The sequence below is a fragment of the Providencia sp. PROV174 genome, assembly GCF_028480685.1.
Lineage (GTDB): Bacteria > Pseudomonadota > Gammaproteobacteria > Enterobacterales > Enterobacteriaceae > Providencia > Providencia rettgeri.
In genome coordinates this window covers 57,672-288,357 of sequence record NZ_JAMPOT010000011.1, presented here as the reverse complement: position 1 = coordinate 288,357, position 230,686 = coordinate 57,672, and the positions used below count along the sequence as shown (strand labels likewise).

Sequence of the window (230,686 nt, the reverse complement as noted above, 5' to 3'; positions counted from 1 at the left end):
AAATAGGCTTTCCAATGGTCTTTCGCTAAAAAACCAGAATCAGTCATAATAAGAGGTAAAGCAACAAAACTAGACATCAGTAGGGTATGTAAACTAAGGATACCTATATTTAACTTGAGTAGTTGAGGGTGCATTAAAACTGTTTTTAAATTACCTTGTACAAATGCAGACTCACGGTTTAAAACATGAGTATTGGTATTAGGAACAATAAAAACAGTCACTGCAATAGCACCAACTGCAAGTAGTGCAATTCCCCAAAATAAACCACTTAGACCAACCACGTTAGTGAGAATGGGACCAAGCACTAGGGCAATGGCAAAAGTTAAACCAAAACTAATACCTAAAAAGGCCATAGCTTTAGTCCGATTTTGTTCTCGAGTTAGGTCAGAAAGTAGTGCCATGACGGCAGCAGAAATGGCACCGGCGCCTTGTAAAGCACGCCCAATAATAATTCCCCAAATTGAATCACTTAATGCCGCAACGATACTTCCGATAATAAAAACGAATAACCCAATAATAATTAAAGGCTTTCTTCCAATTTTGTCTGACATCAAACCAAAAGGGATCTGGAAAATAGCTTGGCTAAGACCATAGATACCAATAGCGACACCCACTAAGAACTCGTTAGCTCCCTGTAAATGCATCCCATAGCTGGTCAAAATAGGTAATACCATAAACATTCCAAGCATTCGCAAGGAGAAAACAGAGCCTAATCCCCAAGTGGATCTAAGCTCTGTGGATGTCATTTTGTTATCATTCATTTTTATTCTTCATATTTCGTGCTGTAGCGGTGTTGGCTTCTCTCAGCTACCTAGGTCACATACTTATGTATGCTCCCTAGGATATCTTCGTTTGCCGCCTTGCTACAACTCGAACTATTTTGAATAAATTCGTTTTATGTTGTAGCAAAATTATTTAAATCAAATTACTTGTGTTTCGTGCTGTAGCGGTGTTGGCTTCTCTCAGCTACCTAGATCACATACTAGTAAATACAACAAGTTGAATAAATATGGATTACGCTATGGTGTTATATTTTTAGTATCAATCTATTAGCATTTTAATAGTGCATTTAATATCTAGCTTATCAATGGCAAGCGGCTATTTAACCATAAAATAGATTCATAAGGATAGGCAGAATAAGTAAAAGTGAGTTGTAAAAGCAGTTAGAGACAAATAAAAACGGCGGGGAAGGCCCGCCGTTTAGACATTGTTATCATCAGTAAACAGATAAGTTATCTGACGAGAGCTATAACAGTATCGCTTGAAACTATAGGGTCAACTGACATCATTACGCTCAATGAAGTAATTGCTACGATTGAGAAGATAAACAGTTTTCTTGCCCAGACTCGGTCGTCATTTTCGGTTTTGAAACCCGAAATTGCCATACCTAGCCACCATAAGCTGACTGCTGCACCTACAATGAGGTACTTATAGCCCGCGTATCCACTGATAGCTAACATTAATGTTGCGACCATAAACGCTAGGATATACAGGAAGATGTGCGTTTTCGCGACGGAAATTCCTTTAATAACCGGTAACACAGGAATGTTTGCGGCTTTGTAATCCTTAAAACGGAAGATAGCAATGGCATACGAGTGAGGCATCTGCCACAAGCTGAAAATTAATAACAGGATCAACGCACCTGCATCAAATTCATTTGTAACAGCGCAGTAACCGATAACCGGTGGTGCTGCGCCTGAAAGGCTGCCAATCAGCGTGCCATAAACGGATTTACGTTTCATATATAGGCTATAAACACCTACATAAACAATGAAACCGATAACTGCAAGCAGCATTGCCAGCGCATTGGCTGCTACAAGTAGCAGCACCATACCAGCAATACCCAATGCAGCAGCGTAAATCAGGCTAACTTTCGGATCAATCAACCCTTTAACTAAAGGGCGATTCTTCGTTCTTTCCATGATACGGTCGATATCACGGTCGATGTAGTTGTTAAAAACACAACCAGAAGCCACGACCAGTGATACACCCAGCAAAGTCGCAACGAACAGTGGGTAATCAATTGACCCTTTTGAAGCCAATAAAAAACCACCGATCACAGATATCAAGTTTCCGAATATAATTCCTGGTTTGGTCACTTGCAGGTATTGCTTAAACATATCGGCAACTCTTTAGTCGAGCATCATATTGATGTTCAGGTTGTACATAATCCACAGCGAGCCGACAACAACAATGCCGACAATTAGCATGGTGAACAGAAATGCAACCAAGTTCCAACGCTCATCAGATGAGGTATTCATATGTAAGAAACATACTAAGTGAACTAGGATTTGCACGACTGCCATGCCAACAACAGTCCAAAGAATGGTTGAGGTTGACGCTGTGCCTTCCATCACCATCCAGAACGGAATGACCGTTAGGATGACTGACAGAATAAAGCCAATCAGGTATGTCTTAACGCTACCGTGGCTTGCTCCAGTGTGAGCATCTTTTGCATGACTCATTTAAATAGCCCCCAGAAGATAAACAACGGTAAATACACAAATCCAAACCACATCTAAGAAGTGCCAGAACAGGCTTAGGCAGTTCAAACGTGTTTTGTTGACATCAGTCAGACCACGACGAGTCACTTGAATCATCATGATAACAATCCAAATCAGACCCGCAGATACGTGTAGACCGTGGGTTGCAACTAGTGCAAAGAAGCCAGATAAGAAACCACTACGGTCAGGGCCAAAGCCTTCAGCAATCAGTTCATGGAACTCATAGACTTCCATGATAACGAAGCCAAGACCTAGCAGGAATGTCGCGAACAGCCATAAGTTAACTGCACCGATTTTTCCTTTGTGCATCGCAATCATTGCGAAGCCGTAGGTGATACTACTCACTAACAGTAAGAAAGTTTCGCCTAATACGAACTTCAGACTGAAGATATCTTTACCAGCAGGACCGCCGGCAGTTCCATCGGCCAAAACAACATAGGTAGCAAACAAACAAGCAAACAGGATCAAGTCGCTCATGATATAGAGCCAGAAACCGAATACTTTAGTGCCACCTGCATCGTGGTGCCCATGCTCTGCATGGGCGATATTTTGGTTAGTCATTGTATTAGTTGACATCGTTCACACCTGCCTTACGTAATTCTTCAAAGTGCTTATTCTCGATTTCTTCGATTTCAGCCACAGGTACGTAGTAATCAACATCTTCGTCGAAGCTTTTTGCAATCCAAGTGACGATCATTCCACCGAAACCAACGATTGCGAGCCACCAGATGTGCCAGATCATTGCGAAACCTAAAACCAAGCTAAATGCAGCGATGATAACGCCAGCGCCGGTATTTTTCGGCATATGAATTTCTTCATATGAAGCTGGTTTCTTATGAGCAAGCCCTTTTTCTTTCAGATCCCACCAAGCATCACGAGTTTGAACGTGTGGTTCAATCGCAAAGTTATAGAATGGTGGTGGTGAAGAAGTTGCCCACTCAAGAGTACGTCCACCCCATGGGTCACCCGTTAAATCACGGTTTTCATGACGGTCACGGATACTCACAATGATTTGGATAACTTGGCATGCAATACCGATTGCGATTAACGCAGCACCGAATGCAGCCGCAACTAACATTGAGTGATAAGCAGGGTCAATATTCTGGCTTAAACGACGGGTCATACCCATAAAGCCCAGAATATATAACGGCATGAATGCTAAGAAGAAACCGATGATCCAGAACCAGAATGCACGGACACCCCATTTCTCATTCAGCGTAAAGCCGTAAGCTTTCGGGAACCAGTAAGTCATACCAGCGAAACATCCGAATACCACACCACCAATGATAACGTTATGGAAGTGAGCAATCAGGAATAAGCTGTTGTGCAGAACGAAGTTCGCACCTGGTACGGCTAACAGAACACCCGTCATACCACCTACAGAGAAGGTGATGATGAAACCGATAGTCCATAGCATCGGTGATTTAAACTCGATGCGGCCTTGGTACATGGTAAATAGCCAGTTGAAGATCTTAACCCCTGTTGGGATTGCGATAATCATAGTGGCGATACCGAAGAAGGCGTTCACGTTCGCGCCAGAACCCATCGTAAAGAAGTGGTGCAGCCATACGATGAAGGACATAACGGTGATAACGATTGTCGCCCAAACTAATGAGGTATAACCGAATAAACGTTTTTTCGAGAAGGTTGCTGCGACTTCAGAGAACACACCGAACACTGGCAGAACAAGGATATACACCTCAGGGTGACCCCATGCCCAAATCAGGTTGATGTACATCATCATGTTGCCGCCCATATCGTTAGTGAAGAAATGGGTACCTAAATAACGGTCTAACGTCAGAAGCGTCAGAGTAACAGTTAAAATAGGGAAAGCAGCAACAATCAATACGTTAGTACATAACGCAGCCCAGCTGAATACAGGCATTTTCATCATCGACATACCCGGAGTACGCATACGGATAATGGTGGCGATGAAGTTAACCCCTGTTAATAGTGTACCAATACCGGATATCTGGAGACTCCAGAGCCAGTAATCGACCCCGACCCCAGGGTTGTACTCCAAGCCCGATAATGGTGGATATGCTAACCAACCTGTTTGTGCGAATTCACCTACCCCTAAAGATATGTTGATTAAGACAACACCGACTACAAAGAACCAGAAGCTCAATGAGTTAAGGAATGGGAAGGCAACGTCACGTGCACCAATTTGCAGAGGTACAACTAAGTTCATCAGACCAACAACGAATGGAGTTGCCATGAAGAAAATCATGATAACGCCGTGCGCGGTAAAAATTTGGTCATAGTGATGAGGATTTAAGAAACCCTCTTGGCCAGCAGAAGCGAGAACTTGCTGCCCACGCATCATGATAGCATCCGCGAAGCCACGGAATAACATGACCATCGCCACAATGATGTACATGACACCAATTTTCTTATGGTCAACAGAGGTTAACCATTCTTTCCACAGCCATTTCCACTTACCGAAGTAGGAGATCACACCGACTAAGCCAAGCCCACCAAGGACAATAGCAATCAGTGTGACAACGATGATCGGCTCATGGAGTGGAACTGCATCTAGTGTTAATTTTCCGAACATGCCCTTATTCCTCAGCGCCTGCTGCATGAGCGTTATGGCTCATATGCATAGAATGACCTGTAGATTCTTCTTTGGTTTCTACAGGAGCGTGACCTTTATGGTGCTCATGACCAAACTTCAGAACGATGTCGTTATAAAGATTAGGTTTCACGCTAGAGAAGTAGGTAACAGGAACATTTGTGCTTGGCTTAGCGACTTCGTCGAATGCCTGCATGGTATCCATTGTTTTAGGAGAAGCTTTTACCTTTTGTACCCACTCATCAAAACCTTGGCGGTCAGGTGTTGCAATCGCATTAAACTTCATATCAGAGAAACCGTGGCCACTGTAGCTTGCAGAGAAGCCCTTATAAGTACCTGGTTCGTTAGCGATTAAATGAAGCTTTGTTTGCATACCTGCCATCGCGTAGATTTGGCCACCTAAAGATGGAATGAAGAAGGAGTTCATCACCGAATCTGACGTAATTTTGAAGTTAACTGGCACACCTGTAGGGAATGCGATTTCATTAACTGTTGCAATTCCTTGCTCCGGATAAATGAATATCCATTTCCAGTCAGCAGAAATAACTTCAATCGTGACAGGTTCCTGATCACTCACTAATGGCTGATACGGGTCCAGCTCATGTGTCGTCTTCCAAGTGATAGCACCCAGAATAATGATAATGATGATAGGAACAGTCCAGCAGACTAACTCAATTTTATTTGAGTGAGCCCAGTTAGGACGGTAGGTTGCTGACGTGTTGGATTCACGGTATTTTCTTGCGAAGATAATCGTCATGAAAATAACAGGAATAACAACAAGTAGCATTAAGCCAATTGCAATAAGAATTAGCTCTTTTTGTTTAACGCCAACGGCGCCTTTTGGATCCATCAACACCATATCGCAACCGCCTAGTAATAAGGCTGCTACAGCTAGTGAGATTGCTCCGATGCTTTTTTTGTAGTTCATAAGTCTCATCCACGACCCCAAATGACAAGAATCTAATTGTCGTTTCATCAGTGCGGGCATTTTACGGTAAGGTTATGCGAGTGTAAATGATTGTAAGGCAAAGAAACGGAATTGTTAGCTCTTTATGTTAATATGATCACATGTAAAGAACTTATAAAGAAAACGTTAAAATTAATGCGATTTATAAGTATGCATTGATAAAACTCAATTAATAGTAAATTATCTTAGTAATTTTTCAAAGAAAAATATATACAAAAGAAATGAAAAAATAGTGAAACTGATATAAATGGTTAGCAATATGCTAAGGAAAGTTACAGTTTTTATTGCCGATAAAGCTATTTTGGTTGCTTTATCGGCCAAATCATAAAGAAAATTTCTTATTTTACTGATAAAAAAAAGAAAACTATTAACTCTGATACAATTTTCTAGCGCATGCTAAAAGGTATACTTTAATGTATAAATGATTGCATCTTGGTAGAAAGTATCGCCTAATTTATTATCAGCATAGCGGTATTGTACCCCTGCAGAAACATGGTTTGTGGCATTCCACCAAAAAGCAAGAGCGCCATTTATGCCATTACTCTTGCCACCGTTATAGCGTTTATTCCTTGCAAACTCCATTTCATGCCAGTTCGTTATCATGAAATTTTCGTCAAATACGTTGAAATTATAACCGGCTACCCAACCTGCGACATATCCATTATTACCTGAATAGAATGTTTGGTCGGTGTAATTAAGAGCAATAAAAGGTTTAAACCATAAGTCACCGAATGTCGTGTTATAGCCAATACCATATAAAGTGTTCACATCGTGGAAATTACCACCATATTTGGCACCAGGTAATGACCAAGTGCCATAAACGTGGCCATATAGGTTGAAACCAGTATCACCTAAATAAAAACGGCCTGTCGTTTTAATGGTATAACGTTTATTTCGTCCTGAATCGGTGTGTTGGCTGTGGAATGGGTTTTCGAGATCAAAAAAGCCATATAGCTCCCCCCAATTAAAATTGGCACCTCCTTCAAGTTCAATATAGGCAAAGTCTTTTTTACGTGTCGTATTTTCTGTTTTATTTTCAGTACGATGTGACCAATCTAAATAGTTTACATTGACATCAGCAAAGCCATTTTTATAGCCAACAATATCGTCAGAATATGCCGTACCTGCGAGAGAAATTAAGGTGGCAATGTAAATGATTTTTTTCATATATAGATTATTTTCACTTATTGATTAATGAAGTTTAGTAAAGCGTTAGTTATTAACATTTTAGCTAACCAATTTGTAACTTGTGATATATTAGACTTAAAAGTTGTAATTAAGAAATATTTTACACGCATGAAGTGATCGAAATCACGATATTTAGATGTTGTCGCTTTGTTTTGTTATTTGGATCTAATTTATAAAAAAGATCAAATTACCTAAATAAATAAACTTTATTTAGGTAATTGTGGGATAAATGAGAAAAGTATAGAAAGGGTTATTGTTGTACTGTCTTGCGAACGGCGAGGAAGTCTAAACTACCACCAATAACTAGGCTGATAGCTCCAATACTAATGCCAGTATTAAAAATAAGATTTTGGTAGTGAGGTAAGCTCAGCCAAAATTCAATTTGTGTCGTAAATAGATAAACTTTCATACCACTAAATGAAAATACAAGTAATGAAAGTAACCAAATAGCAAGGAAGCTAACGGCAGTAATAAGTGCATATACGGCAATGCGATAGCCTTTTGCAAACAGCTGGCGCCGTTGAAATAACCCTGTTGATTGTGTGTATATTAGGGATGTCCGGCAAGCTAATAAAAGCAAAACACCCGGAACCGCAACTGCGATTGAAATAAGGTAGAATAGTGGCCAGCCATAATTACTGACGAAAATACTCGCAATTGGGCCAATGTAAACACGGCCAACAGCCGAAAGAGCGGAAAGAAGTGCAAATTGCGTTGCGGATAACGATTTATTACATAGTGTCATTAATAGGGCGACAAAAGCAGCGGTCCCCATACCAGAGAAGATATTCTCTAGAAATATAATCGACCCCATGGTTAAGATATGAGGTGGTGTTATCGCTAAGAACCAATAGCCTATATTAGAGCCACCTTGTAGAATCCCAAAAATAAACAGAGCTTTAAATAAGCTCATGTTTTTCATTAAGTAACCACCAAGTAACGCCCCAATAATGGTTGCGGCCATACCGACAGTTTTATTGACAGTACCGACTTCACTTAAACTAAAACCAAGGGCATTTAATAGAAAATTGGTGTTGAGCGCCATAACAAAGGCGTCACCAAGTTTGTAAAAAACTAACAATAGTAAGATTAGCCAAGCATTGTTCCGGCTAAAGAATTCAGCGAGTGGTTCGTAAATCGCTTTTTTTAGTGACGTTGGCGCGGCACAACTCTCTTCGGGTTCTTTCGCAAGTAATGTAGCGATAACACCGATAATCATTAGCCCTGCCATGACTAAATAAAGTTGTTTCCACGTTAAAAACTTATCCGCTAACCAAAGTGCAAGCCCGCCGGAGACTAACATACTGATCCGGTAACCCATAACTGAGGTTGCAGCACCAATTCCACGTTCTTCTGCACTCAGCAAGTCGGTTTTATAAGCATCAAAAACAATGTCTTGCGAGGCTGAACAAAATGCAACAGTGACCGCCAGCGCAGCAAGATACCACAAATGTTCTGACGGATTCATAAAGCCCATAGCGGCAATACTGATAATCAACAGAATTTGAGTGGTTAATAGCCATCCTCTTCGGCGACCAAGAAAGGGTGGGGTATAGCGGTCCATCATTGGAGACCAAAGAAATTTCAACACATAAGCCTGTCCGACTAATGAAAAGAAACCAATGGTTTTAATATCGACATTTTCAACTGTTAGCCAAGCTTGTAATGTACCCGCAGTTAAAGCTAAAGGTAGACCAGAAACAAAGCCTAAAAGGATTAAAGTGATGTTATTCGGTAGAGTAAAACGAGGCATTATTCCCTCTAAGCCAGTGTGATATTGCTGCAATACATTGCGCTGCAGAGGTATTGGCTGCGCTATGCTACCCAAGCTCAATCAATGAGAGCTTAGGTAGCTTAATACTTAATGATAATGATTGCTCAATTAATAGCGTGAATTTTGTCTGATAAAATCGGTGATTTCTTGGTCTGTTGCCATATCTGCAATTAAATCAGTTAATGCGCTATTGATAGCCGTTTCTATCTTGGCATTATTGGCAGCCAATAATTCTTGTGTATTAAAATTACGGGTAAATGAGCGTGTTTTTGTCGAGCCATTTGGAGCCGTTGCAATAATACTGACACTGGAGTTTACGGTAATATTATGGCGCAGGCTGCCTTCACTTACTTTGGTATCGAGTTTATTCAATTGAACGACTAAATTCACATTGGCCGGTGATGTCACCATAAACCCACGTGCAGCCATTTGCTTTTCGACGGCTTCTTGCATCAGATAACGAGGATCGCGTGAAGGGTTCAGTACAACTAAACTACCATTACGATTCACTTCTGCTAAGGATTTATTCGTACGGTTATCGACACTGCTGACACTAATTGAAGTTGCATTCAATGTGGGGTTTTTTGCAGGTAAAGCTATCTTAGGCTCAAGTGATAATGTATTGCTGCTGGTTGCACAGCCCGCAAGAAGAAATACCCCTAAAAGTGGAAAACACAGTTTTCTTAACATAATTTTTTCCAGTTCATCTTTCCTAATTGACAATGTTTCGTTATGGTGCGGGTAGCCGTCATACAATATAAAGCTTAGCGGCTTATTTATCCTGAACTATTAGACAACAATTTTTGAAAAAATTCGCATCAATGTGCCGCTATCATACCATTGGTAAGTTATTATCGGATATTTCTATAATAAGAAGATAGCAATAATCAATGCGTACAATAAAAATAATTGCCTCTGAGCATAATTTTTAATTAAGGAGCATTTTATGGTCGCTAATGCAGCTCAAAGTATGCAATCTCTCGTGAACCAAAAGTTACACGCTGCTTTTGAACCTACACATTTGGAGGTCATTAATGAAAGCCACCAACACAACGTGTTACCGGGGTCTGAAAGCCATTTCAAAGTTATTTTAGTGAGTGATAAATTTGAAAATAAACGAATGCTTGCCCGTCACCGCGAAATTTATGCTATTTTAGCGGACGAATTATCGGGAGGGATCCATGCCCTTGCTTTGCATACATATACACAACAAGAGTGGAATGAGCTTGCTGACACCGCGTTAAAATCACCAGCTTGTCGTGGTGTTGGCGGTGTTAATCGGTAATTTTTCGTTTCAGTTAATACACTGAGACTATGCTTTACATAATCAGCCATGCTCGATGATGAGCTTGGCGAATGTTTTTTCTTCATTTTGGGTGAAAAAACAAAAAATTTAGTCAGAAAAGTCACAAATAATGAGGAAAAAACGCTTCTTTTCTCAGCTTTTCTCGACTCAGGGCGCATGCATCGGTATAATGCTGCGTCTAATTTTCAGTAAGGTTTCGGGACGCTTCTGATATCAGGGATTGACCGTTACGAAAGTAACGCCCCCGGTTCTGGAAGGGAGACAGCCATTATGATTTAATGGCATAACTCTGGAGTAGACCGATCACTAAGATTTATTTTGAGGTAAGAAGATGCAAGTTTCTGTTGAAACGACTCAAGGCCTTGGGCGTCGTGTAACAATCACCGTTCCTGCCACTGATATTGAAAAAGCAGTTAATAGCGAATTAGTTAGTGTTGCTAAAAAAGTACGTGTTGATGGTTTCCGTAAAGGAAAAGTACCAATGAACATCGTTAAACAGCGTTATGGCGCGTCTGTTATGCAAGACGTTCTGGGCGATGTAATGCAACGTAACTTCATCAATGCAATTATTGAACAAAAAATCAATCCAGCGGGTGCGCCTAGCTACAAGCCTGAGCAACTCGAAGATGGTAAAGATTTTGTTTATTCAGTTGAATTCGAAGTTTACCCAGAAATCGAATTAGCAGGTTTAGAAACTATTGAAGTTGAAAAACCAGCCGTTTCTGTAAAAGACGAAGATCTGGAAAACATGTTAGAAACTCTGCGTAAGCAACAAGCGCAGTGGAAAGAAGTTGAAGCGGCAGCAGAAGCTGACTCTCGCATCACTATCAACTTTACCGGTTCTATCGATGGTGAAGAATTCGAAGGCGGCAAAGCAGAAGATTTCGCTCTGGTTATGGGCGAAGGTCGTATGATCCCAGGTTTCGAAGAAGGTGTTGTTGGTCATAAAGCGGGCGAAGAATTCGATATCGAAGTTAACTTCCCAGAAGACTACCATGCTGAAAACCTGAAAGGTAAAGCTGCGAAATTTGCTATCGTTCTGAAGAAAGTAGAACAACGTGAACTGCCTGAATTCACTGAAGAATTCATCAAGCGTTTTGGTATCGCTGATGGTTCTTTAGATGGCCTGCGTGCAGAAGTACGTAAAAACATGGAACGTGAGCTGAAAAATGCCGTGCGTAACCGTGTTAAAGCACAAGTTCTTGATGGCTTAATCAAAGCGAATGACATCGAAGTTCCAGCTGCAGTTGTTGATGGTGAAATTGATGTTCTGCGTCGTCAAGCGGCACAACGCTTTGGTGGCGACGAAAAACAAGCGATGGAATTACCTCGTGAACTGTTTGAAGAACAAGCAAAACGTCGCGTAGTGATTGGTCTGCTGTTAGGCGAAGTGATCAACAAAAACGAACTGAAAGCTGACGAAGATCGTGTTAAAGCGCTGATCGAAGAAATGGCTTCTGCGTATGAAGATCCAGCTGAAGTTATCGAATACTACAGCAAAAACGAAGAGCTGATGAACAGCGTTCGTAATTTAGCTTTAGAAGAACAAGCTGTTGAAACTGTATTGGCAGTTGCTAAAGTGACAGAAAAAGAAACTAACTTCACTGAACTGATGAACCAAGTTCAAGCAGGTTAATTTTTTCTTGCTGTATAAAATAATGAAACCCGTGGTGTACTGCTACGGGTTTTTTGTCAATTAAAGCCTTTAAATTATCACTTTAGCGAATTTAATTAGGATACCCTTGAAAAACACATTTAAACCCTAATTATATTATCTATACTTCAAGTAGTCTAACTGGGGCTTTAATTGCACTTTAAACTATTTTGAATAGCTTAACATTGTCGAAAACGGTGATATTAACCAACTGAGTTATTTTGTTTCCCTTGAAAATCAAGTATGGTTTTCTAATGGTATAATTCCATGTAACCCAATAGACTTGTGTTAAACTCTTTTAAAGAGCGTCTTATTTACTGCAGCATACTTAGCTGCATTTTCTTCTTATTTCTGCGGTTATTTGGTTAAATATTAGCTAAACTAGAAAAATAAGAGAATTGAAAGAGCCTGCAGACACAGGAATTTTTTAAAACCGTTGTTTGTGGCATGATCTCTGCTCAAAATAGCAGGCAGACAGCAAATTAGGCGCAAGCACCAGAACGTTTTTAATAGGAGATTTCGATGTCACATTTTGGCAGTCAGGAACAATTAGCATCTCAAATGGCCCTTGTGCCTATGGTCATAGAGCAAACTTCTCGTGGTGAGCGCTCGTATGATATTTACTCACGTCTATTAAAAGAACGTATTATCTTCCTGACTGGTCAAGTGGAAGACCATATGGCGAATTTAATCGTCGCTCAGATGTTATTTCTTGAAGCAGAAAACCCTGAAAAAGACATTCATTTGTATATTAATTCACCAGGTGGTGTTATTACCGCAGGAATGTCAATTTACGATACGATGCAGTTTATCAAGCCTGATGTAAGCACTATCTGTATGGGGCAAGCTTGTTCCATGGGGGCTTTTTTATTGACGGCGGGTACCAAAGGTAAACGTTTCTGCTTACCAAATTCACGCGTGATGATCCACCAACCGTTAGGGGGTTATCAAGGCCAAGCGTCAGATATCGAAATCCATGCCCAAGAGATTCTTAAAGTGAAATCTCGAATGAACGAGTTAATGGCTCTGCATACGGGAAAATCCATTGAAGAAATTACTCGAGACACAGAGCGTGACCGTTTCTTATCTGCAAATGAAGCAAAAGAGTATGGTTTAGTCGACCAAATTTATAGTAGCCGTTAATGGGTTAACTTTTGGTATAATTAGTTCATACCATAAACTATTTTAAAGAAAATCGTTGTTTTGTTTTTTAATCAACGAAAACAAAACAATATGGATAAAAGTGAGGTCAACTGATGACAGATAAACGCAAAGAGGGGACAGGAAAACTGCTTTACTGCTCTTTCTGCGGAAAAAGTCAGCATGAAGTACGTAAGCTGATTGCCGGTCCGTCAGTCTATATTTGTGATGAATGCGTAGATTTATGTCTCGATATCATCCGTGAAGAAATCAAAGAACTTACGCCGCATCGTGAGCGTAGTGAACTGCCTACACCACATGAAATTCGGCAGCATCTTGACGACTATGTGATCGGTCAAGAAAAAGCGAAAAAAGTTTTAGCTGTTGCGGTATATAACCATTACAAGCGCTTACGTAATGGTGATAAAACCAGTGATGGTGTTGAATTAGGTAAAAGTAATATTTTGCTAATTGGTCCAACAGGGAGTGGTAAAACACTTTTAGCTGAAACTTTAGCACGTTATTTGGATGTTCCATTTACAATGGCTGATGCAACGACATTAACTGAAGCTGGTTATGTTGGTGAAGACGTTGAAAATATTATTCAAAAATTATTGCAAAAATGCGATTACGATGTTGAAAAAGCGCAACGTGGTATCGTATACATTGATGAAATTGATAAAATTTCACGTAAATCAGATAACCCATCAATTACCCGTGACGTTTCCGGTGAGGGTGTGCAACAAGCGCTTCTAAAACTAATTGAAGGAACTGTTGCGGCAGTACCACCACAAGGGGGACGTAAACACCCTCAGCAAGAATTTTTGCAGGTTGATACCTCAAAGATCCTCTTCATTTGTGGCGGGGCATTTGCAGGACTCGATAAAGTGATCGGTCAGCGTTTAAATACCCGTTCAGGTATCGGTTTTGCTGCAGAAGTGAAAGGTGAATCAGATAAAGCAACGGAAGGCGAACTATTAACGCAGGCAGAACCAGAAGATTTAATTAAATTTGGTTTAATCCCTGAGTTTATTGGCCGTTTGCCTGTTGTTGCAACATTAACTGAATTAAGTGAAGAAGCATTAATTCAGATTCTGAAAGAGCCTAAAAATGCATTAACTAAGCAATACCAAGCTTTATTTAGTCTTGAAAATACAGAACTTGAGTTCCGTGAGGAAGCATTAAAAGCCATCGCTAAGAAAGCCATGGCACGTAAAACCGGAGCTCGTGGTTTACGTTCTATTGTTGAAGCCGCATTGTTAAATACGATGTATGACCTTCCTTCAATGAGTAATGTTGAAAAAGTTGTCGTTGATGAAAACGTCATTAATGAGCAATCAGAGCCGCTATTGATATATAGCAAACCTGATGCTCAAGCTTCCGGCGATAACTAATCCCATATAAAACGTTCAATAGTTAATCAAACGAAATGAGGGGTTTCCCTCATTTTGTTTTTTATGTTCAACTAGCCATTGAATGCTAAAATCTTGTCCCCATATAGTTTATATTCTGAGGTGTGGTTTCCTTGTTTTAGAAAGCAATTTTAAAGCAAGAGACAGAAACCCTTAAACTAGCGTGAGCTAAACGAAGAGAGAGCTTTATGAATCCTGAGCGTTCCGAACGCATTGAAATACCAGTATTGCCTCTGCGTGATGTAGTGGTATACCCACATATGGTGATCCCACTGTTTGTTGGACGTGAAAAATCCATTCACAGTCTGGAAGCAGCGATGGATCATGACAAGCAGGTAATGCTGGTTGCGCAAAAAGAAGCCTCGACTGATGAGCCAGGGGTGAATGATTTATTTGCTGTCGGTACAGTTGCATCCGTTATCCAGATGCTAAAACTGCCTGATGGTACCGTTAAAGTCCTTGTTGAAGGCCTACGACGCGCACGTATTACCAGTTTGACAGATAATGGCGAATATTTCTTAGCGCAAGCAGAGTATTTGGCAACAGAACAAAATAATGAATCTGAACACGCAGCGTATGATGAAACAGCAGCGGGTTCTCAATCATCAGATACACTCGATGAAAAAGAAAACGAAGTGTTGTATCGCACTATCGTTAGTCAGTTTGAAAGCTATATAAAACTGAATAAAAAAATTCCACCTGAAGTATTAACCGCGTTACATGCAATTGAGCAAGATCAGCTAGATAAACTAGCAGATACCATTGCCTCACATATGCCATTAAAATTAGCAGATAAACAACGCGTTTTAGAAATGGCAAATATTGCTGAACGCGTAGAGTTTTTGATGGCCATGATGGAGTCAGAAACTGAGTTGCTGCAAGTGGAAAAACGCATCCGCAACCGCGTTAAAAAACAGATGGAAAAAAGCCAGCGCGAGTATTATCTGAATGAGCAAATGAAAGCTATTCAGAAAGAGCTGGGTGAAATGGACGATGCGCCAGACGAATATGAATCGCTAAAACGTAAAATCGAAGAAGCGAAAATGCCAAAAGAGGCACAAGAAAAAGCCGAAGCAGAATTGCAGAAGCTGAAAATGATGTCTCCGATGTCAGCAGAAGCTACTGTTGTCCGTAGCTATATTGATTGGATGGTACAGGTTCCATGGCATAAACGTAGCAAAGTCAAAAAAGACTTAGTTAAAGCACAAGAAGTGTTAGATACCGATCACTACGGTTTAGAGCGTGTGAAAGACCGTATTTTAGAGTATCTGGCAGTGCAAAGCCGCGTCAGTAAAATTAAAGGGCCAATCCTTTGTTTGGTTGGGCCTCCGGGTGTAGGTAAAACCTCTTTGGGGCAATCTATTGCTAAGGCTACGGGGCGCCAATATACACGTATGGCATTAGGTGGGGTGCGCGATGAAGCTGAAATCCGTGGCCACCGTCGTACTTATATTGGTTCAATGCCAGGTAAGCTGATCCAAAAGATGGCAAAAGTAGGGGTCAAAAACCCACTATTTTTACTGGATGAAATTGACAAAATGTCATCTGATATGCGTGGCGACCCAGCTTCTGCGTTGCTAGAGGTGCTTGATCCAGAGCAAAATATTGCCTTTAACGACCACTACTTAGAAGTGGATTACGATTTGTCTGATGTGATGTTCGTTGCAACATCGAACTCAATGAACATCCCTGCGCCATTGTTAGATCGTATGGAAGTGATTCGTCTTTCTGGTTATACAGAAGATGAAAAACTGAATATTGCGAAAAAACATTTGCTGTCTAAGCAGATTGAACGTAATGCGTTGAAAAAGAATGAGTTAACTATCGATGATAGTGCTTTAATGAGCATCATTCGTTATTACACTCGTGAAGCTGGAGTTCGTGGTTTAGAGCGTGAAATCTCTAAATTGTGCCGTAAAGCGGTTAAAGCGCTACTTATGGACAAAAAGCTCAAGCACATTGAAATCAATGCTGACAACCTGAAAGATTATCTGGGCGTTCGTCGTTTTGATTACGGCCAAGCAGACACAGAAAACCGTGTTGGGCAAGTTACAGGCCTTGCTTGGACTGAAGTTGGTGGTGACTTACTCACTATTGAAACTGCTTGTGTGCCCGGTAAAGGCAAACTAACTTATACCGGTTCTTTAGGTGAAGTGATGCAAGAGTCTATTCAAACTGCATTAACGGTTGTTAGGGCTCGAGCGGAAAAACTGGGTATTAATGGTGATTTTTATGAAAAACGCGATATCCATGTGCACGTACCTGAAGGGGCAACGCCAAAAGATGGTCCAAGTGCAGGTATTGCGATGTCTACAGCATTAGTTTCTTGCCTAACGGGTAATCCAGTGAGAGCAGATGTTGCTATGACGGGTGAAATTACATTAAGAGGGTTAGTTTTCCCAATTGGTGGCTTAAAAGAGAAATTATTGGCGGCACACCGTGGAGGGATTAAAACAGTATTAATTCCTAAAGAAAACGAACGTGATTTAGAAGAAATTCCTCAAAATGTGATCGCAGATCTTGAAATTCACCCTGTGAAAACGATTGAAGAAGTCTTATCTTTGGCTTTAGTTAATCCTCCTTTTGGCGCTGAAGTAGTTAAAAAGAAAGCTAAAAGAGTGAGCTGAATCAAGAAGTTTGTATAAAATTAAGGCTGACAGCTAATTTAGGGCTTGTCAGCCTTTTTTTTCATCGCTAATTTAACGATGATTCTGATAATTGTTTGTATGCAATCTGTTCTCTTGCCATTGGTAATCAGGATTGATATAACGGCTGCATCATTAATTAACTATACTAATAACTGCTATAGTTAATTAAGAGATTTATAGTCCAACTAATATGGGGATGATAAGAGTGAATAAAGCTCAACTGATTGATCAAATCGCTTCTGATGCGAATATTTCTAAAGCTGCAGCAGGTCGTGTTGTTGACGCGTTCGTTGCTACTGTAACGGGTTCTTTGAGTAAAGGGGACGATGTTGCTCTAGTTGGCTTTGGGACTTTCTCTGTTCGTGAGCGTGCAGCACGTACAGGCCGTAACCCTCAAACGGGTAAAGAAATTAAAATAGCTGCGGCAAAAGTTCCTGCTTTCCGTCCAGGCAAGGGTCTTAAAGACGCTGTAAATAGCTAATTAGGTATTTAAGTTTGTCTTTCTCGTATTTTTGCGAAAACTCAAACTGACGGAATGTCTTTAATCAGCTAATATATAAGCGCACCATTGAAATGGTGCGCTTTTTTTTCTTTCTGAGTTAAGATTAGCGTATTATCAGGAAATTGAATTCAACAAAGCGGAGTTAAGCCTTTTTATGATGGAAAATTTACGCACAAAGGCGAATAGTCCTTTGCTCAAAATAATACTGGCGCTGATTATCCTTTCATTCGTGTTGGGTGGCGTTATGATGGGTGGCCTTGGTGGTAACAGTGCAAATAATGCCGCTGAAGTTAACGGGCAGTCAATAAGCCGAGAGCAGCTACAGCAAGCTTTTCAACAAGAGCGCCAATCATTACAAGAGTATCTGGGGGATAAATTTTCAGAAGTCGCTAGTAATGAAGAAAGCATGAATTTACTGCGCCGCCAAGCTCTTGATAACTTGATTAACAATGAATTGATTAATCAGTATGCTAATGAACTACAACTCTCAGCAAGCGATCAGCAAATTGAGCAATATATTTTCTCAATGCCTGTTTTTCAAACAGATGGCCGGTTTGATAGCGAAAAATATCGTGAGATCTTAAGTCGTAACAACATTAATGCAGATAGCCTTGCGGCTCAAATTCGCCAAGATCTTACACGTGCTCAGCTAGCCAAAACCTTTACTGGAACCGATTTCGCTTTACCATCTGAAGTCAAAGCGTATGCTGAATTATTTATGCAAGAGCGTGAAATTCGCACTGCAACTTTAGATTTAACAGAGGTTCAAGCAAAACAAACAGCCTCTGAAGAAGAATTAAAAGCTTATTATGATGCTAACCAAAATAGCTTTATCTCACCTGAGAAGGTGCAAGTAAGCTATGTTGAAATGGATGCAGCATCGATGGCACCAGCAACAGTGTCTGATGAAGAAGTAAAAGCCTATTATGAGCAAAACCTGAAAAATTATACTCAAGCAGAGCAAAAGCAGTACAGTATGATTCAGGTGGCTTCTGAAAAAGAAGCGAATGATATTCTGAGTGAATTAAAACAAGGTGCAGATTTTGCAACGTTAGCCGCTGAAAAATCAACGGATAAGTTCAGTGCAGGGCAAAAAGGCTTGATTGGCTGGATGGAAGCTGCATCAACGCCAAGCGAGATTGTGGATGCTAAATTAACAGAAAAAGGGCAACTTTCGGCACCTGTTAAATCACAAAATAGCTATGTTATTTTTCGTTTAGATGATATTAAACCAGAATCGATTAAACCATTTGAGCAAGTTGAAGAAAGTATTAAAACTAGCTTACTTCAAGATAAAAACATTAAGCAATTCTATGATTTACAGCAAAAAGTCAGTGAAGCGGCTACTAGTGATATGGAATCATTAGTCTCAGTTGAATCTGTATCTGGTTTGAAAGCTGTGACAACGGATTGGTTTGATAGAACAAACCCACCTGCTGCACTTAATTTCCCTAAAGTGGTCAGTGAAGTATTTAGCGACCGTTTAGTGGATAAAAATGGTTCTAAAGGAATCAACTCAGACGTTATTAACGTGGAAGGTGACCGTGCATTTGTTGTGCGTGTTACAGAGTACAAACCTGAAAGTGTTGAACCTTTTGAACAGGTTAAGTCAGAAATTGAAACACTGGTTAAACGCCAAAAAGCCGAAGCAGAGTTGAAAGCTACGGGCGATAAATTACTTACTGAGTTAAAAGTGGGTAAAGGGGCTGAAGCTCTAAGTGCTACGGGGGTTAAATTCTCTGATGCTCAAACCGTTTCTCGTTTAATGCCACAAACAGCGGTTATCAATGCGACAATGGAAATGCCACAACCTGTTGATGGTAAACCAAGCTACGCACTTGCGCGTGACGAGTCTGATAACTATGTGGTTATTCAGCTAGATAAAGTCACATTAGGCCAACCAACAGATGACGAGTTAAAACAACTAACTCGTGAATACCAAGGTGCTATGAGTTCTGCGGTTAACGAAGCTTTGATGCTTAACTTGCGTGAAAATGCAAAAATTGAAGTGCTGAATATTGAATAATTGCGAGCAGCTTCGCAAGTAAAATTGCAACGTTATGAACAGAAGGCCACCTTTGGGTGGCCTTTCGTATTTTTAATTTTATTGAAAAGAGTTCCATATTTTTCTATGGCATAGTTATGTCTCAACATACACAGGAGAACAAATATGTTATGGAATTCAGTCAATAAATGCAGATTAGGTATTGTTCTGCTCCTTTCTTTATTATGCTCATTTTCTTCTTTTTCTTTGGCTAAGAAAATTGAGCCAGAAAAAACCACTGCGGCTGCCATTCAAGAGAAACAAGTAAGTAATAACTCACCATCAACTAATCATGAGCAATCTGACAAAGTAAATATTAACTTAGCGGGTGAAGAGGAACTTGCCGAAAAACTTACAGGTATAGGTCGGCAGAAAGCTAAAGCCATCGTTGAGTATAGGCAAAAGTATGGTGCTTTTAATTCCATTGAAAATATTTTAGAAGTTCAGGGGATAGGTCCTGCATTTTTAGAAAAGAATAAAAATAAGTTAACTTTGTAACTAAATCCCCCCATACAGAGTATGGGGGAATATATTGAAAGGTTGATAATTAATCAGAAAACTAAGCCTTTTGTAAATAATTTGCGAGCTAAGTCTTATTATTGATAATCATTCAGCACATTTTCCGTACATTTGTTATTTTTATGTTACTAAAGAATAAACTGGTCGGAGTAGTTATGACAACACACATTAAAGTTCATGGTTATCATATAGATGTTTTTCAGCATGTTAATAATGCACGCTACTTAGAATTCTATGAAGCAGACCGTTGGGAGTGGATGAACAAACGCAATTTTATTAGTTGGGCCATAAAAAACAATTTAACAATGGCTGCGGTGAATATTAATGTAAATTATATCCAAGGCGTCTTACTCGGTGATGAGCTGACTGTGGTGACCCGTATGGACAAAATAGGCAGTAAAAGCGCAGTATGTTACCAACAAATAATTCGCACTAAAGCAGGAATCCAAGAGGTTGTTTCAGATGCATATGTGACATTTGTTTTTATTGATAATATAGAAAATAAAGCGATTGTCATCGATGAACAGCTGCGTGAGAAGTTAGAGTCATTCAAGGTGAGCTCTGAAGATTTTATTCAAAACTAGCCTACTTAGCTTGAATATTACGAATAAGCTAATGGTAGGCTGTGTGTTTGATTAATTCATTATGGTTTTTGTTTTAATGAGAGCATGATGGCTTCTTTATCATTTAAATATTCATTTAAGCCCTTGCTCCTTAAATGGCAGGCAGCACATTCACCGCAACCATCACCTTGAATACCATTATAACAAGTCAGTGTTTGTTGCCTGATGGTTTCAAGGTGGCCATAGCTGTCGGCAAGAGCCCATGTTTGGGCTTTATTCAACCACATTAACGGGGTTTCAAAGCGAATATTTTTGGCAAGACCGAGGCCTACAGCATGATTAAGGGCTTTGACAAATTCATCTCGGCAATCTGGGTAACCTGAAAAATCAGTTTCACAAACACCGGTTATTACTGCTTCTGCCTGTACTTGGTAGGCATAAATTGCGGCTAGTGTGAGGAATAAAATGTTGCGTCCAGGAACAAAAGTGCTGGGTAAAGTACTGGACTCGCTTTCTGCAAAATCAGGAACTGGGATGTTATCTCGAGTTAAGCTGCTGATTGCTAATTCATTGAGTAATGTGACATCTAACACTTTATGTGCTGTAGCACCTAAAGACACGCTCAATTTCTGTGCGACTTCGATTTCAAAACGGTGGCGCTGGCCGTAATCGAAAGTAACACAATGAACTTCATCATAGTTTTGCAAAGCTTGAATAAGACAGGTTGTTGAGTCTTGGCCTCCGCTAAAAACCACAACTGCGCGTTTCATAGGTACTCCTTGGTGATATATCATTGTTAAAATGTGATGGGAAGAGAGTAAAGCATGTTAGCGATACTGGGATGTAATTCATAGTTCTATTTTTATCAAATTAGTTTGATTGAAGTACTATTTATATGTCGATTTGGTCATTTGTATAAAAATATTCTATAATCATGGCATTTGGTGACATTTTTATTGTTTTTTAATTGTTCAATTATTGCATAATATAGTTATACGGCTAATAAAATAATGATAAAAGCACTTACACCCAAGTCAAGAGAGCAACCATGTTAGATAAAATAGACAAAAAACTGCTTTGTTTATTGCAAAATGACAGCAGCCTATCCTTAAATACCCTTGCTGAAGCTGTTAATTTAACATCTACTCCGTGCTGGAAAAGGTTAAAAAGGCTTGAAGATGAAGGTTATATTCGAGGGCGAGTCACTTTACTCGACGGTGAGAAGTTAGGTTTAGGTTTAACGGTGATTGTGACAATTAAAACACAGCATCATAATAGTGAGTGGTATGAGCAATTTGTTTCTTTTGTTAGTCAACTTCCTGAAGTTCTGATGTTTTATCGTATGGCTGGGGAGTATGATTATCTTATGCAAGTAGAAGTACATGATATGAAATCATATGACTTATTTTATAAAAAGTTAGTTAATGGTGTTCATGGTTTAATCGATGTAACTTCAAGCTTTGCAATGGAAAAAATCAAGTATACGACAGTATTGCCTATTCCTGATTAACCCTGTAATAACTTAGATAATTACGGGCTCTCATTCTTAGGCACCAATAAATCAATATATTCAAGGCAGTATTACGTGCGATTATTTTCACAACTAAGTTGGTATTTTTTGAGTGAATGGCGGCGCTATCTCGGCGCTGTTTGCTTTTTAATTATCATTGCAATCTTACAATTAGTTCCCCCACGCATTGTTGGTGTTGTTGTTGATGGAATAAGTAAAGGAACAATGTCGACAAAGCAATTGATCACTTATGTTTTAGTCATGCTGTTGATTGCATTAGTTGTGTATGGTTTGCGCTATGTTTGGCGTTTGTGGCTATTTGGTGCTTCTTATAAGTTAGCCGTACAACTACGACAAAAATTTTATCGGCAATTAAGTCTGCAAAACCAAGCATTTTACCTTAGATATCGAACAGGGGATTTAATTGCACGTACAACAAATGATGTTGACCGAGTTGTGTTTGCTGCAGGTGAAGGGGTTTTAACATTAGTTGACTCATTAGTGATGGGGTGTGCGGTGCTCATCATGATGAGCGTTGAAATTAGTTGGCAGCTTACTTTACTTGCACTTATTCCAATGCCAATTATGGCATTAATCATTAAACGTTATGGGGATCAGCTTCATCAGCGTTTCAAGCATGCCCAAGGGGCATTTTCGTCTTTAAATAATCATGCACAAGAAAGTTTAACAAGTATCCGTATGATTAAAGCTTTTGGCCTTGAAGATCATCAATCAAATCAATTTGAACAGGTAGCTACTGAGGCAGGGCGTCGCAATATGCACGTTGCTAAAGTTGATGCGCGTTTTGACCCCACTATTTTTATGGCGATTGGTATGGCCAACTTACTCGCTATTGCAGGGGGAAGCTGGATGGTATTAAACGACACATTGACGCTAGGCGAATTAACGAGCTTTGTAATGTATCTAGGGTTAATGATTTGGCCGATGTTAGCTCTCGCATGGATGTTTAATATCGTTGAACGAGGTAGTGCGGCTTATAGCCGTATTCTAAGTTTGCTCAATGAACCGTTAGTTATTCAGGATGGTTCGCATTCATTACAGCCTGAAAAGGGAAATTTGAATGTGAATATCATCAACTTTTGTTATCCAGAAACCACAAGAACAGCATTGCATGATATTAATTTTGACCTAAAACCTGGGCAATTTTTAGGGATATGTGGGCCAACAGGATCTGGAAAATCAACATTGTTGACGTTATTACAACGTCAGTTTGATATTACGGAAGGGGTTATTTGCTATCAAGGTTTGCCGCTACCTGAAATTCGTTTAGATGAATGGCGTGCTCGGTTATCTATCGTAAATCAGTCTCCATTTTTGTTTTCAGATACAGTCGCAGGGAATATCGCGCTTGGGCGGCCTGACGCCACTCAAGAAGAAATTGAACAGGCTGCGTCTATCGCTTGTGTACATGATGATATTTTACGTTTACCTGAAGGCTATTCTACTCAGGTTGGTGAGCGTGGCGTCATGTTATCAGGCGGGCAGAAACAACGAATTTCTATTGCAAGGGCTATCTTGCAGAATGCGGAAATCTTAGTGCTAGATGACGCACTTTCTGCCGTTGATGGGCAGACTGAGTTTACAATTTTACAAAATTTAAGTCATTGGCGAGAAGATAGAACCATGATTATCAGCGCCCATCGTCTATCTGCATTGGTAGAAGCGGACAATATTCTAGTGCTATCTCAAGGTACTATTGTTAGCCGAGGTAGACATGACACGCTTATTGAGCAATCGGGTTGGTATAAAGATATGTATCAATATCAACAGATTGAAGCAGCTTTGGATGGTGATCTATGAGCCAAAAGAAACCGCTATGGCCAGCACTTAAGCGTTTACTTGCTTACGGAAAAGCGTACCGAGGAACCATGGGTATTGCCATTGCAATGCTATGGTTAGCTGCTATTGCAGAAGTTAGTGGGCCTCTGCTAATCAGTTATTTTATTGATAACATGATAGCGAAAAAACAAATTATCATGCCACTGGCTTTATATATGGCTGTTGGTTTTATATTGCTCCAAGTTATTGCTGCACTATTACATTACTATCAAATTATTTTATTTAATAAAGCTTCTGTGGGGGTAGTGCAAACATTGCGAACAGATGTGATGAATGCCGCTCTTAGGCAGCCTCTAAGTGCATTTGATAAACAGCCAGTTGGTCAGTTAATTTCACGAGTTACAAATGATACTGAAGTTATTAAAGATCTATTTGTAATGGTTGTACCAACCGTTTTTCGAAGCTTAGCGCTGATCTGTGCCATGCTGGTTGCCATGTTTTCATTGGAATGGCGTATGGCATCAATTGCAGTGATGATTTTTCCTGCCGTATTTGTGGTAATGCTTGTTTATCAGCGCTTAAGCACACCGATTGTACGTCGTGTAAGATCTTATCTTGCTGATATTAATAACGGTTTTAATGAAGTTATTAATGGCATGACGGTTATTCAGCAATTTATCCAGCAAGCTAGGTTTGGCGAAAAAATGCAAAGTATTAGCCAAGACCATTATTTTGCAAGAATGAAAGCATTAAAACTTGATGGCTTATTGTTAAGGCCATTGCTGAGCTTACTTTCTGCTTCAGTATTATGTGGCTTACTATTGCTATTTGGATTCGAAGGAACGACCACTATTGGTGTTGGTGTTTTATATGCTTTTATTAATTATTTAGGCCGCTTGAATGAACCGCTCATTGAATTAACTTCTCAGCAGTCAATGTTGCAGCAAGCCGTTGTTTCTGGTGAGCGTGTTTTTGAATTAATGGATAGCCCGCAACAAGGCTATGGCGAAAGTATGGAGCCGTTACAAGGTGGTTCAATCTCAATTAACCATTTATCCTTTGCCTATCGTGATAACAACATTGTGCTTAAAGATATTAATTTACAAGTGCCTGATAATAATTTTATTGCATTGGTCGGCCATACAGGAAGTGGTAAAAGTACCATTGCAAATTTAATTATGGGATATTACCCATGGCAAGAAGGGGATATTTTACTTGATGGACGTCATTTAAGTTCACTATCTCATCAAGTATTACGTAATGGTATTGCAATGGTGCAACAAGACCCTGTTGTTCTCGCCGCTTCTTTTTTTGATAACGTCGCATTAGGACGTGAAATTAGCCAAGATAAAGTCTGGGAAGTTCTTGAAACTGTTCAGCTTGCGGAATTGGTTCGTGGGTTACCTGATGGGTTAGATACCGTGCTCGGTGAACAAGGAAATACGTTATCTGTTGGGCAAAGGCAATTACTAGCGATGGCCCGAGTACTTGTGGTGACACCTAAAATTTTAATTTTGGATGAAGCAACCGCGAATATTGACTCAGGAACAGAGCAAGCGATACAAAAAGCATTACGTGTGATCCGCCAACATACTACGTTAGTGGTGATAGCTCACCGTTTATCGACGATCGTCGATGCTGATCAGGTCGTTGTGTTACATCGTGGTGCAATTGTTGAGCAAGGCAAACATTCACAGCTTTTGCAACAAAAAGGACGTTATTATCAAATGTACCAGTTGCAACAAGTTGGGGAATCACTGAATGCCCATAGTGATGCTGAAGTTGAGGCTATACCTAGTTAATTATTCTGCACTCTTATAATGCATCCTCTAAAGCCACTCATCCGAGTGGTTTTTTATTTTGTCCTTTCTTATTGAATTATATGAGTAAATATATTTTGGCACACGGTTTGCTATAACGTCAGTGCTGTTCAAAGTATTGAGCAGTTTATTCACCTGACTTATAGGAGTGAACATGAAATATATCATCGCGATCATTAAGCCATTTAAATTAGATGAAGTTCGAGAAGCGTTATCAGATATTGGAGTTCAAGGGCTTACCATTACTGAAGTTCGAGGCTTTGGGAGGCAAAAAGGACATGCCGAATTGTACAGAGGTGCTGAATATACTGTTGATTTTTTACCTAAAGTACGTATGGAAATAGCCGTTTCTGATGAGTTGGTGGAGCAGGTAATTGAAACAATTGAAAAAAAAGCTTATACGGGCCAAGTTGGGGATGGAAAAATATTTATTTTGTCATTAGAGCAAGCAGTACGTATTCGTACAGGTGAAAAACAAGACGAAGCACTGTAGGAGAGCAACTATGCGCAAAGGGTTCCAATACTTATTCTTATTGTTATTAATGGGTGGTTTTCCAATAACCGTGTTTGCTGCAGAGGAAACTCTGGATAAAGCGGATAACGCATTCATGATGATAGCGACTGCTTTAGTTATTTTTATGATACTACCAGGTATCGCATTATTTTATGGCGGGTTACTAAGAAGTAAAAATGTTCTTTCTTTGATGGCTCAAACTGCCGTTATTTTTGCTTTGGTGTCTGTTATTTGGATTGTTTATGGATACAGTTTAGCTTTTAGTGAGGGAAATGATTTTATCGGTGGTTTTAGCCAGATTATGTTGAAAGATATTACTGTGGAAAGCTTATCTGGGCCGATCCCTCAATTTATTCACGTCGTGTTTCAAGGTGCATTTGCATGCTTAACGGTTGCATTAGTGATTGGTGCATTAGGGGAGCGAATTAAATTTTCTGCAATTTTAATTTTTACCCTTATTTGGACTACATTTGCTTATTTGCCAATGGCACATATGGTGTGGGGAGGCGGTATTTTATCGCAAGATGGCGCATTAGATTTTGCTGGAGGTACGGTTGTTCATATTAATGCGGCTGTTGCAGGCTTAGTTGGTGCTTACTTACTTGGGCATCGTACCGGCTTAGGGAAAGAAGCCATTAAACCTCATAACCTACCTATGGTATTTATGGGAACGTCTATATTATTCATTGGCTGGTTTGGTTTCAATGCAGGTTCGGCCGGAAGTGCAAATAGTATCGCTGCACTGGCGTTTGTGAACACTATCGCAGCTGCAGCTGGTGCTATCTTATCGTGGACTTTAGCGGAATGGCTTTTCAGGGAGAAACCTTCATTATTAGGGGCTTGCTCTGGATGTTTGGCTGGGTTGGTTGGTGTTACACCTGCAGCGGGTACTGTGGGTGTTGGCGGGGCATTAATTATTGGGCTACTTTCTGGGTTGGCGGGTTTATGGGGGGTAGTAATTTTAAAACGTCGGTTAAAAGTTGATGATGTTTGCGATGTTTTTGGCGTTCACGGAGTCTGTGGCATTTTAGGTTGTTTACTCACGGGGGTATTTACCTCAACTGCATTAGGAGGAAGTGGCTATGTGGAAGGTATTACGATGATGAAACAAGTAGGAATTCAAGCCGTTAGCATCCTAGTTTGTGTTGTTTGGACTGCAATTGTTGCTTATATCGCATTTAAAATCGCAGCGAAAACATCAGGCTTACGAATTAATGTTGAAAAAGAAAGGGAAGGCTTAGATATCACTTCTCATGGTGAGAGTGCCTACAATTAACCTTCATGTAAAGATAATTACAGGATAATACTGTGTTTTATGTAAATTGATAATGGCAGCTTATTGCTGGCTGCCATTACCTTTTTAAACTGACTAATTTATTTCTCTAAGTAAGTAATCACTTACTTTAAATGTCGGTTATTTACGGGATTGTCGTTGGCGAATTACGCCTTCTTGAACTGCAGTTGCAACAAGATCACCTTGTAAATTATAGATTTGTCCTTTCACGAAACCCCTCCCTCCTGATGCTGAAGGGCTTTCTACAGCGTACAGTAACCAATCATCAATTTTAAATGGGCGATGGAACCACATTGAATGGTCAATAGTTGCAACCTGTAAGTCGCGTTCCATAAATCCCCTACCATGCGGCTGTAATGCGGCAGGAAGGAAATTGTAATCAGAGGCATAACCTAATAAATAGTGGTGTAGTGAAGGTATATCAGGCAGTTGCCCTTTCGCTTTGAACCAAATATAACGAAATGGTTCTTGAGGTGCGGCATCGAATGGGCTGTAAAATTCAACGGGACGAAATTCAAAAGGGGTTGGCCGAAGAGCATATTTTTTAACTGCTTCCGGTAATTTATCAGCCAAACTTTGAACAATATCATCTTGAGAAATTAATTTTGTAGGTGGTGGTACATCTGGCATTAAGTTTTGATGGCTATAACCTTCTTCTTGCGATTGAAATGATGCAGTCATAAAGAAGATAGGTTTGCCATTTTGAATGGCACTTACTCGGCGTGCGCTAAAGCTTCCGCCATCGCGTAAAATTTCGACGTCATAAATAATAGGGCGTGAGCTATCGCCAGGGCGTAAAAAATAACTATGAAAAGAATTAATTGCTCTTTCTTCAGGTATGGTTTGCTTCGCTGCATACATGGCTTGTCCAACAACTTGTCCACCAAAAACTTGAGGTAAACCAAGGTCTTCACTTTGTCCTCGAAAAATACCTTCTTCAATTTTTTCGAGTTCAATTAGGCTAATTAAATTCTGTAATTCTGGGCTCATAGTCATCTTAGTTCTGTTATACGTAAATGAGATACTGGTATTTTCCCATTATTTACCCTGAATAGGTAGATTAATTACTATCGAATAAATTGAGGTTACGTATTGTTACATTTGGAAATATAAATGTATTATTCTACCAATATTAGTTATACTTTTTATCATTCCCTCGTCAGAAAATGATTTGTCTATTCCGACTATTTAAAAATGTTTTATTAAACATTGTGTTATAGGTAATAACTATGAAGTTTTTTCGCTACATTGTTAGCTTATTAGTGCTTTTAACGTTGGTTAGCTGTGAAGGGAATAGCACCAAGCCCAGCGAAAAAGCACTTAATGCTCAAAATAGTAATAATAACCAGACGGTCGATTCAGGGAAAATCGAGGGGCGTGTGGTGATTTTACAGGATACTGTTTTACCTGAAGACGCGGTTGTTACAATTACTTTGGCGGATACAACGGTTGCGGACTTACCCGCACTAATATTATCTCAAAAATATTACAATTCAGTGAATAATCGCCCAACCATTCCTTTTGAACTAACTTACCAAAAAAATGAAGTTAGGCAGGAAGGCTCGCTAGTTGTTAATGCAACCGTGAACGCGAATGGGAAACTTTTATACATTAGTGATAGCGTTGTAGAGGTTATCAATAATGGTGTCACAAAAAATGTTGAATTGTTGATGGTACCTGCGAATTAGTCAATAAGTGACTTTTTAGTTGAGTCGCTATTCTTATATGCACCTGTGTAATAAATCGTCACTTGGTCAGGGGTTTCTTGCTATTTCAATGACTATCAAGCATAATGCCCCTGCTTTGAAAGAAGCATTCAATGGGGGCTCTGTTGGTTCTCCCGCAACGCTAACTTGTTAACTTGGTCAGGTCCGGAAGGAAGCAGCCATAGCAGGGGTCGTGTGTGCCGGGATGTCGCTGGCAGGGCTCCCACCCAACTCAGCATCTTTGCCTTTCCTCTCATCTATATATTCTAATTTATTATAAGTATGTTATTTAATTATATTTTATAATTGTTAATTAAATTCTAAATCTCAAATAAATTCTAAAGTTAAAAAAGAAAGGTTAAGAATACAACATTAATTGTTGACTATTATAATAAGAAAAATTGATATGCTAAAATTAAAAGCAATAAATTTCCATTAGCATAATTATAATGCCAATAATAAAACGATAATTACATTGCGTCCAGCCGATAAGGGGATTTACCGGCTACAACCATTCACTATCTGTGCGTGTTAATAAGATATTACCTAACAAATTTCCAAACAGAAGCTGGAATTTTATCATAAAGCTTATTCATTGTGAGCTCAGCTAAGCGGTGATCTGCAGCTGAATAGAATAGCTCTAGCTCATCATCAGATAATTCATACTTATTTTTTTCAATGACACGCTCAAGAGTTTCAATTGTTGTGCATTTTCTTAAACGCATCAGATAATCAGATTTGGTCATAATACCCTTTCTTTTGTGCAAAATTACTTATTGATATACGGTTTTGTAGTTGAACTAAAGATAAATAATATCTTTAGGTTTTGCTGGTTAGACACTTTAGGTCATCATCCAACACAGTGACAAGACTCTGATTCATTGCTTCCCAGTCTATAATTTCACTGAGTGTGATGACTGGGCTGCCGAATAAATCATAGGTCTCATCGAGATACTCTTCGATAAGTGATATAACAAGATTTTCTTTTGGATATTTGATCTTAAACCGCCATACAAATGCAGCGATATGTTCAATGAGTTCATTCAAGGCTGCGCTTTGCGGGGAGCTTAAATCATTAATCCAGTGTGTATTTGTTTTTTGTAAGCTTAAAATAGCGTCTCTATTGAGGCTATTACATAAGTATTTTAGTTCTGCTATATCGTGTCTTTTGGGTGAGTATTCATCCATAATCACCTCCGCAGGCGAATCTGACTTTTGCTGTGTGTATTTTTTATCAATAATGTCATGTTAACTAATTAAAGCACCTATGTTCAATATAAAAGGTTGCATGTTAATATATTGAAAAATATAAGATTATTGCTAGTTCGTTAAACTTTCGAAGATTATTAATATAATACATAAGCGATATTCGAATACGGACTGGCAGCTCGGACTAAACTAGCCGCGATATAATAATAGCATTATTATCACATATGTCACCAGCAATAAACTACTTTTTTCTAGTTTATTAGCAAGTTGTTGGGGGCTGAGTCGCGTATGTTCTGCTTAAACTCAATTTTATGAAGTATTTAAATTATAGTTTAACCATCGGTTATTTTAGTACAGTGAATATGAAGTGTTTATACAAAAGATGTTATAAAAATTATTTTCCTATTTAATTCATTCAAATAATTTATTTTTACTAATAAGAGAATTAAAAATAAAAAAGCTTTTGCCTTAAATAGACAAAAGCTTTTTTGATGAGACTAACTTAAAGATAGAGGTTTAAGGTTACCCCTGGTTTCAGGTCGGCCATTTTAACACCTGAATTCCAAGTCATTAAATCATTGAGCTTTATGCCATGACGTTTCGCAATACTATAATAGGAGTCGCCTTTTCTTACTTTATAGGTTTTCACCTTACGGCTACTTGCAGCAGGCACTGAGCTCGTAACTTTTAATACTTGTCCTGGCTTGATAACACTCGCAGTTTTTAACCCATTTAGCTTTTGAATATTCTTGGCGGTAGTATTGAATTTTTTTGCAATACTTGCGACAGATTCGCCTTTGCGTACTTTATATGTAGCTATTTTAGCTCGATTTTGACGCGCGCTAGAAATTGCAGTGGGTTGGGCTGTTTTTACCTGTTGATTTTGTTGTGCGGCTAAACGAATCGTGTTTAAAACATCTTCATCTGAGAGTGATGTTTTGAATTGTTCAGCTTTTGCTGTAGGTAACATAATATAATGAGGGCCACTTGGCGATGTTATGCCGCGTGTATAACCAGAATTATACGTTTTTACCGATTCAACAGTTAACCCTGCCAACTCAGCGGCTTGAGATAACGTGATTTGTTGACCAACATCGATTTGCGTGAGTGCTCGATTTTTATTACTTGTTGGTAAATTAACTTGGTACTTTTCGGGATTTTTCAATACTTGGCTAAGTGCTAAGATTTTTGGTACATATTGTTTGGTTTCTTTCGGTAAAGAGAGTGACCAAAAATCAGTAGGTAGCCCAGCAGCTTCGTTTTTCTTGATAGCATTTTGAACACAGCCTTCCCCACAGTTATAGGCAGCAAGGGTGAGTTCCCAATCGTGGCCAAACATAACATTTAAGTTTTCGAGAAGATCAAAAGCTGCTTTAGTTGAAGAAACCACATCTCTGCGTTCATCAACCCATTGTGTTTGTTTTAGTCCATATGAACGTGCAGTGATAGGAACAATTTGCCATAGGCCTGCAGCTTGTGCTGGAGAAGTCGCTTTAGGATTAAAAGAGCTTTCAATAATAGGAATTAACGCTAACTCCATGGGTAAATTGCGCTCATTAATTTCGTCTACGATGAGGTACATATATGGCTCAGCTCTTAATGCCACATCGTAGACAAAACGTTGTTTATCTAAATAACTATTTGCGAGTTCCCTAATTTGAGGTTTATCAGGGACATCCATTTTTAGTTCATCACTAATATAACCCCATAGGTCATAGTCGGCTTTAGGTAATTGTCGACTGGCTGCTTGGTTATGTGATGCAACAGTTTCAATAGTATGATTAGTTGGAGTTTTGTTCTGCTTAATTTTTTTCGGGGCAGTTTGGCATCCGGCCAACAGAACAATGGCGATAAGCGTCGCGATTATCTTCATTCTTTTCTATTGTTCTTCATTTTGATGTTTAAAAGTCGAACAATAATACTTATCCCACCCCGATATGACAATCATTAAACTTTAATATTGATCTTTTAATTGACGCAACAGGGTGAAAACTGCTCTTAAAGGTGGATTTTGTATATTAATATTGAGCTTTTTCTGTAATTGAAGGTTATCGCATTGTAGAAAAACATTTATTTTTTTCTCTTTTTTCAATGTGGTAGGTACCGTTGGTTGATGTTTGTCACGTATTTGCGTTATTTTTTGTAAATATTGTGTAATCGCTTCATTTTCAGGCCATACATGGTGTGCAAATTTGAGATTAGATAAAGTATATTCATGTGCACAGCAAATTAAGGTTTCATCAGGAAGCTCAGCAATTTTTTGGATAGATTCGAACATTTGTTCCGGTGTTCCTTCAAATATCCGTCCGCAACCTGCAGAGAACAGCGTGTCACCACAGAATAGATAAGGAGCTTGGTAAAAGCCGATGTGTTCAGAGGTATGGCCTGATAATGCAATAACCTGTAGGTTGAACTCGTTAATTATGACCTTATCACCGTTTTCGACTATTTCTGTTGCCCCTTTAGATTGGGTTTCTTTTGGGCCAAAAACAGGAAGAGTTGTAAATTTGCTTAAAATCCCTTTGACGCCACCGGTATGGTCATTATGGTGGTGAGTTAATAGGATGGCGACAGGCGTCAACTGTTTAGCTGTAATTATTTCAAGCACAGGCTCTGCCTCTGCAGGGTCAACGATGATACACTGTCGGTGGCCATCGACTAAAACCCAAATGTAGTTATCGTTTAAAGCTGGTACTCGAATTAACTCCATAATGACCTCGATACTTGTTAATAGTTAATAGGGGAATTTCATGAAGCCTGCGCGTATTGATAAAAAAATTCAAATGCCAGTTAGTTGGTCTGACATTCCTTTTGGAGAACAATATCGTCAAGCCATAGAAAATCAACTTAGCCCTTGGTGGCCGAAGATATTTGGCTTTCATTTGCTTAAGTTAGGTCATTTAAGCACTGAAATCCATACCGAAGGCTGCTTAATCTCTCATCAATTCAATGTTGGTACTGGTGACCCTCGTTTTAATCTTATTGCTAAGCCTGAAGCGTTACCATTAACCCAAAAATCAATAGATGCTTGTCTAATGACTCATTGTTTGGCATATAGTCATGATCCTCATTGGCTTTTACGGGAGGTTGACCGGGTGTTAATCGACGATGGCTGGCTAATCATTTCAGGTTTTAATCCTTTCAGTCTCGTCGGAATGGCGAAACTCGTGCCTGTTTTACGTAAACGGCAGCCTTATTGTAGCCGTTTTTTCCCTTCAGTTAGGGTATTTGATTGGTTAAGTTTATTAAACTATGAAGTTTTGTATCATCGTAATTGCCAAATATTTCCTTGGTTGAGCGCACAGAGACGAGTGAATAAAAACTGTGGGGGAATTGGGGCTCTAAGCGTGATTGTGGCGCGGAAACGGACTTATCCGCTGACTCCGACGCCACTAAAATTCAAGCAACCGAAGGTTAAGATTGGAACAGCACTCGGTGCGGCGAAGGAGATCAGTAAATCAATGAAGATAGACGACCCTTCTTAGTTTTGTGCAGGCTGGTAACCTGTATCTTCTTTAGTCGGCGCTGAAGCGGCAGCTCGAGCCAGTTCATCACATTTCTCATTTTCAGGGTGGCCTGCGTGGCCTTTAACCCAGCGCCAATCAATCGTATGTCGTTGGATGGCATCATCAAGGCGCTTCCATAAATCCACATTAACGACAGGGGATTTATCTGCCTTTCGCCATTGTTTTCGTTTCCAGCCATGGATCCATTGTGTGATTCCTTGTCGTACGTATTGGCTATCAGTGGTTAAAATAATATCACAAGGCCTTGTTAGTGATTCTAATGCAACGATGGCTGCAAGTAGTTCCATGCGGTTATTCGTGGTTAAAAAATATCCATCACTCAATGTTTTTTCATGTTGTTGGTAGCGTAGAACAACGCCATATCCACCCGGGCCAGGATTGCCCAAACAGGAACCATCCGTGAAAATTTCTACCTGCTTTGTCATTTCTGTTACACTCTATATTATTCGTTCCTTTCTAGTTTGACACAAAAAAACATTATGAGCACGGTGATAACCAGACAAATTGTCCTTGATACTGAAACAACCGGTATGAATAAACTCGGTGTTCATTATGAAGGGCACAACATAATTGAGATTGGAGCGGTTGAAGTGATTAACCGCCGACTCACGGGGCGTAATTTTCATGTGTACATTAAACCTGACCGTTTAGTGGATCCTGAGGCATTTGAAGTGCATGGGATAAGTGATGAATTTTTACAAGATAAACCTGTTTTTGCTGAAATTGCGGATGAATTCCTTGAATTTATTCGAGGTGCAGAACTGGTCATCCATAATGCCCCCTTTGATATCGGTTTTATGGACTATGAATTCCGTAAGCTCAATAAAGGTATTCCGCCTACGCAAGAATTTTGTACTATCACTGATAGCTTAGTATTGGCTCGCAAACTTTTTCCTGGTAAACGGAATAACTTGGATGCGTTATGTGACCGTTATTTAATTGATAACGCTAAACGAACGCTGCACGGGGCTTTACTCGATGCTGAAATCCTGTCTGATGTCTATTTGGCAATGACTGGCGGGCAAACTTCATTATCATTTTCGATGGATTCGGAGTCAGCTAATAATGAGCAAGAGTATGAAATTCAAAGGATTGAGCGTCCTCAAAGCGGTCTTAGAGTGATTTTTGCTTCTGATGAAGAAATGATTGCTCATGAAGCTCGGTTGGATATTGTTGATAAAAAGGGTGGTAAACCCTGTCTTTGGCGGCAATCTTCTGATGAAGCTGAAAATTTACACTAATAATTGATTTCATTATTTATACTTGTTTAGGAAAATGGATAGAAAAGCCTCTCAAGGCTAAAAACTGTTCAACTGCGCGATTTAACAAGAAAAAGTGTTGACGGGGTCCTCAAGTATTCGTAATATGCATGGCGTTCCCAGCAGGGAACATCAGGAGCGGTAGTTCAGTTGGTTAGAATACCTGCCTGTCACGCAGGGGGTCGCGGGTTCGAGTCCCGTCCGTTCCGCCAAATTATAACGCCACGCTAATTTATTAGCGTGGCGTTTTCTTTTTTGTATGACTGTATTTAACTGCACTAAAAGTTCCTTTCTATAGATATCATTTTTTGCTTCTAATAACTTCTTCGAGTTAAGTTTTGATATAATGAGATTTATAAATAGTAAACTTGCGAGAATAATTCAAATTTCTTTCAATCATATTAACTATTTTAAAATTTTTTCATGTTGTTATTGATATATGATTTTGAGCACTTACCTTAAAATTAATTTCTTATTTAAAATAATTGATTTGAATTTTTTATTACTATATTAATAGTAATTCGCATGAACTCTAACTAAGATAACAGATCTGAAGTAATCTAACCAATCTTTTCCTAATACTTTAAGATATGTATGAAGGCTATCAATAGAAATAGCAGATTGGCCATTCTCATATCTTGATATTTGTTGTTGGCTCAAATTTAATAGTTTTCCTACCTCTGTACCCGTTAATGATCTTTCAATACGTGCAGATTTTAAGTATTTTGCGGTGGCCATAACAATATCTAGGTCGTTATTTATATTCAATTCTTTAGTATTGATATGTTTCATTTTATATTCTCTCTATTATAAATTTATTATCTAAAAGTTAGCTATTAATGATAGCATTACTTTAAATTTTTTGGCTTTCTCAATGAAGGATAGATTATATTTTTTAGTTACTAATGTGAAATTGTTTTAATGAATCAAAAATAGTTTATTTAATAGACTCTGACTATCAATATAGGTATTAATAATGACTATAAGCTATTAAACTAAAATATAGGTTTTTATAATTCAATAAAAACAATGCGTTATGTTAACTTGAAGGGGTGGCTTAAAAGTAGAGATATAATAAATAATAAATGAAAAAAATGCATTTATAGTCATATAAAAGTAATTATTTATATTTTTACATAAAATTACAGAAAGTATTTATAGATTAAGTTGAAATGGTGACTTATTAAGGGTTGAGCTAGTACTTATCGATAGGTAGCATATAAATTTAATTCTAGATAAAAGTATAATCAAACCTAATTAGTTGGAGAGAAATAGAAATGATAATAAGAAGCAAAGATGCAATACTTGCTATTCTCTAAACTTTATAATTGGAACGCTATATATTAAATTGTATTTAATTTGGCTTGTCTGCTACAGACAAAATAAGGGCCAAACGAACTTGAAAAAAGGTACCAATCAGGTGTTATTTCATCAATTTCTACATATGCAATTGAATTTAGGTTGAATGCTTTGAAATATTTTTCGAATATATCATCAGGAACATTATCATTTGTGGATTTTCTGTCATAACTTATGGTTAATTTTAAGTCTTTTATATATTTTCTTGATGATTGATTGAAATGAACAACTCGATTGACAGTATACATCTTATCAGTTGTAATTGTTCCTAATAATTTAATATACCCACTGTTATCATTGTTTTTTACTAATTTCATATCTAGCGAATATGATGATTTATTATTAGCCAATATGAAATTAGAGGAAACAGTTGCTTCGCAATATTGCGCTTTGTTTTTTTCTAAATTCAAATTAAACAACAAGAAAATGATGATTAATGAAAATAATAGTATCAATGAGTATAGTGTTTTATTAGTCATTTTTTTCCTGCCAGTTTATTCTTGTTGAAATGCAATCTTTGTTTTTTTTGCATTTTACTAATAAGCTATGTTTGTTTTTTCCTAAGTTTTGTATGTTGTTGTAATAATAAAAGATATCAGAATCTTCACAGGTTAAGTTAAAATCAATTGCTTGTTTGCCTATTGTATCACTTATGTTTTTTTCATAGTTATCTTTGAACCCATAAACGGGACAATCGCCAATTGTGCTAATTTTGTATGATTGTATTGATGTATATGGGTATTTTACTGCATAAATTTGATTTACAAGGTAAATAATCACCAAAAGTAAAAAAACACTAATTATCAATAATGTTTTTTTAATAATATGATTTTTATTACTAAGTACTAGTGATTTGGCAGATTTACTGCTTGAAGTGGGAGGGTTAGCTAGGCTTTTCTCTATTTTGTTATTGAACTTGGCAATCGATTCTTCAATTTGGATTTCAGAAGAGATAACAAGGCCTTTTTTTGATATGCTTAGAATCGCATTTTCAACTAAAAGCTGTTGATGTAATACTTTCCTTAATGTACTAATGTATTGGTTAAGGGTGTTTATCGAAACTTTTAAGTCATATTTATTTAGTATTTTTTTTAGTATCTCTTCGCGAGTGATAGTCGTTTTGTTATTTTGAATTAGTATTATAAAGATATAGTTCAATACGGGGGTTAATTTCATTACACTGAGTTCTGTGTCAACCCTAAATATTTCACTTAAGTCAGAATTATATTTTATTATGTTATTCAGTATATATATCATACATGACTCTTATTTAGTTATTAAAATATGTGCTTAATTTGGTCACTTTTAGCTAACATGATAGTCATTGATTTTAAAGTAATTATATCAGTGTAATATACTACTCTTTTTTTGAGAAGAAAATATGAAAATAAATTTTTGTTTATAATTATTGGTTATATATGTAATGGTGAAAAATTTCAGTGTATCGTATTAATGAAACTGACATTTTTTGTTTTGATGTTTTATATGTAGGCAAAAAACAGTATTAATCACTATTTCAAGTCATAGGTATCTAAATTAATTTGCTATTTTTAATAAGCTGAAACAATTTTTCATAACTGAGTTTTATGAATTTTTAATACCTTTAAGTAATTATAGATACAGAGTACCTATCGAATTATGATTAGATAATTCAATTTTTATTTAAACAGTAGCATAGTTAAATTTGATAGTCTTTTTAATTGATTGATATCATTGGTTCTTATGTGCAATTACCAATTGGGTAATATTTATCAAAGATTACAATATATTTACGACTTTTCTTTTTAAGACGCTCATCTTTAGACTCTTGGCCTGGTAATAAGTAAAATACATAAGGTTCGGAATCATCATTAGCATCACAGTTTTCATGTAAGAGCACTCTAAAATAGGTATTCCCCGTATTTTTTAGAATACGAGTACTTGGATTAAGGTCATATTTGAAGTCTGGTTTTTTGGGTCTTACAACGAAATAGGTTTCTAGGCTAACCGTTGGGTAAAATAAAGGTCGCTTTTTTTGTTCATCATCATTACGCATATCAAGAGGCGTTTCGCTAATGATGATTTTATAATAGCGCTCAGTCTCATCGGTTTCTCCTCGATAAAAAATTTTAAAAAACTCTTGTTCTCCAGGTAATAAAATTTTCTTCAATGGAGTAAAAATAATCTCGCCATTATGGAGAGGTGTTCCATGTTCTTGGTTACCTGGTTTATCAATTTTGTAGGCACTAAAATTATATAAATTAGTTTTATCTGTGTCATTGATGTATGGCTTAGAAAAAAACTCTTGTCCTGACTCCATCGAAGAAATATCTGCATTGATATATAAAGCAACAGCACTATTGCAAAGCATTGATAGCACAATCAAGAATAGGATTTTAAGTAAATAAAATGGTTTCATATTAAAAATTCAAGCCAAAGTTTAAGTGTATATGAGGTTCAATAAAAGGGCCACTTGAGCTTTTACAAGTCGCCCTATTAGTCGTCACTAGATATTATTGAATATCGGGTCCAGTCCAAATTGCTTTGACAGTTATTGTGCCACTTGCAGAAACGGTTCCTAACCAATCAATGCCATCTAATGTAAAAAATGATTCAGAGTCATTCATTGGGAATGATAAATCTAAGTTAGTCCGATAAAAAGATCCTAAATCCTCATTAGGCCTATCCCATGGTGTTTCAGACCATAATGCATTTTTTAATGAAACTTCATTGCTATCACAACTTGCTCGGTGTGATTCTTTAGCGCCATTTTCATTTTTAAATGAAAGATAAGCGGAAAAAGGGACATTAAGTTTATTATCGCTCGAGGTAAATAAACAGTATGATTGTCCTTTTAATGTTGTGTTTGGTCCTTCAACTTTTGCTGTAATAGAATCCGCTTGCCTTGGGCCACTGGTTGTGACGATATAATTAAATTCTATTGGTGGTTCATCATTGCCGACTTTGCCCGTTTTCGATTGGTTTGGGTTAAAGTCTGCAGGAATAATGCTGATTCCATAATCCCTCGGTTTAATTATTAAGAAATTTGAAGGCGTAAATTCATAAAATCCCGATTGAGGAAGTGGCGATTGAAAACCAAAAGTATACACGCTATCAGCGAGTGTAACGGTTGAATTAGGTGAAGCATCAACAATTGACTTTAGATACTCATTTGAGAGAAAAACCTCAATATTTTGCGAACCATTATTAAAGATCTCTGACATATTTGTTGTTGAGGACCAATTCGTCCAGCGTGTGCTGTTACTCCCTTTATATTGAATAAGTGCAGCTCGAGGGTCCCTAGCTAAGCCTAATTTTGCACTATCAATATACATACGAACTGTAAATGTACCGCCGATAGATTGCCCTTGGGTTTCTAATTCAACTAACTTACAAATAATTCCAGATGCATTTCCAACAATTCCTGTCGAGCAAAAGTTAGAACCAAGTCCAATAGTTGGATTGCCATTGCTATCCACAAAGACTTCTTGTAAGGCTCCCGTTCCTTTTAGGATAATATTGCCTTTTTTATTGGTTGGAATGTAATGTTGTTGTGTTGTTGTTCTTCCGCCACTCGTCATACAGGTTGCGTTACTTAAATCATAATCATCGCGGCTTGTACAGGTTCTTAAATCAAAAGTATATTCTGTTCCTGGTGGTATTTCGGCTAACCAGCGATAAAAAGATTCAGAAAATATCGGTCTTGAATATCCAGACTCACCAGGTGTTCCTGTTTGTTGGATTTTATACGCACCATTATCTCGTAACTGCTGAGCTGACCAATAAGACGTCGCTGGGCAATTTCGGTTATTTGTCATGCAACGATTCCCGATAAAAGGTTGGCTTACGGGAGAATTTTCTAACCAAATATCACCTGTATTATAAGTTGAGCTAAAAGGTGTTCCTGTATATCCCATATAACCTAAGCTGTATTGCCTATTGCGCTGGTATTTTGTGAATACATTTGAGCCCGAGAAGCGTGGGTCAACTCTATTAGCAACAATAAAGAATTCGTTATCAACTTGGTTTTCGACAATGACATACTCTTGTAATGGTGCTGTTGCAGAAAACGAATTCGGTATTAGAGCCGAAAATGAAATAAAAAGTGCTGTTATCGATAATAATCGCATATTAAATTAGCCTTTAAAGTGATAATTAACGTTTAGCAAATGCTTCTTGAGGTTCACATGTCACCTCACCGACCCACAATGCACCACGTGCACCTTGAAGGTTTAAATCTGCTTCACAAATTGTTTGCTGATCATCTTGTAATAACGATATCACTGGATATCGGACGTCAACATCCATGGAAAACTCACCATTTTGATCTGTTTTTGTGCGACCAATATGATTTCGAATTGAGGCATATTTTATATATTCACCATTTGGTGATTTCAGACGGCCAAATACCGTAACTAATTGCCTTACCTCTGGTTGATAAAGAGCAATGTTTCCTGGGTATAATGTGACGGATTTATTTCGCCCTGAGACAATATCAAAGCTGTCTTTTGATTTTCCGTCATTCATTAATTGAATGTCATAATCCGAATAAGGGGATAGTGGAATAAAGGTATTTTTTCCGCTAATTGGGTAATTCTGCCCATTTACTTTTGCGACCATGCTGCCGCTACCTTTTATATCGGAATTAATAATAACGCCTGATTTACCTTGCTGCCCACTTGGCATGATCATGCCGTCGCTATATGCCACTGAGCCACGAGAGGTTAAGTTGCCATTAAGCCTGTTATTATCGGGGCGATTAATCGTCACGGTACCTGAATTATATTTAGTATCATAGGAAGCATAGCCTAATGTTGAAAAATTGGATTCACCATTATCTTTATCTCGGACTAATTTGGAGACAGAAACCCCTGCATTAGTAATCACCGAATCTTCAAAATTTTTATTCGCATAAATATTCGCTTTCACATTACCATTTGTTGAGGAAACACCTGTACTCAACCATGTTGATAAAGGTAAGGAAAAATCGAGGTTAATATATTTTTCGTTGGTACTATTTTGATTATCATAATGATAACGTTGTACACCTGCTCTTAGCCCCACGGTTCCATAACGGCCAGAGAATAATGTATTTGCATATTCATAGTTAATTGAATCACTGCCAATACGACGATCTTTAGTATTACTAATAGTCAGTGACCCAGTTCTATCAATTATTTTGTCAAAGTTAATGGTTCCGCCATAAGAATAGCTGTCAGCATCATAAAGTGGTAAATCACCGCTCACGACAGTTTTTTCTTTTGATGCCCATAAAGAACCGTAACCTTCTGGTATATTGACAGAAAGAGTCGCAATGTTACGATAACTGCCATGGTTTTCTAGCATGCCTTGCCAGTTAACTGAGATATAGTTATTTAAAGCCGCATTGATACTCGTTTCTTGTACAACAAATTTATCAAACCCATAATTTGACATTTGAAAACGCACGCCAGACAACACAGGGAAGTTATAAGCGAAAGAGGCTCCGATTAAATGGCTTTTACCCGGAGTTTGGCTTGTTGAGCCTTCATTTCTTACATAATGACGCTTATCAAAGTCAATATAACCACCATAAATTTCCCAATTGAGTTTATCAAAACCGCCAGTTATCGCGCCGAAGGATTTATTAATTGTTTGGTGCTGTGTTGTGACAATTTTGCCATCGACAACCGTCTCAATAGTGACGTCGTAAATGCCATAGGGCAGTACACTTGTATCAATTTCAAAATTACCCATGGGAAAATTTTGAATATTTAATAACTTACCTTGTCGATAAATACGTACTTCACCTGGGCTATTTAAAAAAGCATAAATCGGTGTGAGTGATTGCTGCTTATTTGTCACCATACTTGAGGAATTGTTCCCTATTGATGCCGCATAAATTTTACTGCTGCTAAGGGCAGTTAAGCTGGCAATAGACTGCAAATTCCACGTACTCATTAGCCCAAGCGCAAAACGGAATCCGTTGAAATCACGCTCATACATTGCACGATACAGTTCAACATTAGAATTAGATTTTCCAATGCTATATGCTGATGCATTTACATTAAAGTGATGTTCTGCAGCTGCGAATAATGTATCTAAATTGAAATAACTACTGGATGTATCTTTTGAATCTTTAACACGGCTCTGAAATACCCCTAAATCATAGTTAGCTACTGCTGAAAATGAATTAACTGAAGAATTTCCTAGTACAGATTGCCGCGCATGTTCTTTTGGCGAAAAAGCAGCTTTATCAACATCTAATGATAAATTAAATGAAGAAATGTTTAATTGAAGAGTTGCATTATTATCAATAATAATGCCATTACTTTCATTAAAAATGGCATCCTTTTTTTCTTCAAGTTTATCGACTAGTAAATTATTTAGTTTCGCACCGTGCTCATTTTCAATGAGATGAATACTTGATAATTTAATATTATCATGATCGATTACAATAACTGCATCTGCAATTTTGCTTTCGCTCTGATTGGTTACCGTATCATCATTTAGTCGTAAAAAAACAGGTACAGACATTCCTTCTTCCAATGCACTAACAAATGCAGGAGGAATAATATATCCACCGATCTTAACGCTTTTCATTTCATTGGCATTAATCGTATTCGAAAAAATAATACTTAATATTGATAAAGCAATAGCACTTTTACGCATAATTTAAGTCCATTCTTAATTATTTGACAACAATGAACTCTCCTTTGTGCCAAATACCTACGCTTGATTTTTTATTTGTGACATCGACAAATTGTAATTTGACGGCTAAATTTGGCATGAGGTAATAACGCTCGCGACAAATACCATCCACTCCGTATTTTTGTTTTTCTGCTAAACAAGGGCCTGAAGCCACTACACGGAAGGTGCTGTTTCCAGTATTTGAAACTTGGGAATTAGAATATTTATAATTAAAGTTTTCAATTCTTGGTGCGACAACGAGAATTGTGCTAATTGTTGCCGATGTTGTTGCTGATGCCGATTTCGCACTTTGTGTAACACCACTCTCGCCAATAGGATCATCTTTCCAATTTAATCGATAGTAACGTTCTTTATTATCTTTTGGACCTTGATAAATTATCTTAAATATATCTTTTGCATGCCCAGGAAGAATTAAGTTAGCAGGTGTTGATAATATTTCATTGGGATCAGTAATTGGAATTACTTTTCCAGTATCAAGTGGTGAGTCTATTTTTTCTATCGTTAAATTTACCAATCTTGCCGTATCTACTGTATTTTCAATTTCTTTAGATAAGGTGTCTTCATCCGATGATATTATTTCAGTGATGTTTCCCACATTGACAGCAAAACTGCTTTTTAATGGTAACCATGATAATAAAATTAATGCTAATGTTATCTTTTTCATAATCATAAATTTCTAAAATGAATGACGATAAAGATATTATTTCCCTATAGTATCTTTATCGTAATATTTAGTTATCTAATAAGGGGATATTGAATTAAGGAGCTGGCGTAAACTCACCGTCCCAAGTTGCAGTAAATTGAACTTTCACATCACCATCCCATGTACCGTCAGTCAGTGCTTTAAAGTCAGTCGCTGCGCCATCAGCTTCAGCGCCAGCAATAACAAAGGTGAATTCACCGCGATCTGCTGCACGCTCAGAGCCATTATAGATACCATCAGCCGCTAAATTATCTAAACCAGAAGTTAAACCAGTTGATGTATCAATTAATACTAAATCATTATTTTTAGTCAGATCTTCACCATTCCATTTAACGCCAACAGTTAATTTAGAATCGTCGGTAGTTCTTGCTAATGTATTAGCAATAATTTTTGATGCTAATTTAAAATCTGTTGCACCAGCTTGGCCTTGAATAGCAATATCAAATGCGCCATTTTGTTGATTAAAGCTTTTTTGGCCTTCGGCATAATTAAAGGTTAAACTTCTTAATGGAGTCACAACTAACATACTTGTCGTGTCTTTAATTGCAGTTGCTTGCCATGTTGCTGTTGCTTGAGCGGTACGTGTATCTGCATTTGCAACGGTAGCAAAAGAAGCTGCAATAATTGTTGATAACAATACAGAAGCCATTTTTTTATTTAACATACTAATCTCTCTTTTTATATTGATAGAAAACAATAGTAAAAATAGTTATTTAATTTTTACATATTGATATGGTTTTATTGAATTTAAAATGAAAGGTTTAAATATCTTTCATGCTATTTAGTAATATTGCGATTGTTTTTTTACTTAAATTTATATTGTTTCTTTTATTTTCTTCAGAGAAACAATCAATATAGTAAATCATTTCAATCCATCTTTTGTCTAAAACAGTTAAGATTTCATTTAATTGATCTAGCGATAATGAACTGGTGCCAGTTTCATAGCGAGATACCTGTTGTTGGCTAATGTTAATTAATTCTGCCAACTGTTTTCCTGTCATGTTTTTTTCTTTGCGTGATTTTCGTAAATAATTTCCTACATGACTACTAATTATATTAGCTTTCATTTTTTCAGCCTCTAATATTAATAGATCTATTTATGTGATATTCGTTAGCTCACTCGCTTGCTTAATTGAGTGTTATAATAAATACATTAAAAAAAGAGTAAATGGCAGGATTTCTATTAAAGATTTACTTTTAATAGGTTTTTTCTATTAACTCTGTTTTTTTTAGCATTATTCAATTGAAAAATATCTCTTCACCAGTTTAATTGGTTAAAAATACACTTCACAATATTGAAAACAGGGTATTAAATAAAAAAATACACTAAATAAGTGTAAAATTATTATAATTGTTAACAAATGTATATTTAATTAAGAAGCATAAAGAATCCACATTGAAAGTTACAATTTATTACAATTAAAGAGAGGAAAGAATTTAGAATAAAGGTGGGAAACCAGTTATATTGGTAAAATTGTAATTTTAAATGTGTATTTAACCCTCTTATCTATTAATAACTCAGTTAACTAATTTAATGTGTATGATGTTAAAGTCCCACTTTGATAATTAGATATATGATATAATATCAATGTCTATTAGGTGAATAAATGTAAGATAAAACAAATAGTTGGTTCGCTTTATCCACTATAGTATCAACTTTCTATATTATGATCCTATTGTGGTACATAGGGGTTAGCGCTAATACTTCATCCTACAGACCAGCTTATCTTGTGTAATTTTATAAGGTTCTTGGCCAGTAATAGTTGAATCAGGGATGGGGTATTATGTTCTCCATTGCCCCTCATTTTAATTTTGGTGATATCCAATGTGATGCTTTATGGATGTTTGTAGTGAGTTATCGAAATAGCTAGTGCTAAGATTCCCTCCTTTCCAATTAAATGGCTCCATGCATACAGATTCTGAAGTGTCTAATCTATACGGCTTGTTTTAGACCCAATTTATCACTTAAAGCTACGCTACTTATAAATTAGATATAACTATCTACATAACAGCTAGCCTAGATTTTAATCCTTTCTTTTGCACCTAGCTTTCCACTAGAGATTATGCTTTTGGGTATAGTAACAGAGCATAAGAATGTCTGTTAGTAAAAAACGTTGGTTGTTAGAAGTGCGTAAGCTATCTATGCATGATGAGTAATATCGATAAACTTTCTGGAATAGCGAGCTAGATTATTTTTTGAACGATTCTCTTTTTCTTCTTGGTAAGTGTGGGTTATAATTTATAGATGTTACTATTTTCTTTGGTATAAATAGAACAAAATAGATGGTTTTTTGTGCTTTATTTGAAGGGTTGAAATGATGTTTTTTTTATATCATTGATGAACTGTTTCAGTAGGGATAGTTATTATAGTCATTGTTTTTATTTTTTTAATTCTTTAAAAAAATAAAAATTAATGAGTATGTTTTGATATGTATCAATAAAAATAGCATACTCGATCTTAACGCTAATCAATGAGTATTTTATAGCGAAAAATCCTTAATACTCATATTAAGCGTTATTTTAAATTACAAGTAATACATTGCATTCCAAATTGTAACAAAATGAAACTTGGCATTAATTAGCGTGTCACTGTAATCTATATTGTTTTATAAGTAATAATACTTGCAACATATTGAGTTAATAACTGCAACAATATTATCACATCTAAAATTAATTGATTAATCACATAGTTACTTATCATTTTTCTACTCCAATTGCGTGTTTTATTCGGTTGTATATCTCAAAATATGGGTACAAAAAAAAATCAAAAAGCCCAGGCCTATTGATTTTAATTCTATTGATAGGTTTAAACATTTTTACTCGTTTTTTATTCAATTTATATTATTAAGCATAAATTAGTAGTTAATGAATTATCACTAGAATAATTTAGCCTATTAAATAAATATACTAATGCTTATCATTTGATAAAAATTTATTGATCTTATACATCGGGAAAATTCTGGAAATGCTTATGGAAGTAAATAGGTTGAGTTATTATGCGGGAATATTTTTAAGGAAATCTAGAAAGGAAAAGAATTTGACGGGTAAGCAATTAGCAAAGCTAATGCACGTTAGTCAGCAACAAATATCTCGTTATGAAACAGGAAAAACATCATTAACAATAGACCAATTAAGTCATCTTTTACATCTCTTAGATAAGAATTGGGTTGAGCTTATTTTATTTGTTCAAAGTGAATGTGATATCGATATAAAATTGGAAAAAGAAAAAAGCAAAAGAAATTACTTATTAAGTAATTACTTAATTGATAATTTAGTAAATAAAAAACAGTAATTTTATTTTAATTTTTTTTAACTCTATTCTCATAGTGGTCAAGATTATATTTTATAAAAAACACAGTTAAAAGTGTTTTTTATACTAAGTAATTTTTCATTTGTTGTATATTGAATTTAAATTAGAGAGAATAAAATGTTTAATAAGAAAATATCATCTGTATTATTATCTGGGATTATTGCTGCTTCTTTTGCTACGGTTGCAAATGCAGATACACGTACTGCTCAAGCAACAGCGACATGGCAAGCGACTGCAATTAAAGACACGACAAGTATGTTAGTTGTGACTCCACTAAAAAGCTTAACTTTTAATTACGCCGAAGGCCAAAAAAGCTTTAATCAGCAAAATGGTGCATTCGATGTCGCTATTCAAGGACAATCCGGCGCAACTGATTTTAAATTAACATCAAAAATTATTGCTAATACATTAGCAAGAACTACCGACGATTCTACATTAGAAGTTGGCGTTAAATGGAATGGTACTGATTTAAACACTGCAACGGATACTACGTTAATCAGCGTTGCTGACGGTATTACTTCAGGTTTAGATAATTTAGCGGCTGATGGTGTTTATAATAGTTCAGATCGTGCAACAGATCGTGGTGAGTTCACCTTTGTTATTGCTAAAGCTAAAGCAGCAGGCGCAGTCGCTGAGTTTAAAGACTTAGATGATGGTGTTTGGGATGGTGATGTGAAAGTCCAGTTTACTGCAAACTGGGAAGGAACTTTTGTTACTCCATAAGTTTTTTATTAATTAAATAAAAAATCCTTTGTTACGATAAAGATAATATAAGGATATAGAATCTTTATCGTTTTTTATTTTGAGTTTTATTATGAAAAAAACAACAATAGCAGTTATTCTATTATCAATTCTCCCACTAAAAAACATCTTGGCTGTTAATGTTGGTAATATCACAGAAATTATTTCATCTGATGAAAATTCACTTTCTAAGGAAATTGAAAATACAGTTGATGCGGCTAGATTAGTAAACTTAACGATAGAAAAAATAGATACGCCATTAGAACATGGAAAGGTAATTTCAACTAACGATCCTAACGAAATATTGTCAACACCAGCGAATATTATTCTTCCGGGGAATGCACGTGATGTATTTAAAGTTATCTACAATGGCCCGAAAGACGATAAGGAACGTTATTATCGGCTAAATTGGAAAGATGACCCAATTAGCGAAAGTGGGATTACGAAAAGTTCAAAATCAGCATCAGCAACAACATCAGCAACGATTAGTACAATACTTGTTGTTGCACCTAGAATAGAAAATTTCCAATACAAATATGATAATCAAAAAGTTGCTAATTTAGGGAACAGTTCTTTTCGTGTTGTTGCTTCAGGACCCTGTTTACCTGAAAAAATAAATCTTGGTTCCGATGGGATCTGTAAAGAACGTTATTACTTGATGCCAAATTTAGCTGTAAAACTTCAGTTGGTTGATATAAATAATAAAAAAACAAGTGTTGGTATTTGGCACAAAGGTGATTTTATTGTGGTCAAATAGCTAATATTGGGTCTTAATTATGCATAAAAGTATTATTGCATTATCAATAATGAGCTTTATTTTTTCAAATGTTGTTTATGCTAAAGATATTAAGCGTATTAAAATTGGTGGGTATATTATTCCGCCAGCTTTTGTTATGGCACTGGAAGAGGGAATGTCAGTACCTGTTTTTTTACGATTAAATACTTCTAGAGAAAAAAATCAAAGTGAAGATAAAATTGCTGATGCCATCATTATTGTTGAACAAGGAAAAATTAAACTTGCGAATATTAATTTTATTGATAATAGCCAAGGGCCAAAGTTAAGCTCACTATTGATAGATGAATTAGAAAACAGTAAAGATAATTTTTTCAATGAATCAAATAATATTAAGATTGATAAAGATGCATTACTTCAGTTAGATATTTCTTCATTTAATTTGTCACTCAATGTTGACCAAGATGCTTTTGTGCCTAAAGAAAAAGTTAGGCAATTTTCTCTAGGTGACTCATCGGTAAATGATTTTTCTGCAGTAGCTAATTATGATTTAGGTGTTTTTGGAAGCCAGGTAAAAAAAGGGAAAAATTCATCGAGTAGCTATTTTAATTTAGATACTTTGTTGGCTATAGCCGAACACCACATTAACATTAATGCATCAGCCTACAGCATTGGTAAATCAAACTCTGATATTGAATTATATCGTGCTATGTATGAACGTGATTTTAATGGAATACGTTATGCGATTGGATTAATGAGTACGTGGAATTTACAGTCTATTGCGAGCCTAACTACTCTAAATAGCAGTAAAATTTATGCAGTTACACTAGGAAATAATGCATCTAGTGTCGTGGTGAATTCAAAATATTCGTTAACACCAATTTATGTATTTTTAAATAGTCCAGGTGAAGTTCGTATTTACCGTGATGGAAAGTTATTAAATATTCAAAATTTTCCGATGGGTAGCTTTGAAGTCGACACGAGTATTCTTCCATTTGGTATCTATGATGTCACGATTGAGACGGTTGTAGATGGTAAAATTGTGACGACTCAACATCAAACAATTAATAAATCCTTTGGAACTAGCGGCGCTAATTTTGAAAAGTTAAATTGGGAAGTCTATGGGGGATATGTTGATTTCGATAAGAAACGTTATGTAAGAGGAAAATATTCTAAACGTGAGCCGCTGAAGCAAAGTTATTTAGTCGGTGCGTCCGTGGCAAAAGGTTTTCCTGTTTTATCTGGATTAAATATTCAGATGTCTAATTATGGCTATGACAATTTTTTAATTAATGAAAGCAGTATTAACTTTTCTTTAAATCAGTATGTATCACTGTCTTGGCAGGGAATGATTGAAAACCATGGAAGCCATAGAAATATTGCTACGCTATCGACAAGTATACCTGATGGCTATGGATCTGTTTGGGCTTCGAAAGAAAAGGCCGTAGTAAAAGGTGAATTACCGATTTATGACTCTGATAGCTATTCTTATGGCGCAACTTTAAATTTTGACAAGGTATTTGAGCGAGCGGGAACATTCACTATTAGTAGTACAAAAGATAAACGCATTGGTAGTGATTCAATTAACTATGAATATTCAAATACATTATTTTCAGGCCGTTACGGTACTATTGGGTTAAGAACAGGCGTTCAGCGTTATCACTATGATGACCAAAAAAGTATGAATGAAAAATTTATTAGCCTCGATTTTTCATTACCTTTATCAACATGGTTGAGTACAGGTCTTTCATCGAGCAATGGCAATGTGAAAGCCAATATCTATGCGAATAAGAGCTTTGATGATTCGGTTATTACAAGTGTCGGAGGTTCGGTATCAAAGCTAGTTAAAGATAAAAATAACGGTGAGTCTAATATTTCAACAATGGGCTATGCCTCTTACGAGACTAAATATAACTCAGGTATGGTGACACTTAACCGGCCCGATAGTAATAGGCTTAATGGTAATTTGACGTCAAGAGGCTCAGTCGCTTATAGCAATGGAACTATTATGCCAAGTGGGCAGCAAGGGAAATCAGGTGTCATTATTAATTCGGATATTTATGGAGCTGGGAGTATGACTGCGCGTGTTAATGGGCAAAATTACCCTGTTAGTGGAGCAAATACCTTTATTCCATTATCACCTTATTCTGACTATGACATTCAATTAATGAATGATGCGAAATCTAAAGACAGTTTTGACATTGTCTCAGGGCGAAATAAGTCTGTCACATTATACCCTGGGAATATTGCTATTTATAAACCTGAAGTTAGGCAGCTCGTGACGGTATTTGGCCGTTTGAAATCGCCAACTGGCGAATTTATTAAATATGCGTCTATCCGTAACCATATTGGTCGAACGAAAACAGATCACAATGGTGAGTTTTCTATGGATGTCGATGTTCGCTACCCTGTTATTTCACTTCTACAAGAAGATGAGCAAACTATATGCGAAGCTGATTTGAATCTAGAGGGGGCCAGAGGTGCGTTATGGCTAGGGGATGTAACTTGTGACCCGCAAAGAACAGTCGCATTAAGGCAATGAGAGTTTCATGATGAATAAAAAATATTTCTTACTATTTTTGGCGAGTTGTTTGTTGAATGGCGTCTTTAGTTCTTCTGGCTTAGCTGTGGCTCTGAGTAATTCTTATGTGTTTATTGAAAATGGTGTTGATAATGAGTTTTTTGTAACACCAAGATCTTTAGATCCTCGATTCACTGGCGCAAATAAATTTTCCCGTTATTCAGCAAGAAATCAAGAAAGCTTAGGTTATATGGGCTACACCAATACCTCGATTCGGGCCAACCAGAATGTAGATATTTGGTTTGAAAATTCACCGATTGATAGCCCATTTATTGGTAACCGCTGTATGCGTAATTACTGTAACCGCGATACGGGTTATTGGCCTGCACAATATATTGGTCGAAATGGTGCATATAAAATTGTACAGGATAATACCTTGGGGGAAGGGGCATACGCGCGAGGTATTTTTAGTGAGTCAACATACCAATATTTTCAAAAACTGCCTATTGGTACCGTGGAAACTTATAGCTATCGTGCATGTATGACTGACTTAGATTATGACCCTGCAAAAGGGGAAAGTTGCCAAAGTGTTGGTGGGCGAATTATCGCATCTCATGAGTTTACAATGACGAAATCAGGGCATATTAAACTGAGTTCAACAGGAGCAATGCAAGAAGTTTATATTGATAGTAATGGTAATCCAAGCCTAGGTCCCGGGGAGCAATTTTGTCGTATTGGTATTGTTGCCAACGTGAACGGTTTAATTTGCCAAGTGGTAAAACATGAAACATCGGGGGATATTTTTGCGAATGTGTTGCTGACATTAAAAGTAAATTCAACATTAATTCCATTTACCCCTGCTGCTGCATCAATAAAAATAGGCCCTGACGACGGTTCTAATGTTTGGCGAAATTACAACTCGGCTTATGCAGCGAACTCATATTTTAAAAGTTCAAATAACTATGTTTCTATCTTTTTTTCTAATACGTTTTTCAAACAATTAGTGACAAATAATATTGATTTCACCAATAGCCAAGACTTTTTTACGTTTTCGTTTACGAATCCTGCCGCTGCCCCACAGTCAGGCTATTATGAATTCACGCCATCGAACCAGTTAGTGATAAAGCCTAGGGACTACAGCATTAGTATTGTGCCAGCTGATTATATTCCTAACCCGTCAAAAACGGGGAAAATTGGCCCAGCGGAACCACCAATTGAGTTTAATTATATTGTGACGACAAGCGGCCCTCGACAAGCGGACTCGATCACTGCAAGAGTCGAGGGGCCGACAGTGAATGTTAACGGGCAAAATTTTTGTTTGTTCAGCTCCGATGATGACAAATTTCGTGTTCCGTTTTCAGCTTACTTATCATTTAAAAATACTTCAGGTATCGAAGAGTCTTATCGCTCAAATTGTGATGGTACGGAAATATCAATGAATAATGCGTTGTGGGCGGAAACTCCGTGGGATATTCCTAACCAAGATTTAGGGTCATTCTATCGTACTAATTTGGATTTACGTTTCCCAATGAATGATTCAAACTCATTATTTACGTTAGATGGCATCGATTGGTTAGGAACGGTGTCTGCGAGTGGAACGGTTGTCGTGAAAGCGATTTGGACGGGGCCAGATGTCCATTTATAAGGTTGGTGTGATTCGAACTCATAAGATGAAGTGTATAGTACCCCAACTATTGACTAGTGCGTTATTGCTTTTTTCATTTTTTGGTAAAGCCTATGCACTTTATTTGAGCTCAGATATTTCATCTTTAGAACCTAACAAAAGCTTTTTTTCAAAGTCCTATATCAATGACACGAAAAAGGTGAATTTATATACATTTAGCGCATACAAAATAGATAAGCCAGATAATAAAGAGCAAGGGAAGCCAATAGAAGAAGGGGAAATTATTTTTACCCCATTAAAAAAAATCGTATTACCCGGTGAGCAAGAGTATTTTAAGATTTTTTATCGCGGTAAAACGGATGACAAAGAGCGTTATTATAAGATTGTGATCAGCGAAACAGCGCTTGATGTGGAAACAGACTCTTCTCAGAATCAGCAATCGTTATTTTACCCCACAGTTAGTTTAGAAACCTATTTTGTGGTTAGGCCGAAAGATATTGCATTTAAATATTCGATGGATGCGGATGCGGGCAGATTAAAAAATACGGGCAATACTTATTTTAGGGTGTTAATTCATGAAAGCTGTGAAGTAAAGGATGATGAGCAGCCCTTAGTTCTTTATCTTTTACCGCAACAAGAATTTCGCCATGAAGCTTTAAAGAAAAAAAGCCGTAAATACATTGTTATATTTGATAAATACCATTCTATAGGCAACTGCGATTAGCTGATTTAAAATTTCATATTATATGATTAGCCAGTAATATTTATTGTTACTGGTTTTTTCAATTCATGTTACTTCTATCTATTAATAATCATTAGAAAGGCTAGGTCTTTTACTCAACTCAAACAAAAATATTCGGGCATATTGCGCTTTTTTTTGTCTAAAACTTTGCCAATTATCACTAATGTGGCAGCTAAATGAGCTAGAAGCATAAATCACCTTGATCCCAGACACTGAACTCAGGTTTAATAAGGTTAGTCACTTGCGCAAAAATGTAAGTCTTAAGGGATATTTTGCGCAATGGAATGGATTCAGCTTTGCGGCAGTTCAATTTATTAGCGATCTGCTGCCATGAACATAGCAAATATTGCGGTATGGGTAGAATTGGGTTACTTTCAATCGCTCTATTCGTGAAATGCTCAGTATGTTGTCGATGTGTTGTGGTTCCTTAGATAAGGAAACCGATGGCGATACCTCGGTAAATTGATATTTTCATGTTGCAGCGAAATTAAAGTAGCACTATCCGTATTGCGTTGTAAAAATTGGTTTAAGTACGTTTTTATCCTACCTGGAGTATACTGATGACGACTCGTAAAACCCTTGCTAATGCTATCCGCTTTCTAAGTATGGATGCGGTTCAAAAAGCAAAATCAGGGCATCCTGGCGCGCCAATGGGCATGGCTGATATCGCTGAAGTACTGTGGCGTGACCATATGAATCATAACCCAGCAGACCCTCACTGGGCAGATCGCGACCGTTTTGTACTGTCAAACGGCCATGGCTCAATGTTGATTTATAGCTTACTGCACCTCACTGGTTATGACTTACCTATCGAAGAGTTAAAAAACTTCCGCCAATTACACTCTAAAACACCGGGCCACCCAGAATATGGCTATACTCCAGGTGTTGAAACAACAACTGGTCCTTTGGGGCAAGGCATTGCAAACGCAGTGGGTTTTGCGATTGCAGAACGCACATTAGCCGCGCAATTTAACCGCCCTGGCCATGACGTTGTTGACCACCACACTTATGTTTTCATGGGTGATGGCTGTATGATGGAAGGTATCTCGCATGAAGCATGTTCTTTAGCGGGTACACTGAAATTAAATAAACTGATCGCATTCTATGATGACAACGGTATCTCAATTGATGGTGAAGTTGAAGGTTGGTTTACTGACGATACCGCAGCACGTTTCGAATCTTATGGCTGGCATGTTATCCGTGATATCGACGGACATGATGCATCACAGATCAACGCGGCAGTGAATGAAGCGAAAAACCAAGCTGATAAACCAACACTGATTATGTGTAAAACTATTATTGGTTTTGGTTCACCAAACAAAGCGGGCTCTGAGTCTGTTCACGGTGCACCTTTAGGTGATGCTGAAATTGCAGCAACTCGTGAAGCTCTGGGTTGGAGCTACGGCCCATTCGAAATTCCTAAAGATATCTATGAAGCTTGGGATGCTCGTACCGCAGGTAAAGAAAAACAAAGCGCATGGGATAAAAAATTCGCCGCATATGCAGCACAATTCCCTGAATTAGCAGCGGAATTTACTCGTCGTATGAATGGTGAATTACCGGCTAATTTTGATGCGGATGCAAAACAATTTGTTGAAAATCTGCAACAAAATCCAGCAAATATTGCCAGCCGTAAAGCATCACAAAATGCACTAGAAGCGTTTGGTAAAGTATTACCTGAATTTATGGGCGGTTCTGCGGACTTAGCTCCAAGTAACTTAACCATGTGGTCAGGTTCGAAAGCGCTGAACGTTGACCCAGCCGGTAACTATATTCACTACGGTGTTCGTGAATTTGGTATGTCAGCTATCATGAACGGTATCGCGTTACATGGTGGTTTCATTCCTTACGGCGCGACATTCCTGATGTTCGTTGAATACGCACGTAATGCGGTTCGTATGGCAGCACTGATGAAAGTGCGTAGCATCTTCGTTTATACTCACGATTCTATTGGTCTGGGGGAAGATGGCCCGACTCACCAACCGGTTGAGCAACTGGCAAGCCTGCGTGTGACACCTAATGTCAGCACATGGCGTCCTTGTGACCAAGTTGAATCTGCGGTGGCGTGGAAATATGCTATCGAGCGTAAAGATGGCCCAAGCGCATTAATCTTCTCACGTCAGAATTTAGAGCAACAACCTCGTACCGCTGAGCAATTAGCCAATATCGAGAAAGGCGCTTACATTCTGAAAGATTGCGCAGGTTCGCCTGAACTAATCTTTATTGCAACAGGTTCTGAAGTGGAATTGGCAGTTAAAGCAGCTGACCAATTAACGTCAGAAGGCCGTAAGGTTCGTGTTGTGTCTATGCCATCAACTGATGCATTTGATAAACAAGACGCGGCATACCGTGAAGCAGTATTACCTGCAAATGTTAGCGCACGTGTTGCTATTGAAGCGGGCATCGCAGATTACTGGTTCAAATACACAGGCTTAAATGGTGCCATCATTGGTATGCATACCTTTGGTGAATCTGCACCAGCGGAAGAGCTGTATAAAGAGTTTGGCATCACTGCAGAAAAAGCGGTTGAAGCAGCGAAATCTTTACTGAAATAAAATAAGAAGGAATGAGTTCCGAATTTCGGTTCTCATTTTTAATTATCTTGTTGAACAACGCCTAGCGATAAACTAGGCGTTGTTTTTTTGTGCACCAATATAGGATTTTCTATTGCGTTCTATAAATATATCCCTTAATCTAATCCTAGATAAGCTGAACCGTTTCAGTTGTATGTTATAGAATGAAAATATTTTTTAAAAATGTCGGTTGAAGCACACTTTTGATGTTTGACAGCTAAAATGAGCAGTAGAGTTGGTGTGAGTCAGTTATCCTTAGCAACCGTGTGATTTTGCTCAGATACAAGGTGTAGAATGGCAATCAGGGTAGCAATAAATGGCTTTGGCCGCATTGGTCGAAGTGTTCTAAGAGCGTTGTATGAATCAGGCCGTCGGGCAGAAATTGTCGTGGTGGCGGTTAATGAACTAGCTGAACCTGAAGGTATTGCACATTTGCTGAAGTATGATTCCAGCCATGGGCGTTTTGCTTGGGATGTACGACTTAACGGAACACTTTTACAAGTTGGTGATGACAATATTCGCTTATTTCACCAATCTGAGCTGCATGAGTTACCTTGGAAAGAATTGGGAATTGATGTTGTTTTAGATTGTAGTGGGGTTTATGGTTCACGGGATGACGGCTTACTGCATTTAGCGGCAGGAGCGAAAAAAGTGTTATTTTCTCACCCAGGTGCTGATGACCTTGATGCAACTATCGTTTATGGTGTTAACCATGAAAGCTTAACCGCTCAAGATAAGATTGTTTCCAATGCTTCTTGCACCACCAATTGTATTATTCCAATTATTAAATTGCTTGATGAGGCTTTTTCGATTGAATCGGGAACCGTGACGACGATTCATGCGTCAATGAATGACCAGCCTGTTATCGATGCCTATCATAAAGATTTACGCAGAACTCGTGCAGCGAGTCAGTCTATTATTCCTGTTGATACCAAGTTAGCGGCAGGAATTACGCGAATTTTTCCGAAATTTAAAGACCATTTTGAAGCCATTTCTGTCCGTGTACCGACGACGAATGTGACAGCGATTGATTTGAGTGTTACCGTACATAACGATGTTTGTGTTGATAAAGTCAACCAACTACTGCGAAACGCGGCACAAGGCCATTTTCGTGGTATAGTGGATTACACTGAATTACCGCTAGTCTCGATGGATTTCAATCATGATCCACACAGTGCTATTATTGATGGTACACAAACGCGAGTTAGTGGTAAGCATTTAATTAAAACCCTAGTTTGGTGTGATAACGAATGGGGGTTTGCTAACCGGATGCTAGATACAACATTAGCGATGGCAGCGACAGGTTTAAACTAATTGGCGACTGACAGACAGCAGGGCATGATAACTTTATTGCTTTGCACAGTCGCTGATGGAAACTTTATAGAGAATCAACGAGAGGATTCACCATGTCTGTAATTAAGATGACCGATTTAGACTTAGCGGGTAAACGCGTATTCATCCGTTCTGACTTAAACGTTCCTGTAAAAGATGGCAAAGTTACTTCTGATGCACGTATTCGTGCTTCATTACCAACAATTGAAGCTGCTCTGAAACAAGGCGCTAAAGTCATGGTCACTTCTCACCTTGGTCGCCCGACCGAAGGCGAGTACAACGAAGAGTTTTCACTGCAACCTGTTGTTGACTATCTGGCTGACAAAATGGATTACCCAGTCCGCTTAGTTAAAGACTACCTTAACGGTGTTGAAATCGAAGCTGGCGAGTTAGTTGTGCTGGAAAACGTTCGCTTTAATAAAGGCGAGAAAAAAGACGATGAAACACTGTCAAAACAATATGCTGCATTGTGTGATGTTTATGTCATGGACGCATTCGGTACGGCTCATCGTGCACAAGCGTCAACACATGGCGTTGCTAAATTCTCTCCAGTTGCTTGCGCTGGCCCACTACTAAGTGGCGAGTTAGAAGCATTAGGTAAAGCACTAGATAACCCAGCTCGCCCGATGGTTGCGATTGTTGGCGGTTCAAAAGTATCAACGAAACTGACTGTATTAGATTCCCTATCTAAAATTGCAGACCAACTGATTGTTGGTGGCGGTATTGCGAATACCTTTATCGCAGCAGAAGGCAATAATGTTGGTCGCTCATTATATGAAGCAGACTTAATCCCTGAAGCGAAAAAATTACTGGCACATTGCCAAATTCCAGTACCGACTGATGTTCGTGTTGCGACTGAGTTCTCAGAAACCGCAGAAGCGACATTGAAAGCAAGTACTGAGATTAAAGACGACGAACAAATTCTGGATTTAGGTGACGAATCTGCACAGCGCTTGGCTGAGATTCTGAAAAATGCGAAAACCATTTTGTGGAATGGCCCAGTTGGTGTATTTGAGTTCCCTAATTTCCGTAAAGGTACCGAGATCGTTGCAAAAGCGATTGCAGACAGCGATGCATTCTCTATTGCGGGTGGTGGTGATACGTTGGCCGCTATCGATTTATTCAATATCGCTGACAAAATTTCATATATCTCTACTGGTGGCGGTGCTTTCCTTGAGTTCGTTGAAGGTAAAAAGCTCCCTGCTGTTGTGATGCTAGAAGAACGTGCTAAAGCGTAATTAATTGTTCATACACAACAGGCAGCGTAGGCTGCCTGTTTACCACAGGACCTTTTCACATGTCTAAAATTTTTGATTTTGTTAAACCGGGTGTTATCACGGGTGATGATGTACAGAAAGTTTTCGCAGTTGCTAAAGAAAATAACTTTGCATTGCCAGCGGTGAACTGTGTTGGTACGGATTCAATTAACGCCGTACTTGAAGCGGCCGCGAAAGTGCGTGCGCCAGTTATTGTTCAATTTTCAAACGGCGGTGCTGCATTCATCGCAGGTAAAGGTTTGAAAGCAGAAGGGCAACAAGCAGCAATTTTAGGCGCAATTTCAGGCGCTTATCATGTGCATCAAATGGCAGAGCACTATGGTGTGCCTGTTATTCTGCATACCGACCACTGTGCGAAAAAATTACTGCCATGGATCGATGGCCTGTTAGATGCAGGTGAAAAACACTACGCGAAAACGGGTAAACCACTGTTCTCTTCTCACATGATTGACCTGTCAGAAGAAACACTGGAAGAAAATATTGAGATCTGTGCTAAATATTTAGCGCGTATGGCTAAAATCGATATGACATTAGAAATCGAATTAGGCTGTACAGGTGGTGAAGAAGATGGTGTTGATAACACTGGTATGGACAGTTCTGAGCTGTACACTCAGCCAGAAGACGTTGCATACGCTTACGAAAAACTGAGTGCGGTGAGCCCACGTTTCACTATCGCTGCATCTTTCGGTAACGTTCACGGTGTTTATAAGCCAGGTAACGTTCAGTTAACGCCAAAAATTCTGCGTAATTCACAAGATTACGTTTCAGAAAAATATAACCTGCCACACAACAGCTTAGACTTCGTATTCCACGGTGGTTCTGGCTCAAGTGCTGCTGAAATCAAAGAAGCAGTAAGCTACGGTGTTATTAAAATGAACATCGATACTGATACTCAGTGGGCTGCTTGGGATGGTATTTTACAGTACTACAAAAAGAACGAAGGCTATTTACAAGGCCAATTAGGTAACCCAGAAGGTGCGGATAAGCCTAATAAAAAATATTATGACCCACGTGTATGGCTACGTAAATCTGAAGAATCAATGATTGTTCGTTTAGAGCAAGCATTTAAAGAACTGAACTGTGTTGACGTTCTGTAATTAACACGCATTAAGTTTCTTGTGATGAATCCCCCAGTGAGGTGACTTGCTGGGGGATTTTTTAGTCATGTAGATAGCGGAGTTTCACTTAATTGTGAAAGTAGTTTTAAAAATAGCGCTTCACTTTGTGTTAGAGGTTTACTGGCCTCAGTGATCGCACATATGCGGTTATGAAAAACAGGGGAATCGTTCATTTCTATTAGTGAGTGGCGAAAATTAATATGGGAGGCATAGTTCTCGGGCAGAATTCCGACATAGTGACCTGAAGCGATAAAAGTGGCAACGGCCTCAAGGCCAGCGGCCTCAGGACCTCGACTAAATTCACCCGATGCTAAAATACTTTCAGTGAATGGATGTGGCCGATAAACCAATGCTAGATTATGTTTGTTACTGGCGGTATTGGCAGAAACATAAAGCTTATGGTTTTCTATAAATAAGAATTGATAATTATAACGGCTGTTTTCGTGATATTGCCCCCGAATACCGATTTGAATTGTTCTGTCGCTAAGCGCTTTATTTAATTGATTATGGTTGAGTATGCTTAGCTCTAATTTGACATTAGGTGCCTCTTGGGTAAATTGAGTGATAGTGGCTGATAAATGGCAGAGTGGATCCGTTAAAATATGTTCAATAACACCAATAACTAATGTGCCAGATAAAATCCCATGGCGTTCATCAACTTCAGTTTTGATATTATCTAATGCTTTCAAAGCAGTATTGGCTTTTTCTATCACAAATAAACCTGATTCAGTTAGCTTAAAGCCTGAAGGTCCTCTTTCACATAATTGGACACCGAGTTTTTCTTCAATTTCACGAATATGGCGGCTTATCGACGCTTTTGACATATTTAATTTTTTTTCTGCAATGGTAAAGCCACCGACTTCTGCAACGGAAGTAAAAACACGTAATGATTTTAAGTCTTTTTCCGTTAGTTTTTTATTATGCATATTTATACCTATTACGTGAAATGAATCACTAAATGCTAATCTAGCTTAATTTTTGTTGGGATACAAATGACATAAATAATGCTGTTTTATTTTAATTATTAAAATTATTTTTGTTTTCTATAAAAGGTTTCATTTTATGAAACCATAGGATCAAAAATATCACTTTTATTCCTATCAGATACGTATATCTTAAAGTTGTAGTTGTTAATAGATTATTACCAAAGTGGCGCCACAAAATAATAATTAATCCAAATATATATAAATACAAAAGGATTCTAATTTATGGTCACAGATGAATTGTTAACAATAAAATTAGATATGATTACATTTACAGCATTAGGGGCTTTATTATTAATCGCTAGCAATGTAATTATAAAAAAATTCCCATTTTTTATGAAGTATTCAATTCCTAGCCCTGTTATCGGCGGGTTTATGTTTTCTATTGTAATGTGGTTAGCGTATCAATTTAATATTGTAGAACTTAATTTTGATAACACATTATATGACTTATCGATGTATGTATTCTTCGTCACAATTGGTTTAATGACAGGTGTTAAACTATTAGTGAGCGGTGGAAAAATATTACTGATTTATATGGTAATTTGCTGGGGACTGGCATTTATGCAAAATGGCGTCAGCATTGGTTTATCATATGTTTTAGATATTGAGCCATTAGTTGCCATGATGGCAGGCCAAGCCTCGATGCAGGGTGGTCATGGTATGGCGGCATCTTTAGCACCACTGATTGAATCCTTTGGTCACGACCAAGCTCTGAATGTTGGGTTAGCGGCTTCAACGTTTGGTTTGATTGCAGGGTCAATTCTAGGAGGGCCAGTTGGGAACTGGTTGATTCAAAGAAATAAATTAAAAATTGAAACTGACCATGTTGATTTAGAAAATTTAGCGGAAAGTAACAGCACAGAAGATAAAATTACAGCCCAACAATGTATTATTACAGGGGCGGTTATTTTAAGCATACTTGCTATCGGAATGCCGACAGCGAAATGGATAAGCACAGCAACGAGCTTTACCATTCCCGGCCATATTTTTAGTTTATTTGTTGGTGTTGTATTTCATTCAATTAATGAAAGAAAGCCGATAATTAAAATATCTCGTAATACAGTAGTGTTAATTTCTACTCTATCACTAGAAATGTTTTTAGTGATGGCAATGATGAAGTTAAAACTTTGGGAATTATATGAGTTAGCCTTGCCACTAACGATTATATTAATATCTCAGGTTATTACAACAATATTAGTTGCTATATTCGTTGTTTACCGTGCATTAGGTAAAAACTATGATGCCGCTGTTATGTCCGCTGGTTTTATTGGACATGGTTTAGGTGCAACACCAAATGGCTTAGTGGTTATGGACGCTATTTGTAATAAATATGGGTTATTCTCACGAAAAGCATTCATTATTATTCCAATTGCTGGAACAGTATTAACGGATATTGTTGGCGTCCCTCTATTTGTATTCCTAGCTAACACATTTGGTGGCTAAGAAATAAAAAATAAAAGAAATAAAACTAAATCTAAGAAGGAATAGTTGGTATGAAAAAATTAACGACACCCCCACATGTTGGCCATAAAACATTTTTATATTCAGAATTAGTGACTGAATTGGCCGGCATTGAAGCGGATATTGCCATACTAGGGATGCCATTTAGTTCTGCTTATAGTGCCCATGCATTTACTAATGACCAATCTCGAGCTCCACAATATTTACGTGATATGAGTGACCGAATTGTTAGGCATCCAGATCATTATGATTTTGATATTGATGGGCCACTACTACAAGGTCGAAAAGATATTAAATTTGTTGACTGTGGTGATGTTATTCCTGATTTATCAAAGCCTTTGGGGGAACATCATCAACGCGCGGCTGAGGCGATTCGGCAATTACTAAGAGCTAAGGCACTTCCTATTGTTTTAGGGGGCGATCATGGGATCACAACGCCTATTTTGCAGGGATTTGATGAAATAGGGCCGATTACACTTGTACATATTGATGCACATTTAGATTGGCGTGAAGAGGTTAATGGTGTCGATACTGGCCTTTCAAGCCCGATCCGCCGCGCTTCAGAAATGAAACATATAGGTGAAATTTTCCAAATCGGTTTACGTGCACAAGGTAGTGGGCGCCCAGCGGATTACCAAGCGGCTAAAGACCATGGGGCGCATGTTATTCCAGCCTATGAATTGCATGAGGTTGGAATGCAAGCCATTTTAGACCGGATCCCTGATAATTCGAACTACTATATTAGTATTGATGCGGATGGCATTGACCCAAGTATCATGCCTGGAGTTGATGGCCCAGCTCCTGGTGGGGTGACCTATTTGCAGGCTCGCAGCCTAATTCACGGTTTAGTGAAAAAGGGGCGCGTTGTTGGTATGGATATTGTGGAAATTACCCCAGCCAAGGATATTCCATCTAAGCTAACGGGGGTGACTGCCGGGCGCTTCGTTGTGAACCTTATTGGGGCATCTATCCGAGCGGGTTATTTTGATAAGTAATCGTCAATAAAAAACAGCAGTCTTCAAATGGAGGCTGCTGTTTTTCAGTAGGTTTCAAATTTTTTAGTAGAGAGTTATATCGGGGTTCCTTGATGAAACCGCAACTGCCATTGGTTTTCTGAATTTTTTAGCCAAATAGATGAACGGTGGGTGAGTTTGATTTTTTTACTATGGTGTAATTCAAAACTGGTATAGGTCATTAACACGGTATTATCGCTCAAGAATGAGCAGTGATAATTTTCTGAATAAATAGATGTTTCCATTTCATTTGCCAATGACAAAAGCGTATCTCGCTTATCACTGGTTCCCCCAGAACGACCAAATTCAAAAAAATCCGCATGTAATATCTCACGAAGAAAATCACTATTCTGTCGGTTAGAACTGTTATGTAATTTTTTTTCTAATTCAATCAATTTATGTATCACTCGCGCTCTCCCAATTTTTGTGCCAGTTTCTCGGCTAGCAGAGTAACAATGTCCGAAGTATTTGCCTGGAAATGCATGGCAATTTCCATTTCTTGAGCGGCAGGGAAACCGTCTTCTTCTGTTAAAATTCGATGTTGAGGCAGTTTTGCTCGCAAAGGTAATAAACTGACACCTAACCCGTCGGCGATAGCACTTTGAATGCCCGCGAGGCTAGAACAAGTATAAGTTATGTGCCAAGGGCGTTGTTCATTGTCTAATAACTTAAACATATCATTACGATACAGACCATTTTCAGGAAAAACTACCAAGGGTACGGAATCATTATTGCAGTGTTTATATTGGTTGCTCATTAGCCAACATAATGGTTCAGGCCAATGGTAATCACTTTTAAATTCGCCTTTTTTCTGTTTCACAATAATTAAATCTAACTCACCATGTTGGTAGCGCTGATGAAGCTGACGGCTTAGGCCACTTGTGACTTCTAATCGCACATTGGGATTAGCTTGCATAAATGCAGCAAGTGTTGGGGTAACTTGGCCAGAAGCGAGATCTTCCGGAAAACCGAGCCGAATAGTTTGAATTACTGCATTGCCAGTGATTTTCATAAAGAAGGTATCATTGAGTACTAAGATATTTTTTGCATAACTCAACAAAACTTCACCCGTTTCGGTTAAGGTGAGTATGCGGTGTCCCCGAACGAATAAAGGCTGGCCGACTAAAGTTTCTAGCCGTTGAATCTGCTGGCTCAATGTTGATTGCGTTGAATTTAAATGCTGTGAAGCCACGGTGAAATTCCCTGTTTCAGCAACAGTGACAAAGGTTTTCAACAAAACAAGATTAAGTAATGGATTCATTTTATAAATACCTACCATTTAGTTATTTAATTTTTAAATAGCATACTTTTTCAGTAGATTAAAGAGTCATCGGGGAGATTAATCATGAAAACATTCTTTTTACGTGCGAAATGGTTGGTTCACTTAGTTAGCATTCTTATGATTTCGTTGGCATTTATGGTGAAAGGTATGGCGAATCCACAACTTGATTCTTTGGTGCCATTGGCTGAGCAAGGGAATCTACAAGGCGTTAAATCCTTGGTTGAGCAAGGTGCGAATATTGAACAGCGCGATTTACGCCAACGTACTGCGTTGATGGCGGCAACCCATGAAAACCATATTGAAGTTGCCCGTTTTTTGATAGAGCAAGGCGCAGATGTTAATGCACGCGATAATATGCAAGATTCCCCTTATTTGTACGCAGGAGCGCGTGGTTTACAAGAGATACTCGTATTAACCCTACAACATGGCGCTGACTTGAAAAGCACTAATCGCTACGGGGGAACTGCGTTGATCCCTGCAGCAGAACGCGGACACGTAACGACGGTCAAAACCTTGATTGATGCGGGGGTTGATGTGAATCACGTTAATCGGTTGGGTTGGACTGCACTGATTGAAGCGATTATTTTGGGTGATGGTAGCGATAAGTACGCACAAATTGTCACTGAATTAATTAAGGGCGGCGCAAATGTCAATTTAGCTGATGGCTCGGGGATATCACCGTTGACGTTGGCAAAAAGTAAAGGTTACCGTAATTTGATTGAAATTCTTGAGAATTCAGGAGCGAAATAATGTCGGATACGCAATTTTTGCAACAAGCTATCAACTTAGCAATGGAAAACGTGCAAGCTGGCGGACGACCTTTTGGCGCAATTGTTGTCTGTGATGGGCAAGTCGTTGCAAATGGCGTCAACCAGATGCTTGAGCTCAATGACCCAACTGCCCATGCGGAGCTGATGGCGCTGCGTCAGGCTGGGCAAAAATTAAGCCGTGTGAAATTAGATGACTGTGTGGTTTATGCGAGTGGGCAGCCTTGTCCTATGTGCCTTGCTGCCATGCGAATGGCGGGTATCTCTCGGGTCGTTTACGCCTATTCAAACGATGATGCCGCACCTTTTGGGCTTTCTACGGATGCCATTGCCAAAGTGCTGAGAGTTGCTCCTGAACAACAATCAGGTTTACGGTTTGAACAATTAAAGCCTAATGATGAAACGCGCAGTACCCTGTACCAACAGTGGTGGGAACGGCAATCTAAATGAGTAAAACAGCCCCATCTTCGTTGGCGTTGATACTAACCATTGTCTTAGTCGGGTTGAATTTACGGCCCTTTATGACGGGCCCAGGGCCCGTTATCGACAATATCATTCAAACGACAGGGATGAGTTATCAAAGCATTTCGCTTTTAACGTTGTTACCCATGTTGTTGATGGGGGTTGGGGCATTGGTTGTGCCGATGTTAAACCAACGTATAGGCGAACGTGCGGGGCTCAGTACTGCAATGCTATTACTGCTAGTCGGTTCACTTGCTCGTTACTTTGTTGTTGATGGTGCGGCTTTATTATTAACCGCTTTTTTATGCGGTGTGGGTGCGGCTTATATTCAGTCGGTATTTCCTGGGCTCATTAAAGCGAATTTCCCCCAAAAAATGGCGATGATGACAGGTTTGTATTCAGCCACGTTAATGGCGGGGGGAGCAATTGGTGCACAGCTAACGCCTTTGGTTGAGAAAATAACAGGCCACTGGCAGAGTGCTTTAGCATGGCTTGCCTTCCCAGCTTTGCTCGCGTTGTTGGCTATTTGGGCGAATGTACATACAGAGCGGAGTTCAAAAGTGGAATCGATCTCAGTATTGACGTTCTTACGAAAGCCGAGAGCATGGTTGTTGATGGCAGGTTTTGGGCTGATTAATGCGGGTTATGGTACCGTAGTGACTTGGTTGGCACCTTTTTTCCAAGAGCAGGGAATGAGTGCTGCACAAAGTGGCACGTTTGTTGCCATATTAACGGTGTTTCAGGCGTTATCTGCGCTAATGATCCCTGTATTTGCTTCGCATAATATTGATCGTCGCTTTTGGCTGATTATTACGCTCAGTTGCCAAGCTCTTGGTTTTTCTGGTCTGATGCTGTTTGCTAGCGATGTGCCACTTTTGTGGGTGGCACTATTAGGTATGGGGTTAGGCGGCTGCTTTGCACTTAGTATTATTACCGCTTTAGATCATCTGCCTCATCCCGTCAGCGCAGGCGCATTGACTTCGTTAATGCAGGCTGGTGGCTTTATTATTGCGGCATTTGGGCCATTAGCGGCGGCTTGGTTGCATCAAGTCAGTCAGGGTTTTACATGGGTATGGGCAATGCATGTGGTCTTTGTATTAGTAACATTGATTCTTTATTTGCGTTTGAACCCTAAAAGCTATAATCAAATCTTCAATTTAAGATAATTAATCTCCTCTTTGTTTATTGCGAATGATAATTATTGTTATCTTTGTGTTTTTTTGCCACTATAACTGTTTATTTATTCGTCTAGGTAAGAGCCCTATGCAGCAGCGTATTGAAGATAAATTCACACAAGCACATTCAGCCCGTGAAGAACAATCTGTTGGTGAATTTATCCGGATCCGCCGCGGTGAGTTTCTGATTAACCGTGATTTAGGTATTGAAGAAGAACAAGCCGCTGGGCTCAAAATTGTGGCTATCCATCAAGGGGCAATGGGTTGCCGTAGTAGTGCGGGACAAAATGTTGAGGTCAATTCACCTTCTTTGATTTTATCGAGCAGTCCGCAAAATTATCTATTGAATAATCAATTTTATGGTCAGCAAACCATGAAATACACCATGATAGATATTTCTCCTGAATGGTTGGAAATGCAACAATTAAGTTTACCAGATACTTGCTATCATCCTCGTTCCCCAAAGCTATTACAGTTGGTTATTCCACCGAGTGTACTGGCGATCACTCATCAGTTATTTGCTTGCCCGACTCATTCGTCATTACGCCAACTCTATTTGAGCGCTAAAGTGTCTGAAATTACGGCACTATGCTTACATCATTCGCTATCTCATACAAATACGCCTGTTATTAGCGTATTGCGCCAGAGAGATATTGATATCTTGCATATGGCAAAAACTATATTGATTCAGGAAATGGAATCTCCACCCAGTTTAGATGAATTAGCTAAACGGTTAGGGGTCAATACCCGTAAACTCACGCAAGGCTTTCGCCAATTATTTGGCAATAGTATTTATGGCTGGTTGCAGGAGACCCGCTTGGAAACAGCTTTCCAACTATTGAGTATGAATGATGCAAATATCTCAACAGTGGCTTACCAAGTCGGCTATACCCCCGCTCATTTCTCCGTTGCATTTCGCAAACGCTTTGGTATTTCACCTAATCAACTCAAAAAATAACAGTGTGTACGCCGGATAACGATAGACAAATTCCGGCGGTCGAAAGTATCCCATCACATTAATTGTTAAATTGATAACAATTATCATTTAACTTTTTTAGGGTGGGAAATGCTGTCCGTTTATAACATTAAGTCACGCGGAAAATTCCGCTTAACACCTTGTGCCCTTTTGTGTGCAACAGTGAGTTGGTCTGCGATGGTGAATGCAGCACCTATGCAACCGAAACAGGATGTTATACAAGTGACCGCATCCTCAGAGACTGATGATGACTATGTTGCACCGGGGGTGACAACACTTGGCAAAATGGCTCTTAAACCACGGGAAGTGGCGCAATCTGTTAGCGTGATTGATAGAGAGCAAATTGAAAAACAAAACCTACAAACGCTTGATGATGTAATGCAACGTGCAACAGGGGTAACCAGTGCGCCCTATGTGAAGTTAACAACGGCTTATTATGTGCGTGGCTTCCAGATTGACTCATTTGAAATTGATGGTGTGCCAGCGCTATTAGGAAACATGGCTAGTTCTCCTCAAGATATGGCGGTATATGAGCGGGTTGAAATTCTTCGTGGGTCGAACGGCCTTTTACATGGTATGGGAAACCCCGCCGCAACTGTCAATATGGTAAGAAAACATGCGCCAAAAGAAAATATGGCCAAGTTCAGTTTAAGTGCGGGAAGTTGGAATCGTTATCGTGGAGAGGTGGACGTTGGGGGATTACTGAATCAATCAGGTTCAGTGCGTGGGCGGTTTGTCATGGCATGGGAAGATAAAGACTATTTTTATGATGTTTCTGACCAACAAACACGGTTGATGTACGGTACTGTTGACATCGATATTACCCCAGATACTTTACTGCGTATGGGGGCACAATTCCAAACGATTGATTCTGTTACCAATATGGCGGGTGTTCCTTTCGGTAAAGATGGCAGTGATTTACATCTACCGCGTAAAACCTATTTAGATGTGGATTGGGACCGCTTCAAGTGGGACACCTCCCGTTCATTTGCGGGTATTGAACATAAAATCAATGATGATTGGCAATATAAGCTTAACGCAGAGTATCAACATGTAAATGCCCGATTATTGTACGCAGGAGCATGGGGAAATATCGACCCTGTAACTGGTGATGGCGCAATGTTAATGGGGGGAGCGTATAAATTCCGTAACGAACAAACCAGCTTAGATACCAGTTTAAACGGTAAAGTAGACGCATGGGGGTTAACCCATGATGTGGTTGTCGGTGCAAGTTATTCTCATGCTAGTGAAAAGCAATATAGCGCAGATTTAGACCCCGCCTTAAATGTGCCAGTGAATGTGTATCGTTGGGACCCTCACAGTGTACCAAAACCTAATGTTGGCGCTTATAGCTCCGCAGGGCCAACCAAAACGACACAAAAGGGTCTATACGGGATGGGACGTATCAAAGTGATCGAACCTGTTACTGTTATTGCGGGGGTGCGTGATAGCTGGTGGGATGTGAAAACACCAACAGCAAACTTCACTGAAAATGGCCGCCTTACTCCCTACGGTGGTGTGATTTGGGATTTTACGCCGCAATGGTCATGGTATAGCAGCTATTCAACAGTTTATCAGCCACAAACAGGGAAAACGTGGAGCGGAAAAATGCTCAAACCTGTTGAAGGGCAAACGCTTGAAACGGGTGTCAAAGGCGCACTATTCAATGGCGGATTAAATCTATCAGGTGCTATTTACCAAATTGATATTAAAAATAACCCACAAATTGACCCTGCACACCCGACCGGCGGGTTTAATAATTACTTTATCAGCGGTGGGAAAGTACGTAGTCAAGGATTTGAATTGGAAGGGATTGGCTATCTAACACCTTTCTGGGATGTATCAGTGGGTTACACCTATACGGATACCAAATATCGTGATGACAGCCAGAACAAAGGCGAGTCCTATAACACATTGACCCCGCGACATATGTTGCGAGTTTGGTCGAACTATGACTTGCCTTGGAATGAGCGCAAATGGAGCTTGGGTGGTGGTATGCAAGCTCAAAGTGCATACAGTACAAGTAACGGTAATGTGACTTTACGCCAAGGCGGTTATGCGATTTTTAACGCGCGTTTAGGCTACCAAATCGATGAAACATGGACGGCAGCGGTTAATGTTAATAACTTGTTCGACCGTCGTTATTACTCAGGACTCTTCTCTCCACAATGGAATAACCGCTATGGTGATCCACGTAATGTAATGTTTACATTGAAGGCTGATTTCTAATGAAATTAGTGAGTTGCCTAGCAGTTATTGGCACGTTGATCGGTGGGATCGTGCTATCGATGTTGATAGCACGTTTTTATCCATCAGTAGATCCGCTCGAACGCTTATATGGAGCCATATTTCTAAGCGTTATCACCACGATGGGATTATTGGTTTATAACTTCAGTGCACTAAATTGGCGAAAATTATTAGTACGTAGCTATAGCTGGTGGCTATTGCCGCTTTTTTTAATGATGGCGGGGTGGGTATGAAGCATAAACCGCCTCTCACTCGTCGTTTAGACCAATTACATCGCAGTGCGGGGGCGCTATTTGGCGTTTTTCTGTTTGTGATCCTATTCACGGGGTGTTGGAGCTTAGGTAGTGATGCATTGCGGTTATGGTGGAACAATGTGCCACTCTCAGGTGAGTTATTACCACTCGAACAGCTCCTTGCGTTACAGCCAAGTGCAACCATGATCCAACTGCCTGAGCCGCATAATCCTGAGATCACTTTTTGCCAAGGTATGGGAAGATGTGAATTAAGCTATAGCGCGATTAACGGTGAATTGGTTGCCTTAAACAGCCCGACAATGTGGCTAGTAACATTACATAAAAACTTATTTATGGATTTTCCTGGGCGAGTTTTTATCAGTTTATTTGGTTTTGCATTCGCCGTTTTGTTAATCACAGGGCTAGTGATACAACGCCGCAGAATATCCACAATGGTGCGCTTGCCGCGCGTTACACACTTGAGAGTGTTTCTCCATGATTTACATAGCTGGCTTGGCCTATGGTGTTATCCGTGGCTGGTTTTATTTGCGTTTACTGGAGCATTATCAGGACTAGGGGCGCTAGGAACGGTTTCTCTTGGTGAAAGGGCTGCACCAGATAATCCACAAATTATCATGAAAACCTTGATGGGCGAGTTTAAGCCACTGAAAACACCAGTTCTCGTGGCTGAAAGCTCGATTACTGCGGCAATCAGTGCATTACAGCAAACAGTCCCTAGCTTTATACCTCAAACCTTGTTCAAGCAAGGTGATACGTGGGTGATTGGCGGTGTGCGTAATGGACAGTTATCTACCTCTAACTTCGAACAATATCAATTTGATAGTAAAAAGCGCCAGTTAGTTGCAGTGCGGGATTCTGCACAGCAAGGTATTTGGACACGTGCTTTTATCGCCATCCAACCTTTGCATTATGGGCAATATCAATGGTTACCTAAAATAAGTAATACATTGAGTTATCTGCATTTTACTGCAGGGGTGAGTGGGCTGATATTGGTTTCTGTTGGCCTAGCTATGTGGTGTTGGAAAAGAAATCATAGCCTAGCGGCAAGGTTCATTGTGGGCAGTTGTGGTGGATTGCTGTTGTCCGCATGTGCACTATTAGCGGCAGTGCCATGGTTCACTGCTTTGCTACCAATACACTTTTTTTTGGGCTGGGGGATAGCCTGTATAGCGAGTTTACTCTGCAAAAATGCACAGTTGAGCTTGCAGGTATGCCTTTTATTCTCTGCTGTTTTGTTGCTATCCGTATTTATAGCCTCCTATTTGTTTAGTTCGTTGCCTTTTTCTCGTATCAATCTCGTTTTGTTATGTGGCGGAATAGGGCTTTTATGTATTTTATTCGGTTGTCGAAAATTGTCAGGCACAGCAAAACGTGCGCGGAGTGAGTATGAAAGATCTATTACAAAATAAACAGTTAGTGGTGACGTTGGGGTTACTTTATCTTGCGCAAGGGATACCGATGGGGATAGCAATGGATGCGTTGCCTACTTTTTTACGCCATGACGGAGGCGAACTGAAAGCATTAGCTTTTTTGCCATTAGTTGGTTTGCCATGGGTGGTGAAATTTTTATGGGCTTCGTTTGTTGATAACCACTGGGGGAACCGTTTAGGTCGCCGTAAAAGTTGGATTATTCCAATGCAAATTATTGTCACGATAACGATGTTCGCACTAAGCACCATCGGGTTATCGGTTGAGAATGCTTTACCCTGCATTGTATTGTTGTTTGCCGCTTCCCTTGCCAGTGCTACCCAAGATATTGCAACAGATGGTATGGCTGCGGAGCAGGTCAGTGGCACAATGTTATCAAAGATCAATGCAGTACAGATAGCAGGAGTGATGGCGGGCTTTTTTATTGGTGGCGCAGGGTTGATGATCATGAGTGAAAGTTTAGGCCAACACCTTGCTTTGGGGGTTTTAGCCAGCGTGCCGTTACTCAGTTTATTGTTTATTAGTGTGTGTCCATTAAAAACGCCATCAATAACACAGGAAATAAACGAGAAAGCGAGCCTATTAAAAACCGTAAAACGTCGTGGTGCTCCGCGTTTATTGTTATTAACTTTGCTTTCTGCGGTGACAGCTGTTTCCGGTTTTGGTTTAGCCAAATTATTCCTAAATGATGCGGGTTGGTCATTAGCGCAAATTGGTCAAATGGGCATGGCAGGAGGGATGGTCACATTAGTCCTAGGCTGTGGTGGTGGAGCGTGGTTAATCGGTAAAATCGGTGTGTGGCGCGCTTTCTCATTTGGTCTGTTATTTGCTTTGTTATCTTCATTGTTATGGCTGTTGCAATCTGTTAATGGTGTTTCTATTTCTTTAGTTGCACTGTGTATTACATTTGGTTCGTTATCTGCAGGGATCACATCAGTCGCGATAATGACGGCTGGGATGCAATTTGCATCGCGCTATCAGCAAGCAGGAACGGATATGACTGCAGTTCAAAGTACCCGTGATATTGGTGAATTAGCCAGTTCGATGATGCTTGTTGGTTTAACCGCAGTGGTAGGCTATTCCGGTGGGTTTATATTAGGGGCGTTAATTGCCTTTATTGCGCTGTTAGTGACATTTTCACATTACCGCTATATGCAGCGATTAGAAACAGAGCGAGATTAAGATAAATAGATTCGGTACTACTTTTTACGTTTCTTATTTTGTTTTTTGACTTCTTTATTCACTTTCTTTGCAATGGAATTGAAGTAGATATCTAAATAGTGTCGGTTGCTTAAAAATGAAATTAAGCAACTGGCAACGATCACCAGCCAAACAAGCTGTAACTTAATTGAGTTCTCGATACTGAAAAGGAGCAACAGTGGGATCATGACCATCATACTAATGAAAACAGAACAAAATAAAGCACCTGCAATATAGAGCGAGTACTTTTTTAAGCCGAATATATTGAGGATGATCAGGACGGCCACAGTTAAAAGTAGTGTACCGAATGTCGCAAACATAATGATAAGCCCTGCCTCTTGTTCAATGAGCCAGTCCGTGAAACCAAACCAAGAGAAAGGGATACTTATCATTATAAACGCTCCTGTTTGCCATATACTCGTCATACTTCAAGTTGCAAGGGTGTTGACTACACTCAGCTAGCCGAATCACATACTCGTGTATGCTCATCGGCCTATCTTCCTTTGTCGCCTACCTGCAACTCGAATTATTTAGAGTAGAGTAGGGGGATATCTTTAAAACGAAATAATCGGGCAAAAATCAGATTAGGGAAAACATGAATATCCGTATTGTAGAGTGTGACGGTTTGGTTGAAAAATTCACGTCGGTCTGCAATTTGGTCTTCAATATGTTTTACTTGGGTTTGTAATTCCATTAGGACTGCTTTGCTAATTAGTGCTGGGTAGTTTTCTGCAACCGCAATCAGTGGCTTTATTTTCGCTGGCAGCTGATTTGCGGTATCGACTTTGGTTCCAATGTCAGTACTGGATAAATAACGCTGGCGGCTGGCCACTAATTCACTAAATAGCTGCTTTTCATGTGCCATCGCTTTATCTGCAACGTGAGTTAATACCGGCACTAATTCAACTTGCTTCTTTAGCAATACATCAATATTAGCAAACGCTTTATGGCAATTGTTTTTTAAAAATACAATATTATTATAAATATTAATAAGATAGCGTATAAAAATATAGCTAATAACCGCGATGATGATGAAAAAAATAAGCTTTTCCATGTTAGTCATTACCATCAAATAATGCGATTTGGTCGAAATGCATATTCAGCTGGCCATTTTGGTAATCCATTGGAGTCACTAAAATGACACCAATCAGTAGAAGCGCAATCATGGCGGTAATGGCTAAGTTTCGACGTAATGGACCCGTTTTGTTCCAACGAACGACATAGTCCGAGGGGGAGATGCCTAATAGCATATGAGGTGCTTTACGTATAATAATCGATTCGCCTTTTTCGTTAGCGTCTGCTGTACCAATTAATAAATAACTGCGGTTTGCTTCAAGTAAATACTCTGTGTAACGGCGATTACCGCTTTCAATATCCATATGGGGCTCTAAGCCCGGGTAAACGAAATAATCAGGGTCACATTCTACCTTAACAGAGCCCGTATCATCCGTTAGGGTAAAGCTGTGCATGTTGCACTTACTACTTTGTAAAGTATAGCTTTTTTTACCGTCTTTATCTTTTGATATGGAATATTCAAAATAAAAGGAGCCATAGCAGGTTTTATTACCTAGCTGGCTTTTAATGGACGTGCCCGCCGTGATTTTCCCTTCAACTTCCACAAGCCCCATCGCCATTGAGCGTATTTTAGAGGTGGCGAGGTTTTTCTGGAATTTTAAGAAGCGCTTGGTTGGTGTATTTTCAATTGCTTTAAATACGAAAGCTAAGACAAACGCGATAAAAAATACGCGCATGTCGATAAAGAACCCAGCAAATAGGCAAGTGGCGATCAGCATTCCCACAAGGACTCTAAGAAACGCACTAAATTTTGATGAGCCTTCATTTTGTAAGCGCTGGTAACGTTGATAGGCTACTTTGCTAGAATTGACGGCACTACGAGTAATAAAAAAGGTGATGACCAGTACAACGACATAATAAATGATACTGACATAATCACGGGTAGAAGGTGAGAGTGAGTACCACATACCACAAGCAACACTGATAAAAGGAATGATCCCCCAGTTTACTTTTTTATTTACCGAGAACTTGTTATCGATAAATAAAATGAAAGCACCAATGGCGGCTCCGAGTAAAAAATACATATTCACGCATTAATACCTTTAGGCTGACATTATTTAAACTGGACGCCTTGATATTTTTTTTCATCTTCAGAAATATCAAGTAATGGCAGTGCTGAAAAACGAAAGGCATTAGCAATTAGGCTATCAGGGAACATTTGTATTGCAGTATTATACTCTGTTGTTGCGTCGTTAAAGCCTTCACGTCGTTGGGCTATTTTATTTTCAACGTCACTTAAAGCGATTTGTAATTGGGTAAATTGCTCACCAGAAATGAGGGTAGGGTAATTTTCCGCAATGGCTACAAGGTTACCCAGTGCACGGTTCATTTCATTCGATGCTGCGATTTTTTCATTCATATTTTGGGCATTGAAATAGCGTTGGCGTGCATCACTTAATGAGGTAAATAACGCTTTTTCATGTTCCATCGCTTTTTCCGTAATAGTGACTAGCTGCGGAATCTGATCTGCTCTTTGCTTTAAAATAACATCAATATTGGCAAATTGATTGCTGACTTGATTACGGGTATTGATCAGGCGGTTATAGATAGAGATCCCCCAACCTATGGCCAATAAGAGTAAAACAAATACAACGATAAGTGTGATGGTCATATTGGTACCTTTTAACCCATGATCAGTGATTTGGGTTAAAAATATAAGAGCCTTATCGCTTATGCAATCAGAAAAGAATGAAAGTGAGGTTAGAATAAAGAAAATCTGATCTTGCTTTATGACAAAATCAGATTTTACTGCTTAAACAGTGCTTAAAGGTTTATATCGACAAGGGCATGGTTCTCATAGATATTTTGTTCAAGAAAATAATCTAGGTCACACTGCAGTACATTAGCAAATATACATAGTCGATGAATCGTAAAATTCTGCGTACCGCGTTCATAACGGGAAATTTGCTGTTGGCTTAATCCCGACTTTTTCCCTAAAGTGTGTGCTGTCCAGCCCATTTGTAAGCGGCGTTTACGAAGTTGTAGTCCTATATAGGTGTTTGAAATTTCAGTTTGATATATTCTCATAATACTGTCCTGATTAATATAACACTACTTGAGTGAAAATAAGGTTTATTTATGTTTTTTTATACGTTATTTTTTTCTAAGCTAATTGAACTCGATACTCGAATTGCTATGCTTTCGTTATGATAACTACCCTGTGCATAAAAAGATTTTTCTCCATTAAATAGAAATAAACCAATAATAAAAACGCCCAATCCAATAATAAATATAATAAAGCTGAATAAATAAGAGAGTTGCTTATTAATATAAAATAGGGATTGTTCTTCTAATGCGAAAGCGGCATCTGAGAATGATAGAAATAATATGACGATCCCCCAATGTAATACGGAAAGTAAAAAAGGGTATTCAACATGATTATGTATAATAATAGGGGTTATTGATAGAATGATTGCCAATGGGTAACCATTTCCGTTAATTTTATATTTTATAAAAGATTGAAATACGACATAGATACCTCCGGTTAATAATAAAGATAAAAATATCAAATTAGTGAAACCTCCAGTCATCAGCCAGAGTAATATTTCATTATGTGGATGAGGAACAATATACATTTTAGGGCTGAAAAAAGGAATTGCTGTTCTTTCATAACTATTTTCAAATAAAAAAGACTGCTCCCATGCATCATAAGGTTTCTCTAAGAATAAAGTAATAGAAAAACGCAACATTTGTTTTAAATGGAATTGGTTCATAATGTCAGTTGCAATGTACTGAGGGCATAGCCTTATTAGATAAATTCCAATGAAAATTGCTACAGCAATAATAAAATAGCTAGAGCTAACACGTAGAGGGTTTTTCTTGTAAAAAAGGCAAATAAAAATAAATGCACAAACAGTAAAGCTTAGCCAAGCAATAACAGACTGCAGAACAACTAAAGTTAATGTGAAAAATAAAATACAAGTTCCAAGTAATACAACCCTAATTTTTTCATAGCGTTCAGATAATAACGAAAATTGTGATAATACAAGAGTCATTAGAGATAATAAGCATGCAGCCGCCATGTTAACTGATAATATATTGACTTGTTGTGATAATCCATTTGACCTCATACCAGAGGCAAGATAAAAAATATCGGCTTCAAATATATATTGATATGCAGTGATAAAGGCTTGAGCTACACTAATAGTGATATAACAGTAAATACAAAATGATTGTATTAACCATTTTTTTCTCACTTGTAACCCTGCAATATAGAGTAATACGCCAACAGTAATACCAGAACAATACCAAAAATCAATGCTATTATTTTCCCCCTGATAAGATATTAACCCCATCATTAGAATGGCTAAAGAGAAACAGTAGCAAATAGCAGGTAATGTAATGATTATTTTAATTTTCCGATAGAAAACAGTAAATGCAATAATAGATATTGTCAAGGAAATAGATAACCAACTAATAATGTTTTGTGGTAATGATTGTCTTAGGCTTCCTAGGCTATCGATATAAATAATACTAGCAAGGTGCCAAACAATAAAGATACCAATAAATAGTGCGCGGGATATTATTATCATAGTACAATTACCGCTAAATTAAATAAATGTGGCGATTAACCAAGCATTACCTTTGTAGTCTCCTGGTTCGGCGTCATAACCAGAAACTTTACTTTCAATCATAATGTTTTTTACTTTATCAATTGTTGTTTCAAATGTTTTTCCACTTTGATTATTTTGTTCATCATAAATTGTAAGCTCAGAATAAATAGTATTATTTCCTGATTTTAAAGGGAGTCTTTTTTGTGGATCGCTGTCTGTGGCATAGTCTAAAGTTAATTTTACTTTAACTGGCTGCACTCTATCGCATGTATAGGTAACAGTACGAGTTTCTTTACTATTAAATTCATAAGCATCCAATGTTTTGTGATCAATATTTAAATTATCAATACTAGAACGGCAATTTGATGGATAATTGATAACCGATGTTGTGAGGTCTAATTTAACGGTGGCTTTATCAATAGGTACATAAATATCTGGTGTTCCATAGTCTTGGAATAATCGTGTATAACCTGCGATCATTGCATTTGGAATAACAATTTTTCCATCAACAGGAATATCTTTGACATAAACTCTAACGGTAAAAGGAAAATGGACAGTAAAAAATGATGTTGCTAATGGCCCCATTTCTTCATTAGAACATCCTCTCCCTGAAATATTTCGCCAGCCACTGGTTATTCCATTCTCAGAATAAAGAGTAAAAAATGTATTGTTGTTTATTTTATATGCGGTCAGCCCACCAATAGTAAAGCCTGCCTCTGGCATATAAGCAAAGACACGGTGATAGGCGTAGCTCCAAGAAAGACCAGCGGAATAATTACCTTGTAAGAAGTTCACAGTACAATATACAGAGCCATAAGGCTGAGATGTGCTTTCATTAATAACAATACCGGAGCTATTTGCTGGAGCGATTAAAAAATATTTATTGTTATCACTTCCAATTGCTGGGGTGTTAGAAACAACGGAGTTGTTAGATACTAAGCTCATTTTATAACCACCACCACTTCCTGAATAGCGGGTCGCACTATAGGAATTTAAGCTAACTAAGAGGAGTAACAAAAGTAATGGTGAATATATTTTTATATTTTTCATAAAGACTTCCCAATATTACAGATAATCAACCATCACTGATAAAGCGGCACTAAACGGCCCTGCAGTGAGATTTTCAATAGCTTGATTAGTGACTAATTGTGATTGGATAACAACTTTCCCTGTATCACCACTTACGGATGGAGCAATCCTTTCCCATTTATTAAGGTTGAGCGCATTACTTTTATTTTCTTCTGAAAAACGAATTCCCAATCCATTAATAGAGGTCGCAAGCACGGTTTCATTGTTTATTATCAGAGTGCTTCCTTCTCTAGGTGATAGGTAAACTTGTAAATTTTTTCGAAGTTCACATTGTTTAATGAGAATACCAAAGGACTGCTTTTCTTCAGTTAGTCTATCTAGCGCTACCTCTCGAAAATTAATGACTAATTCTTTTTCACCATTTTCTGCAGTAAGTACACATGGCGGTCGAACCAATTTAGCAGAAAGAGAAATTAGTACATCCGCTTGAGTACCTAAGGAAACTAATAAGCTAATTAAAGGGAATGAAAAACAAATGAATTTCATTTCAATTCTCCTTATTGATAATCAAGATTAAAAGTAACAGTTGAGGAAAACCCCCCTGTTTTTAAACGAGTACTAAAGGGTTTTTGAGCATAAACACCAAATAAAAGTGTATTAACGGATCCTTTACCTGATTCAGTAACTGTGCTGACATCAATTGTTGTATTAAGCGCCAGTTCTTTACCACGACTATCAGTCAGAGCTAATAAAACATTAGATTCACCTGTGGTTTTTAAATAATTAATACCATTATGTGTTTCAATATTTTGGGTGTTTAACGTTATTTTGATCGTTTTATTCAAAGCCATTGCAGAACAGTCCATGATATCCAATTTAAATGGCTGCATATCTGAACGTCCTAATGTTTCGATTGAAGAAAAGCGTAGCCCAGAAAGATATATTTTTTTTTGTGTATCATCATCACTCAGTCGACAGCCAAGCGGCACTAGCACACCCTCAAAGTAAACGGTTAGGCTATTGGCAAAGCTGGTATTCCATGTTAGGAATAAAAAGCTAAATAATAATGTTGAGTATCTAGTCATAATTTATCTCCACACGTTGCATCTTATTACTAGCAGGAATAGAGAATAAAATGGTGTTATTGCGTAGTGGTTGTGTTAGCACATATTGGTTATTGCCTAATTTCAGTGTAAACGGTACCCAAGCTTGCTTTTGTATTGACTTGCTACAATGAGAAAAATGCATTTCCACGCTATAGGTTGCTGCAATTAAAGTATTTTCATTTAATTTTAATGAGATATTAGGTAGACAAGGAGCAGTAACAATACGCGCATTGACATATATTGTGCCTGTTGTCACAGGCACAGCAGATTCAGCAAAAATAGGTATAGCAAAAGCCCATAGTGCTAGGTAATTCAATTTCATTGTTCTGCTCCTATCTATTTTTTACTCATTATTCCGTCACACTGCACTTTGAAGCTTGGCATTTGAAAGCAAGTGAAGGCTTTCCACCATAATCATTGATATATGTAAGATAAGGTGTTGAAAATTTGGAGGATTTAATCGGTTGATTAGATTTTGGCGGTACCATAACCGCGTCAAAATCACTTTCTTCAGATTGTTTTTGGCTGTTCCCTAAACCAATTACAGTTAAATAAAATGGTGTTGGATTATTTAATGTATAGCCCGATGATGTTGTTGTTAATGTTATATGTTTCGTCCAATCTGTTTTGCTTTGTGCAACAATGTTTTCAGGGCGATAAAATAGTTTTACACGGCTCTGTAATGCAATTTGCAACACACCCGCTTCTGATGATTTAGGCGGGATTTCACGCAGGTTGTAATAAAACAGGGATTCCCTGTCTTGCGGTAACTTTGTAATGTCAGGTGCGGTGCTTAGGCGAACTAGGCTAGTTGATTTGGGCTCCATGCGCTGAATCGGCGGAGTGGCAATAATAGGGCCTGTTTCCAATTTTTGTTCTAACGCATTTTCCAGCCACGACTGGGCTAAATAAGGTAGCTCAGGGTTATCATTACGGATCGTAATATTAATAGACGACTGATTTCCATCGAAAATTATACGAGTACGATCAAGTGTAACCGCGGCATTCGTAACAGAAATTACGCTCATAGTCAGCGTGAATACGCTAGTAAGTAATAAAAAAGGGGAATTCAATTTCATCTTAGTTCTCTTATTAACGGCAAATAATAGTTGGGTAAATCTCCTGAGGATTAATCACGTCAGGCACACGGGCACTACACTGGTGTTTATTTCCCCAATAGAGATTGAGTAAGTCTTTAGGTTGGATACCAACAATCCACGTAATACCTTGTTCACCAACAATTCCGAGTTCAATATTGTTGCTATTACGTACACTAGCGCCAAAAGGTGGATAAGTGTCATCAGCCAGTTTTAAGCGAGCAAACGTTTTTTCACCTTGAATAACGTTGAGGCGACGATATCCGATTGCTCCACGAGTCAAAGTCGCATCGGTGACAGTCTCTAATGCTTCAACATCTTTTGGTAATTTACTGGTATTAATAGATGCACTGGTTTTCCGATAACTACTCACATTTGGCAATACAGCGAGTCCAAAGTGATTAGTTTGATAAACGCCACCACTCAGAGGAACGTTAGCTGCTCCAGGTGTTTCTACAACGAGTCGAGTACCGCCATAAGCGGCTTGGTGCATGGCAATACCTTCTTTAATTAAGGTAATCCCACCATTAATTGATCCCCCAACACTGTGATATTCGTTCGGGACATAACTTGCGTTTCCTGAAATAGAGGCATAAGGAAGATTTTGGTTTAAATAACCACTAAAGCTGGTTTGGTCATCCTGATGGCTTCCTGTTTGATAACCGACATTTAAGTTATAATTGCGCTGCTCACTGTATCCGCTATAGCCGATATTATGTGTTGAGCTGTGTTGACCATTTTGGTTTCGGGTATAACCTTCAGAAAAGCTGATGCTACTTCCTTGACTTAAAGGAATAGTGAAATATAAGCTGATCGCATCATCTTGATATCCTGCTCTTTTTGAACGAGTTGCAGACGCTGTCAGGTTAATATTTTTGAGCCCAATAGCCGCCCAATTTAAAAGAGTACTTAGGTATAAGCTGTATTGTTCTTCTGTTTCACTATTCCAATAAGTATTATATTGATAGTTTCCACCCAATGAGAAATCATCAAAATATTTATTAATATTAACTTGATAGCTTTCTTTTTGAGCTTGACTTTCATTACCCGTACGTCGTTCATCCAACGTTTGTTGCAAAGAGCGATAGGTTTCATCAGAGAAACGATACCCTGCGAATGTAATGTCAGTTCTGGCTTCATCAAATGATTTTGAATAACTAAGTCGATAACTTCGGCCAGTTAATGTTTTATCAAGTAATTGAGCATGTGACTGAGTCGCATCGAACGAAAGGCTACCGAATGAAAACAGATCACGGCCAAAGCCTGCTGAAAATGCCTGATAATTTTTTGATAAAACGGATCCCCCATAGATAGACCAAAAGTTATTTAACCCGTAAGAGAGTTCTCCCGACGCAGTTAAATCACCTTCGAGCTGGCGGCCATTAAAACGCGGTTTACCCGCTGCAAATTTATAGCGGATTTGCCCTGGTCTCGTTAAGTAGGGTAATGCTGCAGTGGTAATGCTAAATTGTTGCTCTTCACCATTTTCTTCTCGCACAGTCACATCTAATGTTCCACGAATGGAACTATCTAGTGTCTGGATACGAAAGGGGCCAGCAGGTACGGTTGTTTCTAAAACTATACGGTTATGGCTTTTGACAATAACCGTGGCATTAGTTTGAGCAATACCAATAATCTCTGGTGCATAACCCGTTAATTTAGGGGGCATCATATTTTCATCGGTTTCAAGAGATACCCCGGTGTACTGCCAAGAATCAAAAATAGCAGAATAAAAGTAGTTCTCACCTAACGTTAAAATAGATGCAATAGATTTTATTGAGCGATATGCAAATAATCGGCTAAATGTGGCATCACTATATTGGTTTTCGAAACTTCCTGTCGATTTTCGGTAGTTTGCTTGGTAATCACCGCGTAAACGCCATGCACCAAAGTTAAGCCCTGTTGTTCCGTTAGCAGAAAGGTACGATTCTCGTGAACCTGAATTCCGACGCGTTAAAGAACCTGTTAGGTTGTAATCTAATAAAAATCCATTTACACCTTCTTCCCAACGTGAAGGAGGAACCCAACTTGGATCGGTATATTCTAAATAGCTTTGTGGAATTAAAATGGATAGCGTTAATGTTGATAAATCTACATTTAATGAAGCACCTTCAAGCGGAGATAAATCAAGGCATTTACCCTCATCACGATATTTAATTAATTTAATTGCGTCTGGAGTAAGCCCTAAACGATCAAGAATATTAACGGGAACACAAACGGTATCGAATAAATTATTGTTTTGGGATTGTGGCGCTATCACAGTGATATCTTGCGCACTACCCATACTCTCATTATTGACTTTGAGGGTTAAATGATAAATACCAGGCATGATAAATCCAGCCTGAGAAAATTGGCTAAAGTCAATATTTTGAGTGTCTTCCGTATCTAACATATCGGTATTAAATTCGACAGCATAGGCTAACGAAGAGATTGACGATACAAAAGAAGTCACAATGATGTAAGAGTAAATATTAAATTTAACCATGATTTTTTCATCAAATTAATTATGAGTTTATTTACTAATCGTAAGTAACGTTGAATTTAATTGTGGTAAAGTAATCGCCAGGTGTAATTTCGTTATTACTTGCACCCAATTCTGTTTCATATTTTAAAAAGCTCTCTTTACTTTTTTTATCAAAATAAACATAGTTATTAGAAATAGAATAGAGCTTATTTGGTATTAATAAATTATTGTTAATATCGTATATATATAGAACAATCCCAGGCTTAGGGCCTGATAGTTTTATTGCATTAGAATACGTATCTTGTGGTGCAAAAAAACGAATTTTAATACCTTTATGATTACTGCTATCATATTCACTAATACAGTTATTTAATTTTATATAGAAAGGTTTTCGCATTAATTTTTCATCTTCTATATTATCTATACTATAGTTAGAAATATAATCGTAATTTATATATTGATATTGACTATCAGTTTCAATTGAACAAGGTGCCGCAACGATATAACCTTGCATTACTGTTTCACCTCGAAGACCATCTTGAATATGTCCAAGGTTAGAGCTAGTCGCATTAGAGTTAATCGAGCTAAATAATAAGGCAATCCATAGATAAGTATTTTTTTTCATAATGAGCCTTTTATGGGGAGAGAATTCTCTCCCCTAAAAAAATTACTCGTATGTGATTTTAAAATCAGCAATAGAACTAAATTCACCTTCGGTAACAGGTGTTGTACCATCAACACGTTTAGCTAATGCAGTAAATTCTAAAACGTTTTCACCTTGTTTATTACGAATTTGATTCATAACAGATTTGGCTTCATCAAATTTGAAATCTTTGATTTGAATACCGATATTTGAAGCTGTACCAGTAGTCCCTAAGAATTCTTTATCAGTACCGACATAGTTTTTACCACCAAAGGTAATTTTAATATCTTTAACAGCAACCCACTTACCTTCAGTGTCTTTGCTAAACTCATCAAAATTACATTCTTTTAATTTAATTGCGATATCTTTCTCTGCTGCATTACCTGCTTCTAAAGATGCACGAGAAAGTTGACCGAATGGAACTTCTTGTTTTGTGCTCTCTGATTCAATATTACATGGAGCATTAACAACTTGACCGCTGAAATGTAATTCACCGCTATTACCACTAGCAAAGATAGAAGTTGAAATAGCAGAAGTAGCGAATAAAACAGCAATAGAAAGTTTATTTAATTTCATATCTTACATCCTTAAAAATAAGTAAATATTTGATCCCTAGTAAGCCTTTATATAAGTACTGGCATAGGAATAAAGTTCAGTATCCATCAATGGATTTTCAAATGTCCTAATCACAGAACGCTTAACATAATCGTTTTTAGCGTGGGTCATTTCGACGGGGGGAATCTTATCCTTCTCAGGTGTAAAGTGGAATAAAATTCTTTAATTTTAATTAAATTCAAAGTTATGGTTTGGTATTTAGTTTTTTTTAATGTCTATTAATGTTTTTATGCTAATTTAATTTGCTATGAAATGTTTAATGTTTGTGCTTTTAAGGTGTTTTAAGGTGTTTTAAGGTTGAAGATGTTTAGAAATAAAAAAAATGCATCAAAATATCAATATTTGATGCATCTTTTGTGGTTTTTTTTGAATTTACAGAGTGCAAATAAAAAGTGGAGAGAAATTTTCTTCAAAAATATAACTTGTATCGGTTAATTTTTTTATTTTTAAAAAATAAAGTTGATTCATTTCAGGGACTCCTCGAATATTGATTTTTCCTTGAGCCTGATCACCTGGGTCTATAAATATATTGTCAACACGTAAAAAAAAATGGTCGCCTAAGTATTCATGTTTCATCAGAAATTTTCGTGAAATAGTATAGTTTTTACCATTTTCATTAATGCTTCCATTCATGATGAACGTATGTTGGTCAGGTTTGTTTTCATTAGGAATAACACTTAGTAGGTAAAATCCTTTTAAGGTAGAACGATGGTCAGAGATATTTATTTTTAAAGTTGTCTGACAATCGGGAATAACAGGAGTATTAATTATGTGATGAACATATAAGCTAATAAAAACCAAAATTATAGAGATAATGGACAAGAAAAGCATTCTTAGTGATAATTTATTTGACATAAAAATTCTCACAGCTCACAGTTGCGCTCTCTTTCGGTACTGTTGGGCAATAGGACAAAAATAGGAAATTGTCATATAAATTTTTATCATTCGCGACGATACCAACATTATAATAAAAAACAGTTGCCGGCTTTTTACAATCAAGGTTTAATTTCGTGAGTTCATTTTGAATTGTCGCAAAGCTGATGGTTGTTGTATCGGGTTTATGGTAACTATTAATGTAGCGGATACTGCATTGATCGATACGACCAACTTCAGGATATTCTGTTCGGTTTGCAAAGAAATAACTTTTAAATAGGTATAATAAGCAAAAAATAATGAGTCCAATAAGTGAAATTTCAACATACCGGTTATTCAGCATGTAGTTTTTTTTATTTTCGCTTGCTTGGGGGGGAGTCCCTTCGGGTACTTTTGATGAAGAACCTAGTTCAACCTCAGTAGTAAGCAATTCTTTGTCATTATTATCCTTTATTTCCTCACGCTCATTCTCAATTTTCAGGTCAGCAGAAAACTTAATCCCAACTTTAGGTACTGTTGTGATAATTTCTTCATCAGAAAAGGAAGATAAATGGCGTCGTAGTACAGACACACTACTATTCAGGTTATTATCAGAGACGACTTGGTTATGTTCCTCCCAAACCCTGCGTAATATTGTTTCTCGGTCAACGATATCATGGTTGTTTTGCACTAAGACTAATAACAAGCGATTTAGCGTGGTCGTTAGCTTTAAGGCATCATTAATATCGTCGGTATATAACAGCCCCTGATGACTGTCATAATTAATATGATTATTAATCAAATAGTTCATTTTTAGATTGATTGTATTTATAGGAAAAATATTTATATTATTTGAGTTTATACCTGTTATTTATGTTATGTCAATTAAGCATATTTAGTGTAATTCTAAAAATCGTTAAAAATCATATGGTTGGCTTTTGGTTTACGCATGTTATGTTTAAAGGTGGGAGGCTAAAGGAGTATTTGTTTTTTTCAGAAAAACACTATCCTTTAAAAATTATACGAAATAACTAATAATTTATATGCGTAAAAAATTTCAGACTGAAACATTTTATGAGGAGTAAGTCTGTTGCTAGCTATTATTTTGACTAAACGATGAGATATAAAAAAATAGCCTCAAATATAAGAGGCTATTTAATATAAATACTTTACCAATTAAGCGGTTGGCTCAAGTATTTGGTGCATAACAGGATGGAATTTACGTTTAAAGTAAACGAGACCATGCCCAGTATCGTTAACAATGATTTGTTTCATTTCAACCATGTAGACAGAGTGCGTACCAATATCTTGCACTTGTGTAATCTCACCTTCTAAATTAGCAAGAGAACCTTTTAGTTGAGGTTGTTGTAAGAGACCTTTTTCCCACACATTCCAGCTAAAACGCTCTTCCATTGTGGAACCTTTCATCCCAGCAAAATGGCACGCTAACTCTTCTTGGTCATGGCTCAGTACGTTCACGCACAGGCGGCCATTCTTTTGAAAAACCGCATTCATTGCACTGTTGCGGTTGACACAGACCATCAAAGTGGGTGGCGTATCTGTAACTGAACAGACTGCGGTGGCTGTAATTCCACAGCGACCTTCAGCCCCATCCGTGGTGACGATATTGACTGCTGCACCAAGACTTGCCATCGCATCTCTGAAACGCAGGCGATGTTCATTTTCTAAAGACATTTTGACCTCCTGCTGCCGATTATTTCAGCAGCGAATCTAACTGATTAATATCATTGTTGTTATGCAGGTGTGGACGTTTCCATCCATGTTGATCGTAATCTGATAAGCAGCGATCAACCATATCCGTCATGGCTTTCATATTGCCAGAACCTTGTGCATGACGCAGACATTGCAGACGAATTTCGTCTTGGCTTCCTGCATAGTTAATTTCATACAGTTCATGGCGCCCACCAAACTCACTACCAATCGCATCCCACATTAATTTAAGGATCTTGATGCGTTCAACGTGATCCATTCCGTTCGAACCGCGAACATATTTCGCTAAATACTTATCAATTTCTGGATTATTCATATCACGAACGCTTGATGGCAGATAAATCAAACCACTTGTTACGTTACTTTCAATGATATTCTTGATTTTGGTGTAAGCCATTGGTGCCATAACTCGATAAGTTTGGATAGCTTGGGTATCCGGTAAGAATGCACCGCCTTCCCAGGCTTTGGCTTCAGAAGTCATTGCGTCAGTCAAGGACCAGAACAGGTTACGCCACGCAACCACTTCACCTAAATCTGCTTGTACACCACGGAAATCAATAACACCTGTACATTCTAAACTTTTTTGTAACAATCCGGTAATGAAGTCTAATTTAACCGCTAAGCGGACACAAGCTTGTAATGGGAATAAACGTGCGAATCCACCTTGAACAGCCCAATTACGTGCACGGTCAAAGTCACGGTAGATCAAGACGTTTTCCCATGGAATTAACACGTGATCCATCACCAAGATGGCATCATTTTCATCGAAACGGCTTGAAAGCGGGTAATCAAATGGTGCGCCTGTTGCGCCAGCCACTAATTCATAAGATGCACGTGAGATTAATTTCACACCGTCTGCGTCCATTGGGGCAACAAACATCAGGGCAAAATCAGGGTTATTTCCCATTACTTGTGCAGAGCCAAAACCAATAAAGTTATAGTGTGTTAATGCGGAGTTGGTCGCAACGACTTTAGCACCACTGACGATAATCCCTGCATCTGTTTCTTTTTCGAGTTTGATATAAACATCTTTCACTTCATCAGCGGGCTTCTGACGATCAATCGGTGGGTTAACGATCGCATGGTTAAAGTACAGACCGCTTTCTTGAATGCGTTTGTACCAATTGCGCGCGTTATCTGCAAATTGGCCATAATATTCAGGGTTCGCACCTAAACAGCTGGCGAATGCCGCCTTATAGTCTGGAGTGCGTCCCATCCATCCGTAGCTCTGGCGTGACCAATCTGCGATGGCATCACGCTGTTGGCGTAATTCTTCTGGGCTGGTTGCGAAACGGAAGAATTTGTGAGTGTATCCACCGTTACCTGTGTCGGTGTTCCAGCAAAGTTGGTCATGAGTCGTTTTATCATGAAGCGCATCATATAACTGTCCTATTGAAGCTGCGGAGTTACGAAAAGCTGGATGAGTAGTGACATCTTTCACACGCTCGCCATAAATATAGATTTCACGGCCATCTTGTAGGCTTTTTAAGTATTCTTGGCTATTAAAAGGTCGTTTAGCATCTGAACGAAAATCTTCTGGTTTCATGTCTACCTCGTTATCTCACAATGAGGGCTTGCATTGATAGGGTATAAAGGTTGCAAGCGAATATGTTAATTTTATGTTTATTTTGTGTTTCTTAATTGAATCGCTTTACGAGGGAGTTTTAAAGAGATTTTCTAAAGGTTCGCTGGTACTTTTCGTTGAAAGTTATTCTTTGTGAAAGAAATGTGATCACTTCGATGTTTTGATATTAATATAATACTTAAAATTATATATAAGATATTGATTATTATTTAATAATAAAACCATTTCTATATTAACATTAAATTTATTTTTGTTTTAAATTGTTCTTTTTTTAATCTTTGCGTTCACTTTTGGTTAAGCATTGTTGGTATTTTTACAAAGTTAAAACGAAATTTATAAAATATCAAAAATGTTTTTAAAGTGTAACGTAATTTAAGAGCTTAACAGTTTATCAAGATAGACTAGAAGAGGATTTGCTATACAGCTAAGGAGCTATTGATGATTTTTTCTCAGAAATAAGAATGAAATCACTAAGGCTCCTTATTAATGAAGGTTTTGTTCTCGCCATAGGCTAGGAGAGCATCCGACTAATCGGTTAAAAAACCGAGCAAAATAGGCGGGGTCTTTGAAACCGAGCTGGTAGGCAATCTCTGAAACAGGGCTATCGGAAAACAGTAACATCCGCTTCGCTTCTCGCAATATTCTGTCAAAAATTAACCTTTTCGGTGGCCGGTTAGCGAACCGCCGGCACATATCTTTAAGGCGTGACTCTGTGACATCAAGTTTTTTGGCATATTCAGGCACTGCGAGGTGTTCATGATAGTGTAAGTCAATAAGCTGATTAAACCGCTGGAATAGGCGGTGTTCGCCTCTAACCCCTGTTGTTGGGTGCTCATCAAGTGGAATAGAGCGCAGTAGAAAAGTAAATAGCGCTTGGGCTAAAGAGGCAAGAACTTGGTCTTTTCCTGTATGGTTATAAGCCGATTCACGAGCCATTAACGCCCAGTAATGGTTAAAGGTATCGATATCATCAGGCTTATCGGCAACAGATAAACAAATAGCAGGAATATCGACCAAATCTGGATTGGCAGGGTACAGTGAGTCAAGAAGCGGGGTGATCAGGTCTTGCCGTACGGTGAGTACGTGGCCGTCAGTGTCTTCTTGAGTGAAAAATGCATGTGCAACCGAAGGGGGCGTAAGAATAAATAGCGGGGCTTGAACAGAATAGCGTGACTCATCGAGCTGCAAAGTAATATGGCCAGTAACCAAATAGTGCAACTGAAAGAAACCATCATGGCGATGAGCTTGCATGTCGCGACCAAAGAAGGCGGCCATGTTGCCAAAGGTTTGGTAGTGGACGTCGTCGGTGCCTTGGGTTTCGTCGTAGTCTGTACTGATGTCGATATTGGTAATTAAAGTTGAGTTACCCTTCATTCTTCGGCTCGCAGCGTTGTTGGTCTCACAAGCCAACCCTAGTCACATACTTCAGTATGCTCCTAGGGATTAACTTGCTTGCCGCCTAGCTGCAAACCAAATTATTTTGGGTAACACCCTTTAATAATTATTTGCAGCGTAAGTTATTAAAACATTTAAAACATTCAAAACATCAAAATATTAAGGTGTTGCTCTTGGTCTTGAGTTTTTCATTGGGATAGCAATGACTAACAGCGCGCCGACCACCAGCAAACCTGCCACAAAATACAGGCCGGAATTAAAGCTACCCGTTTGGTCTTTTAACCATCCAATTAACAGTGGACTGACGGCAGAACCTATATTACCTGTTGCGTTGATAACAGCAATACCGATGGCACGAGCACGTAAACTGATTGATTGGTCTGGCGTTGTCCAGAACACAGCCATCGCAGTAAATGACCCCGTTGATGCCATAATAATACCAAGCAATTGGATGACGGGATGGCTTGTCATCGCCGCGAGGACCCATCCCGCTGCTGCAAATAAGTACGGTAAGGCGGTGTGCATTTTCCGTTCTTGTAACCGGTCAGAGCGACGGCTCCAGTAGATCATCCCAAGAATAGTACAAAATTGTGGGATGGCAGTTAACAGCCCAATCATGGCATTACTACTGCCTTGGTTGAAGCTTTGCATAATCTGTGGCGTCCAGATATTAATAGCACTTAACGTATTGGTTAAACAGAAATAAGCAACGGTGTACATCAAGATCACTGGAGTGAAGATTTCTTTCCATAAGCTTTTGTTTTGCATAGCTGTATGGCTTTTTGAACCGTGTGGCTGTACAAGCTCTAATTGGTCCTGGTCCATCATTTCTTGCAATGTGTCTTTATCTTCTTGGGTCAGCCATTTGGCTTTCTTTGGCGAGTCATCCAAATAGAACCAAACCAGCACACCAAGGATCACGGATGGGAAACCTTCTAATAGGAACAGCCATTGCCAGCCTTTTAGGTTTAAAATGCCATCCATGCCTAAAATATAGCCAGAGGCTAATGAACCGAATGCCATGGTGACTGGCATTGCAATCATAAATAAGGCATTAGCACGAGCACGGAAATAGGCAGGGAACCAGTAAGTTAAATAAACTAAAATTCCCGGTAAGAAGCCTGCTTCAGCGATACCCACTAACATCCGTAGGACGTATAAACTGGTTGGCCCTGTGGCAAACATGGTGGCTGTAGAAGCGATACCCCAAAGTACCATGATGGTGGCTATCCAGCGGCGAGCACCAACGATTCCTAACATGATGTTACTTGGAATACCAAAAATCACATAAGTGGCATAGAACAGGGTGGCCGCTAAGCCGAACATGGTGGAAGTTAGGCCGATATCTTTCCCCATAGTTAGACCCGCAAAGCCGATATTAATACGGTCTAAGAAAGAAAAAACAAATAGCACAAATAAAAATACAATGAGACGTTTAAATAGTTTATTAATCACCCGCTGCTGCGGTTCGGTTAAATTTTTATGTTGTTCAGCAGGGTTAGTGCTTGCAAGTTGTTGATTACTCATATTGTAGGGCCCTCAATTCTTTCTTTTGCAGATTATTATAGGTACAAGGGACTAGTAGGCAGTCATGGTGTGGTCTGCCCTATATTGCGATATTGATTTTTTATCTAAATAAGTTATTTGTCTGTAGGGTTAAAATTAACTTATTTAGAGATAGCTTTATTAATAAACACTGGGTGCACTCGAGGTCACCTCTGAAACCGTTTTACCAAACTTTGCTGCTAGCGCTTCTGCGGTACGTGCCAGTAGCGTGGTATCGACCCCGACGGCAACAAATAGTGCGCCGAGTTTAAGATAATGTTCAGCAACATCTGGGGCTGCCATTAAAATACCGGGTGCCAAGCCAGCCTCACGAATTTGGACAATCGCTTTTTCTATCGCAGCTTTGACTTCTGGGTGGTTAGGGTTCCCTGAAAAGCCCATATCCGCACTAAGATCCGCAGGGCCGATAAACACGCCATCGACACCTTCAACTTTTAAGATCTCAGGAAGATTATTCATGGCTTCACGGGTTTCAACCTGTACTATTACGCACATTTCATCATTGGCACGAGTTAAATAATTAGGTACTCGGTTCCAGCGAGAAGCGCGAGCTAAAGCACTACCGACACCACGGATCCCTGCGGGTGGATAACGCGTTGCACGTACCGCTTGCTTGGCTTGTTCTGCATTTTGCACCATTGGCAACAACAACGTTTGTGCGCCAATATCTAGCAATTGCTTAATGATCACTGGATCATTCCATGGCGGACGAACGACGGGTTGTGACGGGTAAGGGGCAATAGCTTGTAATTGAGATAAGGTCGTTTGCACATTATTCGGTGCATGTTCACCATCAATTAATAACCAGTCGAAGCCTGCACCGGCAAGTAATTCAGCACTATATGGGCTGCATAAACCAAGCCATAATCCGATTTGCGGTTGGCCACTTTTTAGTGCTTTTTTAAATTTATTTTCTAAAATATCCATGCCATTTTCCTTACACGAAGCGGCAGCTAATTGAACCCATATTGCCGTAATCAACGTGAAACACATCACCTTTACGAGCAGGGACAGGGCGTGTAAATGAGCCACCTAAAATAATTTGGCCCGGCTCAAGTTGCACATTATGCGGTGCTAATTTGTTCGCTAGCCATGCCACACCATTCGCTGGGTGGTTGAGTACAGCAGCTGCAACGCCAGATTCTTCAATGACGCCATTACGATAGAGCAGGGCGCTAATCCAGCGCATATCCAAATCGCGTGGCTTGATTGGTCTGCCACCTAAAATCACTGCGCCATTTGCGGCGTTATCTGAAATGGTATCGAACACTTTGCGTGGGCGATTGGTTTCAGGGTCAACGTTGTGGCAACGCGCATCAATTAGTTCAAGTGCTGGGATCACATAATCAGTTGCGTTATACACATCAAATATGGTGCAGTTTGGCCCGCGTAATGGCTTCGCGAGTACGAAAGCTAATTCAACTTCAATGCGTGGCACGATAAAGCGGTCTGTTGGAATATCACAGCCGTCATCAAAAAACATATCGTCAAGAAGCGCACCGTAATCAGGTTCATCAATCTGTGAACTGGCTTGCATTGCTTTAGACGTCAGCCCAATTTTATGGCCTTTTAACACACGTCCTTCAGCAATTTTCACACCAACCCACTCTTTTTGAATAGCATAAGCATCGTCGATCGTCATTTCTGGGTGATCGAGTGAGATCTGACGGATTTGCTCACGTGATTTTTCAGCCTGATTTAGGCGCTGTGCGATTTGCGATATGACATCTTTTTGTAACATCTTATTTTCCTTTTGCACCTCAGCTCGTCATACTTCGAGCTATAACTGCGTTAGCTTCACGATAGGCTTACGCCTATCCCCTAGTCACACGGGTATGCTCCTAAGGGATTAGTCTCATTTACTGCCTTGTTCTAACTCGAATTATTTAGAGCTAAGATTTTAAAAGCGAAGACCGCCAGCTAATGTGTCTTTCTAATTGGAAAGACCACCAAAGCAGAGGTATTTCACTTCCAAATAATCTTCAATTCCGTAGCGTGAACCTTCACGCCCCAGACCAGACTGCTTAATACCACCAAATGGGGCTACTTCGTTTGAAATAATGCCTTCATTGATACCCACCATGCCGCTTTCTAATGCCTCTGCAACACGGTAGATACGCCCGATATCTTTTGAATAGAAATAAGATGCCAAGCCAAATTCAGTATCATTTGCCAGAGCAATTGCTTCTTGCTCATCACGGAATTTAAATAATGGCGCCAATGGACCGAACGTTTCTTCTTTTGCGACCTTCATGGACTCAGTCACACCCGTGATCACGGTGGGTTCAAAGAATAAACCGCCTAATTGAGCTGGTTTACCCCCTGCAATCACTTTTGCACCTTGTGAAACGGCATCTGCAATATGTTCAGTGACTTTATCGACCGCGGCTTGGTTAATCAGAGGGCCTTGTTGGGAGTCGACTTGTGTGGCTGGTCCGATTTTCAGTTCATTCACCGCTTTTGCCAAACGAGCTGCAAATTCATCGTAAACCCCTTCTTGGACTAAAATACGGTTAGCACACACACAAGTTTGCCCGCTATTACGGAATTTAGCCGCTAATGCACCTTGTACTGCTGCATCTAAATCGGCATCATCAAACACGATAAATGGCGCGTTACCACCGAGTTCCAGAGACATTTTCTTCACTGTGTTCGCACACTGTTCCATCAGCAGCTTACCGACTCGCGTTGAACCCGTGAATGTGAGTTTGCGAACAATTGGGCTGGAAGTCATAACGCCACCAATAGCTTTAGCATCAGTACCTGGGACAATGTTAAACACACCAGCAGGAATGCCGGCTTCTTCCCCTAACGCTGCCAATGCTAATGCTGATAATGGCGTTTCTGCCGCGGGTTTTAATACCATCGTACAGCCTGCAGCGAGTGCAGGGCCGACTTTGCGGGTGATCATGGCATTTGGGAAGTTCCATGGCGTGATAGCCGCAACCACACCCACGGGCTGTTTTATCGTCACCAGACGACGCCCCGGCAGAGGTGATGGAATGGTTTCCCCATACACTCGTTTACCTTCTTCAGCAAACCACTCAATAAAGCTGGCGCCGTAGGCAATTTCTCCCATCGATTCAGTGATCGACTTACCTTGCTCAGCACTGAGTAATTCGGCCAATTCCTTTTGGTTATCCATCATTAAACGGAACCATTTGTTTAAAATTTGGCTGCGCTCTTTGGCGGTTTTAGCACGCCATGCCGGCAGGGCTTTTTCTGCGGCTTCGATAGCTTGTTGAGTTTCTAAAGCACCGACATTGCTGACGTTAGCGATAACTTGGTTATTGGCTGGATTAGTGACCTCAAACACACTTTTATTTTGGGCATCAACCCATTGGCCGTTGATATAAGCTTGTTGGCGAAATAATGTAGAATTGGTATTTATGCTCATTTTTCGTTGTTCTCCGAAGACACTGATTGGACTTGTGGGCGGATATTTTTAGCTGATAGCTGTTGGCTAGCAAAACTTAACCCGGCACAAAGCGCCATAACAAGTGCCATAGCGAATGGGGATTCATCTTGTAATACAGAAACTGCAACGCTGGCGACAGCCGCTAAGGCAAACTGAATAGAAATGGCAAGTGCACTGGCACTTCCTGCAATTTTCCCGCGATGTTGCAGTAATAGTGACAAACTGTTGGTGCCGATAGCATTGACCATCGATAAGAACAGTACGACTAGAATAACAATTATGGGCAAACTTTGTTGGTAAAATATGAGTAACAGCAGACCAAACGCTAATTGAAACCCACTTTGCATAGTCAGTATGCGCGTTAAACTATAGGTTTTTAGTAGTTTAACGTTCAACAACAGCATGACAATCATCCCCAAGATGTTACAGCCGAACAGCAAACCATAATGTTGTTCAGAAACACCGAAATAATTGATGTACACAAACGGTGAACCACTGATAAAGGCAAACATACCAGCAAAGGAGAAGGCCATGGTGCCAATAATACTCAGTGCTTCTCGGTCTGTGAGCACCTGTGCATAATTCTTGAAAGCGACACAAAGTATATTTTCAGAACCGCGCTGGTGGGTTAACGTTTCAGGGAGCAAGAAAAAAATTGCACACACCGAAGCCAAGCCAATCACTGCCAGCAAATAGAAAATTACTTGCCACTGAAAATGAACGAGTAAAAAACCACCTAATAGCGGTGCCAGTAATGGCGCTATCATGGTCACAAGTGTCATTAATGACAGTACTTTAGGTAACTCATGAGCAGGGTAAACATCTCTAGCGATAGCCCTTGCCATGACAATGGCCGCTCCACTGCCAAAAGCTTGCAGCGCTCGGAATACAATTAAAGTATTTGCATTGGTGGCTTGGGCGCACAACAAACTGGCGACAGTAAAAATGGCAAGGCCACTTAACAACATTTTCCGCCGACCAAGAAGGTCACTTAATGGGCCATAAAACAGCATTCCAATGCAGAACCCGGCAAAAAAGGCGCCAAGAGTGTACTGCATTTGCCCTTGAGTAGCGTGTAACGCAATACCCATTTGAGGGAGGGCAGGAAGGTACATATCGATAGACAATGGACCGAATGCCACTAATGACCCCAGTAATGGGATCAAATAGTGCGGTATGTGTTTATCGAAATTTTTAACCATCTTGCCCTCTCAATAAAACGATAAATAAAGATTTAAACCATTAACCTTTAAACTGTTAACCCTTAAATAAGGCATGAACATTGTTCTGCTTATAATTTAAAACAGGATCAAGCTCTTCCATGGTAAAAGACAATGCGAGGTAGCGTTTTGCCATCAAATCGGCAAAATGTTTTTTGATCAGCTCAAAAATCATTTCTCCCGTTTTTTGCCTATCTTCAAGAGAACGCCCAGCACCTATCTTCAACGTCATATGGACAAAAGCATAATCGTGCTTGCCATCGGCCATTTGCCAAGTATCCAGCCAAATAGCACGGCTACGAATGCCACCTAATGGGAAGATACCGGTTCCCGCGAGGGCTTCATTCACTTTGGCGAAGAGCTCAGGTAGCTGAGCGTCATCACGAATGTTTTCTGTACATTCTGCATAAAAATGAGGCATAACAACTCCTTACGCAGTGGTAGCTTGTTTGTCAGTAATATAACTCGGCAGTGGGAATACGGCGTTTAATTGCCCTGTTCCAGAGCTTGCGAACAAGTCAGTTAAAATTTCCACTTTTTCGTCGTATTTATCCCAACCTAACATACCTAGCAGCATTACGGTGTCGTGCATATGGCCTTCGCCATAACAGTAGTCGGCATACTCAGGTAACATTTTGCAGAATTCTTCAAAACGTCCTTCGCGCCAAAGTTTGACGACGCGTTTGTCCATTTGCTCATCAAATTCACGTGTGTAGCTGTTCATGCCATCTTCAGCACGTTGGTCATCAATAAAGCGGTGAGATAACGAACCACTTGCTAGTACCGCCACAGTGCCATCGTATTTTTCAATCGCAGTCAGTACGGCTTCGCCTAATTTACGGCTGTCTTCAAAACTGTGTGAAGTACAGAAGGCTGAAATTGAGATGACTTTAAAGTGACGATCGCTATTCATATAGCGCATAGGGACTAATGTGGCGTATTCGAGGGTTAAGCTTGGAATTTCATGGGCTTGGGCACGAACACCTAATTTACGTGCTTCCTCACCGATCATTTGGCCCAATACGGAGTTCCCATCATATTCATATTCCATATCACGAATAAAATGTGGAAGCTCATTACTGGTATAAATACCTTTGAAGTGGTCAGCACAGTTAATGTGATAGGCGCTGTTAACTAACCAGTGTGTATCAAAAACAATAATAGTATCAACGCCCAATTCACGGCAGCGGCGACTGATTTCTTTGTGCCCATCGATAGCGGCTTGGCGACATCCAAAGTTTTTACCTGGTAGTTCTGATAGGTACATGGATGGGACGTGTGTTATTTTTGCAGCGAGTGCCAACTTACCCATATTTATATCCTTACCCGTCATTCTTCAAGCTGTAGCGTTGTTGACTGCTCGCGCTAACCCTAGTCACATACTCATGTATGCTCCTAGGGATTAGCTTGTTTGTCGCCTAGCTACAACTCGAATTATTTAGGGTAAGACAGCGAGTTTACCTAAGTTGTAGCTCTTCTAACGACTTGAAGTGACTTGGTTTATCAGTTTTAACGATGCTGAGTATCAATATAATTCAGCGGAAAGTGCTGGAATATAAGGTTTCCAGCACAGAGTGTTGTAAAGCTTACACACCCCAACGAGGGATGTTGTGGTCTCCGTAGGAGATACAGACGTTCTTCATTTCTGCGAAGACTTCGAAGCTGTACTCGCCACCTTCACGGCCTACACCCGAAGCTTTTACACCACCGAAAGGCTGGCGCAGGTCACGTACGTTTTGTGTATTAACAAACACCATGCCTGCTTCGATACTGCGTGATAAACGTAAAATCTTGCTGACATCTTGTGTCCAAATATACGAAGCAAGACCGTACTCAATATCATTTGCCATGCGTAAACCGTCTTCTTCAGATTTAAACGGAATTAAACAAGCAACAGGCCCAAAGATCTCTTCTTGGGCGACACGCATGCGGTTATCGACATCAGCCAGTACGGTAGGACGTAAGAAATTACCACCTTTGAGGTGATCAGGTAGAAGATCAGTCGGTTTGTCTGGGCCACCCGCTAACAAGGTTGCGCCTTCTTCCATACCTAAGCGAATATAACCCGAAACTTTGTTCCAGTGCTGCTGGCTGATCAATGCACCCACTTGGGTTTTGGGATCGTTCGGGTCACCGACGATCAGGCGATTAGCCCGCTCAGCAAAGCGTTTAACAAACTCAGGGTAGATGCTCTCTTGAATGAAAATACGTGAGCCAGCTGTACAGCGTTCACCATTAATGGAGAAAATAGTAAACAGAGCAGCGTCTAGTGCACGCTCAATATCGGCATCTTCAAACACCAACACAGGTGATTTACCACCTAATTCCATGGAATACTTTTTCAAGCCTGCATTTTGCATAATGGTGCGGCCAGTGGCTGTGCCCCCAGTAAAGGAAACCGCACGGACATCATGATGTTTGACTAAAGCATCTCCCGCAGTGCTACCGTAGCCTTGAACCACGTTCAAAACACCCGCAGGAATACCCGCTTCCAGCGCCAGTTCACCAAGGCGGTTCGCTGATAATGGAGATAATTCAGACATTTTCAGAACCGCAGTATTACCCAGTGCTAAACAAGGGGCGGTTTTCCATGTGGCGGTCATAAATGGCACGTTCCATGGTGAAATCAGCGCACAGACACCCACAGGTTGAACCAAGGTGTAGTTCATCATCTTGTCATCAACAGGGTATGTACGGCCGTTCATTTGCTGGCAAATCTCGGCGAAGAATTCAAAGTTATGTGAAGCACGTGGGATCAACACGTTTTTAGTTTGGTGAATAGGTAAACCAGTATCTTTGGTTTCCATTTCCGCGATTTGCGGGACGTTTTCGTCGATCAATTCACCAAGGCGACGCATTAAGCGAGCGCGCTCTTTCATTGGGGTATTGGCCCACTTTGGAAAAGCGTCTTTCGCTGCGGCAACGGCTTGGTTGATTTCATCTTGTCCACCCGCGGCAACTTCTGCTAATACTTCGCCTGTTGCAGGGTTGGTGGTTTCGAAATAGTCTTTGCTAGCAACGTTTTTACCGTTGATCCAATGATTAATCTTAGTCATTACACACGTTCCTCATAGTCTTTTTCGCTGATAATGGTGTTGACCAGTCGGCCAACGCCTTCAACTTCAACAATGACTTCGTCGCCCGGTACTACGTCAGACAGCCCTTTTGGCGTCCCTGTAGCAATCATGTCTCCCGGTTGCAGTGTCATAAAGTCACTGAGGTAAGCAATTAAAAAGGGAATATCGAAAATTAGGTCGGCCGTGGTGCCTTTTTGGCGCAATTCACCATTTACATAGGTGTACAAAGCCAAATTATGCGGATCTTTAATGGCATCTTTATCGACAATCCAAGGGCCAATCGGCGTTAAAGTATCACGACTCTTAACACGTAAATTTGGGCGATAATAGTTCTCTAAATAGTCACGGATCGCATAGTCATTACACACGGTGTAACCTGCGACATAGTCCATGGCATCTTCTCTTGAGACCTTGTGAGCTGTTTTGCCAATCACCACCACTAATTCAGACTCATAATGCATATATTCCACATTATCAGGACGAACAGAAACTTGGCGATGACCCGTTAAGCTGCTTTCTGCTTTTAAGAAAATTAAAGGCTCTTCAGGTGGCTTAAATTCTAATTCGGCAGCGTGGTCGGCATAGTTCAGGCCTAGGGCAAACAAGGTTCCTTGCACAGGAGGTAACCATTCAACATCAGGAGAATCACCCGCGATCACGTCCCCATTAGGTAACGTGATGGCTTCGTTATCACCGACGGTGACGGAATATTCAGTGCCTTTAAAAAGGATTTTGGCGCGTTTTGTAATCGTAGACATTATTTTCCTCCTGCTGCCACAACGGTATTTTTCAGGCTAGGAAAGCCTTCCGCTTGGATAACCACTTCGTCTCCGGGTTTGATGGTGACACGTTGTTGTGGTGTGCCGAGCAGGATCACGTCCCCTTGCTTTAAGGTGGCGAAGTCACTTAATGCAGCAACTAACTCACTCGCATCACGGATCAGATCTTTTGTTGACCAGCGATCCACTTCTTTACCATTTACTAGGGTGATGATATCAACAGGAGTATTTAGCGAAGTTGCAACCATTTCACCAATTGGGCAGAAAGTATCACGGCATTTTGCTTTGATGGCAGGGCGATAGAAGGTGTCTTCTGGCAAGCTCACTTCATTTGCCAGCGCAAATCCAGCAATAAACTGATGTGCATCTGTCTTACTGACTTTACGTGCATTTTTACCGATCACCAAAGCAAGCGTAGCGCCACTTTGCACTTCTTCACCAGCGGGATGCAAAATTTTTTCGCCTGAATTGATACGCGTATTACGCGGCTTAATAAACCACACTGGGGTTTTTGGTGGGGTTTTATAAGGGGCTTGCTGGAATGCCTCAAGCCAGTGGCTAAGCTGGCTTTGATGATTGAGGGCAACGGCAAATACAGTGCCTTTCATTGACAACTCCTTAATGAAAAGAATTCAACTTTCGAGTAATTATTAATATATTAATAAAGTATAATTTTGAAATTAGCAATAGGTTTATAGAAATGTTAATTTTAATTGTGATCTCATTAACACAATTAAGTTGTCTTTTTGTAAGACTATGTTATAAAAGAAATTATTATTTTTTCAATTTTTTTTTATTTACAAAAAATTAACTTAAAAGTGAGTTTTTAAATTATTTACTCATTAATATTTTAGGGTTTTTCTTTGAGATTGTTATTTGACCGTGCTACTCTTAAATAAGGCAAACTGGTGATGTGAAAGCTCATAGTTATGGTATGTGATTTCATCAAAGTACAGGGCCAACAAAGCGAAATGGCAACTGCCATAAAATGCCAAAATTGGGTTAAGTAACGTTAATTAAGTGGTGAGTTTTAATCTTATGCATGAATCATTGACAATTGCATTATTGCAGGCAAGAGAAACCGCAATGGGTTTTTTCCGGCCGATATTAAAGTCGTATAATTTGACTGAACAGCAATGGCGTATCATTCGAGTTTTAGCTGATAAGCGTTCAATTGATTTTCATGAATTATCAGTTCAAACCTGTATTCTGCGCCCAAGTTTAACGGGGATCCTAACCCGTATGGAGCGCGAAGGTTTAATTTTCCGCTTAAAACCGTTGAATGACCAACGTAAATTATATGTCTCTTTGACACCTGTAGGGCAAGAGCTGTATGACAAAGCACGGCAGGAAGTGGAAGAAGGTTATCAAAAAATAGAGCTAGCATTTTCACCAGAGAAAATGCAGCAATTAACCGCGTTATTGGATGAATTAATCGCTTTAGAGAGCCCAGATTATAGTAATATCGCTGCTGATAAGAGAAAGAGCGCCTAAATTTTCGTCATATTTCGAGCTCTAGCTGTGTTGGCTTCTTTCGGCTATTTGGGTCACATACTGATGTATGCTCCCCAAACTATCCTCAATTGCCGCCTTGCTAGAGTTCGAACTATTTAGAAATTTAAATATTGGTCATATTTCGGTTATTTGGGTCACATACTGATGTATGCTCATCTGACTATCTTCAATTGGTGCTTTCCTACAATTCGAATTATTTGGAGTATAGTTATCACTTGAATAATTCCCTTTCCCTGTAGATTCACTGCAATCGAACTTTACTTATACTCATTAGATAAGTTCTAAATTCCCCACTGTCATATCTTTTTTGCAATTGTGAAATTACCTGCAGGGCTACTTGTGACAAAGTCTTCAGCAAAATTATTTTCCAATAAAATCAATCGATTGATTTTCAGTGAATAATATTAAATATTATCTTTAATGAAGCATTAACCAAAATAATGGAATGAAAAAACACAAAAAACCGTATTAAACAGGAAAGTGTTAAATTTTAGTCATAGTGAATATTTTTTATTTAAAAACAGTTAATGAGAATAAGTTACATTACGGTAAATTTACTATTCGTGACGAAAATTTAAATAACATGACAAAGCATCAAATTATATGGCGTTTATTATATGTATCGTTATTGATGATTGCGCCTTATAGTTATCCTGAAAATCAATTACTCCCCTCTGCACAGGAAAGCATTCAATTTGAACAAAAACAACGGTTAGAGTCGGAGTTAATCCAACGTAATCTATTGGAAAAACATAATGCAATCACCGTTGATGGTTCTTTTTCCAAACACCGCCAAGATGAAATCTGTTTCCCGATCAATCAGATCCAATTTGCCGGCGCCACACAGCTGACGACTAAAACTCAAACTCAGTTAACCTCACCTTATTTAAAACGCTGCCTCACACTGAGTGAAATACAAGAGCTCACCAAGCATGTGACTAATTACTATATGGAACAGGGGTTTATTACCTCTCAAGCCATCATTCCAGAGCAAGATTTATCCTCATATCAATTGTTAATACAAGTGATTGAAGGGCATATTGAAACTATCGAGATTGAAAATTCTCCTGAGCGTTTAGTTCATCAAATATTTCCTCATCAACAAGGCAAAATATTAAATCTACGGCATATTGAACAAGGGTTGGAGCAACTCAACCGGTTATCGTCCGCTAAGTACACTATCGATATCCAACCAGGAAGCCAAAATGGCTATTCTCGGGTTATTATTCATCAACAAGGGAAAAAATGGCCTATCACGAGCCAGCTAAACCTCGATAACACGGGTATGAAGGCAACGGGAAAACAGCTACTTACGGGGAGTTTAACGGTAGATTCCCCGTTAGGGTTTGGTGAGCAATGGTCATTAAGTGCCAGTAGCGATACTGACTTCAGTCGCTCCCATCACAGTCGTTACGCTGTTGCGGCAATCAATGTCCCTTATGGTTACTGGTCTTATCGTTACCAGTTTTATCGTAATAATACGCTACAACCGTTTCATGCATCTGGTCAGCAATTCCGTTATGAAGGCAAAAATACCAACCAACAGTTTGATGTCAGTCGCTTAGTTTATCGTGATGGGAAGCAACGACTTACACTGCAAGGTAGCTTAAAACATAAAAATGCGACGACACAATTAGCGTCCCAAACCTTGACGATTAGCAGCCCAACCTTAACCTCGCTCTCGTTTACCCCACAGTACAGCACCATGCTTGGACAAGGTTACTTCACGTTTAACCCTGCCGCTGAATGGGGGATATCTGCCTTTGGCGCCTCACCGGATACCCTCGCGAAAGATTCACCGCGTAGTCATTACCGCAAATTCAGTCTAAGCAGCAGTTATCAGTATTTTTTCTCTAATGGTGTGACCTATTTAACCTCATTTTACGGTCAATATTCGCCCGATAATTTATACGGCATTGAACGCATCAGCATCGGTGGCCAGTACTCTGTCCGTGGCTACCATGAACAATCTGTGAGTGGTAACCGAGGCGGGTATTGGCGTAATGAAATTAACAAAGACATCGCCAATACGGCAATGGGGCAACTGCGTTTTATCGGAGCGTTAGATTATGGGTTTATTGCCTCAGATAAATACCACGTTGAACCTGACACTTTAGCAGGCGGAGCCGTTGGCCTCTCTTTTATTGGTAATAGCCTGTTTTATTCGCAGCTTCTACTCAGTAAGCCTTTGCATTATCCCTCACAACTTAAACCAGACAATTGGTCGGCTTATTGGTCGGTCTCATTCTTTCTGTAGCTTTACGTTTTTAAAGGATTATTTATGCTAAATGAACAATTACCTTCACGGCCTAAACGGTTATTAAGTTATACCCTTATTTTCTTAACCGTTGTCTACCCCTTACACCCCGCTTGGGGGGCAGCCATGACGGCGGCCGATAAAAACACTCAAATCAGCCAACAAAATAACGTCCCGATTATTAATATTGCCACGCCGAATGGGGCGGGAATATCGCACAATAAATTTCAACAATTTAATGTGGATAAACAAGGTGCGGTACTCAATAACGCCACTGCCAATGTGAATTCTCAAATTGCAGGGCAAATCAAAGCCAATGCCAATTTAAAAGGAAATGCTGCCAATCTGATTATCAATGAAGTCACGGGCAGTAGCCGCTCAGCATTACAAGGTAAGTTGGAAGTGGCAGGTAAAGGCGCGAATGTCGTCATTGCCAACCCGAATGGGATTACCTGTAATGGCTGTAGCTTTGTGAATACCCCTGCGATTACTTTGACCACAGGGAAACCCATTCTGGATAACAAGGGAGCTTTATCTGCGGTTGAGGTGAAAAAAGGCAGTGTGGTTATCGGGGCCAATGGCATGAATGCGCAAGCGCAAACCTATGCCGATATTATCAGTCGAGCCACCGAACTAAACGGGCAAATCAAAGCCAAGAATCTGACTTTAATGCAAGGCACCAACCGTGTTGATTTTCAAAAAGGTACGGTCACGCCCATTAGTGGAGAGGGTGCTAAACCGTCTATATCGGTGGATACTAAAGCGCTGGGTGGGATGTATGCCAATCAAGTGAAATTGGTGAGTACAGAATCAGGGGTGGGGATTAACCTCAGCAATGTGCAAACCAACCAAAATGACCTGACATTAACCGTCGATGGCAAAATTACCCTTGCAGGCAATATTCAAGGGAAAAAAGATATCAATGTCAGTACCAAAAACCTGCAAATTAACGCCAATGCCAACGTGAATGCCGCCAAAGACATCACATTGGCCACCAATACTCTTATCAACAATGGTCAAGTTACCGCAGGCAAAGATATGCGTGTCTTTGCTGATTCAATAAGCAATACGGGCAATAGTGCGCTTATTCAAGCACAAGATAATCTGTGGATGCAAAAAAATGCCAAAGGGGATTTGAGTACCCTGATTGAGAATAAATCAGGAACGATAAAGACCAATACGGGGGATTTAGTTGTTCGGACTAAAAAATTGACCAACATGGCGTTAAATACGCACTACAAGGAAAATACGATACAACCGACCTCCACAAGTAAGAACTTATTAATAGACCGAGTTAGAGAAGGAGGCGGGAATTATGATGTGGTCATGAATGCAAAGTTGGTTAACCCTCTTCCTAATAAGTGGTTCGGTGTAGCTGATTTTTCAAATGCATTTTATAAAGAGGGTGTTTTAGTCAATACAGGTCAAAGTGTTTACTCTGATGATTCAGTTCGGATCGGAGAAATAGTTAGCGGTGGAAATGCTTATCTTAATGGCAATCAAATCACTAACGATAACGGTATCATTTCCGCTAAGAATAATTTAATTTTAACCGGTAATACGTTAGAGAATAGTCAAAATATTGGTTGGAAAAAATACACCTATAAAAATTATGTCATTGATACTTCGAATAGTGGCAGTGGAATAGTTAATATTATAAATATCAAAGAATTAGTTTTAGAAACAAATTATAAAGCACAAGATTATGTGCTCGTTTTGGAACAGATTGATAATTTAAAAACAAAAAAAGGATTACATTCAGGCACTAATCTCATCCTTGATTTTAAACATTCAATTAACAGTGAAAATAAGCTGCCTATTGCTTCATCACTAATATCAAAAATAAATCAAAGCACTGCGCCTGCTTATTTAATATCAGCAAAAAACATTATCTTAAATTCTAATAATATAAATATTTCTACCAACTTACAGTCTGAAAATGATCTGTCTATTATCGCTGGTCAAAACATCAATATTCATGATGCGCGACTGGTTGCAAAACAATCACAAAGCCTAATTGCCAACAACGATCTTAATCTCAAACAAGTCAATTTAACGGCTAAAGACAGTACCTTAATTGCGAAAAATGGCAATCTTCAATACAGCTTAAATCCTGTCTCTGCGTTTAAGGATAATGTCTTATCGCCCCCGGTTATCAACGCTGCAAACTCGTTACATATCCAAGCGGGTAAAAACATCTCTTTTGATAATGCGCAATTAACCAAAACCAATAAACTCACCTTCAGTGCCAATGATAATATTGTTATTCGTCGCGATGAATCCAATTTAATGAAACTCGCGGCTTCAGAGCCTATCGCCAATATCAATGCGTTACTCACAAAAACAGGAAATTGGGCAAGTTCAGGGGAGATAAACCTCACTGCAGGTAAGAATATTGAAGCGCGTGGCATTGCCTTCAACAGTGGAAAATCACTGACGTTCAATGCAGGCCAAGATATTCTTTTAGGCTCTAAAGCGATTAAAGATGTCGACAATGTATTTAAGACCAATCGCTACCCAGAGCTACGCTCTCAACTCATCGCAAATGGCAATATTACGTTAAATGCAGCTCGCGATATTGACTTGCAATCTGCCAATCTTCAATCAAAAGACAAAGTTATCGCGCTCTCAGGTCGTGATATTAAATTAACCGCTACCGCTTACTCTGCCATTCCCAACCCCAACGAAGATAACCAAGATGTACGTTATGTGACTTCGACGCTTTCGGGAGACAAAGGCGTCACCCTAGCCTCAAATGGCGCCTTAACCGCACAAGGTAGCACAATCAAATCCCTAAATGACATCACACTCTCAAGCGGGGGAAATGTACGGTTAGAGTCGGTTAAAACGAATTATCGAAAACAGTCAGGGAAAACATATGAAGAGTTATATCGCCAAATTGGCACTGAAATTAACAGTGGTAAAACGCTGACCATTTTGTCTGAGGGGAGCATTCTTTTCCAAGCGTCTCGTCTCATTGCCAAAGGCGCGATGGATATTGCGGCAAAAGGTGGGTATCTCTATGCCCAAGCCATGGAGGAAAGCAGTTACTTCGAAGAGTATAAAAAGAAATGCAATAGATGGACGCTTTGTATCACGAAAAAGGAAGTGAGAAAAACACGCAGTGATAAAACCAATAAAGTCACTGAATTTACCGCAGGTGGTGATATTAACCTATATGCCAAGGATGATGTCACCTTAGAAGCCACCAAAATTAATACGGGCAAGAATGCCAAAATCACCAGTCAAACCGGTAAGGTGAATTTTAAGGCTGTCAAAAACTCGCAATTTGAACAGGTGATTACAAATTCTAACGGGTTTTATATTACACAGCGCAATAAAGGGTATACCTCAGATAAATGGGTTTTACCTGCATTGCATATTGGTGGCAAGCTGACGGTTGATGCAGCTAAAGGTATCACTGCAGATATTAAAGCTAAAAATAACCAAAGCTTACAAAATGCCTTAAATTCACTCGGACAAACCGAAGGCACCAAATGGTTAGCGGGTCTAAAAGACCGCAAGGATGTGCAATGGGGATTAGTTCAAGATGCGTATGACAGTTGGGATTATAAAAGCCAAAGCTTAAATCCCGTTGCGTCAGCCTTGATTATGATTGCAGTCAGCGCGATGACATCCGGTTATGGGTTAGCTTCATGGGCTGCAGATGGCGCAGTGACTACAACAGGCGCGACCGGAATAACAGCTAATGTTATTTCTGGAGCGGCCTATTCAGGTATGACCGCACTCACCTCTCAAGCCGCTGTTGCGTTGGCAGAAAACCAAGGAAATCTATCCAAAACACTTAACTCGCTAGGTAAAAGCGATACCGTCAAATCCATTATTACTCAAATGGTGATTTCAGGGGCGCTTAATGGCCTTGATGCGAAGATGGGCTGGACGACAGGTAACCCCGCTGATGCCAAATTACCACTATTAAGCCATGGGGATTGGAATAAAGTCGCGCAGCGCGTTGCCGCGCAATCCGTGATTAGCTCTACAGTGAACACAACTATTCAAGGTGGCAGCTTTACTGATAATTTTAAGAATGCCTTACTCAGTAATATTGGTAATCAGGTGAATGCTGAGGGAGCAAAACTGATTGGCGATAATGGTGAGATTTTAGGTCACACAGGAAAGCTATTAAGCCACTCTGTTGTTTCAGGTATTAGCGCTGAAATTGCAGGAGGAGATGCGAAAGGCGCAGTTGTTGGTGCATTAGCGGCAGAGTTAGCTGCAATAACATTGAACAGTAAATTGTTTGAACCAAAATATATCAACGAGCAAGAAAGACAACTCGCATTACTACAAGATGCTATCAAGGGTAATGACGCCAAAACTCAATTCACTAAAGTATTAGGCGGATTCGCAGGAGCATTAATTACCCATAAGCCGGAAGGGGCTTTTTCTGCAGCTAACTCTGCTGAGTTGGTTTATACGTATAATTATACAGAGCATCAGCTACAGCAAATAATTATAGAGAATAATCTCGATATGATGGCGGCAGCTAAAGGAGATAAAGCTGCTGCACAAAGAGTTGCTGCAAGAGAACAAGCTGCTGGAGTGGTGGGCTTAGTTGCCGTCGGTGGGGTTGTCATCATACTCGGAGGTGAAATAGTTGTTGCCGCGACCCCACAAATCGCGGAAGGGCTAAAATTAGGTGCTGCTGGATGTAAAGCCAGCATCAGTTTCTGCGCTACTAAGCTAGGCTTGGTAGCAGCCGATATAGCCGCACCTGAAGCTGCTATATCGACAGCTGCAATTGGGGGGGCTGGCTTTAAGGTTGTAGCGAACTCTGAGGAGGCACTTAAATCATTAAAAAATGCAATACCAACCACCTCAAAAGAGTTATTAACATCCGGTAAGCTTAATATCTCAAAATTAACCCCCGTCATAGAAAAAGAGCAGTTGCATGCCTCTGCGACTAATAAATTGGTTGAGGAAATTAATAAATTAAATTCTAAATCACAAGCCGAGAAGTTTGCAGTTGGGATTGGTGCTTATGATCCTTCTACAGGGAAAACAGCATTTGGGTTTAGTAATGGTAAAGTCAGCGCGGAAGCTTTAGATGATAGAACAGTTCTTTATCTTAAAAAGCAACTTGGCGTTGAAATAGGTGAGTACACTAAACTTTGTAACAATTCTGTTGGTGCTTGTGCTGAAGTATCAGCTGCTGATAAATTAATAAGGGAAGGAGTAAAACCGGAAAATATTAAATTTACTCAACCAGTTAGGCCAAGGATTGTTTGGGAGGATTCGAAAATTAATGAGGCAGCTTTAGTGGATACATGCAAAAATTGTCAAGCAACATGGCCAACAGGAGCACATAAATGAGTACATTAGTAAATGACTGGAAACCAAGTTTTGGAACCATCTATACTTGGTTTGCTATGGATAAAAATGGAAAAATCGCGGTTGTGGTTAACAATAATTGGGGATGGTTACCTAATGCACTTCTCTCTTTGGAAAATTTTGAAGAATTGCTTGATCAATTGAATGAATATAAATGGGAAGAGTCTGCCATATTTGTAGATTACCCCGAAGATAAAAAAGGCTCGGTTATTTTAGACTTGTATTCTCATTATTTTTTTCGCTTCCTAAACACAAAGTCTGAAGTTGAGCAATACTTAAAAGATAAATTTGATAGATTAAAAGTTTGTTCGGATTATAATTTACCATTAAATAAAGGTTTTTTTATTTATCAAGCTATAGAAGGTAATAACCCTGGAGATGATTACCCTGTCGGCTATGGTGGTGAAACTAAAATGGGAGATTATTTCCGTTATTTGATGCCGACTATTTATGCTTCAGTTGAAGACTTTCCCAAAGAGTTGCGCCATGGAATTGCGGTCTCAGACACGCTTGACTTTACAAAAGATAGGCTACTGGATAACGATAGAATTAGTGAGTATTTTCCTCGTATGTACCATGATTAAGATTATGGTACATACGAAAAGATAAAACATGGCGAAAGTTTGGAATGTATCATAAATAACCGCCTTCTTTATGTAAAGATGGCGGTTATTGTTGTGTAGGCTTCAGCCTCTAATGTTCAATCTCTCTCTTTTTAGGCTACTTACCCAATAAGTGTAAAAAGTGAATATGTTTTTCGTACTGATCAAGAATATCGTGGATGATCTGCTCTTTTGCCCAGCCCATCACATCGTAGTCTTGTCCACCTTCTTTTAAGTGAATTTCAGCGCGATAGTAGCGTTGTTCTTCACTCTTTTCATCATCACTTTCTGTGCCCATACCCGCTAAAGCAAATGACGGTTGAATATAGTAACGGAGGCGAACTTCGTATAAAAAGTTCATATCTTCGCCTAAGTCCACTTCAAAACCAATCCTATCGTCTCGATCCGTATGGATATGACACACCGTCCCTTGTTTAGCCAGTTCTTCAGAAACCATCTCCATGGAAGGTTTCACGGATTCTTCCATAAAGCGTTTAACATGCGCACGTTTAGGGAAATATACGATGTTACGTAAGCGTCGCTGCCATGGAATAGGGTTACGACTGGCGGTTGGGGCTATGGTCGCCAATTGCTGACTATCGCGTTTGTAAGCATCGACGCGTAAGGCTTTAAATAAGCCATAAATAGAGGCCAATAACACCATGGCAAACGGTAGCGCACTGGCTATTGTCAGTGTTTGCAAGGCTTGCAAGCCACCGGCTAACAACATGGTGATCGCAACGACACCCATTAAGCCAGCCCAGAAAATACGTTGCCAAATTGGGGTATTGGAATCACCGCCAGAAGCTAGGGTATCAACCACCATAGCGCCTGAATCTGCTGAAGTAACAAAGAATACAATTACCATCAACATAGCAAAAAAGGAGAGCACAGAAGAAAATGGGAAGTAATTAAGAAACTCAAATAAAGCGAGAGACACATCAGCTTGTACCGTATCTGCTAATAGTGTTGCGCCTTTATTTTTGATTAAATCTATCGCCGTGTTACCAAAGAACGTCATCCACATCAATGTGAACCCTGCAGGGACGAATAATACGCCCATGACAAATTCACGGATGGTGCGTCCGCGGGAGATACGTGCAATAAACATCCCGACAAATGGTGACCATGATAACCACCAACCCCAATACAGTAAGGTCCAACCCCCTAACCAGCCACTGGACTTAGGTTCATACGCATATAAATTAAAGGTTTTAGTGACGATCTCTGATAGATAACCCCCCGTATTTTCAACGAAAGATTTCAGCAGAAGCACTGTTGGCCCTAAAGCAACAATAAGTACCAGTAATAAGAAAGCAAGGCCAAGGTTGAGTTCAGATAAAATACGGATACCTTTATCAAGGCCTGAAACCACAGAAAGTGTCGCTAAACCCGTAAAGGTGATAATTAAGATCACCTGTACAGTTTCATTCACAGGCCAACCAAACAAATGGTTTAAACCTGCGTTTACTTGTAGCACACCGAACCCGAGAGAAGTGGCAACACCAAATACCGTACCTACCACAGCAAAGACATCAACCGCATGACCAATAGGGCCATAAATTCGCTCACCAATAATTGGGTAAAGGGCGGAGCGTAAGGTGAGAGGGAGGCCATGACGATAGCTAAAAAACGCTAAAATTAATGCAACAATGGCGTAAATCGCCCAAGCATGTAACCCCCAGTGGAAGAACGTTAAGCGCATAGCCTCTTTAGCGGCTTCAACCGTTTGTGCTTCACCGACCGGTGGGTTGAGGTAGTGCATGACAGGCTCAGCAACCCCAAAGAACATTAAGCCGATCCCCATACCCGCGGAGAACAACATCGCAAACCATGACAGATAGCTAAAATTTGGTAGGGCATGGTCTGGTCCCAATTTTATTTGCCCGTAACGGGAGAGTCCCAGATAAGTCACACTCAAAAGAATAATAGCGACAGCAAGAATGTAGAACCAGCTTGCGTTATTAAATAAATTTTGTTGAAGATGACTTAGATGAGATTCTGCGACTTCTGGCATCAAAGCGGCAAAGCCAACGATAACCAAAATAATAATGGCAGAGCTATAAAACACAGGGGGACTAATTTTAGAGCGAACTTTTTTAGAATCAGTAGCAATTTGACTCATAACAACCTTCTTTTGTTTTATTTTATTTTTGGCATACCGAAATTGACAAAGTATGCAACGCGCTGTCCTTCTTAATGAAACAATGGATAATTGCGAAAAGGTTTCCTAAGGAAACGAGGTAGAAAGAACAATAATATGGTGTTGTAGGCAGGTTAAACTGCCAAAAATAGCGATGATATTCGAGCCTTTACCACCTTCATAAGTTAAAAAATAGGCGGTTATACTGCCATGATACTGGAGAATGATCAACAATATCGGAAAATAACATTAACTGGAGGGGAAAAATATCATGTTAATTATCATTAAATTAATAATTAATAATGCAATATTTACATGTTTTACCAATAAGTTAATGCAAATAAGCGAAAGTAAGCATTAGATAAGTAAAAACCATAGGTAAATTGGAATGAAAATATGATTAGCGTAATTGGCTATCCTTACTGCCACGTCGATTATAACCACTAAATGCAGATTGTTTTTTATCTAATTCATTTTGGCAGTTAATACAGAATTTAACGCCGGGTAATGCTAAACGGCGGGCTTCAGGAATGGCTTCACCACACTCCTCACAAAACTCGGCGCTTTCACCGGAGTGTAATTGCCGTCGCGCTTTCGTTACCGCATCATCAAGAGTGGCATCAATTTGTTCTTGAACGGCATCTTCATTTGCCCAACCATTTGCCATTATCCACCTCTATTTGATTAAATATTGACCTTATAGCAATATAAGGGCGAGAAAATTTAATTCAAGGGCAATTATTGCTCTAAAGATAATGTCATGTAAATGTGGTCTATTCCGTCTTCATCATACATTTCGCCTTCAGTTTGATACCCAAGGGTATGGTAAAAATCAATGGCCGTATGTTGTGCTGAAAGAGCAATCTTAGGGTAATGGTGGGAGCGACCATATTGTTCTACAAATTTCATTAGTTCACGTCCAAGCCCTTTGCCGCGGTGTGGCTTTTGTACTGCGACACGGCCAACTTTGATGAGATTACCTTCAAGTAGTATACAGCGTAATACAGCGGCTGGTTGCTCATTTAAATACAAAACCACATGTAATGCAGATTCATCATATTCATCGACATCGATATCAGCGGGGAACCCCTGCTCTTGAGTAAAAACTTGTTGGCGCAGGCTGAAAGCATCGGTAAGAAGTTCTGGGTTTGTGTACCCAATACTGTGTTTAATTTGCATTAGTGTTCCTAGTAGCTAACGAATAAGAAGCGTAATTATATCGTGGAATGACGAATTAGTTAGGAGGGTTTTGGTGCTTTTATGAGGGGCAAATAAGAATGTAGGCATTTAAAGCCTACATTCTTGAAGAAGGTTGAAAAAATAGTTATTTTTTATCGTTTTCTGCATCATTTTCTGTTTTGAGCGATTCCGTTTTTTCTTTCATATCGGTTGCCACTTCATCGGCTTTATTAATCGCATCTGTTTTGACTTCTTGGCTCAGCTCTGACGCGTTTTGTTTCAACTCTTCAGCTTTATTTTTTGCATCTTCTGTCAGTTCATTGGCTTTTTTTTCACCATCTTCTTTTAACTGCTGTGCTTTTTCTTCTGCTTGTTTAACAGTATCACTCGGTTTGGGAGAGTCATCACAACCAGCGATAACAGTAACAAGACCCGCGAAAAGAAGTGAAGTGATGAGTTTTATATTCATAAACATATCCTTAGCACGATGTAGGTAAAAATGTTATTGAAGCTTGATATTGGCTTGAGTGCCAATGTGTATATTTAACTATAGTTGAAATTAAGTGGATTATAAAATAAATAGCTAATTGACTGAAATATTAAAGTATTTTGTTGTGTTAGATTCGAGTTGAAGACTATTTTTGGGGAAATAATCGTTTGTTCCATGCTATAGCGCTATAAAAGGTAGATAATCAAGCTAAACTGATCGAAACTTAATATTTAAATAAATAATGAAAACAAATGTATGTTTTAGATAACAAAGGAATAGCAATATGGCGTACTATTATTCGTTGATTATTTTAAAGTTTATTATCGGTTTTGCCATTGTTATCACTCATATGAATCTATCGGGAAAAACGCAGCTTTCCCAAATGACTCCTATTGATTTCATTGGTAATTTCGTCTTAGGGGGCATTATTGGCGGGGTGATTTACAGTGATACTATCCCATTGTACCAGTATGTGACTATTTTAATTATTGGTGTTTTGTTTATTAGCTTTTTAAACTTTTTAACGAAAAGATTTAATTTTTTTCGTAATGTGGCGATTGGTAATCCCATACCCATCATTAAAAAAGGCCAATTTATAATGGAAAACATTTTAGAGAAAGCCAATAAGATAGACCTCATCAATATTTCATCTCGAATTCATGCACAAGGAATTCACTCTTTTCAAGAAATTTATTATGCGCAAATAGAGCCCGATGGGCAGTTAACTATTATTTGCGATGAAAAAAACATGCCATCTGTGATCCTGATAAAAGAAGGGGTTATTAGAAGCTATGGTTTGGAATCCATCGAAAGAGATGAAAGCTGGTTAATGCAGCAAATTGAATTACAAGGAATTGAATCAATAAGTGATATTTTCTTGGCTGAATTTTGGCGCGGTGAAGTCACGTTTATTTTGCGAGATGGTAAAATAAACCGCAAAAATGCACAGCACCTGAAAGTTATTGCTTAAATGAATAGGTCGGTGAAATACAAAAAATATTTCACCGACAGAGGCTTAATTATTTTTTCAAATCATCATAGAGCATTAATGAGGATTTATTATCTGGGTCACCAATATAACGAGGTTGAGGCTTAAATGACTCATTAAATAGGCTTTTTTCAGGTTCAAATCCAGTATAGTTTAAACCTGCTAAATCAGACCATGCATAGATAAAGTCCATATTACTGAACGGTCGAGTTGTTTTATCATTCAAATCAAATTGATGTGTCGATAACCACTCAGGTGATTGCCAAACTAGGAAAGGCACATTATAAATGACTTTACTCGGCTTACCTTCACTACGCCCTAACATTTCATGAGGCGGGGTATCATAAACATCTTCACCGTGATCCGAGAAAAACACCAAAAACCCATTTTCTTTTGAAGAATCAAAGTCTTTGATTAATGATGAAACCACATAGTCATTATAATGTTGTGCATTATCATAAGCATTGTAATCTTTTACTTCATCATTATTTAAATTAGCAGGAACTACGCTGTCCTTGTCTTTGAAAATAGCTTTATCTTCAGGATAGCGAAATTCATAGCGCATATGAGTCCCTAACAGATGAACAACGATAAATTTCTTTTCAGCAGGGTCTGCAAGTGCTTCTTTGAATGGGGAAAAAACCACGTCATCATAAATACGTGAGCTTTGAGCCATGTCATTATTCAAATAATATTGCTTGTCTGTCTGGCGAGAGAACGCAGTTAATAAGGTATTACGCTCAGTCATTGTTTGCTGGTTGGTGATCCAAAACGTTTTAAAGCCCGCTTGCTTCATCATATTCATGATAGAAGGGCGCGAATTGAACAGTTCAGGTTCAGTTTGTGTCGCGAACGTCAGAATTTGCTGTAGTGCTTCAATGGTATAAGGCCGGGATGTCACCACATCATTGAATACTGATAAATTAGCAGGATAATCTTTAGCTAGCTCATCTAATTCAGGTGTGGTTGGGCGCGAATAGCCATATAGGCTCATTCTATCGCGGCTGGTGGACTCACCAATCACTAATACAAATGTACGAGGTGTATCACCGTTAGCATCAATGAAGTTTTCTAATGGTGGAATTTTACTGTTGTCACGGATTAACTCTTCCATGTTTGCCAGCTGGTTTTTATATAAGAAGTAACCACTCACAAACTGCCACGGCGCTGCATAGGCGAGTTTACTATTGACATAAGATGCAATACTCGACATCGGGCGGTCTTGTTTTATGCCTTTATTATAGTAAGGGACACCAAACAAAATCACTAAAATTAACAATGAGATACCGACTCGCCCTGTCTTTGGTAATGTGACTGGTTTTAGGCGTGTCCACAGGAATATCGCGACGACAGTATAGGCGAGTATGACGCCTAAGACTTTGAAGCTAAAATATTGCTTAAGGAATTCACCAGCTTCATTGGTATTGGTTTCAAACATGACGAACATGACACTTTGCGATATTTGATGACCATAAACCACAAAATAGGCGAGTGCGACAACAGAGGATAGCCAAAGAACAATACCTATCACCCCAGCAACTAATTTGATTCTTTTTGGGAACAATAAAGCGGGAATTAGCCAAAGGGAGCTATAAAGTAGTGAGTCTCTAAGGCCAATGGAATTACTTTGCCCTGTTACGAGCACATACAGCTGTAATAACGATGAAAAATACCAAAAGTAGATTAGTAACCAGAACAGAGAGGTCCAGCTAAACTTTTCCGAGTGTGTAGTGTTACTCATAGGTTTTTAAACTCTTGTTTTCTATTATTGTTAAGTCGAATTGAAAAATAATTGAGAAATCGATTTTTAGATATGAAGATGTAATTTAAGTTCCCCATACTCGTCATCTTTCAAGAGGCAGGGGTGTTAACTGCACTCCGCTCGCCAAGTCACATAGTTTACCTATGCTCCTTGTCTATCGTCGCTTGTTGCCTACCTGCCTCTCGAAATATTTAGAGTATGAATCGGCATTTTTCAAGATGCAGGGGGTTAACTGCACTCCTGAACCAAATCACAGCTCGAAACTGTTTCTGTGATATTGCATTATAGACAATGTTTTATACGTTGTTACTAAAACAGTAAAATATTGAACTATTGTTTAATAATATTTCATTCAGTTGATATTATCTTTTAACCTATTTATGGTGTATAAAAATTTGACCAACATTATCAATAAAGGGTGAGAGCAACTTATGTTAGACAACTCATTTGTGGCTTTTTTGAAATCATCCTTATCAATCAGGGTGCTGCTTTCATTATTAATTATTATTGATGGCACCATGATTTTAAAGCCTGTGTTAAGTGCTTATACTGACTATATTGATTGGCGTGAGTCTGGGCTGACACAGTGGTTGAAATCACTCGGTTTTATGAAGCTGCTGGATATTCCCCGTTTTTTATTGGGAATTTCGCTTATCTTCCTGTCGCTATTTATGGTTAATGGAGCCCGTATCGCCTGGGTATTCTCATTATTTTTGCTTGGAATTATTTCATTTGTTGATTTGAGGTTAGCGCAAGAAAATATCCACCAAGGTTATTTCTCACTCTTTTTATTAATTGCATTGTGTGTGTTTTGGAAGCTATATCATCATCATAGCTTGACCAGTGCAGGGTTTGTGGCGATCACGTGTATTATCGCATTGTTGCTTTACTCCATTTTTGGCACTTTATATATTGGTAATGAATTTTCGCCGGTGGTTAAAGATGGTACTACAGCTTTTTATTTCGCTTTAGTATGCATGACGACGGTCGGGTTTGGTGACATTGTACCGGTTACAGTGGATGCGCGTGTATTCACGGTGACAGTGATTATTTTAGGGATCACAATTTTTACCACTTCAGTGGTTTATATTGTTGGGGTGTTAGCAAAAGGCACGAAAGAAATTGTGCGTAAGAGGTTTGCTTATATGAAAAATCATTATGTGGTGATTGGTAGCACACCGATGGCCGTCAATGTCTATCAAGGGCTGAAAAAACGAGAGCTACCTGTAGCTGTGATTTGCCAAGAAAACCATCGTAGCCATTACCCAGAAAAAGATAACATTGTAACGGGCGACCCCACCAGTTCGGAATTGCTAGCAGCAGCAAACGTAAAACATGCGAAGTGCGTATTGGTGATGACGGATAGCGATTCGCTCAGCACTTTTGCCCTATTGGGCGTGAAAGAACAAGCGGGTGTTGAGGGAACGGTGAAAACCGTGGTGTTAATTAACCAAGAAAGTAATATGGATAAAGTTCGCTTACTTAAACCTGATATGTTGTTTTCATTATCGACCTTAGGTTCAGAGGTTTTGATGCAAGTGCTTTGCGGTGAAGCAATATCGAGTGACTCTATTAGTGATATGCTGTTGAACAAAGTTGCAAAAAGCTAACCTCAAAATAAAAACAACAGGAATTGTGCTTCATGCTAAGTGCTCAACAAGTGAGTTGCCATCGGCAAAATAGGGTGTTATTCCATCAACTTGATTTTATTGTACAGCCCAGTGAAATCTTACAAGTTGAAGGGCCTAATGGAGCGGGAAAAACAACCCTGCTACGTATGATGGCTGGGTTATTAAAACCCGATGAAGGTGCGGTCTGTTGGAATAATCAATCGATTGATAAGCTAAAAGAAGAATTCACTCGTCATTTACTTTATTTAGGCCACAAACCTGCAGTGAAATCATTACTGACACCTTATGAAAACCTCAAGTTTTATTATCAAATGCACCATAAAGGGCATGAAGGCGAGCGTATTTGGTCTGCTTTAGAGGAAGTTTCATTAATCGGTTATGAAGATATTCCTGTTAGTCAACTTTCTGCAGGGCAACAACGGCGAGTTAATTTAGCTAGGCTATGGCTAAGCGAAGCCCCTCTGTGGATACTTGATGAGCCTTTCACCGCAATTGATGTGGCGGGGGTCGCTCGTTTAACAGAACGTTTTCATCAGCATGCAGAGCAGGGGGGGATTATCTTGTTTACCTCTCACCAAGCGATGTCAGGGCAATTTGGTTCACTAAAACTGACGGGTGGGGTTGAATCATGTTTTGGTTATTAATTAAACGGGAACTTAAAATTGCTTTCCGAGGTTTTTCTGAGCTCGTTAACCCGTTGTGGTTTTTCTTAATTGTTATCACATTATTTCCGCTTAGTATTGGTCCTGAGCCTCAATTATTAGCGCGTATTGCCGTTGGGGTATTTTGGGTCGCGGCTATTTTGTCTTCACTATTATCACTAGAGCGTTTATTTAAGGATGACTATCTTGATGGCTCTCTTGAACAACTATTACTCGCGCCACATCCTTTATTTATAACCGTATTTGCTAAAGTGATTGCCCACTGGCTAGTGACTGGGTTGCCATTGATCTTGTTATCTCCGGTTGCGGCATTAATGTTGTCTTTTAGCGCGGACACGCTATTGGTGTTGGCGGGTACCTTACTGCTGGGGACACCGGTATTAAGTTTTATTGGTGCGATTGGTGCGGCATTAACAGTTTCCTTAAAAAAGGGCGGGGTTTTAGTTAGTCTGCTCGTTTTACCGCTTTATATTCCAGTGCTTATTTATGCAACAGGTACGATGGAGGCACATAGTTTTAAAATGCCTCTCGATGGCTATTTTGCCATTCTTGCCGCGTTATTTGCTGCGAGTATTACCTTTTCTCCTCTCGCTATCGCCGCTGCATTGAAACTGAATATAAGTAATAGTTAGATATTTTTCCTTTCACAGAATATAAGGGCAAAGTAAAACTGCCCTTGAGGTTGTTGACAAAGCGGGATAAAGCGTAGTTTTTCCCGCTTTGTGTTATCAGCCGAAAATCAATAAATTGTTTTTCTCCGTTTATTTTCAAAACTTATTCGACTTGCAGCCAAACATTACATGTTTGTCAGTAGTCTAGAAGAATAAAGCAAAATTACCCTTATTTTTATCATCGATAAATTACGGCTTAAAAAGCAAAATTAATAAGAAAAACTTACTCATTTAACGGGTGGTTTATCTTAACATTTCATTTTATTCAATCAGTTAAATGATTTTTCATCATTTTATATGACCTATAGTTAAATTTTTGATGGGGAGGATCAAATAAAATCACCTAAATTTAAATTGTTACGGCTTTATACTTTTTATTACAAAAAACATTTATAAATAAAATCAGTTAAATAGCATGATGATTCAACTTGATTATAAAAAGAATAAAAAAGCACAATTGTAATTTGACTTAAAGTATGTAAAGTTCCGTATATTACTTCATTTCAAACCAATACAATTAATAATTCTAATGATTTTAAAACGTAATTTTAGCTATAGATCGATTTTACTTACCTTTTGTCTCCCTGCGGTAGCCAATTAAACGACCAGCTAAAAGCCACTGGTCATGCCAAAAGTGTGAAAAACCACAGCGCTAATATTGAAGCGGCCGGTAACCTCACACTAAAAACCGATGTACTTGAAAATAAAGATATCCATTTACAACTGACTGACGATGCTGTGGAAGTGAGTCGCGAGCACTTTGATTGGTATGATTTCGGAAATGGGCGACGCTATAAAATTCAGCCACGCAATGGAAATCAAACTCGTTATGCGATTAATGAAGATGGCACGCTCAACAAAGAAGTCGGTATTCACTATGAAAAATCTAATCGCTGGCGGATGTTTGAGTATGATAATTGGACTAAAAATTTCTATGAATATGATTACGACCGTATCATTTATGAAACCCAAGTTATCAAACGCGATGCTGCGCTGATCACCAGCGGCAAGAATTTAACGATTGATGGTCAGCAGCTGAACAATGAAAATTCGCGTGTTGTTGCGGGGCAAAACCTGATCTTAACAGGATATGATCTCAACAACGAAGAAGCACAAGGTGTTCGCCGTATCTTTGAAGATGGAAATACGATTTATCGCTATAAAGGTGGTGGTAAATGGAAAACGCGGACTAGCACGTCAAAATACCAAGGGGTTAATAGCGAAGAAGATTTAGCCTTACACCTATTAGAAGTTGCCGAGAATGCGGGTGGTATCAATAAAACACAACTCGACTCAGTCAAAGTTAATCAACTGGATGGGCAAGCCGAACGTGTTTCTGATGCTAATCAACAAGAAAACTCAGGTGCCACGGTTACTGAGCAAGCGTTAAAAGATAGCAAAAACACGGCATTAGACCTCAAGCCAGGCCAACAAATGGAAGTGGCACAATTACCTTCAATTTCAGCCAACGTGGATGTTAAAGACGACAAGTCGGTTGACTCATCATTACACGCTGATGATGCCAACATCGGTAACGGGGCCGACATTCAAGGGCAAACCGATGCTGGCAAAGGGGAAAATATTACCGCGGAGACAGGGCCTCAAGGAAAAGACAATCTCGATGCCGTGATACGAACCGTTGGACCAAATACCCAGTTACCGGATAACAGCCTGTTTAACTTAACACCGGGCAGTGACAGCCAATTTTTAGTTGAAACCGACCCGCGTTTTACTAATTACAAAAAATGGTTGTCGAGTATTGATATTGTCACTAACGAGCAACTGCATAAGCGCTTAGGGGATGGTTACTATGAACAACGCTTAGTCCGTGACCAACTGATTGAAACCACAGGGCAGCGCTTATTAGGCAACTATAATAGTGATGAAGAACAATATCGTGCGCTGCTAACTAACGGTGTTGCGTTCGGTAATCAATTTAATCTGACTCCAGGTATTGCATTATCACCAGAACAAATGGCGAATTTAACCACTGACATTGTGTGGATGGTGAATAAAGAAGTCACACTGCCCGATGGACGCGTTGAAATGGTCAGTGTTCCGCAGGTATATGTCCGAGCCCGTCAAGGGGACTTAAACGGTAATGGCGCATTGTTAGCGGGGCGTAATGTTTCTGCCAACATGACCGGTAATATCCTCAATAGTGGTGAAATCAGTAGCCGCGAACTGACGGATTTACGCGCTGAAAATATCCAAAACAGCGGGCGCATTCAGGGGAAAGATGTCCAACTTGATGCCTTAAAAGACATTAAGAATGTCGGTGGAGAAATCCGCGGTTTAGACAGAGTTTCACTGTCCGCGGGGCGCGATATTCTCAGTGAAACTGCACAGCGTGGAGATGGACAATCTCAATGGCTTGATCGCCCAGCCAGTATTTATGTCACAGGTGATAACGGTCAACTTACCTTAAAAGCGGTACAAGATATCAACTTGGTAGCCACCGATGTCGGTAATTTAGGCGTTGATGGCAAAACATCCATAATTGCGGGACGCGATATTAGTTTAGAAACTCGCGATATCAGCTCGGCATTTGATTACACGCACAATTCAAGCAATTACTATCGTGGCACTAACAGCACTGAAGTCGGCACGCAAATCCAAACTAAAGGGGATTTAACTTTATCGGCTGGGCAAGATCTTTCTGCCCGTGCAACGAATGTCACCAGCGGTGGCGAGCTGGCGATAAATGTGGGGCGTGACATCAATATTACCTCTGGTATTGAAACCAGTGACTATGCGAAACACACAAAAAGCACGGATAAAGGTTTCTTATCAAGCACCACGAAAGAAACCCATGACGAGGCGAATGAGCGCACGGCGATCAGTAGTACGTTTAGCGGCGATAGTGTGAAAGTGACAGCTGGAAACAATGTCAATATCGAAGGGAGTAACTTACTCGGCACCAACGATGTCAATATGACGGCTGGAAATCAATTAAATGTGACCACTTCTGATGAAGCGTCCCATGAAACGCATATGTCGAAAACAACCAAGTCAGGCCTAATGAGCACAGGTGGCATTGGCTTCACGGTTGGTTCAAATTCACAAAAAGTGACTACTGATACGGATAGCAACCAGAAAAAAGGCAGCGTGATTGGTAGTACGGCGGGCGATGTTACATTAACTGCCGGTGGTACAGCAAATATTCATGGTAGTGATGTAATTGCGGCGAAAGATATCAATGTAACTGGTAGTGATGTGAATATTACAGCGGCTGAAAACAGCCGTACCGATATCACTACCGTGGAAAGCAAATCTAGTGGGTTGACGGTTTCTCTCGGTGGTGCAGCGGGCAGCATGTTAGATGGTATGGCACAGACCGCAAAATCGGCTAAACAAGAAGATGATGGACAATTAGCTGCACTCAAAGGAATGAAAGCGGGTTTACAAGGTGTTCAGGCTCAGCAAGCGGGTGAGTTGGCGGGTCTGAAAGAAGGCGGTAGTGCGGCAGATGCCTTTGGCGTCAATGTGTCTTATGGCAGTAGTTCTTCAAAATCCACCACGAAAACAGAGCAACATACCGCATCAGGTAGCAGTTTAAGTGCTGGGGATAACATTACCCTCACTGCGACGGGTAAAAAAGACGGTAGCCAAGGAAACCTGACAGTACAAGGCAGCCAGCTGGATGCGGATAAAAACATCACCCTGACCGCGAAAAATGACCTCAATCTAACCAGTGCCACCAACACTCAATGCGAGTGCGCCGTATATCGCGAATGAAATTGCCAAGCAAATACCGAAAGAAAATCAGGAAGGGCGGGTTATCGCGCACGGTATTGCGAATGTTGCATTAGCGCTGGCAAAAGGTGAAAATGCAGGAGCGCAATCGCTGGGAGCTATGACGTCTGAAGCGGTGGGCATGTTGGCGGTAGAACTGTACGGTAAAAAAGTCGGCGAGCTGACAGAAGACGAAAAAGCGACAGTCAGTGCTTTTGCGAGTTTGGCAGCGGGTATTGCGGGTGGCTTGGTTGGTGGTGATACGTCAAGTGCTGCAAATGCCGCCGAGGCAGGGAAGACGACGGTTGAGAATAACTTCTTACATGCTGAAAAAATCATTAGTTTTGTCGATGCTCAAGCGAAAGCTAAGACCCCAGAAGAGAGAAAACAGTTACAACAAGATATTGATAAACTAGACAAAAAACTGCAATCGCAAGCGGAAGCTTGGGGAATATCAACCAATGATATGAAGAGCGCTTTAGATAGCTTGAAAACATTGGAAGGGTTACCTGATTGTAATGTGCAATGCCAAGAAATGGTAAAGGATTCAATATCTAAGCTCGAGCCAGCATTAGAAAACAGGATCGCTAATCATTCATCACAAACAGAGAATCTCAAAGAGCTAACAGGAATTTTAGCCACTGTGATAGTGATGAATGAAAATGGATTGATTGATGGTCGAGCCACTACATCAAGTGGTGGTAAAGGGGGGGCTAGCGGTACAGGATCTTCTAAGATTGATAATGCAGTGAAAGGTGATGGGCAAAAAGGGAAAGAAATTAACCCAATAATTAATCAACCGAATATAACAGTAATCTCACCGGAAATAGAAACTAAGATACTTGCAGGACAAAGAGTTGGAAACTCAAATAAATTAATTGGGGGACACTCGCCTTCAGTGAATAATGAAAATCCAAACTATGCGGTAGAAACAATAAAATTGAATCCAGACGGTACAAGAGTTGTAAAATTTACGACTCAATTCCCAGATGGGAACTTATCAAAAATTAAGACAAGTACACTATTTCCAGAGCATTGGTCAGATAAAAGCATTATTGATTCTGTAAATAAAATTGGTAATTCCACAGCTATTGGACAAAGAAGCTCAACAGGTGAAACATTACATCGTGGTGTAATTAATGGTGTAGAAATTGATGTGATTAAAAAAGGAAATCAAGTTACAGCTGGGTATCCTGTAGGTGGAAAACCGACTCCTGGCTTTAATCCAATTGATTGAGGCATGTACATGTATAAAGAATTTGATTTATGTATTACTGATTTTAGTAATGATAATGAACCTGGAGATTATTGGTATGATTGCGGCGTTGTTGAATCTGCTGAAATTTTAAGTAAATTCAACGAACCAGATTGGGCATGCCTATTTAACGAGTTAGCGAACAAATCTATATTTTGGAAAACTAGATTGGTCGAATGCTTGGGGGATTTAAAAAATAGTCATGAGCTAAATGTTATTTTAAAGCTCATTGATACTGATGATTATGATTTGTTTATTAGTTGTATCGACTCGTTAAGATCTATGGATATATGTAGTTTATCTGAGGATGATTTGGACAAGATTAGTGATAAAATATACCATCTTGAGTCAAATGCTTCTTTGCCAGTGAAAAGTATTTTAGATAGTTTTTCACATAAATTTAAGAGTAAATAAACCCTGCTTTACACAGGGTCCTTCTTAATACTCTCACTCCTCAGCCAGCCGGATAATCAACTGTCCGGCTTGGCGAGTGAGGGTATAGTGGCTGCCGACCTAAAATCCCTTCTCTTTCAGCCATTTACCACTTAAGGTCAGCTGTGGGCTGGGGTTGGGTTTACCTCGGTTGGGGGCGTAACCCACTGTATACTGTCTGGTTTTGACCACTTTTTCTTTAGTGTTTTAACATCCTCATCCTCAAAAATAAAGCCGAGTACAAGGTGGATAGCCAAAGTGGCGGCTTTAGTACAGGGGGCTCGCCATTTGCGGACCAGCTCACCGGTAATACGGCGGGCTCCTTGCTGACCAATGTGAACAACAAAGGTAAAGACAGCAATACGACCCACTCAGCGGTATCGGAAGGTGAAATTGTTATCCGCGATAAGGATAATCAAAAACAAGATATCAACGACTTAAGCCGTGATACAGACAATGCCCATGAGAAGCTGAATACGATTTTTGATAAAGAGAAAGAGCAAAAACGGATTGAGAAAACGCAGTTAGTGGGTGAATTAAGTAAGCAGATTACTGATATCGCGGTGACGGATGCAAGTCTTAGAAAATACTGGGACTTGCATTAATAACCTATCTCCCACCAGCCAAATAGTAAATTAGATATTTTGATGTTAAGTGATTTTGTAATAAATTTTCAGCTAAAATAGAATCTATTGGATGCTATTAAAAACAAAGGAAGAAATCTATTTTTTAATTTATTTTAAAATAATTATTTTCGGAGATTTTTATTATTGTCTATCACATGGGTTATTAAAGACTCACCTGGAAAATCAGCCATAATTATTCCAACAGTACGCTTAGTATTTAGGTCATTATAATATTTTAACTTATCTCGAGTTAGGATATTTGTTCCCTCAAACGAAATAGTACAAATGCCAGCACAAGATGTTCTTGGAAAATCTGGATAGCTGTCTTTCCATCCAGGCGTAGTTAAGCCAGTAGAAAGACGGGGGGCTGATGTTCCAGGAGATGAATGCCCGCTTGCAACAAAATAAGGAAATGAACCACCGGAGCCACTTAAATAATTAATATATATTTTATTTTTATTTCCATTGGTTGCTCGTTCTAATTGGTTCTTTATTATTTCCCATTTTGAGTATAGATCCCAATTTGTTGTTAAATGAAACTCATCCTGTGTATCCGTAAGTCCATAGTACAAACCATAATTATGAAAGGCATCACTATTGCTGAGGATCATGTATCTCCCTCTAATATCACCTAATTTTGTACTCATAGATTGCAAGTCAAAATATTTATCTTTATGTAGTTCAATATAATATTCTAATGTTTTACTTATTGCGCGGGTGTTGCTGTCGTCAGATTCTATTTCTTTTTTTAATCTAAATAGAACTGTCTCAGAAGGGTTTTTCGATAAAAAAGTGTCAATAGAATTCATAAAATCACCAAACATAACATCAAGAAAAACGTTACCATGATGTAGAGCAAACGCATTATTTGTATGTCTAATTCGGATATCAAAGACTCTAATGCCATATTCTAATTGCTGATCAAAATTGAGTGTTTGTGTTGATACGCTATCAACAAAATTTTTATATGCGGCACTATCATGAGTCCCTGGTAATGCTATCTCAGAAAGCATGACATCATCTCTGAGAGTATCCATCCATTTGGATTTTGTGGTAAATCCATCAGTTGCATTTCTGTAATAAGCAGAATCTAAATGGGCTAAAATTGAAGGGCTAAATATTAATAAGAGTAAAAGATATAGTCTATTTTTCATTATGAACACCTTTAAGTATATTAAACAACGTCGTTACTATAACGACAAGAATATTCACAAATAAAAAATTAATGCATAATAAAAAATAAAAGTAGCGTATGTATATTATATGGTTGTTTTTTTGTTAAATGAATACAGATTTTATTTTAACTACTTATTATTTTTCATACGTGTACTTTTTTATGATTAAGTTTAACTCAACCAATTGATTTTAAGGTAATATTTTAGTTATCAATAATATTGAACAACTAATGGATAAGAGGTGATATATTATCTGAAGAATCACTTCAGTATGTTAGTTCAAAAAAATGTATAAAAAGGTAGCGTATAATGCCTCATATCTTGCAGTTAAATAGTGATAATTTCTCAAGCACACTTTACCCTCTAGGGCAGGAGGAGCGTCAAACGGTAGTTGCTTATTTTTCGGCATCTTGGTGTTTGCCTTGTAAAAATATGTATCCTATTTTCACTAAAATTTCTGAGCATTTTCAACAAAATAATATTGTTTTTGGTCTTGTGGATATTGCTCAGTCACCCACTTTAGCGCCTAAATATGGTATAAAATCAGTACCGACAATTGCGATTTTTCAAGATACTCGTTTAATCGATATTATTGCTGGAGAAGTGTCATTTAATTGTGCATTAATGGTATTGAATAAAACACTTGGGAAGCGTTAATGCTCAGCGAATATATTTGAAAATAATGATAAGACATTCACAATGCTAATACTGATATTGGAAGGGTTATTGATAGGTTGCCTACTTGGTTTAACGGGAGCTGGTGGTGGAATTCTTGCTGTTCCTGCTTTAATGGCAAGCCAAAATTGGAGTGTGGCATTAGCGGCACCAGTTGGTCTTTTAGCTGTTACAATTTCTGCATTTATTGGTGTAATTCAAGGTCTTATAAAAAAGAATATTCGCTATAAAGCGGCTATTTGGATAGCATTATTGAGTATTCCTTCTGCTAAGTATGGTGTTTATCTTGCCCATATTACCCCACCAGTTTGGTTAACACTTACCTTTAGCCTCGTTATGCTTTATGTTGGATGCCGTATATTTTTCAATCGAGCAGATGTGCAGAATGATGCACATTGCCTAATTAATAAAGAAACTGGAAAGTTTATTTGGAATACTAAAACGGCTTTAATCTTGGGATGCATTGGTGTTGTTACTGGGTTACTTACTGGGCTGTTAGGTGTTGGAGGTGGTTTTATTATTGTTCCTGCATTGCGAAAATTCACTAATTTAAATATGAAGAGTATTATCGCAACATCATTAATGGTCATTTTTTGTATTGGTAGTATTAGTATTTTTATTAATGTTTGGAATGGGTTCCAGTACCCTAAAGAAATTAGTCTTGTTTTCATTGCTTCTTGTGTTATTGGTTTATTAATTGGTCGATTAATAACTCATTATATTTCCAATAAGACTACCCAAATATTATTTTCAAGTGTTGTTATCTTTGTTGCTCTATGGTTGATTTCATCAGTATTGATTGAATTAAATATTATTTAAAAATAGATTTTAAATATCAAACAATTAAGTGTTTTTTTATAATTCATGCGGCATGTGTCACTATTTTGAGTTATCAGTCATTTATTCTCCTTAATGAAAGTGAAATTGATTTATCTTCAAGCTCAAAGAGGTATAATGAATAATCGCATTTTTTCTACTCGGATAATAGCAAAATGAATTGCTAATATATTCTTCCGGGTAATCATTAAAGGTTGACTAGTATAATTATGACAAAACAAGATAGCTCAACAACGATAATTGATATAGCCAAACGTGCTAATGTAACTGATATTACAGTCTCTAGAGCATTTAACCATCCTGAGATGGTAAAGAAAGAAACTCGAGATAAAATATTAGCTATTGCACAAGAACTCAATTATGTTCCAAATCTTTTTGCGCGTAATCTGAAAAATAAAAATAGCCGTATAATAGGTGTGGTCACTGACAGTACATTTAACCCATTTTATGTGGTACTTATTCAAACAGTTTCACGCTTAGCGAAAGAAAAAGGCTATCAAGTCATGATTTTTGATTCAGATAGCGATGAAAAAGCAGAAAAAACAGCAATTGAAACGTTAGTCAGTTACAAGGCGAGTGGCATTCTACTATCGCCAGTTCGTGACGATAAAGACTATCAACCAAGTTACTTATCATTAATTGACCAACATAATGTACCTTTGGTTTTTGTTGACCGTTCAATTTATGGTTATCAAAATAAGTATTCGGGTTTATTCTTGAAAAACTTTGAAATAGGCGCCTTAACAGGGAAGTTTCTTAACCAACAAAATAGTGAGAATACACTTATTGTTTCAGGGCCAGAAGGTTCAGAAATTAGTTTATCTCGTTTAGCGGGTATATATGAAAATTTTCCAAATAGAAAAAATATTAACGTTTTATACAGTAGTTATATGTTTAATAAGAATGATGAAGATTATCTAAGGAAAAAAGTCCAAGAGCTGTACACACCTAATATGTATATCGTTGGGTTGAATGGAATTATTACAGCAGGAATGTATAAAATTATTTTAGAATTAGGCCTTTCATGCCGCTATTTTTCTGTTGATTTACCACCCTATGCAGATACTTACCATTTATCTATTTCTGGTGTACATCATGATTCGGTATATCTTGGGGAATTAACTACAGATTTATTGTTTTCTGAGATAGAGCGAGATTCACATAAAGATTATAAGACTAAACAAATATTTGTTGATGGGAAACTTGTTGTTTATTAATAAGAATCAGAAATAAAGTACACTATGATTTTTATGTGTACTTTAAAAAATTCGAGTTGTATTTGAGTGCAGTCAACACCTATACAACTTGAAGTATGATAAATATAAATAGGCAGGTAACAATACCTGCCTATTTTAATGGTTATGAAGAACTATTTATTTAGCGTTTCATTGAACTAATTAAGGTCGCTCCCCAAATAATTAAGCCTTTTACAATATATTGAACATAAGGTGAAATACCTAATAAATTTAAACCATTATTGAGTACACCTAAGATCATTGCGCCAATGAGTGTGCCAATGATCATACCACGGCCCCCTGCGATTGAAGCGCCGCCGAGTACGACCGCAGCAATAGCATCTAACTCAAAGCCTACCCCTGCGTTGGGTTGCCCGCTCATTACTCGAGAGGTAAATATTAACCCAGCGAAAGCCGCAGTAAAACCGCTAATGACGTAAACTAACATTTTATAACGTTCAACGCGGATACCACTGAGACGAGCGGCTTCTTCATTACCGCCTATCGCGTAAATATAGCGGCCAAAAGAGACATGATTTAGTACAACATAGAAAATAAGATAAAGGCCAAGCATTAATAAAATAGGAACTTGGATCCCCATTAATTCTTCACGTCCCCAAAAAGCAAACTCTTGAGGTAATCCTGAAACTGGATAGCCACCGGTATAAATTAAGGCAAGGCCTTTAGCAATAATCATGGCACCTAAGGTGACAATGATGGGCGGCATTTTACCATAAGCCGCTAAAATTCCATTAATAAAGCCAAAAGCAACACCGGATAATAACCCCAGAGCAATGGCAGCATAGGGATCCATTCCATAATATTTCATTAAGCCAGCCATCAAGGTTCCAGAAAGTGCCATAACAGCACCAACGGATAAGTCAATCCCACCGGTTAAGATAGCAAATGTCATACCGATAGCGATAATGGCATTAATAGACACCTGACGAGCAATAGTAGAAAGGTTATTTACAGTTAAAAAATGTTCATTAAAAATGGACATGCAGACAAATAAAAGAATTAAACCAACAAGTGGTAAAAATGCAGGTATTTTAGTTAACTTAGAAAAACTAAATTTATTTTTAGTTAATGGAATTGCACTTTGATTAGACATAGTCGTTATCCTATATAATATTGCCGGCCGCATGTACCATAATCTGAGTTGAGTTTATTTCGTCTCCAGTTAACTCAGCGGCAATTTCGCCATCTCGAAAAACCAAAACCCTATCACTGACACCAATAACTTCTGGTAGCTCCGATGAAATCATAATAATGGATATTCCTTTTTCAGTTAGAGAGCGCATTAACTGATAAATTTCTGATTTTGCCCCAACATCAATTCCTCGAGTGGGTTCGTCGAAAATAAGAATTTTGGCTTGTTTATTTAGCCAGCGAGCAATAACAACCTTTTGCTGATTTCCACCACTTAAAGTAGAAACTGCAGTGTGAGGCTCTGGTGTTTTAACTTTTACTTGGGAAATTAGATCAATAGATAAAGTGAGTTCTTTTTTATTTTGAATTAAAAATAATTTTTGAGCATGATTGTTTAACCATATATTCTCTTTAACAGAGAAGGGCAATACAAGACCTTGGGTTTTTCGGCTTTCGGGTAATAAACCGATACCTAATTGCAGCGCAGCCGCAGCCGATTTAACTTTAACTTCTTTGCCTTCTAAAATAACTTTTTTCTTGTATGCTTTATCAGCACCAATCATGGCAAGAATAGTCTCTGTACGGCCGGAACCGACCAACCCCGCAAGCCCTAGAATTTCACCTTTTTTTAATTGAAGGTGGTTAGTTGGGCTATATGAAAAACGCTGAACTTCAGCATCTAAGATAACTTCTTGTTCATTAAACTGACGTTTATGAGGATAAATATTTTCAACTTCACGGCCAACCATCATTTCGATAATAACGTCTAAATCTGTTTCATCAACCTTACGTGACCCAATATATTGTCCGTCACGCAGTACACTGATGGTGTCACAGATTTCATAAATTTCTTCTAAATGATGTGAAATAAAAAACATTCCAACCCCTTTAGCTTTTAAATCACGCATTACATCGAATAAATGATTTGCCTCATTGGGTGTTAATGTTGCAGTTGGTTCATCTAATACTAAAATTTTAGCGTCTAAAGACAATGCCTTTGCGATTTCAACAAACTGCTGTTCCGCGATACTTAAATGGCTAATAGGTTCATCAATATTAATGTTGACACCCAGCTCAGCTAAGATTTCCTGTGATTTTTTTCGCATTAATTTTCTATCTAATAAACCAAACTTATTTTTTAACTCTCGATTTAAAAATATATTTTCAAAAGCATTTAAATAAGGAATAAGAGAAAATTCTTGGAAAATAATACCTACGCCAGCTTTGATTGCATCTCTGTAGTTATGAAAGGTGTGCTCTTTGCCTTCAATCAGGATTTGTCCGCTGTCAGGTTTATGTATTCCACATAACACTTTCATTAGCGTTGATTTACCTGCGCCGTTTTCACCTAATAATGCGTGAACCTCTCCTTTTTCGAGGGAAAGATTAATATTATCTAACGCCTTAACCCCAGGGAAAGTTTTGCTGACATCTTTTAATGCTAATAATTGCATCATATTGCTTCCCTATATTTCTCAACTGCCTAAAAATGGGTAACAAAGCCATTGGGAATTTTTATTCCAATATGCATTTAATAATTAATATTTATGAAAATGTATTGCACCGAACATCAGAAATATAGGTGCAATACATCAGTTATTGATAACTAGCGATTACCAGTGGAAATCTTTTGCATTGGTTTTGTCGATCAATTTAACATCAATTGGGACTTCTTTAGGAACATTGGCACCCCAGTATTTTGCTAAGCCCATTGCTAAACCAATACGCACTTGGTCACGAGGGAATTGCGCTGAAGTTGCAATAAATGGAGAGTTGCCTTTGGCAATTTCAGCAACGGCTTCAGGAGAACCGTCAACACTCACTAATTTGACATCACGACCAGAAGATTCAATCGCTGCTAGTGCACCTAAAGAACCGACATCGTTAACACTGAAGATCCCATTGAGAGTTGGGTTCGCTTGCAGCATATTTTCGGTAACGTTCATCGCGGTATCACGTTCTTGTTTACCGTTCAATTTAGTTACAATTTTAATATTTGGGTATTCTTTCATCGCTGCTTCAAAGCCGCGAACTCGCTCAAGAATTGGCACAACAGGGATACCATCTAAAATAGCCACTTCACCTTTGCCGCCTAATGCTTCACCTAAACGTTTACCCGCCATTAAGCCAGCATCATAGTTTTTAGAACCGACGAAAGAGTCAATCGGACCATTTGCTTGAGCATCAATAGCGATAACCACAACGCCCGCTTTTTTCGCAGCCAGTACAGCCGTTTCTGCACCAACGCTATCGGCCGGGTTAATTAGCAGAATATCGATTTTTTTCTGTAACATGTCTTCGATATCACTGGTTTGTTTTGATACATCATGAGCCGCATCAGAGATGTATAGTTGTGCACCCATATCACCCGTTGCGCTCTCTAAGGCTTCCTTCATGGTAACAAAATATTCATTGTTTAATTCTTGAAATGACATACCCACTGAAACTGGCTTAGCGGTAGCGTTAAAAGCCATACCTAAAGTCAGTACACTTGCAGCTACAGCCAACTTTTTAAATTTACTCAGCATAAGATGTTCTCCTAAAAGAGCGTTTAATTATATGTAGGGTTTTTACTTGTTTAGTGTTTATTTGAATTATCAATTATTACTACCAGTTAAAAATATGTTTATGGCTTGATGACGACTTTAATTGAGTCTGCCGATTTCGCCATGACAAAGGCTTCTTCCCAATCATCGATGGAGTAGAAGTGGGTAACGATATCATCAGCGCTAACTAAGCCACGGCTAAATAGGTCAATAGCGACTTCATAACTATATGGGCCTAAGTGAGCTCCGCGGATATCAAGTTCTTTGCGGTCACCAATGATTGACCAGTCAACGGTTGTTTCTTTACCAAACACGCTAAACTCAACGAAACGACCAAGCTTACGGATCATTTCTAGTCCTTGAGTAACACCAATTGGGGCGCCAGTTGCTTCAATATAAACATCACAGCCATAGCCTTCCGTCATATCTTTGACTAATTTGATGGCATCTTCTTTTAGTGGATTGATAACAACATCTGCACCAAATTTTTTCGCTAATTCAAGACGTTCATCAATCGCATCAATAACCACCAATTTTTTTGGTGTTTTTAATTTGGCGACTTGGATCATGCATAGTCCAAGTGGGCCTGCACCAGCAATGACGACGACGTCATTTAAATCGATATCACCACGGCGTACGGTGTGGATAGCACAAGCCATTGGTTCAATTAATGCGGCATCTTTATCAGACAGTTCATCAGGGATTTTGTGGATAATGGCACGCTCTGAAAAACGCATATATTCAGCCATACCGCCATCGGCAACTTCTTTTTGGAAACCGTAAATATCATGGGTTTCACACATCCAGTATTTGCCTGATTTACAGAAACGGCATTCCCAACATGGAACAATTTGCTCAGCTAAGATGCGGTCGCCTACCTTTAATTTGAATTTTTCAGCAGAACCCTCACCGAGTTCAGCAACGCGTCCGTAAAATTCATGGCCAGGAACAACAGGTGCTTTGATCCATGGGTCATCACCCCAGAACATTTGAGCGCCATCATTGGCTTTACAGTCGCCAGCACAGATCCCACATCCATCAACTTTGATGACAACTTCTCTAAATCCTGGTGCCGGTCTTTTAATGTTTTCAAAGCGATAATCATGTGGCCCATGACAAACAACAGCTTTCATTTTTTCAGGTAGGTTACTCATGTTCTAAAACCTCTTTCTAGTTGTTAACCCTAATGTTGACGTCAACATTAAGCGTTTTTTTATAACGCATTTGCTTTAGTTTTTTTAACGCTTAACTATCAATAATGATATGTATGTAAGAAAAATGGTTGTTTAATGTTATAGAGAAAATAAATTCTTTTTAATATGACGACGTCGTCATTTTTGAAAGTATGCATTTAAAAAACTAAAATTTGTGATTTAACCCCTAATTTTAGTCACCTGATTGAGTACTTTCATTGGAAAATGAGACTGTCAAAAGTGAATTTGTAACATAATGAAAATTATAATAAAAATCTTATTTCATTCCTTTTTTCGTTTTTCAAGAAATGAATCTGAAGCCGAGTATAATTATTTTAACTATTTTCAGAAGTGGATAATTTATGCAAAAACATTTCAGCTCACATTTTTATATGAAAACAAATTAAAGTTACATTAAATAAAGAGAAGTGAAATGGTTAATAGAACGTTATTTTTAATTTATAAAATATAATTTAAAAAATTAAATAGAGTAATGAGGCATTTTTTATGTGTTGTTTGTTATGTTTTCTTTGCAGATATACCTAATAGACATTGAAAAGGACATTAAAAAAATAGCTTTATACTTTGTTATTGTATTTTGCCAATCTTGCAAAGTATAAAGCCAAACAGAGCCAAGGTTTAACTTCATTTTGTCAAAAAAATCATTTTGTTATCTTGTTGTAAATATGTGGATGCCTCACATCCTTATATTAGACAATCATTGGTGCAATGATAAAACCGAAGGCGACACCTGCAATAATTCCACCTAGGCCTGGTAACATAAAAGGATGATTTAAAATATATTTTCCAACCCGAGTAGACCCTGTTGAGTCGAATTCAATAGCTGCTAATGATGTTGGGTAAGTGGGTAAGACAAATACCCCGGTGACGGCGACAAAAGAGGCCAAAATTGCCCATGTGGGAACATCTAAGGCAATAGCTAACGGAATAATTAATGGTGTTGTGGCACCTTGTGAATACAACAATGCACAGGTAAAAAATAGAACTAAAGCTAATAAAATAGGATATGCAGATAACACATCTCCAGCTATCGCTTTAATTTGGTCCATGTGTGCATCAACAAATGTCGTCCCTAAGGTGACAATACCCAATATCACCGCGAGTGAACTCATTCCTGAACGGAAAGTGGGTGCGAGAACGATTGAGTTTGGTGATGTTTTACAGAATATTACCATCAAACATGCAGCACTTAACATGCAGATGATAATAATATCGCGAGTACCCATAGGCTTGCCGATATCAAAGCCGGGGCGCAACTGCGGAAAGGCAGCAAGGATGACAATTGCGATAGTGGCAATGATAAACAAGACAACTGAAAGCTTTTCTCTGGTGGTGCTTTCACCTGTTTTTTCTTGGTATTTATGTACTAAGCCTTTTTGTAAGCGCTCAAGATAAACTTCATCGTCTTCTAGTTCACAGCCTTGGCGTGATGCGATAAATGCCGCAACCATGGCTGCAACAAAAGAGGCAGGTAAGCAGACTGACATGACAACGATGAAAGTAACGCCATTGCCTTCCATTATTGTCAACATTGCTGCCATTGCGGCGCTGATTGGTGAACCTGAAATAGCAATTTGTGATGCAACCACTGAGCCTGCTAATGTTCTGGATGGCCGAATACCTGAATCTTTTGCGATTTCGGCTATCACAGGTAGCATAGAGAAAACAATGAAGCCTGTACCAGCCATGATAGTCATCACCCAAGTGATGATTGGCGCTATAATATTCAGGTACTTAGGGTTTTTACGCATGAACTTACTGGCGAGGCGTACGAGATAATCCATTCCACCCGCAGCTTGTAATGCAGATGCTGCTACCACGACGGTCATAATAATCAGAATTACATCAACAGGTGGGGAGCCAATAGGTAGACCAAACCCGATGGTTAAAACGGCTAATCCTAATCCACCGCAGAGTCCTATACCAATTCCCCCCATACGTATACCGAAGAATATTGCGCCTAATACAACAATGATTTCTAGCCAAACCATAATCGTCTCCAATAGACAATATATTGTCATTAGTAATATTAAAAATTAATTTTTGATATTTGATATAAAGTTAAATATTTTTATTTATCATTAAATTTTGTTTTCCGACTCTACTTTCATACCAGTGAATACTTGCTCTGACTAAGGTACTGGTTGAGTCGATATATTTATCTGGATAATTATTTATTTCATTTTCAAGAATGACGGGAACTTCAGTACAGCCAAGAACAATAATTTCTGCACCTCGGGAAAATAATGCCTCAGCTTGTTTTTTCATAATGGACTCAGCCATTTTTTTATTCCCTGATTTTAATAAATAAATGCTTTCCATAACATTGTCTTGGCTTTCTTTATCAGGGGTAATGCAGTTTAAATGCTTACTCTCTATATTTTTTTGATACAACCCCATATACATAGTGGCATTTGTTGCAAGTAATCCGATGTTTTTTTTCTTGGTTGCTAGCACTTCTTTCATTGTCGTCTCAACAATACTTAGCATATCGACGTGGCAAATATCTTTCAGTTCACTAAACCAATAATGTGCGGTGTTACAAGGAATAACAATACATTCTGCACCTGCATTTTCTAATTTTTTTAGATAGTCTGTCATTAAAGGTAGAGGTGATTCACCATGGTTTAATAGCGCCTCTGTTCGATCCGGTATATCAGGAATAGATGATATAATTAAAGGGATATGCTCTTGATCTCTATTTGCTACGGTATAATTAACGAATTTATTAAATAAATCGACAGTAGCGGCAGGTCCCATACCACCTAATACACCAATTAAACCTTTCATTTTAATACCCCTGCATTTCATTAGCCTTTTTATAAAATAAAAATCAATAAATGCTTATCTTTCTTCATTTATTTAACATATCGGTTGGCATTAAAATAATTATTAACTTAAATATTACTGCCTAACCTATGGTTAATATTTATCAATGTTTATCTCGGATGAGAAATGCAAGTAAGTATGGGTTGATGCAAGATATGCATTAAGTTTTTTATTCAAAATAAAATTATTTTAATAAATTGCTCTGAGAGCCTGAATAGACTAGGTTTTATGGTGTGCATAAATTTAATAAAATTAATTTTTGATTTTTGTTAATGTTTTAAATAGTAGGGCTATGCATAATACAAATAATGTAACTACAAATTCGGTTTGGTTGTTTAACTAATTATTAACTTAAAATATCAATAAAAATACTTTTAATTTCTTATATTTTAACAGCAAGTCAATTTAAGGCTTAATAAGATGAAGAATATAGAAACAAAATGGCTATATGATTTTTTAACACTAGAGTCGTGCCGACATTTTTCTCATGCAGCAGAACAACGAAATATTTCTCAGCCCGCATTTAGCCGCCGTATTAAAGCTTTAGAGGAAGCTATTGGCGTTGAATTATTTGATAGAACGACTTCCCCTTTACAGTTATCCGAAGAGGGAAAAATTTTTCATTCTCAAGCGCGTAGTTTATTACAACAACTGGAATGTAACTTAAATGAATTATCCGGCCACAATGTATTGAGTCTACCAAATATTAAAATTGCTGCTGCTCATTCGTTGTCATTAACATTACTGCCTAAATTAGTCCATGGGCTGTCCGGTTATGGTGAGGAGTTTGTTTACCATGTTGAAGCCATTGATGTCGTACAGGTTGTCAACGCATTGAGAGAAGGGAAGAGTGACTTTATTATCTCATTTTATGATGAAGACCTCATGCAATCTCCATTTTCCTCATTGAATGTATTTGAATCTGAATTATACCCAATCTGTGCCGCAGATGAGCATGGTAAGCCACTATTTGATATCTATCAGCCTCAAGTGCCGTTGTTGAATTACACAAGTGCTTCATATATGGGAAGGTTAGTTAATCGTCGATTAAGTGAATTTGGTACGATCAATTCGAAAACACTTTTTATGTCATCAATGAGTGAGTTATTAAAAAATATGGCGTTGGATGGCCATGGGATAGCATGGTTGCCCATTTATTCTGTAGTGAATGAATTGAAAGAAAAAAAACTCGTTTGTCTGGATACGCCGGAATTAACGATACCTATCCAAGCTTATATCTACCGTATGGATACACGGCTAAATAAAACTGCAGAGGACTTTTGGCGTATTTTAAAAAAGAATATTCCGGAGGATTTACGGCACTTATAGTGTCGATGGGTAATTTATAGATAAATAACCTGCTAAAATAAACAGGTTATTTAAATAATTTACATTTTACTTAGCGAAAATATATCACTTTGAAAAAGAAAGAATTAGTGATCTAAAGAAACAGAATGGACATACTCCAACTGTTTTAAGGAACAGTAAAATTCAGGCAAAGTGATTTTTTGGCGTACTAATAGCTTTAAATTTACCTCGACGCGCTCTTTCTTGATATCTCTGATGGTGAGATTTTCAATTAAGTCTTTGTGACCTTTTAGGTACTCAATAAGCAAAGGGACACCTTTTTCATGCGTAAATAGCATTCGAACTTTAATTTTTCCTAGTTTTTGGTTTCTCATCTGAAATAAAGCAACTTGAGGACTGAGTTGTATTGCTAAGAAAAAAAGAATTGTAACGATGATAGCATGCCAGTAGAACCCTGAACCACAGGCAATTCCAACACCGGCTGAAGCCCAAACAATGGCTGCAGTTGTTAGACCTGAAATGGCATCATCACGACGATGCAATATAACACCAGCGCCTAGAAATCCCACTCCGCTAATTATTTGTGCAGCTAATCTCATTGGGTCGCTACGTATATTGTCAGAGATATTGGCGTAATACTCCGCTGATTGAATAGAAACGATGGTTAATAAACAGCTGGCAACGGCGATAATGACACAAGTTTTAAACCCAACAGGTTTTCCCTTTGATTCACGTTCTAAGCCAATTAAGCCGCCTAAAATGAAGGCGGCAACTAGTTTAGCAATATTTGATAGTGATAAAGGGCCAATGGTGTCAACAAACTGTATAAATAAATCCATGGCTTGCTCCTGACGTGACCTTACCCTTTCCTTAATTTTTATTGTGCTGCAACGCGATTTGCTGGTTTTTCGCTTTCCCCATTTTTCTTTTTAGACACATCGTCTTTAAAGAAGAAAATAAAGAAAACAGTGACAATCGCGGCGACGATAGCTGGGTAATGCCAGAATGTTCCCCATTGTGGTAATGCTGCGCTACCTGTTTCTGTGACAGTTGAATTAAAGATTTCACCACAAATTGTTGAAGCAAATAATAAGCCAAAGCCATTTGAAACAATAAAGCGTAAACCTTGAGCTTGCGCTCTGATCTCAGGTTTGGCTTTACGGTCAACGTAGATATCACCTGCCGTAAAGAAGAAGTCCCAACATAATCCTTGAAGCATCAATCCGAAAATAATGAAGTAGAAACCGGAATCTACTGCGGCATAGGAGAATAACATTGAGCGAATAATCCAACTTACCGCGCCAAGAAGTAAGGTGATTTTGAAACCGAACTTCATTAAGAAGAATGACAGCACAAACATAAATAGGACTTCACATGCAATACCAATTTGCATGATAGATGCCGCATTATCGAATCCAAGTGTTTTAATAAATACAGGGATATAAGCGGAGTAAGCTGTTTTCGGTATCATTAATACAAAGATACTAAACATTAAGATAGCGAAATAGCGGTCTTTAAATAATGAAAGTGCATCTAAACATAGAATATCTCTAGCGGAGAAAGGTTTACCTTTCGCTTTTGGTGGTGTATTTGGCAAAGTAAAGCAGTAGAAACCTAGTAATACAGCAACGGCGGATGCGATATACCAAGTCATGGTACTACCCGAGAAGCCCATTTCCCCTAATATAAATCCGATAGCCATAAAACCGAATGTGCCAAATACACGAATAATAGGGAAATATTTCACACCATTAATATGAGAGAAGCTGATGCTATTAGAAAGCGCAGTTGTTGGATAAAACAGTAGCCCAATAATAAAAATCATAAACAGGGTCATGCCGCTATTGTGTGCCTCAATAAATTGAGGCACACATAGAATAACGGCCGCATTAATTAAATGCAGTGTTCCCATTACTTTTTGTGAAGCAAAGAAACGGTCAGCAACCATACCAATAAATAAAGGGGAAATAATGGTGGCCACACCTAATAAAGCGTAAGCATTACCAATGATGTTTGCCATCCCATAAGTACTTAACACAAGTCCCATGGTCATATTCCATGCGCCTTGCATGAAATATTGCACAAACATCATGATCAGTAAGCGAGAGGTTATTTTCATATCCATGATTAGTTTTCCTCTTAATATGCTTCTAGCGTTAATCCGTCATAAGCAACACGGATATTATAAGGTGCACAAACCGCTTCTAATTCATCATGAAGTAATTTGCCACTATGGGAAATATGTGAAACAGCAATTTGAGTTTCTGAATGCAGGCAGCTTTGTTGCTGCAGTTTTTCTTTAGCTGCAAAGACGGTTTCTAGGCTCATATGATTATCTGTACGATTTTTCCCATTGAGCCCGTAAGTGCATTCAAATACGACGATATCAAGTTGTTTATTTTCCAACCATTTCCATGTTAATTCAGGGAACCAACCTGAATCATGTCCATAAAAAATAACTTTTCCATTTTTTTCAATATGATAGACATAGCAGAGTTCCCATTTGGCATGGTTTGCAAGTAATGGCGTAATTTTATAACCGTTTCTTTCGATGGTGACAAAAGGGATTAAACAGTGGAAATCGAAACGCTCTTTACTGTATCCGGGTAGAACGTCAAGGCAGCCATTAATTGCTCGGTCATTACCAAAAATATGTAATGGATGGTGAATTTCAAAGCCATAACCTTCCATGCGGCTGAATAAATCGCCGACATTAAAATGGTCAGGGTGAGTATGGGTAAATAGTAAGCTTTCAAACTTAGTTGCATCCATTCCGTCACGCATTAACTGATAGCTAAATGTCGGGGAAACATCGATCAACATAAGATCATCCACAATCGCGGAAGAATGGGTTCTAATATCTTTTCCCCCAAGCTCTCTTGCTTTTTGGCAGTGCTCACAACGGCAGAAAGGATTTGGTATGCCTTCAGAAGCCGCGGTGCCTAAAAAGTGAAGTTTCATAATAATTACCTGTATTTTATAGTTTTATTTTGGAGTTTTTGATCCCTGGTGTTGGTGTTCAAACAAAAAATAAGTCAATTTGAACGTTCCAATAATAATATCGGAAGTTATCATTGCCAATAAATGTTATTTAGATCAGTGATCTCATTCAAATAATATTTTTTATGGTGTTGATTATATTGATATTTAATATCGCATTGTAAAAGAAGGGTAAGAAAAGTAATCTTTATTTTTTTCGTTTGTTTTATAAACTAATTAAGGGTGGAACGTTCAAATTAATTATCGGTAGTCGCGATGAATAATTCAGGTATGCTATTGGCAGCAATAATCAAGGTGAAAAAGACAAATGGCAACAATCAAGGATATCGCAAAATTAGCAGGTGTTTCTCATGGAACCGTTTCTAATGTTTTGAATAAACGGGGAAATGTGAGCGTTGAGAAAATTGAAGCAGTCTATAAAGCCGCCAAGCAAATGGGGTATCAGTTAAATACACAAGCTCAATTATTGAGAACCAATAAGAGCCAGAAGGTCGCAATACTATTACCGCAATTGGTGTCTGATAAGTATGCAATATTTTTTAATTCATTTAGGCAATCTATGGCTCAGTATCCAGAGATAACTTATGATCTATTTTTAACGGATGATCTGGAAACGACAGAACTCGATGCATTACAAAAAATTGCGGCTGGCGGCTATAAGCAAGTTGTGGCAGTCAGTTGTTTGCAGGATGCCAGCATCTATTTTGACACCTTAAAATTAGCCGCTTCTCAAATTATTTTTATTTATCGTCAGCCTGCAAACGCTTACCACTTTTTCACATTGGATTACTCCCAGGCAGCTGATGCCATTTGCCAACAAATTGCGACAAGTCGAAGCCAGCTAGTGGGTATTTTTAGTGATGATCATGGCGATTTAGAGCACGCCACCTTTGTCAGTGAGTTACAAAATAACCTTAAACAGCAGGCTCCGAATAAAAAATTTATTATTATTCGTGCTTCTAATGATGAATCTTACAAGGCGGCTTTTGATTTTTTCTCTGAGGAGCAAATACCCGATTTATTTGTTGCTGAAGACATTGAAAAAGCTAGTTTTTTAACCCAAGCAAGTTTTTTTGGTAGTGAAGGTGATTGCCCTGCAATTTTTGCTTTAAGTGGTAACATTCCTCCGATACTAAAAGGGTTACATTGTTTCCCAATGAACTATGCACAATTAGGGTTGGAAGTGGTCGATGAACTGATGAGAGAAGATCACGAAAAGAAAACGGTGGGGAAGAATACTGTCTACGTTCGTAATCAAAGTGGTAACCTTTATACGGCAACATCGGCAATAATTACTGGCAATAAATCCGATCCAACCTTAAATTTACTTATTTTACCCAGCCCTTCAACAAACGCACTTAAAAAGCTACTGCCACATTTTTATCGACAAACAGGAATTAAGGTTAATTTAGCAGTTTATCCTTATGATGAAGTTTACCAAATTTTAGGGCAGCTCCACTTACACCCTTATTATGATTTACTACGTATCGATATGGCCTGCTTTCCTTGGTTTGCGGAACGCATCTTGCAACCGTTAGATAAAGTAGGGAATGGGGTGACTGATTTATTAAGTAACTTTTCCTTACCGACACAGCAAAAATTTAGTTTGGTGAGTGATACTGCTTATGCAATGCCATTTGATGCCAGCGCACAAATGTTATTTTATCGTAAAGATCTCTTTGAAGATCCTATTTTAAAAAGAATGTATTACGAGAAAACAGGACAAGAACTAATAGTACCGACTTCTTTTGCTGAATACGATCAGGTAACCCAATTTTTTACAGAGTTACATGAAGAAGGTGAGTTTTTAAGGCCTATCGGTGCATCAACGACGTTAGGCAGCGCAGGGTTAATTGCCACTGAGTATTTATTAAGGTATTACGCGGCAGGTGGAAAGTTAATAAGTAATGGTAATATTCCTAGATTAGAAATGCCATTAGCGGGTCAGGTATTAGATGAATACCTCCATCAGGTTTCTATTACAGAAAATATTCATAATAAATGGTGGAGCGAATCAGTCAATCAATTTGAGCAAGGGAAACTTGCTATGCTGATTGCTTATATGAACCTATTTAACGATGTTGCTCACAGTAATATTTTTCCTAAAATTGGTTTCGCCCCTGTACCAGGGGGAGTTCCTCAACTGGGAGGTGGGGCATTAGGGGTATCTCGCTATAGCCAAAAAACACATTATGCAGAACAATTTTATCGTTGGCTTTATTCACCAATAGTCATGGATCACCTTATTTTATTGGGGGGCAACAGTAATCATCAAGATTTCAGCCATAATCAAGAGGTTTGCTATCGCTACCCATGGATGCCACTGGCTTATCAAGAAATAAATCGAGGTATCCGTGAATCTTCAATTCCAAACGGTAAGTTGTTTAATTTGCGCCAAGCTGAAGTCATTATTGGGCAAGGAATTACTAACGTTGTGAATAAAATCATGACTATAGATGAGACGATTGAGTATATTAACCAGCGCTTATTGGTTGATACGCAAGGTGAGAGGTAAATAGCGGATTAATTGGTATTTTAAATCAGCGGATAAACAAATGCTAAGCTGTCACTACATTTCAGGGTTATCCGCATAAGCCAGTTGCGATACAAGGCGTTTTGTTTAGTCATTTTTACCGGTAGGTATAAAGCAAAAACAGCTTTTTAAGTAACCCTCAATTGCCCTCTCGGGAGGGGGATCGGCATTTGGTGGCTGGTTTATGTATCTTTAATTCATTTTATTATTTCATTTCATTGTATAGGTTTAATAAACTTTCGATTTATCATTCGATTATTATTTAAAAAGAGTTATAGTAGTGATTAATTAATAAGTTAATTAATCATAATATGATAGGTGAGCTATCTTGAGCTTAATTAGAAAATATCGCCATATTATCAGCGTTAGCCTGCTATCCTTATTGTTAATGGGATGCAACCAAGGACATTCCCCATTATTCCCAATGTTAGGCGCTTATTTTCCTTATTGGATGCTATGTGTCTTAATTGGATTGGTTGGCGCTATATTATTGCGTGTTGTTCTCGTTTATTTAGAAATTGATGATAAGTTGCCTTTTCCTCTGATGTTTTACTTTGGTGTCTTGTTGACAATCTCTATTACCGTATCCTTACTTTATTTTTCTCATTAAATTATGAATATAAAAAATAAAAAAAAGATAGCCATCATTCTCTCAATCGGCATATTTGCGGCTTTATTACTATTACTATGGAAAAGCCTGCAAACATCGATTCTGAACCCACTAAGTGAAGAGGCCGTGATTGAGGCCAATAAAATTAACATTTCTTCTGTCGTTCCGGGACGGATAAGCCAGTTTTATGTTAAAGAAAATCAGGAAGTCAAAAAAGGCGATCGATTATTTACCATTGACCCGACTATGTATGCTCTACGAGTGAACCAAGCTAAAGCCGAGTTGCTTGTTGCAGAAGCGGCGTTAAGCAACAAGAAGAGAATCATTGTCGCTGAAACATCAAATTCTGAAGTGGCTGAAGAGCAAATAAAACGTGCACAAGTTAACCTTGCACTGGCAACTCAGTCTTTAAAACGTTTAGAGCCATTGTTGGCGAAAGGTTTTGTTACCGCCCAACAAGTTGATGACGCCCGAACCTTAAAACGTGATGCAGAAGTCAGTTTAAAACAAGCTCAAAAACAAAATGTGGCATCAGAAGCATTAATTAATAACACCAAATCTGAAGAAGCACTTGTTGAGTCATTAAAAATATCACTCGCCATGGCTGAGTGGGAATTGGGTAACACGGAAATTAAGGCACCGAGTGATGGGTATATTGTTGGACTAACTATATCAGCGGGTGAGTTTGTGCTTTCAGGGCAATCTGTTTTTACCTTAATTGATACAGAGACATGGTTTGTGTCCGCATACTTTAAAGAAACAGAGTTAGACAACATCCAAATGGGCAGTTGCGCGGTTGTTTATTCAATGATTAATAATAAGCAACCTATTAAAGGCCGAGTACAAGGTGCTGGTTGGGGGGTAATGTCTACTGACCTGCTGAATATACCTCGAGACTTACCTTATGTCCCCAAGTCTTTAAATTGGGTGCGTGTTGAACAACGTTTTCCTGTGAGAGTAATTTTAGAAAACCCGCCGAAAAATCTGATGCGTGTTGGTGCGACTGCCACTGTTAATATTGTATCCCAAGATGATGACTGCTAAAGCTTTACTGGTTCTTCAACAAATAAAACAAGATTTGTTGCCATTTAATTTTCGTTTCGCAACCACATGGCGGATTGCTTTACTGTGCGCATTAATGGCTGGCATTGCGATGTTATACGAAATCCCAGAATCGGCGATTAGCTGTTATTTAATTATCTACCTTGTTAAAGCCAATGCGATTGAAAATATTCTGTTATGTATTGGTGTCATAGTGCTATGCAGTATAGCAGTCTGTGTGATCTTTATATTGTTTAACTTTACTATTCAAAATGTGATGTTGCGTTTCTTCTTTATGGCCCTTTTCTCAGGGTTATTTATGTATTTGTCTTCAGCGAGCAGCCTTGGTGATGTCGGTAACTTAATTGCCCTTGTAATTGCATTTCTAATGACATTGATTGATGATGTTCCTTTTGGCGATGCCGCAACAAGAGGGCTTTTATACGCACTATTAATGGCAGTATCTCCCATGTTATTGGTGGTTATCTTTAATTACTTTTTTGGGATTAGCCCTAAAAAATTATTAATGGGTAAGCTAGCTGAGCGCTTTCGGGCTGCAAACCAATTTTATTTAGGAAAAATGCCGTATTCAATTCAAATTAGTGAAGCTTTAAGTACGCAGGCGGAATGTAAGCGGAACCTAATGCTCATCAAAATCTTTTTTCTAAAAGGAAAAAAGGAAATCCAGTGGCTAGATAGCATGATTGATAATTCGTATGAAATACTGATCATGTCCTTAAATTTACCCGATGATACTTCCGCTGAAATTCGTCTATTACTTGCGAAAAAATGTCAATTTATTGCACAGTGTTTGGAAAAAAACCAAATTGAACAATTAGAAACGCTAAAAAGCGAAAAAAATAGTTACCTTGAAAACCAGCAAATACTGGCTGATTTTCAAGATATTCTATTTAAGAAGAAAGTGAGTAGTGACCCTAAGGCTAAAAATCCCTTTTTTGTTAAAGACGCTTTTACAAATCCAAACCATAAATATTTCGCCATCAAAACAACCTGCGCTGCACTCATATGCTATGTTTTTTATGACTATTTTGAATGGCAGGGGATCCACACAGCGATGATCACTTGCTACGTTGTTGCATTGACTTCTGTTGGTGAAACAGTACATAAGCTAACGCTGCGTATTATAGGGTGTTTAATTGGTGCATTAATCGGGATTATTTCGCTTGTGTATATTATCCCTCATTTATCCGATATTTTTAGCTTAATGATACTCATCTTTTTCTGTATTTTGCCTGCTGCATGGGTGGCTGCGGGTAATGAACGTATATCCTATGCCGGAGTCCAAGTTGGGCTGGCATTTTTATTAACCGTTCTTCATGGTTTTAAACCGAGCTATGATCTGGATGTTGCCTCCGATAGGATCCTCGGTATCCTATTAGGTAATGTTGTCATGTACATTATGTTCACTAAAGTGTGGCCTGTTTCTATCATGACCACAGTTAACTCTCAAATTAGAAATATTTTAGATAGTTATTCAGCACTTAAATTAAAATCTTATGGTAACAATGTCGAGGCTCTCAGTTTGGTTGCTGCAATCAATGAGGGCGTTATTAAAACAAAAGATGATATTAATTTATTGATGTTCGAAACCCACTTTAAAGATAAAGGGGGGGCTTTAACCCATTTTTTAAACCAATTCTTAACCAAGGTTTCAGTAGATAGTTACCAAAATTATTCGTCTGAATTTATTCCTTTTAACCATAAAGATCATTTTGATTCGAATACAAATTTAAAATCCGCCAGTGATTTGAAATATGATGTATTAAATACGATACCTTCAACTTTATCGGCTCAAGAAAAAGAGCAAGTCATTAAAGAACTAGTGAGCGAGAAGTAATGACAATGACCCAATCAATGAGATACGAAAAAAAACGATATTTACTCATCTCGATATTCAGCATTTTTCTTGTCGGTTGTGTCGATACGAGTCGTTCATTTATGGATAAAACACCGCAGCCTTTACAATATGAAACTGACACATATATCTCTTCCCCTGAAGAGAATTTATATGCTGAACATAATGAAGTATTTAAAGAGCAATATGACCTAGCAAGCCTTATCGATGTCGCACAAAAAAATAATCCTGAAACACGTATTGCTTGGGAGCTTGCTAAAAAAGCCGCAACCAATGTGGGAATGGTAGAAAGTACCTATTTACCCGTTATAACTGCAACGGCACTAAGTGGCTATCAACGTGGAACGTTGAAGTTACCACATAATGATTTGGTCGATAAAATTGATGTTTCTAACCATGTTTTTATCCCTGCGATAACTTTTCAATGGCTATTGTTTGATTTTGGTCAGCGAGGGGCATTAACTGATGCAGCCAAACATGCATCTTTAGCTTCTGACCTTAACTTTAATTTACTTCACCAAAAAATTATTCATGATGTGACCATTGCTTATTATGCTTATGGTGCAGCACAGAAAAAAACAAAAATAACTTATGAAGCTTTGGAGCGAAGCCAGCGTTTATTGTATGCCGTAGAGCAAAAAAAAGCGCGTGGGCTAGCAACCGTACTGGATGTTGCATTAGCGAAGCAGCAAGTTTCACAATTAGAGTTTCAGAACGTATTAGCTAAAGGGAAAGAAAGAGATCAATACCAATTATTACTCTCTACCATCGGTATATCTCCACTGAAAACAATTAATATTCAATATAATGATAACGATGTTTTGCCTGATAATATCGCACCATTGACTCACGAACGGATCAGAAATGCGTTAGCCCAGCGCCCTGATGTGCTTGCTAACTATGAACTTACACTGGCAGCGATGAAAACGACCCAATCTGTGGAATCTGACTATTTTCCTAAAGTCTATTTAGCAGGGGCAGTCGCCGGGGGAAACAGTCGTTTAGATGTGCAAGGACTACCGGGTATCAACCAAAGTTCTTCATCTTCAAATATTTTGATAGGTATCAGTATCCCGCTTTATGAAGGGGGAATAAGGCAAGCACGTATGAAGAATGCTCAGTCGGATATTCTTATTGCCCAAGAGAATTTACGGAAAAGCCAAGAAATGGCGATTCGAGAGATGAGTTTAACTGAGAATGCACTAAAATCAGCTGTTGAGGCCAATAAAGCGGCGAAAAACTTAGTCGAAACAACTCAATTAAGTTATACCGCCAGTGTTGATTTTTATAAAAATGGTTTAGGAACAGTGACTGAAATTAATGCCGCAGAAATTGCATTATTAACAGCCGAGCTTGCTCATATTGATTCTTATACGGGTTCAGTTATTGCAGCTGTGGATTTAGCCTTTGCATTAGGTGAAATTGAAAAGGCTTTACCAAGGTATGAAGATGCTACGATAAAATAGGTTTATGAGATAGCAGAAGATAACCTAGTATTTATCTTCTGCAATTGTAAATTAATAAATATTCAGTTGTTGAAATACAGGTTTTCCTGCACTACTAAATTGGCTAATTGAATATTGATTATAATTCATTTCACCATAGCCTCTAATATACATTACACCATTAGATAAATCAGACAAGCAGCTCCAAACAGTATATTCAGAAAGTAAACTATTTTGAGTGCCTTCTCCTTCCCCCATATTATCAACTGTAATATTTTTAGTACGGTCAAAATTATTCATAATGTGGGCGAGTGTAATCATAGCGTCTTTTGCATTGCCAACTTTTGGTGCATAAGTGCTATAAAAAACCGCTCGAATGAAACGTCCAACAGACGTATCCGACGAAGGTAGATTTGATGTTGCAATACCACTATCAGGTTGAGTAACTCGAATATTACCCAGTAAATTTGTTGATATATCTAGGTTTGATAACTGAGTATAATTATTCAGGTTTTTTAAATGCCATTGAAAATCAGGTCCATTAGTCATGACACGAGTAGGGTTATCAAAAACCTGCAATTTGCCATTTACGGCTTCAACAATAATGCTACCACCGTGTTTATCATAAAAAGCATAGTGGAATGGTGATGTTAAATTCCTAAAATTAACAAGAATAGGGGACCAAAAATAACCATTTTCAACCGCTTTTTTAACTTCATCAACATGACTAAAAAGGGATAAAGCCCATTCACCTAATGCAGTAACAGGTAATGATAGACAATAATTTTCCGGATTAATTGGCGTAAGCTCTGCTTCAGAAATCATATTTGCACTAAACGTTAATCCTGCACTATTTAACCCCTGGAATATATTATGGTTATCTCCATCAAAATAAACTTCGGTCGTTATCGCAAGAATATCGAATTTAGATGTATAATTAATACCATTTGCCCCGTTAGGGGCTTTTTTCTGAAAAAAAGTATTCGCAGGATAATATGTTATCCAAGAGGGTAGGTCTTCCGTTAATTCTAATGTTCGCCCTTGGTAAATATTATTTTGGCTATCTGTTATTGATAAACTCGTACACATTCCATTTAACCTCGTTTTATGAAGTATTCGCGAATTTGTAGGCTACACTTCATTTCAATCAATGTGGGTCGTAAGGTAGCTAAATAAATATTACCTGATAATGAAGATTATTTATATTGAAATTATTTTTCAATAATAGGTGACGCATTAAAATAATAACCGAATCCCAATTTAGTGGGATTCAACGTATTAATAATACTGACAACTATTTGAAGAACTATTTGGTAAGTTATTCTTAACAGGTTTTGGTAGATGAGCTAAAAACCAAGTGATAGCAAGTAAGTCTGCACTACCACCAGGGCTTAGGTTTTTAGTTATAAAAGTATTATCTAACAAGATTAATTGCATTTTGAGTTGCGCATAGTCCATGTTATCAGAGTTCAAAAGTGCCATGGCGGCATTTTGGGCAAAGTGTAAACCATCTAAACCACCACGTGAAACAAGGTTAGTGTCATCATTATAGGCCATGAGTGTTAGTAACGTTTGATGCAATGCTCGTTCATTATCCCATCCCATCGCATGAAATTTTTGATAGGTAGGAAGCCCATATTTTAAGACAGTAGCAAAGCCGGATTCAGCTTCTCCACGAGCTCCTGTTAGTCCATAGAGCTGGTAAAATTGTTCCCCGGCTGTTGTGGCTTCTTTAATGGGTTCGAGTTCACGTACGACCATGTTTTGGCAAATGTTTGCGACTTCTTGGCAAATTGAATTGGCGGTGATATTGGTGTTACGTGCTAATAATCGACCCATTGCCGCGAACACCAGGCCGAAGGAAAATATTGCGCCCTTATGTGTATTGACGTTGTTAGTTACCTGATACATGGCTTTTTCACATGCTAAACCGTGCTCTCTTAAAGCATAAAGTGTTTGTACCGCAGGTTGCTTTCCTTGAAAGTAGCCAAGGTAAACAAATTCAGGCAAGTGGTTAGCAACGGTGCGAGCGCTGCGGGCAAACATATAGTTGTCCATATCTTGATGTGAGCCATTGTTGCGCATATCAACTAACCCTGGTTTTGGTGTTAGTAGTACCTCTTCCATCATGGCTTGATACGCAAGTTGACTCAAATTTTTAGCCCAAAATACGTGTGTTTCATCGCTTGGATGGGAGACGCTATGGTCAATAACATCAATTCCCTGCACGTTGTTTAAACTCATCTATCCTCCGGTGAATGGTATTAATCAATGTGTGTACATCATGAGCGTGTGAACGTGCACAAAGATGAGCAGTTTTTTCACATAGTAGGCAACGACGTGGTGGTAACCCCACCTCAGAACGAGATATTGGACGTTTATGGGTATTAATGACGTCGATGTCCCATAAACGACCAAGTGGATGTGCCCTTTCAAGGCGAACACAAAGTTTTTTTAGATCTAAGATACTCAGCCCGATATTGTCTATAGGTAAACAATAAAAAGCTTCAGGCCCAGTAATAAGGTGTTCACATTGGTAATGAGACGCATGCAAGTGTAGATGTTCTACCGCGTTATTCATTGTTTTAACTGCTAGTTCCATCACATAGCGTGATGCACTAGAATCTTTAACCTCACCCGGCCATACCAATGAAATAAAAACGACAGGTTGATGGTATTTTGCAAGAAGATATTGCTGTTTTTCAGCGCGTTTTTCACGGCAGTTCAACATATTTTCTAGTGTGACTTTTTGTTCTATTATCATGCTGACCTTACGGAATAATATTGTTGATTACTTTTGTGAATTGAATAAAAAATCAAAGGTAGTTTTTGGCACGAGGCGTGCGATAGCCGAGGCATCACCTTCATCTAGTAGTTTTCTGACCCTTGATGCAGAGACAGGACTGCCATCAATTTCGATGCGTAGAAGTTCTTCTACCTTGATAGCGGGGAAGGAACAAGTTGATTCCGAGAGCCAAAATGCCATATCTCGATTATATTTTGCGGTGACAGGGTCAAAAGGTTCAGTCCCCACAAATCTCACATTAATTCCCAGTGTTGGTGCAATTTTCTGCCTAAATAACAATAAATCTAACGCAGTGCTGCATTCATCGATTAACCCTTTGTCTTTGATAAAATAGGATGGGAAGGTGGCTTTGGATATCATGTAGTCCGAGCCGGGATGGAGCGTGACCCGTTCAAGCCCTTTAATGCCGTCACGGATTAGTGCTAACCTGTCGCGATAAGCAAAACGTGAGGCATCTTGTTTTACAACAAACAGATGTAGCCAATTACAATGTTCCAAGGCTTGAGTGATAAGGTAACGATGGCCTAATGTAAAAGGGTTGGCGTTCATCACGATACTACCAATGGTTTTTCCTGAAACGTGTAATTTCGCCAATTCATCGCAATAGTTTTTCAAGCCATACGGCGAGTTTTCCATCAAAGTGACTTGTGTTGGAACACTGACGAGTGGCGTAAAACCAGCACTTGTAAACAGTGGAACATTACATGGTTTGGTATAGAGAAATAGCCGTTCAATGCCTTGCCGATAAGCTAGATTTGTGACCTCGCTTAGAAGCTGTAAACTCAGAGCTGCGCCTCGATGATTGTTATCAATAGCCACACATTTGATAATATTGCCATCTAACCCCGCACAGCCAACGAGTTGCCCTTGATATCGAGCTTCAATGAATTGTGTCAGCCCTATTTCAAGTTGAAGTTCATTCGCATTCAGTAGTGATTCGAGTTCACGATGAATCAAGGTTGAAGGTTGAAAGAGGGAATTAAATTGGTATCGGTCGCTCATGAGGCCTCCAAGAGAAAGTTCGTTTATTCGCTGCTTTATCAACAGCTAACCGATTTTTTTAATAAGGTTCACTTAGGGCGTTGGTTGTTACCCTAAGTGAAATCATGGGTTAGCTAACGGTTTGGTAAACGACGTCAATCACCGTGCCATCTCGATATTCAACTAATGCGACAATATTATCAGTGAGCTTAATCGGATCGGGTACGCCTGCAATGTCTTCTGCTAACTGTTTCATTTCTTCAATGGTAATTAGTGGCAGTCCAGCTTGAGAAAGGCGGTCGAGTAAGTCTTGCCTGCGCGGGTTTACCGCAATTCCATATTCGGTAACCAGCACATCCACGGTTTCTCCGGGGGTGGTAATCGTGACGATTTCATCACGTAATATAGGCAAGCGTCCACGAATTAAATTTGCGGTAACAATCGTCAATTTAGCACCTGCAGCGGCATCACTGTGACCACCTGAACCACCCATGATATAACCGTTTGAGCCAGTAACGACGTTGACATTAAACTGGGTATCCATTTCCGTCGCTCCCAGAACAACGCAATCTAATTGATTGACCATACAGCCTGAATTAAATGGGCTTGCGTACATGCCTGCACTAACCTCAAGATGATTTGGGTTCTCTTTCAAAGAACGGACGGCATCAAGGTCAAAGCCTTGTACATCGACGAGTCGTTCAAATAATCCTTCTTCAAGCATGGAAACGAGATAACCAGTAATTCCACCTAAAGCAAAACTACCGACTATCGATTTTTCTCGCATGATATGACGTAAATAGTGTGCCACGGCTAGTGATGCACCCCCTGCACCGGTTTGGAATGAAAAACCGTCTTTTAGTAGGCCTGATGCTTTAATTGTTTTTGCTGCTAGTGAGGCAATTTTCAGTTGAACTGGGTCTTTAGTGACTTGCGTTGTTCCAGAAACAATTCCCTTAGGATCACCCACAGATGGTAGTGTAACCACATAATCGACCCGAGTCTGAGAAATTGAAATGGTTTTTAGTGGGTAAGGGAGTAATGTATCGGTTACAGCAACCACGCAGTCAGCATATTCAGCATCGGGAAAAGCATAGCCCAGTGACCCACACGCAGTTGGTCCTTCGGTACCATTGAGGTTTCCATATTCATCAGCGGCAGGTGCGGCAATAAAAGCGACGTCAATATGTAAGTCGCCACACTCGATGGCTCGCGCTCGGCCACCATGGCTTCTTAACATTACAGGGTGGGCAAGTACTCCTTGTGAGATAGCGGTAGCCACAGGCCCTGACATATAATCGGTATCAAGGTAAGCGACGGTACCACTTTTAAAGTGTTCGATCATAGGTGCATGCACCGGAAATACAGAACTGAGTGCGATTTTAAGACCTTTAAGCCCACGTTGAGCAGCGATATCTAATACTTGATTAACTAAGCTGTCACCATTGCGAAAATGGTGATGGAATGAGAGTGTCATGCCATTACTGATCGACAGCTCATCAAATATTTCTTCTAAACAATTTCTTAGCTTTTGGTTCCCTGGGCGTTGGCATTTCACTTTGGGTGCACTACGTTGCATGTTAGGAACTCGTGCGAATGCACCAGCGTAAGGCATCAATGCATCAGTAACAAATATCTTTTCGGGTAGCTCGCGATTGACATGATTCTTCATACCGTTTCCCCTTGTGATAGATTGAGATAGGCAGCTAACGCGAGAGTACGTTCAGCTCGTAGTACGATAGGGGCGTCGATCATTTTTCCATCAAGAGCAATAACGCCAGTACCTTGTTTTTTCGCTTGTTCAAGCGCATCAACGACTCGATGAGCCCATTGAATATCTGCATTTGTCGGGCTAAAAGCCTGATGAATAATATCTATTTGGCGCGGGTTGATAGCTAGCTTTCCTTTGAAACCTAGCTGACGAGCGAAAAGTGAATCTCGCTCAAGGCCTACCTCATTTTGGGCATCAGTAAATGGGGTATCGATGGAGTCAATCCCCGCGGCAGCGGCTGCATTGATGATAGTGGTTCTTGCCGATAAAATTTCTTCACCGGAGGAGGAGCGTATCGCCCCCAGTGAAGCGGTGTAGTCCTCTGCACCAAAGCTAATAGCCCAAACACGAGAATCCGCAACTGCTATATCATAGGCATGAATAATACTCTGCGGTGTCTCTAACAAAGGAATAATTCTAACGGTTTTTTGTCCCGGTTTTTCTGCGCGTTTAATCAGGGTGACAATATCGTGTATCATTTTAGGATTGTCGATTTTAGGCAGCATTAGTGCATCAGGTTCACAAGGAACGATGGTTGCAATATCTTGTTCTCCTCCTGCGTCAAGCGGATTAATACGTACGGTTTTATGGCTATTGCCATAACTTACTTTACGCAATGCATGGCTGACGAGAGTGCGAGCCGCATCTTTTTCTGGTGGCGATACCGCATCTTCTAAATCGAGGATCACCGCATCAGCTCCGAAAACGCCCCCATTTTGTAGCATTCCTGCATTATTACCCGGTAAAAATAGTAGTGTTCTAAGTAGGTCCATTATTCGTTTTCCTCCGCTGTCATGCTATTCGCTCGTTGAATAGCCGTTTGCATTCGCGCGCGGATAGTGCAGTCTAGGGCGCCTTTGTCTATGGCTTTGATATAAATGTCAGGAAAACCTGCTTTGTTGGCTTCTTCTTGTAATGTATAGCGGATGGCCTGGCCAAATTGCGCCTCTACGATACTGGTTAATTCAATTTGAATACCGGAATTGGCTGGTTTCTCTTCGACAAAAATCATGATGTCGTTAGATTCTAAGGTTCCGGCATGGCCTTTTTTGATAGTCATTATGTCGCCTCCTAAGTACTCAGCTAATTACACGCATTAAAATTGCAGCCAACACCACAACACAAGCTCCACCTAAACGCGTGGCGATTTGAGCAAATGGCATTAATTCCATACGGTTACCCGCAGATAAAATAGCGACATCACCAGTTCCACCTAAGCCACTATGGCAGCCAGTGACCATGGCAGATTCAATTGGATACATATTGAGATAACGGCCAATGAAGAAGCCACTTGAAATCATCGCGAGTACTGTTGCGGCAACGGTAGCAATATAAGCAGGGGTAATAGCAGCAACGACTTCATTCCAAGGGGTATATAGAACACCGACACCGACTAAAAGCGCCCAAGTCAGGTTCTGTGCAACAAAGCGATACAGTTGATAAGCACCCAGTTCCATCTCACGTGGCATAATACCAAGCGTTTTTACCAGTGCAGCGGACAGGATCATAATAATAGGTGCAGGGATTGGAATAAAGTAATTGGCTAACATACCAAACAGATAGAAACAGCATGCGATTATCAGGCCCGCTCCCATTAAACCAAAGTCAATCGGTTGGTTTTCATTCTTAGCACTTAAATCAATATCACCTGATCGCACTAAGGTTCCGTTACCTGTTAGATGTGGTTTTTTCACACCTAAATGACGCAGGTAGCCAGCGGACATGATGGCAAATAAGTTACCTAACATGGCTGCAGGTACTAACATTCCAATAAATTTGTCTGGTGATTGATTCAAAATCTCTGAGTAAGCAACGGATAGCGGTAAGATACCTTCACCAATTCCACCTGATAAAATAGGAATAACAACGAAGAAGAAGGAGTGGTATGCACCGAGTCCTGTCAATGAACCAACGGCAACCCCCGCGATACAGCTAGCAATGGTACCGATTGCTAGTGGAACAAACATCCTTAAGAAGCCTTGGATTAGTACAGCACGTACCATGCCGAGAATACTTCCAGATACTAAACAAGCAATGTAGAAATAAAGGAAATTTGAAGTTTTAGTGAATGATGAAATCGCGGCAACTGCCGTTGGGTTGATCAGGTTGTAGAAAACTAAGACGGATGGAACGAAAATGGACAAAATAGCAGGTCCACCAATGTCTTTGAGGATCGGTACGCGCATCCCGATATCACCAAGTAACATACCGATTATCATCATTACGGCAATACCACCTAACATATCTGAAGGCAATTTCCCGAATACTGACGCCAAGATAATAATAGTTGCAAGGATAAGATAAAGCGGAAGGGGTAGCGGCCCAATTTTTGTTTGCCAAAATTTCGGCTTAACTGCTTCTGTGGTAATTTGAACGTCTTTTTCCATTATGGGACTCCTTTTATAGTCGGAGCCATTTTGGTGTAAACATGACGTCATCGTCTCGCATCTGAAACTTAGTTAAGCATTATGAAACTTATGTAAGTGGTTAATTTTAAAAGTTTAATTTGGGAGTTAAATCACGGTTTAGCTGTTGGTTAGTTAGGAATATCGCGACCATTATCACGTAATTAGCATAAGTTCTGCATAACAATGTTATGCAGATCACGATTGATTTTAGGTGAAAATACTAACGGATTAATCGATAAAGTGTCACTGGCCTACCTTGACCACGATAGGCAAGTTCACTATATAGCTCACCTATCTCGACCAGATAGTCGAGATATTTTTTTAATGATATGCGCGATAGTTTGACGATAGGCACAAGTTCTTGAACATCAAACGGTTTAGTTTGCTCTCGAACGATAGACTGAATTCTTGTCAGTGTCTCATGCTCTATGCCTTTTGGCGTTTTATGGCTTTGTGTTTCTTTAGCAAAGATGCGGCTATCGATAGCCGCTTGGCTTAGGTTACTTTCATCTGTTAACAATTTGACTCGTTCATGATAGCTAACGAGCGCAGATTGAAATCGTTCAAAAACAAAAGGTTTAACAATATAGTCAATGGCTCCTAGGCGTAATGCTCTCTGGATATCAGCACCACCTCGGGCGGCAGTGACCATAATAACATCAACATTTGAATAGTTTTTTCTGATCTCTTTAAGCAGGCTAAGACCATCTAATCCTGGCATAAAAATATCGAGCAACAACAGCGAAACATCATGGTTCTTCATGAACTCAAGGACTTCAGTACCACTATTAATTACTCCAACTAATGAAAACCCATCAATCATATTTAGATAGCCTTTATTTAATTCAGCTACCATTGGGTCATCTTCGACAACTAAGACATTAATCATCACTACCTCCATTAATTACTTCTGCAGGAATATAGATGGCGAATGTCATGCCACTGCCAACATGGCTAAATACGTCCATTGTGCCATTTAGCTTATCCAACGTTGCACTAACCAAAAATAAGCCAATTCCCCGATGCTCACCTTTTGTGGAAAACCCGCGTTGAAATATTTGTGGAATATTTTCTGCTGGCATTCCTGAGCCACTATCACTGACTTCGATGTACCATTTATTATTTTTTAGCGCTAAATGAAGAATGACCTCTTTCGTTTCAGAAAGTTGTACAGCATCAAAGGCATTGTCTAACAAATTTCCTAATAGCGTCACTAGCGCATGGCTCACTCTGGGTTGTTGAATTTCAGGAACGACATCATTGATATCAATAACCAGATCGACACCCATTTCTTTAGCGCGGCTGAATTTGCCCGATAAGAATGCTGATAAAATAGGATCCCGAATGGCATCATTGATGAAAGCTTGCTCACTTTTATTTTCATTAATAATGTCAGACAAATACTCAAGTAACACTTGTCGATTTCCACCGAGTGCTAATCCATTAATAACGTGGAGTTTATTGAGGTGTTCATGTGCAGATGCGCGTAATGCCTCTACATAACGGTTCACACCAGTAAGCTCTTCAGCTAGCTTGCTCACTTCCGACATATCACGAAATGTTGCGATTGCACCGATGATTTGACCGTTGGCATACAAAGGAACTCGATTGGTTAATATCGATATTCCATGAAGATTTTGTTCACGATCGAACTCTGATTCTCCTGAGAGGAGTACGTCGAGTAGACGAGTATGTGGAATACATTTTTCTACTTTTTTACCGATTAAATCAGGAGAGATCCCCGCAAGGCTTAAAATACGCTTGGCTTCGCTATTGACCATTGTCAATCTGGCATCACGATCAACAGCGATAATCCCTTCTCGGACAGAGGCGAGCACAGCATTACGTTCTCCCAATTGACGAGCAATTTCCAATGGTTCAAGGCCAAACAGAATTTTTTTGATACTGTTAGATAACCCGATAGCCAGTACAATACCAATCAACAGAGCTAGTGTAAGGGCAGAGCGGATTGGTTGATTAACCTGTTCGATGGCTTGGTCGATGCTATTGGACATAATACCAACGACGACAGCACCGACTTGCTGACTTTGTGCATCAAAAATAGGTTTGAATGCCCGCAAGGAAAATCCCAGTGAACCTTTTGCGGAAGAATTATAACTTTCACCTCTAAGTACACGCCTTTCATCGCCGCCTTCCATCGGTTTGCCGATTTTAGCGACATCAGGGTGGGATATTCGGATAGCATTCATATCAATCACCACAATAAATTCAACACCAGAAACACTTTGAACGGATTGTGAGTAATCTTGTATTTCTTGTAATGCCTCTTGAGTTGGGTTTACCAATCCTTTGGCGACTATGGGGGATAAGGCGATAACATCTGCTACGACTTCGGCTTTATCAGCCGCTTCATAATGCAAACGGTCATCGATATCTTTTGAAATCTGGATGTTAGCTACGATAAGTGGTAGTGCTAGCACAGTCACGACTAAAACGATAATTTGTACCCTTAGTGGTAGGCGCGTAAAAAAAATAAATAGTTTCATTAATTTCTTCTTATTATGTAAAAAATATTATTTCTTATAATTTGTAGGAACCTAATTTGTTCCTACTCTGGTATAAAAAGCATACCATGCGCTTATATATGGTAGGGGAATGTCTTACCCTGAATGTGAGCCTGTGCAAAATGAATTTAATCGAGGAATCTTCTCTTCCATCAAGGTCAATTCATTGTTTTGACTTCGATGGTAATTGCAGAGCTATATTTGACCTTATTGTTGCCAATGAAAGGGGCTTGAAACTCCATATACTGCTCGTATTTCAAAATGCAATTGAAGGTATGTAATAGCTAAAGGTGAACCTTTAATGTTGTGTGTTAAATAATATAGAGCTGCGATACCTGCAATTGTATCCGCATAGTAGGGGGGATGTGGGTAGAGTCGAATAGAATTCAGTTGAATTGAAACTTTGGCGGAGTGTTAATTTTAGTGGGCGTTACAAACAAAAACAGACGTCGATTGACGTCTGTTGAAAATTAGTGGTGCCCGGACTCAGAATAAAACTAGAAATATAGTGCATTGATATACCTATTATTATCGAAAGTCAAAAACAAAAGAGCCCCCGTTAGGGCCCCAGGATGTTTTTGCATTGATTTTGAAGTCGAACAAGGTACTTTTCTATTCGATCTTAAATTACAATTTGGGTTCGCGTAGCGGAATCGTACTCGTTACCGACTTCAAATATATTTTCCAACATCAGGTGAATCATTTTAGCATAATTTTATTGGATAAATACCTCTATTGATAGTGGTTGACTTTCGTGGAGAGCGTTAAGGTGTACTCCAATGTAAACTTGATTACGTTATAGATATAGGACGCGGGAATGCAAGGGGAGATGACTTACTTAACGCTTTATCTTTTAGAGATCCTCTTTTGTGCTATTCAGCACATGAAAACCTAATTCAGTTAAGATCCAACGGTTAGAGATGTGCCATTGAATCAATCCTTTTTTCTCCAACGAATCGAGCGTCTTTTTGTTGCAGAGTTGACCGTAATTGAATTTCACATTACTCAAGGTTTTTAGTTGTCGTTCTGATAATTTCATCGCGTTCATCGTAAGATCCAATTATTTAACGTATACTGTGGCTATAGTTGTTCGCATCCATAAAAGTGCGCATGCATTTGCTCGGTGAGTACCCACAACGCTTTATTGAGCTTAATATCCCCATCAATCCCATTCACTGAGCGCGTGCGAGCGCGTTTACCTTTGGCATTCCTGCCTGATAATCCTCCCTTGATTAAATTTTCTTGCAAACGTTTGTACACCGTCCAAAGATCGTCCTTCTTTGGCATGCAAAGAACGGGTAAAAACCTTCTTTCTGTAAACTATCGAGTAAAGTAATCGTAGGAATGTAAGTGTACTTTTCGCTACGAGATTCATGTTTTCTTCTGAAAACACACTGGGTACTGTGCGAAATAACTCTTCGATGGTTAATGGGCGCTCACGGCGAATATTATTCGCTGAACCAAAGCGGGAGGCTAAACGAGTCATAATAAATTTCCTTAAAAATAAAGTAGATAGGTAAGACTGAGAGAATAAATTAAGTAAGTGGCTAATCGATTATATGGAAAATGGCTGAACTTTCAGGGTGTTGAATGGCGTAATCACTAAGCTGATAGAAACGCTCAACGAGTAGCTCACTTTCGGTTCTAAATGACCACATGCTATACAGCATCAAACAGACAGCGACACCTGCCGCTTCAGGGCTCAATACCGCCTCATTGCCATTGTGCATATTGAACAGTGTTAATTTTTCGGGGCCCAAATCAGGATAAATAAATGCGCCACTATTGGGTAAGGTGCAGTACTCCCAATAACCGCCCGTATATTCATCACAGAACTGCCCCATGAGAGTGAAAATGACCACTTCAAACGTGGCGAAGCCTTTAACGGTGCCAAAGTGGGTTTGCCAAAAATGCGTGCGCTGGTGGTTGGAAACGGGTGTTGCGATGATGGGTTCAAGTGTCATAAGAAAGCCCTTTTGTGGATAGGATGAAATAAAAAAGGCAGACCAGTTGGCCTGCCTTTATGGTTTATTACCGAAAAATCAATCGTTAATGCTTAGTTATTGCTAAATAGCCCATTAAGCAGTCGCTCAATGGCTCCTCCTAATAACGTGGTACAGGCTAGCGTCGCCCCTAGTCGAGCCGCTTGAATTTCCGTGTCGGAATACTCACCTTCAAGTGTGAGTTGCTCATTGACCGTCTTCTGGGCGTAGTAAGTGATAGACACCAGTGTCAAAACACTCACAGAGGTGGCGATAAGTTTAAAAATGGACATAGATTACCCTTTAGTCAGGCGTTCACTGAATATGAACGCCGAATAGTGTGTGAAAACTCAGTATTGATATCGGGCGATATCCGGTTTTTGAAAGGATTGTGTTTGGTAGTAAAATAACGCTTTCGCTATTCCGTTAATAATTTGAGGTGTTTCAAGTTTACCTTGGTACGCCCATGCGACGGCATCCGTTCTTGCAGAGCGGCCCAATGTTTTTTCCATCATAGGGGTAAAATCCTCCTGCCCTTGTTTATTCTCTAGATTATACAGAACATGCGTTAGAACAGGCTTTTCAGGGTTAACGAGGCTCCAAATAAAAACTTGGGTGATTGACCAGTCTTGCGCATTTTGTTGTGCGCGTTTTAGGTCTGTGATGTATTGCTCCGTGATTTGAATTCCTTCATTTTGCTGGTTTTTAAATTGTGTTAACGCATTGGCATTGTGTTGCTGAAGCTCAGAGACCTTTTTCCGGAGTATTGCCTCGACATTTTCCGTTTGGTTTAACCACGGTAATAAATACAAGCCAACATCAGGGGCGTGGTCATTCAATGTCTCCGTTAACGCATTCCACACTTTAAGCTGGTGCTCTGCTTCCTCTGACGGGGTATAACCGGCATTAAATATAATCGGTGTCATCATCGCATAGGGCTGGTCAACATTGCCTCGGAGCAATGACCAGTCATGTTGAGACAGTGTTGTGATGACCTGTAAAACCTGCGTGAATCTCTGCTGAGCAGAAGTTGAATCTGTTTTCGGTGTTTCCGCATTGGCAAAACGCGGTATGAGTTTAGTCATACCGTCTATTGCCGTTTGGTACCAATTATTTAAATCATGGTTAATCGCGGTTTGTAATGCCCCTTCAGCTAATTGACACTTATAGACCACCAAGGGCCTTTCTTGTTCATCTGTTAAGGTTTCCCATGTTGGCGAAACACAGTCTTTACGGTGGTTGAGTACACCGCCGAGTGTGACACTTCGGTCGTAATCATAAATCAATCTTTGCACACGCAAAATGTCTCGGGAAACAGTCTTAGTAGGGGGTGATGTTGCATCATCACATCCCAACAAGAGCGCGCTGCTGATGCAAACAGTATAAAAAATAGCTTTCATTTTAATGCCTTATAGTTTAACGAGTGATTGGATATATTGGTAATGGGGCAAAGCTTGAATAAACGCCTCTTCACATAACCGCTGATTGAGGTCTTCACGATAACGAAAGCCCCGTGCCGTCATGACCACATCTTGCAAGGCCATCACATCAAAGACATGAATGTGCTGCGCGATATCGGCAGTGAGATACCAATGACCGTGGTAATAAATCAACTTATACGGAGCCACGTTCGTGATGCTTTTTCCTTGGTGGGCAAATTGCAGTAAACGCCGTTTTACAATGGCTTGTGTCAAGATATAAAAGCCCCCGAACAACGAGGGACGCTGCTCAGGAGGCGTATGATAGACAATGAACGGTGAATCAATTGTCGGGTCGAGCAGAACCGTTAACAGCTTCCTGTCTAAAGCCGGAAACAGTGAGGTGACATGCGTAATAGCCGCAAAGCGCAGTATGTCCTTATCGGTACGAAAAGGGCGCTGTGATGCCGCCAATCGATAGCCACCTTGGTGATATTCCAAATCCAGATACTGAAGGCGCTCATTAAAATCACGCCGCAGGGTACGAGTCGAGACATTGAGTTCTTCTGACAACTCGGATAAATAAACGGTTTCTCCTCGAAATAATTGACTGATAATAAACGCCAACCGAGACGCAAGCCGGTCATGGCGAGACACAGATGTCGACATGATGTTGTCCTTATTAAAATAGCTCCGGCAAGCGGATAGAATGGGATTGATAAACCTTATTGTGATAAGGCCTTTTGTCGTAAGTACGCCACAATGATGCAGGCGGGAACAGTGACGCGATAAGCAGGGCCTGCTAGATCAGCGACAAGCCATGCCGAGCTCACGGCAAGACCAATCGGACCCGCAATCAAGGAAAGTGCTCGGTGTGCGGCAAAGAGTGTACCAATGGTGGCAACTCCGCCTAGCGCATTAATCACGCCAATGGCTGAGAGTGTGGCCACTTCCAGTGCGGCAATGCCAGAGGTGCGGATAGCCGCTTGAACCGCAATCAAAATCAGTTGAGGCGTGGGGTTGGTGAGGTTAAGTTGCATATCACGAGAGAAGGCTTGTAGCTCTTCTGTGGTCAGCTCATTTAAGCTTTTTTCTAATACTTTCAATAACAAATTTAATTCCAAGGTTTCGGTATTACCCTCCTTTGGATAATTGACATCAAGGTGGTCACAGACATCCTGTAAGATTTCACGGTACAGCACGCCCTTATTGCCTCGAACGAGACTCATCAAACTGTTAGCCCCAAAAGCTTGCAATTCAGCGGCAATCGACATCCAATATTGCTGATGCTCAGGGTGGTAGAGTTGATATTCAGGTGAGCTGGTTAAGGTTTCAGTCCAGCGCTTTTGTCCATCTTTACTGTCGTGAGTCAGGACGGATACAAGTAAGCCCAGTTCTTCATTACTGCATTCACGTAAGAACGCTAAATCGGTATCTAATCGGTAAGTTGCCATCGGTGTTATTCCTTAGCTTGAAAAAGAGAACACCACGATAACAACCTCACCGGACAGGTTATGTCCGGCTATTTGACTTTTTTTCGGAGGAAAAATGAAGGGAAATGACAGGGTGTGTCACAAAAGAGTTATATCATTTTGATATGTATGCTATTTTCATATGTCATGACAGTACTGTATATTTGAAATTTTCTTGAGTTAACACCAACTTAAAAGACTAGGATAAACCAACCATGAGGAAATTCTAAATAACTAGTCTATTATGCTCATCATTTGCGACCGTGATATTCTTTCTCAATCAGATCCGTAACTGTATCGACAATCGTCATATTGTAGGCTTGGGCCAACTCATCCAAGTGATTTTTTACATCAATGTCCAACTCACAATTTAATATTTTTATATGAGTTCGCCCTTTTCGGTATGCACGTTGTCCCCATGCTTTTTTCATATCCGATAACAACATTCTTCGCTCACTGCGATGTCTAAAGCTCCATGAGCGTAATGCGGCATAAATAACCAATGGTAGTTCACCTTTACCACTTGGATTAAACAATTCAAGGGTATTAATCCCCCCGTAACTACGCTCAGCTCTTTCTTTATCATCATATTTTTTTAAGTATTCCCATGTCCAAATAGCCGCATCTCTTCCTCCATCGCTTAGCCAAGACATCTCTTTGACTTTTTGAGACTCCTCATGCCATTTTTTCTTAGCCTCGTCCATGAGCATTTTTTTGGTATTTTCCAAGAAAATAGAGCAATCTAAAAAATAGGTAATAGCATAAAACCTATCTAGATGAGAAGATTGCATATCTTCAATAGAAAGTAGCTTAAACCAATTTTTACGTCCATTACCATTAAATTTTGACAAATAAAAGCCAGAGTTCATTTCATCAATATCATGGATATATTTATTGATATCACGGTTTCGCAATATACCCCAAAAAAATGCACATGCATTTTCATCATTAGAAAACCAAGAAAGATTAGAACTTGGAAGTATATTTTTTTCTGTAGACTCTATGGCTATTCGCAAATATTCATTATCACTAAAGTCTCTTTCCTTAATAAGAAGGTTCAATGCAGTTTTAATCAGTGTGAAATTACCAGCATCTAAGCCATACACATTTAAAAAATTAAATCTTTCATTACCAAGTAACAATCGAATAAAGAAAATTGCTTTTCTAGCATCTTTATTTTTTATTAAATCTTCAATATAAGCATTAATATCCATTTAAATTAAATCCTCTACAGTGTAGTTAATATGACTTTATTGTGCATTAAAATTGGATTTTATTATGTGATGTTGTAGTCAATTTGAGGTAATAGTGGTTGATAACATGAAGATTTATTGTAGTAAAAGTGTAGTTAAAAAAGACAAAATTTTTGATTTTCACTGATGAAAAAGACCTTTTATCACAGATAAAAAATCAGTTTTCGTGTCTAAAAAAGGACTAACTTGCTTACCTTAATAGCTAAGAAATTGAGTTATAATTCCGTGTGTAGAATACTCTTTTGTGTTTAATTGACCTTGAAGTAACGGTGTTAAAGCTAGGATTGTTTATTATTGATGTAATTGAATTGATGTGTTCAGTCAGTGACTTGATATACATGAAATAGCTCACATATAAGCGTATTAATTTTAATGAGTATAAAGGTAACCCCATAGCTAAGTAAAAAACTCAGATTGTTTACAATCACCAATCTAGGGCTGTGTTTTAAATATACTTATCATTTAATAAAACCATTAAACCAACCTTGCTTTTTCACCTTTAAATACTAATCCTAATCTTAAAAATACCTATGTAAGCGATCCTCGTAAAACTGCTCCCCCCTTTTAAGCCATTCACTAACTATCATTATCAATCATTACTTCACAACTTGGACAAATTAAAAATTAAAAATAATTCCCCTGCCTGATGATACGAACCTTTATTCGATCACAGGCAAATAAAATGACAAATCGTGCACTACACTTAAATCAAGTTGTTCTCTCAACCACGTTTGAAAATGACCGTTTAACGCTCACTCGAGACCACTCACTGCGTGAGCTGGTGTCTCTACTCATGGGAAATATTAAACACCTTTCAAAACGTCTAACCCATAAATTAGATTTATATAAAGGCATTCCCTTGTCACCTAATAACCCTCGTTTGCAGCTCACCTCTACGTCCTCCAAAGGTGAGCTCTTTTTAGAAACGCTCAAGTTCATCAATTGCATTCAATCAATGAAAATATCGCAAATACAGCGCTTGCATCCCACTGTTGTGCTCTTGGTCTCTCTTGTTAACAAATACCGCCTAAGCGACATACTCACAGACAAAGATAAATACTGGATGGTGGATACCCCTGAACACCTTCAGTGGCTTAACGAGGCCTTTCGTGAGTTCCAAAGCACGTTAAAGAGCCCTGACTACAAAAAGCAAGTCCGTCACTTTGAACAAGGTGCTCAGAAGAACTACCGACGGGCTCAGCAATACATTGACTCGTTGTATCAACGTTACTCCAAACTGTTAGTTGTACGAGTAGATCTGTCTTACAAAAGTGGAATTAGTCATAAAGTCAGAGCTCACCACCTTCGTCAGCATCGCCAAACCCTATACAAAGCGATTAACCGCAACCGACTCTTTTCATGCTGCGTCGGGTATATCTTGAAATTGGAATTCGGCATGGAAAAAGGATTTCATTACCACGCTTTGTTTTTCTTTGATGGACAAAAAGTGAGGCGGGACATCACGCTGGGCAAACTCATTGGTGAGCTCTGGCAAGAACGTATTACAGACATGGCAGGCTTATACTTTAACTGTAATTACCAAAAAGAAAGATATCGCGAACTGGGGATTGGTTTACTAAAACGTACTGATGCGGAGAGTAAGAAAGGATTACTCAATGCAGTGAGGTATTTATGTAAAGCTGATGCATGGGTCCGTCTGGCTGTGCCTGAACTTAAACGCACCTTTTGGCGAGGCGAAATCAAACCGAGAAAACGCCAGTAGTTAACAGCACAATTATTTTTTACACATCCGGTTAATGATGTGGAGTGATATCCACATCAACCTTTTCGATATCGCTCCTGCTTTTTACCCACATTAAAAACAGGAGTTTTACCATGAGTATATTAACTGAAGATGTTGCATTACTTGATGACCAATTCATTGATATGAAATTTATCACCGTATTAACAGGATTAACGGATAAGTGGTTCTATAAGTTGATCCAAAATGGCGAATTCCCAAAACCCATCAAGTTTGGTCGCATGTCGCGCTGGTTAAAGAGCGAAGTCGTACAATGGCTACAAGCACGCATTGATGAATCGAGAGGAGCCAACTCAACCCTTGAATCCTAAGATACTTGCTCGAGTTGCAGTTCATTTTCCACAGTATACCCACCACCGACTCACCAATTCACTCTAAAGCACACCTGATGCCATTGAGCGCGTTCTAGGCAAAATTGCACCCTAAACATACAGATCTTACTCGATACGCACACAGGCACTGCTCAGTGGCCTTGCGGGTTTCAAAGTGGGTACCAAATAGGTTCTGAGTTTTAGGTACTCAGAACGTTTAGTTTGAATTTTACAGCAGGATTACACCCATGCTTAAATTACACGAAGTCAAAATGTCTCTCGCCCTAACACAAAATAATCGTTTTGCGGGAGCCACTCAGGAACCGAGTTATTCACGAGAAAACTATTACTGTGCTCACTGCGGTGAACCTGTCGCACTGCACAAGACGCCAACGGAGTCGTGGTTTACTCATTCTGATCCTCAGACCGCAGAACACTGTCCGCGGGTCATCAGTAAGCTCAAGAGCTTAGAAGACAAAGCACGGCTGAGCACACAGGTTCGGTCAGTTTCACCCATTTTAAAGGTCACTGATTGGTTTTGTGTGCAGTGTAGTGAGTACTTTACAAGCAATCAAAAATACTGTCCTAACTGTAATGACGGGATCTGGTGCATTCCTGCGGAGAATATTACAGAGGAACATCAGCCTAAAACAAAGAGGTAATTTCCAGATAAGCGATTTAAATATTAATGGATTTTAATAATTATGCCGCTATTTATTTTATAATCTAACTCGCACCTATAGCCACCATCAACTGATGGCCGTATAAGCATTCCAGATACTTACAGGTGTACCCGCACCAGATATTTTTTGAAATTGATATACGGTATTACTTGTGAGGTTATTATTAACATTATAAAAAAGCTGGTTACAACAGAGTTAAATAAAACAAAGCTTAATCTTACTTGGTTTTAATATTGCTAAGTGCAACCTTGATAGGTGAATACACTAACGAAATGAACATGTAAATGTCGGACTTATGATAGTTGCATGGTGATATTGCTATTAATCTAATAAAATAAATAAGTTACAACTGATTCTTTGACTGAAATATTTGGTTACATAGTTTATTTCTATGTACATTAGAACTTACTGGGCTTATCGCGTTTTGGTCTATTTTTTGTTCGATTATTATTCTGATTTTATTTGTTTAAGGTGTTTTTATCAGCATTATATAGCGATATTTCAACCAGTTTACGCTAAGTCACTTATCCTAGAGAGATACAAACCAGCCCTCAGGTTTACATATCATTCATCAGATTTTATTATCCTTCAAGTAAATCTTACCGTGCGCACTGGCTGAGATGACGGAAATTAATCGATAATTATGTCGACTTAACTCAACTTGTCATTCTGGATAAAGGATATCGCTATGCCAACTCCATGTTATATTTCCATTGAAGGGAAAACCCAAGGCAACATCACTGCAGGTGCATTTACTGCGGATTCTGTGGGTAACATCTATGTACAAGGTCATGAAGACCAAATGTTAGTGCAACAATTTTCTCATGTTGTGACTGTACCGACTGACCCACAATCCGGTCAACCTTCAGGCCAACGTGCGCACAAGCCGTTCCGTTTCACGGTGGCGTTAAATAAAGCCGTTCCACTGCTGTATAACGCATTAGCTTCAGGTGAAATGCTGCCGAAAGTGGAACTCAAATGGTACCGCACGTCAGTGGAAGGCAAGCAAGAACATTTCTTCACCACTACATTAACCGATGCGACGATTGTCAATATTGATTGCCAGATGCCACACTGCCAAGACCCTGCGAAAGCGGATTTCACGCAGTTAATCGAAGTGTCTCTGTCTTACCGTAAAGTGGACTGGGAACATACTGTAGCGGGTACTTCTGGTGCTGATGATTGGCGTGCACCGCTCGAAGCGTAAGTTCGAATTTAGCGAGCCTCTCGAGGCTCGTTTGCATTTTTCGCTTTTTCTCCTGTAGAGGAAACTCCCATGTCTTGGACAGACCCCAATAAAAACAAACGACTCGGTAGCCCCGAAAATAACCCGCTTATTCACGGTGGTGGGTATGCGGGTGGCAGAACCTATGCACAGGACCAAGCCTTGCAAGAAGCCCATGGTCAACTGCTAGACCGTATTATGAATGGCGAAATGGGGACGGGATTAGTATTCAGTTGCACGATTGGTGGGCTACCTGAAAACACCTTTCAAGTCACTCAGTTTGATTTACAAGAAGGGCTTTCCCAACTCTTTTCACTGTCGATTCAGGCGGTCAGTCCGTTACCCGAGATTGATTTTCAAACGGTATTAGGTGCGGCCTCTTCGTTGACCGTAAAGCGAGATGGAAAAATTCTTCGCACGGTGCAAGGGATTTTAGCAGGGGCAGAGCAAGGGAACACGGATGGTGTAAAAACGTGGTATCACTTTGTGATACGCCCTGAAATGTGGGTAATGACGCTTAAGCAGGATAGCCGAATTTTCCAAAATATGACGGTACCGAACATTCTTGAGACGCTATTGAGCGAATCTCATATCAAGTTTGATAAGCAGTTTTACCACCCTGAAGAACATCTGAAACGCGAATATATTACTCAAAAGCGCGAAACCATGTATGAATTCTGGTGTCGCCTTGCTGCCGAAGAAGGGATTACGTTCTGGTTCGAAGAAGGCCCGCAACTGTTTTACAGTGACCGGCATTTAGGCATGAAAGCGGGGATATCCCTGACCTATAATCCGCAATCTGAGACCGACATTACCGACAGTACGGCCACCACATGGCGCTATGCTGAGCAGTTGTGCAGCGATATTCGTGTGGATAAGGATTACAATCAACTCCGACCGTCTTATCCACTGAGTCACCAAGTGACTGGTGAAGTTCATCAGCAACATGAAATCTTTGAAAGCTATGGGCGCTTTCAAGAGGATGCACAGGGGCAACCTTTTAACCAAATTCGCTACGAACAATCACAAAACCAACGTCAAGTGGGTTCAGCAACCACAAACTGTATTGAATTAGCACCGGGGCGTATTTTTACCTTGTCTAACCACCCGAGTGCGCGCATGAACACCACATGGCAGGTGATAAGTATCTCTCATCACGGCGTGCAACCGCTTGCCGACAACGGTGGCGGTGAAGGGACTCAGATGAGTAACCAGCTTTCCTTTATTCCCAGTACGCAAGAGTGGCGCCCTCCTTATCGTTTTAAACCTACGGCGGATGGGGATGAGTTGGCTACCGTTGTCGGCCCGCCGGGTGAAGAAATTTATACCAATGCACAAGGTGCTGTGACCGTCTATTTTCACTGGGATAGGCGTGGTAAGCCAGACCACAGCGCATCTTGTTGGGTGCGAGTAGCCCACGGTTGGAATGGGGATGGCTTTGGGTTTATGTCCATTCCAAGAGTTGGGCAGGAAGTCATTATTTCCTATCTTAACAATGATATAGATAAGCCGATTATTACGGGCTGTACCTATAATGGGCGAAATCGACCGCCGATTGATTTACCGAAACACAAAACACGCACGACATTTCGCACCAAAACCCACAAAGGGGATGGCTTTAATGAGTTGCGCTTTGAAGATGAAGCTGGCCAAGAAGAAATCTATGTGCATGCGCAAAAGAATTTGGCCATCAATGTGCTTAACTCCCGGGGGGAGCGGATTAATTACGACCGGACAACCAGCATTGGCCATAATGATGAACTAGTTGTTGCCAGTAATCGGACCGTGACGGTTGAAGGTAATCAAGCGCACAAAACAACCGGTAACTATCAAGACAAAGTTGAGGGAGACCAACACCTTTCGGTTGAGGGGGATTTGGTTAAGGCAATACAAGGTGTGGTCAGCGTGAATGCACAGGGGGATATCACCTTACAAAGCAGCAGTAAAATTACGTTAAAGGTAGGCGGAAGCTTTGTTGTCGTGCACAGTGGTGGCGTTGATATTAAAGGTCCTGCGATTAATCTTAATACGGGGGGAAGTCCCGGTGATATCCTGCAAGCGACTAACCCTGCGGTACTCAAAGCCGCTGCGAGCAGTGGCGCGGCCTTTGTGGCGCATTGTCCTATGAAAGAAGGGCAAGAGGAGGCTGAAAATGGTTAAACCTGAAACGTGCTATGCCATTATCGATGCGGCTTCCGAGCCTGATATTTTTAATTTGCTTGCAGAACATGAACCGCCGGCAAGTTGTCTATACAGTGAGCCGATTCAACCTGAGATTGTGTCATTAGCGCCCTATTTAGTGGAAGTCACCGAAGAGGTGCAACGCTGGTTAAGCACACGAGAGACGCCTTGGGGAATTTATGTTTATACGCACGCAACCATGCGTGAATTACGTCAGCATCTGCGCAAATATTTGATGGTGATGATACCGGGGCAAGAAAAACCGGTATTTTGGCGTTTCTATGACCCTCGCAATGTGTGGGATGTGCTTGGAACCTTTGATAATTGGCGATTGCATGTGTTTTTAGGGCCTATCACGCAACTGAAGACGTTGTTATGGGGAGAGGAAACTGCTTCCCGTTTTGAACGTGAGCGCCGCGGATTTCCGGATAATGCGAAGCTTGGGGGCAAGCTGATGCGTTTTACTGATGCAGAAATGAAATTATTATCTCAACAAAAAATAGCGTTATTAACAGCGAAAATGGCACTTTTTTTTGTTCGAGCAACTGAAAAATATCAGACCCAAAAAGAACATGAAACGATTGAAAGTTTAATCTTGCAAACTATCTGTAATCCCAAAATACGTTCATTAAAATATTTTACGTCAGATTTGTGTCATGAAAAAACATGGGCATTTTACTTTGAGTATGCAAAAAGGATCGTAGATATTTGTTATGAACACGATATCAATCACGAAAAATCAATAAGTCTATTTTGTTATCTTCTTGTCTATTACGAAATATATGATGTGGATTCTCTTCCTTCGGAATGGCGTGTGATTTTATCAATAACGGATGCAATGGACTTTTATAAAATTGAAAAGTTATCGATGATGTTAATAAATACCATTCCAGATTTTTATCGGCAGTACAGTGCGTAAGGAGATTGCCAGTGTCTAAAGAATATCCAGAGGTCGTTTGTGATTGTAAATTACCCGATGATTGCACACTTGAAGTCGAGATTGAATTTGGTCAACAAAAAGAAACTTATCGCCAAAATGGGATTAAAAAAGATTTTTTTCATATTATCGAATTTAAAGGTAAAAATAGTTTTCTAGCGGCAGAGCTTTCTGATTTTAATAATATTTTCAACATTGAAAAAAATCCTGAATCGTTTTTAGCTGAAATCTCAGTGCCTTTTAAGGTAAAGACCTGTTCGAAGGTATGTGTCTCTAATAATCCTGAGTGCCCCATTGGAAATGTCTATGGTGATGTTGCCTATGACTTTGGGCAATCAACATCTTATAACAATAAAGTGGCACAACTACCTCAAGGTGTAAAACCGATTGGGGAAGTAAAGAATACGTTTGTGGGTAAAGTCACGCCAGCTAAGGCATTAGATATTCCGTTAGTTTACACAAAACAATTTCGTCAATTTGGTGCAGAGGTGATGAATCCGTTTACGGTGTTGGCTGATTTATTCGTTGATTTATGGAATGATTTGGATGATGAATACGCCGTTAGTAGATTGAAGCATACCCAAGAATATCGATTATCGATTGCAGAATGTGGGCACAAACCGTTTGAGCCCAAAATGTATAATGCCTCAATCAACAATAATATTTTCTTAAATGCAGGGGCTTTCGTGTATCAAAAATTTGGTTCGAGGTCGGTTTTTGATACAAAGTTCTATTTAATTTTACAGCAAAAAACCAAAATTGATTTAACGATTGCGTTCAATGAAAAAACAACAGGTCAAAATGATGTTGCGAGAAAAAAATTAACTGCACAAAAGAACCAAGCGTTGGGCCATAACGGCTCAAAACCTCACAGTGGCTGGACAAAATCAGGTACAGAACTGACAACCTCAAGTATTAAATTTGAAGGCTCGATTTCAAAAATATTGGGGATGGACAGTAAAAAATGGAGTGCTGAACTGAAACATGAATACTCACAATTAAAAAAGAAAAAAGAGCTTTCTTTGCTTGAAAAAGTAAATAAAGGCGTCGATAGTTTTAATCGATTATTATCGACCGCTCCAGATAAAAGCCCAAGTAAGTACAAACAACAAGAATATGAATTGGCAAAATTTGAGCTTATTTATCCGACAATCAAAGTCAGTGGTAGCCGAGAAATTGCATTAACAAAAAATAATCAAGTCATGCCTAAATACGATGTGTATTTACGTGGCGACCCGTTTTTTGGTTTCAAATTCACATTTGACATGATACAGGCTTTCGCGGCTTATTTTGGTATCAACACTATTGTCACCGTTATTCGAGAAAGGGGGACACAGAGTGAAGGGAAGGTCAATAGAGGGGAAGATGGGGCATTTATTGGTGTCCAGCTTGATTTAACCTTTAACCTGTCTTTAAACTGCGGCGTAAAATATAAGACAGAGAGTGATGGCATTACAAAATTTGATGAAAAAAGTAGTGATGTCCACTTATCGTTCACAATGAGCTGTGTAACGAACATCCGCGGAGGCTTTCGTTATTATGGTATCTCAGGCTTTTTTAAAGCGGAAGCGAAAGTAACCGCAGTTGTAAAAGCGGCTTGGGTTCCAAATGGAAATGGTGAGATTGTTTTTTATCATGAGGGGATAAAGGCTTATGCGAGTGTTGAATATGGTGTAGGGATCGGAAAAAAAGAAACAGAAGAGAATAATGACGCTGGTAAATTTGGTCATTCAAAAAAGAATATCAAAGTCGAAGAATCAACCAGGCCACTAGATAAGGAGTGGATTATTCATGAACCGTTATCCAAAGAAAAATCAGAGTATCGTTGGTCTATTTTCTCACCATCTAACGAAAGCTATGGGGCATCAGAGATCTGGTAAGCGTCTTTCGTTGAAAAACGTATTGCATATAACGAGTATTATAATGGTATTAGGTTTTAGTGGAGTCAGTATGGCAAAAAATACAATGGATGAAATTTATTTGATTAATTTATCCTCTAATAATGCAGGCTGCGGTATAAAAATTAATGATATGCTTATTATGGATAATGAAAATGCTACTGAAGGGATGTATTCTGCAGGCCAAAATATATCGAGTATGCTAACCAATGAACTAAATACATTAAGTTTAATTATGTATAATGATTCTGTTCTAGCAGAAGAAGAAAAACTAACACCGGAAATGTGGTGTGAGGTGGAACTAAATAAGTTATCCGAAAATGGTAATAGCACATTTATATCAGGTATTAAATTAGCTGGAAATAACGATGGAAAAATAATTATTTCCGATAAATATAAACATAATATGGATCAAGTTTATTTCGGTGGCTCCAATAGAAAAAGTGAAGGAAGTATGCTAGAAGCAAAAAACCAATTTAATTTACAAGGGCTCCCCAAATGGCAATGGGAAAAAGCAACGCCTGTAACGGAATCCGATATTCCTAAGGTTCAAGCGTTTTATTTAGAGCTACAACAAGCCTTTGCTGATAAAAATCTCAACAAATTAAAAGCAATGGGTAAAATATCATGGGATGAGTTTGCTTATGCAGATAATAGTTCCCCTGATCTATTTTGGAACTCTCTAGAATTTAAAGAAATGCTAGATGAAGGATATAAGCCAGCTAAAATAGATTGGAGTCGCTATATATTCAGTACTTATGAAGATAAACGAATATTCCGGTATGAAATTGGTTTTAGCCGACTGTCACCAATAAAATTAGTTAGCCCTGAAGGTCGAACATTTCACTACAATCCCTATTTATCCATTATTGATGGAAAAGTCACGATTGTTCGATAAGGAATTAATTTATGCCAAACATTATTCTTATTGGTGATTCTGATACAGGCCATGGAAAACATGGCCCTACCCATGTGATTACAGGTTCACCAACGGTAAAAGTCGATGGTAAAGCGGTTGCTCGGCAAGGAGATGCGTTAGCGCCTCACGGTGGGCATTCAAGAACTATCGTTGGTGGATCAAGTAGTGTATTTATTGATGGCAAGCCTGCGGCCAGAACAGATGATACAGTAAGTTGCGGTGGCGTATTAATTGGTAATTCAACGGTAAAAATTGGTTAGAAAATACGATGTTCTGACAGATAATAATTGAGTTCGCTAGGATTGATGATAGTAAAGAAATTAGTGTTACACCAGATAGTCAATATTAACATTAAGTGGTTAATATAAGGATATTTAATGCGCAAGTTAGCGATAGGTTTGGTATTAGTGATGGTTGTAATTTTTACTCTGTTAGTTAATTCTTACAATACAATCCAAAAAAATGATGAGTTAGTCTCTGCGGCAGCGTCAGAATTATTAAACCAATATCAGCGTCGATTTGATTTGATCCCTAATCTGGTCAGTACAGTTAAGGGATATTCAAGTCATGAAAGCAATGTGTTACAAGAAATTGTAAAGGCGAGAGCGTCTGTCGGGAAAATTAATGTGGATGGTCGCGTGTTTGATGATCCTGAAATTTCTGCGAGCTATCAAAAAGCTCAAGATAATTTAGGGCAATCTCTATCACGTCTGTTAGTCATTTCAGAAAATTACCCTGAATTGAAAGCAAATTCACTCTATCAAGACCTGATGGTACAGTTGGAGGGAGCTGAAAATCGTATTTCAGTTGCGAGAGGGCGGTATATAGAGGCGGTACGCCATTATAATACTCAAATTAGGCAATTCCCCTATAACTTAATTGTGGAATCTATGGGGTATGATAAAAAAATTAATTTTAACGTTGAGAATGGGCATGAAATCAAAAGAACACCAATGGTGGATTTTAACTCATGATACGTAATATTTTATTTTTATTTTCCTTGCTTTTATTTAGTGCTATTGCGAGCGCATCAGTGAATAATACACCCCCATTAAAAATAGATAGGGTCATTGATCGTGCAAATTTATTAACGGCGCAGCAATTCAAAACGCTAAATAATTTATTGATTAACTTTGAAAATAATCGGAATGATGGTTCACAATTTGTTGTTTATATCGTTCCGACTACTGGGAGTGAAAATATCGAAACTTTCGCAAATCGTGTTTTTAATCAATGGGGGATAGGTAAAAAGGGGCTTGATAATGGATTACTGCTTGTTGTGGCAATAAATGACCGCAGTGTTCGCTTTGAAGTCGGGTACGGCTATGAGGGGACATTTACCGATGTTCTTGCTGGGAGAATTATTCGAAAAAATATGTTGCCGTATTTTAGAGCAGAAAACTATTATACGGGTATTGAGCAAGGGATTATAAATGCCATTCATGCAGCTAATGATAGACCAATAAGCTCAACGAATTCTTTGACAGATCTTATTCCTTTTAAAATATTACAAACACATTTTATTTTAATTTATGTGATAATATTAGGGCTAATTTATTGTTTTCAGCTTGTATTTTCAACGAAAAAATTAAAAAGAAAAATTAATCAAGTGATAGCGCAGTCAGGTAAAAAAAAGAAAAATTCAGAAAAGCGAGGATATAAGATAGGTGCAAATCAGCTAAAACGGTTAAAAAATTATCTGAATTACTCATTCTATTTTCCAACATCATTTTCGCTGTATTTCCCTGTAGTGTTTTGTTCAGTCGTTGTCATTTTTTATACACAAATAATTCTTAGTGGTATTGTTAACCCTTTTATCTTATTACTGATGGTGGTGTTATCATTATTCTTTAACCTTATTTCATTAACCGTATTGTTTATTGGCATCAATATCTTATTTCCGATTTATCGACAGCAGAGAAAAGAATGGAAAGCGATTTGTGAGTTCAGTCGATTTGGTTCACCTTTTTATCAACCTGCATATTCAGTAAATACATCCCATAAACACGCTTCTAATTTTACTTCCAGTCACGATTTCAGTTCATCAAGTTCATCAAGTTCATCAAGTTCATCAAGTTCATCAAGTTCATCAAGTTCATCAAGTGGTGGTGGAGGTGGTTCTAGCGGTGGTGGCGGTGCTTCTGGGCATTGGTAAAGGGGATAAAAGGTTATAATAAGTTTTAGCTAGAATTTTAAGATAAAGCGAGTGCTTATATAAAAGCTAATTGCTTTTTGGGAAGCTAACTTTTCATTTTATTAGCGACAGAAATTACTCGTTTTACGAGAAATAAGTTTATGTATTTTAAAATAAAAAATACATTTTTTAGGAGTGACAGCTGTAATATATTGTTATTATTAAATGATATAAGGAGCAATATCCCATTAAATACTTAGCCTTGCTAAACAATTTGTTAAGTACTTAGAAAAATATTTTTTCTCTTTGAAGCACCACTCATAAAGTTGACTGCTATAAACTAGCAATAAATAATTATTTTTTAAATGCTATATTGGGATTACTTTACTAGGAAATATTAATAACTATGTCTATGGTTCATAATCGATTCAGTTTAATTGCTATCATCATCGGAGCTTTTAGCATTTTTGTAATACTTGCTAACCAAAGCCTTGAGCATGAGTATGTTCAATCCAAACCTAAGTTAGAGCAAATTGTTCATGAAAAGATAAGTAGTATAAAAAAAGCGACAATGGATGCAATTAAAGGAAAAGTGTATCAATCCCCTACCGGAGATCCTGCCAATGAACAGCGGCAACTTTTATTAGATAAAATTGAATTATCCAAACAAGTCAGTATAACGCTCGGTGTATTTGGTATTATTTTTGCTGCTATTTCATTTATTCGCCATGAAAACAAAAACTCAGCCAGAATAGCTTTAGCACTAAATGGGAGCGTCCTTGTTATTTCTCTTCTATTGTATGCAGCCACAGGTATAGCCAGCATTGTTGCTGTTTTACTTGTCATTTGGTTTATAGGTAACTTTTTTGACATTTTTAGTATTTGTTAACTTTTTCAGAAAAGCGCCATAATTTTTTATGTAAAACAGGTGATTTTAAGTATCAGCTTGGACAGCTTTTAGCAAAGCTTGAGCAGGAGAAAAAATGCAATGCGTAGTCTTGTGAATGGCAAAAAAATTATATTAAAAAATGATACAACTAAAACGGGTGGCACAGTTCTGACGGCTTCTTCTCTTGCTAAGCAAACTCAAGGTGTGGCTTGTGTGGTGACTCTGTTTATTACCCTTCTCACGGAGAACGTGAAACCTGTCTCAAAAACTGCGTCTTTTAGCCACTGCCCTTTAAGGTGAATTACGGTCGGTGGGCTGGTTTTTCTGAGAGTGGGCCTTGTCCATCGATTAAATCTAGCCATTACACCTCCACCGGGTTACTCGCCCATCAACGGGCGGGGCGTGGCAGTGAAAACTTCTTGCAATCACTGCAACAGAATCCGCAGCAGCCGCCATTTTGTACTGATGTGCATCGTTCTTATCAATACGACCGTGCACACAATGTGGTGCGTATTGAAGATGACCGTTGGAAGCAAACCACTTATCGGTATAACGCGAACGACCAAATTACCGAAACCCAATACAGTAACCAAATTGGCAATCGTGATGAAAAGTTTCAATACGATGCAAACCTGAATCTCACTGAGCACATGACGTTACCGTCTGATGCGCAAGGGGCAATGTTGCAGTTGTTCCAGCAACAACGTGCAGGACGTGTGACAAGGCGGGATACGGCAAGGGGGTATCAGCGTTACCACTACGATGTGAATGGGCGGCTAGAGAAAAAGGTTGTTTATGAACATGGCTATCGCCCGAAGGAATGGCGTTATCTGTGGAACACGCAAAACCAGCTGACGGCTTGTTTTACCCCGAAGGGGGACTGTTGGCGCTATACCTACGATGCATTTGGTCGGCGCCTCAGCAAAACACAAACGGTGGATAGCCAAGCGGCTCATGTCAATCCACTGTTTCCCCAACTTAAGCCTAAAGTGACGGCGTGGCACTATTTATGGTCTGGTGACAAAATGGTGGAGGAAACGCCAATTTATGCAGATGGAACACCAGCTTATGACTCACAAATTCAATGGTTGTACGAACCAGGTGCAATCACACCCACGGCCCGTTATCAAAATGGTAAACTGCATTATGTGGTGACTGACCACCAAGGGACACCCCGAGAGATTTTCACAGAAGCGGGTAAGGCTAGCTGGGTAGGGCGGCTCAATACTTGGGGACAGATGCAGTTTTGGCAATCCCGCGATGGCCTTGCAGACAATGATCCCAATTATACGGAGTGCCACTTCCGTTTTGCGGGTCAATATGAAGACCGAGAAACAGGGTTGTATTATAACCGATTCCGCTATTATGATAGGGACAATGGGCAATATATCTCCCCCGACCCAATAGGGCTGCTGGGTGGGTTTAATCCTTATGGGTATGTGCATTGTCCGACAGGTTGGGTTGATCCATTTGGGTTGGCGAAAGAGCCTATTATTTTCCTACCTGACGGTGGTGATGTACTACACCCTAAAACCGTTTCAGCTCAAAATCCTGAAGGGCTATTTACAATAAAAGCTACAGGTAGCTATGCGGATGATAAGTTAGCATTATATAAAGCGGCTGGTATAGATGAGTATCCTTCACGTAAATGGATTAGTCACCATGTAAGCTATAATCCAGCAACGAATGAGATGACAATGCAATTGGTAAATCCTGAATATCATAGCCACCCTCATGTTGGAGGTGCTCATCAATTTGAGGAAAAAACTGGACATAAATATGGAACTCAAGATGCTATCGATGAAGCAACTAAACGAAATAGTGCCATATTGAATTGCAAACCTGGAGGGATAAAACGTTGAGTAAATTTTTTACAGATCCTCATTTAAAATTTGAAAAATCACTACACGGGTTAACATCAGAGGAAATAAATACATTTATTCCTCAAGACTTTAGTGGAAAAAATTTCTTTATTGAATTTTATGAGCACTTCAACGGTGGTTATTTTTATGGCGGTGCTTTTATCTATCGTGATAATTTTTATAAAATAGAAGATAATGATTACAACCTGATGGAAATTGAATCATTTAATTTTATACCAATAAATGATGTCGATTCTCCTTATTTGCTTTCAGTGTCCGATGTATTGAAATATAGATGTAATGTCTCTAAGGATTTTCTTGATTTTTCTCAATTACATATTCCTTTTGCTGGAGATGCAGGGGATAGTGATTATTGGATTAATCTTGAAACGGGAAAAATCAAATATACTAAGTCTACAGATATTGATTGTTTAAATAACATCATTGATATAGCACCATCTTTTCGTGATTTTTGTACGAATATACAATCACAAAGAAGATAATTACTTAACGTTGATCTAATAAGCCAGAAATATACTTCTGGCTTATTTTTAAGAGCCGCCTAGTTTATCTTTTAGTCGCTAACATACTCCGCCATCACTCCGCGCATTGAGTTTTTTATCTCACTCAGTTGAGCTTGCTGTTGTTGGTTTTGTTGTTTTATCGCTCGGGTGTCCTCGCTGTTGGGGAGCAATACCAAACAGCCGTTTAAGATTTTCACTGTGAACGTGAAGCCTGTCTCAAATCCTGCGTCTTTTAACCAGTGCCCTTTTAAATGAATCGCCGGCGGTGGTGCGGTTTAACTTCCATTCAGAGCATACACCACGATGTATGCTCTGTTTTCGGGGCTTTATTTATGCTATCTGACTTAGGACTCACCACTACAATGAAGTTGGGCAAGAAAACAGAGATGTCTGCCCGCTTTTCAACAGTTGCTGGCGAGCGTGGTGCTGCTGATGCAGAGCGTGATATTCGAGGTTTTGCACTGATGAGGGTAACAGGGACATGGTAGGTAACAATGCCCCTGTGTTCTACTTCCGTGACCCATTAAAATTCCCTGATTTAAACCACGTCGTAAAACGCGATCCTCGCTCCAACTTACGAACAATGGAACATAAATGGGCATTTTTCTCCCGGTTAAACTGATGCAATGACCTCAGGGAGGCCTTTTAAGCCATCTACGTATGTGATCAAAATATCTTGTACTCCTCGTTTTTTGAGCTCGGTCATCACGGATAACCAGTTCAATAACCTTGAGTTACATCCTAAACTGAAGTAACTATGTTGATATGATTTGATACTGGGTTTTCCATTAGACGCTTCACTGAATACCCTGAAGATGAAAACTGAAGAACAGCTGGAAGAATGGATCATTGGCAAACAGATGGGGGCAGGAGAGGACGATAGATGAGTATGTGTTGCCATACCAGTGGCTTAATACAACGATATTAGACGCTATATGTTAGATAATGGTATTTTTCATTAATCAACTAATAAACTTGAATAATATAATCGGGCACTCTATGGATAATGGGTATCTTTTTATAGTGTTTTTGGCGTAAGATTACCAACATTAGAGCATATTTGAACCCGAGTTGACGAAAAATGAAGTAAGAAACAATTATTCAAAAAATTTGGAGTTTATGTAACCAAATTCAGTGTGCCACTTCACCCTTCTGTAGAGCAGCTGCATTGCTCTGTTGTCCCAACAACTTTCTCGTTGGTTAATACGCTATTTTTGTTTAACTCCACACCAATTGGACTAGAGCTAACAACTTTTATAATGACTACTTTGAACGATGGCGAGTGGACATTGTTAGTTGGGGATCACCGTTTTATCCAATCCATATCCAGTGCTTGGGCTGTCAGATTAGGTCCTTAATTTACTTTCAAAAAGAATCTGGGTTTGACAATTCAAATTAGCTTCTAACGGGTACGATAATTATTTTTGCCTCAAAATGGATTTATAACAAAGGAACTCTCACAGTTTGCTAACTTTTTCATGCCGAGTTTAAACAATTTAGGTTATTTAACCTTTGTTTTTATGCCATCTTTACACTTATTGCGAGTGTTGTGTTTTTATTTTTTAAATCAATTGGTTATGTGTTTTATTTGCGTTATTTTTTGCTTTTTAATAACTCCATTTGCGAGTATTAATTGCTTTTTTTTATGAAAATAAATACAAAGTATGATGATTTATGAAAAAGTGTGAATGTTAAATTTAAATATCTTTATTATTGAAAATGTAGTTAATTATTCTACTCTTATTTCGAGTTAGTTTGTTTTTGGTATTGTACTCTTCTAATAATAAAATTTATTACATTGTTTTTATTGTAAATTTGTTAATTGTAAAATGTGTAAATATATCAATTTTCTAAAAAATTACTGTTTTCAAAATTTGATTTCGAAAAAAACACTCCTTATAATTGTATCCAGAATTTGAGTAGGGAATAGTTAAATTAAAAACCAAATTAACTATTAACAACCGAACAACAATAAATGTTTATTGGTGATTAGATATTAATACTTTTTGTATTAAACAGTGTTGTTGGTTTTTTTTATAATTCTTAATTTTAGTAGTTTGATTGTGGACCTATTTTTTATGAATAAAACTAACGGAAACTTTAACTGGTTTAATGTTCCAGATAATTTCTTTTCATCTTATTGTGGTTCCGTTCTTAAAAAGAAAAGAAAAGAACTCGGAATAAGTGGGCTAGAGTTAGCTAAGCGACTAAATATTTCTCAACAGCAAGTTTCTCGTTATGAAAGAGGTGTTAATAAAATGTCTCTTGATATGTTGCTTAATATTTCAATTGCGCTAAACGTTCCTATGGATAATTTAATTTCTAATATTATGTCTGAAGTTAAAAAGAATCACTCTATTGATTATCGAGTTTTAAAAGCAATTATATCTGTTCCTGAGTCTGTTCATTTTTATTAATCTGATACTTTATTAAATTAATAGTATCTATATTTGAAAATATCATACTAAAAGTATGATTCTATATAAGTCAATATCTGAGGATAATATGAAAAAAGTCATTTTAGCAACTTTAATTTCTGGTGTAATGAGCGCTTCAGCTTTAGCTGCAAATTCAGGCAGTGGTGAAGTAACTTTCACTGGTTCTATTATTTCTGCACCATGTTCTATCGCACCAGGTGAAGAGAACCAAGAAGTAGAATTAGGTCAAGTGTCTGATGTAACTTTGATTGCAGGAGAAGCATCAAGCCCTCAGCCTTTCTCTATCAAATTAGAAGGTTGTAATTTGGAAGGGGATAACGTTGTTAAAGTTACTTTTAATGGTACAGAAGTTGTTAACGGCGAAACGAATACGGGCATGCTGCAAATCACTGGCGATGCGTCCGGTGCAGCGGTCAAAATCATGAGTGCTTCTGGTGCGCAAGTCAAGGTAAACAGTGTTTATCAGCAAGCATTCGTAAAAGGCGATAATGAACTGAAATTCTCTGCTGCACTGCAAGGATTTAAAGGTACAACTGTTGTTCCAGGTAATTTCTCTGCTGTCACTAATTTCACCTTAGCTTACCAGTAAGCGAAAGTGTCTTGCCCCGAGACTTATTGTTGAGGGGCAATTTTTAGTGAACAGGGAATAGATAATGAACGCCATCTCAATTAGTACAGTGTTACTTCTTAGTCAACTTGTATTTTTGCCTTACGTGCAGGCCGAGTCTTCATCTATTTGGGGGCGTGTCAACATGAATGGCAGCATTGTCAATTCTGCCTGCGCGATAGATACAGGTTCGTATGAGCAAACCGTGGACATGGGGATCTTACCTGCTGGGAGTATACGCCAAGAAGGGCAGGGACCCGTGCGTCCTTTTTCTATTGCACTTATTGGCTGCACACTGACTCCATATGCGGGAGATATATGGCAATCATTTTCAGTCACTTTTGATGGTGCTGCTAACGGGGATTTTTTCTCGCTCTCGGGGGAGGCTCGTGGTATCGCATTATCATTACAAGACGTACAAGGGACACCGATTTATCCAGGTCAATCTACTCCTAAACAAGCGATTATAGCAGGTAATTCTGTATTGCATTATAGGTTAAGAGTCGTCTCAGATAACAATCCGTTACGCCCTGGAGAGTACCAAACTACTCTGCGTTTTAAGATCCAATACTACTAAAAATATCGCGTCTATTCGTATTTTTCCAGAGTTTGATTTTAGGGATGTTATTTATGTCTTTAATAAGATCTACATTTTTTCGCCCAAAGGGCTTAAGTCTTGCGGTTGCTTTATCGTTGTATGGACTCTCTATTCCGGCAATTGCCGCGCAGACATTTGAGTTTAATACCGATGTGCTCGATTTAGAAGACAAAACTAACATTGACCTGAACCAATTTTCTCGCGCCGATTATATTATGCCTGGTGTATATTCCTTCAAACTTAAAGTGAATGATGAACAGTTGCCAGAAATATCTGTGCCGTTTTATGTACCAGAGGATGATCCTAATGGGAGTGTTCCGTGTCTTTCGACAGACGTGGTTAGCCAACTGGGGTTGTTGCCTAAAGTTCAAAAAGAGACCTCATTTTGGCATGATGGGCAGTGTTTATTCATAGACAGTGTACCAGGTATGCAAGTGCGTGGCGATTTAGCAACATCTTCTTTATACGTCAGTATTCCGCAGGCTTATTTGGTGTATACGGCGCCGAATTGGGATCCGCCATCGCGCTGGGATGAAGGTATTACAGCGCTGATGCTTGATTACAACTTAAATGGTAACGCGAATAATTCGTACAACGGTGGCCGTGACAGCTATACCTTAAACGGTAATGGGGTGGCCGGTGTCAATTTAGGTGCATGGCGCTTTCGTGCTGATTGGCAAGGAAGATTAAACCATATGGCAGGCTCTGACGGTACCTCCAATAAAGATTTTGATTGGAACCGTTTTTATGCCTACCGTGCGCTACCCAACTTAGCAGCAAAATTGGTACTGGGTGAAGATTACCTTGTGTCTAATGTCTTTGATTCATTTCGTTTTATTGGGGCAAGTGTACGTTCAGACTTGAACATGTTACCCCCAAATTTACGCGGTTATGCTCCAGAAGTAACTGGAATTGCAAAAACTAACGCTACAGTAACAGTGAGCCAACAGGGTCGAGTCTTGTATGAAACGCAAGTCGCACCAGGACCGTTTCGTATTCAGGATTTGAGTGATGCAGTAAGCGGTAAATTGGATGTGACAGTCAAGGAGCAAGATGGTTCAACACAAGAGTTTCAGGTGGATACGGCAAACTTACCGTACCTGACACGCCCTGGCCAAATTCAATACAAATTGGCTTTAGGACAACCGACGAATTACCAACGTCACAGTGAAGGGGACAGCTTTGTCACTGGTGAGTTTTCGTGGGGGGTGAATAACGGTTGGTCTTTGTTTGGGGGAAGCCTTAACAGTCAAAACTATAATGCTTTGTCATTGGGGGTAGGGCGTGACCTGCTTGCGTTCGGTGCTCTATCATTTGATATGACACAATCATTCGCACGTTTACCGGGTGAAAGTCGCATCAGTGGTGGTTCTTACCGTATTAACTATTCGAAACGTTTTGAAGCTATTGATAGTACTATTCAGTTTGCAGGTTATCGTTTCTCAGAACGAGATTTTATGTCCATGTCGGATTTCCTTGCAGCGTTAAATTCAGGTGAACATTACGGTGGCAGCAAAGAGATGTATACCGTGTCACTTAATAAAAATTTTGCTGATCTTGGGATGTCATTGTACTTGAATTACAACCATCAAACTTATTGGGATCAAGCAGATAACGATTATTATAGCATCATGTTATCGAAGTATATGGACATTGGTACATTTAAGAATGTCAGCATTAACCTGTCAGCTAATCGCAGTGAGTATAACGGTGTTAAGGATGACAGTATGTTTTTATCAGCGTCATTTCCTCTTAATAACGGAGCAAATGTTGGGTACTCACTGAGTAACAGTCGTTATGACACAACTAACCGAGCTACCTATTACGACCGGATTGATGACCGGACGACCTATCAATTCAGTGCTGGTAGCAGTAAAAAAGGTGGAAGTGGAAGTGCGTTTATTACCCATCAGGCAGATGTGGCTCGTTTGTCTGCAAATGCCAGTTATATGCATAACCAATATAGCGCATTTGGTGTTTCTGCCAGTGGAGGCATGACTTTTACTGCGGAAGGTGGCGATTTACATCGCATCAATACGCAGGGGGGGACACGGTTGTTGGTTGACACTGATGGAGTTGCTGGCGTGCCGATTAAAGGGATTGGAGCTCCAATTACTTCAAATATATTTGGTAAGGCTGTGGTTGGTGACGTGAGTAGCTATTACCGCAGTAAGGCTCAGATTGATTTAAATGCATTGCCAGATAACGTCGATGCACAGCAATCCATTGTACAAGCGACCTTGACGGAAGGTGCTGTGGGTTACCGTCATTTTTCGGTTGTTTCGGGCCAAAAAGCAATGACAGTGTTGCGTTTACCTGACGGTAGTCATCCACCGTTTGGGGCGCAAGTACAAAATAATAAAGGCCAAAATACGGGTATTGTTGGAGATGCTGGTAATGCCTATATCAGTGGTATTAATCCTGCAGATATGATGAGTGTGACGTGGGGAGAAGATAAATCGTGCGAAGTGCGCTTCCCGCAAGAGCTGGGCTCGTTACAAAATACCTTATTACTGCCATGTACCCCAACGGTGCAAAAAACGGTAAGCCATTGACATAAAAACGGCCCCAGCAAATGCGATATGGCCAATCTCAGATATACTTAGGGGGAATGGTAGCTTTCCCTTACTTGATAAAGGTAAAAGATTATGCAATTAAAAATTTCTTCGTGTGTTATATCAAGTCTTATTGGCTTCACTATGTTGATTAACACTGCTAATGGTGCAGTATCTCTGGATCGTACCCGTGTCATTTTCGACGGAAGCCAAAAATCAATTTCGTTGAATATTTCGAACAACAATAAACAGTTGCCATATTTAGCGCAAGGTTGGATTGAAAATACGGCAGGGGAAAAAATTCAGTCTCCTTTAGTGGTATTGCCGCCTGTACAGCGTTTAGAGCCTGGAAAAGCGAGCCAAGTAAAAATAGAGGCGCTACCTGCCATTAGCACGTTGCCGCAAGATCGTGAATCCTTGTTTTATTTTAATTTACGAGAAATACCACCAAAAAGCGATAAGCCAAACACACTGCAAATAGCTTTACAAACACGGATTAAATTGTTTTACCGCCCGAAAGCAATAATTCCAGAAAAAAATGTTACACCTTGGCAAGAAAAGCTAACCTTGGAGAAACAAGGCGATCTGTATATTTTGAAAAATCCGACACCATATTATGTGACGGTTATTAACGCGGCGGCTAATACGAAATCAACCGGTGGTAAAGAGTTTACACCAGTAATGGTTTCTCCGTTTAGCCAAGATAACTTGGGAGTTAGTGCCAGTTTGTTGGGCAGCAGCCCTGTACTAACCTACATCAATGATTTCGGCGGTCGGCCAACATTGACGTTCCGTTGTCAGTCAACGACGTGTGATGTTGTGGCGAGCAATAAAAGTGAATAATGATTGTTTAGCGCCTATTGACGGTGCTTAGCAGAATAGACAGCAAGGAGTGTCTGATGGCTAACCAACAAAGAAAGCTCAGGCTTCGTTACGGCTTACTGGCTTTAGTGTTAAGTAGTACCAGCAGTGTGCCGAGTATGGCAAATAATAATGGTAATATTTATAGATCTATTGATAACTGGAATGTAGATGGTCAACATGGCGTGCTATATGTCAAAGGGTCGCTGACAGAGAGCCCATGTCGTTTGGCGATGACTTCTAGCTACCAGACTGTGGACATGGGAAACGTAGATACAGGTACTCTGCTGCATAATGGTAAGGGGATGGCTATTCCTTTTGAGATTAAATTGGAAGATTGTTTAGAAACAGCAACCCGACTTGAAAATGTTCGAACTGGAATGATGGCATGGAGCTCAACTCAGCCAGCGGTGAAAATTCGTTTTGTTGCACCAACAGTGCCGCATAATTCAAACTTTATTCAAGTGTCAGGGGTGCAAGGATTGGGATTGACCGTTAGCACACCTGGTGGTGCGCTATTACCCATAGGGCAAGAAAGTGAGCCACAGTTGCTACCGTCTGGGCAAAGTCAATTAACGTATTACGTGACGCCTGTGAGAATGGGCTCGTTTGTGCCAGGTGCATATTCGGCACTTATTACATTCGAAATGATTTATGAGTGAAATAAATTATTTTTAAGCAAAAATACATAGGGTATGAGCCATCACTAAATTCAGCATGTTAATCGAAGTATTTCTTTCTTTTAGACATCGATGGAACTAACTCGATGTTTTTTCTATTAGCAATGTTGTGAAGCGATTATGCGATATTGAGAACACTCCAGTCTGGCAGAAGAGAAATCAATAAGCCTAAACTCAAATAATAAATAATAATTCCGTATTTAGCAAAAGGTTGTATAGACGATGATAAATGAAAAAATCGGGACTATTTATTACATGATTAAATGCATGCTGATTCATTATGGGATTTATTATGAAGGCTAACTATATATTAACTAATGTAGTTTTAATGATTTTCGTTTTATTTGGTCAATCAGCTTTTGGCGAGTCATTTTCAATAAAAATGAAAGTTAATGTGATCGAGAAAGGTTGTGATGTATATGGTGAAAAAGGGAATGGTTTTCCAATAACTGTTGATTTTAAAGAGATAAATGATAGAGACATTACCAGCGAACGCTATGAGAGAGAGGTAATCTACAATCTGGATTGTGGTTCAGATAATAAAGATAATCCTAAATTGAGATTAACCTTTAAATCTGATCCAGCTGAATTTTCTGATAATCTTATAGTAACATCTAATAATAGTTTAGGACTAAAGATGATGGCAAATGGTAAATTATTACCACCAAATCAATCTTACCCTTTTAATTACTCTGATAAGCCAATACTTATGGTCAAGCCTGTAATCGATACACGGGTAAATGTAATATATGGGGATTTTACAGCTTCAGGAGTATTATTTGTTGATTATGATTAAAAAATTCATTTCACTGATTGGTAAGGAGTTATTTAATATGCTCAAATATCTTTCTTTCTATGTTATACGGATTGTTGGATCTTACATTAGACATGTAAAATTGCTCGCTCTGATAACTATTTTTGCTTACGGTTTTTCCTCATCAGTATACGCAGGTTACTGGATAGATTATGCTAGTACCACTCAAAGTTGGCCTTCGTCAAATTATGCGACGTTCTTGCAGGGCGCAAAAACTGTACCATTCTCTGCTAAAGTGTTAGGTGGTGGCACTCCGAATATTATCGATAAAGGCTCTATGTATACAGGTAATTCTGCATTTGGTACAACAGTACAATTTAGTTTATTTAGGTACAACAACAGCACGGCAATTCTCGCCTTAAATGGTTCTGGTGTTCTAACAACATCAGTATCTTCAACTGGGAAATGCTATTTTATCCCCTCTTTTTATGCAAGTTATTATACAGAAAATAGTACATCGGTATATAGCCATTCATCCAATAAAGCGGCTAACACAGTTGGCGTTTATTATGCTCCAGAGCAAAGTGTAATAATTAATAAAAATTGTAATGAGATTAAAGGTGATGACCCTGAGATTAATCAATTAACTATCCCAGCTGATGTTCCCGAATATTATATTGCTTGGGGAACACCGATTAAATGGACTTCTGGTGATAGATATAATAATTGGTCTATAATAGAATATGGTTATATGAATGTTTTAAATTTAACTTCAAAATATAATTTCGCACCTCAATATAATATTTTTATTTGCCCAACGAATACTATTGATAGTCGGTGTGTAAGAACTAGTCAAACAGGAACAGGAGGTTCGAATGATGGCGATGGTGAGGTTATTGTACCTGCAACTTGCAACCTAAGTGGTAATAATGATGGACTAGATTTTGGTACGGTTAGCAATGATGATTACATAGGTAAAACAGCAACCTATCAATTAGATGCTTCATGCTCAAAGGATACGGCTGTTAAATTTTCAATAATTAGCATGGATGACATAAAACTTGGGCCTTTTAAAGTTAAAGTAAATATAAATAATGAAGAATCACCCACAGTTAATATAGGAACAAACATTAAAACCTTGAATATTAATGGGGTTTTAGAAAGTGCTATTGAGACGGTAAAACCGGGAAGTTATGAGAGTTCTTTAGTCATTTTATCGGAGCAACAGTAGTTAGATATTAATTATTAATTTCAAATAAAGGATAGGTTAAAAATTCGATTCATTAGATGTATTTTTTCGAACGGTTACAAATAGTGAAATATTAGAATTAATTTTTACGAAGGGTGCGCATCACTTCATTTATTTAAATAGTTGTATGCGCAATTTTTCTCGTAATCGCTTTTAATTAGACTAGTTTAAATTTTGATATTTCGAGGCTCTAGGAGGGGACGGTGACTTTTTTATATGGATTGGTTAGGTTTTAATTCATAAAGAGCGCCTTTGCATAGGTTGATAATTATAGGAATTTGTTATTTTTCACATGACTAAATTTTATGATTAAAAATTAATATGCTAATTGAATTTTATTATGAAGGAAGAGCTAAAATTTAGCCAAGGCATTGAAGGAAAGAAAGCGTTAGCCAAAAGTCTTGAAGCACCAGAAAGTCCTAGTCATGCCGCCTAGTATTGTTTTGAAACCTAGAAGGTGACGTAACTTTTAGCGGCTGTTATGGTCTTTGAGCGTCGAATAAAAAACCTCTATCCGAGTACATAAGGGCAGGTTATTTACTAGTTTAAATTAAAAAGTGCAGAATAATAGATGGAAATAGTCCTTACAATATGCAAGTCAAAAAGATAATGTTCGCAAGGATACTTAGTAATAAGTGGTTCGAAACCCGTGCTCATTGTCTCAGGTAAGACCTGATTCATTAGTTCCCCCAGTTCGTCTGTTAGTGTGGCTCTGGCTAGTTCCAGTACGCATACCAGGGGCGCATGACGTTGGACTGATGAATGGTACGATCTACCCCTTCTAGCAATGCCAGCGATTCAATGCAACTTAGCTACTGAATTTATCAATCCAAGGGCTGGTTTTGTCCTGAGACCAAAGTTTCATCAACATTTCACGGAATCTCTCGGACGCAGGACTCAGAGTATTTCCTCTTCTTGATACTAATCCAAGCGTTCTCCTGATTACAGGTGAAGTGGCACACTGAATTTGGTCACCTGAACAGAGGTGATATGCTCACCTCAAAACATCACAGGTGATCTGATGAGAAAACGAAGTTTCAATGCAGAATTTAAACGGGAATCGGCTCAGTTAGTTGTTGATCAAAACCATACCGTTGCTGATGCGGCAAAAGCCATGAATGTTGGGCTTTCCACTATGACCCGATGGGTAAGGCAGTTGCGGGATGAACGGGCAGGCAAAATGCCGAAAGCGTCGCCCATCACGCCGGAGCAAATTGAGATACGTGAGCTAAAGAAAAAAGTACAACGTATTGAAATGGAAAACGATATTCTAAAAAAGCTACCGCGCTCTTAATGTCAGACTCCCTGAACAATTCTCGGTAATAGGGAAACTCAGAGCGCGTTATCCCGTGGCAGTTCTTTGCCGCGTGTTCGGGATTCACCGCAGCAGCTACCGGTATCAGCAGAAGCGTCCTGCAGGGCCAGATGCACAACGAATATCTCTGCGCAGTCAGGTGCTGGAATATCATAATACCAGTCATGGTTCAGCTGGCGCGCGCAGTATTGCGTCAATGGCTGCCAATGATGGTATAAAAATAGGGCGCTGGCTGGCAGCAAAACTGATGGTTGAGCTGGGGCTGGTCAGTTGCCAGCAACCGAAACATCGCTATAAACGTGGCGGACAGGAACACATTGCTATACCGAATCATCTCGATCGGCAGTTTGCTGTAACTGAGCCGGATCAGGTCTGGTGCGGGGATGTCACCTACATCTGGGCAGGAAATCGCTGGGCATATCTCGCCGTTGTACTGGATTTATTTGCCCGTAAGCCTGTCGGATGGGCGATGTCATTTTCGCCGGACAGCAACCTGACCGGAAAAGCACTTAAAATGGCATGGGAAAACAGGGGCAAGCCCGCCGGAGTGATGTTCCACTCAGATCAGGGTAGTCACTTTACCAGCCGGGAATATCGTCAGTTATTATGGCGTTATCAGATAAAACAGAGTATGAGTCGCCGGGGAAATTGTTGGGATAACAGCCCTATGGAGCGGTTCTTCAGAAGTCTGAAAAATGAATGGGTACCAGTGTCAGGTTACCGACATTTTGGTGAAGCCAGTCATGCAATAACGGATTATATCGTCGGCTATTACAGTAATCGTCGACCGCATAGCTATAACGGCGGGTTATCCCCTAATGAATCAGAAAGAAGGTTCAGGGAAAACTCTAACCCGGTGGCCAGTTTTAGTTGACCACTTCAGTTTGGTAAAAACATCTCCGTCATAGTGAGGCGGAGTTTGTTAATTTTAGCAATTCAACAGTTGTAGGACTATTAGCCCGTTACAACAGTGAATCACTGCAACCTTGAAACTTTAAAAGCAGGCAACGCTGCCTCATAGGTTCATGGGGTGGGGATGCAATTGAAGCGTTTTTGCGCCACACTTTTTATGCTCCCCTTTACTATATTGAGGTAGTCTTTGGGATACTTTAATTAGTTACTCATTAAGAGATAGTTAAATCATCGACTTATGTCCTTTTAGGGGGGATGGGGATAAATGCCACCTTGTTTTTTTCTCGTTATTCAGTGTCACCGACATCTCTAATAACATATTCGCGGATAGGCAAAATGGGAAAAAGTGATAGAGGTGAGTGGTAAATACAAAGGCTTCACCTTCGCTTTCATATTGAGCGTTATCAAGTAGTAGAGATAAAGATAAGCACCGGTAGGGTTTACCTTTTAAGATATGGTCATATAAATGTGTTTTCAGCTCAATGAGCCCAGATAATAATCGCTCACATCTTCGTGTCACTTGCCTATCTGTATCTCGATAGAGAATATAATCAGCAATTAAGTGTTTTACGCTTTCTAACGACATTAGCATTGAGGCATTAGCACTGTAATGGGATAGTAATTGCCAAAAATGGTGGTTATTAACGATGGGAGGATAGCAAGGTGACAATAATGTGATATTTCCTGTTTTAATTCCGTCAGGCATTTTTTCACTGTGTTGGTTTAATAAGCCAATTTCGTTTTTTTGGTTACGTTCAAAGCCTATATAAACACATGAAAAATGTAAGCTGGGCGGTGTTACCATAGGGGCGCCTTTATTATCAAAAAAGTTTAAATAATAAAGGGTATGCCCCGTGATATTTTTCTCCATCGTTAAGGAGTAAAAAAGGGTTTTATGGTATTGAGGCATAAGGCGTGAAGATGCCGTCAATTCTGTCGTAGGATAAAAATGACAATATATGCCTCTCTCTTGTTCATGTGGCTCAAGTGAAAGTTGAATTTCAAAGAGGTCAGCCAAGTAGTGATGGCTAGGGATAGGAAGCAAATAACTTGATTTATTTTCTTTAAAATCAATTAGCATGGTGTGTTGTGCTTCGGTATCCATTGCCGGAGCACAGTTTAAATAAAAGCTATTGTCACATTCCTCTTGTGTCAAAGGAAGCTGTTGATTGAAATAGATGTTAACTGTAAAACGCCTTTCTTGCTCCCAATCTAACTCAGTGACAACTTGGGGAATATTGAGCTCAACAAAATGATGAACATGAGGTAAATAAAGGCCTTCCAATAATTGCTGTGGAGCGCTGAGTGATGCATTTTCTTGTGGGAAAATTTTATAGGGTTTTCCGATTTTGGGCTCGAAAGCGTAGTTAAGGGGATCTCCCTCATAGCGAATATGATTATGGATGACTTCAATTTTTTCAAAATACTGGCTAAATGCGAGTAGTAAGGTTTCTGATGTTTTTTTATTGGCTCCTAAAAAAACATCAAGTGAACTTGTTGAATGAAATTTATTTTCACCTCGATACTGTAATTCAAGTGAAATACAAGAACGATTTGGGTGCTGAATAATTTTTCTAGCGAGAAGGCTATAGGGCGCTACGACGAATTCATGACAAAAACTAAAGCGAGCCCCATTATCACCTAAGACAAGATGGTCTTTATTTATCTCTACTGGAAAAGAAAGAAATTCATTTTGGTCAATTTGTACAATAGTCGTCGATGGAAGCCCTTTTATAGCTTGGGAGTCTAGTCGTTGCAGTAGGGGCAATGTAATTTCAGGAAATGCATCGTCAATTTTATCTTGTAAACGCGCAGATAAAAAAGCAAACCCTTCTAATAGGTAGCTTGTCTGTGGATCTTGAGGATCTAATACGTCAGCTAAATGTGGCTTTTTATCGGCATATTCACTGTATAGCTTTTGTAAGTATTGCTTTTCTTTAATATATTTTATTTCACTCATGACTTAATCCAAAAGATGAATATGAGCTGGGTTTTAAACCTTTTTGCTCTGCTTGTTTTTGTAATTCATAGTAACGAGCTAATAATCCATTAATTTTATTATCAATATTGATGAGTGTGGCAGGGGGAACCGGCTGCCCATTTTTAATTTGTAGCGATAATTGGCGGAGCTTTTCTTCAATAGGCTCCACTTTATTGTGCTGCTTTTGAATGTCATAGATGGCAGTTTTTAAATAGGATAAGGTAAAACTACCTCGATTTTTTTCTTGTTGAATAATTTTATTTGAAAGTTGCTGCAACAACATTGCTGTTTCAGACCAACTATCATTAATAGGCATATTTTCTAAACGCGCCTCATATTGGTTTTGCCAATTTCGGCTGAAGTAAGCCTGATCAGCATCCGCAGGCCAATAAGATTTTGCTTTTTCTTGCATGTTCTCGATCAGTTTCAAGTTAGCGAGAGGGGAACGCTTTTCGAGCAAAGCTAAATGATATTCATAGGTATTTATTTCGGGTTTAAATAACCATTTGGCAACAGCACCTTCAGGAATGGACGTTATAGCCTCCATCTCATGTTTAAAATAAACATAGGCGCTAAATCCACTGACTAAAAAGAGTGCACTACTGAGCACACAACCCCATATAAAACCACGGGTAGCGCTCATTTTTTTAGTTGTTACTGTTAATGTTGATGCGGGCTCTGGGGGTTCAAAAATAAATGTTGGTGATGGTTGTTCTACTCGTTTAGCGGGTTGTTGGATATACACTAAAGGCGGGAGCGTGACAGATTCGGATGTATTCTGTTTTGCATATTCTTCCTGTTTTTCAAGTTGTTTGGCTAAATTTTGAAAGAACCATAACAAGTTTTCAATTTTAGGTAGTTTTTCCCACGTTGTTTTAGCCAGTTTATCAATGATTAATTGTAGCGCGCGTTCTGAGCGGTAAACCAAACGGAGGTCTTTTGTTTCATAGGTTTGCTGGCGGAGCAGGGCGCTAGCCTTTGTATTAAACCAGTTGAGTGCTTCTGTTCGTTGATTCGGTTTTTCAGGCCATAACGCATCCCAATGAGTAACAATAACACTTGCTAATAATTCGCAGCCTTCAGTAAAGCCTCTGAGTCCATGGCGTTGTAGTCGTGCAATTGTGTAATAAGCACCGCTTTGTAGGTCAATACCATGATTTTTAAAAAGAGACAAACAAAGTGATTCAATAAGCGTCCAACTGACCTCCGGACGTGCAGGATGACTTAACTTGTTAAATTCTGTTTTAAGAGCAATAAATTCAGGAGTATCTAAAGGGGAGCTCCCGATTTTAATGACTAAATGTTCTGATTTCATCTCGTTGAATATCCTATGCCCCCACATAAAGTGGAGGCAATCACATTAGTAAAGGGTTTCAGGTAAACGGAACTTTGTGAATAATCCTCCGAAGAAAGGATTATTAGACTCATCAACGAGTACTCGATAAGTCATATCTCCGCTATCAATCGTGAAACGAATATCGAATGAATTGGATTTGATATTCATTAACTTCGCACTGTCGACTAAGCGCATTTGTGCCCACGGTCCTGAGAAACTAATTGAACGAGGCGATTTATCGCCGGAAAGCGGAACTAGAGTCAGTTTACTTTCAATATTTGAACGCATCGAGTTTGGCCAAACGAGATGCGTGACATGGCTGCGGCTATGGGCATAATCAATAAGCTGACCGTCAAGATTTAAGATACTACGGCGTTTATTGCCACTTAATGAAAGGGGTTCAACTGCAAATTGTGCTTCTAAATTACCTTGTGCATTAAAGAAGGTTTCTCTTATGCGATTTGCAGTTTCTATTTGCGCTAAAACATCAGAGCGGATCAGTGATTGACTATCCCTATTATCGACTAAGTTATTTTCAACAAATAAACGTAAGTTCTGTTGATAGAAGCTATCGAGTGTGCCATTAGGTTTAAAGAAGCGTTCGAACTCACTTAATGGAACATCTTGTTTTGAGTTTGGATTAAACGGATAGCGACCAGCAATATAGGTATTATATTGTTTTACAACATTTTCATTCCATTCAACTTCCATATGTCGAATAGCTTCTTTCTGGACAACATTCCAGGCTTGTTCTGCAACTTCATCTACCCAACGATTGAGCGGTTCAGGCAATGTTTTAGCCATTTGTGATAGTTCAAATATGGCATCTTTATTATTATCATTGAGTCGCATGGAAACTGCTTTAAGTGCCGCTTTGCCCGGTACTGGAGAGTTTTGTATTCCCAACAAATATCGATGCAAATCATTCAATTTTTGATTGAGATTCTGTAAGTTTTCTCCTTGATTACTGACCAGTATTTCTGTTTGGGGTGTGAATTCTCTATCTAAACGTGTTAATAAACGGTAAGAAGGTTCTGCCATCAAGGCTTTTTGTTTCTCAATAGGTAAGTTTTCATCAATGGATGGAATGACCGTATTATCACGCAAAACTTGTAAGGCACGACGTAAAGGCTGCTCTCCGCTGATGATTTGTTCAAGAGCGATGATTTCATCTTGGATTGAGTCAAATTCACGAATTTCTAAATTACTCATTCCGTTACGCCATTGAGCGATATAATCACTGATATATTGCTCACTGATTTGACGTTGAATTTCTTTACGGTCATTCTCACTATATTGGGTATTTGATGTGAGATTGAGCACCCAAGCATCAAGCAACGTGAGTTCAACTAATTTGTCATTTTGGCGAATAAAATAGTTTAATAATCCTGAACGTGTTAAAAACTGTGGGATTTCTAATTTATCCTCATCAATAGCGGTAAAAACAGTATTAAAACTTGGGCCTATCTGATATTGCAAATTTAAAGGCGCTGAAAGTTCTTGGTTGGCTTTTAGCCGTAATGCCTGGTACACACGTTGATAAAGCGATAACACACTGAGTTCTTTCTGGGCATTTTTAATGGGGGTCGCAAAAGGCGTGAAGGCCTTAATTGCAGTCATCAGACCGTTGTCTCGTTCCGCTTTCCAATCCGTGTGTTCAAGCGCATAACGTAAGTGTGCTTTTAATAGCATTTGTTTTTCACGTTGCCCAGTGAAGAGATGGCTCCAATAATTCGCCATAAAGTCTTCAACCATGCCATTATTGCGCCCTGTTTTATCTTCTAACATGCGCATAATGCGTAAAATTTCGAGTTTATCTTCACTGCCCTTATCTGCATTATTAAGTTCAATTAAAAGCCCTGACATAATTGCGGGTAAGAAACGTTCGGTCAGTAATTGCAGATAAACTTGCTCAACTTGTGGGCCGACTTTTTGGCCTTGATACAGCCCCATATCAGAAAACAGCGCGTTTTTATCGCGGTGGTTCCCATAGGCAAGTGTCGCTTCACGCAATGGGTTGAGGACGGGAAGTTGTAAGCTACCATCAGTATCTTTTTGGACGTTATTATCTATCGTTCTAAAGGCTTTAACCTCATTAAGCACACTCTCACCGGCGCGGTAGTTTTTATCATAATAGTGATTCCAACCACTCCAAAGCGCAATTAAACCGGCAAAACTGGCCAGTGTTGTGACTAAGAGACGAGAACGGTGTTTTTTGACCCAATATTGATTTTCAGCTGCTAAATTGGGCTCACTGAAAAGGACTTGGTCAAATAAATTATGTGTAAAGTAAGGGTGGCTATCATTGATTGGCCAAGTTGTTAGTGGGGCTGTCGGTAAATGGTATTGCACGGATGCCGTTTGGCTAAAGACATCGTCTATTTGGCCAATCTGTAATGCAGAGGTGAGATAAACACCCCTTAAACAAATGTTATGTTGTTCGTTATTAATCAACAGCGCATTAATTAATGTTATAACGTGGCTCTGTAACCCTTCTATTTGACGTACAAAGCTGAATAAATCACTACGTTGATTACCTTCCGCTCGTTGTAGCATCATTTCAGGTAGCGCGCTATTCATTTGGTTAACCCACTGTAACCAGAAGTGCGTTAAACCCGTCTTCCAATCTTTTTGAGATTTAAGGTCGAAAGAAACACCCAATACTTGGTTACGTTGTTGCGCATCCAATGACTGGTACATTGAATCGAAACCACGTAATAAATCGAGCTTCGTTAATACGATATATAATGGTAGTTGACTATTAAAAGTCATTCTAATTTCTTCAATACGCATTTGCAGGTCGGCAATCAATTGGCTATTTTGCTCTTTCGTATTGGTGAGTAGGGATAAGGTATCTACCGTTAAAATAATCCCGTTCATGGGTTGTCTTGAGCGATTAGTCTTTATCCAATTAAGTAACTCTTCCCACAACCGATGATAGAGTTGAGGTTTCTCATTATGTTCATTTGGTTGAGCTAATAGCTTGCCGTTAGGAACAAAAAGAACGGCACTATCCGTCAACAAGCACTCAATATTTAAAGGCAGCTTTTGTTCATTAACGATATTGTCACTTGGCGCGATATCCAATGGATTCAGCGTATTTTTCAATAAGCTATGTTTTCCGCTTTGGTTTGCACCTAAAACAAAATACCAAGGGCGCAAATAAACAGCCTTAGAATGGCCATTTAAGTGACGAGTAAATTGAGATTTCCAATAGTCTAAATAACGATTTTGGAAGTCAATATCCTGCCTAACGGGGTCAACAACGGTTAACTCAACATCGAGTTTTAACGCTTCAAGTTTTTTTACTCGACGCCATGTAACTAAACCTATCCAACTGACGACAAGCAAAATAATAATTAGCGTAGCAAGCCAGCGTGAGGTGAGTGTACTAAATGGCATTGAGTCTTGATAAGTGAATGTCGGCCCCCACCACCAAATCCACACAATGACGAGCGCAGGGAGTAACGCTAATAAAAATAGGAAAAAGGAGGCAATTTTTGGCCTATCAGCAAAAAACAGTTTTTTTACCGAATTGGTTATGTTTGAAATGGAGAAAAACGGTAATTTCATTATTGTAGATCCCTATCCATAGTCATTGTTGTTTCTGGTATTTTGTCTGTTTTTTGAACGAGTTGTCTTACGAGGCTGGGTTCCCAATCCTCGAGTGAAAAGTGTAAAGTAGCGGTATAAAGTTGCTGATATAAGTGGGCCGCCATATAGCCCATTCCTGAGAGCTCGAATAGTTGTGCTGACAATAATTGCCCATAAAATTTATCTCTAGGCTCTATTGCAGTTACAAGGCTTGATTCAATGAGCTTCAATGCGGCTTCAAGCCCTTGTTGTTCATAGCACAGTAAAACGTCTTGCTGTAATAATGTGGTATTTGAATGAGATAATTGGCCACTCTCTGTTTGGCGACAATCTTCTAACCATTCTTTTACGCTGTCGGGGACGAAAGGGCTCATATCAGAAAAATACAAATTGACGAGGTTTGGAAGGCGAGCTAAAAAAAGACGTAACTCTTCTGCGATACCCTCCGCGACTTCTGAATAACCCAGTTTAGCTGCTGCTTGTGCTGCGAGCATGTGGCCTTCTAGCCAATAAGGCGATAGTGATAAGCTTTGCTCTACATTATTTAATAGGGAGTTTGATGGTTGAGAAAGTTGGGCTTTGTAATCCATTATGCGATCCATCGAAACCGGCGCTAAGGGGGTTTTACCTTGACGATCGGCTTGGGGCAACATTGTAATGGAATGCCAGATAGCATAACGTCGTAAGCGATAACCAACTGAACTTTCAGGCATTTGTAAACAAATAACTTCTGAAACTTGGAGTAGCGTTTGCTTCCATTGTCTTTCGTCATGCTGATTTATATTGATTGCTGGCATGACAAAGCTATTTGCTGGTGGTTGTACAGTTTCAGTAATAGGCATTGCGGCTTCTTTTGGTGCTGAAGCTAACACTATGGGCTGTTCGCTTTCTTCAATTCGCTGATAACCTCGACTCAATGCATCAATTTGTTCAGAAAGTTCAGGGCTCTGTTCATGCCAAAATTGCGCTAAATAGACAAAAGATCCCAGGATATCATCACGCATTTTGCTATTAGCAGAACGGCAAAAAATATCGTTTACTGATTCGAAGCGTTTTATAATTTGGTTCGCTAAGCGTAACTTGAGCTTAATATTCGTTGGATAGCAGACATGCCAATATTGGCGCGTAAAATCAGAAAGGATCTGCGCTGCTAAAACTAATTCTTTAGGTTCACCTGCATGCTGTAAGGTACGTAATAAGTGAACGATTAAGCGGAAATCCTTTGTCTGTGTTTCAAGCAACTGCAAACACCGACGTTGAATTTCTTTAACGTCTAATAGGCTGTGACTGAGAGAGCCGAATTTTATCATTTCACTATCGATATACTCCCAGTCGGGGTCACTATCGTTCACAGCACTACACACTAGCTGTTCATCAAGATGGGCAAGTAACTGTTCTTTCCAAGAATAAGGGGTATTGTTTGTCATTATTTTTACCAGTGGCAAGCGGCTCTTAATGGTTTAATTTCTTGGGACATCCCTGAAATATTGAACGTTAGTTTTTCGTTATTAGTTAATTTTAAAGTCAATTTCTCGCCATTTAATAAACGCTTGATTTCATCTATGCCTGGTAAACCACGGCTTGATTCCAATACATAGCCATTTTCGCGTAAAAACCATTCTGCAGTGAATTGCGTTCTATCAGTCGAGACCATGACACTGCCTGCATGTTGTTTATTGGGTAAAATAATCTGCATACGGGTAATGTTGTCGATGCAGCTCAACATGAGAACAGGGCGCGGAGGTTGAAAACCAATGGCTGGGATAGTCATAATGACGGGGTAATCACCATTTTCAGGTACTGAGACTAAGAAACCCGCACTATTTTCGACACGTTTCATTTCGTGTTCATAAGCTTGGCGCCAAGTTTTCCCCATTTGAGCAAGATTAGGTGAAGTATTTGCTGCAGGCGTCGAGGACAGCGCTATTTTGTCATAGCAATCTAAGCGAATAAGCTGAGAAGATTCTAGACGACACTGGGTGAGTTCTTCAGCGATCTTCTGGCTAATATTGCTTTCAGCTTTTCCAGACAAAGCGAAGAAAACTAGCATCAAAGAGCAAAAAAAGAGTTTCAGTATTTTCATTTTATACTCCGTACTTCTTCAATTTATATATCAGCGCACGCTTAGATATGTTGAGGTGTTCTGCCATTGCGTTGATATCTCCCTTTAGCTCTCGCCGCTTGTTTAATAAAATTTCTTTTTCATAGCTCTCTACAGCAGCCTCTAAATCATTAATATCTTTTGGGTTATTTGTTATTGGTTCCATACTTGTGATTGATGCCGTTAATATGTTTAAGGCCTCATTGAGGCTGACTTCCTTTTCTTTCTGCAACTGATTGAGATATTGCAAGTGCGAAATTTTTTGTTGCGTATTGGCCAATTCAAGAATGCGTTTTAATTGCTGATGAAAAAGCTCGCAATAAATAGGGAAAATGCCTTGCTCAAAATTTTCTAACTCTTTGGCCTGCCCTAAAAGAATAATGGCACCGCATGGTTTATGGTTCAGATCATGCAGTGGTAAGCTATACAGCCCAGTATTAACAGGAAGCTGCGAAATAAAATCACGTAATGACGCGTTATTAATGTAGCTACCTTGCTGTAAATTCTTCCAAAATGTGGGTTCACCCTTTAATACAAGTTGAATTAAAGGGTGATCGGCATCAGTAATATCAGTGTCTAAAAAATGGCTTTGAACTTGGAGTGAGTGGTCAATGTTCCAGCTTTCTAATCTATTTTCGGTTTTATTGACCAATGAAATAATTAGCCCGCTGAATACGCTACGCGAAAAACTATATGTCAAAAATTGAACGGCTAGCGCTTCTACGTCATGGCACTCAAGAAGAGCAAGTGCATTTTTTAGTCTTGCTTTCATTTTTCTTTGTTAACCTCCGCAATAAATTCATCATTTTCCGTTGTTAAACGAATATGGGAGATGGTTTCATTACGGGCACTGAATTGAAGGAGCAACAAAGAAAGAGGCGGTAATAAGGCACCGTCAATAATTGATTCTAAGATACGAGCACCATTTTCAGCGCGAGAAGCTCGACGTAAAATTTCATTAGGGACGCTTTCTTCTAACTGGATTTTTGCATTAAAACGTTGTTTCAATAAGATCATAAGACGCGTCAGCTTACTATCAACAATTTGCCGTAAAATATCAGCCGAAAGAGGTAAATAAGGGACAATTTCCATGCGGGCCAGTAGGGCGGGTTTAAAAAATGTGGTGAGCTCAGGATAAAGTGCATCTTGCAGCTCATCAGGTTTGTCCGCATACGCGGTAATCACATGGTCACCTAAATTAGACGTTAGGAAGAATGCGATATTTTTACAGTCAATGACTCGTCCTTCACCATCGGCTATCTCGCCTTTATCAAATGCTTGATAGAACAAATTTAGAACGTCTGGATGGGCTTTTTCGACTTCATCAAGTAGTACAACAGAATAAGGCTTCTGACGAATAGCTTCTGTTAATATCCCCCCCTCACCATAGCCGACATAACCTGGTGGCGAACCGATGAGACGAGATACCGTATGCTTTTCTTGAAACTCAGACATATTAATAGTCGTTAGGTATTGAGTTCCACCAAACATTAATTGTGCAATTTGGATCACGGTTTCTGTTTTACCGACACCACTTGGCCCTGCCAATAAAAATGCACCAAGAGGGCGACCTGGGCGGCGTAAATCAGCGCGTGCCGTTAACAAATGTTTATGTAAGCACTGTATTGCTAATGATTGCCCTTTAATGCTTTCTTCTAAATAGCTGGGAAGGTCTGTAACAATAGATAAAGCATCTTGCGATAATCGGTTTAATGGTACGCCTGTCCATTCTGCGATAACGGCTGCAATTTGTTTTTTATCGACGTGTGGCGAAACAAGCAAATGTGTTTCATGTAGTTGAGCAAGTTGCTGGTCTAATGTTTGCAATTCCTGTTTCAGCTCATCAACTTGGCAAGTTTCTTCAGGTTGGGGCTCAGTATTCTCATCGTCTAATAACGTTGAGCGCAAAGTAATAATTTGCGAAACAAGCGCTTGTTGTTGTTCCCATGCTTGTTGTATATCGGAAGCTTTTTGCTCAATCTCATTTGCTTTTGATGCTAATTCCTCAAGGCGTTCTGAGTGATTATCCAAGCCAAGATGATGTTCTCTTTTTAATATCGCTGTCTCCATCTCTATTTGCTGGAGATCTGTTTTTAATGAAGAGAGCATTTTTGGCGGCGAAGATAAATTGATCGCTGCCCTTGCACATGCAGTGTCTAATACGTCAATGGCTTTATCAGGTAATTGACGTCCTGAAATATAACGCTCACTGAGTTCAGCACTGGCTCGAAGTGCTTCATCATCGATAAAAACATTATGTGCTTTTTCATAAATAGCGCGTAAACCACGCATAATGATAATTGCGTCCGCAGATGTGGGCTCTTTAACTTGAACTAACTGAAAACGGCGGGCTAGCGCAGCATCTTTTTCGAAGTATTTTTTATACTCGCTCCAGGTGGTTGCGGCGATTGTTCTCAATTCACCGCGCGCTAATGCAGGTTTCAATAAATTGGAAACATCTAGGCCACCCTGTTGATTACCTGCACCAATCAATGTGTGCGCTTCATCAATGAATAGAATTATGGGGTGAGGAGATTGAGAAACTTCTTGCATGATGCCTTTAAAGCGTTTCTCAAATTCACCTTTAACCGCTGCACCAGCTTGCAATGCACCTAAATCTAAGGTTAGAAGTTCACATCCTCTTAATTTTTCAGGGATTTCACCGGCGATAATACGCAATGCGAGGCCTTCAATAAGCGCGCTTTTTCCAACGCCTGGTTCCCCAACGACGACAGGGTTATTTTTCCGACGGCGGCAAAGGATATCAATCATAAGGTCGATTTCATGATCGCGACATAAAACAGGGTCGAGCTCATTATTTCGAGCTTGTTCGGTCATGTTTTGCGTAAATTTTGCTAACAATGAGTCCGACGCGATTTTGCCGTTATTTTGAGGTGCTTGTTCGTCAAAAGGCGATTCAGCAGACCCCTCTGTCCACTTATCAAAACTGAGTTTTAATTGCTCTCGATTAACTTGCGAAAGCATGTCTGCAACCGGTTTTGGGAGGTAACGTAACGGCATTTGTAATAATGTGAGAAAGAGAACACCTGAGCGAAGTTCACTGTGGTTGAATTCTGTCGATGCAAGTAACCAGCTGTCTTTCATCCACTCTACCAATAAAGGAGAGAAGCTCGGATAGCTCTGTGTAATGGCTTGATGAGGTGGAATTTGAATATCTAATAATTCTGACAGCTTATTAATATCCAAAGTGCTCTTCTGGCTGATTAGGCGAATGTCAGTTAATGGCGTTTCAATGAGTTTCTGAAGAAACTGAGCAATCGTAATTTCAGGTTGTTGATGGCTTACACAGTAGGCTGCTGCGCTTTCTAACGCATGCTTAGCAATCGGGTGTAATCGGTTAACAAGTGTTGAGAGATCAATTTGGATCATAATGCGTCCTAGCCGAGTAAAGTATTAAGTTGTTCCACAATTCTGAGTGTTTGGTAATTCAGTTGGGATGAGTAAATCTGATAAATAATAAATGCTAATATTGCCGCACCAATGATGATGTAACGTACGCCTAACCGCTTACCTAAACGGTAGCGGCTCTGCTTGTTATCCCCTTTTTCAAACAGGATAATCGGTTTTGCATCGCCTTTAAGTTGTTGTATTTGTTTTTGTAAGCGTCTAAGCAAATGGTTGAATTCATCATTTTGCCCCGCAGATACTTTGTAACGACCTCGGTATCCAAGACAGAGACAAAGGTAGATAAACTCAATGAGGTCGAGGTAACGTTTGGGCTCACCTAATAATCTTTCAATTAAGATAAAGACCTTTTCGCCACCCCATGACTCATTATGAAAGTGGACAAGTAATGACTGTTTTACCCAGCCATTTTCTTGATCCCAGCCCAATCCAAGCGCTGTTTCATCAATGAAAGTGCACAAGACATAACGAAACGAAACAATGGCCCCAGGCTCGTAACCTTGTATTTGCAGTTGCTGTTCAATAGACGTGATGTCCATGACCACTTGCTGGTAAAGTTTCTCTGAAAGTGGCGTTTCAGACATCGCTTTCATTCGTAAAACCATACCTAAAAGTGGCGTTGCAGCATCGATCATTGGGTTAATGTTGTTACCCCTAAGTGGGATTTGGTAATTCTTCTGTGAAATACCGCTATCAACATCGTGATTAAGCAAAATATTATCAGTCATAGAGTGCTCCATCTCTTATTGCCCATAACTGAATATCTAAATCAGGGAAATTGCCAGAAACGTGGAAGGCGATATTGCCATCCTGCTGGATCCCCTTCCATTCATTACCTTGTTGATCAAAATGGAAGTAGTTATACCCAGAATGATAAGGTAATTGCCGTGGAGCAGTTGAAAGAGGGGATAAAGGGACCCCCGGTATTTGAACACTGACCAAGCTACGAATATTATTTACCGTGGTCACTTTAGTTTGCTGTGGGAACTGCCGGCGTAGTTGTTCCTGTGGCATCTGTGACTTAACTGCAATAATAAATTCCGCTTTTTGGAGCAGTTGTTTGTCATGAATAGTCGCCACTCGAATACCGTGTTCTTGGATTTGTAACGGAATAGGAATTGCACGCGGCGTCAAGACAACACTTAATGCTTCACGGATACTTTTTATTAATGGGAGAAAACTATCTGTTAAATCAAAGTGCTTATATTTTGCAATGGTATCGGGTAAGCGAGACGAATTCGTGAATGTTTGCAGCTCGCCACAAAGTTCCAATAAATCCCGAAAAAGCTTTTCAGGGTGAATGACTGGCTCTTGCGCATAATGTGAATAAAGTGGATAGGTACGGTTGAGTACTTGTAGCATCATAAATTCAGCGACATCCGCAACACCTTGCTGGCCAGGGGCACCAATTCGGGAGGCTATTTGTTTACCTCGTTCATACAAAGTGCCTTCAATCTCAGTAAGAAATTCATTGAGTAATAGCGATGCCCGAATATTCAGGAGGCTTGGAATATAATCGTTATCAAGCGTTAAGCTTCCGTTGGCATTACGTTCTCTAATACGGCATATGGGCAATGCCACGTAAGCGTCTAAGCCACTTTTACCTTGCTTGAGGATAGGGTTTAATCGTGCAACGTGGATAGTACTTAAATCACCATTTTCAGTATGTAAATCACGAACATTTTCTGTACTTTCACTATAACGTGAAAGTAAACGGCTCCCATTATGCTCATTTGAGATTTCACCAACGTTCCCATTAGCTAAAGGAAAGGCAAGGTAGATGACATTACTATCACTATCAGTAATGTTTTTTATATCAATTGGTTGTGGTGATAAATCTTGGTTTGGAATAGAGAAAATTGTGCCGTCTGGCATAACGCCAGAAGCTTCTTGAATACCAATACGACCTAACGAATATAAATCGTTACTTAACGATAACGTACTGAATCCCCAAAAATGAGAGATAAAGCTCTTTAAAATACTTTCAGTAACGTAATCTTGATGACGTTGCTGTTGCTGAAAATGTTGAGGTTTGATAAATAGCCCTTCACGCCAAATTACTCTATTTTTAGTCGACATATTAATCATCCTCTTCTTGTCTAAATTCGATTTCGTTTTCTCTAATGTGAGCTAAAATAAAGTAGTGTCGTCCTTTTCCTCGGGCTTTAACTATTTTTTTCCATTCCGCATTATCAGGGTCTGAATAATAGGCAATAATGCCGATATAACGATTAGATGCCTGTAGTGTCATCGTCGGGAAGGGCTTATATTGGCCCGGCAAGATAGTGTAATCTTGGTGGTCTATATAATTTTTCTTCAGAACTTTCTCTAAGTCCCCATCTTTAGCTTCTATCTGGTCATGATCTAAAGAGCCAAATAAAGAATCTTCATTAAGATAAACAATTTGGATATTTATCGGTGCAGCTTCATCTTCCTGATTAGGATTAATATAGGGTTCAGCGAGGATGGTTAAATCAACAGTGGATGGCTGATCTTTTGGATAGCCAACGGGAATCGACGGGTCCAATAGAATTTGCCCCACTTTTGACGCTGTCTGTAACGTTTTACTGCACCCACTCAAAATGAAAAATGAGGCAAATAACAGTAACACTGAGAAAGTTCTAAGCTGCATTTTAAGCTTCCTCTAGGCCTTTTCTTAATGCTCGGTCATAAGCATGGGAATAAACTTCATAGAATAATTTTTCAAAACCCTGCTGCCGCGATGAAGAAAGCTCTTTGTAATAGTTACTGTACATTTCCCATGCCCAGCCATCAGTCATTGGCGTGTTATCTGAAGCACGTCGGTATTGGGAAAAACGGTTTAATAAATGTTCTGGAGAAAAAGCCGCAAGCATTGTTGCTAAAGCTGTCGATATCGCTTCTTGATTTGCATGGTAATGTAACTGCATATTGTGCAGACTTTCAGTGACGGCGGAAGGTGCTGAAAGGTGAACAGGGCTACGTTCATCTGTAAACATCAATTTCATCGTATCTTCATAACTACTGTTTAGACGTAGCGGGTTATCTTCAATAGGGCGAAGTTGCTTATCCTGTAAACTCTCCTGCTGTTGCTGCAAAGCGAGTAAACCTTCAACAGCAGCTTTCATTGTTTTACCGAGCTCTATGAGAAAGTCATTAGCTTGTTGAGAGCTCGCTAAATTAAGATGGATACCTAAACCATTCATGAGAGGGTTAATGGCAACATGATCAATATCGGTCATGTGTTCATCTTCGAAAGGTGTAATTTTGGGTAAATCAATAAATTCTTGTACCATGGTATTCTCTTGATTATCTGATATCGCAAGGGCAGGTGAATAAGAGAGTGGGTCACTCAATAAAGAAGGTTCTGAGACGACGGATTGACTCTTAGAAATTAAACTGAGATTTTCATTTTCTAGCGCTTGTAAGGGATCTGTAGTGAGAGCACCTTGAACAGTTGGAACAAATGGGGACTCTTTGTTTTCATTATTTACCGTATCAATATCAAATAATGAATCTAAAGGATTATGATCTTTTGCAACAATAGATTGCGGTGTCGCTGCCATCATATTTTGTACAGGCTGCCCAGTTAAACTAATATTAGTTGTAATAACCAGTTTGCCCACTCTAATTTGATCTCCTTGGGCAAGCTTCACCGCATCAAGATGTAACGGTATAATCGCGTGATTAATGTAAACAGAGCCTGAGTTTACTTTTAAGCAAAAATGCTGATCTTTCCAGAAAACAGTAAACTGGCTGGCAGAAATAGCACCATCACCGTCTTGAATTTTCCAGTCACATTGATTGCCACTACCAATTAGGCCGCCATGTTGGGTCAATGTTGCACTCGGTAGGTAACCACTTTCTAGTTGTTCACTATTCGTTATGCTAAATGAAATTGTTGGCTGATGTTTATCCATGTCTTTTATTCCAATACCGTAATGGTGACACTTGGCTTTTTAGCCGGTTTCCCTAAAAAGCTTTGCCAACCTAATTGGTTATGATTTTTTTTACCTAAACAGAAACCTTCAGCTTGATCTTCGGCAATACTAAGACGTAAATCCCAAGCTAATTGCTCATGAAAAATGTAAGAAACGAAGGCGACGAGAGGAGCGAAATCACTACCGTTAGGTAAAAAACGCATATAACGCTCTATAGTTAACTCACTAATTTCTATAGTGCATTTTCCGTTGCAATCATGTATGTGAGATCCAAGACTAAAATTTTCACCTAATAACATTCGAGGGCGAGATTTTTGTCCGGGTTGATGAGAAATAATACCTAACTTATTTTGTTGTGATTCTGGGATAGGAACACGGCGCGTTTCCCAACCAATAACCGATACATTTTCTAAGTCAAAACAATGGGATATTAGACTGCTAATGACATCTGCTGAACGGCTCGGACTCGCTAAAAGCCCTGCATAAGCGAGCATTTTGCTGTGATTGATTTTAATCTGTCCGCGATTAACTCCATTTCCTAAACCAACAAGAGAAAACATATATTGGGAGAAGGGATCTTGGCCTTCATTCTCAAAACAGATGTAGTAGCGATATTTCCGCCAGATACGATAGAGCAATGAGAGTAATCGATGATTAAAGATATTTAAAAAATCAGAAATCCCTGGGATTTGCTGTGCATCTTCCCAAGCAAATTCATCAAGGTAATAACCAGGAAGTGGTGACTGGCTTCCTTGTAGCCCGAGAAAAGCAACTTCTAGTTCATATTGATGAGTGGCATTTTTTTCAAAAGACACGACATCTCTCGTTGGGAACGCAACATTAGAGTGTGATTTAAAGCGAATAATATCGCTACTATCACGAGTGATATCCATGTCTTGATGAATCATTTTATTTAATAATTCAACAAGTTGATAAAAATTATACTCTGTAACTGATGGGCCAGCTTGTTCCAGCCAGCGATCGATTATTTCAGTATGTGCTGGTTGATTTGTGCTGGCCACTGATAAATTTCCTTATTGTCAAGGTTAAGAACCTCTAACTCATGGAACATATTAATGCTGGTATACAAGGTAAAAAATTGAGCAATAACAGTGCAAAACAAGAACAAGCTTCCCTCAGAAAGAAAAGCGTTCTGACGTACTACCAAGGTTGTTTTTAAACCACGAACTGGCAGCCCTTTGTAGATACGTTCGATATGCTCTGAATGTAAATCAACTAATGCATCTAAACGCTTTTGGGATTGCCTTGCGGTCTGATTGTCATAAACTGAAGGTAAATCATAGAGTTGTAATATTTTTTTTAATGAATCTAGGTTCAGTAAAGATTGATAATTTAGGGATAAATTAGTTAGTTCTGACCAATACAACGTTTTATCGAGCAGTGGGTATAAGGGAACTGTTGGTTTGAATAAATTTTTAGCTGATAAAGCCCCATAAGGCATAAATGAACGGTCTAAATCAATTGAGCGTGTAGATAACTGGGATGCGATATAGCGATTAGTACAATTGAGCGAAATCGAAACCGTTTCTTCACATTGTTGTAATTGGTGTTCGTGTTGACGAACAAAAGAAAGCCGATGGGCGTAACCATAGGTACGCTCTTTTTGAGTTATTTTTAAACGATAATATCCATCATTTTGCTCGTGATGGTTTTGATGATAAAAACTTTCAAATGCGGTATAGGTGACCGGGTAAGCTTTAGCTTCAGATGGATAGCGTAATCCATAAACTTCATTAACGGAAAAAATATCAAAACAGTGGGCGTATTGGTAATTAGGGCTTAATACATATTCCTCATCTTTTCCTGTGAGATTGATTGCTTCACTGTCAGCACGGAATAAATTCACTATGGGAGTGCAATTCAGTTTAATACTATCGTTATGAAGAATAACCCCATCGGGGATTTCTTTATCAAAATTAATAACAAGTTTGAATTGCTTGGTTTGGATAGCTAAGGGAATATCATCCATTCCTTGAATATCCAAAAATAGAAAGGCTTCAGGAAAACAGAAAAACTCTTGTAAGATGCGGTAGCCATCATAACTATTTTTTGGGTAAGGGAGTAATGCATCCTGTTTTTGAAAACCGACAGGTTTCACTGCAAACTGGTTAAGTGGCAATACATGCTCATCTGTGACTAGTGAGGCATTCTGTATATGCTGACTTAATAAAAAATAAAGCTGATTTGTTGTAAATGGAGAACCATTTAAATAAAAACATAATTTATTTAAACCAATGTTTGCGAGAGGTTGTATTCCATCCAATTCAAATGTTATTTCAATGGCGGTTGTTCTTTGTAAAGTTTGCGTAATTTTCGCTGGTATTAACCAGAGATCACGACTTTGGCTAAATCGACATTGAAATAAAGTTTCTTGGTTGGTATTTTCATTTTGTACATAAATAGGTGTTGCATTAAAGAGTTGGCCTGCTGAAATTTTTATCGCGTGGTGGCATTCAGAATAATTAGGCTGGTATTCAACAATTGTCATACTAGGCACAGGACGTGCGTAATTTGGCCATAGCATATTTGCTAAGCTATTGGTTAATTCAGGGAAATGCCTATCGATTTGCTGCCGTAAATTACCCGATAAATATGATAATCCGTCGATAATACGGGCACTATCAGGATCTTGAATTTTATTGGATAACAGATTAACAAGCTGCGGTTTTTCTTGCGCAACTTGTTCTGCCAAATCCTTTAAGTATTCTGATTCATTCGTAAAATAGTTTTTTGATGACATAAGAGTGTTACTTTAACTGATATCTACGATTACTATCCAAATACATATTAAACTCAATGAGTTGCTGTTGATTATCTAAGTCAATACAAGCATTAATACTGAATTGTAAAGATAAACTATCTGCATCATTTTCAATGAATTGCACATCAACACTTGTGATCCTAGGTTCATAAGTGAGGATGCAACTTGCAATGCTATTCTCTAATTCGGTTTTAAAATCAACCGCAGATTGAGTCGCATCATTTAAATCAGGTATCCCTAGACATGGTGAGCCTTGGCAACCATTCGGCCGACTATTCAGGACATAATTTAAATTTTGTTTAATTGATTCAATGAGTGTATTTGTGCGTGAACGAGAGGAAAAACTCACATTTTTCCTCTTAATTCGATCGAATAAGCTGGCTCCGCTGTTAGGGGACCAGCCATGATTGAATGACATCACTGTTACTCTTTATCAAGGCGACCAACAAGTGATAATTCAAAGTTTGCGCCCATATACTTGAAGTGTGGACGAACTTGAATTGCGACTTGATACCAACCTGGATCACCTTCAACATCAAGCACTTTAATTTCAGCTGAACGAAGAGGGCGTTTACTACGAACATCTGCTGGCGGGTTTTCTTGGTCCGCAACATATTGTTTAAGCCAGATATTCAGTTCACGCTCAAGGTCTTGGCGCTCTTTCCAAGAGCCAATTTGCTCACGTTGTAGCACTTTAATGTAATGAGCTAATCGGTTGATAATAAACATGTATGGCAGCTGGGTTCCTAATTTATAGTTAGTTTCTGCCATTTTACCCTCTGGGGTATTTGGGAAGGTTTTGGCTTTTTGAACTGAGTTTGCAGAGAAGAATGCCGCGTTATCACTACCTTTACGCATTGTTAGGGTAATAAAGCCTTCTTCTGCCAGTTCAAATTCTCTACGATCAGTAACTAAAACTTCGGTTGGTATTTTAGTTTGTAATTCACCCATCGCTTCGAAAATGTGTACAGGGAGGTCATTGACGGTACCGCCACTTTGTGGGCCAATAATATTTGGGCACCAACGGTATTGTGCAAAACTATCATTGATACAGCTTGCGAGTAAGAATGCGGTATTACCCCATAAGTAGTGCTCATGGTCTTGTTTAACATTTTCGGAATAGTTAAACATTTTCACTGGGTTTTCTGTTGGGGAGTATGGTAAGCGTAATAAGAAACGTGGTGCCGTTAATCCTAAGTAACGCGAATCCTCTGCTTCTCTCAGAGAGCGCCACTTCGTATGTGCAGGGCCTTCGAAGACAGATTTAAGATCTTTAATCGCAGGTAATTCAGCATAACTATTAATGCCGAAGAAATTAGGGGAAACAGATGATAAGAATGGCGCATGTGCCATCGCTCCGACAGTGCTGACATATTGCATTAACTTCATATCAGGCGCTGTGTTGTTAAATGCATAGTTCCCAACAATTGCTGCAACTGGCTCGCCGCCAAATTGTCCATAACCTGAAGAATAAACGTGCTGATAAAAACCAGACTGAACAATTTCAGGAGAAAATTCAAAATCTTCTAATAACTCTTCTTTTGTTGCATGAAGAATATTGATTTTGATATTTTCTCTAAAATCAGTACGGTCAATGAGTAATTTCAGGGAGCGCCATGATGCTTCAATTTCTTGAAATTTAGGCGCGTGAATAATTTCATCAACTTGGGCGCTTAGTTTGTTATCAAGCTCAACCAGCATTTTATCAATTAATAATCTATTGATTTGTTGGTCTTCTGATTCATTTGCGAAAAGATTACTAATGAAAGCAGCAACGCCTTGCTTTGCAATATCATACGCTTCAGTCTCAGGTGACATACGTGACTGAGCCATGATTTCATCTAAAAGAGAGCCGTTAGATGCTGGGGCTTGTTGGCCTAGAGCTTCTGTATTTAGTGACATGAAATAATCCTCTATAAACATTATTTTTGATTAGCGGCAATATCGAGTTCTTTTAGAAGTTGTTCGCGTGTTTCTTTATTTTCAAGTAATTCTTGAAGACGCTTTCTAAAAGCAGGGACATTGCCTAGAGGACCTTTTAATGCAACTAAAGCTTCTCGTAATTCAAGAAGTTTGTTTAACTCAGGAACTTGGCGAGCAATATTATCTGGTGAAAAATCTTGCAGAGATTTTACATCTAGATTGACATTAAGCTCAGAATCACTGGTGTTTTCAAGTGTATTACGGACGTTGATATTTAAATTAATACCTGCACTTTCCATCACTGAATTGAAATTGTTTTGATTTATTGAAATTGCTTTTCGTTCTTCTATGGGAGTATCTTCAGTTTTACCTGTCATATCTCCCACAATCAGCATATTTAAGGGAAGTTCAACTTCAGCCTGAGCTCCACCTGTATTAGGTGTGTATTTGATATTAATTCTTTCTTTAGGGGCAACACTACCGAGATTTTTCTTACTCATTTAAGTGAATCTCCTTGTATGAGTATACGATAACTTCTTAATTCCATAAATTAAAATGCCTAAATTAAAAATTAATAATAAATTTAGAGCATACACTTCCCTACACAGCATAAATTCTGTGTTAGGATTTTCTTTCCCAGTAAGGTGTTTAAACGAGCAATTTGTATATTTTATTTTTTCAGTTTTTTTATGATATACAAATTTAACTTAGGATCAACAAGTAAATTGTTATCTAAATATGATTTTGTGATATTGGCTTTATAAATCGACTCTATCTATAGTTGCTTTTTGATGTTTATTGCTGCCGCTAATCATTTAAAGTGTATTTACAGTTTCTATGGTCGTTATTTTTATTCTTACAATATGGGCTATAGGTATTTTTAACATGACAAAGAATGTGGATTAGTGAAATAAATATAAAAAGTCTGTGATGTGAATCTATTTATTTACAATATGTTACATATTGACACGTTTTTGTTGAATAATTTAATATTATTACCTATTTAATGTTATCCAATAAAAATTAGATTTATCTTATTGTAGGCTTATATGACATTCATGGGGTATTCTATCTAAAGGCTCCTGTATTGATAGGGGAGGAAAATTTAAATTTTGGCATGATGGTATAATAATTATCTCCTCACACGGTAAGAAATGAAACTGTAAATTACATGAATCAGAATAACTGGGAAGTTTTACTTTCTTTCTAAATAACTTGATTTGGTTCGCTGGAAGAATAGTGGGTGAAATTGATTCAGAAAAATTCACTTCCTTTATTATAGGCGGATCATTTACTACTTGCCATTCAACGGAAAGTGTTTCACCAATTTTCCAAGAATTAGGAATAAATGAGCAACATTCTCCTAGTACATCAAAACCTATGAGGCTATTTACAGTAAACCATTGCATATGAGTACCACTCACATGATTTACACCATAAATTCTACCTGTTTGGATTGAGCTTTGAGGATAAAGCAGATAACTTAGTAAACCTAAATTCAGGATGAAAATAAATATTATTCCTTTAATAATCATGCTAGTAAAGTCCTTTACCAATAAGCGAATGATAGCTTTGAGAATGCAGAAGTTTATATAATAAAAGATAAGTTAAAAGATATTTAGTTTAATTCTAGAATTAAACTAAATTAAAATACAACAACTTTTGTACATAATACGAAAATTTTTAACAAAATAACAATTAACTCTTTATTGTAGTAATTGATGGCATTTATGAGGTAAAAGATAAATTTTTATAATTTACAAAACCAAAATATTTTGTTACTTATTACGTTTTTATAGTAAGTAAAAATATACTGAAAGAGATTAAGATAATTGTATTAAAAAATAACTGTATGGTTACCTTCAGTTTGTTATCATTTATTGGTTTTAGAAAAATTATGAATAAAAATCAAATAGAAAAAACGCATAACTGCCGAAATCATCGAGCGTCTTGGTCTTTGAAAGAAATACGTTATGTGGAAAAACACTACGGGAAGAAAAAAACACAAGATATTGCAAATAAGTTAGGCCGTACAGCTGCTGCGATACGTCTACAAGCAAAAAAAAGTGGATGCAAACAATTCCGGCAACTTCCTTGGACTGAAGAAGAAAAACAGCTAATTTCTATTTCCTATTTGAGAGGAGATGGAATTAATGTATTACGAAAGCATTTACCTCACCGCTCTAAACGGGCCATATTTGCGATGGCTGAAAGTATGGGATTACTTAGTCAGCGTCGGTGGCGACAGTGGGAAATTGATATTTTAAAAAGGGATTACGGTACAGAAGGGACTAGTGTTAAGAAGCAACTTAATGGTCGAACTCAAGATGGAATAAGGCAGAAAGCACGGTCGTTAGGATTAGTGTACAGTGGAGATTTATCAATTAAAAATTCTTGTGCGAAAAAATAATCTATCAAGATAAATATGTGTATTATTTATTTTCTAGTAATAAGGATAGGCTACTCAGATCCAGATAGAGAAGAACAAGTTGGTAAAATGTACTCGGTCAATATAAAAATCTTAATAATACCCAGTATGCGCGTACTGTATTTTAAAAGCGGATTCAACTCTCAACATACATTGATATCCGCCATAAAAATTCTTAAACCACACTCTCGTTAGAGATACTATACCCAGACGTTCCAGCCATAATTTGAGATGTTGTGATATCACGATATCTGATTGTTAACCGTTCTTCTGGCTCAATATCATTACGTAAGATGTTATTTGGGCACTGATGTGTGTAATCAATAATATAAGCGTCATTTAATTTTACTGTGAAGTATTTTTCTATCCCACCATTTTGCGCGGTGCGGTAATACTCGAAAAGTAAATTAAGAGGCTCATTATTTGAAACTGCAACAAGTAAAAGAGGCGATGACTTATCAACAAGCTTTGTAAATTCGATAGGTTGATGTGCTAAATTTTGGGCTCTAGATACTGAAAAGTTTAATTCTGTGACGAATATTACATCTTTCTTACCTGTTTGATAACGATTGCCGATGGAATCTAATGTTCCACAACCCCGAGAAATCAGACCTTGCTGTTTCCCTTCTAGTGTTAAATAGATTAAATTAGCCATTAGTAAGTCCATTTGTAGGAAGATTTAAGTTATGCTAAATAATAAATTTATGTTTGTCACGTTATTCCTATGTTTATGTAAGCCAACTTTTTCCTATGCAACTTCAGTTGAAGAATGCGTTGCTGATGCAAAAAGCTTTACTATTTGTCAGAAATTAGCATCGAGTGGTGATGAGAATGCATTGATGACCATGGGGTATTTTTATGAGCGGGGAGTGGGGGTTGAAAAAAATATCCCTGAAGCTGAAAAAATATATCAACGCTTAGTGAAACAAAATAATAAAGAGGGGTTTAATCTTTTAGCGAGATTAAAAGGGGAGCAAGGAAAAAAAGAGGAAGCGATAGGTCTTTATCAAAAGGCAATTAACCTTGGTTCACCATCAGCACGCTATAACTTAGGAATATTATATCGAAATAATGGTGATTATATTCGTGCGAAGGAACTGTTTGAATCAGCAGTTAATATAAGCCATTCCAGTAATGCCATGATGAGTCTAGGAGATTTGTATTTTGATGGTTATGGCGTTGAACAAAATATGGAATTAGCTGAAAAATGGTATAAAGAAGCGATCCAAATGGGAAATGATACCGCAATCACTAGGTTGGCTACTCTATATGGCGAGATGAGTGACTATAAAAAAGCGATGGAGTTGTATAATATTGCGATATTAAAGGAAGATCCTGAAGCTATGAATTATATGGGTTTACTATATAAGCATGGACTAGGAGTTGAAATAGATTACCAAAAATCGGTTAACTTTTTTGAAAAAGCCGCTCGTTATAATAGTATAACTGGCCTTATTGATTTAGGCTTAATGTATGAAGAGGGATTGGGCGTGAAGCAAAGTTATGCTAAAGCCATTGAATTATATGAAAAAGCATATCAACTAGGTTATACGGATGCACAACTACGAATCGATTTCTTAAAAAAGAAGTTTATAAACAAATGTAAGCAGTAATTATATTTATTGATATCAACGTAGCTGGATTTAAAATAAGGATATTGATATGCAATGTAGTGATTTAGAATGGTTTTATTGTCACAACGGTGAAGTCATGGATGCAAATGAAGCCACGGAAAAGCGATTCGCTATTTTTCGAAAAATAGAGCGAGAGCTGAAAAATGCCCATAATCGTTCAAAAGAATGTTTACCGCCAACAGGGCTAGATGAGTCTATTTATTATCGATGTGAGGGAGATTCTCCTTCTGTTGAAAATGCATTAAATAATCCTTGGGTAAAAAGAGTAGAAGACTATGGGGTAACATCAGCTAAAGGCGTAAAAAGAATAGAAGATACTGCGGTGTATTTGGGCGTTTTCCCACCTCAAATTATGGGAATGAGCTTTCTTCTTAAATCTCGTATTGCCCGAAATCCTCGTGTTATGCAAGAAAATATTGAAGCGGTTTATTTATTGCGATTTATTCATGATCCTTATACGAATTTTTCTGAGGTTATTAATATTATTTTTGGAGAAATCATAAAAAATATGACTCCAGCTAGAAAGCAAAAGCTATCAAATTATATTAATACAGTTCAAAACTTATCAAATATAAATAAAGTCTCGAACGTAGTTGATCTTCCTGATATTCGAGGTGGCATTGATAAGTCATTTAAAAATTTTGTTATAGAAAGCACTCCTGGTTTGTTGGCTGAATCGACTATTCGAAAATTTATTGTGGCGGCGATAATAACTAAAATTGTCGAATCTATCGTTTTAAAGCACAGATCATTTTTTAAACCTGTCAGACCAAAAACAGTGATTAGTCGAGCGGTTATCGTGGCGACCGTAATATACAGTTACGGAACTATAGAAAAAATGTCGGAAGCTACACGGCGACTGAAGAATAAAAATCGCGCCGTCTATGACGCGATGGATAAAAGTCAGATAACCATGGCATATTATTTTGTTGAAGAGGAATTAGGACCATTGATTACGTTAGCCGCCAGTCCAAGTAATAGCGCTAGTGATGATGCTTTTGTCGCTGAAATTAGTCATTTAATCAATAAGTATAAAAATTAGCATACATTATCATTTGATCCAACTTGTAATATTACGGTATTTAATTACGTTGTTACAAGAGTTCGCATAGATGCTAAAAAGGATAAGATTAAATCGAAATTTGAAGGTTTGAATTTTTTGATGCAATCCTATTAAGGATAGATAGGGTAATTTAATAAGTACGGAGTGATAACATGGTTACGATTTGTGTTGATGGCGAGAATAAAACAGCGTAAATCCTTTTCTATTAATCTTAAAACAAAGGAACTGTTATGAATAATGACTCATTTTCAGAACAAGATATTGATAATCTTTGGGAAAAAGCTTTATTCACGTCACATATCAATGAAATTAAAGGTTTTAGGCTAGACGAGCAGGGGCATTGGATACGACGTAGTGAGTACGGAAACCTACAAAGTGAGTATGGATGGTTACCTTTGTCAATAACCTCAAATAAAGAGAGTACAAATATTGATGATTTTATTCCTAGCCACTGGTCATTTTTTCAGAAAAAAAATAAGACACAGTCTCCTAAATATCGTCTAAAGTTACTTTCACCGGAACGTATCAGTTCAGAACAAATTCATGATTTATGGTTAACTGCGTCTAAACACACCGAAGATAATGAGCAAAAAGGGTATCGTGTAGATATTTTAGGTCATTGGGTTGGTCGTGATCATTTTTTAAATCGAGATAGTCCATTTGGATGGTGCGCTGTATTAGTTGATGATATCAATGATAAGAGAGCGGATAAACAAATACGAATCTTACCCATTAATTTACATTTGATGCAATCACTGCTTTCGCAGATAGTGCAGAATGAGCAAGGTTGGACAGCTTGGGATACAGCTGAATTAACAGTAGATATGTTAGATTTTAGTTTTAGTGCAATTGGTGATGCATTTAGTGACGCGATTACTGTGCCTTTTTCAATTTTCGATTTATAAGCTCAATATTATAAAAAGATCATCCGTTTAAAATTAACTTATTGTGAATAAAGTTAACTTCAATCATCTGAGTTAGAATATTAGGTCAAACTAATAAATTACTGATCTGTTTGTTTAAGCGTTTTATTCGAGTAGGTGTTTATAAGTAAAAATAAAGAATTTAAAATAGCCGTCTTAATGAATATTCATTAAGACGGCTAAATCAAAGCTTAATTTGAATTGTGTCTAACTCATCAATATAATCCGCATACCACTGCATCATTGATTCTCCCCCTCTAAGGGAGGAAAACGGCTTTACCCTCATTCTGTTGTCCTATCTATCCGCCCGTATGATAAACATATCCCCCCACCGTAAAAAACTCCCCCGTGTTCAAGGCAAACATCACGTCCATAGCATTCATAATCAAAGTAGTGTGATAAGTCACCGAGTTGTGCTAAATCATAACAACCACTTTCTTCTATCCAGTAATAACCTAAATCGTATTCATTATTGACATTCTCTAATAGCTGAAAAGAGTCTAAATTATCGGCTAAATGAATTAAATCATGGATTGAATTCGCTGAAGAACCGATTTCAATAGCTGCCTGATAAAGGTCAATTTCATCAGGCGATAACATGGTTAATTGAGCCGCTAACGCATTCAACTCATCTAAAAGGCTGTATTCTGAAATGTAAGAGGAAAGGCCATCAATTGAGGATTCATAGTCCGTTAAGAAATACTCTTCATAGTGAATGCCATCAATACCAATACGGGCTAAACAGTGTTAGAGCTCTTTTGAGGTTGCCGGAAGCTTAAGCCACTCGCCAACTAGTTCACCTTCGTTATATTTTCCTAAATTCGTGATAAAAACAGAGATAATCCCCGATTTTAGGCATGGGGAAGCTGTTGGCGTCATGTGCATATTCATGTCCTATTTATTGATGTATTGTGATTTAATTAATGGCGATATCTTGAGAAATGGATCTCTTTTTCTTTTATGTTAGTTAAAACGAAAAAAGCCCCTGTCCGTCAGGACAGAGGTTCTTGCTTTTGGTGGGGTGTGGATTACAAACTAAAATGCATTACAATAAAATTGTAATCATGATTACGTTTTAGGCATATGCTATTCTAAAATTGCTTTACTCTGGCTTTCCAAAGAATCCATGTAGTCGGCATACCACTGCATCATTTCACGTCTTCCTTCCAAATATTGCGCATGGTTATAGGTTCCTCGAATAGAGTTTTTATCCCTGTGTGCCAATTGTGTTTCAATCCATGCACTATTAAATCCCTTCTCATGTAAAATTGTACTCATGGTGTGGCGAAAGCCATGTCCTGTTGCCTTACCATCATATCCAATTCGCTTTAATACCATATTAATACTGGCTTCACTCATTGGTTGATTGATGTTGCATCGACCCGGAAAAACGAGTTGATATTGGCCCGTGAAAGCATGTATCTCTTTTAAGATCTCAATCACTTGTTTGGAAAGAGGAACAGAGTGTGGTCGACGCATCTTCATTCTTTCTTCGGGAATTAACCAGAGTACATTATCAAAATCAAATTCACTCCAGTGAGCAGCTCTAAGTTCAATGGTTCTGACCCCAGTTAGCAGTAATAACTTTGTTGCGAGTCGGGTTATAGGACTACCGGAATACCCAGAAAGCTTCTGTAATAATTCAGGAAGCTCTTGAGCCGTTAGGTGAGGGAAGTGCTGTGTTTTCGGAGCCTTAAGCGTTCCAGTGAGCTCTGCAGCAGGATTTACCGTTGCTCGTCCTGTTGCAATCGCATACCGAAAGATTTGATTACAGAATTGCCTAACCTTACGCATTTTCTCTAAAGCGCCACGCTTTTCAATCATCCGTAAGATCTCTAACATTTCTAGTGGAAGGATCTCGGCAATAGGACGTTTAGCTAAATAAGGAAAGATATCTTTATCTAAAGCATCAAGAACACTTTCGGCGTAGTTTTCGGACCATTCGGATGATTTATGAGTATGCCATTCAATGGCAATCGCTTTAAACGTATTTTCTACGGTGATCTTTTTCGCGAGCTTTTCTAACTTCTTTTGTTCAGCCGGGTCGTTACCTTCAGCTAACAGCTTTCTGGCTTCATCACGTTTAACTCGTGCATCAGCAAGAGAAATATCAGGGTATACACCAATCGATAATTTCTTCTCTTTACCTGCGAAGCGATATTTCATTCGCCAGTAACGAGCACCATTGGGTTTAACGAGAAGGTAAAGCCCACGCTCATCAGAGAGCTTATACTCTTTGTCTTTAGGTTTGGCAGTCTGTATCTGCCGGGCGCTGAGTGCCATAATGGGGGCCCCTAAATTACATTGAACACGATGAGCCCCCAAAAAAGCCCCCAACAGACACTTGATTTAAGTTGAGTCGTGTTGAGTTCGGTGGAGCTCGACGAGTGATAATACAAGGTAATTCAATGAATATAAAGGAGTTTACTTGACTTGAGGAGACCACTGTAGAAGTGAAAGTGGTGCCCGGACTCGGAATCGAACCAAGGACACGGGGATTTTCAATCCCCTGCTCTACCGACTGAGCTATCCGGGCAACGGAGCGTATTAAACCTGATTTCATTGGTTGAGTCAAGGCGCTTTCAATAAACTTTTGACTGTATGCGCTTTTTTTCAACATGTTAGCCAGTTTTTAATCGAATATACATAAAATTATTAAGGTTAATAACAAATGCCAGCCTTAAAATCGATTTTGGCTGGCATATGCAATATTGGAAAAATTTTAGCGGAGATAATTTTTCTGTGCTTTGTTCACTTTAATCAGATAATTACGTGACTCAGCCGCTGGGTGTTTAGTGGATAAAGTTTCATACACTTCTCCAGGCTCTAAATTATTAATACGTTGTGCGGCTTGTTTTTTATCACTGTGGAAGACACGTAATACGCTACCAGCTCCGCCATTATAGGCAGTGATGACCGCGTAGCGGCGTGAGGTCTGGTTACGAATATCGCCTAAGTAGCTGTTTTGCAATATAGCTAAGTAAGCAGTACCTGTATCAATATTTTTCTCTGGGTCAAATAAATAGCTACGGCTAGGTACACCGGATTTCCCTTGTGAGCGGAAAACATCTTTCCCTGCTGTATTTGGCATTATCTGCATTAAACCAAGTGCATCAGAACGGCTAACCGCATAAGGGTTGAAACTTGATTCAATTTGCATGATAGCGAGGATTAATGATTCATCAACACCATATTTGGCTGAAGATTTTTTAATATAAGGTAAATATTTATGAGCCCGTTTATCCAAATGGTTTGGTACTAGTTGCATAGTTACTGACCAAACAATATTCATACCAGACTGCCGGCGTTGCATTTTATTTTCTATCAGATAATCAGCAAACTTTGTGGCTCGCCATTCCCAACGAATAGCTTCTCCTGTGTTATCTAGCACTTGGCCAAATAAAAAGGGTTCTTTGCTATGAGGAATATCATTAATGTCAGAATAGAGGTCAATGGAATTAGGATCATCGCCCATTAATAAGGTGGTGACAATGGCTTTCTTTAGGTGCTGTGAAGGTTCTATTGCTGAAATTGTCTCAACCGTGATGGTTCCCGCATCAAAATTAATATGGCTACGAGTTCGGTATTCATCGGTATATTTAACGTAGTCTTTTGGGCCTGCAATTAACACTTCTTTAATGCCCCAGATATTCTCAATATTGTGGGCAAATTGGCCCATTAATATATCGAACCCATTGGTATCTTTGACATAATTAGGGTTAAAGTCAGATTTTTGCTTGCTAGAACAAGAAACAATTAAGGGAATTAACAAACTCAGCGCAAATAGTTTTTTCATACGATTCACAGTCTTGGGGCAAAAGTCTACCTACTCAGTAGGTAGACAAACAGATTATTTTTCAGGTGTATAGCCATCAATATGGATATCATGGCCTTCAAACAAGAAATTAATCATTTCTTGTTCTAACATTTTACGGTCGTCAGGGTTCATGGTATTGAGTTTCTTTTCATTAATAAGCATGGTTTGCTTTGTCATCCATTGACTCCACGCTTCTTTTGAAATCTCGTTAAAAATACGTTTTCCTAACTCACCTGGGTAAAGCTGAAAATCTTGCCCATCAGCATCACGTTGTAAAAATGTACAAAAAATGGTTCTACTCATTAATTTTTCCTCAAATATCAGGTAGTAAGGCGAGCTGTTTTAGTAAACTTTCAACTGGGGCTGCAAGGCCGATAGTTGCGCCTAAGTGTAAGTTATACCAGAGTCCTTTGCCTTCATCCATGGCAGAATTAAATGCCTGAATGTTAACTTTTACAGGGATAATATCTAAATGAAAATGGCTAAATGTGTGACGGAAGGAAATTAATTGCTCTAATTGAGTATGTTCAAGGCCTGATTCATTCAGCCAGTCATTGAGTTGCTCTAAAGAATTAAATTGTGGGAAGGCAAATAACCCGCCCCAAATACCGGATGGTGGGCGTTGTTCTAACCACACACTATCACCGTGCTGCATAATTAGAAACCAAGCACTTTTTTCAGGAATTTTCTGTTTAGGCTTTTTGCCTGGGTAGTTTTGCCATGAATGATTGGCATAGGCCATGCAGCCAAAATTAAGTGGGCACAGCTCACATTTTGGTTTACTGCGAGTACAGACCATCGCACCTAAGTCCATCATCGCTTGGTTAAAAAATTCAACTCCCTCTTTTGGCGTGACATCAGTACTGATTTCCCACAAGCGATTTTCGACTTCTTTTTTACCCGGCCAACCATCAACCGCATAAGCTCGAGCTAATACACGTTTAACATTACCATCTAAGATAGGATAATGCTGTTTTTGTGATAATGACAAAATTGCCCCGGCTGTGGACCGGCCAACGCCTGGTAGCGCTAATACTTCATCAAATGTAGTGGGAAATGAGCCACCATATTGAGTCGCAATCACTTGTGCGGCTTTATGGAGATTCCGAGCCCGAGCGTAATAACCGAGCCCTGTCCATAGGTGTAAAACTTCATCAAGAGGTGCGTTGGCAAGGGCGGTAACATCCTCAAAATGAGAGATAAACTTCTCAAAATAGGGGATTACAGTACTCACTTGGGTTTGTTGCAGCATGACTTCTGATAACCAAACATGGTAGGACGATTTTTCCTGTTGCCATGGCAACGTTTTACGACCGTATTTGTGATACCAGTTAAGCACTGCAGATGAAAATTGTTGAGCTTCCATTGATAATTTTATTTTTTATTGATATTTCCAGTGATGGCAGGAATTGCAACATAGACGAAGAGGGCTGTAAACCGCTATTGTGTTGTTTAGTGTAAAGTTAGCTAATTATCAACTGCATCCTTGTGGAAGTTTTGCTAAACTCCGATATCCATCATGCTTCAAGGGTAAGGTTATTCACTGCAACTTGGGGCATTAGGGCTGTAAACTGATAGGTTTGGTAACCAATCACCTTATAAACTTGATTGTTGGCACATTAACTTAATTGGGCATTCATTTTAGAACCTTTATTATGATCAATAATGTTATCTCCCCCGAATATAATGAAGATGGGCGGGTTATGCGCCGAGTCCGTAGTTTTGTCCGCCGTCAAGGGCGTCTGACAAAACGTCAGGAAGACGCATTAGAAAAAGAATGGGCAGAAAAAGGCATCGATTTTATCAATGAGCCTTTTGATTTTGCCAAAGTATTTAATAACTCAAATCCAGTTACCTTGGAAATTGGGTTTGGGATGGGCGCCTCATTGGTGACCATGGCATCTCAAAATGCAGATAAAAACTTTTTAGGTATCGAAGTTCATGCTCCCGGTGTTGGCGCATGTTTAGCATCAGCAAAAGAAGAAAATGTCACCAATTTACGGGTGATGTGCCATGATGCAATAGAAGTTTTAGACTGCATGATCCCAAATGGAAGCCTTGAAATGGTTCAGTTATTTTTCCCTGACCCATGGCATAAAGCGAAACACAATAAGCGCCGTATTGTGCAAGTTCCGTTTGCAGAAAAAATTCGTAGTAAACTAGCTATCGGTGGTGTTTTCCATATGGCAACAGATTGGCAGCCTTATGCAGAGCACATGCTTGAAGTGATGACGAGTGTCGAAGGGTATAAAAACTTATCGCCATCAGGTGATTACGTTCCTCGTCCAGAAACAAGACCAGAAACAAAATTTGAAAAGCGGGGCCAGCGGTTAGGGCACGGTGTATGGGATTTAATGTTTGAGAGGATCAAATAATGGCTAAACAACCACGTAGTCGTCGTTTACGTAAAAAATTACGCTTGGATGAGTTCCAAGAGTTAGGCTTTACTGTTAAGTGGAGCTTTAAAGAAGGTACGCCGATTGAGGAAGTTGACAGCACCGTTGACCAACTGATTGCAGAAGCGATTGAACCGAATGGTTTAGCGTTTGAAGCAAGTGGCTATATGAGCTGGGAAGGGATCGTTTGCCTACAAAAAATTGGCAAATGTACCGAAGAGCACCGTCAAATTGTTGAAAACTGGCTAAAATCAAAAGGGATGAATGACGTCGTCGTTTCTGAGCTTTTTGATGTTTGGTGGGAAGAATAATTTTATTGAGTTAACCTCAATAAATAAACTGAACTTTCAGTCGCTTGAAGAGGCATCCAAAAATTGGGTGCCTTTATTTTCTGTTGCAAATACTATCTGGAGTCAACGTTTTGAGCGCCATGTTTTCTAACCAGCTACTCAACGATATCCTAGACCAAGTTCGCCCACTGATTGGGCAAGGTTGTGTTGCAAATTATATTCCTGCTTTAGGTTGTGTGTCTTCCCATCATTTAGGTATTGCGGTATCCACCCTCGATGGTGAGATTTTTACAGCGGGTGATGCCTACCAACGCTTTTCAATTCAATCTATTTCAAAAGTATTGAGCCTTACGCTTGCAATGACGCGTTATGAAGAAGAGGAAATCTGGAGCCGCGTAGGTAAAGAACCCTCCGGGCTACCCTTTAATTCGCTAATTCAAATCGAAATGGAAAAGGGGATACCTCGAAACCCGTTTATCAATGCGGGGGCCATTGTTATCGCTGATATGCTGCAATCACGCTTAAGCGCACCAAAACAGCGTATGTTGGAGTTTGTCCGGAAATTATCCTGTGAACCGGACATTAGCTATGACACAGTTGTCGCTCGCTCAGAACTCGAACATGCCAGCCGTAATGCGGCCATTGCTTATCTTATGAAATCCTTTGGGAATTTTGAAAATGATGTTTTAACGGTTCTCGAAACTTATTTTCATTATTGCTCTCTAAGTATGAACTGTGTTGAATTAGCGAGATGTTTTTCCTATTTAACATCGCAAGGAATGTCATCTTGCTCTATTGACCCCATCATCACGCCACTACAATCAAGGCAAATCAATGCATTAATGATGACTTGTGGTATGTATGACGGCTCTGGTGAGTTTGCATTTCGGATAGGAATGCCTGGCAAGTCTGGCGTTGGCGGGGGTATTGTCTGCGTAGTACCAAACCAATTTACGGTCGCGGTTTGGTCACCTGAGCTAGACTCGGCAGGGAACTCTTTAGTCGGCTGTGCGGCTTTAGAGCTATTATCGAAACGAATTGGGCGTTCTGTTTTTTAATTAATGCTCTACTAGGAGATTTTATGTTACGCCGTACATTAATTGCTTTTTCACTCCTTGCTTGTGCGACGAGCCAAGCTGCAGATTATAACTGTTCTGTAACGCCAAAGGATGACATCTTTATGACGCCCGAAAGTGTGCAAGTTATTGGTGCGAGTGGTGATTTAAAAATTACGCCAAACGGTGAGATTACACTTAACGGTAAAAATGTGGCTGCAACAGAGGCGCAAAAACAGCAAGCTATTCGTTACCAAGCCGATATTCGTCAGGATTTACCTTGGATAAAACAAGAATCAGAAAAAAAATTATCAACTTCAAGGGAAACGATAGACAAAGTTGTCGTTAAAGTGGTTGGCAGCGATAGCAATATTCGTAACCGGTTAACAAAATTAGAAAAAGATCTTAATGGGCAAATCAACCAAATTATTGAGACTCGTCCCAATGGTTATGTGTTTCACCATGAAGCCATGAAAACGGTTGAAACGAAAGGGCGCGAGTTAGTCAATGAAAGCTTAGGTGGTATTTTACAAGACAGCATTAACGAGATGGGACGTAAGCAATTATTATCGGGTGGCGATGCCAATAAAGCGTTACAAGGTATGCTAGGTAACTTAGGCGGGTTACAACAAGAACTCGAATCTGAATGGAAAAAACAAGAGAAAAGCTTCCAGCAATTCGGCCAACAAGTTTGTTCTAAAGTGACTTCAATAGAGCAACAACGCGTCTCATTACTTAATTCAATCAAAAGTCACTAATAGATTTAAAATCAATAATAACCTTATGAACAGTAATGTATTTTCGTACATTACTGTTTTTTTATTTATCCATATTATCGCTATCATCAATTTGTGTGATATTAACTCCATTAATGGGAATGAAAATGAAATTGATTCTTATTTGATTGACATCTAAGCCACTCACTTTACAATGCGGGTTTGGCTTAATGACTAAATTGGGATCATTTAAATGAAAAAATTCATTCCTGCTCTGCTTGTTTCTGTGTTGTCATTCTCTGCGCCTTTTGCTCTTAGCGCTGAATCTACCACTTTCACTCCAAATGCGGTTACAGCACAAGGCGTTGAAAAAGTGACGATCAAACACCTATCAGGTGAAACTGAAGTCATGAAAAAGCCACAAAAAGTGGTTCTGTTTGATTTCGGTGTTTATGACTCAATGCAAAAACTCGGCTTAGGTGACAAGGTTGTTGCACTACCAACTGGCAATGCTCCTGCTTATATAAAAGGCAGTATTCCTGCATCAATGGAAAATGCAGGTGGAATGAAACAACCTGATTTAGCCAAAATCGCGCAATTAAAACCTGATCTGATTGTGATCACAGGTCGTCAAGGTAAGTCTTATGATGAGTTATCAAAAATTGCACCCACCATCAATTTAGGCTCTGATAGCAAACACTATATTGATTCTGTAAAAGCCAACATTGGTGTAATTGGTGAGCTCTATGGTAACCAAAAAGCGGTTGATGAGCAGTTAGTCCAATTAGATAAAGTCATCGCAGATGCCCAGAAGAAAGCGGCTGATTCCAATAAAAAAGTTTTAGTATTAATGCATAATGACGGCAAATTAATTCCAAATAGCCAGGCTGTTGTTTACAACGTTGTGAAAGCACAACGCGCTGACTTACCGGTTGATGAAAGTGCAGATAAAGCCAAACGCCGTGTTGTAGATACCAAAACGATTGCTCAAGCTAACCCAGATGTGATCCTGATTGTTGACCGTAGCGAAGCGATTGGTGCAGGTAAATTGGATAAAACCGTATTTGAAGATAGCAACATTCAAGAAACCAAAGCTTATAAAGATGGCAAAATTACTTACCTGCAATCTGACTTATGGTATTTGTCAGGTGGTGGTTTAGTTAGCTTAACAGAGCAAGTTAATGCGGTGGAGAATGCTCTATAACAGATATCTGCCACTGTCTTATTGATGGTGGCAATATGTATTACCTCAATTGTTATTCTTGTCTATTTCATTTTTATCTCTAAACAAAAGCCCACTTCGTTTGAAGTGGGCTTTCATCTAATTTATCAGTGAAGTAATTTCTAAATGAACCGAACAGCGGTTACTCTTCACCTAAAAATAGCTCTAATAGAGAATTGAGAAACAGTTTTCCATGCTCTGTAATCTGCCATTCATTCACGGTTTCTGTGATATAGCCTTTAGCTAAAGCTTCATCAATAGCCGCTCTAACGATTGATTCTGGCAACCCTGTATATTGGGTAAATTCAGCGCGTGGCATAGCTTCAAGTAGGCGAAAGCGGTTCATGAAATATTCAAATGGTCTATCGGAAGCGTCAACGTCATGGGATTGGTGTATATAACGGCCCTCCATATAACCTCGAGGATGTTTTGTTTTTACGGTTCGTAAAATTTGACCATCTTCAAAAGAAATTTTTCCATGAGCGCCGCAACCGATGCCTAAATAGTCACCAAAGCGCCAGTAATTGAGGTTGTGTTGGCATTGGTAACCGGGTTTAGCATAGGCGGATGTTTCATATTGCTGGTAACCTGCCGCACTCAATAATTTATGGCCTTCAGTATAAATATCCCACAGCGTATCGTCATCGGGTAATACCGGAGGGCGTGAGCCAAATTGAGTGTTAGGTTCAATAGTGAGTTGGTACCAAGACAGGTGCGGAGGGGCAAGTTCAATAGCTTGGCGCAGATCAGATAAACCTTCAACTTGAGTTTGCGCGGGTAACCCATGCATTAAATCGAGG

The 230,686-nt window shown here is 39.0% G+C and carries 203 protein-coding genes, 2 tRNA genes, 1 other RNA gene and 5 pseudogenes (2 of these 211 only partly in view); 94 read left to right on the top strand and 117 right to left on the bottom strand.

Annotation, left to right across the window (positions count from 1 at the left end; translation table 11 throughout):
* From PSE60_RS12250 to PSE60_RS12210, 9 genes are all read right to left on the bottom strand, one after another.
* A protein-coding gene (locus tag PSE60_RS12250) for an MFS transporter (protein ID WP_272665577.1) crosses the window boundary here: on the bottom strand, nt 1-761 show its 5' portion. 601 nt of this gene lie to the left of the window's left edge; the window shows 761 of its 1,362 coding nt (coding positions 1-761); its start codon is at nt 759-761; its stop codon lies off the left edge, out of view.
* Nucleotides 762-1,232: 471 nt separating this feature from the next.
* A complete protein-coding gene (cyoE, locus tag PSE60_RS12245) occupies nt 1,233-2,120 on the bottom strand; it encodes a heme o synthase (RefSeq protein WP_272665576.1) in 888 nt (295 codons plus the stop codon).
* A gap of 12 nt (nt 2,121-2,132) precedes the next feature.
* On the bottom strand, nt 2,133-2,465 hold the full coding sequence (locus PSE60_RS12240) for a cytochrome o ubiquinol oxidase subunit IV (protein ID WP_042846921.1): 333 nt from the start codon (nt 2,463-2,465) through the stop codon (nt 2,133-2,135).
* Nucleotides 2,466-3,080: a cytochrome o ubiquinol oxidase subunit III gene (locus PSE60_RS12235; protein WP_206084594.1), complete on the bottom strand. Its 615-nt coding sequence runs from the start codon at nt 3,078-3,080 to the stop codon at nt 2,466-2,468.
* Nucleotides 3,070-5,061, bottom strand: a complete 1,992-nt coding sequence (cyoB, locus tag PSE60_RS12230) for a cytochrome o ubiquinol oxidase subunit I (RefSeq protein WP_210836507.1) — start codon at nt 5,059-5,061, stop codon at nt 3,070-3,072. The genes PSE60_RS12235 and cyoB overlap by 11 nt, the downstream gene beginning before the upstream one ends.
* A gap of 4 nt (nt 5,062-5,065) precedes the next feature.
* On the bottom strand, nt 5,066-6,016 hold the full coding sequence (gene cyoA, locus PSE60_RS12225; RefSeq protein ID WP_210836509.1) for a cytochrome o ubiquinol oxidase subunit II: 951 nt from the start codon (nt 6,014-6,016) through the stop codon (nt 5,066-5,068).
* A 426-nt stretch (nt 6,017-6,442) separates the two neighbouring features.
* A complete protein-coding gene (locus PSE60_RS12220; RefSeq protein WP_272665575.1) occupies nt 6,443-7,213 on the bottom strand; it encodes a nucleoside-specific channel-forming Tsx family protein in 771 nt (256 codons plus the stop codon).
* A gap of 271 nt (nt 7,214-7,484) precedes the next feature.
* Entirely contained in the window at nt 7,485-8,987 is a 1,503-nt protein-coding gene (gene ampG, locus PSE60_RS12215; protein WP_272665574.1) for a muropeptide MFS transporter AmpG, read from the bottom strand.
* Nucleotides 8,988-9,116: 129 nt separating this feature from the next.
* Nucleotides 9,117-9,698 carry a YajG family lipoprotein gene (locus tag PSE60_RS12210; protein ID WP_272665573.1) on the bottom strand — a complete coding sequence of 194 codons (582 nt, stop codon included), beginning with the start codon at nt 9,696-9,698 and terminating at the stop codon, nt 9,117-9,119.
* Nucleotides 9,699-9,954: 256 nt separating this feature from the next.
* Between PSE60_RS12210 and bolA the strand changes: the two genes are divergently transcribed.
* The 9 genes from bolA (at nt 9,955) to PSE60_RS12165 (ending at nt 20,817) form a co-directional block, all read left to right on the top strand.
* Entirely contained in the window at nt 9,955-10,293 is a 339-nt protein-coding gene (gene bolA / locus PSE60_RS12205) for a transcriptional regulator BolA (RefSeq protein ID WP_272665572.1), read from the top strand.
* A gap of 352 nt (nt 10,294-10,645) precedes the next feature.
* Entirely contained in the window at nt 10,646-11,950 is a 1,305-nt protein-coding gene (gene tig, locus PSE60_RS12200) for a trigger factor (RefSeq protein ID WP_004914522.1), read from the top strand.
* A gap of 540 nt (nt 11,951-12,490) precedes the next feature.
* A complete protein-coding gene (clpP, locus tag PSE60_RS12195; protein ID WP_004905443.1) occupies nt 12,491-13,111 on the top strand; it encodes an ATP-dependent Clp endopeptidase proteolytic subunit ClpP in 621 nt (206 codons plus the stop codon).
* Nucleotides 13,112-13,224: 113 nt separating this feature from the next.
* Entirely contained in the window at nt 13,225-14,502 is a 1,278-nt protein-coding gene (clpX, locus tag PSE60_RS12190) for an ATP-dependent protease ATP-binding subunit ClpX (RefSeq protein WP_004914518.1), read from the top strand.
* A 206-nt stretch (nt 14,503-14,708) separates the two neighbouring features.
* Complete coding sequence (gene lon, locus PSE60_RS12185) at nt 14,709-17,147, top strand: endopeptidase La (protein WP_272665571.1); 2,439 nt, start codon at nt 14,709-14,711, stop codon at nt 17,145-17,147.
* A gap of 226 nt (nt 17,148-17,373) precedes the next feature.
* Nucleotides 17,374-17,649, top strand: a complete 276-nt coding sequence (gene hupB / locus PSE60_RS12180; protein ID WP_004914513.1) for a nucleoid-associated protein HU-beta — start codon at nt 17,374-17,376, stop codon at nt 17,647-17,649.
* 175 nt (nt 17,650-17,824) lie between these two features.
* The gene (ppiD, locus tag PSE60_RS12175; protein ID WP_272665570.1) at nt 17,825-19,696 is read left to right on the top strand and encodes a peptidylprolyl isomerase; all 1,872 of its coding nucleotides are present in this window, start codon (nt 17,825-17,827) and stop codon (nt 19,694-19,696) included.
* A gap of 144 nt (nt 19,697-19,840) precedes the next feature.
* The gene (locus PSE60_RS12170) at nt 19,841-20,212 is read left to right on the top strand and encodes a ComEA family DNA-binding protein (RefSeq protein WP_272665569.1); all 372 of its coding nucleotides are present in this window, start codon (nt 19,841-19,843) and stop codon (nt 20,210-20,212) included.
* Nucleotides 20,213-20,388: 176 nt separating this feature from the next.
* Nucleotides 20,389-20,817, top strand: coding sequence for an acyl-CoA thioesterase (locus PSE60_RS12165; RefSeq protein ID WP_210836523.1), 429 nt, complete (start codon nt 20,389-20,391; stop codon nt 20,815-20,817).
* Between the two features lie 59 nt (nt 20,818-20,876).
* Here the strand turns inward: PSE60_RS12165 and queC are convergent, their stop codons facing one another.
* Nucleotides 20,877-21,566, bottom strand: a complete 690-nt coding sequence (gene queC, locus PSE60_RS12160; RefSeq protein ID WP_272665568.1) for a 7-cyano-7-deazaguanine synthase QueC — start codon at nt 21,564-21,566, stop codon at nt 20,877-20,879.
* 278 nt (nt 21,567-21,844) lie between these two features.
* Between queC and PSE60_RS12155 the strand changes: the two genes are divergently transcribed.
* The 5 genes from PSE60_RS12155 (at nt 21,845) to amtB (ending at nt 27,716) form a co-directional block, all read left to right on the top strand.
* Complete coding sequence (locus tag PSE60_RS12155) at nt 21,845-22,306, top strand: Lrp/AsnC family transcriptional regulator (RefSeq protein WP_004905429.1); 462 nt, start codon at nt 21,845-21,847, stop codon at nt 22,304-22,306.
* 75 nt (nt 22,307-22,381) lie between these two features.
* Entirely contained in the window at nt 22,382-24,127 is a 1,746-nt protein-coding gene (locus tag PSE60_RS12150; RefSeq protein WP_272665567.1) for a SmdA family multidrug ABC transporter permease/ATP-binding protein, read from the top strand.
* On the top strand, nt 24,124-25,908 hold the full coding sequence (locus PSE60_RS12145) for a SmdB family multidrug efflux ABC transporter permease/ATP-binding protein (RefSeq protein WP_272665566.1): 1,785 nt from the start codon (nt 24,124-24,126) through the stop codon (nt 25,906-25,908). Before PSE60_RS12150 ends, PSE60_RS12145 begins: the two co-directional genes overlap by 4 nt.
* A 172-nt stretch (nt 25,909-26,080) precedes the next feature.
* Nucleotides 26,081-26,419 (top strand): P-II family nitrogen regulator, encoded by a 339-nt coding sequence (gene glnK, locus PSE60_RS12140; protein WP_004905421.1) that lies wholly within the window; start codon nt 26,081-26,083, stop codon nt 26,417-26,419.
* A gap of 49 nt (nt 26,420-26,468) precedes the next feature.
* On the top strand, nt 26,469-27,716 hold the full coding sequence (gene amtB / locus PSE60_RS12135) for an ammonium transporter AmtB (protein WP_272665595.1): 1,248 nt from the start codon (nt 26,469-26,471) through the stop codon (nt 27,714-27,716).
* A gap of 138 nt (nt 27,717-27,854) precedes the next feature.
* Here amtB and tesB read toward each other — a convergent pair whose 3' ends face one another.
* Nucleotides 27,855-28,724 (bottom strand): acyl-CoA thioesterase II, encoded by an 870-nt coding sequence (tesB, locus tag PSE60_RS12130; protein WP_210836530.1) that lies wholly within the window; start codon nt 28,722-28,724, stop codon nt 27,855-27,857.
* Nucleotides 28,725-28,963: 239 nt separating this feature from the next.
* Here tesB and PSE60_RS12125 point away from each other — a divergent pair, with 239 nt between their 5' ends.
* Nucleotides 28,964-29,422 carry a YbaY family lipoprotein gene (locus tag PSE60_RS12125; protein ID WP_210836531.1) on the top strand — a complete coding sequence of 153 codons (459 nt, stop codon included), beginning with the start codon at nt 28,964-28,966 and terminating at the stop codon, nt 29,420-29,422.
* A gap of 141 nt (nt 29,423-29,563) precedes the next feature.
* An RNA gene (ffs, locus tag PSE60_RS12120) (signal recognition particle sRNA small type) lies at nt 29,564-29,660 on the top strand.
* A gap of 322 nt (nt 29,661-29,982) precedes the next feature.
* Here ffs and PSE60_RS12115 read toward each other — a convergent pair.
* The 4 genes from PSE60_RS12115 to gloB all read right to left on the bottom strand — a co-directional run bounded on the left by PSE60_RS12115 (nt 29,983) and on the right by gloB (nt 33,359).
* Entirely contained in the window at nt 29,983-30,186 is a 204-nt protein-coding gene (locus PSE60_RS12115) for an HHA domain-containing protein (protein ID WP_004905417.1), read from the bottom strand.
* Between the two features lie 73 nt (nt 30,187-30,259).
* The gene (gene tomB / locus PSE60_RS12110; RefSeq protein WP_004914480.1) at nt 30,260-30,628 is read right to left on the bottom strand and encodes an Hha toxicity modulator TomB; all 369 of its coding nucleotides are present in this window, start codon (nt 30,626-30,628) and stop codon (nt 30,260-30,262) included.
* A 523-nt stretch (nt 30,629-31,151) separates the two neighbouring features.
* Nucleotides 31,152-32,522: a murein transglycosylase D gene (gene mltD, locus PSE60_RS12105; RefSeq protein ID WP_272665565.1), complete on the bottom strand. Its 1,371-nt coding sequence runs from the start codon at nt 32,520-32,522 to the stop codon at nt 31,152-31,154.
* Between the two features lie 81 nt (nt 32,523-32,603).
* Nucleotides 32,604-33,359, bottom strand: coding sequence for a hydroxyacylglutathione hydrolase (gloB, locus tag PSE60_RS12100; protein ID WP_272665564.1), 756 nt, complete (start codon nt 33,357-33,359; stop codon nt 32,604-32,606).
* A gap of 40 nt (nt 33,360-33,399) precedes the next feature.
* Here gloB and PSE60_RS12095 point away from each other — a divergent pair, with 40 nt between their 5' ends.
* Nucleotides 33,400-34,134 carry a class I SAM-dependent methyltransferase gene (locus PSE60_RS12095; protein WP_004914475.1) on the top strand — a complete coding sequence of 245 codons (735 nt, stop codon included), beginning with the start codon at nt 33,400-33,402 and terminating at the stop codon, nt 34,132-34,134.
* Here PSE60_RS12095 and rnhA read toward each other — a convergent pair.
* Nucleotides 34,131-34,601, bottom strand: coding sequence for a ribonuclease HI (gene rnhA / locus PSE60_RS12090; RefSeq protein ID WP_004914473.1), 471 nt, complete (start codon nt 34,599-34,601; stop codon nt 34,131-34,133). The two genes, PSE60_RS12095 and rnhA, sit on opposite strands and share 4 nt — an antisense overlap.
* A gap of 54 nt (nt 34,602-34,655) precedes the next feature.
* Here rnhA and dnaQ point away from each other — a divergent pair, with 54 nt between their 5' ends.
* Nucleotides 34,656-35,417, top strand: a complete 762-nt coding sequence (dnaQ, locus tag PSE60_RS12085) for a DNA polymerase III subunit epsilon (RefSeq protein ID WP_272665563.1) — start codon at nt 34,656-34,658, stop codon at nt 35,415-35,417.
* Nucleotides 35,418-35,570: 153 nt separating this feature from the next.
* Nucleotides 35,571-35,647: transfer RNA gene (locus PSE60_RS12080), tRNA-Asp, on the top strand.
* A 298-nt stretch (nt 35,648-35,945) separates the two neighbouring features.
* Here the strand turns inward: PSE60_RS12080 and PSE60_RS12075 are convergent.
* From PSE60_RS12075 to PSE60_RS12035, 9 genes are all read right to left on the bottom strand, one after another.
* The gene (locus tag PSE60_RS12075) at nt 35,946-36,227 is read right to left on the bottom strand and encodes a helix-turn-helix domain-containing protein (RefSeq protein ID WP_272665562.1); all 282 of its coding nucleotides are present in this window, start codon (nt 36,225-36,227) and stop codon (nt 35,946-35,948) included.
* A 551-nt stretch (nt 36,228-36,778) separates the two neighbouring features.
* Entirely contained in the window at nt 36,779-37,273 is a 495-nt protein-coding gene (locus tag PSE60_RS12070) for a FidL-like protein (protein ID WP_272665561.1), read from the bottom strand.
* Nucleotides 37,266-37,970: a winged helix-turn-helix domain-containing protein gene (locus tag PSE60_RS12065; protein ID WP_272665560.1), complete on the bottom strand. Its 705-nt coding sequence runs from the start codon at nt 37,968-37,970 to the stop codon at nt 37,266-37,268. Before PSE60_RS12065 ends, PSE60_RS12070 begins: the two co-directional genes overlap by 8 nt.
* A gap of 544 nt (nt 37,971-38,514) precedes the next feature.
* On the bottom strand, nt 38,515-39,144 hold the full coding sequence (locus PSE60_RS12060) for a fimbrial protein (protein WP_371031638.1): 630 nt from the start codon (nt 39,142-39,144) through the stop codon (nt 38,515-38,517).
* 142 nt (nt 39,145-39,286) lie between these two features.
* A complete protein-coding gene (locus PSE60_RS12055; protein ID WP_210840333.1) occupies nt 39,287-40,903 on the bottom strand; it encodes a fimbrial protein in 1,617 nt (538 codons plus the stop codon).
* 25 nt (nt 40,904-40,928) lie between these two features.
* Nucleotides 40,929-43,424: a TcfC E-set like domain-containing protein gene (locus PSE60_RS12050; RefSeq protein WP_272665559.1), complete on the bottom strand. Its 2,496-nt coding sequence runs from the start codon at nt 43,422-43,424 to the stop codon at nt 40,929-40,931.
* Nucleotides 43,425-43,443: 19 nt separating this feature from the next.
* Nucleotides 43,444-44,127, bottom strand: coding sequence for a hypothetical protein (locus PSE60_RS12045; protein ID WP_198641856.1), 684 nt, complete (start codon nt 44,125-44,127; stop codon nt 43,444-43,446).
* A gap of 94 nt (nt 44,128-44,221) precedes the next feature.
* A complete protein-coding gene (gene ecpA / locus PSE60_RS12040) occupies nt 44,222-44,830 on the bottom strand; it encodes a common pilus major fimbrillin subunit EcpA (protein ID WP_004914448.1) in 609 nt (202 codons plus the stop codon).
* A 97-nt stretch (nt 44,831-44,927) separates the two neighbouring features.
* The gene (locus tag PSE60_RS12035; RefSeq protein WP_004914446.1) at nt 44,928-45,233 is read right to left on the bottom strand and encodes a helix-turn-helix domain-containing protein; all 306 of its coding nucleotides are present in this window, start codon (nt 45,231-45,233) and stop codon (nt 44,928-44,930) included.
* A 1,904-nt stretch (nt 45,234-47,137) separates the two neighbouring features.
* Between PSE60_RS12035 and PSE60_RS12030 the strand changes: the two genes are divergently transcribed.
* The 10 genes from PSE60_RS12030 to fbaA all read left to right on the top strand — a co-directional run bounded on the left by PSE60_RS12030 (nt 47,138) and on the right by fbaA (nt 60,116).
* Nucleotides 47,138-47,458 carry a helix-turn-helix domain-containing protein gene (locus PSE60_RS12030; RefSeq protein WP_198641857.1) on the top strand — a complete coding sequence of 107 codons (321 nt, stop codon included), beginning with the start codon at nt 47,138-47,140 and terminating at the stop codon, nt 47,456-47,458.
* A gap of 135 nt (nt 47,459-47,593) precedes the next feature.
* Complete coding sequence (ecpA, locus tag PSE60_RS12025) at nt 47,594-48,199, top strand: common pilus major fimbrillin subunit EcpA (RefSeq protein ID WP_272520567.1); 606 nt, start codon at nt 47,594-47,596, stop codon at nt 48,197-48,199.
* A gap of 91 nt (nt 48,200-48,290) precedes the next feature.
* Nucleotides 48,291-48,974: a hypothetical protein gene (locus PSE60_RS12020; RefSeq protein WP_272665558.1), complete on the top strand. Its 684-nt coding sequence runs from the start codon at nt 48,291-48,293 to the stop codon at nt 48,972-48,974.
* Between the two features lie 19 nt (nt 48,975-48,993).
* The gene (locus PSE60_RS12015; protein WP_272665557.1) at nt 48,994-51,492 is read left to right on the top strand and encodes a TcfC E-set like domain-containing protein; all 2,499 of its coding nucleotides are present in this window, start codon (nt 48,994-48,996) and stop codon (nt 51,490-51,492) included.
* 10 nt (nt 51,493-51,502) lie between these two features.
* Nucleotides 51,503-53,116 (top strand): fimbrial protein, encoded by a 1,614-nt coding sequence (locus tag PSE60_RS12010; RefSeq protein ID WP_210839989.1) that lies wholly within the window; start codon nt 51,503-51,505, stop codon nt 53,114-53,116.
* Complete coding sequence (locus PSE60_RS12005) at nt 53,103-53,819, top strand: fimbrial protein (protein ID WP_272665556.1); 717 nt, start codon at nt 53,103-53,105, stop codon at nt 53,817-53,819. Before PSE60_RS12010 ends, PSE60_RS12005 begins: the two co-directional genes overlap by 14 nt.
* Before the next feature lie 578 nt (nt 53,820-54,397).
* Nucleotides 54,398-56,392, top strand: a complete 1,995-nt coding sequence (gene tkt / locus PSE60_RS12000) for a transketolase (protein WP_272665555.1) — start codon at nt 54,398-54,400, stop codon at nt 56,390-56,392.
* 312 nt (nt 56,393-56,704) lie between these two features.
* Nucleotides 56,705-57,724, top strand: a complete 1,020-nt coding sequence (gene epd / locus PSE60_RS11995; protein WP_210839982.1) for an erythrose-4-phosphate dehydrogenase — start codon at nt 56,705-56,707, stop codon at nt 57,722-57,724.
* A gap of 92 nt (nt 57,725-57,816) precedes the next feature.
* Entirely contained in the window at nt 57,817-58,980 is a 1,164-nt protein-coding gene (gene pgk, locus PSE60_RS11990) for a phosphoglycerate kinase (RefSeq protein ID WP_210839980.1), read from the top strand.
* A 59-nt stretch (nt 58,981-59,039) separates the two neighbouring features.
* Entirely contained in the window at nt 59,040-60,116 is a 1,077-nt protein-coding gene (gene fbaA / locus PSE60_RS11985; RefSeq protein ID WP_272665554.1) for a class II fructose-bisphosphate aldolase, read from the top strand.
* A 65-nt stretch (nt 60,117-60,181) separates the two neighbouring features.
* Here fbaA and PSE60_RS11980 read toward each other — a convergent pair whose 3' ends face one another.
* Complete coding sequence (locus PSE60_RS11980; RefSeq protein WP_210839978.1) at nt 60,182-61,063, bottom strand: LysR family transcriptional regulator; 882 nt, start codon at nt 61,061-61,063, stop codon at nt 60,182-60,184.
* A 282-nt stretch (nt 61,064-61,345) separates the two neighbouring features.
* Here PSE60_RS11980 and PSE60_RS11975 point away from each other — a divergent pair, with 282 nt between their 5' ends.
* Together PSE60_RS11975 and PSE60_RS11970 are read left to right on the top strand one after the other, a co-directional pair.
* Complete coding sequence (locus PSE60_RS11975) at nt 61,346-62,566, top strand: sodium/glutamate symporter (protein ID WP_272665553.1); 1,221 nt, start codon at nt 61,346-61,348, stop codon at nt 62,564-62,566.
* A gap of 50 nt (nt 62,567-62,616) precedes the next feature.
* A complete protein-coding gene (locus PSE60_RS11970) occupies nt 62,617-63,579 on the top strand; it encodes an agmatinase (protein ID WP_210838589.1) in 963 nt (320 codons plus the stop codon).
* A gap of 74 nt (nt 63,580-63,653) precedes the next feature.
* On the opposite strand, the gene PSE60_RS11965 is transcribed toward PSE60_RS11970, so the two are convergent.
* Nucleotides 63,654-64,004 (bottom strand): nuclear transport factor 2 family protein, encoded by a 351-nt coding sequence (locus tag PSE60_RS11965; RefSeq protein WP_272665552.1) that lies wholly within the window; start codon nt 64,002-64,004, stop codon nt 63,654-63,656.
* Nucleotides 64,001-64,858, bottom strand: coding sequence for a LysR substrate-binding domain-containing protein (locus tag PSE60_RS11960; protein WP_272665551.1), 858 nt, complete (start codon nt 64,856-64,858; stop codon nt 64,001-64,003). Before PSE60_RS11960 ends, PSE60_RS11965 begins: the two co-directional genes overlap by 4 nt.
* 84 nt (nt 64,859-64,942) lie before the next feature.
* On the opposite strand from PSE60_RS11960, the gene PSE60_RS11955 reads away from it, so the two are divergent.
* The 8 genes from PSE60_RS11955 to PSE60_RS11920 all read left to right on the top strand — a co-directional run bounded on the left by PSE60_RS11955 (nt 64,943) and on the right by PSE60_RS11920 (nt 73,370).
* Complete coding sequence (locus tag PSE60_RS11955; RefSeq protein ID WP_272665550.1) at nt 64,943-65,629, top strand: ankyrin repeat domain-containing protein; 687 nt, start codon at nt 64,943-64,945, stop codon at nt 65,627-65,629.
* Entirely contained in the window at nt 65,629-66,096 is a 468-nt protein-coding gene (locus PSE60_RS11950; protein WP_272665549.1) for a nucleoside deaminase, read from the top strand. The genes PSE60_RS11955 and PSE60_RS11950 overlap by 1 nt, the downstream gene beginning before the upstream one ends.
* Nucleotides 66,093-67,274 (top strand): cyanate transporter, encoded by a 1,182-nt coding sequence (locus PSE60_RS11945; RefSeq protein ID WP_272665548.1) that lies wholly within the window; start codon nt 66,093-66,095, stop codon nt 67,272-67,274. The genes PSE60_RS11950 and PSE60_RS11945 overlap by 4 nt, the downstream gene beginning before the upstream one ends.
* Nucleotides 67,275-67,371: 97 nt before the next feature.
* Nucleotides 67,372-68,241 (top strand): helix-turn-helix transcriptional regulator, encoded by an 870-nt coding sequence (locus PSE60_RS11940; RefSeq protein WP_210838577.1) that lies wholly within the window; start codon nt 67,372-67,374, stop codon nt 68,239-68,241.
* A gap of 108 nt (nt 68,242-68,349) precedes the next feature.
* Nucleotides 68,350-70,488, top strand: coding sequence for a TonB-dependent siderophore receptor (locus PSE60_RS11935; protein ID WP_272665547.1), 2,139 nt, complete (start codon nt 68,350-68,352; stop codon nt 70,486-70,488).
* Nucleotides 70,488-70,739 (top strand): hypothetical protein, encoded by a 252-nt coding sequence (locus tag PSE60_RS11930; protein WP_272665546.1) that lies wholly within the window; start codon nt 70,488-70,490, stop codon nt 70,737-70,739. Before PSE60_RS11935 ends, PSE60_RS11930 begins: the two co-directional genes overlap by 1 nt.
* Nucleotides 70,736-72,169 carry a PepSY-associated TM helix domain-containing protein gene (locus PSE60_RS11925; protein ID WP_210838571.1) on the top strand — a complete coding sequence of 478 codons (1,434 nt, stop codon included), beginning with the start codon at nt 70,736-70,738 and terminating at the stop codon, nt 72,167-72,169. Before PSE60_RS11930 ends, PSE60_RS11925 begins: the two co-directional genes overlap by 4 nt.
* A complete protein-coding gene (locus tag PSE60_RS11920) occupies nt 72,147-73,370 on the top strand; it encodes a RhtX/FptX family siderophore transporter (RefSeq protein ID WP_272665545.1) in 1,224 nt (407 codons plus the stop codon). Before PSE60_RS11925 ends, PSE60_RS11920 begins: the two co-directional genes overlap by 23 nt.
* Nucleotides 73,371-73,387: 17 nt before the next feature.
* Here PSE60_RS11920 and PSE60_RS11915 read toward each other — a convergent pair whose 3' ends face one another.
* From PSE60_RS11915 to PSE60_RS11775, 29 genes are all read right to left on the bottom strand, one after another.
* Nucleotides 73,388-73,780, bottom strand: a complete 393-nt coding sequence (locus PSE60_RS11915; protein ID WP_210838567.1) for a hypothetical protein — start codon at nt 73,778-73,780, stop codon at nt 73,388-73,390.
* Nucleotides 73,781-73,914: 134 nt separating this feature from the next.
* A complete protein-coding gene (locus PSE60_RS11910; protein ID WP_272665544.1) occupies nt 73,915-74,442 on the bottom strand; it encodes a LemA family protein in 528 nt (175 codons plus the stop codon).
* 1 nt (nt 74,443) lies between these two features.
* The gene (locus PSE60_RS11905; protein WP_272665594.1) at nt 74,444-75,487 is read right to left on the bottom strand and encodes a hypothetical protein; all 1,044 of its coding nucleotides are present in this window, start codon (nt 75,485-75,487) and stop codon (nt 74,444-74,446) included.
* 29 nt (nt 75,488-75,516) lie between these two features.
* A complete protein-coding gene (locus tag PSE60_RS11900) occupies nt 75,517-76,074 on the bottom strand; it encodes a LemA family protein (RefSeq protein ID WP_210838563.1) in 558 nt (185 codons plus the stop codon).
* A 152-nt stretch (nt 76,075-76,226) separates the two neighbouring features.
* The gene (locus tag PSE60_RS11895) at nt 76,227-76,490 is read right to left on the bottom strand and encodes a helix-turn-helix domain-containing protein (protein ID WP_210838562.1); all 264 of its coding nucleotides are present in this window, start codon (nt 76,488-76,490) and stop codon (nt 76,227-76,229) included.
* Nucleotides 76,491-76,549: 59 nt separating this feature from the next.
* Nucleotides 76,550-77,995: an O-antigen ligase domain-containing protein gene (locus PSE60_RS11890; protein ID WP_272665543.1), complete on the bottom strand. Its 1,446-nt coding sequence runs from the start codon at nt 77,993-77,995 to the stop codon at nt 76,550-76,552.
* Between the two features lie 18 nt (nt 77,996-78,013).
* A complete protein-coding gene (locus PSE60_RS11885; protein WP_272665542.1) occupies nt 78,014-79,066 on the bottom strand; it encodes an adhesin in 1,053 nt (350 codons plus the stop codon).
* 15 nt (nt 79,067-79,081) lie between these two features.
* The gene (locus tag PSE60_RS11880) at nt 79,082-79,591 is read right to left on the bottom strand and encodes a fimbrial protein (RefSeq protein WP_272665541.1); all 510 of its coding nucleotides are present in this window, start codon (nt 79,589-79,591) and stop codon (nt 79,082-79,084) included.
* A gap of 11 nt (nt 79,592-79,602) precedes the next feature.
* Nucleotides 79,603-80,130, bottom strand: coding sequence for a fimbrial protein (locus PSE60_RS11875; RefSeq protein ID WP_210838555.1), 528 nt, complete (start codon nt 80,128-80,130; stop codon nt 79,603-79,605).
* On the bottom strand, nt 80,123-80,473 hold the full coding sequence (locus PSE60_RS11870; RefSeq protein WP_272665540.1) for a hypothetical protein: 351 nt from the start codon (nt 80,471-80,473) through the stop codon (nt 80,123-80,125). The genes PSE60_RS11875 and PSE60_RS11870 overlap by 8 nt, the downstream gene beginning before the upstream one ends.
* Before the next feature lie 28 nt (nt 80,474-80,501).
* Nucleotides 80,502-81,230: a fimbria/pilus periplasmic chaperone gene (locus PSE60_RS11865; protein ID WP_419182216.1), complete on the bottom strand. Its 729-nt coding sequence runs from the start codon at nt 81,228-81,230 to the stop codon at nt 80,502-80,504.
* Nucleotides 81,231-81,243: 13 nt separating this feature from the next.
* Nucleotides 81,244-83,733, bottom strand: a complete 2,490-nt coding sequence (locus PSE60_RS11860; protein WP_272665539.1) for a fimbria/pilus outer membrane usher protein — start codon at nt 83,731-83,733, stop codon at nt 81,244-81,246.
* Nucleotides 83,734-83,767: 34 nt separating this feature from the next.
* On the bottom strand, nt 83,768-84,337 hold the full coding sequence (locus tag PSE60_RS11855; protein ID WP_272665538.1) for a fimbrial protein: 570 nt from the start codon (nt 84,335-84,337) through the stop codon (nt 83,768-83,770).
* Between the two features lie 42 nt (nt 84,338-84,379).
* The gene (locus PSE60_RS11850) at nt 84,380-84,931 is read right to left on the bottom strand and encodes a fimbrial protein (protein ID WP_109911932.1); all 552 of its coding nucleotides are present in this window, start codon (nt 84,929-84,931) and stop codon (nt 84,380-84,382) included.
* Nucleotides 84,932-85,342: 411 nt separating this feature from the next.
* A complete protein-coding gene (locus PSE60_RS11845; protein WP_210836943.1) occupies nt 85,343-85,825 on the bottom strand; it encodes a FidL-like protein in 483 nt (160 codons plus the stop codon).
* Nucleotides 85,815-86,633 (bottom strand): winged helix-turn-helix domain-containing protein, encoded by an 819-nt coding sequence (locus PSE60_RS11840; protein WP_210836942.1) that lies wholly within the window; start codon nt 86,631-86,633, stop codon nt 85,815-85,817. Before PSE60_RS11840 ends, PSE60_RS11845 begins: the two co-directional genes overlap by 11 nt.
* A gap of 365 nt (nt 86,634-86,998) precedes the next feature.
* Nucleotides 86,999-87,517 (bottom strand): 4-hydroxyphenylacetate 3-monooxygenase, reductase component, encoded by a 519-nt coding sequence (gene hpaC, locus PSE60_RS11835; protein ID WP_210836940.1) that lies wholly within the window; start codon nt 87,515-87,517, stop codon nt 86,999-87,001.
* A 19-nt stretch (nt 87,518-87,536) separates the two neighbouring features.
* On the bottom strand, nt 87,537-89,099 hold the full coding sequence (hpaB, locus tag PSE60_RS11830) for a 4-hydroxyphenylacetate 3-monooxygenase, oxygenase component (RefSeq protein WP_272665537.1): 1,563 nt from the start codon (nt 89,097-89,099) through the stop codon (nt 87,537-87,539).
* A 522-nt stretch (nt 89,100-89,621) separates the two neighbouring features.
* A complete protein-coding gene (gene hpaA / locus PSE60_RS11825; RefSeq protein WP_272665536.1) occupies nt 89,622-90,512 on the bottom strand; it encodes a 4-hydroxyphenylacetate catabolism regulatory protein HpaA in 891 nt (296 codons plus the stop codon).
* A 180-nt stretch (nt 90,513-90,692) separates the two neighbouring features.
* Entirely contained in the window at nt 90,693-92,060 is a 1,368-nt protein-coding gene (hpaX, locus tag PSE60_RS11820; RefSeq protein WP_210836936.1) for a 4-hydroxyphenylacetate permease, read from the bottom strand.
* Nucleotides 92,061-92,219: 159 nt separating this feature from the next.
* A complete protein-coding gene (gene hpaI / locus PSE60_RS11815) occupies nt 92,220-93,026 on the bottom strand; it encodes a 4-hydroxy-2-oxoheptanedioate aldolase (protein ID WP_210836935.1) in 807 nt (268 codons plus the stop codon).
* Between the two features lie 10 nt (nt 93,027-93,036).
* On the bottom strand, nt 93,037-93,840 hold the full coding sequence (gene hpaH, locus PSE60_RS11810; protein ID WP_004914311.1) for a 2-oxo-hept-4-ene-1,7-dioate hydratase: 804 nt from the start codon (nt 93,838-93,840) through the stop codon (nt 93,037-93,039).
* A 192-nt stretch (nt 93,841-94,032) separates the two neighbouring features.
* Nucleotides 94,033-95,496 carry an NAD-dependent succinate-semialdehyde dehydrogenase gene (locus PSE60_RS11805; protein ID WP_272665535.1) on the bottom strand — a complete coding sequence of 488 codons (1,464 nt, stop codon included), beginning with the start codon at nt 95,494-95,496 and terminating at the stop codon, nt 94,033-94,035.
* A complete protein-coding gene (locus PSE60_RS11800; RefSeq protein WP_004914300.1) occupies nt 95,493-96,719 on the bottom strand; it encodes a Bcr/CflA family multidrug efflux MFS transporter in 1,227 nt (408 codons plus the stop codon). The genes PSE60_RS11805 and PSE60_RS11800 overlap by 4 nt, the downstream gene beginning before the upstream one ends.
* Nucleotides 96,720-96,774: 55 nt before the next feature.
* On the bottom strand, nt 96,775-97,158 hold the full coding sequence (locus PSE60_RS11795) for a 5-carboxymethyl-2-hydroxymuconate Delta-isomerase (RefSeq protein WP_004914298.1): 384 nt from the start codon (nt 97,156-97,158) through the stop codon (nt 96,775-96,777).
* A 9-nt stretch (nt 97,159-97,167) separates the two neighbouring features.
* Nucleotides 97,168-98,049 carry a 3,4-dihydroxyphenylacetate 2,3-dioxygenase gene (hpaD, locus tag PSE60_RS11790; RefSeq protein WP_210836932.1) on the bottom strand — a complete coding sequence of 294 codons (882 nt, stop codon included), beginning with the start codon at nt 98,047-98,049 and terminating at the stop codon, nt 97,168-97,170.
* A gap of 274 nt (nt 98,050-98,323) precedes the next feature.
* A complete protein-coding gene (gene hpaE, locus PSE60_RS11785) occupies nt 98,324-99,793 on the bottom strand; it encodes a 5-carboxymethyl-2-hydroxymuconate semialdehyde dehydrogenase (protein WP_272665534.1) in 1,470 nt (489 codons plus the stop codon).
* Nucleotides 99,793-100,572 carry a fumarylacetoacetate hydrolase family protein gene (locus tag PSE60_RS11780; RefSeq protein WP_272665533.1) on the bottom strand — a complete coding sequence of 260 codons (780 nt, stop codon included), beginning with the start codon at nt 100,570-100,572 and terminating at the stop codon, nt 99,793-99,795. The genes hpaE and PSE60_RS11780 overlap by 1 nt, the downstream gene beginning before the upstream one ends.
* Nucleotides 100,572-101,201, bottom strand: coding sequence for a fumarylacetoacetate hydrolase family protein (locus tag PSE60_RS11775; protein ID WP_196718539.1), 630 nt, complete (start codon nt 101,199-101,201; stop codon nt 100,572-100,574). Before PSE60_RS11775 ends, PSE60_RS11780 begins: the two co-directional genes overlap by 1 nt.
* Nucleotides 101,202-101,631: 430 nt before the next feature.
* Between PSE60_RS11775 and hpaR the strand changes: the two genes are divergently transcribed.
* The 4 genes from hpaR (at nt 101,632) to PSE60_RS11755 (ending at nt 110,301) form a co-directional block, all read left to right on the top strand.
* A complete protein-coding gene (gene hpaR, locus PSE60_RS11770; protein ID WP_210836930.1) occupies nt 101,632-102,087 on the top strand; it encodes a homoprotocatechuate degradation operon regulator HpaR in 456 nt (151 codons plus the stop codon).
* A gap of 604 nt (nt 102,088-102,691) precedes the next feature.
* Nucleotides 102,692-104,365, top strand: a complete 1,674-nt coding sequence (locus PSE60_RS11765; RefSeq protein ID WP_272665532.1) for a ShlB/FhaC/HecB family hemolysin secretion/activation protein — start codon at nt 102,692-102,694, stop codon at nt 104,363-104,365.
* A 24-nt stretch (nt 104,366-104,389) separates the two neighbouring features.
* Entirely contained in the window at nt 104,390-109,699 is a 5,310-nt protein-coding gene (locus PSE60_RS11760) for a DUF637 domain-containing protein (protein WP_272665531.1), read from the top strand.
* Complete coding sequence (locus tag PSE60_RS11755; protein WP_272665530.1) at nt 109,696-110,301, top strand: hypothetical protein; 606 nt, start codon at nt 109,696-109,698, stop codon at nt 110,299-110,301. The genes PSE60_RS11760 and PSE60_RS11755 overlap by 4 nt, the downstream gene beginning before the upstream one ends.
* 136 nt (nt 110,302-110,437) lie before the next feature.
* Here PSE60_RS11755 and PSE60_RS11750 read toward each other — a convergent pair whose 3' ends face one another.
* The 4 genes from PSE60_RS11750 to PSE60_RS11735 all read right to left on the bottom strand — a co-directional run bounded on the left by PSE60_RS11750 (nt 110,438) and on the right by PSE60_RS11735 (nt 114,110).
* Entirely contained in the window at nt 110,438-112,444 is a 2,007-nt protein-coding gene (locus PSE60_RS11750) for a BCCT family transporter (protein ID WP_272665529.1), read from the bottom strand.
* A 418-nt stretch (nt 112,445-112,862) separates the two neighbouring features.
* On the bottom strand, nt 112,863-113,129 hold the full coding sequence (locus PSE60_RS11745; protein ID WP_272665528.1) for a DksA/TraR family C4-type zinc finger protein: 267 nt from the start codon (nt 113,127-113,129) through the stop codon (nt 112,863-112,865).
* Between the two features lie 71 nt (nt 113,130-113,200).
* The gene (locus PSE60_RS11740; protein WP_272665527.1) at nt 113,201-113,641 is read right to left on the bottom strand and encodes a GNAT family N-acetyltransferase; all 441 of its coding nucleotides are present in this window, start codon (nt 113,639-113,641) and stop codon (nt 113,201-113,203) included.
* A 145-nt stretch (nt 113,642-113,786) separates the two neighbouring features.
* Nucleotides 113,787-114,110 (bottom strand): hypothetical protein, encoded by a 324-nt coding sequence (locus PSE60_RS11735; protein WP_272665526.1) that lies wholly within the window; start codon nt 114,108-114,110, stop codon nt 113,787-113,789.
* A gap of 304 nt (nt 114,111-114,414) precedes the next feature.
* Between PSE60_RS11735 and PSE60_RS11730 the strand changes: the two genes are divergently transcribed.
* The gene (locus tag PSE60_RS11730; RefSeq protein WP_210850402.1) at nt 114,415-115,101 is read left to right on the top strand and encodes a DUF421 domain-containing protein; all 687 of its coding nucleotides are present in this window, start codon (nt 114,415-114,417) and stop codon (nt 115,099-115,101) included.
* Nucleotides 115,102-115,150: 49 nt separating this feature from the next.
* On the opposite strand, the gene cptA is transcribed toward PSE60_RS11730, so the two are convergent.
* Nucleotides 115,151-116,860 carry a phosphoethanolamine transferase CptA gene (gene cptA / locus PSE60_RS11725; protein ID WP_272665525.1) on the bottom strand — a complete coding sequence of 570 codons (1,710 nt, stop codon included), beginning with the start codon at nt 116,858-116,860 and terminating at the stop codon, nt 115,151-115,153.
* A gap of 452 nt (nt 116,861-117,312) precedes the next feature.
* Here cptA and PSE60_RS11720 point away from each other — a divergent pair, with 452 nt between their 5' ends.
* From PSE60_RS11720 to PSE60_RS11695, 6 genes are all read left to right on the top strand, one after another.
* A complete protein-coding gene (locus tag PSE60_RS11720) occupies nt 117,313-118,491 on the top strand; it encodes an ion channel (RefSeq protein WP_210836916.1) in 1,179 nt (392 codons plus the stop codon).
* Between the two features lie 32 nt (nt 118,492-118,523).
* On the top strand, nt 118,524-119,156 hold the full coding sequence (ccmA, locus tag PSE60_RS11715; RefSeq protein WP_004914240.1) for a cytochrome c biogenesis heme-transporting ATPase CcmA: 633 nt from the start codon (nt 118,524-118,526) through the stop codon (nt 119,154-119,156).
* A complete protein-coding gene (ccmB, locus tag PSE60_RS11710; protein WP_004914238.1) occupies nt 119,141-119,806 on the top strand; it encodes a heme exporter protein CcmB in 666 nt (221 codons plus the stop codon). Before ccmA ends, ccmB begins: the two co-directional genes overlap by 16 nt.
* A 675-nt stretch (nt 119,807-120,481) precedes the next feature.
* Entirely contained in the window at nt 120,482-123,583 is a 3,102-nt protein-coding gene (locus PSE60_RS11705; protein ID WP_272665524.1) for a hemagglutinin repeat-containing protein, read from the top strand.
* Entirely contained in the window at nt 123,540-124,817 is a 1,278-nt protein-coding gene (locus PSE60_RS11700; RefSeq protein WP_272665523.1) for a VENN motif pre-toxin domain-containing protein, read from the top strand. The genes PSE60_RS11705 and PSE60_RS11700 overlap by 44 nt, the downstream gene beginning before the upstream one ends.
* Before the next feature lie 9 nt (nt 124,818-124,826).
* Complete coding sequence (locus tag PSE60_RS11695) at nt 124,827-125,249, top strand: hypothetical protein (RefSeq protein ID WP_272665522.1); 423 nt, start codon at nt 124,827-124,829, stop codon at nt 125,247-125,249.
* Nucleotides 125,250-125,348: 99 nt separating this feature from the next.
* Here the strand turns inward: PSE60_RS11695 and PSE60_RS11690 are convergent, their stop codons facing one another.
* Nucleotides 125,349-125,459 (bottom strand): SymE family type I addiction module toxin, encoded by a 111-nt coding sequence (locus PSE60_RS11690; RefSeq protein WP_336298613.1) that lies wholly within the window; start codon nt 125,457-125,459, stop codon nt 125,349-125,351.
* 53 nt (nt 125,460-125,512) lie between these two features.
* On the opposite strand from PSE60_RS11690, the gene PSE60_RS11685 reads away from it, so the two are divergent.
* Nucleotides 125,513-125,872, top strand: coding sequence for a hypothetical protein (locus tag PSE60_RS11685; RefSeq protein WP_272665521.1), 360 nt, complete (start codon nt 125,513-125,515; stop codon nt 125,870-125,872).
* Nucleotides 125,873-126,015: 143 nt separating this feature from the next.
* Here PSE60_RS11685 and PSE60_RS11680 read toward each other — a convergent pair whose 3' ends face one another.
* Nucleotides 126,016-127,047, bottom strand: coding sequence for a phosphatidylinositol-specific phospholipase C (locus PSE60_RS11680; RefSeq protein WP_272665520.1), 1,032 nt, complete (start codon nt 127,045-127,047; stop codon nt 126,016-126,018).
* Between the two features lie 330 nt (nt 127,048-127,377).
* Here PSE60_RS11680 and PSE60_RS11675 point away from each other — a divergent pair, with 330 nt between their 5' ends.
* The 3 genes from PSE60_RS11675 to PSE60_RS11665 all read left to right on the top strand — a co-directional run bounded on the left by PSE60_RS11675 (nt 127,378) and on the right by PSE60_RS11665 (nt 129,797).
* Nucleotides 127,378-127,725 carry a thioredoxin family protein gene (locus tag PSE60_RS11675; RefSeq protein ID WP_210840186.1) on the top strand — a complete coding sequence of 116 codons (348 nt, stop codon included), beginning with the start codon at nt 127,378-127,380 and terminating at the stop codon, nt 127,723-127,725.
* Nucleotides 127,726-127,767: 42 nt separating this feature from the next.
* Complete coding sequence (locus PSE60_RS11670; RefSeq protein ID WP_210840188.1) at nt 127,768-128,562, top strand: sulfite exporter TauE/SafE family protein; 795 nt, start codon at nt 127,768-127,770, stop codon at nt 128,560-128,562.
* 227 nt (nt 128,563-128,789) lie between these two features.
* On the top strand, nt 128,790-129,797 hold the full coding sequence (locus tag PSE60_RS11665) for a LacI family DNA-binding transcriptional regulator (RefSeq protein ID WP_210840189.1): 1,008 nt from the start codon (nt 128,790-128,792) through the stop codon (nt 129,795-129,797).
* 160 nt (nt 129,798-129,957) lie between these two features.
* Here the strand turns inward: PSE60_RS11665 and PSE60_RS11660 are convergent, their stop codons facing one another.
* The 6 genes from PSE60_RS11660 to PSE60_RS11635 form a co-directional block, all read right to left on the bottom strand.
* Nucleotides 129,958-130,929, bottom strand: a complete 972-nt coding sequence (locus PSE60_RS11660) for an ABC transporter permease (protein WP_004905244.1) — start codon at nt 130,927-130,929, stop codon at nt 129,958-129,960.
* 10 nt (nt 130,930-130,939) lie between these two features.
* A complete protein-coding gene (locus PSE60_RS11655) occupies nt 130,940-132,424 on the bottom strand; it encodes a sugar ABC transporter ATP-binding protein (RefSeq protein ID WP_136134811.1) in 1,485 nt (494 codons plus the stop codon).
* A 156-nt stretch (nt 132,425-132,580) separates the two neighbouring features.
* Nucleotides 132,581-133,441: an ABC transporter substrate-binding protein gene (locus PSE60_RS11650; RefSeq protein WP_370661211.1), complete on the bottom strand. Its 861-nt coding sequence runs from the start codon at nt 133,439-133,441 to the stop codon at nt 132,581-132,583.
* A gap of 152 nt (nt 133,442-133,593) precedes the next feature.
* On the bottom strand, nt 133,594-134,667 hold the full coding sequence (locus tag PSE60_RS11645; RefSeq protein WP_210840190.1) for a zinc-binding dehydrogenase: 1,074 nt from the start codon (nt 134,665-134,667) through the stop codon (nt 133,594-133,596).
* Nucleotides 134,668-135,416: 749 nt separating this feature from the next.
* Complete coding sequence (locus tag PSE60_RS11640) at nt 135,417-136,718, bottom strand: anaerobic C4-dicarboxylate transporter (RefSeq protein ID WP_272665518.1); 1,302 nt, start codon at nt 136,716-136,718, stop codon at nt 135,417-135,419.
* Between the two features lie 70 nt (nt 136,719-136,788).
* On the bottom strand, nt 136,789-137,517 hold the full coding sequence (locus PSE60_RS11635; RefSeq protein WP_272665517.1) for an aspartate/glutamate racemase family protein: 729 nt from the start codon (nt 137,515-137,517) through the stop codon (nt 136,789-136,791).
* Between the two features lie 459 nt (nt 137,518-137,976).
* On the opposite strand from PSE60_RS11635, the gene hypT reads away from it, so the two are divergent.
* Nucleotides 137,977-138,885 (top strand): hypochlorite stress DNA-binding transcriptional regulator HypT, encoded by a 909-nt coding sequence (gene hypT, locus PSE60_RS11630; RefSeq protein WP_004914205.1) that lies wholly within the window; start codon nt 137,977-137,979, stop codon nt 138,883-138,885.
* Nucleotides 138,886-138,989: 104 nt separating this feature from the next.
* Here the strand turns inward: hypT and PSE60_RS11625 are convergent, their stop codons facing one another.
* Genes PSE60_RS11625 through PSE60_RS11615 form a run of 3 tightly spaced genes read right to left on the bottom strand, consistent with a single transcriptional unit; the run spans nt 138,990 to nt 141,825 of the window.
* Nucleotides 138,990-139,703: an MgtC/SapB family protein gene (locus PSE60_RS11625; protein WP_272665516.1), complete on the bottom strand. Its 714-nt coding sequence runs from the start codon at nt 139,701-139,703 to the stop codon at nt 138,990-138,992.
* Nucleotides 139,704-139,741: 38 nt separating this feature from the next.
* Nucleotides 139,742-140,989 carry an MFS transporter gene (locus tag PSE60_RS11620; RefSeq protein WP_210836949.1) on the bottom strand — a complete coding sequence of 416 codons (1,248 nt, stop codon included), beginning with the start codon at nt 140,987-140,989 and terminating at the stop codon, nt 139,742-139,744.
* A 14-nt stretch (nt 140,990-141,003) separates the two neighbouring features.
* Nucleotides 141,004-141,825, bottom strand: a complete 822-nt coding sequence (locus PSE60_RS11615) for an MBL fold metallo-hydrolase (RefSeq protein ID WP_272665515.1) — start codon at nt 141,823-141,825, stop codon at nt 141,004-141,006.
* Between the two features lie 346 nt (nt 141,826-142,171).
* Between PSE60_RS11615 and PSE60_RS11610 the strand changes: the two genes are divergently transcribed.
* The 5 genes from PSE60_RS11610 (at nt 142,172) to PSE60_RS11590 (ending at nt 149,390) form a co-directional block, all read left to right on the top strand.
* Nucleotides 142,172-144,379, top strand: coding sequence for an extracellular solute-binding protein (locus PSE60_RS11610; protein WP_272665514.1), 2,208 nt, complete (start codon nt 142,172-142,174; stop codon nt 144,377-144,379).
* A 346-nt stretch (nt 144,380-144,725) separates the two neighbouring features.
* A complete protein-coding gene (locus PSE60_RS11605) occupies nt 144,726-145,007 on the top strand; it encodes a YtcA family lipoprotein (protein WP_210836952.1) in 282 nt (93 codons plus the stop codon).
* 3 nt (nt 145,008-145,010) lie between these two features.
* Nucleotides 145,011-146,051 carry a multidrug transporter subunit MdtN gene (mdtN, locus tag PSE60_RS11600; protein WP_210836953.1) on the top strand — a complete coding sequence of 347 codons (1,041 nt, stop codon included), beginning with the start codon at nt 145,011-145,013 and terminating at the stop codon, nt 146,049-146,051.
* Nucleotides 146,038-147,906, top strand: a complete 1,869-nt coding sequence (locus PSE60_RS11595) for an FUSC family protein (RefSeq protein WP_272665513.1) — start codon at nt 146,038-146,040, stop codon at nt 147,904-147,906. The genes mdtN and PSE60_RS11595 overlap by 14 nt, the downstream gene beginning before the upstream one ends.
* Nucleotides 147,906-149,390 carry a TolC family protein gene (locus PSE60_RS11590; RefSeq protein ID WP_336298612.1) on the top strand — a complete coding sequence of 495 codons (1,485 nt, stop codon included), beginning with the start codon at nt 147,906-147,908 and terminating at the stop codon, nt 149,388-149,390. Before PSE60_RS11595 ends, PSE60_RS11590 begins: the two co-directional genes overlap by 1 nt.
* A gap of 51 nt (nt 149,391-149,441) precedes the next feature.
* On the opposite strand, the gene PSE60_RS11585 is transcribed toward PSE60_RS11590, so the two are convergent.
* From PSE60_RS11585 to PSE60_RS11505, 17 genes and pseudogenes are all read right to left on the bottom strand, one after another.
* Nucleotides 149,442-150,458, bottom strand: coding sequence for a linear amide C-N hydrolase (locus tag PSE60_RS11585; RefSeq protein ID WP_272665511.1), 1,017 nt, complete (start codon nt 150,456-150,458; stop codon nt 149,442-149,444).
* 189 nt (nt 150,459-150,647) lie between these two features.
* Entirely contained in the window at nt 150,648-151,613 is a 966-nt protein-coding gene (citG, locus tag PSE60_RS11580) for a triphosphoribosyl-dephospho-CoA synthase CitG (protein WP_272665510.1), read from the bottom strand.
* Complete coding sequence (citX, locus tag PSE60_RS11575) at nt 151,585-152,133, bottom strand: citrate lyase holo-[acyl-carrier protein] synthase (RefSeq protein WP_272665509.1); 549 nt, start codon at nt 152,131-152,133, stop codon at nt 151,585-151,587. The genes citG and citX overlap by 29 nt, the downstream gene beginning before the upstream one ends.
* Before the next feature lie 27 nt (nt 152,134-152,160).
* Nucleotides 152,161-153,177 (bottom strand): [citrate (pro-3S)-lyase] ligase, encoded by a 1,017-nt coding sequence (gene citC / locus PSE60_RS11570; protein ID WP_272665508.1) that lies wholly within the window; start codon nt 153,175-153,177, stop codon nt 152,161-152,163.
* A gap of 109 nt (nt 153,178-153,286) precedes the next feature.
* Entirely contained in the window at nt 153,287-154,828 is a 1,542-nt protein-coding gene (citF, locus tag PSE60_RS11565) for a citrate lyase subunit alpha (protein ID WP_272665506.1), read from the bottom strand.
* Entirely contained in the window at nt 154,825-155,700 is an 876-nt protein-coding gene (locus PSE60_RS11560; protein WP_210836964.1) for an HpcH/HpaI aldolase/citrate lyase family protein, read from the bottom strand. The genes citF and PSE60_RS11560 overlap by 4 nt, the downstream gene beginning before the upstream one ends.
* Nucleotides 155,700-155,987, bottom strand: a complete 288-nt coding sequence (gene citD / locus PSE60_RS11555) for a citrate lyase acyl carrier protein (RefSeq protein WP_210836965.1) — start codon at nt 155,985-155,987, stop codon at nt 155,700-155,702. The genes PSE60_RS11560 and citD overlap by 1 nt, the downstream gene beginning before the upstream one ends.
* Nucleotides 155,988-156,006: 19 nt before the next feature.
* Complete coding sequence (locus tag PSE60_RS11550; protein ID WP_210836966.1) at nt 156,007-157,314, bottom strand: 2-hydroxycarboxylate transporter family protein; 1,308 nt, start codon at nt 157,312-157,314, stop codon at nt 156,007-156,009.
* Nucleotides 157,315-157,555: 241 nt separating this feature from the next.
* Nucleotides 157,556-158,224 carry a response regulator gene (locus PSE60_RS11545; RefSeq protein WP_210836967.1) on the bottom strand — a complete coding sequence of 223 codons (669 nt, stop codon included), beginning with the start codon at nt 158,222-158,224 and terminating at the stop codon, nt 157,556-157,558.
* On the bottom strand, nt 158,217-159,842 hold the full coding sequence (dcuS, locus tag PSE60_RS11540) for a DcuS/MalK family sensor histidine kinase (protein ID WP_272665505.1): 1,626 nt from the start codon (nt 159,840-159,842) through the stop codon (nt 158,217-158,219). The genes PSE60_RS11545 and dcuS overlap by 8 nt, the downstream gene beginning before the upstream one ends.
* A 1,098-nt stretch (nt 159,843-160,940) precedes the next feature.
* Nucleotides 160,941-161,346: pseudogene (locus PSE60_RS11535) on the bottom strand (hypothetical protein).
* Nucleotides 161,347-161,407: 61 nt separating this feature from the next.
* Nucleotides 161,408-161,824 (bottom strand): antirestriction protein, encoded by a 417-nt coding sequence (locus tag PSE60_RS11530; RefSeq protein ID WP_272665504.1) that lies wholly within the window; start codon nt 161,822-161,824, stop codon nt 161,408-161,410.
* Between the two features lie 92 nt (nt 161,825-161,916).
* Nucleotides 161,917-162,135 carry a hypothetical protein gene (locus PSE60_RS11525; RefSeq protein ID WP_272665503.1) on the bottom strand — a complete coding sequence of 73 codons (219 nt, stop codon included), beginning with the start codon at nt 162,133-162,135 and terminating at the stop codon, nt 161,917-161,919.
* Between the two features lie 57 nt (nt 162,136-162,192).
* The gene (locus tag PSE60_RS11520) at nt 162,193-163,242 is read right to left on the bottom strand and encodes a hypothetical protein (RefSeq protein ID WP_272665502.1); all 1,050 of its coding nucleotides are present in this window, start codon (nt 163,240-163,242) and stop codon (nt 162,193-162,195) included.
* A gap of 9 nt (nt 163,243-163,251) precedes the next feature.
* Nucleotides 163,252-163,929, bottom strand: a complete 678-nt coding sequence (locus PSE60_RS11515; RefSeq protein WP_272665501.1) for a helix-turn-helix transcriptional regulator — start codon at nt 163,927-163,929, stop codon at nt 163,252-163,254.
* 56 nt (nt 163,930-163,985) lie between these two features.
* Complete coding sequence (locus PSE60_RS11510) at nt 163,986-164,714, bottom strand: DUF3944 domain-containing protein (protein WP_004905185.1); 729 nt, start codon at nt 164,712-164,714, stop codon at nt 163,986-163,988.
* A gap of 269 nt (nt 164,715-164,983) precedes the next feature.
* Nucleotides 164,984-165,946 (bottom strand): hypothetical protein, encoded by a 963-nt coding sequence (locus tag PSE60_RS11505; protein ID WP_272665500.1) that lies wholly within the window; start codon nt 165,944-165,946, stop codon nt 164,984-164,986.
* Between the two features lie 721 nt (nt 165,947-166,667).
* Here PSE60_RS11505 and PSE60_RS11500 point away from each other — a divergent pair.
* The 15 genes and pseudogenes from PSE60_RS11500 to PSE60_RS11435 all read left to right on the top strand — a co-directional run bounded on the left by PSE60_RS11500 (nt 166,668) and on the right by PSE60_RS11435 (nt 181,289).
* On the top strand, nt 166,668-167,708 hold the full coding sequence (locus PSE60_RS11500; protein WP_272665499.1) for a YagK/YfjJ domain-containing protein: 1,041 nt from the start codon (nt 166,668-166,670) through the stop codon (nt 167,706-167,708).
* 113 nt (nt 167,709-167,821) lie between these two features.
* Nucleotides 167,822-168,058 (top strand): helix-turn-helix transcriptional regulator, encoded by a 237-nt coding sequence (locus tag PSE60_RS11495; RefSeq protein ID WP_272665498.1) that lies wholly within the window; start codon nt 167,822-167,824, stop codon nt 168,056-168,058.
* A gap of 248 nt (nt 168,059-168,306) precedes the next feature.
* Entirely contained in the window at nt 168,307-168,720 is a 414-nt protein-coding gene (locus PSE60_RS20635; RefSeq protein WP_442959777.1) for a putative zinc ribbon protein, read from the top strand.
* 709 nt (nt 168,721-169,429) lie between these two features.
* Nucleotides 169,430-169,948 (top strand): Hcp family type VI secretion system effector, encoded by a 519-nt coding sequence (locus PSE60_RS11490; RefSeq protein WP_004908028.1) that lies wholly within the window; start codon nt 169,430-169,432, stop codon nt 169,946-169,948.
* A gap of 69 nt (nt 169,949-170,017) precedes the next feature.
* Nucleotides 170,018-172,126: a type VI secretion system Vgr family protein gene (locus PSE60_RS11485; RefSeq protein ID WP_004908029.1), complete on the top strand. Its 2,109-nt coding sequence runs from the start codon at nt 170,018-170,020 to the stop codon at nt 172,124-172,126.
* Nucleotides 172,119-173,066, top strand: a complete 948-nt coding sequence (locus PSE60_RS11480) for a DUF4123 domain-containing protein (protein WP_272665497.1) — start codon at nt 172,119-172,121, stop codon at nt 173,064-173,066. The genes PSE60_RS11485 and PSE60_RS11480 overlap by 8 nt, the downstream gene beginning before the upstream one ends.
* Nucleotides 173,067-173,077: 11 nt before the next feature.
* Entirely contained in the window at nt 173,078-174,964 is a 1,887-nt protein-coding gene (locus tag PSE60_RS11475; protein ID WP_272665496.1) for a hypothetical protein, read from the top strand.
* Nucleotides 174,876-175,880: a hypothetical protein gene (locus PSE60_RS11470; RefSeq protein ID WP_257474475.1), complete on the top strand. Its 1,005-nt coding sequence runs from the start codon at nt 174,876-174,878 to the stop codon at nt 175,878-175,880. The genes PSE60_RS11475 and PSE60_RS11470 overlap by 89 nt, the downstream gene beginning before the upstream one ends.
* Before the next feature lie 11 nt (nt 175,881-175,891).
* Entirely contained in the window at nt 175,892-176,161 is a 270-nt protein-coding gene (locus tag PSE60_RS11465) for a PAAR domain-containing protein (RefSeq protein WP_272665495.1), read from the top strand.
* 117 nt (nt 176,162-176,278) lie between these two features.
* A complete protein-coding gene (locus PSE60_RS11460) occupies nt 176,279-176,875 on the top strand; it encodes a LemA family protein (protein ID WP_272665494.1) in 597 nt (198 codons plus the stop codon).
* Nucleotides 176,872-178,056: a TPM domain-containing protein gene (locus PSE60_RS11455; protein ID WP_272665493.1), complete on the top strand. Its 1,185-nt coding sequence runs from the start codon at nt 176,872-176,874 to the stop codon at nt 178,054-178,056. The genes PSE60_RS11460 and PSE60_RS11455 overlap by 4 nt, the downstream gene beginning before the upstream one ends.
* Nucleotides 178,057-178,441: 385 nt before the next feature.
* Complete coding sequence (locus PSE60_RS11450) at nt 178,442-178,924, top strand: hypothetical protein (RefSeq protein ID WP_272665492.1); 483 nt, start codon at nt 178,442-178,444, stop codon at nt 178,922-178,924.
* 99 nt (nt 178,925-179,023) lie between these two features.
* Nucleotides 179,024-179,163, top strand: a pseudogene (locus tag PSE60_RS11445) (PAAR domain-containing protein); the annotation flags it as partial.
* A 57-nt stretch (nt 179,164-179,220) separates the two neighbouring features.
* Complete coding sequence (locus tag PSE60_RS11440) at nt 179,221-180,786, top strand: RHS repeat domain-containing protein (protein WP_272665491.1); 1,566 nt, start codon at nt 179,221-179,223, stop codon at nt 180,784-180,786.
* A complete protein-coding gene (locus PSE60_RS11435) occupies nt 180,783-181,289 on the top strand; it encodes an SMI1/KNR4 family protein (RefSeq protein ID WP_272665490.1) in 507 nt (168 codons plus the stop codon). The genes PSE60_RS11440 and PSE60_RS11435 overlap by 4 nt, the downstream gene beginning before the upstream one ends.
* 71 nt (nt 181,290-181,360) lie before the next feature.
* Here PSE60_RS11435 and PSE60_RS11430 read toward each other — a convergent pair whose 3' ends face one another.
* Nucleotides 181,361-181,567: a SymE family type I addiction module toxin gene (locus PSE60_RS11430; protein ID WP_442959778.1), complete on the bottom strand. Its 207-nt coding sequence runs from the start codon at nt 181,565-181,567 to the stop codon at nt 181,361-181,363.
* Between the two features lie 75 nt (nt 181,568-181,642).
* On the opposite strand from PSE60_RS11430, the pseudogene PSE60_RS11425 reads away from it, so the two are divergent.
* Nucleotides 181,643-181,926, top strand: a pseudogene (locus PSE60_RS11425) (catalase); the annotation flags it as partial.
* On the opposite strand, the pseudogene PSE60_RS11420 reads toward PSE60_RS11425, so the two are convergent.
* Nucleotides 181,927-182,028: pseudogene (locus PSE60_RS11420) on the bottom strand (transposase); the annotation flags it as partial.
* Nucleotides 182,029-183,388: 1,360 nt separating this feature from the next.
* Here PSE60_RS11420 and PSE60_RS11415 point away from each other — a divergent pair.
* The 9 genes from PSE60_RS11415 (at nt 183,389) to PSE60_RS11370 (ending at nt 193,241) form a co-directional block, all read left to right on the top strand.
* Nucleotides 183,389-183,727, top strand: coding sequence for a helix-turn-helix domain-containing protein (locus PSE60_RS11415; protein ID WP_272665488.1), 339 nt, complete (start codon nt 183,389-183,391; stop codon nt 183,725-183,727).
* A gap of 88 nt (nt 183,728-183,815) precedes the next feature.
* On the top strand, nt 183,816-184,337 hold the full coding sequence (locus tag PSE60_RS11410; protein WP_272665487.1) for a fimbrial protein: 522 nt from the start codon (nt 183,816-183,818) through the stop codon (nt 184,335-184,337).
* A gap of 64 nt (nt 184,338-184,401) precedes the next feature.
* Nucleotides 184,402-184,932, top strand: a complete 531-nt coding sequence (locus PSE60_RS11405) for a fimbrial protein (protein WP_272665486.1) — start codon at nt 184,402-184,404, stop codon at nt 184,930-184,932.
* A gap of 53 nt (nt 184,933-184,985) precedes the next feature.
* Entirely contained in the window at nt 184,986-187,508 is a 2,523-nt protein-coding gene (locus tag PSE60_RS11400; protein ID WP_272665485.1) for an outer membrane usher protein, read from the top strand.
* Between the two features lie 144 nt (nt 187,509-187,652).
* Nucleotides 187,653-188,351, top strand: coding sequence for a fimbria/pilus periplasmic chaperone (locus tag PSE60_RS11395; protein WP_272665484.1), 699 nt, complete (start codon nt 187,653-187,655; stop codon nt 188,349-188,351).
* Nucleotides 188,352-188,407: 56 nt separating this feature from the next.
* Nucleotides 188,408-189,031 carry a fimbrial protein gene (locus tag PSE60_RS11390; protein WP_272665483.1) on the top strand — a complete coding sequence of 208 codons (624 nt, stop codon included), beginning with the start codon at nt 188,408-188,410 and terminating at the stop codon, nt 189,029-189,031.
* Between the two features lie 310 nt (nt 189,032-189,341).
* Complete coding sequence (locus tag PSE60_RS11385; RefSeq protein WP_272665482.1) at nt 189,342-189,845, top strand: fimbrial protein; 504 nt, start codon at nt 189,342-189,344, stop codon at nt 189,843-189,845.
* Nucleotides 189,829-191,034 carry a hypothetical protein gene (locus PSE60_RS11380; protein WP_272665481.1) on the top strand — a complete coding sequence of 402 codons (1,206 nt, stop codon included), beginning with the start codon at nt 189,829-189,831 and terminating at the stop codon, nt 191,032-191,034. The genes PSE60_RS11385 and PSE60_RS11380 overlap by 17 nt, the downstream gene beginning before the upstream one ends.
* Nucleotides 191,035-192,073: 1,039 nt before the next feature.
* Nucleotides 192,074-193,241 (top strand): IS3 family transposase gene (locus tag PSE60_RS11370; protein ID WP_272665479.1). Its coding sequence is split into 2 segments (ribosomal slippage): nt 192,074-192,333 and nt 192,332-193,241, totalling 1,170 coding nucleotides; the frame shifts between segments, so codons are not numbered across the junction.
* A gap of 261 nt (nt 193,242-193,502) precedes the next feature.
* Here PSE60_RS11370 and PSE60_RS11365 read toward each other — a convergent pair.
* The 17 genes from PSE60_RS11365 to PSE60_RS11285 form a co-directional block, all read right to left on the bottom strand.
* Nucleotides 193,503-195,239, bottom strand: a complete 1,737-nt coding sequence (locus PSE60_RS11365) for a type VI secretion system baseplate subunit TssF (RefSeq protein ID WP_004908036.1) — start codon at nt 195,237-195,239, stop codon at nt 193,503-193,505.
* A complete protein-coding gene (locus tag PSE60_RS11360) occupies nt 195,232-196,575 on the bottom strand; it encodes a VasL domain-containing protein (RefSeq protein ID WP_272665478.1) in 1,344 nt (447 codons plus the stop codon). Before PSE60_RS11360 ends, PSE60_RS11365 begins: the two co-directional genes overlap by 8 nt.
* Nucleotides 196,576-196,620: 45 nt before the next feature.
* Nucleotides 196,621-200,169: a type VI secretion system membrane subunit TssM gene (tssM, locus tag PSE60_RS11355; RefSeq protein WP_004908038.1), complete on the bottom strand. Its 3,549-nt coding sequence runs from the start codon at nt 200,167-200,169 to the stop codon at nt 196,621-196,623.
* On the bottom strand, nt 200,169-201,617 hold the full coding sequence (tssA, locus tag PSE60_RS11350; RefSeq protein ID WP_272665476.1) for a type VI secretion system protein TssA: 1,449 nt from the start codon (nt 201,615-201,617) through the stop codon (nt 200,169-200,171). The genes tssM and tssA overlap by 1 nt, the downstream gene beginning before the upstream one ends.
* A gap of 5 nt (nt 201,618-201,622) precedes the next feature.
* A complete protein-coding gene (gene vasI / locus PSE60_RS11345; protein ID WP_004908040.1) occupies nt 201,623-202,273 on the bottom strand; it encodes a type VI secretion system-associated protein VasI in 651 nt (216 codons plus the stop codon).
* Between the two features lies 1 nt (nt 202,274).
* On the bottom strand, nt 202,275-203,063 hold the full coding sequence (locus PSE60_RS11340) for a helix-turn-helix domain-containing protein (RefSeq protein ID WP_004908041.1): 789 nt from the start codon (nt 203,061-203,063) through the stop codon (nt 202,275-202,277).
* A complete protein-coding gene (gene tssH, locus PSE60_RS11335) occupies nt 203,060-205,681 on the bottom strand; it encodes a type VI secretion system ATPase TssH (RefSeq protein WP_004908042.1) in 2,622 nt (873 codons plus the stop codon). Before tssH ends, PSE60_RS11340 begins: the two co-directional genes overlap by 4 nt.
* Nucleotides 205,682-205,689: 8 nt before the next feature.
* Nucleotides 205,690-206,445 (bottom strand): type IVB secretion system protein IcmH/DotU, encoded by a 756-nt coding sequence (icmH, locus tag PSE60_RS11330; RefSeq protein WP_004256004.1) that lies wholly within the window; start codon nt 206,443-206,445, stop codon nt 205,690-205,692.
* Nucleotides 206,438-207,796, bottom strand: coding sequence for a type VI secretion system baseplate subunit TssK (gene tssK / locus PSE60_RS11325; protein ID WP_004908045.1), 1,359 nt, complete (start codon nt 207,794-207,796; stop codon nt 206,438-206,440). The genes icmH and tssK overlap by 8 nt, the downstream gene beginning before the upstream one ends.
* Nucleotide 207,797: 1 nt before the next feature.
* Nucleotides 207,798-208,349 carry a type VI secretion system lipoprotein TssJ gene (gene tssJ, locus PSE60_RS11320; RefSeq protein WP_004908047.1) on the bottom strand — a complete coding sequence of 184 codons (552 nt, stop codon included), beginning with the start codon at nt 208,347-208,349 and terminating at the stop codon, nt 207,798-207,800.
* A 1-nt stretch (nt 208,350) separates the two neighbouring features.
* Nucleotides 208,351-209,616 (bottom strand): type VI secretion system-associated FHA domain protein TagH, encoded by a 1,266-nt coding sequence (tagH, locus tag PSE60_RS11315; protein ID WP_004908049.1) that lies wholly within the window; start codon nt 209,614-209,616, stop codon nt 208,351-208,353.
* A gap of 5 nt (nt 209,617-209,621) precedes the next feature.
* On the bottom strand, nt 209,622-210,659 hold the full coding sequence (gene tssG / locus PSE60_RS11310) for a type VI secretion system baseplate subunit TssG (protein ID WP_004908050.1): 1,038 nt from the start codon (nt 210,657-210,659) through the stop codon (nt 209,622-209,624).
* Nucleotides 210,623-212,398 carry a type VI secretion system baseplate subunit TssF gene (gene tssF, locus PSE60_RS11305; RefSeq protein ID WP_004908052.1) on the bottom strand — a complete coding sequence of 592 codons (1,776 nt, stop codon included), beginning with the start codon at nt 212,396-212,398 and terminating at the stop codon, nt 210,623-210,625. Before tssF ends, tssG begins: the two co-directional genes overlap by 37 nt.
* A gap of 7 nt (nt 212,399-212,405) precedes the next feature.
* The gene (tssE, locus tag PSE60_RS11300; RefSeq protein WP_272665475.1) at nt 212,406-212,837 is read right to left on the bottom strand and encodes a type VI secretion system baseplate subunit TssE; all 432 of its coding nucleotides are present in this window, start codon (nt 212,835-212,837) and stop codon (nt 212,406-212,408) included.
* 5 nt (nt 212,838-212,842) lie between these two features.
* Complete coding sequence (gene tssC / locus PSE60_RS11295) at nt 212,843-214,321, bottom strand: type VI secretion system contractile sheath large subunit (protein WP_004908056.1); 1,479 nt, start codon at nt 214,319-214,321, stop codon at nt 212,843-212,845.
* Between the two features lie 20 nt (nt 214,322-214,341).
* Entirely contained in the window at nt 214,342-214,842 is a 501-nt protein-coding gene (gene tssB / locus PSE60_RS11290) for a type VI secretion system contractile sheath small subunit (RefSeq protein ID WP_004908059.1), read from the bottom strand.
* Nucleotides 214,843-215,376: 534 nt separating this feature from the next.
* The gene (locus PSE60_RS11285) at nt 215,377-215,877 is read right to left on the bottom strand and encodes a DUF3304 domain-containing protein (RefSeq protein WP_004908061.1); all 501 of its coding nucleotides are present in this window, start codon (nt 215,875-215,877) and stop codon (nt 215,377-215,379) included.
* A 440-nt stretch (nt 215,878-216,317) separates the two neighbouring features.
* On the opposite strand from PSE60_RS11285, the gene PSE60_RS11280 reads away from it, so the two are divergent.
* Complete coding sequence (locus tag PSE60_RS11280) at nt 216,318-216,752, top strand: hypothetical protein (protein ID WP_238563127.1); 435 nt, start codon at nt 216,318-216,320, stop codon at nt 216,750-216,752.
* A gap of 193 nt (nt 216,753-216,945) precedes the next feature.
* Here the strand turns inward: PSE60_RS11280 and PSE60_RS11275 are convergent, their stop codons facing one another.
* A complete protein-coding gene (locus tag PSE60_RS11275) occupies nt 216,946-217,425 on the bottom strand; it encodes an Hcp family type VI secretion system effector (protein WP_004908065.1) in 480 nt (159 codons plus the stop codon).
* A 31-nt stretch (nt 217,426-217,456) separates the two neighbouring features.
* On the opposite strand from PSE60_RS11275, the gene PSE60_RS11270 reads away from it, so the two are divergent.
* The 3 genes from PSE60_RS11270 to PSE60_RS11260 all read left to right on the top strand — a co-directional run bounded on the left by PSE60_RS11270 (nt 217,457) and on the right by PSE60_RS11260 (nt 220,372).
* A complete protein-coding gene (locus tag PSE60_RS11270) occupies nt 217,457-218,383 on the top strand; it encodes an SEL1-like repeat protein (protein ID WP_109911636.1) in 927 nt (308 codons plus the stop codon).
* Nucleotides 218,384-218,480: 97 nt separating this feature from the next.
* Nucleotides 218,481-219,446, top strand: coding sequence for a hypothetical protein (locus PSE60_RS11265; protein ID WP_272665474.1), 966 nt, complete (start codon nt 218,481-218,483; stop codon nt 219,444-219,446).
* Nucleotides 219,447-219,697: 251 nt separating this feature from the next.
* Nucleotides 219,698-220,372 (top strand): hypothetical protein, encoded by a 675-nt coding sequence (locus tag PSE60_RS11260; RefSeq protein WP_272665473.1) that lies wholly within the window; start codon nt 219,698-219,700, stop codon nt 220,370-220,372.
* Between the two features lie 317 nt (nt 220,373-220,689).
* Here PSE60_RS11260 and PSE60_RS11255 read toward each other — a convergent pair.
* From PSE60_RS11255 to mutY, 6 genes and pseudogenes are all read right to left on the bottom strand, one after another.
* Nucleotides 220,690-221,275: pseudogene (locus PSE60_RS11255) on the bottom strand (antirestriction protein ArdA).
* A gap of 201 nt (nt 221,276-221,476) precedes the next feature.
* On the bottom strand, nt 221,477-222,673 hold the full coding sequence (locus tag PSE60_RS11250) for a tyrosine-type recombinase/integrase (protein WP_004908076.1): 1,197 nt from the start codon (nt 222,671-222,673) through the stop codon (nt 221,477-221,479).
* 177 nt (nt 222,674-222,850) lie between these two features.
* Nucleotides 222,851-222,926, bottom strand: a tRNA-Phe gene (locus PSE60_RS11245).
* Between the two features lie 186 nt (nt 222,927-223,112).
* A complete protein-coding gene (gene mltC / locus PSE60_RS11240; RefSeq protein ID WP_109911957.1) occupies nt 223,113-224,186 on the bottom strand; it encodes a membrane-bound lytic murein transglycosylase MltC in 1,074 nt (357 codons plus the stop codon).
* 54 nt (nt 224,187-224,240) lie between these two features.
* Entirely contained in the window at nt 224,241-224,510 is a 270-nt protein-coding gene (locus PSE60_RS11235) for an oxidative damage protection protein (RefSeq protein ID WP_198641881.1), read from the bottom strand.
* A gap of 10 nt (nt 224,511-224,520) precedes the next feature.
* Nucleotides 224,521-225,573: an A/G-specific adenine glycosylase gene (gene mutY, locus PSE60_RS11230; protein ID WP_272665471.1), complete on the bottom strand. Its 1,053-nt coding sequence runs from the start codon at nt 225,571-225,573 to the stop codon at nt 224,521-224,523.
* Nucleotides 225,574-225,862: 289 nt separating this feature from the next.
* Here mutY and trmB point away from each other — a divergent pair, with 289 nt between their 5' ends.
* From trmB to PSE60_RS11205, 5 genes are all read left to right on the top strand, one after another.
* Entirely contained in the window at nt 225,863-226,582 is a 720-nt protein-coding gene (trmB, locus tag PSE60_RS11225; protein WP_109911959.1) for a tRNA (guanosine(46)-N7)-methyltransferase TrmB, read from the top strand.
* The gene (locus tag PSE60_RS11220) at nt 226,582-226,914 is read left to right on the top strand and encodes a YggL family protein (RefSeq protein ID WP_115166698.1); all 333 of its coding nucleotides are present in this window, start codon (nt 226,582-226,584) and stop codon (nt 226,912-226,914) included. Before trmB ends, PSE60_RS11220 begins: the two co-directional genes overlap by 1 nt.
* Before the next feature lie 110 nt (nt 226,915-227,024).
* Nucleotides 227,025-227,951 (top strand): glutaminase B, encoded by a 927-nt coding sequence (gene glsB / locus PSE60_RS11215; protein ID WP_210836977.1) that lies wholly within the window; start codon nt 227,025-227,027, stop codon nt 227,949-227,951.
* 23 nt (nt 227,952-227,974) lie between these two features.
* On the top strand, nt 227,975-228,706 hold the full coding sequence (locus PSE60_RS11210; RefSeq protein WP_210836978.1) for a DUF2884 domain-containing protein: 732 nt from the start codon (nt 227,975-227,977) through the stop codon (nt 228,704-228,706).
* Between the two features lie 211 nt (nt 228,707-228,917).
* The gene (locus PSE60_RS11205; RefSeq protein ID WP_272665468.1) at nt 228,918-229,868 is read left to right on the top strand and encodes a siderophore ABC transporter substrate-binding protein; all 951 of its coding nucleotides are present in this window, start codon (nt 228,918-228,920) and stop codon (nt 229,866-229,868) included.
* Nucleotides 229,869-230,028: 160 nt separating this feature from the next.
* Here the strand turns inward: PSE60_RS11205 and hemW are convergent, their stop codons facing one another.
* A protein-coding gene (hemW, locus tag PSE60_RS11200; protein ID WP_210836980.1) for a radical SAM family heme chaperone HemW crosses the window boundary here: on the bottom strand, nt 230,029-230,686 show its 3' portion. Its footprint extends 482 nt past the window's final position; the window shows 658 of its 1,140 coding nt (coding positions 483-1,140); the start codon falls outside the window, past its right edge; it ends in the stop codon at nt 230,029-230,031.

Bases quoted from the DNA above. Each gene is read 5' to 3' on its own strand.
- cyoE (WP_272665576.1), bottom strand. From the start codon at position 2,120: ATGTTTAAGCAATACCTGCAAGTGACCAAACCAGGAATTATATTCGGA.
- PSE60_RS12240 (WP_042846921.1), bottom strand. From the start codon at position 2,465: ATGAGTCATGCAAAAGATGCTCACACTGGAGCAAGCCACGGTAGCGTT.
- PSE60_RS12235 (WP_206084594.1), bottom strand. From the start codon at position 3,080: ATGTCAACTAATACAATGACTAACCAAAATATCGCCCATGCAGAGCAT.
- cyoB (WP_210836507.1), bottom strand. From the start codon at position 5,061: ATGTTCGGAAAATTAACACTAGATGCAGTTCCACTCCATGAGCCGATC.
- cyoA (WP_210836509.1), bottom strand. From the start codon at position 6,016: ATGAGACTTATGAACTACAAAAAAAGCATCGGAGCAATCTCACTAGCT.
- PSE60_RS12220 (WP_272665575.1), bottom strand. From the start codon at position 7,213: ATGAAAAAAATCATTTACATTGCCACCTTAATTTCTCTCGCAGGTACG.
- ampG (WP_272665574.1), bottom strand. From the start codon at position 8,987: ATGCCTCGTTTTACTCTACCGAATAACATCACTTTAATCCTTTTAGGC.
- PSE60_RS12210 (WP_272665573.1), bottom strand. From the start codon at position 9,698: ATGTTAAGAAAACTGTGTTTTCCACTTTTAGGGGTATTTCTTCTTGCG.
- bolA (WP_272665572.1), top strand. From the start codon at position 9,955: ATGGTCGCTAATGCAGCTCAAAGTATGCAATCTCTCGTGAACCAAAAG.
- tig (WP_004914522.1), top strand. From the start codon at position 10,646: ATGCAAGTTTCTGTTGAAACGACTCAAGGCCTTGGGCGTCGTGTAACA.
- clpP (WP_004905443.1), top strand. From the start codon at position 12,491: ATGTCACATTTTGGCAGTCAGGAACAATTAGCATCTCAAATGGCCCTT.
- clpX (WP_004914518.1), top strand. From the start codon at position 13,225: ATGACAGATAAACGCAAAGAGGGGACAGGAAAACTGCTTTACTGCTCT.
- lon (WP_272665571.1), top strand. From the start codon at position 14,709: ATGAATCCTGAGCGTTCCGAACGCATTGAAATACCAGTATTGCCTCTG.
- ppiD (WP_272665570.1), top strand. From the start codon at position 17,825: ATGATGGAAAATTTACGCACAAAGGCGAATAGTCCTTTGCTCAAAATA.
- PSE60_RS12170 (WP_272665569.1), top strand. From the start codon at position 19,841: ATGTTATGGAATTCAGTCAATAAATGCAGATTAGGTATTGTTCTGCTC.
- PSE60_RS12165 (WP_210836523.1), top strand. From the start codon at position 20,389: ATGACAACACACATTAAAGTTCATGGTTATCATATAGATGTTTTTCAG.
- queC (WP_272665568.1), bottom strand. From the start codon at position 21,566: ATGAAACGCGCAGTTGTGGTTTTTAGCGGAGGCCAAGACTCAACAACC.
- PSE60_RS12155 (WP_004905429.1), top strand. From the start codon at position 21,845: ATGTTAGATAAAATAGACAAAAAACTGCTTTGTTTATTGCAAAATGAC.
- PSE60_RS12145 (WP_272665566.1), top strand. From the start codon at position 24,124: ATGAGCCAAAAGAAACCGCTATGGCCAGCACTTAAGCGTTTACTTGCT.
- glnK (WP_004905421.1), top strand. From the start codon at position 26,081: ATGAAATATATCATCGCGATCATTAAGCCATTTAAATTAGATGAAGTT.
- amtB (WP_272665595.1), top strand. From the start codon at position 26,469: ATGGGTGGTTTTCCAATAACCGTGTTTGCTGCAGAGGAAACTCTGGAT.
- tesB (WP_210836530.1), bottom strand. From the start codon at position 28,724: ATGAGCCCAGAATTACAGAATTTAATTAGCCTAATTGAACTCGAAAAA.
- PSE60_RS12125 (WP_210836531.1), top strand. From the start codon at position 28,964: ATGAAGTTTTTTCGCTACATTGTTAGCTTATTAGTGCTTTTAACGTTG.
- PSE60_RS12115 (WP_004905417.1), bottom strand. From the start codon at position 30,186: ATGACCAAATCTGATTATCTGATGCGTTTAAGAAAATGCACAACAATT.
- tomB (WP_004914480.1), bottom strand. From the start codon at position 30,628: ATGGATGAATACTCACCCAAAAGACACGATATAGCAGAACTAAAATAC.
- mltD (WP_272665565.1), bottom strand. From the start codon at position 32,522: ATGAAGATAATCGCGACGCTTATCGCCATTGTTCTGTTGGCCGGATGC.
- gloB (WP_272665564.1), bottom strand. From the start codon at position 33,359: ATGGAGTTAATTCGAGTACCAGCTTTAAACGATAACTACATTTGGGTT.
- PSE60_RS12095 (WP_004914475.1), top strand. From the start codon at position 33,400: ATGAAGCCTGCGCGTATTGATAAAAAAATTCAAATGCCAGTTAGTTGG.
- rnhA (WP_004914473.1), bottom strand. From the start codon at position 34,601: ATGACAAAGCAGGTAGAAATTTTCACGGATGGTTCCTGTTTGGGCAAT.
- dnaQ (WP_272665563.1), top strand. From the start codon at position 34,656: ATGAGCACGGTGATAACCAGACAAATTGTCCTTGATACTGAAACAACC.
- PSE60_RS12075 (WP_272665562.1), bottom strand. From the start codon at position 36,227: ATGAAACATATCAATACTAAAGAATTGAATATAAATAACGACCTAGAT.
- PSE60_RS12070 (WP_272665561.1), bottom strand. From the start codon at position 37,273: ATGACTAATAAAACACTATACTCATTGATACTATTATTTTCATTAATC.
- PSE60_RS12065 (WP_272665560.1), bottom strand. From the start codon at position 37,970: ATGAAATTAACCCCCGTATTGAACTATATCTTTATAATACTAATTCAA.
- PSE60_RS12060 (WP_371031638.1), bottom strand. From the start codon at position 39,144: ATGCTTTGCAATAGTGCTGTTGCTTTATATATCAATGCAGATATTTCT.
- PSE60_RS12055 (WP_210840333.1), bottom strand. From the start codon at position 40,903: ATGCGATTATTATCGATAACAGCACTTTTTATTTCATTTTCGGCTCTA.
- PSE60_RS12050 (WP_272665559.1), bottom strand. From the start codon at position 43,424: ATGCGTAAAAGTGCTATTGCTTTATCAATATTAAGTATTATTTTTTCG.
- PSE60_RS12045 (WP_198641856.1), bottom strand. From the start codon at position 44,127: ATGAAAAAGATAACATTAGCATTAATTTTATTATCATGGTTACCATTA.
- ecpA (WP_004914448.1), bottom strand. From the start codon at position 44,830: ATGTTAAATAAAAAAATGGCTTCTGTATTGTTATCAACAATTATTGCA.
- PSE60_RS12035 (WP_004914446.1), bottom strand. From the start codon at position 45,233: ATGAAAGCTAATATAATTAGTAGTCATGTAGGAAATTATTTACGAAAA.
- PSE60_RS12030 (WP_198641857.1), top strand. From the start codon at position 47,138: ATGGAAGTAAATAGGTTGAGTTATTATGCGGGAATATTTTTAAGGAAA.
- ecpA (WP_272520567.1), top strand. From the start codon at position 47,594: ATGTTTAATAAGAAAATATCATCTGTATTATTATCTGGGATTATTGCT.
- PSE60_RS12020 (WP_272665558.1), top strand. From the start codon at position 48,291: ATGAAAAAAACAACAATAGCAGTTATTCTATTATCAATTCTCCCACTA.
- PSE60_RS12015 (WP_272665557.1), top strand. From the start codon at position 48,994: ATGCATAAAAGTATTATTGCATTATCAATAATGAGCTTTATTTTTTCA.
- PSE60_RS12010 (WP_210839989.1), top strand. From the start codon at position 51,503: ATGAATAAAAAATATTTCTTACTATTTTTGGCGAGTTGTTTGTTGAAT.
- PSE60_RS12005 (WP_272665556.1), top strand. From the start codon at position 53,103: ATGTCCATTTATAAGGTTGGTGTGATTCGAACTCATAAGATGAAGTGT.
- tkt (WP_272665555.1), top strand. From the start codon at position 54,398: ATGACGACTCGTAAAACCCTTGCTAATGCTATCCGCTTTCTAAGTATG.
- epd (WP_210839982.1), top strand. From the start codon at position 56,705: ATGGCAATCAGGGTAGCAATAAATGGCTTTGGCCGCATTGGTCGAAGT.
- pgk (WP_210839980.1), top strand. From the start codon at position 57,817: ATGTCTGTAATTAAGATGACCGATTTAGACTTAGCGGGTAAACGCGTA.
- fbaA (WP_272665554.1), top strand. From the start codon at position 59,040: ATGTCTAAAATTTTTGATTTTGTTAAACCGGGTGTTATCACGGGTGAT.
- PSE60_RS11980 (WP_210839978.1), bottom strand. From the start codon at position 61,063: ATGCATAATAAAAAACTAACGGAAAAAGACTTAAAATCATTACGTGTT.
- PSE60_RS11975 (WP_272665553.1), top strand. From the start codon at position 61,346: ATGGTCACAGATGAATTGTTAACAATAAAATTAGATATGATTACATTT.
- PSE60_RS11970 (WP_210838589.1), top strand. From the start codon at position 62,617: ATGAAAAAATTAACGACACCCCCACATGTTGGCCATAAAACATTTTTA.
- PSE60_RS11960 (WP_272665551.1), bottom strand. From the start codon at position 64,858: ATGAATCCATTACTTAATCTTGTTTTGTTGAAAACCTTTGTCACTGTT.
- PSE60_RS11955 (WP_272665550.1), top strand. From the start codon at position 64,943: ATGAAAACATTCTTTTTACGTGCGAAATGGTTGGTTCACTTAGTTAGC.
- PSE60_RS11950 (WP_272665549.1), top strand. From the start codon at position 65,629: ATGTCGGATACGCAATTTTTGCAACAAGCTATCAACTTAGCAATGGAA.
- PSE60_RS11945 (WP_272665548.1), top strand. From the start codon at position 66,093: ATGAGTAAAACAGCCCCATCTTCGTTGGCGTTGATACTAACCATTGTC.
- PSE60_RS11940 (WP_210838577.1), top strand. From the start codon at position 67,372: ATGCAGCAGCGTATTGAAGATAAATTCACACAAGCACATTCAGCCCGT.
- PSE60_RS11935 (WP_272665547.1), top strand. From the start codon at position 68,350: ATGCTGTCCGTTTATAACATTAAGTCACGCGGAAAATTCCGCTTAACA.
- PSE60_RS11930 (WP_272665546.1), top strand. From the start codon at position 70,488: ATGAAATTAGTGAGTTGCCTAGCAGTTATTGGCACGTTGATCGGTGGG.
- PSE60_RS11925 (WP_210838571.1), top strand. From the start codon at position 70,736: ATGAAGCATAAACCGCCTCTCACTCGTCGTTTAGACCAATTACATCGC.
- PSE60_RS11920 (WP_272665545.1), top strand. From the start codon at position 72,147: ATGAAAGATCTATTACAAAATAAACAGTTAGTGGTGACGTTGGGGTTA.
- PSE60_RS11915 (WP_210838567.1), bottom strand. From the start codon at position 73,780: ATGATAAGTATCCCTTTCTCTTGGTTTGGTTTCACGGACTGGCTCATT.
- PSE60_RS11910 (WP_272665544.1), bottom strand. From the start codon at position 74,442: ATGGAAAAGCTTATTTTTTTCATCATCATCGCGGTTATTAGCTATATT.
- PSE60_RS11905 (WP_272665594.1), bottom strand. From the start codon at position 75,487: ATGTATTTTTTACTCGGAGCCGCCATTGGTGCTTTCATTTTATTTATC.
- PSE60_RS11900 (WP_210838563.1), bottom strand. From the start codon at position 76,074: ATGACCATCACACTTATCGTTGTATTTGTTTTACTCTTATTGGCCATA.
- PSE60_RS11895 (WP_210838562.1), bottom strand. From the start codon at position 76,490: ATGAGAATATATCAAACTGAAATTTCAAACACCTATATAGGACTACAA.
- PSE60_RS11890 (WP_272665543.1), bottom strand. From the start codon at position 77,995: ATGATAATAATATCCCGCGCACTATTTATTGGTATCTTTATTGTTTGG.
- PSE60_RS11885 (WP_272665542.1), bottom strand. From the start codon at position 79,066: ATGAAAAATATAAAAATATATTCACCATTACTTTTGTTACTCCTCTTA.
- PSE60_RS11880 (WP_272665541.1), bottom strand. From the start codon at position 79,591: ATGAAATTCATTTGTTTTTCATTCCCTTTAATTAGCTTATTAGTTTCC.
- PSE60_RS11875 (WP_210838555.1), bottom strand. From the start codon at position 80,130: ATGACTAGATACTCAACATTATTATTTAGCTTTTTATTCCTAACATGG.
- PSE60_RS11870 (WP_272665540.1), bottom strand. From the start codon at position 80,473: ATGAAATTGAATTACCTAGCACTATGGGCTTTTGCTATACCTATTTTT.
- PSE60_RS11865 (WP_419182216.1), bottom strand. From the start codon at position 81,230: ATGAAATTGAATTCCCCTTTTTTATTACTTACTAGCGTATTCACGCTG.
- PSE60_RS11860 (WP_272665539.1), bottom strand. From the start codon at position 83,733: ATGGTTAAATTTAATATTTACTCTTACATCATTGTGACTTCTTTTGTA.
- PSE60_RS11855 (WP_272665538.1), bottom strand. From the start codon at position 84,337: ATGAAAAAAAATACTTATCTATGGATTGCCTTATTATTTAGCTCGATT.
- PSE60_RS11850 (WP_109911932.1), bottom strand. From the start codon at position 84,931: ATGAAATTAAATAAACTTTCTATTGCTGTTTTATTCGCTACTTCTGCT.
- PSE60_RS11845 (WP_210836943.1), bottom strand. From the start codon at position 85,825: ATGTCAAATAAATTATCACTAAGAATGCTTTTCTTGTCCATTATCTCT.
- PSE60_RS11840 (WP_210836942.1), bottom strand. From the start codon at position 86,633: ATGAACTATTTGATTAATAATCATATTAATTATGACAGTCATCAGGGG.
- hpaC (WP_210836940.1), bottom strand. From the start codon at position 87,517: ATGTCTTTAGAAAATGAACATCGCCTGCGTTTCAGAGATGCGATGGCA.
- hpaB (WP_272665537.1), bottom strand. From the start codon at position 89,099: ATGAAACCAGAAGATTTTCGTTCAGATGCTAAACGACCTTTTAATAGC.
- hpaA (WP_272665536.1), bottom strand. From the start codon at position 90,512: ATGAAGGGTAACTCAACTTTAATTACCAATATCGACATCAGTACAGAC.
- hpaX (WP_210836936.1), bottom strand. From the start codon at position 92,060: ATGAGTAATCAACAACTTGCAAGCACTAACCCTGCTGAACAACATAAA.
- hpaI (WP_210836935.1), bottom strand. From the start codon at position 93,026: ATGGATATTTTAGAAAATAAATTTAAAAAAGCACTAAAAAGTGGCCAA.
- hpaH (WP_004914311.1), bottom strand. From the start codon at position 93,840: ATGTTACAAAAAGATGTCATATCGCAAATCGCACAGCGCCTAAATCAG.
- PSE60_RS11805 (WP_272665535.1), bottom strand. From the start codon at position 95,496: ATGAGCATAAATACCAATTCTACATTATTTCGCCAACAAGCTTATATC.
- PSE60_RS11800 (WP_004914300.1), bottom strand. From the start codon at position 96,719: ATGGTTAAAAATTTCGATAAACACATACCGCACTATTTGATCCCATTA.
- PSE60_RS11795 (WP_004914298.1), bottom strand. From the start codon at position 97,158: ATGCCTCATTTTTATGCAGAATGTACAGAAAACATTCGTGATGACGCT.
- hpaD (WP_210836932.1), bottom strand. From the start codon at position 98,049: ATGGGTAAGTTGGCACTCGCTGCAAAAATAACACACGTCCCATCCATG.
- hpaE (WP_272665534.1), bottom strand. From the start codon at position 99,793: ATGACTAAGATTAATCATTGGATCAACGGTAAAAACGTTGCTAGCAAA.
- PSE60_RS11780 (WP_272665533.1), bottom strand. From the start codon at position 100,572: ATGTCTACGATTACAAAACGCGCCAAAATCCTTTTTAAAGGCACTGAA.
- PSE60_RS11775 (WP_196718539.1), bottom strand. From the start codon at position 101,201: ATGAAAGGCACTGTATTTGCCGTTGCCCTCAATCATCAAAGCCAGCTT.
- hpaR (WP_210836930.1), top strand. From the start codon at position 101,632: ATGCATGAATCATTGACAATTGCATTATTGCAGGCAAGAGAAACCGCA.
- PSE60_RS11765 (WP_272665532.1), top strand. From the start codon at position 102,692: ATGACAAAGCATCAAATTATATGGCGTTTATTATATGTATCGTTATTG.
- PSE60_RS11760 (WP_272665531.1), top strand. From the start codon at position 104,390: ATGCTAAATGAACAATTACCTTCACGGCCTAAACGGTTATTAAGTTAT.
- PSE60_RS11755 (WP_272665530.1), top strand. From the start codon at position 109,696: ATGAGTACATTAGTAAATGACTGGAAACCAAGTTTTGGAACCATCTAT.
- PSE60_RS11750 (WP_272665529.1), bottom strand. From the start codon at position 112,444: ATGAGTCAAATTGCTACTGATTCTAAAAAAGTTCGCTCTAAAATTAGT.
- PSE60_RS11745 (WP_272665528.1), bottom strand. From the start codon at position 113,129: ATGGCAAATGGTTGGGCAAATGAAGATGCCGTTCAAGAACAAATTGAT.
- PSE60_RS11740 (WP_272665527.1), bottom strand. From the start codon at position 113,641: ATGCAAATTAAACACAGTATTGGGTACACAAACCCAGAACTTCTTACC.
- PSE60_RS11735 (WP_272665526.1), bottom strand. From the start codon at position 114,110: ATGAATATAAAACTCATCACTTCACTTCTTTTCGCGGGTCTTGTTACT.
- PSE60_RS11730 (WP_210850402.1), top strand. From the start codon at position 114,415: ATGGCGTACTATTATTCGTTGATTATTTTAAAGTTTATTATCGGTTTT.
- cptA (WP_272665525.1), bottom strand. From the start codon at position 116,860: ATGAGTAACACTACACACTCGGAAAAGTTTAGCTGGACCTCTCTGTTC.
- PSE60_RS11720 (WP_210836916.1), top strand. From the start codon at position 117,313: ATGTTAGACAACTCATTTGTGGCTTTTTTGAAATCATCCTTATCAATC.
- ccmA (WP_004914240.1), top strand. From the start codon at position 118,524: ATGCTAAGTGCTCAACAAGTGAGTTGCCATCGGCAAAATAGGGTGTTA.
- ccmB (WP_004914238.1), top strand. From the start codon at position 119,141: ATGTTTTGGTTATTAATTAAACGGGAACTTAAAATTGCTTTCCGAGGT.
- PSE60_RS11695 (WP_272665522.1), top strand. From the start codon at position 124,827: ATGTATAAAGAATTTGATTTATGTATTACTGATTTTAGTAATGATAAT.
- PSE60_RS11680 (WP_272665520.1), bottom strand. From the start codon at position 127,047: ATGAAAAATAGACTATATCTTTTACTCTTATTAATATTTAGCCCTTCA.
- PSE60_RS11675 (WP_210840186.1), top strand. From the start codon at position 127,378: ATGCCTCATATCTTGCAGTTAAATAGTGATAATTTCTCAAGCACACTT.
- PSE60_RS11670 (WP_210840188.1), top strand. From the start codon at position 127,768: ATGCTAATACTGATATTGGAAGGGTTATTGATAGGTTGCCTACTTGGT.
- PSE60_RS11665 (WP_210840189.1), top strand. From the start codon at position 128,790: ATGACAAAACAAGATAGCTCAACAACGATAATTGATATAGCCAAACGT.
- PSE60_RS11660 (WP_004905244.1), bottom strand. From the start codon at position 130,929: ATGTCTAATCAAAGTGCAATTCCATTAACTAAAAATAAATTTAGTTTT.
- PSE60_RS11655 (WP_136134811.1), bottom strand. From the start codon at position 132,424: ATGATGCAATTATTAGCATTAAAAGATGTCAGCAAAACTTTCCCTGGG.
- PSE60_RS11650 (WP_370661211.1), bottom strand. From the start codon at position 133,441: ATGGCTTTTAACGCTACCGCTAAGCCAGTTTCAGTGGGTATGTCATTT.
- PSE60_RS11645 (WP_210840190.1), bottom strand. From the start codon at position 134,667: ATGAGTAACCTACCTGAAAAAATGAAAGCTGTTGTTTGTCATGGGCCA.
- PSE60_RS11640 (WP_272665518.1), bottom strand. From the start codon at position 136,718: ATGGTTTGGCTAGAAATCATTGTTGTATTAGGCGCAATATTCTTCGGT.
- PSE60_RS11635 (WP_272665517.1), bottom strand. From the start codon at position 137,517: ATGAAAGGTTTAATTGGTGTATTAGGTGGTATGGGACCTGCCGCTACT.
- hypT (WP_004914205.1), top strand. From the start codon at position 137,977: ATGAAGAATATAGAAACAAAATGGCTATATGATTTTTTAACACTAGAG.
- PSE60_RS11625 (WP_272665516.1), bottom strand. From the start codon at position 139,703: ATGGATTTATTTATACAGTTTGTTGACACCATTGGCCCTTTATCACTA.
- PSE60_RS11620 (WP_210836949.1), bottom strand. From the start codon at position 140,989: ATGGATATGAAAATAACCTCTCGCTTACTGATCATGATGTTTGTGCAA.
- PSE60_RS11615 (WP_272665515.1), bottom strand. From the start codon at position 141,825: ATGAAACTTCACTTTTTAGGCACCGCGGCTTCTGAAGGCATACCAAAT.
- PSE60_RS11610 (WP_272665514.1), top strand. From the start codon at position 142,172: ATGGCAACAATCAAGGATATCGCAAAATTAGCAGGTGTTTCTCATGGA.
- mdtN (WP_210836953.1), top strand. From the start codon at position 145,011: ATGAATATAAAAAATAAAAAAAAGATAGCCATCATTCTCTCAATCGGC.
- PSE60_RS11595 (WP_272665513.1), top strand. From the start codon at position 146,038: ATGATGACTGCTAAAGCTTTACTGGTTCTTCAACAAATAAAACAAGAT.
- PSE60_RS11590 (WP_336298612.1), top strand. From the start codon at position 147,906: ATGACAATGACCCAATCAATGAGATACGAAAAAAAACGATATTTACTC.
- PSE60_RS11585 (WP_272665511.1), bottom strand. From the start codon at position 150,458: ATGTGTACGAGTTTATCAATAACAGATAGCCAAAATAATATTTACCAA.
- citG (WP_272665510.1), bottom strand. From the start codon at position 151,613: ATGAGTTTAAACAACGTGCAGGGAATTGATGTTATTGACCATAGCGTC.
- citX (WP_272665509.1), bottom strand. From the start codon at position 152,133: ATGATAATAGAACAAAAAGTCACACTAGAAAATATGTTGAACTGCCGT.
- citC (WP_272665508.1), bottom strand. From the start codon at position 153,177: ATGAGCGACCGATACCAATTTAATTCCCTCTTTCAACCTTCAACCTTG.
- citF (WP_272665506.1), bottom strand. From the start codon at position 154,828: ATGAAGAATCATGTCAATCGCGAGCTACCCGAAAAGATATTTGTTACT.
- PSE60_RS11560 (WP_210836964.1), bottom strand. From the start codon at position 155,700: ATGGACCTACTTAGAACACTACTATTTTTACCGGGTAATAATGCAGGA.
- citD (WP_210836965.1), bottom strand. From the start codon at position 155,987: ATGACTATCAAAAAAGGCCATGCCGGAACCTTAGAATCTAACGACATC.
- PSE60_RS11550 (WP_210836966.1), bottom strand. From the start codon at position 157,314: ATGGAAAAAGACGTTCAAATTACCACAGAAGCAGTTAAGCCGAAATTT.
- PSE60_RS11545 (WP_210836967.1), bottom strand. From the start codon at position 158,224: ATGATTAATGTCTTAGTTGTCGAAGATGACCCAATGGTAGCTGAATTA.
- dcuS (WP_272665505.1), bottom strand. From the start codon at position 159,842: ATGAAACTATTTATTTTTTTTACGCGCCTACCACTAAGGGTACAAATT.
- PSE60_RS11530 (WP_272665504.1), bottom strand. From the start codon at position 161,824: ATGACACTTGAACCCATCATCGCAACACCCGTTTCCAACCACCAGCGC.
- PSE60_RS11525 (WP_272665503.1), bottom strand. From the start codon at position 162,135: ATGTCCATTTTTAAACTTATCGCCACCTCTGTGAGTGTTTTGACACTG.
- PSE60_RS11520 (WP_272665502.1), bottom strand. From the start codon at position 163,242: ATGAAAGCTATTTTTTATACTGTTTGCATCAGCAGCGCGCTCTTGTTG.
- PSE60_RS11515 (WP_272665501.1), bottom strand. From the start codon at position 163,929: ATGTCGACATCTGTGTCTCGCCATGACCGGCTTGCGTCTCGGTTGGCG.
- PSE60_RS11510 (WP_004905185.1), bottom strand. From the start codon at position 164,714: ATGGCAACTTACCGATTAGATACCGATTTAGCGTTCTTACGTGAATGC.
- PSE60_RS11505 (WP_272665500.1), bottom strand. From the start codon at position 165,946: ATGGATATTAATGCTTATATTGAAGATTTAATAAAAAATAAAGATGCT.
- PSE60_RS11500 (WP_272665499.1), top strand. From the start codon at position 166,668: ATGACAAATCGTGCACTACACTTAAATCAAGTTGTTCTCTCAACCACG.
- PSE60_RS11495 (WP_272665498.1), top strand. From the start codon at position 167,822: ATGAGTATATTAACTGAAGATGTTGCATTACTTGATGACCAATTCATT.
- PSE60_RS20635 (WP_442959777.1), top strand. From the start codon at position 168,307: ATGCTTAAATTACACGAAGTCAAAATGTCTCTCGCCCTAACACAAAAT.
- PSE60_RS11490 (WP_004908028.1), top strand. From the start codon at position 169,430: ATGCCAACTCCATGTTATATTTCCATTGAAGGGAAAACCCAAGGCAAC.
- PSE60_RS11485 (WP_004908029.1), top strand. From the start codon at position 170,018: ATGTCTTGGACAGACCCCAATAAAAACAAACGACTCGGTAGCCCCGAA.
- PSE60_RS11480 (WP_272665497.1), top strand. From the start codon at position 172,119: ATGGTTAAACCTGAAACGTGCTATGCCATTATCGATGCGGCTTCCGAG.
- PSE60_RS11470 (WP_257474475.1), top strand. From the start codon at position 174,876: ATGAACCGTTATCCAAAGAAAAATCAGAGTATCGTTGGTCTATTTTCT.
- PSE60_RS11465 (WP_272665495.1), top strand. From the start codon at position 175,892: ATGCCAAACATTATTCTTATTGGTGATTCTGATACAGGCCATGGAAAA.
- PSE60_RS11460 (WP_272665494.1), top strand. From the start codon at position 176,279: ATGCGCAAGTTAGCGATAGGTTTGGTATTAGTGATGGTTGTAATTTTT.
- PSE60_RS11455 (WP_272665493.1), top strand. From the start codon at position 176,872: ATGATACGTAATATTTTATTTTTATTTTCCTTGCTTTTATTTAGTGCT.
- PSE60_RS11450 (WP_272665492.1), top strand. From the start codon at position 178,442: ATGTCTATGGTTCATAATCGATTCAGTTTAATTGCTATCATCATCGGA.
- PSE60_RS11415 (WP_272665488.1), top strand. From the start codon at position 183,389: ATGAATAAAACTAACGGAAACTTTAACTGGTTTAATGTTCCAGATAAT.
- PSE60_RS11410 (WP_272665487.1), top strand. From the start codon at position 183,816: ATGAAAAAAGTCATTTTAGCAACTTTAATTTCTGGTGTAATGAGCGCT.
- PSE60_RS11405 (WP_272665486.1), top strand. From the start codon at position 184,402: ATGAACGCCATCTCAATTAGTACAGTGTTACTTCTTAGTCAACTTGTA.
- PSE60_RS11400 (WP_272665485.1), top strand. From the start codon at position 184,986: ATGTCTTTAATAAGATCTACATTTTTTCGCCCAAAGGGCTTAAGTCTT.
- PSE60_RS11395 (WP_272665484.1), top strand. From the start codon at position 187,653: ATGTTGATTAACACTGCTAATGGTGCAGTATCTCTGGATCGTACCCGT.
- PSE60_RS11390 (WP_272665483.1), top strand. From the start codon at position 188,408: ATGGCTAACCAACAAAGAAAGCTCAGGCTTCGTTACGGCTTACTGGCT.
- PSE60_RS11385 (WP_272665482.1), top strand. From the start codon at position 189,342: ATGAAGGCTAACTATATATTAACTAATGTAGTTTTAATGATTTTCGTT.
- PSE60_RS11365 (WP_004908036.1), bottom strand. From the start codon at position 195,239: ATGAGTGAAATAAAATATATTAAAGAAAAGCAATACTTACAAAAGCTA.
- PSE60_RS11360 (WP_272665478.1), bottom strand. From the start codon at position 196,575: ATGAAATCAGAACATTTAGTCATTAAAATCGGGAGCTCCCCTTTAGAT.
- tssM (WP_004908038.1), bottom strand. From the start codon at position 200,169: ATGAAATTACCGTTTTTCTCCATTTCAAACATAACCAATTCGGTAAAA.
- tssA (WP_272665476.1), bottom strand. From the start codon at position 201,617: ATGACAAACAATACCCCTTATTCTTGGAAAGAACAGTTACTTGCCCAT.
- vasI (WP_004908040.1), bottom strand. From the start codon at position 202,273: ATGAAAATACTGAAACTCTTTTTTTGCTCTTTGATGCTAGTTTTCTTC.
- PSE60_RS11340 (WP_004908041.1), bottom strand. From the start codon at position 203,063: ATGAAAGCAAGACTAAAAAATGCACTTGCTCTTCTTGAGTGCCATGAC.
- tssH (WP_004908042.1), bottom strand. From the start codon at position 205,681: ATGATCCAAATTGATCTCTCAACACTTGTTAACCGATTACACCCGATT.
- icmH (WP_004256004.1), bottom strand. From the start codon at position 206,445: ATGACTGATAATATTTTGCTTAATCACGATGTTGATAGCGGTATTTCA.
- tssK (WP_004908045.1), bottom strand. From the start codon at position 207,796: ATGTCGACTAAAAATAGAGTAATTTGGCGTGAAGGGCTATTTATCAAA.
- tssJ (WP_004908047.1), bottom strand. From the start codon at position 208,349: ATGCAGCTTAGAACTTTCTCAGTGTTACTGTTATTTGCCTCATTTTTC.
- tagH (WP_004908049.1), bottom strand. From the start codon at position 209,616: ATGGATAAACATCAGCCAACAATTTCATTTAGCATAACGAATAGTGAA.
- tssF (WP_004908052.1), bottom strand. From the start codon at position 212,398: ATGTCATCAAAAAACTATTTTACGAATGAATCAGAATACTTAAAGGAT.
- tssE (WP_272665475.1), bottom strand. From the start codon at position 212,837: ATGTCATTCAATCATGGCTGGTCCCCTAACAGCGGAGCCAGCTTATTC.
- tssC (WP_004908056.1), bottom strand. From the start codon at position 214,321: ATGTCACTAAATACAGAAGCTCTAGGCCAACAAGCCCCAGCATCTAAC.
- tssB (WP_004908059.1), bottom strand. From the start codon at position 214,842: ATGAGTAAGAAAAATCTCGGTAGTGTTGCCCCTAAAGAAAGAATTAAT.
- PSE60_RS11285 (WP_004908061.1), bottom strand. From the start codon at position 215,877: ATGATTATTAAAGGAATAATATTTATTTTCATCCTGAATTTAGGTTTA.
- PSE60_RS11275 (WP_004908065.1), bottom strand. From the start codon at position 217,425: ATGGCTAATTTAATCTATTTAACACTAGAAGGGAAACAGCAAGGTCTG.
- PSE60_RS11270 (WP_109911636.1), top strand. From the start codon at position 217,457: ATGCTAAATAATAAATTTATGTTTGTCACGTTATTCCTATGTTTATGT.
- PSE60_RS11265 (WP_272665474.1), top strand. From the start codon at position 218,481: ATGGATGCAAATGAAGCCACGGAAAAGCGATTCGCTATTTTTCGAAAA.
- PSE60_RS11260 (WP_272665473.1), top strand. From the start codon at position 219,698: ATGAATAATGACTCATTTTCAGAACAAGATATTGATAATCTTTGGGAA.
- PSE60_RS11250 (WP_004908076.1), bottom strand. From the start codon at position 222,673: ATGGCACTCAGCGCCCGGCAGATACAGACTGCCAAACCTAAAGACAAA.
- mltC (WP_109911957.1), bottom strand. From the start codon at position 224,186: ATGAAAAAACTATTTGCGCTGAGTTTGTTAATTCCCTTAATTGTTTCT.
- PSE60_RS11235 (WP_198641881.1), bottom strand. From the start codon at position 224,510: ATGAGTAGAACCATTTTTTGTACATTTTTACAACGTGATGCTGATGGG.
- mutY (WP_272665471.1), bottom strand. From the start codon at position 225,573: ATGGAAGCTCAACAATTTTCATCTGCAGTGCTTAACTGGTATCACAAA.
- trmB (WP_109911959.1), top strand. From the start codon at position 225,863: ATGATCAATAATGTTATCTCCCCCGAATATAATGAAGATGGGCGGGTT.
- PSE60_RS11220 (WP_115166698.1), top strand. From the start codon at position 226,582: ATGGCTAAACAACCACGTAGTCGTCGTTTACGTAAAAAATTACGCTTG.
- PSE60_RS11210 (WP_210836978.1), top strand. From the start codon at position 227,975: ATGTTACGCCGTACATTAATTGCTTTTTCACTCCTTGCTTGTGCGACG.
- PSE60_RS11205 (WP_272665468.1), top strand. From the start codon at position 228,918: ATGAAAAAATTCATTCCTGCTCTGCTTGTTTCTGTGTTGTCATTCTCT.